Origin of the sequence: Arcobacter acticola (assembly GCF_013177675.1) — a bacterium.
GTDB classification, from domain to species: domain Bacteria; phylum Campylobacterota; class Campylobacteria; order Campylobacterales; family Arcobacteraceae; genus Aliarcobacter; species Aliarcobacter acticola.
Genome location: NZ_CP042652.1, coordinates 1,383,742 through 1,614,427 on the forward strand (window position 1 = coordinate 1,383,742; position 230,686 = coordinate 1,614,427).

Genomic DNA, 230,686 nt, shown 5'->3' on the forward strand with positions numbered 1-230,686 from the left:
ACAGATTTCAAGAAGACTTAAAAAAAGGGTATGAAAATTTAACTTTTTCTAATATTGGAAAAGGCTGGGATATTTTGATTGTTGGAGTATTGTTTAAATTTGTTTTTGCAGAATTAGTAAACAAATTTTGGCTTTCTACTATTGATGAAAATAGTGCTTTTTTTCTTGATATGATAAATAGTGCATACTCATATACTATTTATCTTTTCTTTGATTTCGCTGGTTATAGTGCTATGGCTGTTGGTTTGAGTATTATGATTGGAATAAATGTTCCTATGAATTTTAATCATCCTTATTTAGCCCCAAATCCACAAGATTTTTGGAGAAGATTTCATATTACTTTAGGTTCATGGTTAACAGATTATTTCTTTAAACCTCTATATAAATATTTACATAATTTTAATATTTTAAAAGGTAGAAGATTATTGATACAAAATCTTGCAATCATAGCTACTTTTTTACTTATGGGAATGTGGAATGGTTTTACTTGGTATTTTATATTTAGTGGTTTTTTATTTGGTATTTACTCAGCTATTCACAATATATATGTAGTTTATGTAAAAAAAGGTGGATATGATTATTTTACATTTTTCCCAGATATTATAGCTTTGAACTTAAAACGATTTTTGATGTTAAATGGTGCTGTTTTAGCACTTTATTTTTTTAGTGGGAGAGTTCCTGTATGAGATTTGATTTAGAGTTATTGGATTTTGTTGATTGTGACAAAGATTTAAATAAATTAGCTTTAAGTGCAAGTGATAGAGATTTAACTTGGGATGAATTTAAAAATGAAGTTGATGCTTTCAAAAGTGAGATTTTAAAATACAATTTACCAAAAGGTCATCCCGTTGTTATTTATGGGCACAAAGAAGCTAAGTTTTTAGTTAGTATTGTGGCTTGTATGAGTTTAGGTTTACCATATATCCCTGTTGATACAATCTATCCAAAAGAAAGACTTCAGAAGATTATAAATATTGTAAATTCAGCTTTATTAATTGATACAATTGATGATACTTTAGGTTTCAATAAAAAAAATATAAATACGACATATTATTTAGATGATCCAATAATATATATAATATTTACATCAGGAAGTACAGGTGAACCTAAAGGTGTTCAAATAACACAAAACTCAATTTTAGATTTTAATAAGTGGTTAGACACTGATTTTAAATTTTCAAATGATAGTGTATTTATGAATCAAGCACCTTTTAGTTTTGATTTATCTGTATATGAACTTATTGGATTTTTATCATTTGGAGGAACGATTGTTTTAAATAGTCGAGAATTATTAGAAAATCATATAGAATTTTTTGAACGACTTAAAAAATACAGTTGTAATACATGGGTTTCAACACCTTCATTTATAAGTAAGTATTTACTATCATCTGAATTTACAAGTAATGATATAAAAAGCTTACAAACTTTTCTTTTCTGTGGAGAAGTATTACCAGCAACAACTGCAAAAAGAATTTTAAATAGTTTTCCAAGCTCAAAAGTTCTAAATACATACGGTCCAACGGAAGCAACAGTAGCTATTACCTTAATAGATATTACACCTGCTGTTATTGAAAAATATTCAAAAAGCTTACCAGTTGGATATGTAAAAGAAAATACAGTAATAAACTTATTAGATAAAGATAGTGAAAATGTTGGAGAAATAGAAATCGTTGGAGACAATGTTTCAATAGGATATTTTAAAAATGAAGAGCTAAATGCTCAAAAATTCCAAGCTAAATATGAAAAAAAAAGTTTTAGAACTGGAGATTTTGGATATTTTGAAGATGATATGCTTTTCTTCGCAAATAGAAAAGATGAGTTAATAAAACTACATGGATTTAGAATAGAACTAGGTGAAATAGATAAAGAATTCACAAACAATAAAAATATTAATGAATCTATTACAATACCTTTAAAAAGAGGAACAGAAGTAGTAAAACTAATTACTTTTATTATCACAAATACGCATATAGATATAGAAGAATTAAAAAAAGAGATATCCCAAATACTTCCATATTATATGATTCCATCTGATATTATAGTTCTTGATAAATTTCCATATAATACAAATCATAAAATTGATAAAAATCAATTAATTGAAATTTATAGAGGCTTATAAGTAATATATTTTCTATGATAAAATTAAAACCATAAGTAAAATTGATTATAATAAAAAATCAGGTACTAATTTAGAAAATATAAATAATTAAGCTTTTTGTTCCTGAATTTTAAGGAAAATATATGAAAACAATAAAAGAAAACAATCAAACTATAGAAACGCTTGATGATCTATCAAAACTAGTAGATTATTCACTTGTAAATACACTTAACTGTGATCCACAATGTAAAGCTAATGGAATAGATCATTCCCCAAGACAAGTCTTTTCAGGCCATTATGTTTTGGTTAATCCAACACCAATTGAAGAACCCCAATATATAGCCCATAGTAAAACTTTTTTTAAAGAACTAGGTTTTGCAGATACTTTAGCACAATTGCCTGATTTTATTAGCATGTTTTCAGGTGATACTTCAAATGTTCCTGAATCTATGAAAAAAAAGACTTGGGCATGTGGCTATGCTCTTTCTATATATGGGACTGAGTATTATCAACAATGTCCTTTCCAAACTGGAAATGGATATGGAGACGGTCGAGCAATATCAGTGCTCGAAGCTCTTATAAATGGTAAACGTTGGGAGATGCAGCTAAAAGGTGGAGGTAGAACCCCATATTGTCGCGGAGCTGATGGTAGGGCAGTATTAAGATCAAGTATTCGTGAGTTTCTTGCTCAAGAGCATATGCATGCACTTAACATACCTACATCAAGATCTTTAAGCTTATATACTTCAAGAACAGAAAAAGTAAAAAGACCTTGGTATTCAGATGGCTCTTACTCAAAAGATCCAGATATGATGGTATCTGAAGCAGTTGCTATTTCTACACGTGTTGCACCATCGTTTCTTAGAGTTGGGCAAATTGAACTTTTTGCTCGTCGTGCTAGAAAAAAAGAACATCCAAAAGCAATGGAAGAACTTGAAAAAATTGTATTACACTTAATTGATCGTGAGTATAGTGACGTTATTGATAAAACTTTACCTATTGCAGAAAAAATAGTTTTACTAGCTACTGAGTTTTGTAATCGTCTTACATCTCTTGTTTCAAATTGGATTCGAGTTGGATATTGTCAAGGTAATTTCAATAGTGATAACTGTGCAGCAGGAGGGTTCACCCTTGATTATGGTCCATTTGGATTCTTAGATGTATTTGATCCATCTTATCAATCGTGGACAGGAGGAGGGCGTCACTTTTCATTTTTAAATCAGCCAGCAGCAGCTGAACGTAATTTTAATTCATTTTATACAGCATTACAAGTGTTATTAGCATCAGATGAGAGTTATTTATCTAAACTTGAAGAAATCAGAAATAGTTTTTCAAAAGTAATGCAAATCCAAATGGAAAAAATGTGGGCTTCTAAACTTGGGCTTAGTGTTTTTGATGCTCAATTATGGAATGAGCTTGAAGCTCTTATGATAGAAACTTCTGTTGATTATACAATCTTTTTTAGAGAGCTTTCAAATATACCTGAAAATATTGATGCCCTTAAAAAAAGTTTTTATAAAGACATAAATAGTGATGAGAACTTGGAAAAACATTGGGCACAATGGTTAAATAAATGGAAATCTCTTATAAATACAAGAAATCAATCATCTGAAAAACTTTCTCAACAAATGAAACTTGTAAACCCAAAATATACTTTAAGAGAGTGGTTTTTAGTACCTGCTTATCAGTTGGCAAAAAATGCAGATTATTCTTTAATTCATGAACTTCAAGAAATCATGACAAATCCATACTCTGAACAATCACAAGAAATAGAAGAAAAATATTATAGATTAAAACCATCTCAATTTTTTGCAGTTGGTGGCATATCACATGTTAGTTGTTCATCGTAATTTTGAAAATTAATTGATTAAAGATAAATTTATGATTTTTGTTAAGGTATTACATTAATAAGTGGTACCAGTGACCGGACTCGAACCGGTATGCCTTTCGGCAGTCGATTTTGAGTCGACCAAGTCTACCATTCCATCACACTGGCACTTTTAAGTTTGGAAGTATATATGAAACAATATTAGAGAATGATTAACCCAAATAAATCCATAGTACAATTTCTGCTCTTTACTTGTAAAAAAATATCAATTTTTTCAGAATAAAAATACTAAATTAGGCTATAAAATTATACTTCACATTTTTTGACTCCAATTTTAATGAGATATTGGTACTTTTTGCGAGATTTACAGTTTTTCAGGCGATAGTATCCTGTTGTTATTTTATTGAAAAATAGGATTTCTAAGTTTTTAGCTGTCATTGTAAGCTCTCTTCATAAGCTCTGTATCTGATGTTTTGTAACAATTCTTTAAACTGTTCATTAACTTTTAGAGTTATCTCTCTGGCATGTGAAACTACTTTACCTGCGATATTATAAAGCTTGTATCTGATTGTTTTTACTGTATGTTTTTGCATATTAGAGTCTAAAATCTGTTTGAATAGTAAAAACAGATTATATGCTAAAGTACCAATGGCAAAGTAAAAGGCATTTGCTTGTGTGTTGGATGTTGGAAGATAACTCATATTAAAGCCATTCTTTAACTCTTTAATCTTGTTCTCACTTGTTTCACCACGTTGACGATGAAGTTTAATAATCTCTTCAGAGCTTAAATCATTATCATTTGTAGCAATACAGTAATAAATCTCATCTTGATATTGCATCATCACTTCATCCGATATATACTCCTCCATTGTCGGAAGAATCGGTGTTATATCTTTTTTAATTACTATCATCCGAAAAGCATTATCTGTATCTTGCATTGTATGTGTAAACTCTGAAACTTTCTCTCTTTTGGAAAAAAATTGCCATGTATCATCTTTAATATCTTTGATTGAATCAAATACATTCTTGTTCTTTTTAGCTGTTACAGTAAAAAGAATATTTTCTTTATCGCAGTGGTTAAAAATAGCAGCTTGATACGAAGCACTATCAGCACGAAACCTATCAAACTTTACTCCGATTGGAAGTTGTCCTTGGCACTGCTTGATAAACTCTAAGTTTTTGCTTGCAGGTGCCTCATTACCCTCTTTGAAATCAACATCAATTACATATCCGCCATTAATATGTCCAACCATAGGCATATAACCAGGTGCATTTTTATAAGACCACTTTGCAGTATTTTTATGTGCTTCAATAAATGTAGCATCTATGTCTAAGATAAGCTCTTCACTTTTGATACTTTTTAGAAATCTTTTTAAGAACTGTTTGTTGATCTTTCTTATTCCATCTTCCCCGATAGTCTTATGCTTATGAAGATATTTTGTGAACGCTGATGCTGTTGGAATATTATCCATTTTTAGAAGTGTTGAGAGTGCTGTATCTAATCGTATCTCTTTAATATCATCAAGAACTCTACCCCCACTGTGAAGCATTAGAATCAATGGATAAATAAATTCAAACGGAGTATATCCGTTTGGATGTTTAGCTAAAGGAAGGTTTGTATTGCAAAGACTCTCAAGGTTTATACCTTTGAGATACTCCCCAAATATTGCTACACCTGTTCTAGGAGTTAATTTTTCGTTTGTGGATTGTAGTTTGAAATTTAAGATAGTCTGTGCCATAATCTAATCCTGAGTTAGAAAAAGTTACACCCAGTAGGTGAAAGTTTTAGGTGTAACTTTTTCGCTTTAAAGTACCTAATTATAGAGCAAGTCGGCTTGTTGTCTAATTTAGTATGGAATTATTAGGGATTAATAATAGTGTTTCTAAATTACTTTTCTAAGCTTTTTTAATCTAATTTATTTCGAGAATAAATTGTAAAAATATCTATAATAAATCAATCATAAAAAATAATGCAAAAAAAAAGGATAGAAACAAAAGATTCTATCCTTTTTTATAAAATATAATAACTTATATTTTAAGAAGTAAAACTATACTTATTTAGCTGCAACAGCTTCTTTAAGAGCTTTTCCAACTTTGAATTTTGCAACAGTTGTAGCTGGTACGTTAACAGTTTTGTCAGTACCTGGAACTTTTGCAGTTCTTGCTGCTCTATCAGCTGTAGTAAATGTACCAAAACCAATAAAGCTTACAGCTTCTTTTTTCACTAAAGTTTCTGTAATTGTATCTAATACTGCATCAACAGCACCTTTTGCGTCTTTTTTCGATAAACCAGCTTTAGCTGCAACTGCGTCAATAAATTCTGCTTTGTTCATGGATGAACTCCTTATTTAAAATTAAATTGAGAAAACTTTATAGTATTTAAGCTTTAGAATAGCTAAAACTAGGGGCTTTAATGGAAAATATGCAATAAAAATAATAAAAAAGGACTTTTTTTTAATTAAAAGAGCTTTTTATACTTAAAAGTCGGCATGAATTTTCTAAAATGGCTATTTTTTTTACTAGTTCATGAATGTCTCTATCATAGACATAAGTACCAATTCCTTTGATAATCATTATGTTGTTTTCTGATTCTTTTAAGTATTTTGTAATTTCAAGAGCATTTCTTTTATACCAAGTTGAAAAATCACCTGGATTATATATTGTAATTTCTCCAAAAGTTGTTTTTCCAAAGAAATCTTCCAAAACTATTTTATTATGATTTAAAGTATATGCTGTAGTGTAAATAGGCATTCCAAATGCAATATATTTTGCTTCATGAATATTTGCATAAATTGTTGCATGAATATCTGATTCCATACTTGCTATATTCCATCTATAATCTTGTTTATTGATATTTAAAGAACAAAAAGATTTTTCATCCATTCTATCAAATATTGCATCTCTTGTATTAATCATAAAGCTATGCTCATCTTGTTTTGTAGAAATTGCACCATGATAAATACCAAAGAAATTCTTACTAAACATTGTTAATGATAGGTCTGCTAATATTTTTACAGTATCTTGATCAAGCATTTTAAAAGCCTTAAATATATTTTTGGATATTATATACTAATTTAAATAAGGACCGTTTTAATGAATATTCCCCACATACCTGTTTTATATAAAGAGACACTAGAAGCCTTCATAAGTATAAATGATGGTTATATAATAGATTGTACCACAGGATTTGCAGGTCATAGTAGTGGATTGCTAAGTTCAAATGAAAATGTAAAACTAATTTGCAATGATCAAGACGATGAAGCTTTGGCTTTTTCTAAGAAAAGATTAGAAGATTTCTCTTCAAGAGTTATTTTTAATAAAGGTAATTTTGAACATGTTATTGATACTTTTAAAGATTATGAAATAAGAGGAGTATTAGCTGATATTGGAGTTTCATCTTTACAACTTGACAAACTTGAACGAGGTTTTGGTTTTGAAAGTGATACTTTGGATATGAGAATGAATCAAAATCAAGCTTTGGATGCTGCAACTGTTGTAAATACATACTCACAAGATGAGCTTGAAAGAGTTTTTAAAGAGTGTGGAGAAGTTAGAGAGTATAAAAAAGTTGCATCACTAATAGTAAATAATAGACCATTTACAAGTGCAAAAGAGATTTCAGAACTGCTTGCTAAAAAAATGTCAAAGGGTAAAATTCATCCAGCAACGCTTCCTTTTCAAGGAATTAGAATAGAAGTTAATGATGAACTAGGTGTTCTTGAAAGATTGTTTGATTCTTTAGAAAATGCTAAATTTAAAAACTGTATTGTTGCAATCATCTCTTTTCACTCTTTAGAAGATAGAATTGTGAAAAATTATTTTAAAAAATGGACCAAATCATGTATTTGTCCAAGTGGAATTTTTAGATGTGAATGTGGAAATAATCACGCTTTAGGAAAGATTATTACAAAAAAACCTATAATTCCAACAAACGAAGAAATTAAACAAAACCCAAGAAGTAGAAGTTCAAAATTAAGGATATTTAAATTTGATTAATTTAACTGCAAAAAACTCTCTTATAATAGTATTTGTATTATTATTTATTGCATTATTTTTATATTTTCCGAAAATATATTTGAGAAGTAATATTTATTATATTAGTAAAGATATAAATAAATTATATGCCCATTATATTTCTTTACAAGAAGAAAATACCTTCTTAGCACAACAGCTAGAAGATATGAAGTTCAAGAATCAAATTATAGATTCTTTATTGTTTAATCCTTTAGATTCTAAAAAATGATAAAAAGTTTAATAGAGTTTTCTTTACGAAAACCTCTTCTAAATCATTTCATACTTTTATTTGTATTTTTATTAGCTACTTTTTCTTATTTTAAAATACCAAAAGAAATTTTTCCACCATCTGCTATGGATGCTATTACCATAAGTGGATTTTACACAGGAGCTAGTTCTGAACTTCTTGACAAAATTGCTGTTAGTGAACTTGAAGATGAGCTATTAGGTCTTAGTAGTGCTGATACAATTTCTTCAACTATCAAAAATGGAAGTTTTTCCATAAAAATAGATTTAAAAGATGGTTATAAAGCAAAAGAAGAACTTGATGATGTGAAAGATATTGTTACAAAAATAAAAACAAATCTTCCCTCTGATATGGATGAACCAATTGTAAAAGCTGTAGAATTTTCTTTTCCTTTAATTACTGTTGCTGTTTATACTAAAAATAAAGATTCTAAAGAATATTTAATTGAAGTTGCAAAAGATGTAAAATCAAGGGTAATGCAACTTAAAGATTTATCACAAGTTACAGTTCTAGGTGAAAGTGATAAAGAGCTATTAATGACTCTTAATAATGAAAAAATAAATGCTTATGGCTTAGAAAAAACAGCTGTTATAAATGCTCTTTCATCTTTGAGTTCAATTTTTCCAATTGGAATGATAAAAGATGTATCAACTCATTATTATCTTTCTACTTTTAATGGTGAAAAAGATATTGAAAAACTAAAAAATACTTTAATAAAAATAAATGGAAAATCAATATATCTAAAAGATGTTGCTGATATAAAATTTACTTTAGGAGATATTGCAGATATCTCACATTTTAATGGAAACACAAATATTGCTGTTGGTATAAATAAAGGTACACAAGGTGATGCCATTGAGCTTGTAAAGCAAATAAAACAAATCACAAAAGAGTTTGAGAGTAAATATGAGAACTTAGAGTTTGATACTTATATTGATACTTCTATTTGGATTAAAAATAGGCTTAATACTGTTGTTTCAAATATTGTTTTTGGTTTAGTTTTACTTTTTATAGCTCTGTTTATTTTCATAAATTTAAGAATTGCTATTGTTATTGCAATTGGGATTCCTACTTCATTTATGATAGGTTTGATTAGTGCTGAGTATTTAGGATATAGTTTAAATATGCTCTCCCTTTTAGGAGCTTTAATTGCCTTGGGAATGCTTGTTGATGAAGCCATTGTTGTAGGTGAAAATATTTATAGACACATGGAAATGGGAAAAGATAAATTTACAGCAGCAAGGGATGGTGCACTTGAAATGTATCCCGCTGTATTAACAGCAACTGCTACAACAATCTTTGCTTTTTTACCAATACTTCTAATGACAGGAGAAGTAGGGAAGTTTATGCAAATACTTCCTATTATGATTAGTATTTTGCTTTTAAGCTCTCTTCTGGAAGCTTTTTTCTTTTTACCTTTACATGCAAAAGATATTTTAAAAGTAACTCCAAGTGAAAAAAAATCACATAAAATTTGGGAATTTAACTATAAACTTTATGGAAATATTTTAGGGTTTTTACTAAGGGGAAAATATATTGCTATTTTAGTGATGGTTTCACTTATTTTTGTAGGTTCTTATCTTATATTTAAAACTCAGAAATTTAGATTTATGCCTTCTTTTGATTCAACTCAAGTATATATCACAGGTTCAGTGGGAGTTGGTAAAAAAATTGAACAAACGGAAGAATTAGTATTTGAACTTGAAAAAAAGATGTTAAATTCACTTGATTTTAAAAATAGTATAAATTCTATTAGTTCAGTTATTGGAATGAAACTAGATGGTAAAAATATGCCCCATTATGAAGAATTTTATTTTCATGTTTTTGTAAATTTACATGAACGAGCGGCTGAAAATTTCTTTGAAAAATATATAAATCCATATTTATCTCCAAAATATGATGATTCAAATATGATAAGAGAAGTTAGTGCTCAAGATGTGGAAGAACAGTTAAAACAGATTTTAGCTTTAGATATAAAATCAAATAAATTTGATGAATTAAAAGTTTTTGTTCCACAAACAGGAATTGTAAAAAACGATGTTGAAATTGCGATTTCTGGTAAAAAAGAAAATACTGCAATTGCAGTTAAAAAATTAAAAGAAAGCTTAGCAAAAGTTGAAGGCGTTTCCAATATTGCAGATGATTTAATAGTTGGAAATTATGAATTGAAATTTAAAGTAAATTCTTATGGATATGATTTAGGAATCACAGAAGAAACTATTTTAAATCAATTAAGACCTTTTTATTTTAAAGGAACTTATTCGAAGATGTTTGATAATAAAGGAATTATTGATATAGTTTTTGAAAGTAAACATAAGGATATTTTAGAAAGTTTAAATACTTTTACTATAAACACTAATACAAATCAAAAAGTCTTACTAAAAGATGTAGTGGATTTTATAAGAGTTCCTTCTTATTCTCAAATTTTTAAAGAAAATAGTGAACAAATAATAAGCATAACAGCATCACTAAGTAAAATCACATCAACTGAACTCTTTGAAAAAATAGATAATGATATACAAGAGTTAAGACGTGATGTTAAGCTAGTTATAAAAGGTGAACAAGAGGAAAATGAGAAAGTACAAAGAGAAATGTCACAAGCTGCTTTAATAGCTATTATTTTAATTTTTATGGCCCTTATTTGGATGTTTGATTCTATTGTTAAACCATTAATTATATTAAGTACTATTCCTTTATCTATTTTGGGAGTTTTAATAGGGCATGTTGTTATGGATATAAATATTTCTATGCCAAGTTTAATTGGAATGGTTGGGCTTTCTGGAGTTATCGTAAATGATGGAATAATTATGATGGATTTTATTAAAAAAGCTAAAAGTTTAGGAGAGTTAGTTCACTATTCAAAAATGAGATTAAGACCTATTTTATTAACTTCAATTACTACGGTATTAGGTCTTGGAACACTAATATTCTTCTCTTCAGGACAGGCTTTGATTTTACAACCAATGGCTGTTTCTTTAGGTTTTGGTATTATTTGGGCTACAGTATTAAATCTTTATTATGTGCCAATGCTTTATAGAATAATTTATTTAAGAAAAAGTGTTGATTAGAAAGCGATTAAAAGTTTATTTATAAAGATAAAAAGCTTTAGAATTTTAAAATTCTAAAGCTTATAATATAACAATTCCTGTAACTCTACCTAAGATATTATTGTCTTCATCAAAATCTTTCATACCTTTCCCCGGCTCTAATGTTGTAACTGAAGCTTTTCCAATAATATGTCTATATTTGTTTCCCTCGCTATCTTTTAGTCTTACACTCCATACGTTATGAGCGACAAGTGGTTCGTCGTTTTTAGTGCCAATATAAAGCATTATATGACCTTTTAAATATACTAATGTAGAAAAAGGTACACCATTTTCTTTTATAAACTTTTTCTTTTCATCAATACTTAATTTTGATACATCAAGAAGTTTACCATTTGTAGTTTGTGCTTTTGAATTTCTATGTAAAAATTTTCCAAAAGGTGCAAAATAATCTTGTGTGAAACTTGAGCAATCTCTATTGTTTAATAATCCACCCCAACCATAAGCTTCATCTAAAAGTTGAGTCATGATTTTTATTCTATTTTCACTATTAAACGCTAAGGGCATAGCTTCTACTTCATCTTCTTGTAAATCTATATATGAAATTAAAGCATTTTGATTTCCATCATTTTTTGCTATAATAAATTTATTTCCATTTCTTGGAAATATTGTTGCAACTTTTACATATTCTCTAAAAATAGGGTCATAAATTGGAAATTTTTCTTTTATTGAAATATAATAGTTAGATGTTTTAAATTGACTTATAAAATCTTCACTAACAAATGCTAAATTCCCTATTTCAATCCAACCTCCAACTGTGCTTGATTCAATATATGCCCAAGCTCTATCTTTTGAAAGATGTGAAACCATAATAGGTGTATTTAATTTAATCAAAGAGTTTTGATTATAATCAAAAGGGAATCCCTCTCCTGGTTTTGTTGGGTCATAAAACATAACTGAATTTGTAGGTAGTACTCTAACATTTGTATTTTTAAGTGTAATCGCTTTTTTTACAAGTGTATTATATTCATCGAAATTTGAGTTATCAATTTGCTTATCAAACCACTCAGAAGTAGCTAATTTATGATTTTCTAAGTAAACTTTTCTATTTTTATAAGATTGACCCCACATGGCTTCTATTTTAGGATAAGAAACTTTTTTTGCATTCCAAGGAATAAAAAACTTTTCAAAGAAATCTTTTGAAGCTTCATTTTGGTTTATAAAATTATCATTTGCAGTTTGTGAAAGTTCCACAATATCACTTGCTTTTGGTTGTTCTATTCTTGTTGGTTCTTTTACAGAACAAGCAGTAAATAAAATAGTTGATAAACAAATAAGAGATAGTTGTTTAAATATTTTTTTCATTTTTCCCCTTTTATTAAATTAATAAATTTTTTGTGATTGTATCATCTTTTTATTTTGTCTAAAATTATTATATTCTTAATTTAGTAATTTATAGATATAGTAAATAAAAATTTAGGAAAAAACGTGTATAAACTTTCTATTAATAAAGAGTTGTTTTCTGATATTTTATTAAAAAAAATCAATATTTTAGAAAAAAAGAACAATAATTATTGGAAAAAAGAGTTACTAGAACCTACTATTATTGATGATAAATTAACTTATACTATAAAACAATTTGATAAATTACAAATAACAAATGGCTTGGGAAAAAATCAACCACAATTGATTATTGAATGTAAAAAAGTTGATTATGATATAGAAAATGGATGTTTTCAGTTTTATTTGGGAAAAATATTCGAGCAAAAAAATATAAATATTGTTGAAGATGAAAAAGATATTATAATAAAACAGTTATTAGAAGAACGAGAAAAGTTACTTGAAATGTTAAACCTAAAGAAATAGCTAGAGTATAAACTCTAACTATTTAAATTAAGAATTATCAGAAATTATTTTCCGATTTGATCAGCAATTGCTTGGATAGATGCATCATCTAAACCTTTAACTTGTCCAACCATTAAACCTTTCATAGCTCCACCATAAGTTCCATCTTGGTAACCTTTTAAAGAAGCAACGATTTCAGCCTTAGTCATATCTTTAATTATTTTTGATTTTCCTAATGCAACTTTTTCACCAGTAGCACCGTGACATGCAACACATTTAGCATAAGGGTTTGCAAAAGCAACACAAGCAGTTAATAAAGATGCAGCGATAATAATTTTTTTCATGATAGATCCTTTTTTTTATATTAAGATAATTGTATTAGATTTTTCTTTAAAAGTTATTGACTTTGGTCAATAAAATGAGGTGTTTTTTAGAAAATAACCAATGAGGTTATTTTCTATTTAGTTTTAAGTTCTTTTTTTAATTCTTCTTTATTGATTTTATTTTTATCAGAAGGAATTAATGGTAAAGATTTCTTATAAATAATTTTAGAAGGAAGCATATAAGAAGCTAAATGATTTTTTAACTCAAATAAAATTTCACTTGAATTTAATTCGCTATTTCCACTATAAACTAATACAATTTCTTCTTCAATTTCTTCATTTTCTATTGAAAAAACAGCACATTGGTCTATAGAAGGAAAAATATTATCTATTACTGATTCTATTTCATAAGGATTTACTCTAAATCCTCTGGTCTTAATCATATCATCTTGTCTTGATACAAAATAAAAATATCCTTCTTCATCTTTATAAACAAAGTCACCTGTTTTTACAACAATTTCATCTCTTAATTGACCTTCAAGATTAATTGCATTTTTTAATATATCAATTGATTTAAATCTTTGCTCTGTTTCTTTTGGTGCATTCCAGAAACCTTTATAGATATATCCACCTCTATGAATTAACTCTCCAACAACTCTTGGAGCACATTCTTTCCCGTTTTCATCAATTACATATAATTCAACATCAGGAATTGCTTTTCCAATAGAATTAGGTCTTATTTTTAATTGAGAAGGATCTAAATAGGTTGATCTAAATGCTTCTGTCAATCCATGCATAGAATAAAATTTCGCATTTGTAAAATGTTTTTCAAGATCTTTTATCATCTTAGCTGTAACATTTCCACCTGAAGAAGTAATAATTCTTACACCTTTTAATAACTCAGCACTTGGAAGTCTATGTTCATCTTCATCAAACATATCTGATATATTAATTGGCATTAATGGTAATACTGTAATCTTATCATTTATAATATGGTTGAAAAAATCACTTGGCAATACAAATCTATGTAAAGCTAATGTTGCTCTTTTATATAAAGAACAGAAAAGTTGATTTAAACCATAATCAAGATTAAATATTAAAAGTCCTGAAATAACATCATTTTGCTCTAAATGTAAATATTGAGATACAACACGAGCTGAATCAATTAGATTTCTATGAGAAATTACTATTCCATTTGGTTTTCCACTTAAACCAAAAGAGTAAGTAATAACAGCATTATTATGCCCACTCACATCACAAATATAAGGCTTATTATAATATTTGTAAATCTCTTCAAATGATGGTAAATCTTTATGACTTGTTTCATATGAAATTATATGACCTTCAAATTTAATCTCTTCAATAGATTCAAGTTTGATTTTATCAGTGATAATACATTTAATATCACAATCACCAATAATATATTCAACTTGTTCAGCTTTAAGTAGTTTTGTTAATGGAACTAATACATAATTTGTTGATAAAATCGCTAAAATTGCAATTACTTGGTCTATTCCTTTATTTGAATAAATACCAATTCTACTTCCTTTTGGTAAATCAAGCTCAGCTAAATAGTAAGCAATTTGATTTACTTTAGTAAAAAGTTCCCTATAAGTTAATTTTTCATTTCCAAAAACTAAAGCAATTTTATCTGGGTTTGATACATTTGCATCTTCTATTAATGTTCTAATACAGTTTATTGACATTTTTATCCCTTTTTATTGTTGTGTGATACCAAGTGTCCAAATATCATAATTTGAATCCATGATGATTGCAGGATGAATATCTGAAGTTAAAATCTTTTTATAGAAAAATGAAATAATATCTTCAGCCTCTTCAAAACTTAATACCTTTGTTATACCACCTGTTAATACAATTGATTTTAGTAGATTTAACTTTAATTTTATATATAAAGGATGAGCTTCACTAACTTTATATAAAACTAAGAAAATTGCTAATTGCATTAAAATTCTCAAACTTTTAGGTGAATCTTCATTAAAAATATTTTCTGTAACTTTTAGGTGAGCTAACAGTTCATAAACAAACTCATTATTTTTAGCAGCAAATATTAAAGACTCTTTTGATTTAAAGACTCCAAGTTTTTTAAATACTAATCTATCATACTCATTTTCAGTAACCATATTATCAAATGATAAATCTTTTGAGTAGTGAATATCAGTAGTAGCTCCTCCAATATCTATTAGAATAAATGGATTAACAGCTGCAAATTTACTATCTATAAAAGGTAGTGTTTTATTTACAATATATGGAGTTGAAAATATTTGATTTGAAGTTAAATCATATAGATGTTTGATATCTTCTTTTCCTTCAATATCAGCTTGATAAAGGTTTGTTAAATAGTTTTTTAAAGGCTCTTCAACAACATGTAGTTTATTATTAATAATATTTTCTACAATTACAAGATTTTTAATTTTTGATGTTAAATAATCTCTATCTTTAACAGTTCCTGCAAAAACTACATTCGAGTAGTTTAAATTTGCTAAATAGTTAAATAATTTTTCATCAAATACCTTATCAACGCTATTTATTCCACCCACAATTATAACAACATCAATTAAATCACTAGGAATTGAAGTTGTATCAATATCTTGATATAAAACAGTATTAATAATATTAATTCCTGAATTATAAGCAATATTTGTTGCAAATTTTAGTGAAAAAGAGTTTGTAACTCCAATAATTAGTGTTGTTAATCCACCATTTGCTGATGAACAAATAAATACTTCATCTTTTTTAAATTTAGAGATAGTATCAGAACATTTTGATAATAAATCATCATAAATATCTTTATTAAAATCTCTAAAATGTTGCTCAACTTGGTTATTTGCACAAACTTTAAAATATGTACTTCCAACGTCTATTAATAATTTATTTTGGCTCATTGCATAATTCCTATATCATGAATAATATCATTTACTATTGATGAAGCATCTTTATTTAAATCACATTGTGCTTTTTCATATTCAAAACATCTATCACTTATTGGAAGATTTCCTTTTTTGATGATTCTTATGTTTTTATTTTTATCTCTCACAGTCACAACTTCATTATGATTGATAATATGTGGAGAGTATGGAACATCTATGATTCCAGATTTTATAGAGTTAAATACTTTTCTCCATAATGTGTCTGCTTTATCATTAAATACAGCTTCCATAATAGCCATTACTTCTTGTGTTACAATCTCTTCTTCTTGTTCATCAGTAATTACAGGAATTCCTTGTAACATTCTTAGAGTATATTGAGTATTTGCAACTGTTTTTGCATTTGATTCTCGAGTTGGAATACCAAAGGCTTCATCTCTTGTTTTTGTAATGATTTTATCAGCTCGAACCATTGCAGCAATTACAGTTGAAGTATTGATTAATGACTCACTATAATCTTTATTTGATGGAAATGCTCCCATCCATTGGTGATAAACAAGATTTACCATAGCATCACCACATCCGATTTGTTCTGCATAGTGTTTTGCCATTTTTCTTAAAACATTAGCTGTTACTATATCTTGAATCATAGAACCAGTTTGAGAAAATGAAACAGAGAAAGATTTTACACCTTCTTCAAGAGATAAAAGCATTTCGCAAATTTGAATAACAATAGTAATACAAGGAGGCACTAAAGTAGCAGTTAGTGGTCCAAATGATTCTCTATTTATTGGTTCATTTAGTTTTGAATAGTTTGCACAAACTCTTTCTACATATTTCCAATACATAAATGCTTTATCAAGTGGAAAGTTTTTAGAGTAGGGTAAAAGGTAAGTAATTGGTCCACCTTCAATTTCAAAAATACCAGAAGCTAAAGCAGTTTCTATTAAAAGTCTAGCATCAGGAGTTCCATGTCGCAAGCTAATTGGTTTATCAAAGTGAGTCATCATTTTTCTAGATGTTCTATAACCATGATTTACAAGTGGATAACCATTTAGCATATCAACTTCATTTTCTTCTGAAAGTTTTAACATCTTAGCACTTGTTGCATAGTCATTTAATCTTGTATTTGAATCAATAGTACAAGGCAATACATCAACATTTGCTTCATTGAAAAACTCATACAATGAAAACATTTTTTTATAAGTAGGAAATCCACCACGTGGTTGAACTAACATTTTTTGTTTGTTCTTAAAGTGATGAGAAATAAATAGATTTTTAGAAGCGCCTTTTATAAACTCTTCAATTTCTGCAAAATCAAAATTATCTGCATACTTATTTTGAACGATTATATTTCGTTCTTCTTGAAGTAAACTCAATTTCTCTCCTTTAAATATTTTTCTAATTCATCTAATCCTGTATTTAAATCTGTTTGGTGAAATACTAAATCAAATCCATAGTTTTTGAATTTTGGTACAAGAACACTTGCATCTCCTTCTCCAACTGCTAAATTCCCACCAATCATAAATACAACATCTTTTAGGTTTTTGTATTTAGATTTTAAAATACCTAATTCTCTACACCAACCTTCAGCTTCACCATTTAGTGAAGAGATTAGTAATACATCAGCATTTGTTTCAATAACTGCATCTATAAACTCTTCAAGATATGTATTAACACCTAAATTAAATACTTCAAATCCTCTTGCTTGTAACGATATATCAATAAGTCTGTTTGCAACTACGTGAATATCATTACCAACTACGCCTGTAACTACTTTCATATTTTCTACCTAAATTTACTAGATTTTATTTGTTTTCATAAAGTTGGTGATTTTATCTAAAATAGGGTTATAAATTGTTTATAAGGTGTGGAAGTGGAGGGTTTTTTGATTTTATTATTAAATAAAGAGAGAAAGAGCCTCTTTATTTACTTGTTGCTACATCAAATTTACCAATTGCACAAGAAACGAAGCTTTTTGCTGTTGTTGCTGCTTTTTCAAATCCACTTAACTCATCAGTAGTTAATGGATAACCTAAAGATCTAAGTTTTACTTTTAAAGCATCAAGTTTTTCATCTTCAATATCGAGTGTAATTTTTCTAGGATGAACTTCTAAATCTACGCTTACTTCTCCAAACTCATCTTTTAGTGATTTTGTAAGGGTGCTGGCACATCCACCACATTTTACATTTAAAACTTCAAATGTTTGTTTCATATTTTACTCCTTATTTTCCTTTTTGTTTAAAACTTTAAAGGTAAAATTTTATATATTGAAAGTATAACTGTTTTGCTCTTAGTTTTAATTTTATATGGAAGAAGATTTGATATTTTGTGATTAACTAGATTGATATAAATAGAAAAAAAGAGAAGAAAAATCTTCTCTTTTTATTTCTTAGGATTAGAAATTATCCAATAATAGCGTTTAATGTAGCAGATGGTCTCATAGCAGCTGATGTTTTAGCATCATCTGGTAAGTAGTATCCACCCATATCAACACTGTTTCCGTGAACTGCAACTAATTCTGAAACGATTTTATCTTCATTTTCAGTCATTGCTTTTGCAATTGGTGCAAATTCTGCTGCAAGTTCAGCATCAGCAGTTTGTGCTGCTAATTCTTGTGCCCAGTACATAGCTAAGTAGAAATGAGAACCTCTATTATCAATTCCACCTAATTTTCTTGATGGTGATTTATCATTGATTAAGAATGTTCCAGTTGCTTTATCTAAAGTATCAGCTAAAACTTTTGCTTTTGGATTATTTTGAGTATTTGCTAAGTGATCAAAAGAAGCAGCTAATGCCATAAATTCACCTAATGAATCCCATCTTAAATAATCTTCTTCAGCAAATTGTTGAACGTGTTTAGGAGCAGATCCACCAGCACCTGTTTCAAATAATCCTCCACCTTGCATTAATGGAACGATTGATAACATTTTTGCAGATGTTCCAAGCTCTAAAATTGGGAATAAGTCAGTGTTATAATCTCTTAATACATTTCCAGTAACAGAAATAGTATCAAGACCAGCTCTCATTCTTTCTAAAGATTTTTTAGTTGCATCAACAGGAGTCATAATAGAAATATCTAATCCCGTTGTATCATGAGTTGGTAAATATTTTTCAACTTTTTTAATCATCTCAGCATCATGAGCTCTTGCAGGGTCTAACCAGAAAATTGCAGGAGTATTTGATAATCTTGATCTTGTAACTGCTAATTTAATCCAATCTTGAATTGGAGCATCTTTTGCTTGACACATTCTGAAAATATCTCCAGCTTCAACATCAAAACTAAATACAGTGTTTCCATCTTTATCAGTAACAACAATTTTTCCATCAGCTTTTGCTTGGAAAGTTTTGTCGTGTGAACCATATTCTTCAGCTTTTTGAGCCATTAAACCAACATTTGGAACTGTTCCAATTGTTTTTACATCTAATGTACCATTTTCTTTACAATCATCAATAACAGCTTTAAAAGATTGTGCATAACATCTATCAGGAATCATTGCTATTGTGTCTTCTTCTTTATCTTCAGCATTCCACATTTTCCCACCACCTTTAATCATAGCAGGCATAGAAGCATCAACGATAACATCTGATGGTACATGTAAATTTGTAATTCCTTTAGCAGAATTTACCATTGCAAGTCTTGGTTGTGTAGCATAAACTGCAGCAATATCAGCTTCAATTTCAGATTTTTTAGCTGCATCAACTTTGTCTAATTTAGAGTATAAGTCACCTAAACCATTATTAAAGTTAACACCTAATTCTTTGAATAAATCAGCATGTTTAGCAATTAAATCTTTAAAATATACTTCAACAGCAAATCCAAACATAATAGGATCAGATACTTTCATCATTGTAGCTTTTAAGTGTAATGATAATAATACATCTTCTTTTTTAGCTCTTTCAATAGCACTTGCATAGAATTCTTTTAAAGCTTTTGCACTCATAGTTGTTGCATCAATGATTTCACCAGGAATAACTTTTGTAGAAGCTTTTAATACAGTTTCAGTCCCTTTTGCATCAATAAAAGAGATTTTTAAATCATCTGCATCATCAAAAGTTTTTGATAATTCAGAACCATAAAAGTCACCTGAATTCATAAATGCAACGTCAGTTTTAGATTCAGCAGTCCATTTACCCATTCTATGAGGATTAGCTTTTGCGTAGTTTTTAACAGCACCTGGAGCTCTTCTATCTGAATTTCCTTCTCTTAATACAGGATTAACTGCAGATCCAGAGATTTTTGAATATCTAGCAGTGATTTCTTCGCTAGCATCATAATTTGGTACATCATAACCTTTTGCTTGTAATTCAGCGATTGCAGCTTTTAATTGAGGAACAGAAGCTGAAACATTTGGTAATTTGATAATATTAACTGTTGGATCTTGCGTTAATGCACCAAGTTCTGCTAAATCATCACCAATTTTTTGGTCTTCTTTTAAGTTTTCAGGGAAGTTTGCTAAAATTCTTCCAGCTAATGAAATATCTTTTGTAACCATTTCAATACCAGAGCTTTTTGTGAAAGCTTTAATAATTGGTAAAAAAGAGTATGTTGCTAAAGCAGGAGCTTCATCAACTTTTGTGTAAATGATTTTTGACATATTGTTTCCTAAATTTTGAATTTTAATGTTGAATGCATAATACCTACATTATCATTTTAGGAAATTGAAAGCGCTTATATTTAAGCTTGTGAGAAATTGATTGTTTCAATTTTTCACAATTAATTTATACTATTAAATAAATCTTTAATAGATGCTGGTTTTTGATACTCAACATCAGTTTTCATAATATCTTTAGCTTCTTTATCTATCTCAGTTTCATTTTCTTTTACTTTTGTATAATTTTTTTCTACACCCACATTTGCATTTATATTATTAACATGTGCCATATAGTTTTTTGAAAATTTATGTAATCCATTGTTATTATCTCTAACAAAGTATAAGTAGTCACTTTTCACAGGGAAAATTGCAGCCTTAATTGCATCAAGACTCACAGCACAAACAGGATCTTTTGGTAAGCCATTTACCTTATATGTGTTGTAAGAACTATTATCGTCTTTGATTCTTTGTGCAGTTACAACAGTGTTTGAATATTCACCATAGTTTAAAGTTCCATCCATTTGAAGTTTCATTCCACTTTTTAATCTATTATGAATAACACTTGAAACAATTGGCATTTCATTTATACTAGCTGCTTCTTTTTGTATCACTGAGGCTAAACTTAAATAATAATACCATTTTCTTTTATCATAAATACCAAATATTTTTTTTGAAAATTCTTCATATTTTTTATTTGTTTGAGAAAAAAGATAAAAGATCATATGATCTTCTTTCATGCCTATTGGTAAAGAATAAGTCTCTGCTAAAATATTTCCATCAGCCTTATAAGCGTACTGATTGTATAAGTCAGTTAGTTTTTCTTCTGAAAGATTAAATTCACTTGCAAGTCTTTTTAAGAAAACATAAGATGTTTCTCCTGGTATCAAAGTAATTGATTTTAAAGCTGCTTTTGAGTTAGTAAGCTTATAAATGAAATCCATTTTAGTAAGTCTATGTTCACTTATATCTATCCAACCACTTTGAATATATCCACTTGCTTTTATAATAATTGTATCAAGAGTATTCATCTCAAAGCCACTTTTATTTAAGTATGCTATAATACCAACCGTACTGCCTTTAGGAATAAATAAAACTTTAGTAGAAGTTATTGGCATCGTCACATAAAATAAAACAACAATTAAACTAACAAGGATAAAATCTATAATGTTGAAGATGATTAAACTTCTTTTTCTTTCTCTTTTCTTAATAATAATATTACTCTTTTCGTTTCTGTATTCCGGCATAAAAATAGACTCTTTCTCTTTTTCAAATATTTTAATTTCGCAATTCTATATTAAAATGGATAAAAAACTTATTTTAAACATTGAAAATATCGAATTAAAATCAAAAGAAACAAAAAGTACAAGCTCATTTGATGAGTTAAAAAGAGATTTAGAGTCTTTACCTATGATCTTGAAATTGTTCCAGAAAATCGATATTGAAAGATTAAAAGTAGGAGATAATGAATTTAAAATAATTTTAGATGAAGATACTTTATATTTAGATAATAAATTTGTAAATATTTCTTCAAAAATGGACATTTCTTCGAAACAAGTAAGCTTTGATTTGTACTCTTTATACTTAAAAGACGTAGAATTGCTATTTGATGGGAAAATAAAAGTTGATTATTTTAATGAAAAAATGAATTATTTTGGAAATTTTTATTATCAAGATATTCAAAGTAATATTAATGTTGAAATGACAAAAGAATTAGCTAAATTTTATTTAGCTAGTGAGTCTTTTAAAAGCTTGAAATTTTTAAAAAAATTTATAACTCTTCCCCCTGCTGCTGAAGAATGGATGTATGATAATGTTGAAGGAAATATTAAATTACAGAATTTTTATGGAGAGTTTGATTTAGAAAAAAATGAACTTGTATATGATTCTTTAAGAGGAAATGCCCAAATAGAAGCTGCAAAAATAAGATTTCATAAAGATGTTGATGTTATAAATACAAAAAATCTAGATATTACTTTTGAAAATGATAGCTTAGGATTTAAATTAATAGAACCAACATTTAAAGATAAAAGTTTAGATGGAAGTTTTGTTATGATTCATAATTTAACAAGTTCACAGTTAGGTGAAGTAGAAGTAAATATAAAAGCTAATACAAAACTTGATAAAGATATTTTAGGTATTTTAAAAGCTTATGATATCAATCTTCCATTAGTTCAAAATAGTGGAAATACTGATGCTTCTTTACAAATGATTTTTCCTTATGAAGAGGATAAACCTATGATAACAAAAGGTGTTTTCTTACTAACAGATGCAGATATTCTTATAAATAAATTTGCATTTTCTTCAAAAAGTGCAGAAGTTCTTTTAAATGATTCTATGATTGAAATAAAAAATGCAGACTTTAAATATAAAGATATGATTGACGCAATTGTAAATATTAATCTTGATACAAAAACTTTAAAATCTGAAGGTTTAGTTGATATTAAATCTTTTTTAATTGCAAAAGAAAATAAAGAAGAAATTGTAAATATCAAAAATAAAACATCAGCTATTTCAATGGATTTTAATAATGAAGTAAATATAGAATTAAAAGATTTAGAAACAAGTGTAAAAGTATCAGATTTGATATATGTTGATGTTAAAAACTTATCAAAAATTTATCCTTATTCTAAACTTTTAAAAGATATTTCAATTAAAGATGGAAATATCTCTTTAAGTGTAAAAGATGATAAAAATATTAATTTCATAGCAAATATAAAAGGTCTTGAATTTCCAATACAAAAAGATGATAAATTAATAGAAAGTCTTAATATAAAAGGTTCAATTGAAGATAAAAAGATTTTAATTTCATCAGAAGATGAAAAATTAAAAGTTGAAGTTAATGAGCAAGTTAATATTTATTTAAAAGATTTAGATGTTTTAATTGATACAAAAAAAGTAAATACTTCTTCAAAAACTAGTATGAATATCTTTTTAGATAACAGCAAACTAAAAATTGATGAGTCCGTTTATGAGCTAAAAAATGCAAAAGTAAATATTAAAAAAGATGAAATAGCTTTTAATGCCTATGTTGTAAATTTAGATATTCCATTAAAGAAAAATGATAAAAAAGTAGACGAATTATCACTTGAAGGTACTTATAGCAATAATTTAACTACCTTATATACAAAAAACAAAGATTTGATTATAGAATTAAACAAAGATTTTACTAAATTAAAAATTGATGGCTACGATGTATTATATTCAACTGGAAATAAGGAAGATGAAGATAAAGATAAAAAAGAAGATGATAGAAACATAGATATTCTAGGTAAAAATTCTAATATTTTTATAAATGAAAAATATAAATTTTTAGCAGATAATTATGAGATAAGTGTAAGGGCTGATAAAAGTAAATACATTCATTTACAATACAAAAAAATAGATATTACAATGAATCAATCAAAAGATGAAAAAATAGATATCTTTTCAAATGAAATTAATGATGAATTTGTAAATGCAATTTTTGATAAAAAAATATTTGAGGGTGGAAATATATTATTATTAGCAAATGGAGATATCAATAATTTAGAAGGGAAAATGATTATTAAAGATAGTAATATTGATGATTTAGCAATTTTAAATAATCTTTTAATTTTTATTCATACCTCTCCTGCACTTATAAATCCATTTCTTGCAATTCCTTCTGTTGTTGGAATGGCTACAAATTCAGGATTTAATCTTACTGCATACAAAATCATAAATGGTTCTATTGAGTTTAATTATAGTAAAGAAAAAGAGCTTTTAGATATCAAAAAACTAGTTACTGTTGGAAATGGAATTGATTTTGATGGAAAAGGAAAAGTGAATTTGAATGACATGACAATAACTTCAGATATTAAACTTATATTCTTAAAAGATTATTCAAAAATAGTAGGTGCTATTCCTGTTGTTAATTTTGTTTTATTAGGGGACAATAACAGAGTTGAAACTCAAGTAAATGTATTTGGAGATTTAGATAATCCAAAGATATCTACAAACTTAACAAAAGATGCATTTAGTGTACCTATGAATATAGTAAAAAGAATTCTAACATCACCATCAGCACTATTAGATTTTGTAACTGGAAAAGAGACTGAAGAAGAAAAAGAAGATAAAGAGAATATGATAAATAAGCCTTTAGAATAAAAGGCTTATTTGTTTTTTTAATTTAGTTTTTACTCATTTCTTAAAACGTCAATAACGTCAATATTTGTAGCTTTTGAAGCTGGATAATAAGATGAAACAAGTACTATAATAACAGCACCAATAATAATAGATACAAAGTCACTCATAGCTAAATCAAGTGGAAGTTTAGCGCTACCATAAACATCAGCAGGTAAAGTAACAATATCAAAGTTATCTAAAAGCCAATAACCTATAAAACCTAAAGCAATTCCAGTTAAAATTCCTGCAAAACCAATAATAGTTCCAACTCTTAAGAAAATAGTTTTAATCTCTTTTGCAGTTGCTCCCATTGATAAAAGTAGGGCAATTTCTTTTCTTCTACTCATAACTGTCATTAAAAGTGATGAAATAATATTTAAAGAAGCAACTAGAATAATTAACATTAAAACTATAAATAGAGCTGTTTTTTCCATTTTCATAGCTGCGAAGAAGTTTCCATTTTGTTGCCACCAACCTACGATTCCACTATTTGTACCTCTTAGAGATTTTTTTAGTTTTTCCATATCTGCAAATGCATCATCTGAATGAATATGAATACCATCATAATAACCAGGCTCTTTTTTTAGTAGTATTTGTAAAGCTTCTAAAGAAGTATACATATATGACTTATCATAGGCATTAAGACCTGAATTAAAAGAGTTTACATAAGTAAATCTTTTCATTTTAGGCATCATAGAAAAACCTGTTGGATTAAGCTCTGTAAAATATAAAGTTGCTTTTGATCCACCATTTAAAAGTAGCTTATCAGAGATTCCAGAACCTGTAATAATGTCATATTTATCCATTTGAAGATTCCCTAAAGCATCTTTATAAATAGGATTAATTAAAGCTTCTTTTTCAGGAACTACTCCAAAAATCATACCTCCACTCATTGCTTCACCACTTTGAATAATAGCTTGTGATGAGATAAAAGGAGAAAATTTTAAATTAGGATACTCTTTTTGTAGCTTATTTAATAATTCTTCATTTAAAGAATTATCCATTTTAGGATAAATTGTTAAAGGATAATTCATTGTGAAAAGTTTTCTTTCAAACTCTTTGGCTGTTCCATTCATAATAGCCATAGATAAGATTAAAACCATAACCCCAATAGAAACACCTACAAATGCCAAAATAGCACTTATAGATATAAAAGGATTTTTTTTGTCAAATCTTAAATATTTTTTTACAATAAAATTTACTAACTTCTTATTCAATTTAGTTTCCTGCTGCTAAACCAATTTTAGGACCACTTTTACCACAACAGTGTTTGTATTTTAAACCACTTCCGCATGGACAATCTTCATTTCTAGCAATTTTTCTATCACTATTTTTTACAGCTTCTTGCGCAACATTAGTTGTAATATGTTCTGTTGATTCTTCCATTTGCTCTTTCATTTTAGCAATTGCAGCTTGTTCTTTTTCTCTATCTTCATTTGATTGAAGTTGAATTGTAAATAAAATTTTAATAATTTCATGTTTAATATTTGAAATTAATTCAATAAACATATTATAAGACTCTTTTTTATACTCAACCAATGGATCTTTTTGGTTATAACCTCTAAGACCAATTCCAGCTTTTAGTGTATCCATAGAGTATAAATGCTCTCTCCATGCTTTATCTAAAATTTGTAAGTATAATATTCTTTCAATTTCACTTTTTTGCTCAGGTGCAGCCATTGACATTTTTGAGTTATAAACTTCTCTTATCATAGTTGCTAATTTCTCTTCTAAATCTTCAAATGAATCAGTTTTTAAATCTTCAAGAGTTACAATAAATCTTAATTCTTCTTCTAATTTTACTTTTACATAGTCTAAATCAAAATCTTCAGATGGCATACCTTTTATTATATGAGCATTTGATAATAAATTATTGATATATTCAAGTCTATTTTCTTCTAATTTTGAATCAATGTTATAGTCAGGTTTTAATAAATCATTTCTAAAGCTGTAGATTACTTTTCTTTGTTGATTTGCAACATCATCATATTCAAGTAAATGTTTTCTTGACTCAAAATGCATTGCTTCTACTTTTTTCTGAGCATTTTCAACAGCACGTGTAACCATTCTAGATTCGATATGTTCACCTTCTTCAATACCTAATCTTTCCATGATTCCTTTTATTTTATCACTTCCGAAAATTCTTAAAAGATTATCTTCAAGTGATAAGTAAAATTGAGACTCACCAACATCACCTTGACGACCAGCTCTTCCTCTTAACTGATTATCAATTCTTCTAGACTCATGTCTTTCTGTTCCTATAATTGCTAATCCACCAAGATCTAAAATCTCTTTTGTAAGTTTAATATCAACTCCACGTCCAGCCATGTTCGTAGCAATTGTAACGGCACCTTTTTGACCAGCATCAGCAATAATTTTTCCCTCTTTTTCATGTTGTTTTGCATTTAAAACTGTATGAGGAATTTTTTTACTTACTAAAATTGCGTGTAATTTTTCTGATTTTTCAATTGAAGCAGTTCCCACAAGAACTGGTTGACCTTTTTCGTGTAATTGTTTGATTTTATTACAAACAGCTTCAAATTTTTCTCTTTCACTTTTATAAATAAGGTCATTTTTGTCAATTCTTTTTATTTCTACATTTGTAGGAATAGAAACAACATCTAGTTTATAAATCTCTGCAAACTCAGTAGCTTCTGTTTGAGCAGTTCCTGTCATACCAGCTAGTTTGTTATACATTCTAAAGTAATTTTGGAAAGTAATATCAGCTAAAGTTTGAGATTCATCTTGAATAGAAACACCTTCTTTAGCTTCTAAAGCTTGGTGTAAACCTTCAGAGAATCTTCTTCCTTCACTTAATCTTCCAGTAAATTCATCTACAATAATTACAGTGTTATCTTTTACAACATAATCAACATCATTTTCAAAAATATAATTCGCTTTTAATGCTTGATCCAGTGAGTGTGAAAGCATTGCATTTTCTATTGAATATAAGTTATCAACTGCAAAAAGTTTCTCTGCATTTTCATGCCCTTGTTCTGTTAGCATAACTGATTTATTTTTTTCATCAACAATAAAATCGCCAGTAGTAGTAGGTTTTTCAGAAGAGTTTTTAGGCTCTATTAACTGTCCTTTTTCTAATTGTAGTGCAATTTGATTTGCTCTTAAATAATCAGAACTTTTATGATTTGTTGGACCTGAAATAATTAAAGGAGTTCTTGCTTCATCGATTAAAATTGAGTCAACTTCATCTACGATTACGAAATTATGTTCTCTTTGAACTTTTTCATTAATATCATAATTCATATTATCTCTTAGATAATCAAATCCAAACTCATTGTTTGTTCCATATGTAATATCACAAGCATAATGAGCTCTTCTTTCTTGATCATCTCTTATTCCACCAACAACAGCACCAACACTAAATCCTAAAAAGTTATATAAAGGAGTAAGCTCAGCTGCATCTCTACTTGCTAGATAGTCATTTACAGTTACAACATGTACACCTTTTCCTGCAAGTGCATTTAATGCAACAGCTAAAGATCCAACTAAAGTTTTACCTTCACCCGTTTTCATCTCAGCAATTCTTCCATCATGTAAAACCATTGCCCCAACTAACTGAACATCATAAGGTCTCATATTCAAAGCTCTTTTAGAAGCTTCCCTTGTAATTGCAAAAGATTCATTTAAAACATCATTCAATGATTTTTCTTCTTTTTGTACAAGCTCTTTTAGTTTATTAAATTCGCTTTGTAGCTCTTCGTCGCTTAAATTTTCATACTTACTTTCAAGAGCTGTTATCTCTTGCGCTCGTTTTCTATATTGTTTTACTTCCCTATCGTTTCTTGTACCAAAAATCTTTGAAAAAACATTTAACATAAAATTAGTTCCTTTTCGTTATAATCCCAATGATTATATAAAAAAAAAGGTTAAAATATGTTTTATAAATTAATAATCTCTTCTATGCTTCTTTTAAGTGTTTGTTTTGCATCTAATGATATAAAAAATTTAGATACTTTTAAAGCTAGTTTTACACAAAAAATAGTTTCAACTTCTGATAATATTATTGAATATAAAGGTGATGTATTTATTAAAAAAAGTGGTAAAATTTTATGGCAATACAAAACTCCTGTTGTAAAAAATGTTTATATTAATGATAGCTTTGCGGTTGTTGATGAACCTGAGTTAGAACAAGCAATTTTTACAGAACTTGATAGTGAAATAAATATTATTAAACTTTTAAATACTTCAAAAAAAATTGATGATAATACTTACAATACAAATATTGATGATGTTGATTATTTAATTAAAACGTCAAAATCAAATGATAAAATCGAGTTTATAAACTATAAAGATAAATTAGAAAATAAAGTTGAAATTAAATTTTCAAATGTAATTCAAAACGGTGAAATCTCAGATGATATTTTCAAATTCACTATTCCTGAACACTACGATATTATAAGAAAATAGATTTTAAGAATTAATGGCTATAATTCCATCTAGGTAAACCAGACAATAGCTTGAGTAAAATCAAGAGGAAAGTCCGGGCTGCTGTGAAGTATGGTTCCATTTAAATGATGGCTAGGGTAACCTAAGGGATAGTGCAACAGAGAATAGACAGCCGATTTATCGGTGATGGTGAAACGGTGGGGTAAGAGCCTACCAGACTTTTGAGTAATCTTAAGTGCTTTGTAAACCCAACCTGCAGCAAGAAGACTAGGTAATTACTTCACAACATATTGGTCTTCGCAAGACTACTAAAGTAATTTAGTAGCTAGATAAATTATTGTCTTAAAAACAGAACGCGGCTTATTGGGCTACCTATAAAAAAAGGAAGTATTTATACTTCCTTTTTTTTATTCTATATTGATAATTTTATTGACTAAAATCACTTATCTCTCTTATAAAATGTTCATGCTCCTACCTACCGTAAAGTTTTTTAGAATTTATCAAAAAAAATGTATATTAAATAACACATAAGGTATATAAAAATCTACAATATTTAACCCTGATTATGCAATAGAAAAAGTGCATAGTTGATTATTTTAACATTTGAATTATAATTTTATAGTCTTGTTTTTGTTAATTTTTATTTAAAATTATCAGGTATATTTGAACGGCATTTGAGATTGTTTTACATTTTCAAACAAACCATCCATCCAAGCTCTTCTTTTTTGTGGTAATGATATTTTTAGAGTCTTTTTATTGGAATGTTCTGTTATCCAAGATCCTAATGCGAAGCAATAGGAACGTAGAGTTGAAAGCATCATATTTGAATTAACAACTTGATGTTTAAATAGTGCCATAATATTGTATGCCATCATAATAAATCTAAAAGAAGCCTCTGTTGCATAAAAGTCTTTTAAACAGAAGTTATCTGCTCCGAAATCATACTTTAACTCTTTGATTCTATTTTCACAATCTGCTCTTGTATTATAAATATTATATATTTGATCTACTGGTAGCTCTATATTTGTTACAAAGGCACTATATCTATATATTGGTTCATCAAATAGAAGTTTACCTCCTGATTTTGGATATTGTGATGTAAGTTTACGAACTATTATATATCTTCTTTCAATTCCATTTTCTGGTTTGAATTTTAATGATGCTACTTCAAGTCCATTTGTAATTTTAATCCATTGGGTAATATTTCCAATTGTATACTTTATATTCTCATAGAATTTAACAGCAACAATATAATTTAAATTTCTATTTTCAAAGTATTCTAAAAATTTCTGAGAATAAAATCCACTATCTGCTCTTACTAGGCCTACTTTATGATCTTTTAAACAAATATCGAATGTTTCATCTAAAAAGTTTGAGTAGTTATTTAGGTCACTTGTATTGCCTGAACGCATCCATGCATTTGCAACCATTTTTGTTTGTGATATAAAAGCTATAAGTGGATGATGAGAGTTTCTACCCATCTTTTTAGGATTGTAACCTTTTTTTGCTCCCTCTTGCTCTCCATATCTTGTTATTACTGTACTATCTAAATCTATAGTTAATGCACCCACATTAATTTGATTAAAAAATTTTTGTTGTAACATTGGAAATACTTCATTATTTTTCCCCATATCAAATTTGTGAAAAAATCTACTATAAGTTGATTGACTAGGAAGCTTTTTTATATTAAATATATTTTGTAAGGTTGTATCATATCTAATCCAATCAGCATGAATATATCTACTCGCTCCTGTAAATATTGCTAACCAAAAACCTTGAATAATATCTATTGGATTATACCCAGCATTTGATCCAGGTTGTGGAAGATTTACTTCATATAAACTTTTAATTACATCAGTTTTATCTATAAAATCTTTAAGTAACTTCATACCACCAAATGGAGTTATTTTTTTATCTGAATACTCTATTTTTAGTTCACCCATTTGGTGTTCCTTTGAAATGTTTTATAAAGTTATATTCTATGGTACTTTTGGTTAGGTCTTTATTTTGCTATTGCATAATTCGGGTTTAAATTTCAATACTTCTAATACTTACAAATTTACCATTTCCACTCTCATTAAAATACCCTAAAGGATTACAAATACAATGAACATCATGTTCTATGTATTCTAGTTCTTCATGGGTATGTCCAAATATCCAATATTTCATATTTCCATTTTTTAAATACTTTTCACCTTCAAAGCAGAAAAATACATTTGTTGGATTATTTTGGTAATTTATATTTATATGTTCATTTTTAGCTGAGGGATTAATATGAGTAATCATTACATCACACTCTTTATAAATACCTTCAATTTTTGGTCTTTCAATTTCGTAAATATCATCAAAGTTATTAACACCATAAATAAACTCAGCATCATTCATAATATTTTTCCACATTACATTAGTTGATTTTCTAGTAAAGCTTTGTGATGGATATTGTCTTGCAAAATATCCATCATTATACCAACCATCACATCCGCCAAATTTAACACCATCTATTTCAACTATAAATCCATCTAAGCAATACATTCCAGATTCACTATTGATTAGTTCTCTCATATTATTAACCCTTTCAAAAGAGTCTTTAAATAAAGATTTATTCTCTTTACCTAAAAGATAATAATCATGGTTTCCTAAAACACAAATGATATTTTTATAGTATTGTTTTAAAATCTTTAATATTTTTATATTTTGAGTATTGTTATGACCAATGTCTCCTGCAATTACTAAAACATCACCACAGTTTTTAAAATCAATAATTTGACTATAAAATTTAATTACATCGTCGTTCTTATATTTTCCATAAAAGTAATTATCAAAGTGAACATCGCTTAATATATCTATTTTCATTTTTTTATTCCTTTTTTAATCTATAACTTTTGAATATTTATTTTATTTATTTTTTTAAATTTTCTGTATTTAAATTATGAATAAAGTTTATCTAGTAATACTTTATGGATATATTTCTCAATTTATAATCTATACCATTCGTAAGATTTTGGATTTTTTACTAAAGTATTTATGCCTTCATCATTTGATCTTTTATAAAACTGTGTAATTGATTGTATTTTTTTGTATAGATCATCAACTTTGTATGTGATATTATTTTCTAAATAGTTATTTATGAAGTCATTTTCACTAATATGATTATTTGATAACACAAAATAAATATCAAATAAATCTCTATATTTTTTTCTATTCCAAAAAGCCATAGTTTTCATATAAATTATAGTATCAAGTGCTGCAATCTTTAATTTTGAGTTTTTATAGTTGGTATATTTATCTTTTTCCCAAACTGAAATCTCAAACAGATTAAAAGGAGGTGTAAAAAACTCAACTTTTACTCCATCAAGCATAAACTGCATATAACTAATTTCTATATCTTCTCCATCATTAGTCACATAATCTTCCATTGTTACATCATGTTCTAATTTTTTGGCACCATAACTCTTCATAAAAGCTTCGATTTCTTCACAAGGTAATTCAAGTGATGCAAAATCTAAATCTTCTGATAATCTATGGTTTATAATATGACTTAATGCCGTTCCACCTACAAATCTAAAATCATATTTTAGAAAGAAATCATCATTCATTATTAATTCTAGAGTATTTTTTGTTTTTTTAAGCACTATTGTTTCCTTATAAGATATTTAACATGTTGATTAAAAGATTTTAATAGATTTATATCTTTTTGTTTAACTATATATGGTTTTATTCTTTCTATACCAAAATATTTAATAAGTAACATTAATCTTTTTTTATCCCAAGCAGAAAGAATAATATTTATAAAATTAGGAATTTCATATATATGACCATTTTCAACACTATAAAATAATTCTTCACCAAACAGTTCTTTATCTAAGATTATTTGTTTTTGTTCTATTTTAATTATGGGGTTTAAATATGAACTTTTAATTGTATTTTCATTGTTAGCATTTTTATTACTTGAACTTCTCTCTTTTTGCTCATTAAACTCAAATCCATCTAAAAACTCTAAAAACAGTTCTTCTTTTTTTAGTTTTATTAAAATTTGAATAAAATTTTCAAATGAAATTTTTCCTTTTTGCTCAAAGTTTTTATATGTGGCATATTTAATCTCAATAAAGTTTGAAAACTCTTCTTGTGTCAAATGTAGGGCAATACGCTCTGCACGTATCTTTTTACTTGCAAGCTTGGAAATTTTGAGTATACTATTTGAAATCATAAAGTAAAACCTTAAATATTTATTTTAATTGATGTTATTATAACAATTAAATACTAAATAATCTCTTGTATACTAATTAAATGATATTATTTAATCAATTACAATTATTTATTAAGTTTTATTATTCTTTGAAACTCTAAATAGTTATTGAATTATAGAAGAATTCTTTAAGTTATAAAGCTATTAAAACTTTTACTCTAAAGTTCTAATATCATAAGTTCGTTCTTTAGTTCATAAAAATAAATATTTTCTAAATCAAAATATTATATAGATACTATCTTATAGTGTTTGTAAAGAAATATTTTAGTTCATTTCTTAGTTCGTAAGATTGTTTATTTTAGAAAAATAAGCTATACTTTTATTAAATAAAAAAGGATTAGAAATGGACTTTACTCCAATTATCCCTACAGAGCTTTCATCTGGAAATATAATACAAGAACTTTTGGTTTTATCAGAAGAAGTTGTTGTAAAAAGTGCAATGCTTGAAGCAAATTACAATCCTATTGTAATAAGTGCCATTAGAGATATGTTAAGAAATGTTAATAGCTATTATTCTAATCAAATTGAAGCTGAAGGTACTCATCCTATTGATACTGAAAAAGCAATGAGAAAAGAGTATTCACTTGATGATAAAGAAAGAAAATTGCAAATGCTTTCAGTGGCTCATGTAAAAACACAAGAATCATTAGAAAAATCAATTACACAAGGAACTAATCCACTATCAAAAAATTTTATAAAAGATATTCATAAAATATTTTATTCTCAAGAATCAATGGATAATTTTTTAACTGTATCAAATGAAACAAGAACTGTAAATATGATTCCAGGTGAATTAAGAAATGATAATGTAAAAGTTGCAAATCATATTGCACCTTCATATGATGAAGTTGAACATTTGATGAATCAATTTGAATCACTATATAAACTATATCCATATATGACAATTAGTCAAAAACTTATTTATGTATTATCCTCACACCATAGACTTGTGTGGATACATCCTTTTTTAGATGGAAATGGTAGAGTTTCAAGACTTTTTCTAGATGCTTTTTTACATTCTATTGGAATTAGAGGTTATGGTTTGTGGAATATATCAAGGGGATTATCAAGAGATGTAAAAAATTATAAAGCTAATTTAAATTATGCAGATATGATAAGACAAGGAAACCAAGATGGAAGAGGGTACCTATCAAATAGAGGATTAGAACAATTTGTAAGATTTATGCTCAAAACTGCACTTGATCAAATAGAATATATGAGTACTTGCCTAAAACTTCATAGCTTATCTGAAAGAATAGAAAAATATTGCTACCGTGCAAATGCTTCTTTTTTAAGAATTAATCCTTTGCCTCAAGGAAGTGATAAACTATTTAAAGCTTTGCTTCTTAAAGGTGAAGTTCAAAGAGGTGAAGAAGTTCAAGAGATAATAGGTATGAAAAAAACATATAGCTCAAAACTTGTATCAGAATTACTTGATAGATATTATTTAGTATCAGATGGACCTAGAAAAGCATTAAGAATCAATTTTAATGCACATTTTGCATCACAACTGTTTCCTGAGTTGATGCCTCCTGAAAAGAGTTAGAATTTAATTAATAGGTTGAAAATTTTATTTTCTATTTGTATGTTATAGATTAGATAACTAAGATAACTGGATAAGTCCAGTTTTAGGGCTTTTAATAATACAAAATCTTAAATCATTACTTGGATAACTAGACTAAATATTTTATAATACCCTCATTTTTACCGTGTTAAAAACCGTGTTATATTTTTATTTTATATTCTTAAAGTACTATATTATAGGACTTTAAAATACTAGTATGCAAGGCTTATTGGTTTATCTACTAATAAAATTCTAAATTTTTAAAAAATCTCAATAACAAAAATCATCCACCCACTCAAAAATAGGATTACTTAAATCAATTGCATTTAGATTTGTTTCTTCATTTTTAAAATAAACCAAGGCTTTTACTATTTGTTTATTTTCAAGTTCTACTTTTATAAACTCTTTTAGATATAAATCAGGATAAGCTTCTAAATCATCTAATCTATTTAGTATTATTTTTGAATTTGTTTTAAAAACTTCTCCTTTTATTTGATGATTTTTTTCACTTTTTATTAAAAAAGGATATCCATTTCCAATACATGGATACATTTGATATTTCTCACATGTAATTGCTGATGATACAAATATTGCATCATCTAAAAAGTATGAGTTTGAAAATCCTCTTTTTAATGTTCCATAAGTAAAGATATATGTCTCTTTCATTTTAAACTCCTTCCATATTTTCTTGAGTAAATATTTTCATACTAGGAAACTCTAAAGCACATAGTCTTGGACTTGGTAATTTACTTTCATCTTTTTCATGATAACATCCCAAATCAATTGCAGCGCTATATTCATTTAGTACAGGTGTTGAAAAAATTGTATGCCCAAAAACATTGAATATCTCTTTATTATTTGAGTTTTTATATCTACTATAAAGTAAATGATTTTCAAACTCTTCAATATCATCTTTATCTTTACTATCTCTTTTATCCCATACTTTTCCAACAGCTGAGTGAGAAACAACCAAATATCTATTATCAGCTGTTTTATAGTCTTTATATTCAAGATATAAAGGAAGAGTTTTCATAAAATCATATTGTTTATAATACTCATCTTTACAAGTGTATGATTTTAAAGTTTGCTCACCTCCACAATTAAAAAGCCAATGTTTTGAATTTGATAAATCTTCATTCTCTTTTGAAGGAGCAAATTCTAGAAACATCTCTTCGTGATTACCTAATACGCAATCATAATTGTTATCCATAATGAATTTAACAACTTCACAAGAACTAGGTCCTCTATCAATTAAATCTCCCACAAAAACTATTTTAGAGTTCTCTTTATTTGGAAATTGATTTATTAAAGCTTTTAGACTTTTGAAGCAACCATGGACATCACTTATTATATATATTTGATTTTGCACTGTAAAACCTTTGTAAATTTTTTGATTGTTTTTATAATTTTAATTTACTTAATAAAACAGAAAAATAATAGCAAAAATTTTGTTGAAAATATAGAGTAGGACTTTCTATGAATTTAAGTCAATAAAATATCTCTTATTTAAAAGTATTTATTATACTTAAAGTCCCTTTTTATAGTATTTAAGACTAAAAAATTTTGTATTAATAAGATATTTATATCAATGAAAAAATCTCTTTAATTAGTTAAAAAGAACTTAAAATTTCAAACAAATTAATTTTGAGCTGCCCCTAATTTTATCAAAATAAGAGTCATTTATAAATCTAAACTTAAAATGAGATGATTAAATAACTTATTCACATCATTTATAATATGATTATAATAAACTATTGTTCAAAAATAAAAATTTATTTTAAACTAGGAAAAAATATGGCAAAAGTAATAATATTCAGCGGTGCAGGTATTAGTGCCGAATCAGGAATCTCAACTTTTAGAGATAGTGATGGTCTTTGGGAAAATCATAAAATAGAAGATGTTTGCATGAAAGGTTGTTTAGATACAAATAGAGATATGACTATTAAGTTTTATGACATGTTAAGAACTAAGCTAAAAGATAAAGAACCAAACCATGCTCATAAGATAGTAGCAAAATTAAAAAATAAATATCCAAATGAAATAGCTGTTGTTACTCAAAATGTTGATGATATGTTTGAAAAAGCTGGATGCAAAGATTTACTTCATGTTCATGGATTTCTAAAAGAATTAAGATGTGAAAATTGTAATCATGTTTTATATATCAATTATGAAGAACAATTTGCTAAATATGAAGATTGTCATAAGTGTAATAATAAATTAAGACCAAATATTGTTTTCTTTGGAGATGCTGCTCCTAAATATCAAGAATTTTATAAAGAGTTTGATGATTGTGAAATGTTTATAGTTATTGGAACAAGTGGAGCTGTTGTAAATACTGATATGTTTTTGAACCCTGATATAAAAATATCAATTTTAAATAATCTGGAGCCTAGTTTTTATATAAAGGAAGAAGTTTATACAAAAGCTATATTTAAACCAGCATCAAAAGCTATTGATGAAATAGCCTTTGATATTGAAGAGTTTTTAAAATAAAAGAATTAAATCATAGAGTTCATTTCATCTTCTGTTAAAACAGTAACTTTTAATTCTATGGCTTTATCATATTTGCTTCCAGCATCTTCACCATAGATTACATAATCTGTTTTTTTAGATACTGAAGAGCTGATTTTTGCTCCAAGAAGTTCTAGTTGTTTTTTGATATCTCCACGACTTACGCTCATTGTTCCTGTTAGAACTATGGTTTTACCTTTGAAGTTATTTTCTTCTACTTCTACTTTTACTTCAACTGTTGGAGCTATAATTGCAATTAATTTTTCAACTAATTCTTTATTTACTCTCATAAATTCGCAAAATGATTTTGCCATTTGCTCACCAATTCCATCAAGGGCTATTAGTGAATCATAACCTATATTTACAACATCAAGTCCAAATTCTAAGCAGATTTGTTTTGATGCAACTTCTCCTATGTGTTCTATTCCAAGTGCATTTATGATTCTATGTAAAGACGAGCCTTTTGTATTTTCAATTGCATTTATAAGATTATTTATTTTTTTTTCTTTAAAACCCTCTAGGTTTTCTAGGTCTTCATATTTTAAAGAATATAAATCTAAAATATCATAAATCTTTTTCTCAACTACTAGCGTTTCTACGATTTTATTTCCAAGACCATCTATATTCATACAGTTTTTACTTGCAAAATAAATAATAGAGTTTACTACTCTTGCTGGGCAATCTAGGTTTTGGCATTTTATCATTGTGCCTTCATCTAAAACTTCACTTTGGCATTCAGGACATGAAGTAGGTCGAGAAATAATTGTTTCATCTCCTTTCCTTCGTTCTGTAAATACCTTAGTGATTTTTGGAATAATATCTCCACTTTTTATAATAATAACTTCATCATTTAGTCTTAAATCTAATCTTTCAATTTCATCAAAGTTATGAAGTGTTGCTCGACTTACTGTACTTCCATCTATTAAAGTGGGCTCAACTAAAGCAACAGGAGTTAAAACTCCTGTTCTTCCTACTTGTATAATAATATCTTTTACAATAGTTGTTTTCTCAACTGCTGGGAATTTATAAGCACAAGACCATCTTGGAAATTTTACTGTATATCCTAACTCATCTTGTGTTTCAATGTCATTTACTTTTATAACCATTCCATCAAGCATCATTTCAATATCGTTTCTTGAAGCAATTATTTCATGGTAAAGTTTTTCGATTCCCGCAACATCTTTTGTAACTGTTATTAAAGGAGGTCGAGCGAATCCTAATGAATATATATAATTCATTTTCTCGCTCAGAGTTTTAAAATCAAGTGAATTTTGACCAATTCCCCAAATATTAAAAAATAGTTTTCGCTTAGCTGTAATACTTGGATCTAGTTGTCTTAAACTTCCTGCTGCTGCGTTTCTAGGGTTTGCGAAAAGTTGTTCGTTATTTGCTAATCTATCTTGATTTATTTTTTCAAAATCTTTTTTCTTAATAACAATTTCACCTCGAAGTTCAATTAAAGACTTCTCTTTTATTTGAAGTGGAATAGAGTGAATTGTTTTAACATTGTTTGTAACATCTTCACCAATACTTCCATCACCCCTTGTTATTGCTTGTTTTAATAAACCATTTTCATAAATAAGATTTAAAGAAGCTCCATCAAATTTTGGCTCACAGTAAAACTCTAAATCAGTATTTACTTTTTGTGCTCTTTTTATCCAGTCTTCTAATTCTTGCGTATTAAAAACATCTTCTTGAGACCACATTCTACTTAAGTGAGATGCTTTTTCAAAACCATCAAGTATAAATCCACCAACTCTTTTATTTGGCGAGTTTGGATGGGATAAAGTAGGGTTTTCTTGTTCAAAAGCGAGGCATTCTCTAGCAAGTAAATCATACTCTTCATCACTTGCAAGGGGATTGTCAAATACATAGTATTCTTGGGCCCAAGAGATTAGTTTTTCTATTTTTAAATCATATTCATTTTTAGTCATTATTTCTCATTATTCATTTTTTTCTTTTGAATTATACTTAATAGATTTAGTATAAAAGATAAATAAGTTATAATTCTAATTTAAATTTAAGACAAGAAGAGATTATATGAGTTATTTAGATATTTGTATTATGGGTTGGAATTTAAACGCTTTAATGTTTGTTATTAACTTTTTAATAGCAATAAGAGTTATTTCAACACAAGATAGAAGTAAGCTTCAAGAAGAAAGTTTAGTTTTAAAAGAGTTAAAAGATGAATTGGAAAAATACTATCCTAATAGAACACTAACAACAATGATTACATATGTAGTGCCATTTACAGCATTTTTTAGAATGAATTATAAACTAGTAGAAATGTATTTCTTTTTCCAAAAAAATACAGAAGCTAAGATGTTTGATTATATGGTATATAAATATACTTATGATATTCAAAAGGCTAAGAATAGCCAAGAATAAGACTATAAAAGAAAATTAAATTTTATGAAATGATATTTCTGAATTTGCACAGTTATTTTTACACTACCATATTTATCACACTTTTTATAATCAAATTGAAATAAACATCCAGCCAGTTTTATTTAATTTATTAAAGTTAAGTTCTTTATATATTTTTTCTAAATCTTTATTATCAGGTAAAAGAACTATATATTTTAAACCTATATTTTCTTGAATATTTTTTGCGATTGAAATAACTAATTCTATTAAATATTCTGATGTTTTTACATTGTCCAAATCTTCTAAAACTAAGCCTCTATATTTTTTACTTACAAATAAAAAATCAATTTGTAAAGCTGGAAAATCTTCTATTGAAGTTGAAGAGATAGAAATAAGACCTAAATTTTCATTATCTTTTTTTAATACATAAAGAACTGTTTTTGATTTTTTTACTCTTTTACAAATATCTTCGATAAAAAGTGTTTCTCTATGTTTTTGTTCAAATAAGTCTGAAAGTTCTAAAGATGCTATAATTTTTTTTGAAAGTTGATACTCAGTTGTGATACTATTGTATTTTTTAATTTCTATCAAGTTGATACTATACTATATTATACTTTCTAGAGGTTGCTTTTTTGATTAGTTTATCATTTATTGGAGTATTTACTAATTTATCTCTTTCAGTACTTGAAAGCTTTTTAGGCGGAACAATAGTAATAACTTTATCGTTTTTAATTGATAATGCCATTATAAACCTTTTCTTTTAAATTTTTAATATTATATCACAATGAGGGGTTTTTATCAATATATATTTTTTTTAATTCCTATAAGTAATAGATTACAAGTGTTTCTTTCTTTTCCATTTTTTTAAAGTTCTTTTTTCTATCATGGGACTTAGTGATTTTATAACTTTACCTTTATTAGTAATTCTAAATGACACTTGATACTTCTTAATATAGCCATTTAGGGACGAAATAGGGGACAATTAAGTTATGAATTAGTAGATTTTTTATATTAAAAAATATAAATTAGTTGATTTAATTACTTATTTTACTGTACGTTCTATGAATTAAGATTATATGGTTTACAAATATACTAGTGAAAAAAATAAGGTTAAAAATTAATAATTTCATATTCTTTTTTGTGAATATTCGATAGAGTGTACTATATAAAAACAATTAATGAAAGTCTAATAAAAAGGTCAATGATGGTAAAAAAATTAATATTAATAGGATTACTAAGTACATTAACTTATGCAGATACACCTGAAAATATAATTAGTGTCAGCGGAATTATAACAGATATTAGCCAAGGAAGTAAATATAAAACAATTCGTATTTTATTAGATGATGGTAGTCAAATTAGAGCTAAAGTTTATCGAACATCAAGACTAAATGAAAAAGAACGAGTACTTGGAAGTTGTAGTAACTATAAATATGGAGAATATCAAAGTTGTACATTATCAAAAATCATACATTGAATAATCAGCTTAAAGGTTTTTATAACACACCAGCTTTATTTGAAAATGATTATTATGGTTTCACTCAATTTGAACTAGAAGATATTGATGTTGAGAATTTTGATATAAGTAATATTCAAATACTACAACAACTTCCCCTAGGAAAGAGAGTAGAGTACTTTTTTGATGCTCTTATTACTTACTCTTTAAATTATGAAAGAGTTTTAAAAAATATACAAATTATTCATGATAAACACACTCTTGGTGAATTGGATTTTATTATTTATGATAAAAAAAGAGATAAATATATTCATATAGAAATGCAGTATAAGTTTTATCTTTATGATGAGAGTTTTGAAAATGAAATTGATAGATATATTGGTCCCAATAGAAATGATACTTTAGTTTTAAAACTGCAAAGACTAAAAGAGAAACAGTTTCCTTTACTTTTTAAAGAAGAAACAAAATCTTATATACCAAACATTGATTTAAATAACATAGAGCAAAAGATTCTTTTCAAATGCAATATTTTTCTTCCAAGACATCTAAAAAACAAAAAATTATCTCTTATAAACAATGATTGTGTTAGTGGTTATTATTTAAGTTTTAAAGAATTTATTGCTGATGATTCTTTTAAAAATATCACTTTGTTCGTTCCCCATAGATTTGATTGGTTAAGTGCTCCTTCTTCAAATGAAAACTGGAAAAGTTATAATGAAGTAAAAGATGATATTGAATACTTTATTAATCTAAAGGCTTCGCCTCTTATTTGGTCAAAATATACAAATAATGGTGAAATAGTTATTGAAAGATTTTTTGTTACTTTTTGGTAAAAGAGATTAATTTATCTCTTTTAAAATTTCTTTTATTACCACATATACATTTTCAACAGATTTTATAGAAACTTGCTCTTTTTTTGAGTGAGGAAAGTTAATTGTAGGGCCTATTGATGCTACTTTTATATGTGGATAAATATCTTTAAATATTGCACATTCAAGTCCTGCATGAATAGCTTCTAATGATGCACTTGGATTGATTTTTTTATAAACTTCTAGTACTTTTGATGTAAATTCATTTATATCTGGTTTCCATGCTGGATACTTTCCATTTGTGCTTACTGTGAAATTATGATTTTCTAATATTTCTATTGTTTCATCTTTTAGATTTTTCAAATCATCATTATCCATAGAACGAGCACTTAATTCTATTTTTACACTATCTAAGTCGGTTTTTATTATGGCAATATTAATTGAGCTTTGAACTACATTTAACTCACTATTCATATCTCTTACACCATTTTCAAAATCATAAATAAAATCAATAATATTATCATCAAAGATATTTAAATGCTCACTTTTAGCTTCAATCTTTTCAATAATCATATTTTCATGACTTGCTATTGGAGTTTTAGAACTTGCTATTATTGCTTTTACATTTACAGGAATTGAGTTTATTCTCTCTCCTCCATTTATGTCAAGAAGTTTACCTTCACACTCTTTTATTGTTTGAGCTATTAGTTTTATTCCATTTGGTATATTTTTATCTATATCAACACCACTGTGTCCACCTTGAAGTTTAGAGATTGAAATTTCATATAAATCAAGATTATCTGTATTTGGAATGATTTTTTTATTTGTATTAGATGCAAAAATATCAACACCACCTGCACAACCTATACAAATCTCACCTTCTTCTTCACTATCAAGATTTAGCATATAAGTAGCATTTAGTGGTAGATTAAGATTATTAGCTCCTATAAGTCCTATCTCTTCATCTGAAGTAAATAGAAACTCTCCATCGTAGTTCTCTTGCATTAAAGCAATCATATAAGAACAACCAATTCCATTGTCACTTCCAAGTGTAGAATCAGCAGCACTCAAAATATCACCATTTTCTACAATTTGTGGAACGCAATTATCTTTTAAACAAACTATGTCATAGTGGGATTGGAAAACTACTTTCGCTTTTGAATTCTCTTTTTTACATAAAATATTATTATGTTCATCACTTAGACATATATAATCAAACTGCTTTGATAGCTTTTTCATATGATTTATAAATGGCTCATGAGTTCCTGAACATCTAGGTATTGCTGTTATCTCTTTGAAAATATTTATTATATTATTTTGCATAAAAATCCTTAAAATTAATTATTATATGTTAAGTGGTAATTTTATCTTAAAATTTGCACCATCTTGACTATTTGTTACTGTTATTTCACCTTTGCAATGATCTTTAATAATAATTTTACTCATATAAAGGCCAATTCCAGTACCTTCTTTTGCTTTTTTTGTAGAGAAATATGGATCAAAGATTTTATATATAATATCAGCTGATATTCCTTTTGCATTATCTTCTATATCTATTATTACAAAATCATTTTCTTTATAGGTTTTGATTTCTATTTTTTTATTTATTATCTCATTTTCAACTAATGCATCTTCTGCATTTTTTAATAAAATTAAAATTACTTGTTGGATTTCTGTTGTATAAGTAGTTATATTTTCATTAAATTCATAATTTTTAATTAATTGTATTTCTTTTGAGTCAAAAGATGTTTTTATTATATTTATGGCTTTTTCAATAATATCTTCAAGTTTTGATTCTACTTTTTCTTTATCTGATTTAAAGAAATTTCTAAAATCATCAATTGTAAATGATAAATGTTGAGTATACTCTGTGATTAATTTTAGTTCTTCTTCTAAAATATCTTTTGATATTTCTTTATTTAATATATTCTTCAATAATAAATTATTAGTAGTAGCTGTAATTGCAGTTAATGGTTGTCTCCATTGATGTGCAATCATTGATATCATTTCTCCCATTTGAACAAATCTTGATTGTTGAATTAATTGAGCAGTTTTTTCTTCATTTATTTCAATTTCTTTTTTTATTCTTTCTTCTAAATTACAAGTTAATACTTCTAATTTTTTTTCCATTTCTTTTCTTTTATTTATATCTCTAATTACAGTATGAATTACAAGATTACTATTGATTTCTATTGAGGTTAAAACGACTTCTATCCATAGTTTCTTATGGTCTTTACTTGTATGCATCCACTCAAAACTACAAATTCCATTTTTTAATGCTTCATTTACTTTAATTATCGCTTTTAAGTTTGAACTTAGACCATCAGGCTGAAATCTTGGAGATATTTCGTAAAGATACTTATCAATCAATTCATCTTTTGAATAGTGTAGTATTTTTGTTGCAGCTTCATTACAATCGCTGATTTTCTTATTTTTTAATAATAATACACCATCTGCAGATTTATTATATAATTTTTCAAAAAGCTCTTTTTGTTTAGCAATTTGTCTATTCTTTTTCTCAATTTCATTATTTATAAGTCGTAAGGTTTTATTATGTTTTTTTAAAATAGATTGTCTGTAGGCAAGTATTAGAAGAATAATAAAAACTACCAATGATATTTTCCAAACTATAGAATAATCAAAGGGCATATTTATAGAAAAATTTGTCCACTTATTGAAAATTTCATTGTGTTCATTTTCACTTATTTGCTCAATTGCTCTATTGAAAATATTATAAAGAATGATATTGTCTTTAGAAATAGCAATTTGACTTGTTAATAAGATATCTGTATATCTTGAAATAAAAATATTATTAAAAGCAAATTTTGACATATAATAAGCAACTACAGGCAATGGTTCCATTGCATAATAAACTTTATTGCTATTAACAGCTTCAAAAGTTTCATAATCACTATTTGTTTCAATTATATTAATATTTGGATAATTGTTTTTTAAAGTATCTAGATTTTCAGAATTTGATTTTTTTGCCATAGTTTCATTTAAAACTTCATCTATATCTTGAACAACAGGTTTACCTTTTTGTGTAATAATTGCTAATTTATAACTAAGAAGTGGATTAGTGAAAACTATCTTTTCTGAATTTTTGTTTTCTGAAGTAGTAGGTAAAATATCACATATTTTTTCTTCTAGATATTTTTTTGCAGTTTGATAATCTTGAACTATAATATTTTCAAATTTAACATTGATTTTTTTCCCAAGCAAGTTTAATAAATCTATATTTATACCTTGGGTCTTTTTATTTTCATAAAATTCAATTGGTTTTAGATTTATGATATTACACATTTTTATTATATTATTATTGCTTAGATATTGTTTTTCCTCTTTTGATAGAAAACTTTTATTAGATACTAATTCATTATTTCCAAACCATTTTCTTTTTAAATCTAATAACTCTTTATCTGTGATTGAATCTTGAGCTTTATTTAAAATAGATTTTAAAATAGTTTTATCTTTTGAAACAGCAATACTTATGTAAGAAACCAATCTATCATCATTTACATAGTTTGTTGCAACAACTTCTGATATGTTTTTTGTTGAGATTATATAGTCTAATACATTTTTTTTATCAATAGTTGCATCTGCTTTTCCCAAAGATAATAATTTTAATGCTTCTACAGAATCATTTACAAGAATTTGTTTTATTTGTGGATAATATTTTTCAAGTAATTGTTGGGCAAAAAAACCTTTTGGCATAACGATAGTTTTGCCTTCTAACTTTTCCAAAGAATCAATATCTTCATTACCTTTTTTTACATATATGGCATTTGCAGCAATATGATAAACATTTGTAAACTCAAAAAATTCTTCTCTTTGTTTATTCTTGGAAATATTTATAATGGCATCAATTTTATTGGTTTTTAGCATTTCCATAAAATCATTCCAGCTAGGTCCTGAAATATATTGAACTTTTATTCCTAATTTACTTGCAATTAAATTCATATAATCAATTACAAATCCTTTTGGAGTATCATTTTCATTGAAATTATATGGAGGCCAATAAGCCTCATTGTGTAAACGCAAAGGTTGATTGTTTTGTAAAAAGAGTTCTTCTTCGTTTGTTAAATTTATATTATTGTTTTTTGCATTTAAAAATGATATAAGAAAAATAAAAATAAAAATAAATTTCATTAAATCTGTCTATATTTAAGTGAGTATCCATGAGAATAAATTGTTTCAAACAAATCACATTCAAGTTTTATTTTTAGTCTAGTGATTATATTTCTTATTCTTTTTGTATTTTCTTCATAATCTTCAAATAGATAATATTCTATTTCAGTATAACTTTTTATAATGCTATTTGATTTTATAAATAATTCGAATAGTTTAGTTTCATATTTTGATAATCTAATATGGCAACTATTTTTATATAATTGATTTGTTGTTTTATTCCAAAAGTAGTTAAATTCTAATTTAATTAAATTATCAAATATCTCTTCTAAATCATATTTTTCAATTATATATTCTAAAGTTTGGGATATTTGTTCAAGTGTATAGGGTTTTAAAATATAACCATCTATTCCTGCATTTATAGTTTTTAAAAAATAATCTTTATTATCATGGGCAGATAGAACTATAATAGAAACTTTTTTATTATATTCTCTTATAATCTCAATTAATGATACACCATCAACAAATGGCATTTCAATATCAGTAATAATTAAATTATAAAGATTCTCTGTATTAAAAAGATCTAAAGCTTCTTTTCCATTGGATGCTATATATATGTTATTGAAAAAAGATTCAAGCATTTTTATAGTTTGTTGTTGTACATAAATATTGTCTTCAACATACAAAACATTTAGATTTTTCGTATATTTTATAATATTTTCTAACTTGCCAGACGTCATAATATTCCTAAAACTGAGTTTTCATAAGGGATATGATAGTGATAAAAGATTTAAATATAATTTAAAGTAGAGATTAAATGGAGTAAAATAATGTTTTGAAGAACTAAATAATTAGTTCCTCAAAATTTTTATAAATTTTTATAAGTTTTTATAATGTTTCTTTTAGGTTTCTATTTCTATAAGCTAATAAAATTGTAACGAAAACAATAGTTACAGTATAGTATGCCCACATAGGAATTGGAACAGGGTCTCCTGTTGCATATGAATGCATTCCTGATAAATAGAAGTTTACTCCTAAGTAAGTCATTAAGATTGAAGCAAACCCTAATAATGCAGCACTTGCAAATACATATGGAGTATTAAGAGCTTTAACAAATCTTAGGTGTATAATAATTGCATAAACTACAATTGACACATAAGCCCATGTCTCTTTTGGATCCCATCCCCAGTATCTTCCCCACGACTCATTTGCCCAAACTCCACCAAGAAAGTTTCCAATAGTAATAGCAGTTAATCCTATAATTAATGCAATTTCAGTAATAGCAGTTACATGCTTAATAATTTCATCAACATGTGGTCTATCTTTTCTAAATATAAACATAACTAATGTTAAGAACCCTAATATAGCTCCAAGCCCAAAGAACCCATAAGATGCTGTTAAAATCGAAACGTGAATAGTTAGCCAGTATGATTTAAGAACAGGTACTAAGTTTGTAATTTGTGGATCAACATCTGTTAAGTGAGCTGTAAACATAAAAATACCAGCAATTATAACAGCAGCACTTAATGCAAGTAAAGATTTTCTAAAGAAAATTACCCCTGCAAATACAGCAGACCATGAAATATAAACTAATGTTTCATAAATATTTGACCAAGGTGCATGCCCTGATAAAACCCATCTATAACCCATACCAAATGTATGTAATGAGAATAGAGTTGCAAGAGCTATGAAAAATATAGTTGTGATTTTTTTAGCTTTGAAATCTGGTTTAAAGATTACTATAAATGCAACAATTAACATAATTAAACCAAGTAAAATATATGCAAGTGTTAATTTAAAGAAAATATCTAAATTATTGAAAAATATTTCACCTTCAATTTTTGAATCAGATAACATAACATCTGCTCCAACTTTTTTCTGATACATTGAAATCATAGAGATAAAATTATCTGCATCTTCCCATTTACTTTCTACAATAGAGTTTATTAATCCTCTTGTGATTGTTTCAATTGCAGTTTTATTTTGTCCTGTAAATTCTTGTATAGCATCAAGTGGATTGTACCATTTGCTATTATCTTCTTTAGTTGCTACTTGTGGATAAATATTAAATAATGATCCATTAAATACAGAATACATAATATTTAATCTTTCATCAATTTTAATAATATCTCTTTCGTAAGTACCTCTTTCTATTGGTTTAGTTTGTAAAGCTTTTTCAGCTTCATCAGCTAATAAATAATTACCATCTTTAAAAACTTCTGAAAAAGCTATATATTTTTCATTTACATCAACACCTAAAAACTTTTTTAATTTAGGAGTTTGGATTTTAATCATTTTAACATCTTTCCAAATATCAGGAGTAGATAACATTCCTAAAATTAATTGATCAGATGTCATTCCTAATAATGAAGCTTTACCACTTAATTTTTGAATAATTTCTCTATTTAAAGTAGAAAGTGGTTTCATTCTTCCACCATTACTTTGAACAACAAGTTTTCCAAAATTTTCAGAAGTTTTTAGAGATTCATCTTTTAGTTTATTTAAGTATTCAACGGGTGATTTTACAGTGTTATTAACATTTACATCTTCAGCTTTTAGTGAAGTTGATGCAAAAGCTAATGTTAAAGCAATAGCAATCGAAGCTATGTTTTTTTCTGCAACAAATTTAGTTAATTTTCTAAATCTAGATTTTTTATCAAAGAAATTCATAACAAGTCCTAGAGTTAATAAGAAATATCCTAAATAAGTAGGCCATTTTCCCGGGTCATTATTTACTGATAAAACAGTTCCTGTTTCATCAGGGAAATATGAACTTTGGAAAAATAAGAAATTTCCTTCGCTTAATGTTCTATTCATAAAAATTCTATAATCATAAGAATTACCATTTTCTTCAATAACTGTAACTTCTGATGCATATGAAGAAGGAGACATACTTCCTGGATATCTATCAAGTTGGAAATCATTTAACTTAATAGAGAAAGGTAATTCAACAATTTTTGAACCATAGCTGATTGTTACATCTATATTTCCAAATTTTAATTCTCTTGGAATTGGAGCTTGACCTCTCATCCCTGGTAGTCTTACTTCTTGTTTTTCACCATTTAGACTAACTACTACAGTTGTTAATCCCATTTTTCCACCATTTTGTTGCACATACACATAGTCTTTATAATCAAGTCCTAAAGATTTACCATCAAAATCTATTTTATGTGAAAAATTGTTTACTTGAGGATATAAAGATGTAAATTCTTTTTGATAATCTTGATAATAAACTTTGTCACCATCTTTGATTGTTACTTGTAAATATGGGTCTAAAGAAAGCATTTTATTTTCTGTTGTTCCTTCAGCAATTTGCATAATACCTTCGTATCCAACATATCTTGTAATTGCAGCACCAATTAAAATAACTACAAATGCTGAATGAAATATAAATTTAGGCTTACTTTTCCACATTTTAAATTTAATCATCATTCCAATTAAATTTACTATGGTTAAAGTAAGAATTGTTTCATACCAAATATTATTATAAACTAAAACTCTAGCTGATGATGTACCAAAATCATTTTCTATAAATGTGGCATATCCTGCTCCTATTGCTAATATAGCAAGTAAAATAATTGTTGTCTTAAAATTGAATAAGACATTCGTAATCTTCAAAAAATATCCTTTTATTTTTTTATTTTTCCTAATTATATTAATAAGAAGTTAATCTTACGTTAACAACGTATGAATTTTTCGTCATTATTGTTAATTTAAGATGATATTTTAACTTAAATATCTATAATTACACCATGAATTTAGAAACATTACAAAATAAAAAAAATGATTGTCGAACATGGAAAAATGTTGAGCCTTGGTATACTCAATTGAAAGAGGCTTGTAAAATTGAAAAAAGCAATTTAGATATTGATTATGGTGACTGGTTTAGTGTAGGGAAAAAAGAGGATTTAACACAAGAAGAATATGAGCTCATTATTCAAACTGCAAAAAAACTAATACCTTGGAGAAAAGGACCTTTTAAAGTATTTGACTTAGAAATAGATAGTGAATGGCAAAGTAATATTAAATATAATTTAATAAGACCATTTTTCAATTTAAAAGATAAAGTTGTAGCTGATATTGGATGTAATAATGGTTATTATATGTTTAGAATGCTTGAAGATAAACCAAAAAGATTAGTTGGTTTTGATCCATCACCTTTAACATTACATCAATTTGAGTTTATTAATCATTTTGTAAAATCAGATATTGTTTATGAAATGTTAGGTGTTGAGCACTTAGAGTATTATAATCATAAGTTTGATTTTATCTTTATGTTAGGTGTTTTATATCATAGACCAGATCCTGTTGGAACTTTGAAATCATTAGCTCGTGGATTAAATAGTAAGGGTGAAATTTTAATTGATACTTTTATGATAGATGGAGAAGAAGAGTTATGTTTAACTCCTAATAAAAGATATTCAAAAATCCCAAATATCTATTTTATACCAACAATTCCAGCTTTAAAGAATTGGCTTGAAAGAGCAGGGTTTGAAGATATTGAAGTTTTAGCAACTACAGTTACTACTTCAGAAGAACAAAGAAAAACACTATGGTCTTTTGATCAAAGTTTAGAAGACTTTTTAGCTCCTAATGATAAAACAAAAACAGTAGAAGGTTATCCAGCACCCAAAAGAGTTTATGTAAAAGCTAGAAAAATTTTATAAAAATTTAAATGAATACAATAGAATTAAAATAAATCTATTGTATCCTCATCACTTAAATCACTAAATTTAAAAAATTGACTTCGTCCTTTGTTTTTTGCTTCATAAAGCGCAATATCAGCATTTTTAATACAATCTGTAATTGTAGATTGAGAATTTAAATCATAAACTTCAAATCCTATACAAATAGTTTTTTTAAGTCTTTGCTTAGTTTTTTCATTTACTAAAATACTAATTTCTGCAAAATCTGAAATAATTTTTTTTGCAATTTGCTCTGCTTGCTGATCATTTACATTATTTAAAATAGAGACTAAAAATTCATCTCCATTTAATCTTCCAACCATATCAAACTCATTTATATTTGAGTGAATTATTTTGGCAAGTTCAATTAAAACTTTATCTGCAATATCATAATCAAACTCATCAATAACTGCTTTAAAATGGTCAATACCAACCATTAAAAAATAAATCTCATTTTGTTTATTATTTGAAAGTCTAAGATGAGTTGTAAGATTTTCTATTAAGTAGTTTCTATTGTAAACATTTGTTACAGAGTCTAAAGAAGAAGATTCTATATAGTTTTTCTTTAAAATACACGATTGAATTATTGGTGATATTTGTAAAAATGCAGCTTCAATTGTATTATATTTAGCTTCAATTATTTTAAAATGAACTTTTGAAGTAACACTAAAAGAAACTGTTGCATTTAAGCTTGTATGAGTATTGATTATAAAAAAGTGTGATAAATTATCATCTAAAAAGAACTCTTCACCTTTAACTAAAATTTCTTCTTTATAATTTTTATTTATATCAAATAAAGAAAAATTTAGATTATCAACTTTAAATTCTTTATTTAACCATTCATAAATATCTTCAGCAGCTTGTTTTATATTTGTGGCATACTGTAATTGTTCATGAAGATTAAAAATAGTAACTAAGGATTTAAAGTCATCTTCATTTGTTGCAGATGATTTTATAAGTTCTAAAATTTTGTTTTTCATATTTACATCCTAAAAGAAATCTATTTTGTTTGTATCATCTTCATTAAATAAATATACCTGACTTCTACCTCTATTTTTTGCTTCATATAATGCTATATCAGATTTTTTAATAATTTCTTCAATACTTGTTGCATTATCTGGATATATAGAAATCCCACTACATATAGTTTTCATTAAGGCCTGTTTAGTCTCGTTGTTTACTATAATTTTTTCTTTACTAAAATTGTCAATTAATTTTTCTGAAATTATTATAGCATTACTTTCATTAATGATATTCAATAAAATAACTAAAAACTCATCATTTGATATTTTGACCACAAGATCAGAATCTCTTATGGTTGCTTTTAATGTATTTGCAAGTGATTTTAAAACCTTATCACCAACTTCATAATCAAATTCATCAATAACTGCTTTAAATTGATCTATTCCTACTTTTACAAAAGCGATTTTCTTTTGTTCTCTATTTGAAATACTCAATAAATTGTGAGCATAATTATCCAAATAGCTTCTATTATAAGAACCTGTTAAATGATCAACTAAAGATGTTTCTTTTAATATTTTTTCCATATATTTATTAAATAATGACTGAGAAAAAATTTGTAGTGCCATGTTTATTGTTTTTAGATCATTTTTTATGATTTCAAAATTTTCTATTGTTTCTGATAAAAAGTTAAAAATAATATCAGTAAAAGTATTTTCTTTAAAAGACAAGGTATTTGTAAAATATTTAATATCTCCATTATTATGTGCAAAAATATTTTCAATTAAATCATTTTTTCTAATATCAATAGATAAAAAATTAACATGGTGATGTAATTTTAGATATTCATATATATTTAAACAACTTTTTTCTAAATCTGTTAATTTTAATTTTTCATTTTCGCTTATAATTTTCTCACAAGATAAATTCATTTACAAAACCTTTATTAAATATGTCTTTCCCATTGTTTTAGTGTTTGGATTTCACTTTTTAATGTAGTTTTATCCCCATGTCCTGGGTAAATATGAAAATCTTTTGTCCATTTTAATATTTTATTTATGCTTTGTTTCATTAATTTTGCATCTGAATTTGGAAAATCAAATCTTCCAATAGTTCCTTTAAAAATGAAGTCACCTGTAAAAAGATGTTCATTTATTTGAATTGCTGAACATCCAGGTGTATGACCCGGGAAATGATGGAATTTGATTTTTATTCCTTCAAGTTCAATTTCTTCATCAGGCTTTATTAAAAAATCTGCAGTTGATGGAGGCATTCCAAGTCCATAAGGATCTTTTTCTAACATGAAATTATCATCTTTTGGAGTGTATATTTTTATATTATATTTATCTTTTACTTCTTGATTTGACCATACATGATCAAAATGTCCATGAGTATTTAATATTGCAATTGGATTTGTTACTTTTGATGAAATCCATCTAAGAGCATTTACTCCTGGATCAATGATAATATCTTTATTATCAATTGTTACAATATAACAATTTGTTTGGTAGTCACCCATTGCTTGTACTTTTATATCCATTTTAAACCTTAATACGCTAAAATTAAATGATTATATCAAAAAAGAGGTTATTTATGGATTATTTTAAAACACTTGAAGAAATTTTATTAACAAGTGAACCAAAAGATAAAATTGAAAAATTTAGAAAGTTTTATAATAATTTTTTAAATAATAATTTTATATTTAATGATTCTTATGAACCTTATACTTTAGAAAAACCTTCATATTATTCATTTTTGGAAATTGTGAAACCAACAAATTTACCTCCTATAAAGAATTTTAAGTCAATAGAAGGTAAAAAATACTTAGTTCATACTATTTTACATATCGAGTATTCAGCTATTGATTTAGCTTTAGATGCAGCTGTAAGATATAAAAATATGCCTATTGGATTTTATAAAGATTGGTTAGAAGTTGCAGATGATGAAATAAGACATTTTTTAATGCTTGAAAAGTTGTTACATGAAGTTGGAGGAGTTTACGGTGATTTCCCTGTTCATAAAAATCTTTTTGAAGCAATGGAAGCAACACCTGAATTTTTAAGAAGAATGGCAGCAGTTCCAAGATATCTTGAAGCAAATGGTCTTGATCAAAATCCTAAAATTATGGAAAAATTAAATTCAAATAGAGATCCTTTTAATAATAAATTAATAGAGGTTTTAAAAATCATATTAGAAGAAGAAGTTGACCATGTAAAAAAAGGCGATACTTGGTTTAAATATGAATGCGATAGATTAAACTTAGAACCTGAATCTAATTATTTAAAAATTATTGAAGAAGTTTTTCCAGGATCAACCACTAGAAAAATGGATTTAAATTTTGCAGCTAGAAAAGAAGCTGGTTTTTCTTGTAATGAGTTAAAAAAATTATCTAAAAAAGAGGATTGCAACTAATGATTACTTCAAATGTAGATTCAATAATTTCATCTTTACAAAACAGTTCAAATGCCACTAAAACAGAAAATTCAATTGAGTCATTTATAAGTAATCTAACAACAAATAAACAAGGTGATAACACTTCTAAAACAGATGCTTTGACTTTTGATAATATAAAAGGCATTACTTTAGAAGAAATAGATACTTTGTTTAAAGATGAAGATAAAGCAATGGCAAAAAATCTTAGAATTGCAACTTTATTTTCAAATGATGATTATTTATCAAAGGCTTTATTTGATACGGTTTTAGGACAACCTTTTAATTTGGGATTTTCATATTTAAGTGATAGATATGAAGATAAAAATGTATTTTTAAACTCAAGTAGCAATGATTTTTCAGATTTATTTCATAGCTCTGTAGTATCAAGAAATACAGATACAAAATTAAATTCAACAGATGTAATTTCTCAAGATAGATTAGATGAAATATTAACTAAGGTAAATTCTTTTAATTTTCTTAGTGTTTTAACAAGTACTTCAAAAGACAAATACGATAAATACAAAGATGAAGATAATGAGTACTCCTTTTTATATAATGACTTTAGTCTTAAATATGAAGAGCTAAAATACAAATACGAAGAGCTTGACAATATAAATAAAAATATCATCAAGCAGTTTTAGTTAGAGAAAGTTTTAAAAGTTTATTTAGTTTTATTTAACTCTTTATAATAAGTACTATGTAGTATTTCTACTTCCTCTTCTTCTTTATATCCATTTATAATACTATGAATTGCACCTTTAATAGCAAACATAGACATATAAACATGAGTGAAAAATAAAGCTGTCATTGCCATACCAACAACATTGTGTACGATAATACATAATCTTAGCATTTCAATTTTTGTTAAACCAAACATTGTTAAAACTGCTATATTTAAGTCATTTACATAAATAGTAACGCCTGTATAAATCATTGCAACTCCACCTATTGTACATACCCAAAACCACATTTTTTGACCAGCATTAAATTTACCTGCAGGAATTGGTTTTTTCTCTTTTGATAAGTATCCACCTAGTATCATAAACCATTTGATATCATCTCCTGTAAAAAGCATATTTTTAAACCACATTATAAACATAGGAATAACACTTATTACAAATAAAATTGTAGTAACAGCATGAATATCTTTACAAGCTCTCACAAACTCTCCACCACCAAAAACAGATCCAAACATCATAATTAAACCTGTAGGAATTAATAGCATAAATGAAACAGCTGCAATACCATGAATGATTCTATTAAATAAAGTAAAAACATAATATTTTTTACCATCATGTTTGAACTTTTTTGGTCCAATTATTAAGTAATGTACTAAAAATACTAAAGGAACAATTACAATAATTCCTAAATATGCATTTTTAAAGATTTTTGTTTGAAGGGCTACAAAAACTTCATCTAAATAAACACTTCCTTCTTTTCCATAAGCTAACATGGTAGTAATTAAATCCTGATTAGCTTCACTAACAGTTGTATATCCAAACACTAAAGATGATATACTCAGTAAGATAATTAAATATTTCAACATTATTGACTCCTCTTTTTATCTTTTAAATCATAACATTCTAATAGGACTTAATTGGGACTTTTTTGCTAAATGGTAAAATTTATTTTACTAAAATGAAGATATTGGAATATTTTATTGAGAGTATAAAAAAAGAGAAAAATCTCTTTTTTTAGAATTTAGCGTTAGGAATAGGGTAGTTTTCTATTACAAAATCAATATCCTTATCCCCACGACCACTTAGGTTAACTAAGATTGTTTTATCTTTTGGAAGGGTTCTTGCTAATTTTATAGCAAAAGCAACTGCATGGGCTGATTCTAAAGCAGGAATTATACCTTCTAATTGTGATAGCTTATAAAAAGCATCAACAGCTTCATTATCATTACAAAGTCCAACTTTTGTTCTACCACTCTCTTTTAAAAATGCATGTTCAGGTCCAACGCTTGGATAATCAATTCCACTTCCAATTGAATGCACGGGTGCTGGTTCACCTTTATCATCTTTTAACATAATAGAATTAAAGCCATGCATAATTCCTTCTTCTCCATATGTTAAAGATGCAGAATGTTCACCAATTTTATCACCTTTCCCCATAGGTTCAACTCCATAAAGCTCAACTTGCTTATCATCAATAAAACCTGCAAATATTCCCATAGCGTTACTTCCACCTCCCACACATGCAGTTACTACATCAGGAAGCTTATTTTCATGTTCTAAAAACTGCTCCCTTGCTTCAAGTCCAATTATACTTTGAAAATCTCTTACCATCATAGGAAATGGATGAGGACCAACAACAGAACCAATACAATAAATAGAATTTTTAGTGTCAGCTAAATAAGCTTCAAAAGCTGAATCAACAGCTTCTTTTAGTGTTTTAAGACCATGAGTTGCAGGAACTACTTTTGCTCCTAGAATTTTCATTCTTACAACATTTGGATGCTCTTTTTTTATATCAACTTCACCCATGTGAATTTCACACTCTAATCCAAAGTAAGCAGCAGCAGTTGCAAGTGCAACTCCATGTTGTCCAGCTCCAGTTTCAGCTATAACTTTTTTCTTTCCTAGATATTTAGCAAGAATAACTTCAGCCATACAGTGATTTAATTTATGAGCGCCTGTATGATTTAAATCTTCTCTTTTTAGATAAATTTTTGCACCACCACAAAACTCTGTAAGATTCTTAGCATATGAAATAGGAGTAGGTCGTCCTTGATAATGTTTTCTAACATATTTTAACTCTTCAATAAATTTAGGAGAGTTTTTTAATTCAAGATAGGCTTTTGTAATATCAACAAAAGGTTTTTCTAAAATAGGAGGAATAAAAGAACCTCCAAATTTTCCAAAATATCCATTAATATCTGGATGAGATTCTAAATAAGAGTTTGTCATAAATTGCTTCCTTGTTTAAAATAATATATTGTAGTTCAAAATTATTAAGCATTATAATCAATAGATTTTTAATATGTTATGAAAGTGGAAAAGTTATTTTAACAAGTGCGCATTTATCAAAAGTTTTATCATTAAAAGTATGTTTTGTATTTGTGATTTTAATATCACCATTCATACTTGAAGTTATAATTTTGTGAGTCATATATAAACCAAGTCCTGTACCTTGGCTTTTATGTTTTGTGGTAAAGTAGGGTTCAAATATCTTATCTATGATTTCTTCTTTTACTCCACCTGCATTATCAATTATTTCAATAATAATTTCTTTATTAGTTTTATAAGATTTGATATGAATAAATCTATTCTCTTTGTTTGTCTCTACTAAGGCATCTTTTGCATTATTTAAGATATTAAGTAATGCTTGATTTAATTCATTCTCATAATTATTTATAAATAAATCTTTTTCTAAATCTAATATTACATTTATAGAATGATTTATAAATGAACTTTTTATAATAGTTAGTATTTTATTTATACTACTATTTACATCAAACTCTTTTTTATCTTTATCTTCTTTTAGATAATTTTGGAAATCATCAATAGTTTGAGAAAGAAACATTGTAGTATTTGTAATACTATTAAGTGTACTGTTAAATGTTTCATCATCAAGTTGATTAAACTCTTTTTGTATTTTCATTCCAGAGGCTGCAGTTGATATTAAACTTAAGGGTTGCCTCCATTGGTGAGCGATATTGCCTATCATTTCTCCAAGACTTGCCATTTTTGATTGTTGAATTAATAAATTTTCTTTATTCTTTATTTCACTCATATCTATTATAGATAAAATTATTGATAATTTATTTTCAAATATTACTTTTTTTGATTTTATAAGAATTGGAAATTTTACTTTAAAATCTTTCAATCCAATTATTTCATAGGTTTGAGAATCTTTGTTTTTGATTATATCCCTAATAGAGATAATATTATTTATATCGAATAAGTCATAAAAAGAGTTATTTAAAAGTTTCTTTTCATTTATATCAAATATTTTTAAAAACTCATTATTATGATAGATGATTTTATCATCACTTACTATTATGATTCCTTCAATGGTTAGATTTACTAGACTTCTAAATGTTTTAAGTGTATTTTCCAGCTCATCTTTGGTACTTTTTAATTTTCTTTGATAATTTAAAAGTTGTCTATTTTTATAAAGTATTATAAAAATAATCAAAATCAATGGCAAAAAATATTTCCATAATATAGAAAAATCAAAAGTTTGAGAATACTCAAGTTTAAGCCATTTATTATAGATTAGATTTTTATCATTTGGATCCATAGTTTCAAGAACTTTATTTATTATAGATTGTAAAACTTTGTAATCATCTCGTATCATTACTTGTAAATCAAGATCAATTCCAGTAGTTCCAGAAATCTTAATATTACTATATGCATATTTTTGAATATTGTATGTTAAAACAGGTAAGTTATCTACAAGTGCATAAATCTTGTTATTTGATAAAAGTGATAAACCTTCTTCTATATTATTCACAAAAACAAAATCTATATTAGGGAATGCTTTTTCTAATAGTTTATACGCAGTGTAATTTTTACCAACACCTACTTTTTTACCCACAAGATAAGAAGCATCAGGAATGTAATTTTTATCTTGAAGGGTCGCTATTCCAATCGGAGCTTTATAGTATGTATCTGAAAATATTGCATATTTTTCTCTGTCTTTTGTTTTTGATGTAGCTACAATAATATCACTTGTTTTATTTTCAATACTATTTAAGCCGTCAGCAAAGTTTTCTTTAACAATTATTTTTGTTTTTAAATCTGCTTTATCTACAATATATTTCCAAAAATCGTAACCTAGTCCATAACTTTTATCTTTTTCAGTAAAACTTATAGGAGACCAATTACTAGTAAAGGCTATATTTACAGTTTTATTATTTATGAAATCTTGTTCTTCTTTAGAAAAAACAACGCTTTTTTCAGAATTGAACCATTTTTTATCTAGTGTTTCAAGTTCTATTAGTGAAACCTTATTTATTGCTTTATTTAAAATCTCAGGAAGCACTTCTAAATCTTTACTAACACCCATATATAATTTAGTATCAAAATTTTTAATATTTACTTTAGTTAATATTTTTAATGAGTTAAAATATGATTTATTTATATAGTAATTTGCAATCAATGTATTTTGTATTGTTGCATCACTTGTATTCTTCTCAACACTTTCAAAAACTTCATCTAATGTTTCAAATTCAATAATATCTATTTTTGGATAGTTTTCTTTTAATCTTTTAGTTGAGTTCCAGTTTTTTACCATGGCAAGTTTTTTCCCTGCCAAATCATCAATATTTATTAAATCAAATTTACTTTTTTTTGTAATTATTGATAACTCTTGATTTATATATGATTGGGTGTAGTTAAATTTTTTTTCTCTTTCTTCATTAAATCCAATAGCAGGAAATATATCGATCTCATTATTAGAAAATTTTTCTAATAAGTTACTCCAATTATCACTAACAAATATTGGATCCATACCAGTTTTTGAAAGAATAAGTTTTACATAATCTACTACATAACCTTTAGCTGTTTCATTTTCAAAATAATCATAAGGAACCCAGCCTATTTCATTTGCAACAATTAATGTTTTGTGATTTTCTATAAACTCTTTTTCTTTTGGAGTAAATTCATTTACTGTTCTATAGCTATCAATCCATTTCGAAGATATTTCATTTTTTTCTAATTGATCAATGTTATCTAAAGCTTTGTCTACGATACTTTTTAAAATAGGATAATCATTTCTAAATGCCATATACAAATTGTTTTCTGTATTTACTACAAAAGTTGGTGATAGTGTACTTATGTTATTTTTTTTTGTTATATATTCAATTAAAGGAACATTAGAAATTAATCCTTCGGCTTTTCTAGTAATTACTAAATCAATAGCTTCTAAAGAGTTATTAACTATAATAATTTTAACTTTTGGATAGTTATTTTTTATAAAATCTTCGTATATATAACCTTTTTCTATAACAATGGATTTGTCATTTAAATCATTTAATGTTTTGTAAGTTTTATTTATACTGTAAAAATAATCTCTAATAGTTGTATAGCTATTTGATGTAAAAATTAGATTTTTTTCTCTATTGGGTGTTTTTGATAAAATAGGTAGTAAATCTATTTTTTTGTTAAATGCCATTTGTAATAAATCATTCCATTTATATCCATAAATATAATTGAATTTCAATCCAGTTTTTTTCTCAATGATTTCTAAATAATCTTTTGCTATTCCTTTATATTTACCATTTTCAACATAATCAAAAGGAGGCCAGTTTGTTTCTGCGCCTACATTTATAACAGGATTGTTTTTTATGAATTCTTTTTCTTCATTTGTTAGGTTTATTAAGATATTTGCAAAAAGTGTATTACATAATAATAAAAGTAATAAAAGATATTTATACACTTCAAAGCCTTTTTCACATATTTTTATTCTATAAGTCATTATAGTCTAAAAAAGATTATACTTTCTTAAGCTTATCTTAACAATTGATTATAAGAGTAGCTTTTAAGCCTTCAACTTTTAAATTTGAACTAACTTTATGTAGAGAAAGTTTTCCTTCAATAGTTTGTAAAATATGCCAAAATTTTTCATTAAAAGGAGTGTCTAACTCTTTGATTTTATGGTGTATTATACTTTGTGCAATTGTGTCTATACAATGTTCATAAAATATTTTATTTTTAGCACGTTGAATTAAATAATCTCTCATGATTTTTAAATTTGCTATATAAGTTTGTTTTTCTATTTCACTTAAATGGGTTTGATTATTTATATCTTCTTCTTTTTTATCTAGATGAATGATATAAGCACCTATTTCTTCATCCATTGTGTTTTCTAAGTTTGGATGAGATTTTAGAAGTATTTCTAAAATCTCATTAGAAGCTAATCTTTGTTGATTTACAGTATGAGAGTATTTTATATTGTGTACATAGTTATGATCTAAAGCAATTAAAATATCAATGGCAAAAGATAAATAAACATATTTATCTTCTTTCCCGTCCTTAAAAGATATACCATGCTCACTAATAACAGGTTTTAATCCCACATACTTTAATTCCATTTTAGTTCCTATTTTTTTGTATTATGAAAACCATTTTTTAACTTTGTCAAACATATTTTCAAAGTTCTTTTCATGTGGTTTACTCTCTATTCCAAAACTTTCTTGAAGTTTTTCTAATAATTGAGTTTGTTCGTCATTTAATGTTTTTGGATATTCTATCTTAATTTGTACAATTAAACTTCCTTTTCCATATCCTTGAACAGATTTAACACCTTCACCTTTAAAAGTAAATTGTTGTTTGTCTTTTGCTCCTTGTGGAATCACAAGTTCTAATTTACCTCTAAGTCCTGGAATTGTAATTTTTCCTCCAAGTGCAACTTGAGTGAAGAATATAGGAGCTTCATAATAGATATCATCATCATGTCTTACAAAGTGAGCATCTTCTTTTACTGATACTTGTAAATATAAATCACCACGACTTCCATCAGGTGCAATATTTCCTTTGTTTGAAACTCTAATCCTCATTCCATCATTAACACCTTCTGGAATATCAACTTTAAAGCTATCACTAACTTCATCATATCCAGTTCCCTTACATGTTTTACAAGAATCAGCAGCACTTTGACCAGATCCACCACACTTAGGACATGTTTGAGCAAAAGTCATAAATCCTTGTCTTGCATGAACTTGACCTTGTCCATTACAAGTTGTACAAGTAGCTAGTTTCCCATCCTTTGCACCTGTTCCCTTACAAGACTTACAAGCAGTTTTGTATTTGTATTTAATCTCTTTATTACATCCAAATACAGCTTCATTGAAAGCTAGTTTAACTTCAATAGTAACATCAAGGTTATAGTTATATGATTTTCTTTGTCTTCTTCCACGTGAACCACCACCAAAAGCACTTCCAAACATCTCTTCAAAAACAGAACCTAAGTCGTCAAATCCACCTGAAAATCCACCACCTCTTTGCCCATGTCCTTCAAGACCAGCTTTCCCATATCTATCATAAATAGATTTTTTTTCATCATCACTTAGTACTTGATAAGCTTCATTTATAGCTTTAAATCTTTCTTCAGCTTCTTTATCACCTGGGTTTTTATCAGGATGATACTTCATAGCCATTTGTCTATAAGCTTTTTTGATTGTACTTTTATCTGAACCTTTACTAACTTCTAGTAATTCATAATAATCTATCTCAGTCAATTTTATATCCCCTTAAAAAATAATTGAATTTATGTAAGACGCGATTTTATCTAAAAATTGATAAATCTTAGATATAATCCACGAATGAATAAAGGATTAGAAAAATTTTACGAACTTGTTGAAGCGTTTGAATCATTGCCTACTATTGGAAAAAAATCAGCTCTTAGACTTGCTTATCATATTGTTATGAACGATAACTATTGCGGAATCAAAATAGCTCATAGTATAGAGAATGCCTTAAAAAACATCACTAAATGCTCAAGATGTGGTTCTATGAGTGAACATGAGATTTGCGAATTTTGTTTGGATGAATCAAGGGATAATACAAAATTATGTATTGTTCAAAGTGCAAAAGATATTTTTGTTATTGAAGATTCAAAACAATTTGATGGAAAGTACTTTGTAATAGAAGAACTTGACCAAGATCTTATAGATTCTTTGCATAAATTTATAGATAATAATGAAGTTGAAAATATCTTATTTGCAATTACACCTTCAATTGCAAATGATGCATTTATTTTATATATTGAAGATAAATTAAAAGACTTTAATATTAAGTTTACAAAAATTGCCCAAGGTGTTCCAACAGGGGTGAGTTTGGAAAATGTAGATATCTTATCACTATCAAAAGCTATACAAAGTAAAGTTGAAATATAAATATAAGTAAGAAGATGGAAGAAAAAAGAATAGTTTGTCAAAAGTGTGTTTATTATTTTGTTACTTGGGAGAGGGGGAAACCTCATGGTTGTAAAGCTTATGGTTTTAAATCACAGTTGATTCCTTCAATTACTGTAAAAAGATCAAGTGGTGCTGATTGTCATTTTTTCACTTTAAAACATAATAAAGAGTAGGATATATGCAGCTAAAAGAATTTATTGAAATAATAGAAAAAAATAAAATAACTATTATTAGAACTTGGATTAATTCTTCAAAAATTAAAGAATTAATTGACAACTATTCAATAAATGAAGAATTATTTATCAAAAGATACTCTTTTGGCTTTTTAGAACACTACATTAAAACAATTAAAAATGATGAAAAAACTCAAAATAGCGCAGTTGTTATTGATTTTTTAAAATATTTAAAAAAACAAAACCTAGGCGTAAATGAGTTATTTGTCCTTTTTATAGCTTTTAAAGATGCTTTAGTTGATTTTGCTTTTAAAAACCAAAATCAATCTTTGGAGTTATTTCAAGAGATAAATTTTTATTTCCAAAAAGTTTTTTTAACAATTTTAGATATATATTCAAAATCAGTTGAACAAGTTGAAAATGCATTAACTAAGTCCATTGATATTGTTGATAGATATGTGATTATGTCAAGAACAAACCTTCAAGGCATAATTACAAGTGTATCAAGTGCTTTTTGTAAAATATCAGGATATGAAGCTTATGAATTAATAGGTAAATCCCATAATGTTATAAGACATCAAGATATGCCAAAAGAGTTATTTGAAGATTTATGGAAAACTATAAAATCAGGAAATATGTGGCAAGGTGAAATAAAAAATCTTAAAAAAGATGGGACTTTTTATTGGGTAAAAACCACTATTCATCCAAACTTTGATAATAATGGAGTTATTATTAGCTATGATGCTATACGAGAAGATATTTCATCACAAAAAGAGTTAATAAATCAACAAAATTTATTAATAGAACAATCAAAATCAGCAGCTTTAGGTGAAATGATTTCTATGATTGCTCATCAATGGAGACAGCCTTTACAAGCCGTATCTATATTAATTCAAAAGTTGCCTTTACTCAAAATGATAAAAGGTGAACTTTCAGATGATATGCTTGATGATGTTGTAAAACAAGTCTCTTTGCAGTTGGATTATATGTCAAAAACTATTGATGATTTTAGAGATTATTTCAAACCTAATAAGAAAAAAGAAGAAGTTTATATTGAAAATGTTATAAACAAATCATTGGATTTTTTATCATATTTATTCAAAATAAATTCAGTGCAAATAAATTATAAAAATGAATCCACTTCAGAAATACAAATTCATCTAAATGAAATGGTTCAAGTATTTATAAATTTAGCGAAAAATTCTTGTGATGCAATGATAGAAAAAAATATTGAAAATAGAGTTATAGATATTCATACTTATGAAAAAGAGGATTATTTGTATATAGAGTTTGAAGATAATGCAGGAGGAATAAAAGAAAATGTTCTTAGTAAGATTTTTGAAGCGTATTTCTCAACAAAAAGTAATAAAAATGGAACAGGATTAGGATTGTATATGTGTAAAGCGATTGTGGAACAACACAGTTTAGGAAAAATAAATGCATACAATACACCAAAAGGTGCTAAGTTTGTTGTTCAATTACCATTAAAATAGGAGTTTAAGTTGTTATATAAAGATTTTAAAGAGAGTATAAAGTCATTAGGCTTTTTAAGTATAGAAGATTTTATGCATTATGCAGGAGTTACATCTAATGATGTTTTAAATTGGGAAGAAAGAAATGAAGTTCCTTATATGGTTTCATTGATTTTACATCTTTTAAAAGGTGAAAAAGAGTCTTTGCCTATGAACTCGACTTTGGATAATGTGATTGAAGAGTGTTTACCTTTGGCTTCTCTTTTAGAAGAAGTTTCGTCATTTCCTCATAAATTAGAAGAGATGTTTTTATTACAAAAGAAATTAAATGACTCTACAAATGGAAAGAACTGGGAACTAGGTTTAAATAAATTTGGTAAAGAGATAAACTGGCTTAGATGTATACATATGGAAGTTGCAGAGTTAATAGAATCAACTCCATGGAAACACTGGAAAAATATAAATTCAGCTCCTGATATGAATAATATTCATGTGGAATTAGTAGATATTTGGCACTTCTTAATGTCTTATATTTTACAAGAAACAAATGTACCAAAAGCAGTATCTTTAGTAAATACACACTGTATTTATGAAATATTCCAAGAAGTAGATGTAAAACTTATGGTAAAAGAAGCTGAAAAATTATCATATATTTCACTTGCTATTGATACTGGAAATATGCCTTCATTTAGTGGAATCGAAAGATTTATCGACCAATTTTTTAGATGTTGTAAAATCTCTGGTTTATCTTTTATGTGGTTACAAAAATTATATATCGGTAAAAACTGTTTAAATCAATTTAGACAAGATAATGGTTATAAAGAAGGATCTTACATAAAAGTTTGGAATGGAAATGAAGACAATGTTATAATGGTTAGTTTATTAGAAAATATGGATGATGTAGGTTTTGATGATTTATATTCAAAATTAAAAGAAGAATATTCTAAATGTAAATAATAGGTTTTAAACCTATTATTTCTTAGTCAAAGATTTTATCTATAATCGTTTTTATACTCAACATAATGAGCAGCATGAGCAATTAGTTTATCTACTTCTTCTTGGCTTAACTCTTTTACTACTTTTGCAGGACTTCCCATAATTAAAGATCTTGGCGGAAATACTTTTCCTGATGTAACTAATGAGTTGGCTCCAACGATACTTCCTTCACCAATAACTGCATTATCTAAAATGGTAGCACTCATTCCTATTAGGCAATTATCTTCTATTTTACATCCATGAAGCATAACTTTATGACCTATTGTTACATTATCACCAATTATTGTTTGTGTGTTGTGGTCTGTATGAATCATTGATAAATCTTGTATATTTGAGTTTTTACCAATTATAACTTTATTTACATCGGCTCTTATAACGCATTGGAACCAAACCGATGAGTCTTCGCCTATTTGTATATTTCCAATTAAATCAGCACTTGGTGCAATCCAAGCACTTGTGTGAATATTCGGGTAAAACTCTTTAAATTTTAAAATCACAGCCTCTCTCCTTAGCTTTTTATTTATTATAGCAAAGGATTTTTTATTTTGGAATATATTCTAAAATTATAGGTTCTGAATAATTTGGTACATTATCATAGGTAAATATTGCATAATACTTATTTATATCTGTTGCACCAAAATCATCTAAAGTGTACTCATCAGCTCCTGCATAAAGTTTTTGTCCATCTTGAGCAGATAGGGGTTTTCTAAATGGATTTTTTATAACTTTCGCTCCTACAAAATCTGAATTTTTAGGATTTGTCCAAGAGATTTTTATTTTTCCATTTTCAAGAGATAATTTTGCATTTGTGACTTTTTCAACTGGAAATCTTCTTTTTGGAATATGTTCAAGGATAAGTTTTGGACATAAAGAGTTATTTGAAACTTCCCATGACACAGTTTTATTTTTTATTGCTTTTAATGCAGAGGTTGCTTTTAATACAAATGAAATATCAGATTTACTTTTTAGTTTTTCATTTAAAATTATTTTAGAAAAAGAATCAAACATAAAATATTGGGTTTGATTGTTTTTTAACTCTGTTGCACTAACATCATAACCAATATTTTGAATTATTTCTCTATTAGTAATATCTTCAAAATTCTTATTAATTTTTTCATCTACAAATTCTAAATGAAACCTAATATCATCTTTTATATAAATTTTTGTAGAGTTTAACTCAAAATAGGCTTTTGTAATCATCGTTTCATTGTAAGGAGGAAGACTAGATAGATTAAACTGAAAAGTTGAATATATTTTATTTCCATTTTCATCAAAGCCAGCTGTAATTACATCATTTAAAACTTCATTTTTACTTACTGTATTAATTGATTTTGCATAAAGTGTTGTTACTGTTGGTTCTATTGTATAGGTTAATTCTAATCTTGGTCGATAAGCTAATCCAAAACCAAATAAGCCATAACCAATATCCCATTGCATCATTTGTTTTGTTCTTCCAATTGTTAACTCTTTCGGACCTTCAACTCTTAAAACAATAGTATCATTTTTGATTGATTTCTTTAAATCTATACATTCCAAACCAGATAAACTCCATGCTCTCCAAATTCCTTGAGTTAATTGGTGAGATTCAGTAGGGTGTCCTACATATCTTATAATTTCCATACTATTTACATCATCAAAGTTTGTTATATCTCCCATTGTCTCTTGGTTCACAAGTCCTATATTCCATTCACCATATTTTTCAATAGTTGTTGAAACTCTGTTTATTGGATATAAATTAATTGAAGCTAATTTTATTAAAGCATTTGTTGGAAGTGATTTTACATTAATAGAAATAACCGCATATGAAATTCCTTTATTTTCATCAACTCCTACAAATAAAGAATTTACTCCAAAGTGACTAGGATTGTTATTTAGATTTTCAGCCACATATCCAGTTCCTTTTGCATTTGCATAGTATGTTCTGCTATATTCATCGTATTCTACTAAAGTACGGATTTTCATTTGTGGATAAAAGGGTGATTTTTGGTTTGTTTTTTTATTTACTGCTCTTATGTTATAGTAATAATATCTATTTGAGCTTAGATTAATATCATTAAATTCTAAACTATGAGTTTTTGAGATTAGATTTGAACTATTACAAAACTGCTTATCTTTTGTACTTCTGAAAATTTCAAAATATATATTTTCATTTACTTCATAATCCCATTTTAGATTTACGTGGCTTGAGCCGATTTCCGTTGCATTAAAAGAATTAACCCTTTTCATAATATTGTCTTTAGCGTAATTATCAACCTCTTTTAGAGCATAAATAAGTGCTGGAATATGTTCTCTTATATTCTCGTTCATATCTTCCATATAATCACTTATATTTCTAGTTCCAACTTCAACAACAGATGAGATAATTCCACTTGAGTAATAAAATTCTCTTCCACTTCCTGAAATTAGTTTAGCAGGTGGTTTCCCTTGATGTATTCCATACTCTCTACCTGATATTTTCCTAATTTCTTCTGCCATATTTGCACATAAGGTATTCATATCAGTTGTATCAATAGTGTCTTCATGTCTAAAATCATGAGCCGGAAAAAATACATTTCCTTGACTATGGTAATCTAAAGCTATTGTAATATTAGAATGACTTAAAATAAAATCCCTAAGAGCTTGGGTTTCAGGTTCGGAAAATGGTTCAGGTCCTCCATAAACATTTGAACTTGTGGCAGTTGATTTTACAAAACCTATGGGAAAATTTCTATTTAAATCAACTCCATAAGTTCCATCAGCATTTTGTCTTCTATTTTTTCTCCAAAAAGAAAAATGTTTTCTTGAGTATTCATAACCATCAGGATTAGCACAAGGAACCATATAAACTGTACTTTCATTTAAGTAAGTTTGTAAAGTAGGGTCTGTTTCAAGATTTTTTAATACATATGTTGCAAATTCAATAGCTAATTCATGTCCAATCCACTCTCTTGCATGAATAGTTCCTGTATAAAATAGTGCTGGTTTTGAATCGGCTGTTTTAATATCTTTTGAAATTGTAATTAAATTTATCTCTCTATTTTCCCAAGTATTACCAATTGATTCAATTTTGAAATAATTAGGATATTTAGCTTCCAATTCTTTGAAAATATTTGTTGATTCACTATATGACCTATATAATCTTTTCAAGAACTTATTCTCCTATTTTTAATCTAGATTTTAATTGAGCAAATTTATTTTTACCAATTCCATCAATATTTTTTAAATCCTCTATATTTTTAAAATAACCATTCTCTTCTCTATAATCAGAAATTGTTTTTGCTAATTTCTTACCAATTCCTTTTATTTTTCTCAAGTTTTCTTTATCAATTCTATTTATATCTACTCTCATATCATCAATATTTCTATCCCAAGATTTAAGCATTTGTTCATCTATAGCTTCTAGTTCTAATAAATCAGAACTATCAGTGATAATATTATCTTGTAGGTACTCTTGTATTTGTAAAGCTAAATCCTCTTCCATTCCATAAAGAGTCATTAAATCAGTTAATGTTGATGTGTTAAAATTTATCTTATTAATTTCAAAGATTTTTTCTTTTATTAGAGTTTTATTTGTCTCATCTTCAAAACATTCATCAATCTTTTGTGGAACATCAGATTCCTTTGATAAAAGTGCTAATTCCATTTCATATAAATCTTTTTTATCTTTAATAAAATATTCTCCATCATAACTAGCAGTATATTTACCAAACCCAATATGTCTTAAAGTTCTTAATAAATTTGAATCAATTTTTCCTAACTCTTCCCAAGAGAATAGGGGAATATGAGGTTTAGGAAATTTTCCATTTGAAAAATCCCACATTAAATATTGACAAATCCAATCTCTAATATATGGAAATGCTGCAAAGGCAGTTGCACACTCTAAAATATAAGCTTTTCCAGTTTTTGCACAAATTGCAATATCACAAGCCCAATATTCAGCTTTTGCAGCTTTTGAAGCTTTAACAGCAAGTTCAAGTGCATTCATAGGAACATTTTCATAAGACATTGAACCACCTTGTGAAGTGTTTGTAATCCATTGATTTTTACCTGAATATCTCCAAAAGGCACAAATTGGTTTATGACCAATAAGCATTACTCTAATATCTCCTGAGTCTTTTAAATCAATTGCGTTTTGAGTATAAATTGGATTATATTTTTTCTCATCAAGAAGTTTTTTTGCTTCTTTAAAATTATCAGCTTTATGTACAAAATACCCACCATAATTTGATGGTCCATAAGATCTTTTGATAATTTGAGGATAAGAAGCTTTTTCTTTTAAGTATTTATAACCTTTTTCTTTGTTATAAAAAATTTTTGTTTTAGGAATTGATAAATCATATTTTTTACAAAATAGGGTTACATTTTCCTTTGATTTATTTGAAAATTGTGTTTCAATAGATGGAACAAATCGAACATTTGGTAACTCTTTTGCAATTTCTACAAAAGTTTCATAGGCAGTTGCTGGGATATTTCCAATTAAAACTTCAATTTTCTTTCTTTTTACCTCTTCTACAAATCTTTTTTTATCATTTTTCCAATGATATGTAACAGATTCTATTTTATTAGGCCAGCCTTTGAAATTTGATTTATTGAAAAATTGTAATACATAATCTAAATATAAAAACCCTATCTTTGGTAACTTTTTCATTTACTTCCCCCTTCTTTTGTAGTTTTTCTATCTATTAAATCAACTATTAAATCAATTTTTTTATCGTTAAAATTTAATCCCATTTTTTCTTGTTCAGGTGTTGCAAAAGCTGGAATTCCATTTACTTCTAAAACTATATATTTCTCTTTCTTTCTATCAAAAATAATATCAACACCGGCAATATCTAATCCTAAAGTTTTAGTAGCTTTTATTGCTAAATCAACAATTTCATCATTTGCTTCTCTTAAAAATACACTTCCACCACTAGTAACATTTGTTTTCCAATGACCAGTTGCTGCTTTTCTTCCATAACAAGCAACAAATTGTCCATCTACAATATCTACTCTATAATCTGTATTATCATAATCAACATATTTTTCCACATAAAAATATTTAAGATTTATTTGACTTAAAAAAGGAATTAACATATTTAAAGCTTCAACACTGTCTATTTTTGTAACTCCCATTCCTCCCCAACCATCAGTTGGTTTGTAAACCATTTTCTCCCATTTTTTCATGATAGTATTTAATCTATGGGCATCATCACTATGACAAAGTTTATAATCAGCTGTTCTTATTCCATGTTTTCGTAAATAAAATGAGGTATGAAATTTGTCTTCACTTAACTCAAATGCTTCATAAGAGTTTATCATTGGAATTATTCTATTTAAGGCTTTGTATAAATAGACTTGATAAGGAGTTTGTTCTCCTGCATTATAAGAAAAAAATAGATCTAATTTATCAAGTTTTACTTTTTTGTCTTTCATCTCATAAATAATATGGCCATTTTTCGCAATAGCATTTTTTAAATTTACATTTGCAAGAACATCAATTTCTCTATCTTTTAACAATTTAATCATTTTCTTTTGGATTTGTTCTCCACCACTATTTTGATATAACCACATACCAATATTTCTTTTTGCCACTTTGTCCCCTTTTATAAATTTGTTTGAAAATGATTTAAGATTTTTGTCATTAGCTCTATTCTTGATTTAAAACTACTTTTTAAGGCTCTCTCTTTTACTGTATGATCTCCATCACCAAAAGGCCCAAAACCATCAAGTGTTATTACTCCACAACTAGCAATTATGTTTGCATCACTAACGCCACCTCTTTTTTCTGTTAAAATTTTTGTATTTGTAATATTTTCAAGTAAACTAATAAACTCTAATTGATTTTTATTTTCTTCCATTACATCTCTTTGAATACCACCACTTAAAGTTGATTTTGTACCATTTACGTAAGATTTATTTACAATTTGTTCTATAGAGTTTAAAACACGATTTTTTTCATTATTTGAGGTATATCTAAGCTCTAATAAAAGTTCACATTTTGGAGAGATAGTATTAGCACCAATTCCACCTGTTATTTTTCCAACATTTACAGTGGTTTGTAGTTCTAAATTTGTGAGTTTTACTAATTCTTGTAGTTTATAAGAAGCTTCTAAATTGGCATCAATACCTTTTGAGTAGTACTCCAATCCACTAAAAACAAATTTTTAATAATAATCCTAAAGTAGTATCTAAATCCCATCTGTTTTCTAATAACTGATTTTTGATAGATTTAACTTTATTTAGGTGTAGAATATTTATAACAAAGCTTCTTAATATTGTCATAGTCATTGGATTTATATTTGCAGTATGTAAATCTTCATAAAGTGATTTATCTTTATAAAAGTGCATTGTCTCCACTTTCCAATGATTGAGTTGAAGATTATGGAAAAATTCTGCACTATTTTTAAAGTTTGCAATTGCAAATGATGTTGTTACTATTTCTTTTATCTCACCTGTTTTTTTATTATTTGAGTATATTGTTTTATCAATTTTAATTATAGTTTTTATATGTGTCATTCCATTATGGTAAAAGCAACTATCATTTGTAAAAGTAGACACTTTTCTTTGAACAAGATATTTACTTTCTTGTTTTAACGAAGATATATAGATATCTGTAGGTATTTGTGTATCGGATATTTTAATAGCTTTTTGCAAAAGCTTTTTTTGATTTCCTTTTAATTTAGAATAATACTTATTATCATTTGTCTTTTCAATTTTATCAAGTGTTTTTTTTACTATTCATAGCATCAAAGGTATATATAAAGCTATCATCTAATTCATCAATAAGTTCTCTTAATGCGGGTACTTCATTTGATTTTTCTACAATTTTTTTATGAGCTAATATTATTCCACTATTTGCTAATACTGCATTTAGTACTTGTGTTGATTGTTTTGCATTTACACTACTACCATTCATAACTTTACCATCAACAGCTAATTGTGGTAAATTAGAAGTATCAACCAATTCATTTATCCATATTCTAAAAACTTTTTCTAACTCTAGATAATTAACTTCAGCTAAAATCTCTGCAATAGCACTTCTTCCTGGTGTTTTTATAAACTCTACACCTAAAAGTTTTTTAATTTTATCATCTTGAATATGCTTTGTAATCCATACCCATATCTCTTTATAATTAACTGCTCCCATTAATTGTGCAATAACTGACAAAAACAAAATATGTTCCAATTTATGAAGTTTACCTTGACCTTTTCTATGATCTGGTATCTCACCTAATAGTTGCAATAATCTATTTTTAGAAGCTATTTCCTTATAACCTTTTTTAGATCTTTTCTCTGCTAATTTCTCTCTAAATCTATTTGCCATAATATCTCTTTTTTATGCTTATTATAGCTGATTTTATCTATTTACTTAATTAAGAGTTTTTGGTGGATGAGGATATTTGAGTAGTGATTACCAGCATGGCTTGCTAATCCTTCAATTGATATATTAAAAGTTCCAACACCTTTTCTTTGTGTTACAACTTCATATTTTTCACCTGCTGCTTCAAAAACAAAACAATAATCATAGTTATTTGCAATTGATTTTGTGATTTCTTTTGAGTCATCACTTCCAGTTTCTTCATCTGATACAAGTAAAAAATCAATATTAAAGATTTCGCCATTTTGTTCAAAAATATTTCTAAGAGCTTGTAAAGCTACAATATTTCCACCTTTCATATCACAAGCACCAGGTCCATAAACCCAAGTCTCATCTTGGCTAAAGCCTTCAAAACTATTAGGTGGGAAAACAGTATCATTGTGGCCTAAAAATAGTATTTTTTTTCCAGTTTTTGTAGGTGTAGAAAAAAGTAGATGATTACCTATATTCTCTCTTTTGTATGTTAATAGAGAAAAACCTAATTCTCTCAACCAATTTGTCATTATAATACCCACTTCATCTACACCATTTTTATTTTTAGTATAAGAGTTGATATTTATGATTTTTTCTAAATCTTTTAAATAATCCATGAATAATCCAATTATAAAGTGAAGAATTCTAATTATTAAAGATTACAATTAAGAAACAATTACAATTAAGAAACAATTACAATTAAATTACAAGTTGAGAGAAAAAGAGTTTTTTTATTAAGTGAGTGAAAATTAAGGTGGAAATCCACCTTAATAAATTATTTTCTATTTGGGTTTTTACCAGCGATGATAAATCTTAAAGCATTTAATCTAATAAATCCTTCTGCATCTTTTTGATTATAAACTTCATCTTTTTCAAAAGTTGAATATGCATCATCATATAAAGAGTTAACTGATTCTCTTCCCACAACCATAACATTACCCTTGTAAAGTTTAACTCTTACATCACCCTCAACATTTTTTTGAGTTGCGTCAATAGCAGCTTGTAACATTTCTCTTTCAGGTGAGAACCAATAACCTTGGTAGATTAATTTAGCATATTTTGGCATTAACTCATCTTTTAAGTGTGCAGCTTCTCTATCTAAACAAATAGACTCAATTGCTCTATGAGCTTTTAACATAATAGTTCCACCTGGAGTTTCGTAACAACCTCTAGCTTTCATTCCAACATATCTATTTTCAACAATATCAACTCTTCCAATACCGTGTTTATTTCCATATTGATTTAATTTTTCAAGTAAAGTTGCAGGTGACATTTGCTCACCATTTAATGCAATTGGATCTCCATTTTTATATGTTAATGTTAAATACTCAGCTTCATCAGGTGCTAATTCAGGAGGTGTAGTCCATAACCACATTGATTCTTCAGGCTCATTAGATGGGTTTTCTAAATGTAAACCTTCATAAGAAATATGTAATAAATTTGCATCCATAGAATAAGGGCTAATTGCAGGATTACCATCTTTATCAAGGTGTTTTTGAGCAATTTCAATACCATGTTTTCTTGCATATTCAAGTAAACTTTCTCTTGAGTTTAATTCCCATTCTCTCCAAGGAGCGATAACTTTAATATCAGGTCTAAGTGCTAGTGCACCAATTTCAAATCTAACTTGGTCATTACCTTTTCCAGTTGCACCATGAGATACAGCATCTGCACCTGTTTCATTTGCAATATCAATAAGTTTTTTTGCAATTAAAGGACGTGCAATTGAAGTTCCTAATAAATATTCACCTTCATAAATAGCATTTGCTCTAAACATAGGGAAAACATAATCTTTTACAAACTCTTCTTTAATGTCTAAAATAAAAACATTTTCTGGTTTAATTCCACAAGCTATTGCTTTAACTCTAGCTGGTTCAACTTCTTCCCCTTGACCTAAATCAGCCGTAAAAGTAATAACTTCTGCTTTGTATTCATCTTGAAGCCATTTTAAAATAATAGAAGTATCTAAACCACCACTATAAGCTAAAACTACTTTTTTAACATCTTTTTTACTCATAAATATATCCTATGCTTACGTTATTTTTAAGGCATCATTTTATCAAAGTTTTGCTATAATTTTCTTTATGAGAATAGATAAATTTTTAAATGCCGTTAATATTACAAAACGAAGAGCAGTTGCAGAAGATATGCTAGAACACAAAGTTGTTTTTATAAATGACTTAGCTGTTAAAAAAGCAAAAGAGGTTAAAGTTGGAGATATTATAGAAATTAAATATCTTGAAAGAAGTGATAAGTTCAAGGTATTACAAATTCCAACAACAAAATCAACACCCAAATCAAAAATAGATGAATATGTACAAAGGATAGACTAAAATGTTCAACGCAGCAAAACTTAAATTTGATGATATTTTTGAAAATAGATTATCTGCTGAAGAAGTAAAAGAGTATTTGATTGAGTTATATGAAAGAGGTGAAACAGCAGCTGAAATAGCAGGTGCTGCTAGCGCTATGAGAGATCATATGATACCTTTACCTGTTCATTATGATTTAAAAGAAAAACTAATTGACAATTGTGGAACAGGAGGAGATAAATCAAACTCTTTTAATGTTTCAAGTACTGTTTCAATATTACTTGCTGCATGCGGTTCTTATGTTGCAAAACATGGAAATAGAAGTATTACTAGTAAAAGTGGAAGTGCTGATATGCTAGAAGCTATAGGAGTTAATTTAAACCTTAGTTTAGAAAATAGTGCAAAAATGCTAGAAGAAACTGGATTTACTTTTATGTTTGCACAAAATCATCATCCATGCATGAAACATATTATGCCTATTAGAAAATCAATACCACATAGAACAATATTTAATATTTTGGGACCTTTATCAAATCCAGCAACTGTATCAAAACAGTTAATAGGAGTATTTGATAAATCATATATAAATAAACTAGCATATGCTTTAGATATGTTAGATACAAAAAGATCTATGATTGTATCTTCAAATGATGGAATGGATGAAATCTCAATTTCAGATATAACATATGCAAGTAGTATATACAATGGTAAAATTGAAGACTTCGAAATAAATCCTGAAGATTATGGTATGCAATTAAGTGATAAAAGTGAAATTATAGGTGGTGATGCAAAGTTTAATGCAAAACTAACTAGTGATTTATTATCAAAAAAACTTATTGGTGCAAAATTAAACATAGTTTTATTAAATGCAGCTGCAGCTTTAATCGTAGATGAAAAAGCAAGAGATTTTAAAGATGGTATTGATATGGCAAAAGAAGCTATTATTAGTGGAGCTGCTAAAGATAAACTAGCTCAAATTATCAAAGTATCAAATCAGTTAAGTTAGGATTTTTTTTGCAGAAAACTTTTGAATTAGAACTAAATAAACTAGAAGAACTTACTACTTATTTAATAGAATTATTAAAAGATGATAACTATATAGTTATTTTACGAGGTGACTTAGCAAGCGGTAAAACTACCCTTGTTAAAAATTATCTAAAAGCTTTGAACTTAGATGATTTAGTTACTTCTCCTACTTTTTCCCTACAAGCTATTTATTCTGAAAATATTTTTCATTATGACGTTTATAATAAAACATTAAATGAATTTATTTCATTAGGAATGCTAGAAGAGTTTGAAAAAGATGGAACTCACTTTATAGAGTGGGGTGATGAAAAACTAGAAGAAATATTAAAAGATTATGGATATAACGTGATTTTAATAGAAATTGAAAAGAAAGATAATAAGAGGTTATATAAAATAAATGCATAAATTACATATAAAAGATATTACAAAAATAATCAAAAAAACTCAGATATTGCATGGTATTTCACTAGAAGTTAATTCAGGAGAAATTGTAGGATTATTAGGACCAAATGGTGCTGGAAAAACTACAACATTTTATACTGTTTGTGGCTTAGTAAAACCAACAGCTGGAAATGTTTATTTTGACGATAAAGATATAACTTCATTGCCATTACATAAAAGAGCATTAAAAGGAATAGGTTATTTACCTCAAGAATCTTCAATCTTCAAAGATTTATCAGTTGAAGATAATCTAATGCTTGCTGCTGAAATTGTTACAAAAGATAAAAATGAACAAATAAAACGTGTAGAAGAATTATTAGAAATTTTTAATATTGAGCCAATTAGACAAAGAAAAGGTGTTTCACTTTCAGGTGGAGAGAGAAGAAGAACGGAAATTGCAAGAGCACTTGTATCAAAACCAAAATTCTTACTTCTTGATGAACCTTTTGCAGGGGTTGATCCAATTGCTGTTAAAGATATTCAAGAGATTATTCATCAGTTAACAAAAATAGATATTGGTGTATTAATAACAGACCATAATGTAAGAGAAACACTAGAAATTTGTGATAGAGCCTATGTTATGAAAGCAGGAGCATTGTTAGCTAGTGGAACAAGCGATGAAATAAGAAATGATTCAAAGGTTAGAGAACACTATTTAGGTGAAAATTTCAACTTCTAAGTAATAGCTTATCTTGCTATTACTACGCTTTTGCCTCTATTTTTACTTTCAAATAACAATTTATTTACCCTTGACATAAAAGTTTTTTCGTCATCTTCTTCTTTTAATTCAGATACTCCAAAATTTGCACTTAGTTTTAATTGTTTTTCTGTAAATAAGTGCTCAAATACTGTGTTATTTATTTTATTAGCAACAATTTGTGCACCTTCTAGGTTTGTTTGAGGAAGTAGTATTAAAAACTCTTCTCCTCCCCATCTAGCTGATATATCTTGTTCTCTAATACAATTTGACATAATTTGTGAAATTTCTTTTAGTATGATATCTCCAATTGAAGATTTATTTATTTCAATTATCTCTCTAAATTCATATATGTCAAAAAGTATAATAGATAAATCATTTTTATATCTTTTAGATCTTTTTACTTCTTTTTCATAAAATTCATCAAATTTATTTTTATTAAACAGTCCTGTTATCTTGTCATGGCTTGATTGATATTCTAATAAATTTGCTTTTTCTTTTATACTTGTAATATCTGTTAATGAAAAAATATAATAGTGCTCTTTATTCTCATAATAATCTATATTTATAGTAAATAATCTCTCTTCATTTTTATGATTTTTGATTTTGACAATTCTATCAATTTCAGGTAATTCTTTAATATATTTTAGCCAACACTCTTGTTTTTCCATTTGATTTCTTGTAATAAAACCAAATTCTTCATGAAAAAGATCAAAGATATCTTTTTTAGCTTCTTTAAATTTTTCAAAACTTTCAATTCCAAAGAATTCTAGAAATTTCTTATTTATGTTTGTAATTTCTTCTTTATTAGTAACTATAACAATATTCTCTTGAGCATCTAAAATAGAATTTATCTTTTCTATTTCCATTTCTATTTTACTCTCAAGGGATAAGTTTAGGGTAACAAGCTCTTTTTTTAAGAAAATTGGCTCAATCGCTTTTGTTATACTTTCAATTAACTGGTATAAATCAATAGGTTTCATGGCATAAGTACTAACCCCTACATCAATAGCTTTTTTTAAAAAATCAGTATCATTATGAGCACTTGTTACAACTATAGGTATTTCTTTATTTAGTTCTCTTATTTTCTCACACATAGCAATACCATTCATTTTTGGCATATTAATATCTGTAACTATTAAATCTATGGTATTTATATTTTCTTTATACAAATCTAAGCCATCTTGGCCATTTTCTGCTGTGAAAACATTTTTTAGTAAAGATGATAGTAATTTTGATGTGAACTCTCTTACATCACTCTCATCTTCTACGTATAAAATTGATATGTTTTTTAAAATTTCTTTATTCATGATTCATCTTTTTTTGGAATTCGCTAACATTTGGTATAGCAATTGGCTCTGAGAAAAAATACCCTTGGGAGTAATCTGCACCTAAATCTCTAACAATATTAAATATTTGTTCATTTTCAACATACTCAGCAATAGTTTTTAAATTTAAATTTTTTGCAAATTCTATTATAGTTTTTGTTATTTTATATGATGTCTCATCTGTAGCAACGTTTTTGATTAAAGATGCATCTATTTTTAAATAATCAACATTCATTTTTAGTAAATGCTCAAAGTTTGAATAACCAGATCCAAAATCATCTATAGCGATTTTACATCCAAGAGCTTTTACTTCATCAATAAACTGCACTAAACATTGGTAATTTTTTATACTTTCATCTTCTAATATCTCAAAAACTACTCTATTTGAGATGTTATATTTTGAAATCATACTTCTTATAAAATCAAGAAAATCAGCACTTTCAATATCTTCATAGGAAATATTTACAGAAAATTCAAAAGGAAGATGTTCAAATCTTTTAAATGATTTTTCTAAAACTATTCTTGTTAATTTTTTATATTGGTTTGATTTTTTTGAAATATCTAAAAAAAAGTAAGGTGAAATAACTTTTCCATTTTCTTCAATTAGTCTTACTAAACACTCATATTTATCAACTTTTAGAGTTTTATTATTTACTAATGGCTGGAAATAAACTTCTATATTATCATGTATAAATGCAGATTTTAATTTTTTTGTCCAATGCATATTGTTTTCATATTCTTGGAATTTATCTAATTCATCAAAAAATACCAAGTAATCTTTATTTTCTTTTTTTGCGGTTTGCAAGGCAATATCTGCTGTGATTAATTTATTGTTTTTGTTTGAAAAAGAGATTCCTGCAGTCATTCTGATATCAATCTCATATTGTTCGAAAATAAAAACATTTTTATAAACAGAATCTAATATATTTTTCATCAATTCTATAAAAGTGGCTTTATCATCAAGGGTACTTATTACACAGTAATTATCAGATGGAAATTTAAAAAGTTTTAAATGGGAATATTTCTTTATTTTTTTATTTATTAATTGAGCAACATCGATTAAAATTGAATCACCAACATTATGACCAAAAAAATCATTTACTTCTTTAAATGAATTAATATTTAATAAACAAACAGCTTCTAGTATTAGTGTTTTATTTTGTAAATCTTCAATTAATTTTGTACGATTGGGAAATTTACTTAAATTATCAGTATACAAAAGTTGAAATAATTCATTTTTATGTTCTATTTCATGACTTATATCATTTAAAATAATTATATTTGTATTATTGTGAGTTAAAAATATTTTTTGTAGAGAAAAGAAACGTTTATTTTTTTCTTCATCTAAGATACAAACTTTTGTGTTAACAATCTTAGGATTTTTTAACCATTTTTTATTTAACTCAGTGAAACAATCTTCTTCTTTATGAAAAATATTTTTTATTTTCTTATATTTTGTATTTAATTCATCCAATGAAAAACAATTTGTAAGTTTAAAAAAATGTTCATTTGAAAAAATAATACTATGTCCATCTGTGGAAAAAATTGGGTAACTTATATTATCAATTATTGAGTTTGAAAATTCTTCTTCTTTTTTAATTAAAGGTTTTTTCTCAATTAGATTTATGTATTTACCTATTTTATTACTTAAGTCATCGAAGTTTAAGGGATTGTATATACTGTCAAAATTTCTAATTTTTGATATTTTTTTTAAATCAGATTCATGATTTATTAGAAAAACTATAAGTATATTATCGTGTAAGATCTTTTTTATTTTATCAAAGTGTTCAAAGAATTTGATATTAATAACTAAAAGATCTGTTAAATCAAAATCTTCATTTAAGTTATTAATATCTGAAAAAAGTGTAAATTTAATATTCTTTAATTTATTTAAAGAATATCTTTCTAACTCTTCAAATTGGATAATGTTGTCATCTATTATTGATATATCATAACGCATTATTTACCTTGATTCTTCTTTTTTTATAATAGTTTACATAAATTATCTTTAAAATGACTTTATTGTTTTTAAAGCAAAATAAATAGAAATTTTATAAATTATTTACTAAAAATTTTTATTGCATTATCTAAGTCTTGTTGTGTGTCTATTCCAAAAGATTTAGATTCAACTTTTACCATTGCTATCTTGAATCCATTATCTATAGCTCTTAATTGTTCAAGTTTTTCTATATTTTCTAATTTTGAAGATTTTAACTCACAAAAATTATTTAGTGATTTTTTTGTAAAACCATATATTCCTAGATGACCACTATAAGTTGCAGCTTCATAATGATCTCTATGATAAGGTACTTTTGCACGTGAAAAATAAATAGCATTTGAATCTTCATCTAAGATTACTTTTACATGATTTGGATCATCAGCTAGTTCTGAACTAATCTCTTTATAACAAGAGGTAATCATAATATCTTCGTTATTTTCTTTTATTTGTTTTACTCTATTTATAACTGCTTGAACTACTTCAACTTCAATAAATGGTTCATCACCTTGAACATTTACAATAATCTCATCATCACTTAAGTTTAAAATATTCACAGCTTCATTTATTCTATCTGTTCCACTTTGATGTTCTGAAGAAGTCATAACAGCATCAAAACCATGCTCTTTAGCTAAATCAATAACTTCTTGTGAATCAGTAGCAATTACTACTTTATCCAAGCTACTTACTTGTTTGGCAGTTCTTATTACCATTGGTAGTCCTAAAATATCAACCAAAATTTTATTTGCAAATCTACTTGAATTTAATCTAGCGGGTATAATTATCATCTATGTACCTTTTATTACTTTGTAATTCTAAAACCTTATTTTTAGTGACATTATTATAATATAAAATCTTTAAACAAGTAATGAAAGAGAAATTTTATGAAAAAAACAATTACAGTAATAGATACATTTGGATTTTTATTTAGAAGTTATTTTGCACTTCCACCCCTTAGATCAAAAGAAGGTTTTCCAACAGGTTTACTAACAGGATTTATAAATTTTATAGCAAATATTGGTAAAGATTTTCAAACAGATTATATAGTTTTTGCACTTGATGCAAAGGGAAATACTTTTAGAAATGAACTTTATGATAATTATAAAGCTCAAAGACCTGATGTTCCTGAGGATTTATTAAAACAACTTCCAATTGCTATTTCATGGATTGAACAAATGGGATTTAAAACAGCAATTAGAACTGGATTTGAAGCTGATGATATTGTTGCATCAATTGCACATGATGCAAAGCAAAAAGGTTTAGAAGTACGAATCGTATCTCACGATAAAGATTTATATCAATTAATTGAAGATGATACTATCTATTTATTTGACCCAACAAAAAGAGTAGTTATAAATGAAGCAAAATGTTTAGAAAAATATGGAGTTCATCCATCACAATTCACAGATTATCAATCACTTTTAGGTGATAGTGCTGATAATATTCCAGGAGTAAAAGGAATAGGAGCTAAAACAGCAGAAGCCCTAATTCAACAGTTTGGAACTCTAGAAAATATTTATGCAAACTTAGAGAATATTGAGAAAAAGAGATGGAAAACCTTGCTTGAAGAAAGTCGTGAAATGGCATTTCTTTCAAAACAACTTGTTACTTTATCAAGGGATTGCCATGTAATTGATGATTTAGATAATTTTATATTACCAGCTGAAAATCCTATTTTAAAAATTTCTGATATTTTAATTAAATATGATATGTCAAAAATACTTGATAGGGTGAATAAAAATGGAATGTCTTTTAAAACGCAAATTCCAAAAGAAGTGCAAAAACAAGAAAATATGGAATTTATTTTACTTGATAATGAAAATAGTTTATCTTTAGTAATAAACACAATTCCAAGAGATGCAATAGTTTCATTTGATACAGAAACAACTGATATTGATGTAAGAAATGCAAAAATAGTTGGATTTTCATTTGCTTATGAAGAAAATAAAGCCTACTATGTTCCAATAGCTCACTCTTATTTAGGTGTTGCTGCACAAATTTCAAATGAAGCTGCCCGTCAAGCTATTATTCAATTAAATAGACATAAATTAGTTCTTCAAAATTTTAAATATGATTATGAGATAATCAAAAACAATTTTGAAATAGAGTTAAAATTATATGCAGATACTATGATTTTGTCTTGGCTTTTAGATACAAATGAAAAAGTAGGGCTTGATTACCAAATAAACAAATATTTTAATCATAAAATGATAGCTTTTAAAGATGTAGTTAAAAAAGGTGAAGATTTTTCTAATGTAGATATTTTAAATGCTTGTGATTATGCTGCTGAAGATGCTTTGATGACTTTAAAGCTTTTTAATAAGCAACTAGAACTATTTAAAGAAAAAAATAGTGAAGAATTATTACAACTTGCTTTTGATTTAGAATTTGATTTTATTTATGTTTTAGCAGATATGGAAAACAATGGTATAAAAATAGATGTTAATTTATTAAAAGAGTTAAAAGAAACAAATTATAAATATATACAAGAGTTAACTACTAAAATTTATGAAACAAGTGGTGTTGAGTTTAATATAAACTCTCCAAAGCAATTAGGTGTAGTTTTATTTGAAACACTTGCCTTACCAACAGCTAAAAAAACAAAAACTGGATACAGTACAGATGAAGCTGTTTTAAATGGTTTATTTGATGCACATAGTGTTATACCTTTACTTTTAAATTATAGAGAGGCTTATAAGCTTCAATCAACTTATATCGAACCATTATTAGAACTTGGATTAAAAAATGAAGATAATAGAATTCATACATCATTTTTACATACAGGAACAGCAACTGGAAGATTAAGCTCAAAAAATCCTAATTTACAAAATATTCCTGTTAAATCAGAAGCAGGATCTCAAATACGATCAGCTTTTATTCCAAAAGATGGTTATACTTTAGTGGGAATCGATTACTCTCAAATAGAGCTTAGATTATTGGCACATTTTTCAAAAGATGAAGCTTTAGTTGATGCTTTTAATAATGACTTGGATATTCACTATCAAACAGCTGTGAAAATTTTTGGAGAAGATGAAGCAAAAGAAAAAAGATCTATTGCTAAATCTATAAATTTTGGACTTTTATATGGAATGGGAAGTAAAAAATTAGGAGATACTTTAGGTATTTCTTCAAAAGAAGCAAAAATATATATTGAATCATATTTTAAAGCTTTTAAAAGTGTAAAAGATTATCTAAAATCAATAGAAGAGTCTGCTCATGTAAATGGATACATAAAAACATTATTAAATAGAAAAAGATTGTTTAATTTTGAAAGTGCAAATGCTATGCTTAAAGCTGCATACTTACGAGAAGCTGTAAATACAATGTTTCAAGGAAGTGCTGCTGATTTAATCAAGCTATCAATGGTTAAAATTCATAAAAAATATAAAAATAATGATAATATGAGAATGCTTTTACAAATACATGATGAATTAATATTTGAAGTAAAAGAAGATATTGCTGATGAAATTATTATAGATTTAAAAGAAATAATGGAAAATATATATGAATTAAATGTACCATTAAAAGTCTCAATTGCTAAGGGAAAATCGTGGCAAAAGTTAAAATAATAGAAAATTATTAAAATATAATCAAAATTGTTAAAATAATTTTGACAAATAAAGAAATTTTTGTTATTATTATGACTTAAACCAATATATAAAGAGTACTATTATGTTAAAAACAGTAAGAAATATAAGAAAACTATACAATGCGAAGTTATTATTCGTTACGAATGATCAATCTATAATTGATACAATTCAAAATGAATTTGATGATTATTTTAAAGAACTAAAAGTTGCAGGAACTTTAGATGAAGCAATATCATTAGCATGTTCAAATAGTTATGATATGGCAATTATTGATGCTGATGTTAAAGAACTTTCTTTTTCAGAGTTATGTACAGAACTATCACAATTAGCTCCAACTTTACCAAAAATTGTTATCTCTGATTCAGATAATAATGAAAGTATAGTTACAGCTATTAATTCAGGTGCTTACACATTTTTATCAAAGCCATTAAGAGCAAAAGATGTAAAATTAGCTGTAATTATGTGTTTGAACCAAACAAAAAGAGGTGATAAAATAGAGTTCGAAAATGGAATCTATTTTGATGAATATAGAGATCAATTCTTTAAACCAGGTGGAGTTTTAATAGATTTTACTAGATTAGAGAAATCATTTTTAAAATTATTGATTGTAAAAAGAAATGAAATCACAGATTATGATACAATAAAAGAAGTAGTTTGGAAAGGTAAGGATATGTCAATTTATACTATGAGAAATATAGTAAATAAAATTAGACAAAAAACTTATTATGAAATTATTAAAAACCACTCTAATAAGGGCTATACAATAGACATTCTTAAAAATAATTAAGAGTTGGTATTTGCAAAATCTTAATAAAAAAGTTATAATATGGAAGAGCTCATCATTTCGAAAGAAGATCTAGTACAATTTTTTGAAACGCAAAAAATAGTTGATACTGGACGAAGTTGGTTAATGGAGGGTAAAGTTGTTGAAATAATAGCTTTGCACGACATTGAACCGAAATTCTTACAAGACGTTTCTAATGCTAAGTTCTACAAACTAATAATCAAAGGTAATAAATAATGTCCCATTGCCCGTTCTGCAAAAAAAAGATTGCTATGAGTAAGGCTTTTTGCTCAAGAAGCTGTAAAGAAAATTATTTTCAATTAATAGCTATACAAGTACCAAAACCTTTTTTAAAGAGAATTTTTGTATTTTGTACACCTGAGCAAAGAGACGTAGAAATAGAGAATTTTGCTAGTAGACATGGTTGGAGACTGGATTTATTAAAAAATAAGATTGCAGAGTTAGCTATAGATGCTGGTTATACTAAAGAAATGAAAGCAAATAGTTAAATTAAACTATTTGCTTTTTTCATTTTTAAATATATTACTACGCAAACCACTAAAACTGCAAATGATTGTAAAATTCCCATTGTAAGCCAATTACTATAAATAAATCCTAATTGAACATCTGGTTGTCTGAAAAATTCTGCAACAATTCTCATAAAAGAATAAAGTATTCCATACATTAATGCTAATTGTCCATCAAAAGTTTTTCTTTTTCTAATATAAAATAAAATTATAAATACAACTAATCCTTCTAGTATTGCTTCATAAATTTGTGATGGGTGTCTTAATGTTTTATCAACATATATTCCCCAAGGAACATCTGTAACACGTCCAACTAATTCTTGATTGAAGAAATTTCCAATTCTTCCAAATACGTAAGCTGCACTAATTCCTAAAACTGCAAGATCTGTTATAAACCAAAAAGATATTTTATTTTTTCTACAAAAGAAATATGAAGCGATAATAAATCCGATAAATGCTCCGTGGTAACTCATTCCAGAAATACCTGTATAAACACCATTTACATAAGGATTAAATATTTGCCAAGGATGAGTTAAATAATATGAAGTGTTTGAATCATAGAATAAAATATATCCAAGTCTTGCACCTAATATTACTCCAATTTCTGCCCACCAAACATATGAATCAAATAAATCATTCGAAATAGGTAATTTATCATGTTTAATAAACCATTTTGCTACAAAAATAGCACTTATTAATGCTAATGCATACATAATCCCATACCAATGAACTGCGATTGGCCCTAAATTAAAAGCTACGGGATTAAAATTTGAATATATATTTTGCCAAAATTCCATTATGCTTCTAACGCCTCAGCAATTAATTCAATTGGATTTTTAAATTGAACATCAACATCTGATAAATATAAAGAGTTTGTAATTTGCATTCTACATGCACTACACTCAGCACTTACTATTTGAGCTTTTGTATCTCTAATCATTGCTGCTTTTGGAGCTCCTGCTGCTTTTGCAAAATCATATTTTTCTGTTTGCATAGTAACACCACCAAAACCGCAACATCTATTTGAATCGCTCATCTCTGTTAAAACGTAATTTTGTTTTAGTAATTCTCTTGGCTCTTTCCATACACCCTGCATCTTTTTTGCATGACAAGGATCATGATAAGTTACTAGCTGATCGATTTTTTTACCAGAATTTGCAAGCATATTTTTTAACTCTGTATTGTTTTCTAACCATTTTGTTGCCATAAATATTTTAGCAGATAGTTTTTCAGCTTTTTTTTTCCAATCAGGTTGATTATGGAAATAGTGTGCCCAATCTTGATTTATCATGGCACTACATGTAGCTTCTGGAATAATAACAGCATCAACTTCATCAATCCAAGTTTCAAAATATTCAATATTTTTTTTAGCTAAAAAATCAACCGTATCAAAATCACCTGTGAAATATGCAGGTGCTCCACAACATAACTGTTTTTTAGGAATCATAATATCAAGTTCAAGTTTTTTTAGAATTTTTACAAGAGAATCACCTGTATTTGTATATGTATAGTTACTCATACAACCTATAAAAATAGCAACTTTATTCTTTTTATTCTCTTCTATCTTTTTATTTTTAGCTTTAATATTTGCTGGATATTTGTTTAAAAAACTTCTACTATCAGCGAAGGGTAAAGCTCTATCTTTCTTTACAATTGGTAAGCTAAATCTAGGAAGTCCTGATTGAGTTTTCTTATCAATTTTTAATGCACATGTTTGGAACATCCAACCCATTTTTGATAAAAAATCCATGGTTTTTCTATGTCTTAATAAAAAGAAGAATAGTTTTTTATACCAAGCAATTCCATATTTTTTAGCAATATCAGAACGTACTTGTTCAATAATCATATCTGTTGGTAAGTCATTTGGACAAACTTCAACACAGTTTGTACATAAAAAACATGATTCAAAGATATCTTTTGCAGTTTGGTCAAGCTCTAATTCATTTCTTTCATAGGCTCCTAACAAATCAATAAATCCTCTAGGACTTGTAGCTTCATCTTGATTTATATTAAATATTGTACAAACAGGTTTACATTTTCCACATTTCACACAGTCATCTGAAATAGCTGTGTAATTAAATTTATTCATTGACACTTTATCTAACCTTTTTAACTCAAAATTTTTAATATTTATAATAAAAATTTAATATACAAAAATAATGGTTAAAAGTTGTTAAATAGGTGATTTTAAAGAGTTAAGGCAACTGTGATTTTGCCTTAATTTTCTCTTCTAAATTGATACTTGTTCTATTTATTCCATAATCAATTAAATCTAAATATTTTATATCTAATGTTAAAGTTTTAGCATTTCTATATAATTTATTTGCCATTTCTAGTTGATTTGATGCTTCATATATTAAAGCTAAGTTATAGTTTATTTCAAAACTTTGTCCATTTAATTCTTTATCCAATAAATCTAGTTCAATTTTTGCTAAATCTAAATATTTATTTACAATTAAATCAACAGCTTTTTCAAATCTTGTTTCATGCTCTTTTGTATATAACTTATTATCATCATCTAATTCTTCAATAATATTTATATTGTAATAAACATAATGTGGTGAAATATCATCTACGATGTCTTGTGAAATTTTATCAGCAATTTGAGAATTCATTCTAAATATATTTGCAGTAGTTCTATAAAATGGGAATGGTGTATCAAAACACACATTTTCAAAACTTGATTTATCATACGTTTTAGAAAATAATACTTCATTTGTTATTGGTTTGATAATATTTATATTAGTAGTTACATTATATTCTCTATTTTCGCAAGGTATTTGTCTTATTACATATTCCATACAATGTCTTGATCTATTTCTTTCATCGTATCTATAGTATCTACATCTTGAATAATCAACCTCTGTCCTATAATATGTATCATATCTTATAGATGAGTTAAGAACATCCCCTGTTACAATAGCATCTGTACCAAAATCGGTATTTTGCAGTTTAAAAATTCTTTTACCATCAATTACTTTATTTTCAATTCTATCTTCTAAACTAATTGTTTGGTTTACATCATCACGATAAAATCTATCAACTCTTATGGTATAGATTTTTTCTTTTTCAATTTTTGAAGGGTGTAAAGATTTTATAGTAAGCCGTTTTGTACTACAAGCACTTATAAATACTGAGATTAAAGCTAAGATAAAAATATTTAATACAATTTTCATAAAAATCCTTTTTGAATAAGCCATATTATAACCTATTTGTATAAACAATGTGAAATAGTTTTTTAAAAATAAGAATAATTTAATAGTAAAATGAGATAATATTGTAGTTTAATAAATTTTATATATGAGGAAGTAATTAATGGGATTTTTTACAGCAGATTTATGTGATAACTTTAGTGACAAAACTGAGATTTTAGGACCAGATTTTAAATCTTTTGGTGGAAACAGAAAATTTAAAGGTGAAGTTATAACTGTAAAATTAGATAAAAACAATAAAGATTTAGCTGCATTCTTAAAAAACAATAATGGATTAGGAAAAGTTGTAATTGTTGATGTAAATATGGAATATTTTGCAGTTGTTGGTGATAATCTAATGAAGTTTGCAAATGATAATAAGTTTGAAGGAATTATTGTAAATGGATATGTAAGAGATACTGTTACAACTAAAGAGTTTGATATAGGTTTAGTTGCAAAAGGAACTTGTCCTAGAAAATATATACCTGTGCAAGATGGAAAAATAAATGTACCTTTAGTAATAGATGGAATCGAAATAAATAGTGGTGATTATGTTTATGTTGACCCTGATGGTATTGTTATTTGTAAAGAAAAGTTAGTATAAGAATGTACCTTTTTGGTTTTGGTTCTTTAATAAATTTAAAAAGTGCACAAAAATCCTTTACTAGAGTATTAAGTCAAAATGATTTAATACCCGTAGAAATAAAAGGTTATAAAAGAGTTTGGAATTCTATTGAAAATATAAAATTCAAAGATAATGATGAAGAAATAAATGGAATATTTTTAAATCTACAAAAAGATGAAAATGCTAGTGTAAATGGTGTTATTATAAAAATCACTAAAAGTGAATTTGAAATTTTAAAATTAAGAGAAAAAAACTACTCACAAATAAAAATAAAATCAACTGATATTTTAGATTATAAGCTAGATGAAGATCTTATCGCTTTTATGACTACAAATGGTGAAAAAATAGCGAAAAAAGAAGATGAAAATTGTTTTATTCCTTCATTATATATTGATATTTTAACAGATGCCTTTGTAAATTATAGTGAGGATTTTATAAGTAAGTATAAAAAATCTTTAGAAGACTTACCTTTTCCTAAAAAAGAAGGTCCTTATTCTTTTTCTGATCCTATTCAAAACAAAATAGCAAGGGAAGGTTTAAAAAAATAAATGAAACAAAATAATTGTTTTATATACACTTCACGACTATGTAATCATAAAAGAAAAACACTAGAAGACTCTTGTATTGTCAAAAAAAGTAATGATATTTTTATTACATATTGTCAAAATGATAGTTTAGATAAATTTGAAGCAGATATAAGTTCAATAGCTGGAAAGTCATCATTTTTTTATTTTCTAAGAAAAAGAATTTCAGCAACTTTAATATCACTTATATCTGTAATTGTAATACTTTTTGCCATAGGTTCTGTATCTATTTATGAAGACATCTTAAAGAAAATTGTCTTTGAAATGCCTTTTTCATGGGAAACAAAAGATTCTATTTCACTTTTTTTTGTTGGTATTTTCTTTTTAGGTTTACTAATGATGCCATCTTTACTTGATGGTGAAAGAAGTGAATTTAAAAACTTAATATCTTCATGGTTTAACAAAGATATAAGAAGATTAAAAAAATTAAAATTAGCATTTTCTAATTTTGATAAAAAAACAGTTATTCATCTTTATAATTTTGATTTAGAAGATTCAAATCATTGGATTTGGCGACTTTTAATTAGTTCTCTTTTAAATAGATTTAATACAGTAAATTTTTATGTAAGAAATGATAAATCTCAAAATATTTTAAAAAGATTAAAAGAGTTTGATTTATTAAATATTGAACTAATAAAACGAGAAAAATCTGCTAAAAAGTGTGATGTTGAAATTTTATTATCTTCAAAGGAACAAAAGTTATACTCTTTGATGCAACTTTGTTCGACTGTTATATTAAAACAAAGAGATAAAAAAAGTTTTATATCTTTGGAGCTTTTTGAGTATTGTGGTAAAAATTTTATTAAAGATGATATAGATAATAAAAATCAGCTTATTTTTGGCTTTCAAAATTTTATAAATAGAAGTTTTGAAGATTTTAGATTTCTTACACAAGAAAAAGCTTTACAAGTATATTTTACTTCTAATGTTACTTTTAAAGATTTAGAAGAGGAAGAAAAAAGATTAGCTTATTATTTAAGAAATCATATTGAAGAGTGTCTTTCTTATTTTGAAAATCCTATTTCTTTTTTGATTTTATATTATTATGTAAAAGAAATTGTTTTAGATAAAAAAAGAACTATAAAAATTTTAGAAAAATTTATAGAAAGTATCGAAAAAAAGCAACAATATGAATTGATTGATTTATATTGGTTTGATATATCTGGCTTAATGTTTGATTCAAAAGATTCAAATAATTTTGAAGATTCAACTAACTCATATTATCGGCAGTTATCAATAGATTCTTTAAATAAATTGATTGTTTTATTTAAAAGAAATGGTCATTTTGAACAAGCTTTATTAGTATCTAGTTATTTGTATGAAATAAATCCAGCTAAATATTCAGTTATTATATGTTCATTATATGAAAGAATGGGGAATTTTGATAAGGCATTAAACTCATTACCAAAAAATATGTCAAGTAATTTAAATATTAAACCAAATGATACAGAAGTTAAATTTTATCAAAGAAAAGCATGGATAATTGTTAGTCAAAGAAAAAAAGAATTGAAAGAAGAAGGATTAGAATCTTTAGAAAAATTAAAAAATATTATATTTTCTCATAATGAAGATAATGCTCCTTTATGGTTATGGCATTATTACAATATAAAAGCAAACTATGAAGAGTGGGAAGAAAATTATGATAAAGCAGTTAATCATTACAAAAAGTGTTTATCAATACCAACTTTAGGAGCTTTTGAATATGGCGCAAGTTTTGTAAACATGGCAATTGCTTATAGATTTATTTATTTAACACAAACTACACAAGAAATTGCTAAAATAAATGAAGCTATTAAGCTTGGGAAAATAGGACTTATGCTTAAACAATCTGTTGGTGATAGGGATGAAATGCCTATAGTTTTACACAATCAGGCTTTAAATATATTATGTAAAGTTTCAAACTCTTCAATAGATACTAGCTTATGTAATGAAGTATTAGACTTAACACAAGATGCATTAGAAATATTAGATAAAACAAAATCAGTAAAAAGATTAGGAATGATTTTAATTGAAAATCATATTGCGAAATCTTTATTAAAAATAGAAGATATAAATATCTTAAAAAGATTAGAAAAACAAATTAAAGTTTTAGATGAAAATGAGTTAAATCAGCTATTAAAGCTATACAAACAGTTTATAAAAGTGAATAAAATAGAAAAATTAGATTTTTTAGAAAATAAATTAGAGAATAATTAGAGGAATATATGAATTATAACAAACAAAGTGTAAATTTAATAACAGGTACAATTGAAGAAAAAAGAGAAGAAATTAAAAAACAGTTTTTACAAACTTATGAATTGGATGAAAAACTTTTTGGTTTATTAAAAGAGAAAGATTTCATTTACGAACAACCAAATACATTAAGACATCCATTAATTTTTTATTATGGACACACTGCAACTTTTTTTGTAAATAAACTAATACTAGCAAACATTTTAAAAGATAGGGTAAATGAGCAGTATGAATCAATTTTTGCAATTGGTGTTGATGAAATGTCATGGGATGATTTAAATCATAAGCACTATACTTGGCCTACATATAAACAAACAAAAGCTTATAGAGATGAAGTTAAGCAAATAGTTTTAGATTTAATTGATAACATAGAATTTACACTTCCTATAAATTGGGATTCTCCTATGTGGATTATTTTAATGGGAATTGAACATGAAAATATTCATATTGAAACTTCATCTGTATTATTACGAGAGCTTGATATTAAATTTTTAAAAGAAGATGAAATATTTACTTATGTAAATAAAGGCTCTGAAACATATCCAAAAAATGAATTAATAAATGTAAAAGGTTCTACTGTTCTTTTAGAAAAAGATAGATCAAATCCAATTTATTATGGTTGGGATAATGAATTTTCTTTTCATAAAGCAGAAATAAAAGATTTTCAGGCTTCTAAATATCTAGTATCAAATGGAGAGTTTTTAGAGTTTGTAAAAGAGGGTGGTTACAATAAACCTGAACTTTTTACTGAAGAAGGAAAAGAGTGGTTGGATTTTACTCAAGCTAAACATCCAACTTTTTGGATCAAAAAAGAGGGCAAATATTTTTTAAGAGAAATTAATAGAGAAGTTCCTCTTCCTTTAAACTATCCAGTTGATATAAATATCTATGAAGCAGAAGCATTTTGTCATTTTAAATCTCAAAAGTTAGGTTTTGAAGTTAGACTTCCAAGCGAAGATGAGTATTATGCTTTATATGAATTTACAAAAGCAGGCCAAAATGAAGCAAATATAGGACTAAAACAATTCAATCAATCTCCTGTTGATAAATATGTTTTCAAAACATCAAATGGTGATTTTTATGATGTTATTGGAAACGTATGGCAATGGAGTTTAACTCCAATTTATCCTTTTGATGATTTTATTACTCATCCTATTTATGATGATTTTACAACTCCTACTTTTGATGATAGACATGCACTTATGAAAGGTGGTTCTTTTATCTCCTTAGGAAATGAAACATTAAGAGAAGCTAGATATGCCTTTAGAAAACATTTCTTTCAACATGCAGGTTTTAGATATGTTAAATCTTCAAACTCTTTTAGAACAAAATTAAATGATAATGTTTATGAAACAGATGAAATAATTGCTCAATACTGTGAGTTCCATTATGGAAGTGAAAATTTTGGAATTAAAAACTTCTGTGTAAATTCTGTAGAGTTATTAAAACCATATATTAAAAATATCAAAACAGCTAAAGCTTTAGATTTAGGATGTTCTGTTGGACGTTCTACTTTTGAGTTAGCTAAAGAGTTTGATGAAGTTGTAGGAATTGATTTCTCAGCAAACTTCATAAATGTTGGAGTGAAACTAAAAACTTATGATAATTTAATCTATAAAGTAAAAAAAGAGGGTGAAATCTTTGAAGAAAAATCAGTTTCACTTGATAGTTTAGGCTTAGAAGATATCAAAAATAAAGTAACTTTTATGCAAGGTGATGCTTGTAACTTAAAAGATATTTATACAGGTTTTGATTTGATTTTTTGCTCAAACTTAATAGATAGATTATATTATCCTCAAAAATTCTTAGATGATATTCCAAGTAGAGTAAATGATAATGGTTTGCTGGTACTCTTAAGCCCTTATACGTGGCTTGAAGATTATACACCAAAAGAGAATTGGCTTGGAGGATATATGAAGGATAATAAAGAAGTATACACTTTAGACACCTTAAAAGAAAACTTGAGTGACTTTGAACTTTTAGAAACTATTGATGTTCCTTTTGTAATAAAAGAAACTTCAAGAAAATATCAACATACTATTTCTCAAATGAGTATTTGGAAGAAAAAAGCATAAGCTTTTTTCTTTTAATTAAGTGCATAACAAGGTCTATCTTTGTTATCACAAATCCAATTTATCCATAACTTTTCATCGCTGCCTTCATTTAAAGTTACAAAATTTCTAACTCTTAAATATTTTGCTGAACCAATTGGTGTTAGCATTGAAGTTTCTATTGTTTTATCTTCATTTAAATACTCATTATTATCATTTGTAACAGCAGTAATTCCCAACCATTCTATATAAGTTGGTGGAGTGTGAACTATTCCTGAAGAAACTACTTGATGTATTTTATTTTGATTTTTATGGTCATTTATGACTCCAAGTGAGCCTACGTGAACATCTCCTGATAGAATTACTGTTCTTGTATTTCTTTTTGATACTTTTCTTTTTTCAATATTCATAAACAATCGCATAATCAAACGCATTCTTTCCCCTTGGTGTTCTTTTGCTCTCCAATGATCTTTTAAATCATCTGTTAGTTCTTCTTGCCAAGAAGTAAAATCAACAAGATTTTCAGTAAGTGAAAAATCCCTATAAACTACAGGAACAGCTGAGAGTACAAGTAAATTATCATTTAAAATATTTTCATCTAAGTATGTGTTTAAATCTTTCCATTGATCATTTCCCATAACCTGATAAATACTTCTTTGAGTTCTATTATCAAGTCCTAATATATGATAGTTTCTAAACTTTAGTGCAAATGAAAAATGTGTTCTATCTTTAGTTAATAGTGTTTGATTTTTTAAACTTCTTATTTGAAATATTTCAAAATATTTTTTAGCAGTTTTAAAAATATTTTGATAAACATCACAATCTAAAAGTTCTTGTGGATATGAACCCCAACCATCGAAAATATCATGATCATCCCACATCATAACAGTGGGAATTGAAGCTAAGCAAAGAGACATTTGTTCATCACTCCATTTTTTTATATACAAACTTTCATAAAAAGTATCTAGATTTCTAATCATTGCTTTTGTAGCTTTTCTTTTTATTTTATCATTCATATTTAATCGCGACCACTCTTCAAGCTCTTTTACTTTAGACCAAAGTTCATCTGCATATACTTGATCTCCACCCATAATAAGTATAGAAAAAGGTTCATTTCCATGTTGTTCTATTAATTTATCCCATAATAAATAAGGCTCATCAGTTTTAGCTAATAAATCAGGACTAGAAAAACCATTACATGAAGCATATGCAAATTTGGGTTTTTCTGTTGAAGAGGGAACATAAAAGCTCCAAGAATCTCTATTAAAGGCATCAGTTGTATTTGAATTTGTATTGTTATTTAGAATATTATAAGTTATTGTTTTAGATTTTTTACTTTGTTTTATTTCAAATTCTGCTCTGTAGAAGTTTCCTGATTTAAGAATTCCTATTTTTTCTGCTTTTATTTCTTCCTTATCAATAAAAATAGAAAAATCTGAATCATTTTTACTTAGAAAACATATTACATATTTATTATCATCTTCTACTGATAATAAAGGACCTAATGCTAGTTTATCACTCATAATGGCTCCTTTTTGATTTTAAAATTATTCGGCTTTAGATTATAACATATAATCTTATTTCAGTATAATAACTATAATGATTACTTTTATAAATAAATATAGATTATTTTTACTATTATTTTTTATTTTTTTAATAAATATTTCAATAGAGCATAAAAAATATGAAGAACTTACATATGAAGAGATATTTGAAACAAAAGTAAGTGTTTTAAATATATATGATAAAAAAGATTATCAAGTATTAAAATTAAAAGCTGATAATTTTATTTTCTATACATCCCTTGATAAGGAAATAAAGCTAGATAAACTTGACATTTTAAATATTGCATTTATTAGTAAAAAAGTGACTTTTATTGACTATTTGAAGGGCTTTTATTCAAAAACAATTTATTTTGATAAGTTAGAAAGAAATAGAAATTTTAAAGATGAATTAATCTATAAAATAAATTTAAATCATCAAAATGAGATGATAAGTGAATTATTTCAAGCTTTATTTTTAGCAATTCCTATTTCATCAAATTTACGAGATATTTGTACAAACTATGGAATTAGTCATTTAATTGCATTATCTGGATTTCATATTGCAGTGATTTCTTTTGTGATTTATTGGCTTTTATATTTTCCATATAGCTTTTTTCACAAGAGATATTTCCCTTATAGAAATAGAAAATTCGATTTATTGGTTATTTGTATCCTTGTCTTATTTTCATATTTATTTTTTGTGGGAATTGTACCTTCTCTTTTGAGATCTCTTATTATGTTAGTTTTATCAGTGATATTACTTCGAAATAATATAGAAATATTTTCCTTTGGAACATTACTTTATACGGTTTTACTTATAATTACTTTTATTCCTAGCTTTATATTTTCTTTAGGATTTTGGTTTTCTGTTATTGCTGTGTTTTATATAATTTTGTATATGAAATATTTTTATAATATGAATAAATATCTTAGTTTTATTTTTTTCAATTTTTGGATGTTTTTAATTTTTAATCCTATTGTTCATTTTTACTTTCCTCAAACTTCATATGAACAGTTTTTATCTCCTATTATTACAGTATTTTTTACACTGTTTTATCCTTTTGAAATATTTGCACATATCTTTGATTTTGCTATTTATTTTGATGATTATTTGAAGATCTTTTTAGAGTATAAAATGAATGTTTTTGAAGTTTTTACGCCTTTTTATTTTTTTGTTATTTATCTAGTTTTTTCATTAGTTTCAACAATAAATAAAAAGGCATTTTTATTTTTAAATATTTTAATGGTTGTATTTAGTTTTTATCTCTATATATAATAGATTTACTTTTCTTTTTTTCTTAATTCTTCTAAAAGATCAATTTGGATTTCTTGGATTTGTGCTAATCTTTCCCATTGATGAGAGAGAAGACGATTCTTTTTCTAATCACTTTAGAATAGTAATACTTACAAAAATCTGTAAAATGTTGTATGAATTTTACTTTTTAGTAGATTAATGAATAATTAATCTACTAAAAGAGATAAATTTAAAGTCTAGATAGTAATTCAGATTTTTTTGTATTAAATTCATTGTCATTTAATACACCTGAAGTATGTAATTTAGCAAGTTGTTCTATAAGTTCAATAATATTTCTTGATGAATCATTTACTACAGAATTAGTATTATTTGTAGGATTCTGAGTATTTGTTTCTATAGAAGGCTGTATTATAGGTTCAATAACAGGCTCTATAAAGTTATTTTGAGTATTTTGTATTGGTTCTTGTGCAAAATTATTTACAGGAGTATTGTTTGAAATATTAGAATTATTAGCACCTGAAACAATTGGAAGAGTAGATACTAAAATAGTTCCATATTGACTAGAAAAAGTAAGTGAATCATTTCCCCCTTGTTGTTGAGAAATTCCAGATATATTATTATCTAAAGTATCATAAACAGTTACTTGTCCATTATAATCAACTGCTAATCTATTTGGAAAAATAGCATATCTTGTACTATTTTGTGCACCACTACTAAATGGATTTCCAAGTTCACCTGGCCACCATTGATTACTTTCTCTTGTACCTTTTGGTGCAAGTGGAAAGATAATTGTATTTGCTAATGCATTTGAAATATCATTACAAAGATTATCAACAGTGTTTTTTAACCCATAGTTAAACATGTCTCCAACCATAGTCATACCACCTCTCATCCATTGACCGCCACCGCCAAGTTCTGGACAATTAAATTGAGCCATTGATCCACCACCGTTGTTTACAGCTCCAATCATATATATGATTGCATCTTGGCTTAAATTATATTTATTTGAAAGGTTATTAACGATATTTTGACCTTCAGGTGTAAGTTTTTGCATTGTAGTTTCCTTTTTATGCTTTGGTTAGTTTATACAGTTTTCTAGAAGGTATAGTAGTTTTGATGGAAATTAGGATAATTTTATTTATTATCCTAAAACTTTATCAAGAGTATATCTTAAATCTTCATCAAGTTCCATATTTGTTCTCATCCAATTTAAATATCCAGCATCTTCTCGTGCAACTGCTTCAATATCTTTACCTTTATGTTTACCAAATTTGAAAGTTTTTATAAATACAGGTGTTTTTGTTAAATCAACTAATTTTTCAATCGGATTATAATCTGGATAGATTTCTCTACATTTTCCAACAAGTTTTGTTAAAAATAGTTTCATTACTAAAACATCACCAATAGCATCATGGGCTTTAATTGTTATATTATGTTTAGCAGCTTCTGTTTCTTCTACTTTATAAAGTTCAAGTGCATATCTTATATATTGAAGTCTATGATATGGAAGTTCAGGGAATAAATGTTTTGCACATCTTAAAGTATCAATTAATTGATATTGATTAATAAATCCTTCTTTTTTAATCATTCCCATGTCAAAAGAGATATTATGCGCTATTAAATAGTTTTCATTAGTGTTTAATTCTTCTAATCTTTTGTAGAAGTTTGTTTCAACAGCTTTTGGCTTACCTACTAATAAATCAGGAGTAATATTATGAACTTCCATTGCTTCAAGTTTAATTGCAACATCGCTTGAGCATAATTCATCAAAAGCTTCAACTTTTCCTGATTTGTCAACAATCATTGCTCCAAATTGGATAACTTTATCTTCTTCTTGGTTTCCTGTTGTTTCTGTATCAAATAGTACGTAATAAGCCATTTTATTTATTCCTTTTTATATAATTAACATACCATCACCATAAGAGTAAAATCTATAATTCTCATTTATGGCTTCATGGTAAATTTCAAGTGTTTTTTCTAATCCCACAAATGATGCAATAAGCATAATAAGTGTAGATTTTGGTAAGTGAAAATTTGTAAGTAAGTAATCAACTTTTATAGGCTGATTTGCTGGATTTAAAAATAAATCACACTCACCTTGGATTTTATTTGTTCTTTGATAATACTCAACAGTTCTTGTAACTGTGGTTCCAACTGCTAGAACTTTTTGTGCATTATCTAAAGCTTTTTTTGCATCAATTCCTATTTCAAAATACTCACTATGCATAGGATGATTTAAAATATCTTCTGCATCAACTGGTTTAAAAGTTCCCGCTCCAACATGTAAAGTTAGATAATTTACATCATATTTTGCATTTATTTTTTCTAGTAATTCAGGTGTAAAATGTAGTGATGCCGTTGGAGCTGCAACTGCTCCATAGTTTTTAGCAAATAATGTTTGATAATCTTGTTCATCTTTTTTTTCATCAGCTCTATTCATATAAGGAGGAAGAGGTAAATGACCAATTTTATTTAGAATTTCAACTAACTCTAAAAAGTCTAATTTTTTATCATTTTGGAAAAATTTAACAACACGACTTCCATCTTCATTTACTTCTAAAACTTCAGCATTTAGATTTTCATCAAAAAATAGTTTGGTTCCAACTCTTACTTTTCCACCTATCATTACTAAATATCTATCCATAAAAAGTGGCTTATTTAAAAGTAGTTCTATTTTTCCACCAGTTTCTTTTGTACCAAAAATTCTAGCTTTTATAACTTTTGTATCATTTAAAAAGATTGATAAATTTTCAGGTAAAACATCCATAAGATGTTTAAAAGTAGTGTGGGTGATTTTGTTTGTACTTCTATGGTAAACTAAAAGCCTAGCAGAATCTGCTGGGCTTACAGGGTGAGTTGCTATTAACTCTTTTGGTAAGTTATAATCATAACTTGAAGTCTTTAGTGGGTCTAACATAAAATTCTATTCTTCCTCATCTTCTTTTTTAGAAGCTGGATTAAATACTTTAGCAATATAAATAGAAACTCCATAAAGTAAAGTAAGAGGTGCGGCCATTAACAATTGACTTATAACATCAGGAGGTGTTAATAATGCTGAAACTACAAATATTAGAATAATTGCATATCTAAAAAAATCTTTTAGCATTCTATCATCAACTAAACCAATTTTAGCAAGGAAAAAAGTAATTACAGGTAACTCAAATGCAATACCAAAACCAATTAAAAGTTTTGTAAAAAATCCAACATATTTACCAATACTTGGAAGTACTGTAACAACCGTTGAACCAAAGTTAATTAAAAACTCAAATCCTACGGGAACAACTATATAGTATGCAAAAGCAGAACCTGATAAAAACATTAGAGTTGCAAAAAATACAAATGGAATTACAAGTTTTTTTTCATGATCATAAAGTCCAGGAGCCAAAAACAACCATAATTGCCAAAATATAACAGGAAGAGATACAATGAATCCTGCAAAAAAAGCTACTTTTAAAGCTGTAAAGAATGTTTCTTGAATTTCAACTGCAACCATTTGTGAGTTTTTAGGTAAAACTGCTTCAACAGGAACCATCATCCAATTTAATATTGGTTCGTAAAAGGAGAAACAAACAAAAAACATTGCAGCTACAGTTAAACATGAAATAACTAATCTTTTTCTAAGATCTGCAATATGGGGTTTTAAATCGTCAAACATTAAGCATTATCCTCTTTTTTTTCATCTAATTTAACTTTAAATTTATCTTCTTTTTTAAAAGAAACTTTTTCTTCTTTAGGTTTTTCTTCAATAGCTTCTATCTTTTTTTCTTCTTTTGTTGAAGAACTCTCTTTTAGATCATCTTTTAAAATATCATTTAATCCTAAGTCAATTTTAGAATCAACTGACAATGATGCTTTAGTATCTTCAATTTGTGATTTGAATTTACTTGCTTCTGCTTTCATTTCAGAGATGTTTAATTCACTATTCAAAGTTGATTTTGCATCATCAATTCCTGTTTTAAATTTCTTAATAAATTTTGCTATTTCAACCATAGCCGTGGGTAGCTTTTCAGGCCCCAATGCGATAATTGCAATAATTGCAATTAAAAAAATTTCCATAAAGCCCATTCCAAACATGTATAACTCCATTGTATAAATAAAGGTAAAAATTCTAGCTAATAAGAGTAAAAAGCCTACTTAAGCGTTTTAGACTATTTATAAATTTTTTCATTTATTTTGTAACATTATTCATTTATTTTAAAATATTAAAAATAATAAAACAATTGTTTTACCAAAAATTTGATAAAATTTAAAATAAGACAAAATTATGTTTAAGGGAAATTATGGAAATAATTGTTATATTAGTCGTTATTGCTATTTTATTTTTTATTGGAAGAAATTATAAAACTGAAGAATTTAAAAATATTAATTTAAAAAGAAAAGATAAATTCGAAGGTGATTTATTAAATCATGAAGCCGGTCTTTTAGTAGCCTTAATGGCAAAAGTTGCAAAAGCTGATGGAAAGGTTTGTGAACTTGAAGCTGAGCTTTTAAAACATACTTTTAATGATATTTCTAGTCATTTTGAAAATAGTGATGAAATTAGAGATAAACTAAAATCGCTATACGCAAAAGAGAAACAAAGTTTTGATAATATGATCAATATTTGTGAGAAATTATATGGTCTTACAAAAAATGATTACAATAAACGTGCTAAAATTATGGAATATTTACTAAATTTAGCATTTATTGATAAAGAATTTTCAGATACTGAAAAAATGATTACGGAAGATATCTCAAATGCATTAAAAATAAGAAAAGAAGATTTTGAAAGATTAATTGAAACTTTTAAAGCATTTTATACACAACAGGCAGCTTCAAAAGCTATTAGTTTAGAAAAAGCTTATGAAGTATTAGAATCAAATATAAATGATGATAATTCTACATTAAAGAAAAATTATAGAAATTTAGTGAAAAAACATCATCCAGATATTATTTCAGGGCAGGGCGCAGCTCAAAATATTATAGATGAAGCTACTAAAAAACTTCAAGAAATAAATGAAGCTTATGAAATAATCAAAAAAGATAGGGGAATATAAATTTGTTAGGATTTGAGAATTCTTATGAAGTATGTAATTGTAAAAAAGTTACAATAGAACAAATTAAAGATGTAATAAAAAATCAAAATGCATCAACTCTTAGAGAAATACAAGATCTAACCACTGCTGGAACTGAGTGTATGCATTGTGTTTTTCCTGAAGGTGATTTTGGAAAAATGAAAAAAAAGATATATTGTAAAGATATATTAAATGAATTAAAAATAGAGCTTGCAAATGGCTAGAAGTTTTCCACATTCTTTTGAAGTGTGCACTTGTAAGCATGTGACTTTGGGTGAAATACTATATGCAATCAAAGAGAAAAATGCTAAAACTCTTGAGGATTTGGGAGATTTAACAGATGCTGGAACTTGTTGTAAATCTTGTAAAAATCCACAAAGTGATGTTGGTGTTGAGAAAATGGAATTGTATTTAGAACAGATATTAGATAAATTTAATAAAGAATAAAAATGAAAAAACAAATTATAGAAAATATAAAAAAATTAATAAATATTAATCCAGAGGATTCAATAGAAATTAATCCAAACTACTTAGAATATTTTGATGAAGAAGAACTTTTAGATATACAAAAAAAACTTGAATTTAAAAAAGAGAATATTTCTAAACTAAGTGTTGATTATTTAGATGAAATTTATGAAAAAACAAAAAAAGATGAGATATAATTACTTAATAAAGGATTAAAAATGATAGACTGGAAAAATATTAAGTTAGATTTAATAAAGTTCTTAAAAGATGAAGTTGAAAAAACTGGATTAAAAAAAGTTACTATGGGACTTTCAGGTGGTTTGGATTCAGCAGTAGTTGCAATTTTATGTAAAGAAGCCTTTGGTGATAATTTAAATTGTGTTTTAATGCCATCGCAATTTTCATCACAAAGTTCGACTGATCATGCCATTGAAGTTTGTGAGAAATTTAATATCAAATATGAAATTATTTCAATAGAGCCAATGGTAAGTGGTTTTATAAAAAATATGGATGAAGATAGACTTAGAATTGGAAACTTTTCTGCTAGAATGAGAATGTCTGTATTATATGATGTATCTTCAAGGGAAAAATCAATAGTTGTAGGAACTTCAAATAAAAGTGAAATACTTTTAGGTTACGGAACAATTTTTGGGGATATTGCTTGTGCTATTAATCCAATAGGTCAAATATATAAAAGTGATGAATTTGAATTTGCAAGACTATTAGGTGTTCCTGAATCTATTTTAAATAAAGCTCCAAGTGCAGACTTATGGGAAGGTCAAAGTGATGAAGAAGAATTAGGTCATTCTTATAAAGAAATGGATGATTTATTAAAAGCAATGATTGATGAAAAAAAATCTAAAGAAGAGTTAATAAATTTAGGTTTTGAAGAAGAGTTTATCAATAAAATAGATTATAGAGTAAAATCAAATGCATTTAAGGGTAAATTACCTGTAATAGCAAATATTAGGTGGAATTAATGGCGAGTAAAAATATAGCAATATACAAAGCAAGTACTGATAATGAAGAATTAAATCAAATTAGATCTGTTTTAGAATCTAAAAATGATTTATCAAAAGTTTTAGAGTTTGAAGAAAGTATGAGAACTTTTATAGGTGCTAAATATGCAGTTGCAACTGCTACTTCAACTGCTGCAATACATTTAGCATTAAGTGCTATTAAACTTAAAAGAGGTGATAAGATTTTAATGTCTGTAAACTCTTTTGTTAATTTACCAGAAGTTGTAAGACACTTTGATGCTGAACCTATTTTTATTGATATCAATATGGAAGATATGAATATTGATATTAATAAATTTGAAGAAGCACTTGCAGCTAATGATTCAAAAAAATTAAGAGGTGCTATTATTACTTTTGTAGCAGGTCAAGCACCTGATTTAGATAGAATTTATGATATTGCAAAAAGATATGGAATTATTTTAATTGAAGATTGTAGATCTAGTTTAGGTGGAACTTATAAGGGTAAAAAAATAGGAAATCTAAGAGCTGATATGACTATTTTTTCAACAAATCCATCAAATTCTAAATATGCAATTTCAAGATCTGGAGTTATTGTTACAAATAATGAAGATATAGCAAACAGAGCAAAACTACTTAGAACTCATGCACTTACAACTACTTATGATAGTTATGGGAATTTAGATTATGTATATGATGTTGTAGATATTGGTCATAAATATGATTTATCTGAACTTGATGCTGCATATGCATTAGCTCAGTTAAATAAAACAGAAAAGTTTATTAAAAGAAGAAAAGAAATAGCTAAACTTTATGAAAAAAGATTAACTGGTGTTAAACATATTGGAATTCCTTCACATAATGATGAGCATATTTTTACACACTTTATAATAAAAGTTTCAAGAAATAGAGATGCCTTTGCAAGAGCTTTAAAAGAAAGGGGTGTTTCAACAGGACTTAACTATATTCCTTTACATCTTTTATCTTATTACAAAACAAAATATTCTATTAAAATAACAGCTTTTTCTAATGCTTTAAATAACTATCAACAAATACTTTCACTACCAATATATGCTAGTTTAAGTGATGAAGATGTTAATTATGTTTGTGACCAAGTAATTGATGTTGCATCTGAGTGGATATAAATTAACTTGAAACAAAAACTATACTTATGGATTGAAGATTATCTCTTCTTTCCAAATAGCTTACAAAAAATAATCTCTTTTTTACTTCTTCCTTTAACTTTTATTTATATGCTAATTATTTTAATTAAACGTGCAATGGCAAAAGAAATAGAGTTTGCTATTCCAATTATTTCAGTTGGAAATATAATTGTAGGTGGTAGTGGGAAAACTCCAGTTACTATAAAATTGGCTTCAAAATATGAAAATGCATGTGTAATTTTAAGAGGTTATGGACGAATTTCAAAGGGTTTATTTGTAGTTTCAAATAAAGGTAAAATTTTAGTAGATGTAAAAACAAGTGGTGATGAAGCTATGCTTTTAGCAAACTCTTTACCAAAAGCTACGATAATAGTAAGTGAAAATAGAATAAAAGCTATTTTAAAAGCAAAAGAGCTTGGATGTAAAATAGTTTTTTTAGATGATGGATTTTCAAAATATCAAATAGCAAAATTTAATATTTTACTAAGACCAAAAGATGAACCAACAAATGTCTTTTGTTTGCCAAGTGGTGGCTATAGAGAACCAAAAGGTTTTTATGCACAAGCTGATATTGAACTTCTTGAAGGAAGTGATTTTAAAAGAGTCATTAGTATTAAAAAAGATGGTATTCAAAGTGAGATTCCATCTCAAACAGTTTTAATAACAGCAATTTCAAAACCTAAAAGATTATTAGAGTATTTACCAAATAATATAGAATTGATTTCTTTTTCTGATCATTATGATTTTACACTAGAAGATATTTCTAAAATACAAGAAAAATATAAAGATTACTCTTTTTTAACCACAGGAAAAGATTTTGTAAAATTAGAAAAATTCAATTTAAAAAATCTTTATTTAATGGATTTAGATATAAAAATTGATGATGAAGTTGATTTTTCTTTGATGAATGAATATATAGAAAGTTTTAATAAAGGGGTTTAAAATGATGGGTGTATTAGTATCTTCATTTTTAATGATATTTATAGTTTTTACTTTTATTTTATATATTTATATTTTAATTGATATTTTAAAACATGAATTTACAGGTTACAATAAAATTATATGGATTCTTGTTTTGATTTTTTTTCCAATTTTAGGTGCAATTTTGTATTTAGTTTTTGGAAGGTCTCAAAGAATAAAGTAGCAAAAAAAGCTACTTTATATTTAGATTGTTTTAGAGAATCTTCTTTTATCTTCAGGAATTTTATTTAAATATGCATCAAATGGCATACAAATATTTCTAATAAGCATAGTTCCTGTTTGAGATACTTCAATTTTCTCATTGCTGATTGTTATTAACTCAGCTTCTTCAAACTCTTTTAAAGCCTCTAGTGCATCTGCAAAGTACTTTTTGAAGTTAATATCAAATTCTTTTTCAACTCTTATTATATTTAAAGAGAAGTTACTCATTAATTCCATAATTACAAATTGTCTTAATTGATCATCTAAAGATAATCTATAACCTTTAAATACAGGTAAATCACCATTATCAATAGCCTTTTCCCAAGGCTCTAAATCTTTGAAGTTTTGGGCATAATAATCAACACCATTTCCAATAGATGTAAGTCCGATTCCTATTAAATCAGCTCCACCTTTAGTTGTATAACCTTGAAAGTTTCTATGTAATTCACCTTTTTCAATGGCTTTAAATAGCTCATCTTCTGGTTTTGCAAAGTGATCCATTCCAACCATTTTATAACCGTTTGATGTAAAGAAATCAATTGTATCTTTTAGCATCTCTAGTTTTTCTTTTGGTTTAGGAAAAGTTGTTTCATCAAACTTTCTCATAGTTTTCATAAGCCAAGGAACATGAGCATAATTAAATACTGCAAATCTATCCGTATCTAAAGTTATCATTTTTTCTAAAGTTCTTTTGAAACTCTCTCTTGTTTGATGAGGAAGTCCATATATTAAATCTGTATTTACAGAATGAATTCCTGCTTCTCTTGCTATTTTAATCACATTTTGAGTTAATTCAAAAGGTTGAATTCTATGAATAGTTTTTTGTACAGTTTCATCTAAATCTTGAACACCAAAACTTAATCTATTGCAACCACCAGCTTTTAAAACATCCATATGCTCTTTTGTAAAATGTCTTGGGTCTACTTCACATGAAACTTCAGCATCACTAGCAAAATTTGGAAAAATATCTTTAATAGCAATAATTACTTCTTCTAATTGCTTAGGAGAGAAGAATGTTGGTGTTCCTCCTCCAAAATGCATTTGAGTTACAACTCTTTGTGTATTTAAATGATTTTTTAGAATATTTAACTCTTTTTTTAAATATTCTATATAAGTTACTTTTTTATCTTCTTTTGAAGTAAAGATTGTATTACATCCACAAAAATAACAAGCACTTCTACAAAAAGGCATATGTATATATAAAGACAAGGCTCTATCATCACTTTGATTTTTATAGTAATCTTTTAAGTCCTCTTGTGTAAACTCAACACTAAACTCAGGGGCTGTTGGATATGAAGTATATCTAGGCCCTGGTCTTGAATATTTCTCGAATTTTTTAAAATCTATCATTTATTTAATATCTCTTTTTCTATCTAACCAAACCATTACACCTTTTTGTGCATGTAGTCTATTTTCTGCTTCTTCAAAGATTAAACTTTGAGGGCCTTCCATAACTTCTTCACTTACTTCATAACCTCTATATGCAGGTAAACAGTGTAAGAAAATAGCTTTTTCTTGCGCAACTTTCATCATATTTGAATCAACGATATAACCTTCAAAATCTTTTAATCTTTTTTCCTTCTCAGCCTCTTGCCCCATTGATACCCAAGTATCAGTTGTAACAACAGTAGAACCTTTTACAGCAACTTTTGGATCATTAGTTATAGTGATTTTTGCACCACTTAATTTTGCCATTTCAAGAGCATTTGCTAAAATTGAAGCATCAACTTCATAACCTTTAGGTGTTGCAATTCTAAGTTCAAAACCAAGTTTTGCAGCCATATTAAGCCATGAATGAGCCATATTATTTCCATCACCAACATATGCAGCAACCAAATCTTTATCAAGACCTGCTTCTTGTATAGTCATATAATCAGCCATTAATTGAACGGGATGGAATTCATTTGTTAAACCATTTATTACAGGAACTTTTGAATATTTTGCGAACTCTTCAATTTTACTATGTTCAAAAGTTCTAATCATTACCATATCAACCATTCTTGAAATTACTCTTGAAGTATCGCTCATTGGCTCACCTCGTCCTAATTGAATATCATTTGATGATAGAAATAAACCTATACCACCTAACTGATAAATACCTGTTTCAAAAGATACTCTAGTTCTTGTTGAACTTTTTTCAAAAATCATTCCCAATGTTTGATTAGGCATATACTTTTTGAACTCTTTTGCTTTAGTCTCAGTTTTAATTTGTTTCGCAAGGTCTAGTATTTCTAAGATCTCATCTTTAGAATAGTCTGCTAATGTTAAGAAATGTCTCATCTTATTTCCTCTGTAAATTAATAAAAACAAACATTCTATTTAATTTAACTTTATAAATACTTAAAATAGATAGTTTTATTATATATATTTTACTCTTTTTTAATTAATTATGTTTTACAAATAGCTTGGAGAGCCCATTTTATGACACTTTTGTGACAAATTAACTCATTAGTTATTAAGAAATTCTCTTCTACAATTACAAAATCTTTAAAAAGGAAATATAAATGATTGATAATATATTAAAAAGAGATGGCTCAAAACAAAAATTTGAATCATTCAAAATAGAAGACGCAATAAAAAAAGCATTTAAAAGTGTAAACATTCAATATGATATTTCTATATTTTTTAATGTTTTGTTCGAAATAAAACAAAAAAGATTAGTTGCCGTTGAAGATATACAAGATATTATAGAAAAAGAGTTATTTAAAGCAAGATATTTTGATGTTATGAAATCATTTATTTTATATAGACATTTGCATAAAATACAAAGGGAACAAATATTACAAATTGCAAGTGATACCACATATATAAATTCAACTCAAACAATACAAGAGTATATAAATGGAAATGATTGGAGAATAAAAGCAAATTCAAATACAGGATATTCTCACGCTGGACTTATAAACAATAGTGCAGGAAAAGTAATAGCAAACTATTGGCTTGATAAGGTTTACTCAAAAGAAGAAGGGTATGCCCATAGAAATGCTGATTATCATATTCATGATTTAGATTGTTTAAGTGGATATTGTGCAGGTTGGAGTTTAAGAGTCTTATTAGATGAGGGATTTAATGGGGTAAGAGGTAGAGTTGAAAGCACTGCTCCTTCTCATTTTAGAGAAGCTTTAGGACAAATGGCAAATTTCTTAGGAATACTACAAAGTGAATGGGCAGGTGCTCAAGCTTTTAGTAGTTTTGATACTTATTTAGCTCCTTATGTTTTTAAAGATAATTTATCATATAGTGAAATAAAAAAAGCTGTAAGATCTTTTATATATAACCTTAATGTTCCAGCGCGTTGGGGACAAAGTCCATTTACAAATATAACTATAGATTGGACGGTTCCTTCTGATTTAAAAGATCAAATACCAACACGAAATCAAAAACATCTTCTAAAAGATTTTGTAAATGATGAATTATTGGAAAAAATCAAAGAAAAAGGTTATAAGTCATTTGAAGAGTTAACTTATAAAGATTTCCAAAAAGAGATGAATCAAATAAATAAGGCCTATTATGAAATAATGACTCAAGGGGATAAAACTGGGCAACCTTTTACTTTTCCAATTCCAACTGTTAATATCACTGAAGATTTTGATTGGTATGGAGAAAATACAGATGTATTATTTGAAAATACGGCAAAAATAGGAAGTTCATATTTTCAGAATTTTATAGGTAGTCAATATGTAAAAGATGAAAATGGAAATTTAGTTCCAAATGAGAAAGCCTATAAACCAGGTCATGTACGTTCTATGTGTTGTAGATTACAACTTGACTTAAGAGAACTTTTAAAACGTGGTGGCGGTCTTTTTGGTTCGGCTGAAATGACAGGAAGTATTGGGGTTGTTACAATTAACATGGCAAGACTTGGATATTTATATAAAAGTGATATAAATGGATTACTTTTACGACTTGAAGAGCTAATGGAGCTTGCAAAATCAACACTAGAAAAAAAGAGGGTATTTGTACAAGATATGTATGAAAGAGGCTTATACCCATATACAAAAAGGTATTTACCAAGTTTTAATAACCATTTTTCAACTATTGGTGTAAATGGAATGAATGAAATGATAAAAAACTACTTCGGAGAAAATATTGATATATCTACAACAGTTGGTAATAATTTTTGTATAGAAATATTAGATTTTATGAGAGATAAAATGATTAAATTTCAAGAAGAAACAGGAAATTTATATAACCTTGAAGCAACACCGGCTGAAGGAACTACTTATAGATTTGCAAAAGAAGATAAAAAAAGATATAAAGATATTATTCAAGCAGGTAAAAATAAAAATATCTATTATACAAATTCTTCACAACTTCCAGTTGATTATACTGATGACCCCTTTGAAGCCTTGTCTTTACAAGATGAACTTCAATGTAAATATACAGGAGGAACAGTTTTACACTTATACATGAATGAAAGAATATCTTCAATAGATGCTTGTAGAAAGTTTGTAAAAAATACAATTACAAATTTTAAATTACCCTATATTACAGTGACACCACTGTTTTCTGTTTGCGAAATTCATGGTTATTTACATGGTGAACATGAATATTGCCCAAAATGCGATGAAGAAATCTTAAAAAAGGAGTTAAAAAATGATGGAAAAACAAGAATTGCTTGAGAAAAATAGCGAGAAAAGAACAAAGTGTATGGTTTATACTAGGGTTATGGGTTACCATAGACCAGTGGAAAGTTTCAACATAGGAAAAAAAGGTGAGCACAATCAAAGAGTTAAATTTATTGAATCAAAAGATTGTCTATAACATTACAAAATTTACAACAACAGATTATGTAGGACATTTGTCTTGCATAATTTGGTTTGTTTCTTGTAACTTTAGATGTTTGTATTGCTATAATGATAATATAGTTTATACAAAAGAGGGAAATTATACTCAAAATAATATTCTTGATTTTTTAAAAACAAGAATTGGACTTCTTGATTCTGTAGTTTTATCAGGTGGAGAAGCAACCGTTCATAATGTTATACCAATTTGCAAAGAGATAAAAAAATTAGGCTTAAAAATAAAACTTGATACCAATGCTACAAATTTACCACAAATAAAAAAACTAATAGAATTAAATTTATTAGATTATATAGCCATTGATTTTAAAGCACCAAAGTATAAATTTAAAGAAATAGTAGGTGTTGATATGTATGATAATACTATTAAGACTATACAATATCTAATAAGTATAGATTTTACTTTCGAATTAAGAACTACAATAAATAAATCTTTGTTAGATGAAAATGATATAAATAGTATGATAGAAACTATTTCTAATTTAGGATATAAAAATATTTACTATTTACAAAACTTCTTAGAAACCTCATCAAATATTGGAAATATTTCTAAATCTTCTAATATAGATAAAAGTAAAATAAATACCCAAAATTTAACTATTCAATATAGAAATTAAATATCCTTGTGCAGATATATTTTCAACTATTGATTTTGATGTTTTAAGTCTAAGTCTTTTTATAAAAGTTCTTAATCTCTCATCATTAACTTCTTCATCCCAAAGTACTTCTTTAATATATTGATTACTTACTATGGTATTTTTATTTTTTATAAGTAAAAAAAGAAACTCTTTTTCTCTTTTTGTTAAAGTTATCAAAGAATTGTCTTTGTATAAAGACATAGTGTTATTATCAAAAATAAAATCCTCTTTTAGTAGAACTTGTTTTTGCTTGTGTAAGCTTGGAGCTATTTTATTTATATGCTCTATTACTTCTTCTGGATCAAAAGGTTTAATAAAATACTTACTAATTCCCACATCTATAGCTTTTAAAAGCTTTTCTTTATCAGAATGAGCACTTAGAATAATAATAGGAATAAAACTATCTAATTCTTTTATCTTAATAGTCATATCTAATCCATCACATAAAGGCATCATAATATCAGTTATTATGATATCAGGCTTAAAAGTTTTAAATTTTTTTAAACCTTCTATTCCATCTTTTGCAATTACTACAGAAAAGAAACAATCAGAAATGGCATCTTTTAAAAGTTGTGCAATTCTTTTTTCATCTTCTACAATTAGAATTTTTAGTGTTTTTAATAGTTCGTAGTTCATATTTGTTCCATATATATTATTTATAAAACTAGTTTTATAGTAAAAATAGAGCCATCTTTGGTATTTTTATGGCTAAGTTGTCCATCTAAACTTTTTTCTATAATCATTTTAGACATAAAAAGCCCAAGTCCTGTTCCTTGAGATTTATGTTTTGTTGTAAAGTAGGGCTCAAATATTTTATCTATATTTTCTTTAGTAATTCCCCCTGCATTATCACTTATTTCTAAGAGAGAGTATTTTTTATCTAAAATTTGCTTTTCTTTTAATGTAATCATTATAGTTCTATTTGTTATATCGTTTTGAATAAATGCATCTTTTGAGTTCTGAATTAGGTTTATGATTACTTGTGAAAGTTCATTTGATACACCTATAACTTTATAATTAATTGGAACATCAATTTGAATGTGAATATTTTCTAACTCTATTACCTTTCTTAGTACCATTAAAGCTTCATTTACAGCTTCTTTAATTTCAAAGCTTTTTTTCTCTTTTTGTGGATTAAAGAAATTTGAAAAATCTTCTATGGTTAAAGACATATTTGAAATAAGGCTTTTACTTTCTTTATATAATTCATCTACTTTTTTCTCATTGTTTTGTGTACAGGCTTTTTTCATATTAAAAAGTGTAAGATTAAGCTCTGTTAATGGCTGTCTCCATTGGTGAGCTATATTTGCTAACATTTGACCTAAACTTGCCATTCTTGATTGCCAAAAAAGAAGTTTTTGTTTCTCTTCATTTTTTTTAATCTCTTCTTGAACTCTTTGCTCTAGTGTTTTATTTAACTCTTTTAACTGTTTTGTTTGTTCTTTTACTTTTTGTTCTAAATTTAGATTTAACTGCTCAAGCTCTTTCTCTTTTAATTCAAGGCTTTTTTTGAGTTCAACTTCAGCAGTTACATCATATCTAATTGCAATAAATTCAATTATGTTTTGATTTTCATCTAGTATTGGAGTAATTGTAGTATTTAAATAAACTGTTGAACCATTTTTTGATAGATTTTTAACAGTTGCTTTAAAGGGTTTTTTTGAAAGTATTGTTTGCCATAGAGTTTCAAAATTTGAAGTAGCAACCTCTGGATGTCTTACGATATTATGGTTTTGACCTATCAGTTCATCATAAGAGTATCCAGAAATTTTGCAAAACTCATCATTTACAAAAGTTATAATTCCATTTATATCAGTTTTTGATACTATATTTGAATTTTCAATTGCTTCTTGATAAGTATTGCTCATTTTTAGTTTTGTTTTCTTAATAATTCACAAACTTCTTTTGCATGGTAAGAGATAATTATATTAGCTCCTGCTCTTTTAAAAGCAATCATAGTTTCCATCATAACTCTTTCATAATCAATTAATCCTGCAAGTCCAGCGTGTTTTAGCATTGCATACTCTCCACTTACATTGTAAACACATAAAGGAAGATTTGAAGCATTTCTAATGTCTCTAATTACATCTAAAAATGCAAGAGCAGGTTTAACCATAAGTATATCTGCCCCTTCTTTTTCATCTTCTAATGATTCTTCAATGGCTTCTAGTCTATTTGCAGGATTCATTTGATATGTTCTTCTATCTCCAAAAGATGGAGTAGATTCTGCAACATCTCTAAATGGTCCATAATATCCACTTGCAAATTTTGTAGAATATGCCATTATTGGTAGGTTTTTAAATCCATTTTCATCTAAAGCATTTCTAAGTGTTGATATAATTCCATCCATCATTCCAGAAGGTGCAATCATATCAGCTCCAGCACGAGCATGAACGATTGCTTGTTGAGCTGAAATTTCTAAAGTTTTATCATTATCAACTGTTTGAGTTTTAGGATCAAGTATTCCACAATGACCATGATCTGTATATTCACAAAAACATAAATCAGTTACAATAAACATTTGTGGGAATTTTTCTTTAATAGCTTTTATTGTTCTTGAAATAATACTCTCATTACATAAACATTCACTACCAACTGAATCTTTAACATCTGGAATGGCAAATAATATGATTGATTTTAAATTAATGCTTACAAGATATTCACACTCTTTTAATATTTCATCAATACTCATTTGATAAACACCTGGCATTGAAGAAACTTCAGTTTTTATACCACTTCCTTCTCTTACAAATAATGGATATATGAAATCATCAGCAGTAATTGTAGTTTCTTGAACTAAATTTCTTAAAGTTTCATTTATTCTTAGTCTTCTAAATCGTTTAAACATTCTATTTACCTCTTTTGGTTATAATCCTCTGATTTTAACAGTTTAAGGTTTAAATACAAATGAATATAATACAATCAAATATAGCTAATTTACCAACAAAATACGGAAAATTTAAAATAAAAGCTTACAAAGACGCAAATCAAGAGCATTTAGCAATTATGAGTGAGAATTTTGAAACTCTTGATGCACCTTATGTAAGAATACACTCAGAATGCCTAACAGGGGATACACTTGGAAGTTTAAAGTGTGATTGCCAAAATCAATTAGATTTATCACTAAAATTTATTGCTGAACATGGCGGTTTAGTAATTTACCATAGACAAGAAGGAAGAAACATAGGTTTACTTAACAAAGTTAATGCCTATGCACTTCAAGACCAAGGAAGAAATACTATTCAAGCAAATTTAGAATTAGGTTTTGGTGAAGATGATAGGGATTACAGTATAGTTGGATATATTTTTAATGACTTAGGTGTAAAAAAGTTAAAACTTATTACAAATAATCCTAAAAAAATACAATATGTTGAATCTTTAGGAGTTGAAATAGTTGAACGAATTCCTGCAATTACAAAATCAAATAAATATAATGAAGCTTATTTATTTACAAAAAAAGAACATATGGGACACATGCTTTAATGGCTTTAAAACAACTCTTAGAAGAACATAATCTTCAATTTGATGATAAGTTTTATGCAGATTGCAATGTCTTTATAAGACTGTTACAACAATGGGGGAAAGTTCACAATCTTAGTGGAAAACTTTCAAGAGAAGATATTGAAGAAAATATTTTAGATTCTATTTATCCTTTATCATTTATAGATAAATATGAAAGTTTTGCAGATATTGGAACAGGGGCAGGTTATCCAGGTCTTATTTTAGCAATTGCTCAAAGAGATGTAAAATCATATCTAATAGAGCCAAGAATTAAAAGAGTTTCTTTTTTAAATTTTGTGAAAGCTAGTTTAAAACTTGATAACTTAACGGTACTTTGTAATAGAGTAGAAGAGGTTAAAGATTTACAAGTTGATTTAATTACCTCAAGAGCTGTTACAAATACTTCTTTACTTTTAGATATAACTACAAATATAAAAAAAGATAATAGCTCATATTTATTTTATAAGGGTAGTATGTTGGATGAAGAGTTAGAAGTAGCAAAAGTTAATGATTATAAAATAGTAAATAGAAAAGATAGAAATTATCTTTATATAAAAGGGGAATAATGCTTTTAAAAATAATAGCTATATTTGTAGTTCTTTTTTTAGTTTATATTCTTTTTTTCAAAAAGAATAGAGAAAAAGATATTAAAAATAAGAAAAATGAAATTATAGAAGATGAAATGGTTGAATGTCCAACTTGTAAAATTTTCATATCTCAAAAAGAAGCAATTTTAAGCAATGGAAAGTTTTATTGTTCAAAAGATTGTTTGTTAAATAAGTAAGGAAGTATAATGATACTTATTGGAGATAAATTAGTACCTTTTCCAGAAATTTCATTTATTTCAAACATAGAGCAAATAAATAGTACAAAAGCTAATTCTATTGTACTATTTGTTTATGATGAAAAGTTATTAAAGTATGTGTGTGATAATGAATTACCATCAGCTGTGATTGTAAAATCAATAAAAGATGCAATATATTGTAACAATTTGAACGTTAAATATATAATCTCAGAAAAAACTCTAGCTAGTCAAATACAAAAAATAGCAGATAATTATATGTATGATTCTAAAAATCTTGCAATAATTGATTCAAATGATGAATTTGAAGAGATAGCGATAAATGAAATTGATGGTATTATTTACAGAAGTTTGATTCAATAAAATGATAAAAAAACTTTTTTTTCTTCTAATACTTAGCATATACTCATATGCGTGTAGTGGTGATTGTATGGCTTGCCATCCAATTTTAAAAGAATCAATAAAAGAAAAACATCACCAAATATTAACTTCATGTATTGCTTGTCATACTAAAACTCCTGCTGCTATGGCTGAATGTGGAGGGGATTGTTTTTCTTGCCATTCTCAAAATAAACTTATTGAATCAAATAGGATAGAGCATAAAAATTTAGCGTCTTGTAAAGAATGCCATATAAACAAAGAGGATTTATTTAAAAATCCTACTATGAATAGCGGTTCTACTTTATCAGATTTACTTAATAATAAGTGATTTTTAGTTAAACTATTGACCTCTTATTAGATACAAAACTTAGGATAAATGTGAAAGATATACTAGATACAATAATACTTATTATGTTTGTAATTATGGTTGCAATGTTCATTATTAACTTTAATAGACAACAAATAAAAAAACATACAGATAAATTTGATGGAAATGAAAAAAGAAATACTGAAAAGAAGGAAGAAACAATAAATGAATAAACCATTATTAATTGAAATTGGTGTTGAAGAATTACCAGCAATTCCATTTTTAAATGAATTGCCAAACATTGAAAAAAAATGGAGTGATATTTTAGAAAAAAATAGACTTTTATGTGATTTTGATTTCTTTTATACACCAAGAAGATTAGTATTATGGCATAGAGAGTTCCAAGTATCTCAAGAAGATTCTTTAATTGAACAATTCGGAGCTCCTGTTAAAATAGCTTATAGAGATGGAGAGCCTACAGGTGCTGCTTTAGGTTTTGCTAAAAAATGTGGAGTTGATATTTCAGAAATTGGGAAAATGGACCAAGGTAAAGGCGAAGTTTTATATTTTAAACAAGAAGTAAAAGGTAGTTTATCTTCTACTTTATTAAATAATATGGTAAATGAATTCATAGCTTCTTTAAACTTTGGAAAATCTATGAGATGGGCAAGTAGAACTGATAGTTTTATTAGACCAATTAGATCTTTATCTATTATTTTAGGGGAAGAAATAGTTGATGCTGAACTATTTGGAGTAAAATCATCTAACTTCTCATTTGCTCATAGAATGGTTTCTTATGAGCCATTTACTTACTCTTTTGCAGGGGATTACTTCTGTAAGCTTGATAAAAATGGTGTTATTTTATATCCAGATGAAAGAAGAGAAAAAATTCTTTCTCAAATGAAAGATATAGAACAAAGACACAATGTAAAAATTGATATTGATAAAGAATTACTAGAAGAGGTTGTTGCAATCACAGAATATCCAACAGCTTTAATTGGTCAATTTGATATTGAGTTTTTAGAATTACCAGAAGAGGTAATTGTAACATCTATGAAAGAACACCAAAGATATTTTGCTGTTTATAAAGATGGAAACTTAACAAATAATTTCATTGTTGTTTCAAATTCAAAAACAGAAGATTTTGGATACATAATTTCAGGAAATGAAAAAGTATTAAGACCAAGACTTGCTGATGCAATGTTTTTCTATAAAAATGATATTAAAAAAGGCTTATCAAATGAAGGTCTCAAAAAACTAGTATTTGTTGAAGGTCTTGGATCTATGTATGAAAAATGCGAAAGAGAAGCAAAAATTGCATCTTATTTAGCAGATATTTTTAAAGTTGAAGAAAAAGAGTTATTACAAAAATCTGTAATGCTTTCAAAAGCTGATTTAATGTCTGAAATGGTTTATGAGTTCACAGAACTTCAAGGACTAATGGGATATTACTATGCAAAAATAGCAAATGAAGATGAGTTAGTTTATACAGCACTTAAAGAGCAGTATTTACCAGATGGTGAAGACTCTGAGCTTCCATCAAATGTGTTCTCTTCAATTGTTGCATTATCTTATAAATTAGATAATTTAATGGGATTATTCAGTGTTGGCAAAATTCCAACAGGTTCTAAAGATCCATTTGGACTTAGAAGAGCAGCAGCTGGAATTGTAAAAATTGCAATGGAACATAAATTAGCAATTGATTTAGCAAAAATTATTGATGCATTAAGTGCAAACTATAAAAACTTGGATAAAAAAGCTTTAATTGAGTTTTTTAATGAAAGATTATTTAAAATATTTGAGGTAAATCCAACTGTAATAAAAGCTGTATTAGCAAGTGGTGAAACAGATGTTTATAAAGTTTCTCAAAAACTTTGTGCATTAAATCCAATAGTTCAAAGTGATAACTTTAAAGAGTATGTTGCAACATTCAAAAGAGTTGCAAATATTATAAAAGATATTGATACTTCAAAAGAGTTAGCTATTGATGATAAACTATTTGAAAATAAAGAAGAAACAGAACTATTTACAAAATACAATGAAGTATCTTCAAGAACATATGCAAGTTATGAAGAGGAATTAGAAGCTTTATTTTCTTTAAAAACTCAATTAGATAACTTCTTTGAAAATGTATTTGTAAATCATGAAAATGAAGCAATAAAAACAAATAGAAAAAATCTAATTGGACTTGTTTACCAAGGATTTAAAAACATAGCAGATATTAAAGAAATTACTATTTAATAGTTTTTTACTATAATTTACTTGTAAAGCTAAGATTCTTGGCTTTGCAAGTCTTCTTAAAAAATTTTACTTCTTATAAACTATTAATAAAATCTTTAAATATATTATTCTATTACTTCTAAATTATATAAAAAAAGCCATTTGATTGGTATAATACAAAAATTAATTAACAAAAGTGAGTTTTCAAATGAAATATAAAAATATACTAATAACAGGTGGAGCTGGATTTATAGGTTCTAATCTTAGTTTAAAGCTTATTGAAAAAGCTTATAATATTACTGTTTTAGATAACCTTTCTCCTCAAATACATTCTGAAAACTCACCACTTTATAACTCTATTAAAGATAAAGTGAGATTTATAAAAGGAACTGTTCTTTCTTATGATGATTGGAAAAATGCCTTAGAAAATATAGATGTTGTTGTTCATCTTGCTGCTGAAACTGGAACTGGGCAATCTATGTATGAAATAGAAAAATATACAGATGTTAATATCAAAGGTACTTCAATTTTCTTAGATATTTTAGCAAATGAAAAACATAGTGTTAAAAAAATGATAATTGCTTCATCAAGGGCAATATATGGTGAGGGAAAATATGAATGTTCATCTTGTGGAATTGTTTATCCAAATGAAAGAAAAGATGAAGATATGGCAAAAAGTGATTTTGCTGTAAAATGTCCAGATTGTGGAATAGATGTAAAACTTCTAGCTACAGATGAAAATAGTAAAATTCATCCAAGTTCAATTTATGGTATCACTAAACAAGTACAAGAACAAATGTTTATGGTTATGGGAAAAACATTAAATATTCCAGCGGTTGCATTTAGATACCAAAATGTTTATGGAGCAGGGCAGTCATTAAGTAATCCATATACAGGAATACTTTCTATTTTCTCAACTCGTATAAAAAATGGAAATGATATAAATATTTTTGAAGATGGAAAAGAGAGCCGTGATTTTGTTTATATTGATGATGTGGTAGATGCTACAATTTTAGGAATTGAAAAAGATGAAGCAAATTATGAAGTATTTAATGTAGGTCTAGGACTGGCTATTGATGTAAATACTGTAGCAAATACACTTGTAAAAGAGTATAAAAGTAATTCTAAAATCTTAATTTCTGGTAATTATAGATTAGGTGATATAAAAGACAATTATGCTGATTTAACAAAAATCCATTCAAAACTTGCCTTTACACCAAAAGTTAGCTTTGAAGAGGGAATTCAACGATTTACAAAATGGGTAAATGCTCAAGAAGTAGTTGTTGATATGTATGAAAAAAGTATTACGGAAATGAAAGAAAAAGGCTTATATAAATAATATAAAGCTTTTGCTAGAAGGTAATTAAAGTATCTAATTTAAGAACTTTAATTACTAAGAAATTCCAATCTTCTTAGATATTTGTACTTCACAGCATTTATGGTCACTTGTGATTTTTCCATGCTCTTTAACGTAAGATATTCCCCAGTTAAACATTTCTTTAAATACAGGTCTTAGTCTTTCTCCTGCTGGTGTTAATGAATAAACAACTTTTGGTGGAACAACTGCAAAAACTTCCCTATGTATAATGTTTTTTTGTTCTAATTCTTTTAATTTTACAGTTAATGTTTTTTGAGTTATCTCAGGAATTTCCTCATTTAAATCTTTAAATCTTTTCTCATTATCTAATAAGTGCCATATAATAGATAGTTTCCACTTATCATTAAAAATATCAACGGTAACTGCAACTGAACAATCATACTCTTTTTCATTTATTTTATACATTTTAATCCTTTATGAATAATTATATCATAAGATAACATAATATACTATTACTTACATAAAATACTGTAAGGTAATATTAAGTTCAATTAATGTAACATTCTATTACTAACAAAAATTACTGTAATGTAATTTTATGTACATAAATAAAATAATATACAATTAAATGGAGAATAATATGGAAAATAAATTTTTAGAAGCAATGAAATTCAGACATGCAACAAAAGAGTTTGATTCAACAAAAAAAATTAGTGATGAAGATTTTGATACTGTTTTAGAATATGGAATTTTAAGTCCTAGTTCATTTGGATTTGAACCTTGGAAATTTCTTGTTGTTCAAAATGAAAATTTAAGAACTAAACTAAAAGAGTTTTCTTGGGGAGCACAAGGAACACTTCCAACTGCTAGTCATTTTATGATTATATTAGCTAGAAAAGAGAAGGGTATGAAATATGATAGTACATATATAAAACATATGATGAATGATGTAAAACAATTTCCAGCTGATGTACAAGAAATATATTCTGGTTTTTATGAGAAGTTTCAAAAAGAAGATTTTAAAATTTTAGAAAATTCAAGAGCTATGTTTGATTGGTCTACTAAACAAACTTATATTGCATTGGCAAATATGATGACAGGTGCTGCATATATGGGAATAGACTCTTGTCCTATTGAAGGATTTGATGCAGATTTAACAGAAGCTTTTTTAAGAGATGAATTAGATATTGATACACAAGAATATGGTGCAGCTGTTATGGTTTGTTTTGGATACAGAAAAGATGCACCTAAACATGAAAAAGTTAGACAAGATATTAATACTGTTACATCTTGGTATAAGTAATCAAAAAATTTGTGAATCAAGTAAAAAGGAATTATATGCAAAAAACTATTTTAATAACTGGCTCAACAGATGGAATAGGTTTTGAAACAGCAAAAACTTTGCTGTCTTTAGGACATAATGTATTGATTCATGGAAGAAATAAAGAAAAACTAAAAAGAGTTGAAGATACTTTAAATGAGTTTTCAAAAAATATACCAGTTAAAACTTATTGTGCTGATTTATCAAATTTAGAAGAGGTAAAAACTTTAGCTGAAAATATAAGTAAAAATCATAAAAATATTGATGTAATTATTAATAATGCAGGTATTTATAAAACAACAAGTCCAATAACAAAAGATGGATTTGATATTAGATTTGTAGTAAATACAATAGCTCCATATTTCTTAACAAAATTATTACTACCCTTATTTAATAAAGACTCTAGAATAATTAATCTTTCTTCTGCTGCACAAGCAAAAGTTGATATTGATGCAATTAAGGGCAAAGTATTATTAAATCATGGGGAAGCTTATGCTCAAAGTAAACTAGCATTAACAATGTTTACTATTGTTCAAGCCCAAGAGCTAAAAAATAAAGTATCATCAATAATTTCAGTTAATCCAGCTTCATTATTAGCTACAAAAATGGTAAAAGAAGGCTATGGAATAATTGGAAATGATATAACAATAGGTTCAAATATTCTGCTTGCAATGTCCTTAGATAAGAAATTTGAAAATATCAAAGGTGAATACTACGATAATGATAACAATAAATTTGCATTACCACATCCTTTTGGCCAAAATATTGAAAATTGTAAAATAATCGTAGATACAATAGAAGAAATTCTATTAGCTAAATTTGAATAGTTGAGTATTAACTTTTTGATGCTAAAATAATATATTGATTTTAAGTTCAAGGAGTTTTTATGGGGTTTAAATTCGTATGAAAAAAGTATTAATATTAGTTAGTGTACTATTCTTAACGCTATTTTTTAGTGCTTGTGAAGAGAAACAAAATAAAATAAATAGGTATGTTCAAAACTGGACAGGGGTTAATGGTGTTTTAGAAATTTATGCAGGTGAAAAGCTTGTAAAACGGTTTATTTCAATTGATAAGCTTTCTACTGCAATTGCTACAGATGGAAAAGATGCTAGACCATATAGATATGGATACGGTTTTCTAGATGAAAACTTAAATTCAAAAAAGATTTAGATGAAAAGAAAGTATATTTTGAATTTTCTGATTATTCAACAAATTATATATTTTTTGAAAATCCAAATAATTAGTTTGAAAGATTAGGTTTTATTTTTCGGAAAGGTTATATTTCCGAAAAATAAAAGTAAAGCTAATGTTTCGCACGCATTAATTTATATTATAAAACTAAATTTATTTTTACATTGTGAAAAAAGATTGAATTTTAGTGGAGCTGGTGAAGGGAGTCGAACCCCCGACCTGCTGATTACAAATCAGCTGCTCTAGCCAACTGAGCTACACCAGCATAAAAGCGTTGATATTTGCTTTAAAATGGTGTCAAGAGAGGGACTCGAACCCTCGACCTCCGGCTTATGAGACCAGCGCTCTAACCAGCTGAGCTACCTTGACATAAGACAACATTTTAAAGCAAATATTTTTTGGTTGCGGAAACAGGATTTGAACCTGTGACCTTCGGGTTATGAGCCCGACGAGCTACCGTGCTGCTCTATTCCGCGATTTGATATCTGTGAATGATAATAAGGATTAGTTACTTCAAATGAAGGTTTAAAAACTATTATTTTTCACTTGGTGATATTCCAAGCTTTTAAGTGGTGGAATTATAGTTAAATAGGTGCCTATTGTCAAGGCTTTTTAGATTAAATTTTGGATTTTTTGATATAATAAATATATAATTAAAAACAATTACAAATAAAGAAGAAATATGAATGCAATACAAAGAGTACAAGAAGCAATAAAAGAGATTCAAAAAGGTAACATGGTAATTATGTTAGATGATGAAGATAGAGAAAATGAAGGTGATTTAGTTTATGCAGCACCTTTGAGTAGTGCTGAAAAAGTTAACTTTATGGCTACTCACGCAAAAGGTTTAATTTGTGTATCAGTTACAAAAGAAACTGCGAACAGATTACAACTAAATCCAATGGTTAGTTCTAATACTTCATCTTATGAAACTGCATTTACAGTTTCAGTTGATGCAGCAGATGCAAGTACGGGAATTAGTGCAAAAGAACGAGATGATACAATCAAAATATTAGCTAATCCAATTTCAAATGCAATAGAACTAGTTCGACCAGGACATATATTTCCATTAATTGCAAAAGATGGTGGAGTATTAGTAAGAACAGGACATACAGAAGGAAGTATTGATTTATGTAAATTAGCTGGCCTTAATGGAGAAGCTGTTATTTGTGAAATCATGAAAGAAGATGGAACAATGGCTAGACGTGATGATTTAGATATCTTTGCAGCTAAACATAATATGAAACAAGTATATATTTCTGATTTAGTTGAATATAGATTATCTCATGAAAAACTTGTAGAAGAGATTTCAAGTATAGATAAAAAATTCTTTTCATCAGATGTTAAACAAAAAGAGTTTAAAGATCATTTAGGGAATGTACATACTGCAATTGTATTTGGGAAAATAAAAGAAATTAGTGCTATTAAATTTCATACAATTACAGCTGATATAAATTTATTTTTAAATGATGAAAAATTACATTCAATGTTAAAAACAATAAATTTCCTACAAGCTAAAGGTGGAGTTTTAATATTTTTAAATGATGAAATGAGAAATAAAGAATCACAAAAAGATTATGGAATAGGGGCTCAAATTCTAAATTCTTTAAATATAAAACAAATTAAACTAATGACAAGTGGAGGAAAACATTCCTTTGTTGGATTACAAGGATTTGGTTTAGAAATAGTAGAAGAAATTCAAATAGAGTGTTAATTTAACACTCTATTTATAAATTAGTAAATTCCAGCAGCTGATTTTATTAATTCTAATGTTTTTTGAGGAATTATAAGATTAGCAGATAACTTATCTTCATTTTCTTTATAATATTTTGATTCTAAAATAGCATTGATTTTATCTTCAAATTTTTGAATTACAGTTTCTTGAGTGTCTTTATCTTCAATATCTAAAAATTGTCTAGGCTCTTGATTTACAATTCTTGCTAATCTATAATTATATAAATAAGCATTATCATCATCTTCATTAAAAGCTTTACAAATAGTTTTATAAACATCATTTAGTTCTGATTCATATTTCTTATATATAATACCAGCACTATCATTTAGAGATTTCGTGAAATTGTCATAATTAACAAATAAATCTTTTAATACATCGTTATCAACAGAATCTTCGTTGATATTATATTTTTTTGACAACACATGATTACAACAGTAATAAACAACTTCCTCTTGATTCTTTTTAATTTCTTCTAAAAAAACCGATAACTTCATCTTTTTCTCCTAATTTTATATTAAAAAAAGGAGTGAAAAAATCCACTCCTTCAACAATAAACTTTTTATAGGAGAATTATATCTTATAAAACTGGTCCTGCAGCTGTGAAATCATATTCACTTTCTAAAGTTAAGTATTTTTTAAAGTTAGAAATATACATAGTTGCTAATTTTTTAATAGTTTCATCATAAGACTCTTTATTTTCCCATGTATTTCTTGGATTTAATACTTCTGTATCAACACCATTTAATGTTTTTGGAATAGTTAAATTAAATATAGGTAAAGTTTCAAATTCTGAATTATTAATAGAACCATCTAAAATTCCATTAATACAAGCTCTTGTATTTTTAATACTCATTCTTTTTCCAACACCGTACGGACCACCTGTCCAACCTGTGTTTACTAGGTAAACATTAACATTATGTTTATCAATTTTTCTACCTAATAATTCAGCATAAACTGTAGGGTTTAAAGGTAAAAATGCTTCTCCAAAACACGAAGAGAAAGTAGCGATTGGCTCATTAATACCTCTCTCAGTTCCAGCAACTTTTGCCGTATAACCACTTAAAAAGTAATACATAGCTTGTTGTTTATCAAGTTTTGATACAGGAGGTAATACACCAAATGCATCAGCACATAAGAATATGATATTAGTTGGGTGTCCACCTTTCATATCAGGAGTATGATTCTCAATATGATTTAAAGGGTATGAAACTCTTGTATTTTCAGTTTTTGATCTATCAGTATAATCAACCAGTCCATTTTCATCAGCAACTACATTTTCTAATATAGCGCCTTTTTTAATAGCTCCAAAAATTTCAGGCTCAGAACTTTCATCTAAATTAATTACCTTAGCATAACAACCACCTTCGAAGTTAAATACTCCATTGTCATCCCAACCATGCTCATCATCACCAATTAAAGCTCTTTTTGGATCTGTTGAAAGTGTAGTTTTTCCTGTTCCTGAAAGTCCAAAAAATAAAGCTGTATCACCATTCTCACCAATATTCGCAGAACAATGCATAGGTAACTTACCTTCTAATGGAAGCCAGTAATTCATCATTGAGAAAACACCTTTTTTCATTTCACCTGCATACCAAGTTCCACCAATAATTGCTATATTTTCTTCAACATTAAATATTACATAAACTTCTGAGTGTAAACCATGACTTGCATATGCCATATCAACAGTTTTACAAGAGTTATAAATCGTAAAATCTGGTTTAAAATTATCTAATTCTTCTTGTGTTTCAGGCATTATAAACATATTTTGAATAAAATGCGCTTGCCAAGCAACTTCAGTTATAAACCTTACAGATTTTCTAGAATCTAAAGAAGCTCCACAATAAACATCAGTTACATATATATCTTTATTACTTAATTGCTTTTTAGAAGTCTTTAATAAATCTTCATAAACTTCTTTTGAAACTTTATGATTAATATCTCCCCAAGCAATATACTTATTAGATGGGTCTTGATTTACAAAAAATTTATCTTTAGGACTTCTTCCTGTAAAAATACCTGTATCTATCATTAATGCACCAGTTGAAGATATTTTTGCACCTTCATTTGCAACAGCATCTTGCATTAATGAATCAACATCTCCATTTCTCTTAATAATTCCAACGTTTTCTAAACCTAATGAGTCTTTAATTTCAGACATAATTTAACTTTCCTACCTGTTAATTTTTTATTTAAATATCGATAAAAGTACACCAGCAGCGACTGCTGAACCAATAACCCCAGCAACATTAGGACCCATCGCATGCATTAATAAAATGTTCGATTTGTCATAAAGTTGACCTTCTTTACTTACTACCCTTGCTGCCATTGGTACAGCTGATACTCCTGCTGCTCCAATCAAAGGATTTATCTGATTATCTTTTGAGCTAACTAAATTCATTAACTTAGCCATTATAACACCCATAGCAGTACCTGCTGAGAACGCTAAAAGACCTATGATCATAATTCCCATTGTCTCTGCTACTAAGAATTGCTCTGATGCTAGTTTTGAACCAACACCTAATCCTAAGAAAATAGTTACAACATTGATTAATGCATTTTGCATTGTATCAGAAAGTCTATCAACAACTCCTGATTCTTTTGCAAAATTTCCAAAGCATAGTGCTCCAATTAATGGTGCTGCATCTGGAAGTATTAAAATAGTTAAAGTTAATACTACCAATGGGAATACAATTTTCTCTAATTTTGATACCTTTCTTGAAGCTGGCATCTTAATTTTTCTTTCATTCATTGTAGTTAATGCTCTCATAATTGGCGGTTGTATAATTGGTACTAATGCCATATATGAGTATGCAGCAACTGCAATTGCTCCTAGTAATTCAGGTGCTAATCTAGAAGCTATAAAAATAGATGTTGGTCCATCAGCTCCTCCAATAATAGAAATAGCAGCAGCTTGTTCTAGTGTAAAATCAATCCCTGGGAAATATTGTGAAAGTACAACAGCTCCCACTAATGATCCAAAGATACCAAATTGAGCAGCACCACCCAATAATGCAGTTTTTGGATTAGCTAATAGTGGACCAAAGTCTGTCATAGCTCCTACACCCATAAAGATTAATAATGGAAAGAATTGATTTGTAATACCCATATCATAAATAATTCCTAACATTCCACCTGGTCCTGCCATATTAGCAATTGGTATATTTGCTAATAAACCACCAAACCCAATTGGAATTAATAATAATGGTTCAAATCCTTTTTTAATTGCTAAATAAAACAATAAAAAACAGATTATTATCATAATAATTCTTCCTGCACCTTGAGCAAAGAAAGACATTTCATGACCATGAGAATCTAATACACCAGCTTGGGGTTGAAGCAATGCTTTTATTCCCGTTGTAGCATAAAATGATTCTACTAATTCACCCATTGTTTTTGAATGGTATGCTGGTTTTTCTGTAGTATTTTCTACAACATCTACACTTTGTGAAGCAAAGATATTTGTTGTAAACAAACTAAAGATAAGAAGAAAAGAAATTAATATACTTTTTTTCATATATTTTTTCAAACATTAACCAATAATGGCTAATGTTTGTCCCTCTTCAACAGATTGTGTATTATTTACTAATATTTTAGTAATCTTTCCAGCAACAGGAGCATTAATATCTATTTCCATTTTCATAGCTTCAAGAATCATAATTTGTTGATCAGCTTCAACCATATCACCTTCTTTTACTAAGATCTTCCAAACAGCACCATTAACAGCAGCTGGAACTTCAGTTCCATTTCCATTTGAAGATACAGATGCAGTACTTGCAGCAACTGGTGCAGCTGCCATTGGAGCTGATGTTGTATTAGAAACAGGAGTTACTTGAATATTTGCATCATTACCCTCAGCTATTGTTACATTAAATTTTTGACCATCAACTATTACTGTATAGTTTCCACTTGCATTTGCCATATCTTTTTCTCCTAATTTACAATCTTTATCATTATCACAAACATTATCATTTTTTCTAACATTTAAAGGTGATTCACCTTTTAAGAATGCAATTCCTTTTTCATCACAAGCAGCAGCAATAAAGATATTCTCTTCACTAGCTTCTATACCTTCCATTTCTAATCTTTGTTTCCAAACAGAGATTTTTTTCTTTTCATCTCTATCAGCGATATCTAAAGGATTTTCACTAGTTGGATCTAGTTTTAATTTTTCTGCTGCAAGAGCAATAATTTCAGGATCAGCAGGAACTGGAGTTTTACCAAAGTAACCTAATACCATTTTTCCATAACCAGGAGCAATTTGTTTCCAAGGACCAAACATTACATTAGCGTATGCTTGTTGCCAATAAAATTGAGAAACTGGAGTTACAGATGTACCATATCCACCACGCTCAACTACTTCTCTCATTGCTTTAATTACTTCAGGGAATTTATCTAGTGTTCCATTATCTCTCATCATTTGAGTATTAGCAGTTAATGCTCCACCTGGCATTGGAGAGAAAGGAATTAAAGGAGATACTTGAGTAGCTTCTGGTGGAATAAAGTAATCTTTTAAACAGTGTTTTAATGTTTCTTGGTATTTTAGAACTTTTTCAATTTCTAAACCACCTAAATCATAATTCTTACCTTTAACTGCGTGTAACATAGTTAGGATATCAGGTTGAGAAGTTCCACCACTAACTGGAGAGGCAGCTAAATCAATACCATCAGCACCAGCATCAAGTGCAGCTAAATAACAAGCAACTGAAACACCTGCTGTTTCATGGGTATGAAGTCTAATATGAGTATCATATCCAACTAGATTTCTAGCCATTTGTATTGTTTCATAGATTTTTTGAGGAGAACTTGTTCCTGAAGCATCTTTAAAGCAGATTGAATCAAATGGTAAACCACTATCAAGAATTTGTCTTAGAGTTTTTTCATAGAAAGGTACATCATGAGCACCAAAGCAACCTGGAGGCAAGTCCATTAAAGTAACTACTACTTCATGGTTTAGACCATATTTTTTAATACATTCTGCACTATATTCAAGATTTTGAACATCATTTAAAGCATCAAAGTTACGAATTGTTGTTGTTCCATGTTTTGCAAACATTTTTGCATGTAAGTCGATTAGTTCTCTTGAACCCGTATCTAGCATTACAGTGTTAATACCACGAGCCAAAGTTTGTAAGTTTGCATCAGGGCCTACTATTTCCCTAAATTTATCCATCATTTCAAATGCGTTCTCTTGCAGATAGAAGAACAACGATTGGAACCTAGCTCCTCCACCAAACTCAAAGTGAGTTATTCCGGCTTCTTTTGCAGCTTCTACAGCTGGAAAGAAATCATTCATTAAAACTCTTCCTCCAAAGACAGATTGGAATCCATCTCTAAAAGTAGTGTCCATGATATCTATATATTTTTTAGACATATAATTTAACCCTTTAGATTTTTATGATGTTGTACAGCTGCTATTACTGCTGCTATTTTTGCGTTATCTGTTTGTTTATTTGTACTTTTTGGTGTTACATTTGATACTTTATTTTCTGCTGGAAAATATTTTGTCAAAATTGCACCTTGTGCTTTTAGTACAAATATCATTATTGTTAGGAATGCAAATACTACACCCATACCTAAGAACATGAACTTTACTGATTCTGCGATTAAGTTTATTTCCATATTATTCTCCAAATGATTACAAAATGTAATTATCATTGTAATAATATATAAAATTTGCTTTATTAACATTTATATTTCTAGCTGATTTAATTAAATTTATAAATTTTTTTGTTTTTTTTTCTTTATAGAATTTTATCGCCAAATTCATAAATAAAACTGTCTATTTTTCTTAAAATATTCATAACATTATTCTTGCTTTTAATGATTTTCTTTGCCAAAACATATCCTTTTTCTAAATATATTTCAAATTCTATAATATTAATGAATAATACTTGAAAAATATTTCATTTTGTAATATAATTATAAATATAGACAAAAGAAGGAGATTTTATGTTGATAGTAGATGAAATTATTGAAAAATTAAAAGACATATTAAGTGCCGATGGGAAAAATGGAAAAGTATTTGATAAAGATGTTGCTACTTCACTTGAATTAAGTCAAGCAAATTTTGCAACAATGAAAAATAGAGGAAAAATTCCATTTTCAAATATATTGAATTTTTGTGCTAAAAAAAAGATATCTATAAATTGGCTTTTATATGATCAAAATCCTGGTTCATTAGTTGATTCAACGGATAAATATTGGATTAAATATTATCCTTCAGTTGCCGTTAGTGCAGGGGGAGGTGCATATGAAGCTGAGGAAAACTATGAATCTTTGGCATTGCCTGAATATTTTATAAGTATGTTAGGTGGAAAAGAAAATTTAAAAAATATCGATGCTATAAATGTAGTAGGGGATTCAATGGAACCTACACTTAATAGTGATAACATTATATTTGTTGATAAAACAAAAAAAGATGCCCTAAGAGATGGAATATATGCTTTTACTACAACTCATGGTTTATTTGTAAAAAGAATACAAAGAAGGGTTGATGGAAAGCTTGATATCATTTCTGATAATAAAGATTATCCATCTCAAATTTTAAATAAAAATGATTTAGAGATATTAGGAAAAGTAATTAGTTCTTTTGGAATGGTTTATTAATTTTATTTATATTGTTTAGAAAAGAGTTGCTATATTTTCTGATTTGATTAAATATTCATAAACTTCTTTGTAATTAAAACCTAGTATATAGATTCCATTAAATTTAGATTTTCTTAATATGGGTTTTAATTGCTCAATATCATTCATAACTATTTGTTCATCTTTATCAAGGTAATCAATATATGAAGATGTAATAAAAATAGTTTTTGCATATTTATACTGTTTTTTCATATATGCAATTTCATCTTTATACAAATCTTTATTATTTTGACAAATAATAAATTTATCACTTTTCCCAAATTCTACTAAAGTTAAATTTCTATCTAGAAATAAAGGTTTAAAATTATAGAACAATTTTAATTTAGATAAATCTAAATTTTGTTGAAGAAAATTAAATACTTTTAGAAAATCTTCAATATATAAGCTTGAAATTTTTAATCTTGAGAAATATATATTTTCATAGGAAAAAGAAGTTTCAAACAAAGAGTGTTCAATTAAATTATCAATAGTGTTTAATTTTACAATATCATTAAAATCTATATTTTTAGGATAAATACTATCTAGGTTATTTTTATCGTAAGATATTAAAATGTCATTATCTTCAATTTCGTCAATATATTTAAATATATTTTCTAATTTATTAGGAATTAGTTTAATATTTTTAGTGAAGTTTGTTGAATAAATCTTTAGTAAATCAAAGATAGTTTTATTACAATAAAAAGCTTCGATATCTCTTATTGCCAATTTAAATCTAATTAGTTTAATTATACTTAAATCAATATTCTTTACTTTTATCCATGCAATTTCATTATCTATTATTGGTACATTTGTATCAATAATTATTGCAAAAGCTCCATTTTTGATGGCTAATTCGATTTCATTTGTATTTTTAGCAATAAATAAATCGCCTTCTTTTACTTTATGGGAATTTGTTTTTATTGAATAAATAAAAGAGATTGATGGAGAGTTTAATAAACTTCCATCAACAATATCTAAAATAGATGAGATTTGCACTAGCTTATTTTTGTTCCAGCTTTTTTACTAGCTTGTGGTCTGATTAATGATAAACCATTTTCATCCCTTGCAGCCATTAACATTCCTTCACTTAACATTCCCATTAATTTTGCAGGTTTTAAGTTGGCTACAACACATGCTTGTGTTCCTACTAGTTCTTCAGCTGAATAATACTCTTTGATTCCAGCTAAAATTTGTCTATTTCTTCCTTCTCCTAAATCAACTTGAAGTCTTAAAAGTTTTGCCGATTTTGGAACTTCAACTGCTTCAACAATTGTTCCAATTTTTAGAGTCGTTTGGAAAAATTGATCAATTGTAATTAAGTTATCATCTTCAACTGTTTGTGTTTTATCTTCTTTTTTTGATTCACATTCTGTTTTTGTGATATCAGAAGAAGCAGGTTGTTCTAATAAAACCTCTTCAATTCTTGGGAAAAGTTGATCTACTTTTGTAATTACTGTGTCTTCTAATAAATTTTTGTTTTTTATCAAAGAGTTATAAGTAACTGTATCTATTTTCATTCCTAAAGAAGTTGCTATTTTTCCTATTTTATCTGGCATAACAGAATCTAAAAGAAGGGCAACCTTAGCCATAATATTTGTAATTAATGCAACTAATGCCATAGCTTCATCTGTTTTGCCATCTTTCATTAAATTCCATGGCTCATAATCATTAATTGCTTTATTTGCTATTGTTAATACTTTCCAAATATCTTCTAAATATTTGTTAATTTGCATATTAAAAATATAAGCTTCTACATTTTCTAAAACTGCATTAACTTCTTCTAATTCTTTTGCATGGAATTTTTCCACATCTTTTGAACTTACTTTATAATCAAAATATTTTCCACTCATTCCTGAAATTCTATTTAATAAATTTCCTAAGTCATTTCCTAAATCAGAATTAATTCTATCAATTAAAGCTTTTTGTGAAAAATCTCCATCTTGACCAAAAGGAACTTCTCTTAGCATGAAGTATCTAAATGCGTCTAATCCATATGCATCTGCAACAACTTTTGGATCTACAACATTTCCTTTTGATTTAGACATTTTCTCACCATCTCTTGTCCACCAACCATGAGCAGCAATATGAGTTGGTAATGGTAATTCTAAAGACATTAAAAATGCTGGCCAATAAATAGCATGGAATCTTAAAATATCTTTTCCTACTAAATGAACATTTGCTGGCCAAAATTTCATGTTAGCATCATCTGTTCCGTATCCAAGTGCAGTAATATAGTTCATTAAAGCATCTAACCAAACATACATAACGTGTCTTGGTTCATTCATTGATTCTGGTAGTTTAACACCCCAATCAAAAGAAGTTCTTGAAATTGATAAATCTCTCAATCCACCTTTTACAAAGTTTACTATTTCATTTTTCTTTGATCTTGGTAAAATACAGTCTTCATTTTCTTCATACCATTTAATTAATTTATCTTCATATTTTGATAATTTAAAGAAATAACTCTCTTCTTTTACAATAGAAGTAGGTCTTCCACAATCAGGACAAAATTGTTCATCAACTAATTGCTTTTCAGTAAAGAATGTCTCACATGATACACAATAATAACCTTCGTATTCACCTTTGTAAATATCACCTTTATTATACATAGTCTCAAATGCTTTTTGAACACCAAGTTTATGTTCAACATCAGTAGTTCTTATAAATTTATCATAAGTGATATCAAAATCATCCCATAGTTTTCTAAATTTACCAGATATTTCATCTGCATATTCTTTAGGAGTCTTTCCTCTTAATTCAGCACTTTGAGCAATTTTTTGTCCATGTTCATCTGTACCTGTTAAAAGAAATGTATTTAATCCCGTTAATCTTGAGTATCTAGCTAGCATGTCAGCTATAATTGTAGTATATGCATGACCGATGTGAGCTACATCATTTACATAATAAATTGGTGTTGTTATATAAACATTTTTACAAGATTCTTCCATTGTTTACCTTCTTTTCTTTTTTATAATTATATTAAAATTCAAATCCACCGCCAGCACCTTTATTCATAGATTCATAAACGGCAATGACATATTTCTTTCTTAATTCACATTCAAAAAACTCACCACAATCAGAACAAGATTTAAAACTTTTTTCTTCTTGGCAAGTTTTTAATTCAGACAACATTTTATCTAGTTTAATATCCCATTCATCAATAACTATATTATGATTATCCATGAGCTTTATAAACTTCTAATACTCTTTTTATTTCTTCATTTGAACCAAAAAAACATGGTGATGTATCATGAATATGAGTAGTTTCTACTTCTAAAAGTCTTTTATGTCCATCAATAGCACCACCACCAGCTTTTTCATAAGCTAATGCAAAAGGGAAAACTTCAAATAATTGTCTTAATTTCCCTTTTGGTTTATCAGTTGTTCCTGGATATGAAAATAATCCACCACCTTTTAATAATATTTGATGTAAATCAGGAACCATACCACCACTATATCTTAGTCTATATCCATCATTGAAAATATCATCAACCATTTGTTTATGGTGAGGAGCCCAAGCACTTTGAGTAGAACCAGGTGCTTTTAAATTACCTTTTTGTTTTAAAACAATATTTTGAATAAATTCAAATTTACCATGTTTTAATCTATACATTTTAACATCATCAATTGCTACTACCATTTCAACTCTTGGTCCAAAAACAACATAAACAGATGCTACAATATTTTTAGCATTAAACTCATTTTTATAAATTCCATAAATAGAACCAACAGATAAGTTAACATCAACTAAAGAAGAACCATCTAATGGATCGTATGCAATTAAGTACTCACCATTTTCATTTAAATTAATAATATCTTCTTGTTCTTCTGAAACAATAGCTTTTACAGTTGGTAATTGCTTAAATATTCGTTCAATAATTATATCACTTGCAATATCAAGTTTTAATTGAGTATCACCCGTAGAATTTTCTTGATCACTTTTACCTGTATCACCTGTTTCAATTAATTCTTTTATTTCAATACTAGCTTCTTCGATTGCTTTAATTATTTCTTGCATGTTATACTCTCTTTGCATTTTTATCTATCCAGTTTATTAATTCCTCTGGATTATTTAAGTCTAATATTACTATATTTTCTGGTATTTCATTTTTATCAATAGTTTCATCACATGCTATTGCATCAGTCATACTAAAATAGCTTTCATCTAGTCTATCTCTAAAAATTGAAATTCTTGGCAATTCTAAAGTTTTTAAGCCCTCAACTAACAAATAATCGAAGTCTTGAAATAAATCAATCATATCATCTATTGTTGATGTACTTTTTTTAAATAAAGTTGTTTTATTAGGACTTACCACTGCAACATCAGCACCTGTTTGAGAAAATTTGAAGGAGTCTTTTCCTTCTCTATCAAAAACAGCTTTATCCTTTGGATCATGCTTAACAATACAAACTTTAAAACCATTATCTTGTAGTATACTAGCTACTTTTACAATAGCTGTTGTTTTACCACTATTTGAAGGACCTGAAAAGGCTACTATTAATCTTTTTTTATTCATAAGTTGGATTTTATCCAAATGATTGTTAAAATTAATTTACATTAGAGATTTATTTTTTTATCAGCATAGAAAGTTACTTTAACAGAATAAAAAAATTTAATTAAGAAATAAAATAAAATAATATATGAAGTGATTATTAATTATTTTAGCAAGTCTCCTAAATTAACCTTAAAGCATAGTTAATGTAAAATGCCAACTAATCAAAACTTGGAGAACCAATGCATAAATTTCTACCTCTAATATTAATTTCAATTTTATTTACTTCTTGTACTTCAAAAAATAGTGCTTTTAAATATTTTGAAAAAAAAGATGATATTGAAACAAAAAGTATTCAATTTACTAAAAAAGCTGACATATTAAAAGCTGATGAAGTGGAAACTATTATGTGGGCTACATATTTAAATAAAATTGATAAAAATATTTATAACTTTAAAAAAGAGGTATTTTTAGTTTCTTTATATTTTGCAAATGTTGAATCTCAAAGTATTAAAACAAATGGCTATAAACTTCTATTAAATGGTAAAGAAGCTAGTTTACTTGAAAAGGTAGAAAAAGATAATGAAAATTTTAAAAGTTTAATGAATAAAAATAGTTGGGCGAATTATTATTTAGTTAAATTTGATACACAAAATGATAGTTCTAATTTAAGTTTAGAACTATCAAGTGAAGATTCTAGTAAGAAGGCGACACTAAACTTTGAAAGATAGTTGATAAAGAAATTGGATTTTCTTTATTTAAATAGTTATTATAAATATAATAGTTTGCTAAAACTTTTTTACCATATTCTCTAGTTTCTGCGTAAGAAATCAATTCCATACTTAAAAAAGGTTCATATTTATTTTTTTCTTTAAATAAACCTTTTTTTAGTTGAGTTCTTGTATATCCCGCACCACCATTATATGCATAGGCAATAAAAAGAGGATTATTATCAAACTGACTCATTAGTGAATCTAAATGAAAACTTCCATATCTTATATTAGTTTGGGGAACAAATTGTTCATAGATATTGTAATCTTCTTTAAGTCTTTTTGCAATATCCAAAGATAAAAATGGCATTATTTGCATCACACCTTGTGCTGAAGAAAAAGATATTGATGAAGGAATGAATAAACTCTCTTGTCTTGCAATTGAATAAAGTAACACTTGTTTATAAATATCATAATCTTTTACTATATCTCTAAATGGAGTAATAAAGTATTGAACTTGATATTTGTTATATCTTTGTAAAACAAAAGCATAGTGAGCTAAAGTTGTTTCATCTGTAAAAAGATTATAATATTTTGATAATTTAGCATCATCAAGATTTTTCTTTGTATCTTCAACAACATCCATCCATTTAAAAGCATCATAAATATCATATGATGTTTTTTCATTTTTTAAGTCGATGTTATAAACGATATTATCAATTTTCACATCTAATAACTCTTTTGCATATAAAGTATAAATACTAGTATCCCAACTTTTTGATAACTCTACTAAAAAAGAGTTGTTTTGAGTAACTAAATACATCCAAAACAAAGTTTTATCTTTATCTACTTTTAAATATGATCTATTATAAGCATTGTAAAAAAAGTTATATGCACTACTTATATCATTGTTATTTACAGCATTTATTCCTAATGAAAACAATAAATGAGGAGCCAAGGTTTTATCATCTTTTAAAGAGATTAGTGATTTCTGTAAATTCTTTAACTTATCATCATGAACAACATATCTTAGAAATCTTTCAAAATCTTTCTCTTTTGAAATTTTATTTATAAATTCAGGATTCATAATCTTATTTAAAGTACTAACTCTATAATCACTTCCTGTGTCAAAGAAAATCCTAGAAAATCTGTTTGTATCTGAATTTATTAATGCATTAAATGGATCATCAGAAGCAATTACTTCTAAATCATTTTTTAAAGTAGGGTAGGGATCAAGTTTACTAATGAAAAACTTTAAATCTTTTTTTGAAATTTTTGTTGCTTCACTTAAAGATAAGCCAAGAGCTATACATTTTGAATCTTCTTGTTTTAATTGCTCTATTGAGGCTCTATAACATTTTAAGTCAAGGGGCGCAGTTGTTTGAAATTTTTTATTAAAAAGTTTTTTTAAAGTTGCATTTCTTCCATTACCCATTTCATAAGCAGTTTTAGCATTTTCAAAAGAGATGTCTTCTTGTTCTAAATATTGAATAATAAAAAAATCTTTTGCTGATGATTGTGGTTTTTTTTCTAACCAATCAAGAGTAACTTTAAAATCTTTTTGTAAAAAATCTGTAGTGGCTGAAACATTGCCACTAGCAGATAAATTAAATAAAACAGTACTAACTAAACTAAGTATTATTTTTTTCATAATTCTCTTAAAAAGCTAGATTTTTCAAGAAAGTTTCTAAAAAGATTAAAGCAAAAATTAAAATAATTGGAGCTAAATCCATTCCACCAAAAACTGTAGGAATATATTTTCTAATTAGTGCATAAGCAGGCTCTGTTAGCCTATAAAGCATTTGAACTATTGGATTATAAGGATCAGGTTTAACCCAAGTTAAAATCGCTGAAATAATAATAACCCATTTATATAAAAATATAACACTTAAAACAACTGTAAATATAGAACTTAATAAGGCATCTATCATCTTACTATTTCTCCTAAATAATTTTTAATTAATGGATAAATATCTGAAATATTTGGTCCATCATATGTACCTGTTAAAACATATCTTAAAGGCTTAGATAAATCTTTGTTTTTTAAATTTGTTTCTTGCTCAACATATTTTTCTAGTTTTTCAAAATCTTCAAAGAAGGGTGCTTTTTGTAAACAGTTTTTTATATTATGAAACTCTTTTTCAAAATCTTTACTAGATATTTTTTCTGCAAAAATTGCAGTAATATTTTCTTTTAACTCTTTTATTGTACTAAATTCATTTAAATATAATTTAGCAAGTTTCCCAATATCATTATCAGCAAATCCAAGTATTTTTGATAGTCTCATATCATCAATTGTTTCAAGATGTTTTTTATTAATAAATTTTAATTTATCAATATCAAATTTACTAGCTTTCTTTGATATGTTTTCTATTTTAAACCATGAAATAGCTTCTTCTAGAGAAAATATTTCTTTTGGTGTTTCGTTTCCTAAAAGAACTAAATAATTTGCAATAGCACTTGGTAAAAAACCTTCGTCAATTAGCCATTTTACTGAATTTAGATTTGTTTGTTCATTTATAATACTTGGTAAATGTACATATTTTATCTCTTTTGTATAAGATAAAGAATTTCTAACATGTATTTGTTTTGCAGTATTTGAAATATGTTTTTCATCCCTAATTACCATAGAAATATCCATAATCATATCATCAATTGCACATGCATAATTATAAGTTGGTTTTTTCCCTTGATTTAAAATAACAAATGAATCTACTTCTAAAGGAGTATAATCAAAATTGCCTCTTAATAAATCAGTAAATTTAATATTTGATTCTGGTTTTTTAATTCTAACAGTAAAAGGTGCATTTGTATTTAAAACTGTTTCATCTGATAAAGTTTCACAAAAACCATCATATGCAAAAGGTTTTCCTTCTGCTTGTGCTTCTTCTTTTAATTCTTCTAATTTATTATCAGAACAAAAACAAGCAAATGCTTTTTTTTGACTCATTAGTTGAAGTGCAATCTTTTGATGATATTTTAATGAATCACTTTGATGTGCAATATATTTATACTCTATTGAAAAAAGATTTAAGATTTCTATAATCTCTTTATCTTTACCTTCAATGATTTTTTCTGCATCAATATCTTCTATTCTAATAACTAAATCTTCATTTAATTGTTTTGATACAATATAATTAAAAATAGCAACCCTTAGGTTACCAATATTCATATCTTCTATTGGACTTGGGGCAAATCTTAACAAATTATTTCCTTACTATTGAGAATGTTAAATTGTTAATTTCATTATGAGATTTTATATAAGAATTTAAATCTTCTAATTTTAAATTTTGAATTTTTTCTAACTCTTTTTTAGAATAATCTTGTTCTAAACCTCTATAATACAAAGTGAACGCACTATTTAATCTTTGACTTAATGTTTCACTTCTTAAAGGTTCACTTCCTGTTAAAAAGTTTTTAGCAGCAGTTAATTCTTCTTGTGTAACACCATCTTTTACAAATTGAGCTACTAATTGTTTTACTAAATCTTTAGCTTCATTAGCACTTTCATTTTTTGTTTGTAAATAACCATTAAAATAAGTATGAGATTTATTTATAGAAATAGAACCATAAGCACTATATGCTAATCCTCTTTTTACTCTTATTTCTTCCATAAGTCTTGAACCAAAACCTGAACCACCTAAAATAAATGATGCAACTTTTGCTTTGTAATTTTCTTCATCTTTTGAATCAGCATTAAATGAGCTTCCAAAATAGATATATGCTTGTTCTGTATCTTTTATTAAAGTTTTTTCATCATTCTTTGATATAAAATTTATTTTTTGAAATTCATTTTTTTGACCAACTTTTAAAGTTTCTAAAAATGGTTTAATGAATTTTTCAAACTCTTCTTCTTCAAAATCTCCACCTGCAACAATAATTAAGTTACTTAATGAAATTGTATTAGTAATAAAATTTTCAATATCTTTTAACTGAATCTTTGAAGTAGTTTCAATAGTTCCAGAAGATGGATTTTCAAGTGCAGTTCCTGCAAAAAGAACAGATTTTAATTGATTTTGTGCAACATAATCAAAATCATTCTCTTTTCTTTTTAAAGAACCATTTTGAATAGTTTTTAACTTATCTAAGGTATCTTGTGAAAAATTTGGAGATTTTAAAAGATCTGTTAAAAGGCTAAGACCTTTGTTTGATTGCTCTTTTAAATTTGATAATTCAATAACAAAAGTTTCAAATCCATTTGAAGTTGTTAAAGAAATAGCATTTTCTTCTAATTCTTGAGCAAATGCAGTAGCTCCAAGTTCTTTTGTTCCTTCATTTAAAAGTTTTGAAGATAGACTTACTAAGCCACTTTTGTCTTTATCTTGAATATATCCAGAGTTTTGAAAAACCAATTGTAAATTTAAAATTGGTAAACTTTTCTGTTCTTCAAAAATTATTGGTACTTGAATACCTTTTACATCAATATGCTTTATAGTAGCACCCATTAAACTCCCTTGTAATATTGCTAATATGATTAAAAAATTATTTTTTATTTTAAACAAAATTAGAACCTTTCTAGTATCTCATAAGCTGTATTTCTTTTTGCAGGATTTTCACCTATATCTTTAATAAGTCTTATCATCTCTTCTTTATTCATTCTATTTTCAGCACCTGCTGCTTTTACAACATTTTCTTCCATCATTGTACTTCCAAGATCATTTGCTCCAAATTTTAAAGCTAATTGACCAATATAAGAACCTTGTGTTACCCATGAACTTTGCATATTTGCAAAATTATCCAAATAAAGTCTAGAAACTGCTAATAATCTTAAATATCTATTTGATGATTGAGGTTGAATATCTGGTATTTCTGCTTTTAATTGAGTATTTGATCCTTGAAAAGACCACATAATAAAGGCTCTAAATCCACCTGTTTTATCTTGCAGTTTTCTTAAAAGCTCCCAATGTTCGATTATCTCTTCATCTGTTTCAACAGTCCCAAACATCATAGTAGCTGTTGTTTTCATACCAATTGAGTGAGCTAATTCATGAACTTCAATCCATTCTAAGCTATCCATTTTATTAGGAGCAATAATATCTCTTACTCTATCACTTAAAATTTCAGCTCCAGCTCCTGGAATTGAGCTTAAACCTTTATCTTGTAATCTTTTTAGAACTTCAATAATTTCAATTTTAGAAACTTTTGCGATATATTTAATCTCAATTGCAGAAAAACCATGAATTGTGATTTGAGGATATTTTTCATGAATATGAGAAACTAATTCTTCATAATAATCAATTTTTAGTTTTGGATGAACTCCACCTTGAAAAAGTATTTGAGTTCCACCAATTTCCAATAATTCATCAATTTTCTGATCAATTTCATCAAATTTTAAAACATAAGAATCTTCGTCTCGACCATGTCTATAAAATGCGCAAAACTTACAATCAACCCAACAAACATTTGTATAGTTGATATTTCTATCAACTATAAAAGATGTTATTTTATCAGGATGTAATTCAGCTTTTTTTTCACTTGCCATTTTCCCAAGATCCAATAAAGATGCATTCTTTATTAAATGTAATGCATCTTCATTTGTTAATCTTTTTTTTAAATCTACGTCAATTTTTTTAGTCATATTTTTATACCATTAAAAACTTGAACCCAAAGAGAATTCAAATGATGATGTATCATCACCAGCTTCAGCATCAAGAGCATGAGCGAATATCAATTGTAATGGTCCCATAGGAGAAATCCACTCTAGAAGTGCTCCTGTACCTGATCTTTTTATTTCAGAGAATGAATCTTCACCAATCATACCATAGTCATAAAATAATCCCCATCTCATTTTTGCACTTGGAATTAAAGGGAAACTCATCTCAACAGAATTTGCCCACATTTGTTTATAAGGATTTATTTTATATCCATCTGTACTTGTTGGGAATGCGTAAGAACTATATCCTCTTAAACTTTTTGCACCACCTAGGTATAAAGAGTCTCCTTGATTAATTTGACCATTATCAACTAAAATTTTCATTTGAGTTTTTAGTCTTAAAATCCAGTCTAATTCTGTTAAATCTTCTAATGAATAGAAATATTTTGCATAAGAACTTGATTTATAATATTTAGAATCTCCACCAACTCCTGCATACTCAAGTGATGTTCCAGCTTTTACACCTTCTCTTGGATTATAAAAATCATCTGTATTATCGAAGTTTAAATAAGGTGTGATAGAACTTGAAACATATTCTGTATTTTCATATAATTTATGTGTTTCTTTAAAGGTGTCATCTTGCGCATCATATGTTGTTTTGAAATCATCATCATAATCATAGTCTTCACTAACAAAATCTAATTTATATTTAGCACCAGCATATAAATCTCTAACTAATTGTCTTCCTAAAGAAACAGAGAAACCTTTTGTAGAAATAGTTGAATCATAATAATCTCTATCAATATCAACATCACTATTATGGATTTCAACTTCACCATTATAGTTACTATCATTAATAGCTGGATTTTTTAAACTTAGTGTAAAATCACTTGAATTAGCTGAAATATCAGCACTTATTCCTAAAGATAAACCAGAACCAAAGATATTTTTATCTGAAACTGATCCACTAACCATTACTTTATCGTATGAACCGTATCCTCCACCAAGCATAATTGAACCTGTTGCTGCTTCTGTTACTCTTACAACGATATCCATTTTATCATCAGCAATTCTTTTTTCTTCAATAACTACATTTTCAAAATAACTTGATCTTTTTAATTTTTTAGTTGAATCTCTAAAATCAGTTAGATTATATAAATCTCCTGGAGCTAAATAAACATCTCTTCTAACTACTCTATCAAGTGTTCTTGCATTTCCAGCTATTTTTACATCATTTATATAAACTTTTTTACCTGGAATTACATTGAAAATTACATCAACTTTTGAATTAGCTTCATCTTTTTTTAGATCAAATCTAACATCTGCAAAAGCATAACCTTTATCAGCAACTTGTGTTTTAATATAATCTTGGTCAGCTCTTAATTTTTTAATATTAAAACTATTACCAACAATTAATTCTAATTCAGGATAAATAGTTGCAAGATCAACAATAGATGAATCTAAATATATTTTAATATCATTAGTTGTATATCTATTTCCTTCTGTGATAAAGAAATCTAAATTAGCTTGATTAGATGCAAAATCAATATCTAAAAATGGTTCTTTAACTTGAGCATCCAAATAACCTTTTTCAAAATATAAATCATTAATTCTTCTTGCATCGTATTTTAACTGATCAATTTTAACTTCACCATCATTTTGACCAAACCACCAAGAAGCAAATTCAATCTCTTTATTAGCTGTAACAAGATCAAAATCATCTTGTTCTAAATTATCAGAACCATGATAATTTGCTTTTTTTATAATGATTTCATCACCTTTATTTACATTAAATGTAAGTTTTAAAGATTGTTCATTTATTTTTTCAATTTCTGTTTCAACAACTGAATTTATAAAACCTTCACTTTCTAACATTGAAAGAAGTTTATCTTTTGCTTCTTTAACTTTCTTTTCTGTATACATTGAACCTTTTTTCAGTTTTAGTACAGTTTTAAGATTATCAATGTCTTCACTTCTTGTTTTATAACCTTTTATTTCAACACTTGCGATTGAAGGTTTTTCTGTAAATATTAATTTTAAATTTCCACGTTCGTTTATTACTTGGATATCATCAAAATAACCATATTGATAAAGCTTTATTAGAGCTTCATTTAACTTATTCTCATCAAGCTCATCACCAACTTGCATATTTAATGTTTCATTCAAAATTTGTGGTGAGATTTTATTCACATCTTTATATTCTATAGATTTTATTGCATCTGCGCTTAGTGCTGTTGCACAAGCCAAAGAAAATAGTACTACTTTATTTTTCACAACTATCCTTAATTTCATTATAGGTGCAATAATATAGCTAAATATTCTTTATATAAATATTAAGATATAATCTCATATATTAATTTATTAGAAGGTTGTATTTTGAATATAGGTATTATTGGTTTAGGACTAATGGGAGGTTCTTTAGCAAAGGCTGTAAAAAGATATGGTATTGCAAAAAAAGTTTATGGTTTTACAAATAGTGAAAAAAATAAAAAAGATATTTTAGAGTTGAATTTAGTTGATGAATTAGTTGATTTAGAAACATTAAAAAAAGTTTCAGATGTTATTATTCTAGCAATTCCAGTTGATGCAATAATCTCTATGTTTCCAAACTTTTTGGATATAGATGAAAATACAACTATTATTGATATGGGCTCAACAAAAGAGTACATAGTTAAAAATATACCAGAAAAAATAAGAAAAAACTTTATAGCAGCTCATCCAATGACAGGAACAGAGAAATCAGGTCCAAAAGCTGCTATTGATGATTTGTATGAAGGTAAAACTGTTGTTTTATGTGATTTAGAAGACAATACAGAAGTACATATTAATAGAGCTTATGAAATATTTCAAGCAATTGGAATGAGAATAGTTGTTATGAATAGTTCTAGACATGATATTCATGCGTGTTATATGTCTCATTTACCACATCTTATCTCTTTTTCTTTAGCAAATACGGTAATGGGCCATGAAGATCCAAAATCTATTATTGCTCTTGCTGCTGGTGGATTTAAAGATATGAGTAGAATTGCAAAATCAAGTCCGATAATGTGGAGTGATATTTTCAAACAAAATAAAAAGAATCTTCTTGATTCAATGGATTTATTTGAAAAACATTTAAAAGATGCTAGAAAATTAATAGAAGATGAAAATTATGATGAACTTCAAAATTGGATGAAAAAAGCAAATACTTTGCATGAGATACTATAAATTTAGTATCTCATGTATTTTACTTTTTAGTTTATATTATTAATAGCTTCAAAAACTTTTATTGCTTGAAAGTGCTCTTTTACGTCATGACATCGAATAATAGAAGCACCATTTCTAATAGATTCTAAATGAATAGCTATTGTTCCAGGTAGTCTATCTTCCACAACGGAAGGTACTATCATGTTAATCATAGATTTTCTACTAGCTCCAATTAAAAGTTCGTATCCAAAAAGAGAGAAATAGTTTAGTTTTTTAATTAGAGTTAAGTTATGTTCTAAGTTTTTGCCAAATCCAATTCCCACATCTAAAACAATATCATGTATTCCAAAACTTTTTGCTTTTTCAATTTGTTTAGAAAAGTAGTCATTAATTTCAAATATAACATTTGTATAAGAAGGATTATTTTGCATGTTTTTAGGATTGTTTTGCATATGCATAATTACAACTTTTGCATCATAAGAAGCTGCGATTTTACAAACTTCGTCATTTTGTAAACCTGTAATATCATTTACAATTTTAAAACCCTTGTTTAAAACATAATCTAAAACTTTTGGAGTATAAGAATCTATTGAGAAATCAACTTTTTCATAATATTTATTTTGATAGATAGTATCTACAATATCTTTTATTCGAGACAATTCTATATTTTCATCAACAGCAATACTTCCAGGTTTACTTGAAACGGCGCCAATATCTATTATATTAGCACCATCTTCAATCATTTTTTCTATTAAAAAAGAGGCTTGCGAATTATCAAATCTACTATTTTTGAAAAAAGAATCTTCATTTGCATTTAAAACACCCATTATTTTTGTTTTACAATTTTGCATATAAAACCTTTTTAGTGTTTGTTTTTTTGGTTAGCAAGAAATAAAAGCAGGGTTGTTAACACATTTATAGGTCTAGAGTTTAACTCTAATAATTTTATAGATTTTGAAAAGAAATCTAGTTCTTTATGTGATAACTTTATTTTTTGATTATTTACTTTTAATAAAATTGATTCAACAATATCTTTTGCTTCATTTTTAGAAATCTTTTGATTTTCTTTTAAAAAATTATAAATATCTTTTAAATCTAATTTATTTATATTTAATAATGACTCATTTTTTAAAAGAGATTTTTTAAGATACTTATATGGTAATCTTGAATAAATCGTAGGTAACATGGATGTTTTAGAGTTTGTAATTATAATAAATACTACATTTCTAGGAGGTTCTTCTAAAACTTTTAATAAAGAGTTTTGAGCTTCTTTTCTAAAAGTAGCACCACATAAAAATATATATTTTATATCATTTGAAGCTATATATGCCTCTTTTATTGCAAGATTTGCTTGTGTAATTTGAAATTCATCTTTTTCTTCATTTTTTATAATTCTTGTTGAGTGCAAAGGATATTTTGGAATTAATTCACTAAGTGTTAATTCAACATCATTTACTATTAAAATACAAGAATGATCAATAAAATTCAACAAATTAATTTTCCACATTTATTTCAGCAAATAAAGACGCACTTACTGATTTATTATATAATCTAAACATTTGTAAAAGTTTCATATCTAGGGCCTCATCATTCGATTTTAAATTAAAAGCATCTTGTTTTTCTTCATCAAATAACCATAAAAAAGAGTGTTTTAAAACTTTTGGAATAATGGCTCGTACATCTTGACTTCTTCCTATGTACCAAAAACAATATCCATTTGGAAATGAAATACTTAACATATCTTTTATATATGCTATATCTTCATCAGATTTTACTGTATCCATATATCTATAAAAAGATTTAAAATCATAAAATGGTAAAAATGGTCTATTTAATTTTGTTGAATTGATATTTCCTAAAATATACTCTAAAAACCATTCTCTTTCTTTATCTGTAACAACTATTATAGAGAAACCTCTTTCTAGTAGATTATAGATATTTTTAGAAACTAATGGAGTCCATTCATATTTTTTTTCCTCCAACCAAGGAGAGATAAGTCTATCTTCCCTGATTGTATCAACTGTCCAATTTAAAAATTCTTGCACTATTATTTATCCAAATCGTAAGCGTCGTGTAAAGCTCGAACTGCTAATTCTGCGTATTTTAAATCAACAATCATAGAAATTTTAATTTCACTTGTTGAAATAATTCTGATATTAATATTTTCATTTGCCATTGCAGTAAATGCTTTTGAAGCAACACCTGTGTGAGATTTCATACCAACACCTACAATTGATACTTTACAAATTGCTTCATTGTAATCAATATTTTCAGTATCTTTTTTAAATTTCTCCATAACGTTTTTACAAATTAATAAATCAGTTGTAGGAATAGTAAAATCTAAATCAGTTTTACCATCAACACCAACTGTTTGAACTATCATATCAACATTTATGTTTTCATCTGCAAGTGAAGTAAAAATAGCTGCTGCAATTCCTGGTTTATCAGTAACTCCATACATACCAACTCTTACTTGATTTTTATCTAAAGCGATTCCACTTACAACTGGTTTTTCCATAATATTTTCTTCCTTTGTTATTAATGTACCTTCAACTTCTGGCGTAAAGCTGCTTCTTGATACTAAATTTACATTTAATTTTTTTGCCATTTCAACTGATCTATTTTGTAATACTTTTGCACCCAATGATGCTAATTCTAACATTTCATCATAAGATATTTTTTCTAGTTTTTTTGCTTTTGGTTCAATTCTAGGGTCGGTTGTATAAATACCATCAACATCAGTATATATTTCACAAACATCAGCTTCAATAGCTCCTGCAATTGCTACAGCTGTTAAATCACTCCCACCACGACCAAGAGTTGAAACTCTTAGTGTATCTTGAACAACACCTTGAAAACCAGCAACAATTATAATGTTACCGTCGTTAATTGCTTTTTTCATTTCTGTTGTATCAATTGATTCAATTCTAGCTTTTGTATGTGCACTATCAGTGGTAATTCCTGCTTGTCTACCACTCATAGACATAGCTTTTAAACCCATTTCATTTAATGCAATTGATAAAAGCGCAGAAGTTACTCTCTCCCCTGAGCTTAATAACATATCAATTTCATCTAACTTTGGAGTTTTTGAATAATACTCAGCATATTCAATCAACTTATTAGTTTCACCACTCATCGCAGAAACAACAGCAATTACATCATGACCTTCGTCTTTAATTTTTTTAATGATATTTGCAACATTTTGAATTCTATCAAGTGTACCAACACTTGTTCCACCAAACTTAAGTACTTTTAACATCTAATTTTTTATCCTTTTTAAATATAACCTTCAGTTTTAAAATATTGTAAAACTTGTTTGTAAACAGTTCTTTTGAAGAAAGTTATATAATCATAAATATTTTTAGTAGGCACAAACTTATATTCGCTAAATTCAGGAAGCTCTGTGTTTATATTCACTCTAGCGCCTTTTTTCAATTTTACTAAATAGTATTTTTGTCTTTGACCATCGTAAGGATACATCCTTTTTGCAATGGCAGGAGGAAATTCATATGAAACCCATCTTGGGTATTCAGCAATAATTTCTATTTCCTTTGTACCGATTTCTTCTTCTAGTTCTCTAAAAAGTGCTTCCTTCGCAGTTTCACCCTCGTCAATTCCACCTTGTGGAAATTGCCAAGCATTTTCTACATCAGTTCTTGATGCAATAAATATTTCACATGTATGAGGATATTTTGCTGATAATACAATTGCTGCTACATTAGGTCTAAATTTTTTCGTCTCGTTATTAATTGTTATTTTAGTTTTATCAGTCATAAATATATTTTCCCTTATAATTAGCCAGATATTTTACAAAAACTAGGATTAAAAATTGCTTTTATATATACATATTCCCTTTTGTGACAGTAAATGTTTTTACTGCGCATTTAATTCATATACAGATAGATTTCACTTAAAACATGAATATATGAATGCATTAAAAATACAACTAAGAAATGACATAGAAAATTATATTATTAAAGATAATAAAAAGATTGAAACTGTTTTTATAGGTGGGGGAACTCCTTCAACTATTAAGGCTTTTGAATATGAAGAAATTTTTGAAATAATAAAACCGCATTTAGAAAAAGATGCAGAAATAACAACCGAAGCAAATCCTAATTCAGCCTCATATGAATGGCTTGAAAGTATGAATAAATTAGGAGTTAATCGTGTTAGTTTTGGTGTGCAAAGTTTTGATACAGCAAAGCTTAAATTCCTAGGTCGAGCGCATAGTAGTAATAGTGCTATTACTGCTATACAAAATGCTAATGAAATAGGATTTAAAGGGATTAATTGCGATATTATATATGGAGTACAAAATGATACTTTAGAGAGTATGAAAAAAGATTTTGACATGGCTTTTTCTCTTCCTATTACTCATCTTAGTGCTTACTCTTTAACTATAGAAGAAGGTACAAAATTCTTTGATAGATCTAGCGTGAAAATTGATGATGAAGAGTTATCATATGAAATATTTGACTATATAAATAACAAAGGTTTTCATCAATATGAGATTTCAAATTTTGCAAAAAACAAAGTTTCTGAGTCAAAACATAACTATGGATATTGGCAACATAAAGAGTATTTAGGAGTAGGCGCAGGTGCTGTTGGATATGTTAAAAATCAAAGATATTACCCATCTAAAGGTATTGAAGAATATATAAAAAATCCTTTAATAAATGAGAGAGAAGATATAAGTTTAGATGATATTAAAACAGAAAAAATACTACTTGGTTTTAGGTCTTTAAATGGTGTAGAAAAATCACTTTTTGATGAAAAAGAGATGAAAAAAGTAGATGATTTAATAGAAGGTGATAAACTTTACATGGAAAATGAAAGAATTTTCAATAAAAATTTTCTATTATCAGATGAAATTGCATTATATATTTTAGATTAATCATCTTAATAAACTTTATAATATAATCAACACTTTTAAAAGGTAAATAAAATAATGACTATAAAAGACACTATAAGAAAATATACAAATGAACTAAAACAAGTAACTCATATTCCAGCAAAAGAGGTTGAAATATTGATGTTACACCTTTTAGGAAAAAATACAATATGGCTTCATTTAAACTATAACGAAGAGTTTACAAAAGAAAAAGAGCTAGAAGTATTAGTTAAAAAAAGAGCTACAAATTATCCAATAGAATACATTATAAATAAGGCTTCATTTTATGGAGAGATGTTTATAGTAAAACCAGGGGTTTTAATACCAAGACCAGAAACTGAAATATTAGTAGAAAATGCCCTTGAAATTCTAAAAGATAAAAAAGAAACTATAAAAATGTTAGAAATAGGGACAGGAAGTGGAATAATATCTGTAATGCTTGCAATGTTAATTGAAAATATAAAAATCATTGCAGTAGATATTAATGAAAAAGCAATAGAACTAGCAAAAGAAAATGCCATAAAACATGGTGTTGAAAATAAAATAGAGTTTAGATTAAGTAATTTATATGAAAATGTAAATGAAGATGATATTTTTATGACTATCTCAAATCCTCCATATATTGCAAATGATTATAAACTTCCAACAAATGTAAAATACGAACCCTCAAATGCTTTATTTGGTGGAAATATTGGAGATGAGTTATTAAAAGATATTATAAAAGATACAAATAGTAAAAAAATCCCTTATTTACTTTGTGAAATGGGTTATGATCAAAAAGCACCTTTAGAAAACTATTTTAAAGAATTTAATATTGACACATATAATTTTTACAAAGATTATGAAAAATTTGATAGGGGCTTTACTCTAAAGTTTAAAGTTTAAAAAATAAAGAAATTAAAAAAAGGAATAAAAATGTTTAAAGAATTTAATTTAGAAAATTTAGAAAATTCAAAGGAATTAGTTGAAAATTTATTAAATGAAAATAGAGAAGAAATTAATGAATTATTAAAAATAGAAAATAAAACTTATAAAAATTTTGTTTTACCATTTCAAGAAATAGGGGAGAAAACTAGTGAATTTTTAACTCCAATCTTCCATATTGACTCTGTAAAGAATTCAGAAATAACAACAAAAGTATATGAAGAGTGTATGCCCGTTGTATCAAAATACGATACAGATATTTCTCAAAATGAGAATATTTATCTAGCTTTAAAAGATATACAGTCTAAAGAAAAAAGTAGTTTAACTGATATACAAAATAAAGTATTAGAAAATGAAATAAGAGACTTTAAATTATCAGGTTGCCACCTAGATAATAACAAAAAGAAAAGATTAGAAGAGATAAGTTTAAGACTTAGTGAACTATCTCATAAGTTTTCTCTAAATCTTTTAAATGCAACAAATGAATTTGAAATGATAATTGATAACTTTGAAGATGTAAAAGAAATTCCTGCTTCTGATTTAGAATTAGCAAAATTTGAAGAAGATGGAATTACTAAATATAAATTTACACTTCAAGCGCCCTCTTATTCTGCATATATAACGTATGGAACTTCAAGAGAAAAAAGAGAAGAGCTTTATAAGGGATATTGCACAAGAGCTCCTCAAAATGGAAAAATAATAGAAGAGCTTTTAGCTTTAAAAAATGAAAAATCTAAAATCTTAGGTTTTAATTCTTATGCACAATATTCACTTGCTACAAAAATGGCTTCTAAAGAAGAAGATGTTATTACATTTTTAGAAGAACTAGGTGAAAAAGCAAAAGTTAGAGCAAAAGAAGAATTAAATGAAATAAAAGAATTAGCTATAAAAGATGGAATAATTGATTTTAGATCAAGTGATATGTCTTATTATTCTGAAAAATTAAAAAAAGCTCAATATGATTTAGATGAAGAGTATTATAGACCTTATTTTGAACAAGAATCAGTTCTTAATGGATTCTTTGATTTCTTGCATCAAATGTTTAATATTAAATTTACAAAAGTAGATGTTCCTTCTTGGGATGAAAAAGTTAGAGTTTATGATTTAAGTGAAAATGATAAAACAATGGCTAGAATTTATATTGATTTAGAGGCTAGAAAAGATAAACGTGGTGGTGCTTGGATGAATAACTGGCATTCTCACTATAAAACTTCTGATGGAGAAATAAAACTTCCAACAGCATATATAGTAGGAAATTTTCCTCAATCTACAAAAGATACTGCTTCATTATTAAGACATTCTGATGTTGTTACACTATTTCATGAAATGGGACATGCATTACATCATTTATTAAGTAAGGTAGAAGAACCATTTGTAAGTGGAATTTCTGGAGTTGCTTGGGATACAGTTGAGTTTCCATCACAATTTTTAGAATACTTCTCTTATGATAAAGATGTTTTAAAATTATTTGCAAAACATTATAAAACAAAAGAAGTTCTAGATGATGTTGCAATAGAAAAAATTATAAAAGCAAAAAATTTCCAATCTTCATTATTTACAGTTAGACAAGTAGAATTTGCATTGTTTGATTTTAAGCTATATCAAAAGTTATACAAAACAGAAGATGAAGTACAAAATTTACTTGATGGAATTAGAGAAGAGTTCTCAGCTATGATTCCACCTTCATATAATAAGTTTCAAAATGGATTCTCTCATATCTTCTCAGGTGGATATGCAGCTGGATATTACTCGTATAAATGGGCTGAAGTACTAAGTGCAGATGCTTTTTATATGTTTATTGATTCAGGAAATATCTTCAATAAAGAACTAGGAATAAAATATAGAGATACTATTTTAAGCCAAGGTGGTTCATATGATATGGACAAATTATTTTTCGATTTTGCACAAAGAGAGCCAAGTGTTGATTCTTTATTAAAAATTGATGGAATTATTAGCTAAATTTTGCAATAATACGATAATAATAACAATACCAACAAGGATTTGATAATCATGACAAATGCAGAAACAATTACGAAATTAAATAACGCTTTAAGTACTTTAATTAAGGCATACGAAGAGCTTCAAGAAGATAATAGTAATTTAAAACTTAGAATTAATGAGTTAGAAGATGAAGTATTAGAACTAGAAGGTGCTAAAGAAGATTTAGAGAAAAATGTTGATGAATTTAAAAATCATACGCAAGAAGATAGATCAAACATTAGTACTATGTTAGGTAAAATTGAAAGTATATTAAATAGAAAAGCTTCAGATAATAGTAATTCTTCAAGTAATTCTACTCCAACAGCTTCTGAAAAAGAAAAGAATGAAGATAAGAAAGATGACGTGCTAGTTTTAGAAAGTACTCCTTTAAATAATTCAAGTTCTTCAACACCTGTTGCTCCTCAAAATGTTTTGAAAAAAGAAGAGGAAGATGTAAGTAGTAGTAATAAGATTGATTTAAATAGAATGGCATCATTGTTAAATGGATTTAATCACTAAAAAGCTAAGTAAAAAATGATTACTTTAGTAAATAAAGATTCCTTGTATAATATATTTGGAGTTCAAGATTTTGATTTGTTAGAAGGGGCTATAGATAATATGGCACCTTCCCTTGTAGAATACTATTTATCGAGCTTTTGTGATAGTTCTGATGAAATGTATTTTAACAAAAGAGATGTGGAAGAATCAATTTCAATAGGGGATTATAACTTATACATTGACTATAGTAAAAATATCTATTTAGAAGTACTTCTAATGAATGATGATAGTACTCAAACTCTTTGGTAGGTATAATTTATAGAGATTAAATATTAGATAATATTAAATTTTCTATACCTTTACACTCACCAATATGTGGTAATAATATAAATTCTATTTCAGGATATCTTTTTTTAAATTTTTTTATTTCTGCTGGAATATCTTCTTTTACATGTTTTCCTGCTGCTAGAAAATATGGAAATACTTTTATAACCTTACATCCATGTGTAATAGCTTTATTTATAGAAACAAAAATTGATGGTTCTGCTAGTTCTAAAAATGCATAAAAAACATCTAATTGTTCATCTTTTAAATTTTCTTTTATTTTGTCAACAATTCTTTTAATTTCATTATTAGAACTTTCTACTTTACTTCCATGAGCCACAACAATTAAAGCTTCCATTTTTCTTCCTTTTTATTTCTTATTTTAGTAGTTTAATTATAATTTAGTATTCGATAAATGTCAACTCATCAAATCAATTGTTGCTTTTAATCTTTCCTTGTCAAAGTGTGTATAAATTCTTGAAGTATTAATATCAGCATGACCTAAAGCTTCTTGAACTAATATCAAATCATGATGTTTTTGGTAAAGTAGGGTTGCAAAACTATGTCTTAACATATGAGCACCATTTTTTTCTTTCCTTATTCCTGCACTTATTAGTATATTTTCAACAATTCTACTAACATATGCCTGTGTTAATCTATTTCCTGATTTGTTACAAACTAATAAATCACTGTTACAAACTCTAATATTAAGCCAATTTTTTAATTCATCTTCTATTATTGAAGATTTAATCATTACAATTCTTGGTTTATTTCCTTTTCCTTTTATTTGTAAAACATAGACATTATCTTCTTTAAACATGTCTTTTAGTTTTAAATTAAGAATTTCACTAACCCTAATACCTGTATAAATAATGATTTTTAAAATAAGCCTATTTCGATAAGCTATATTTTCAGTAAACTCAAAATCATCAATCTCACTTAAAAATCTATCTATTTCACTTTTATTCATGTAAGAGGGTAGTTTAGTACCACTTTTTCCGCTTAATCCACCCCAGTTTTTTAACTCTATTTTATATAAATATGAACTACCATCTTCATTTTGGTTTTGTTTATCTATATATGAGAACAAAGCAAGTAGGGCAATTCTATGATTTTTTTTTGAAGCATCTGATAATGAACTAGTTTCTGATGCTAAAAAATCACTTAGTAATTCTTCATCAATTTCTTTCATTGAAGCAAGTCCTAGATTAGCTATGAAATTGTATAGCTTTAAAAGAGGGTTAAAATATGTATTTATTCCACTTAAACCTATATTTCTAGCATCTTTTACAATAATAGACAATTCATCTATACTTTTTGTACCTTTTACTAATGATTGAATAATAAAAGCTAAACGTTCTTTGTCAGTTACTTGTCTATTTGATAAGGTTGTTAATTTGTACCTTATAAATCTTTCAATCCAAAATAAAAGAGTTCTATCAAAACTATTTGTAAAATCTAAGTCATATCTCATGCATGTATCCATTTGTTAAGTATTGTTGTATAAAGTGTTATTATAAGTGATTCTATCATAAGTATATTTAATTAGTATTGAAAACTATAATTTTCAAACTAATTTATATAAAAGAGAAAGTACTACTATTTTCTTTTTCCTTTTGCAAAATCTATAATATAATCAGCTATTTGATCTAAATGAATTATATCTTTCACTGCACCTGCTTGAATAGCTTTCATAGGCATTCCAAAAACAACACAACTTTCTTCATTTTGAGCAATTGTATATGCACCATTGTCAAAAAGTTCTTTCATAGCAATTGTTCCATCATCTCCCATACCTGTCATCATAATTGCCATTGCTGCAGAACCAATGTTATTATTAACAGATCTAAATAAAACATCAACACTTGGTTTATGCTGACTTACTTTTTTTGTATCTAAAAGTTTTGTTCTATATTCATTTCCGATTTTTTCAATAGTAAGATGCATATTCCCAGGGGCTAGATATCCATGCCCTCTTTCCAAAATCATTCCATCTGTTGCTTCACAAACAGTAACTTGTGAATAATCATTTAATCTATGAGCAAAAGAGTTTGAAAATCCATAAGGAATATGTTGTGTTATTAAAATAGGAGGTAAATCAGATGGTAATTTTTTAAAAACCCTAAGTAAAGATTCAACTCCACCTGTTGATGAACCAATTGCAATAAGTTTCATTCCGGGTAATTTTGAAGGGTTTGAAGGTATTACTTCATCGGGATGAATTTTATATTCAATATTTAAAGTATTTGTAGGAACTTTTTTAGTTCCTTTTGGTTTTTTTAAAGTATATCTTTTTAATAAGAATGTTAAGTTTAATAGTGTATCTTTAACTCTATCTTGAAAAGACTGCATAGATTCACCATTAGATGGTTTTGGGATAAATCCTACAGCACCATCATCAAAAATATCATTACCTCTAACACTTTCTCCTGAAATAATAACTGCAGGCATAGGGTGAAGTCTCATTAAGTTTCTTAAAAAAACAACTCCATCCATTTTTGGCATATTTATATCAATAGTAACTAAATCTGGTTCATATTCTTTAATTTTTTCTCTAGCATCAAAAGCATCTGTAGCAACACAAACAACTTCAAACTCATCAATAGAATTAATCATATCTTTAATAATTCTTCTCATAGAAGCTGAATCATCAATAACTAAGACTGTATACATCACTATTTACCAACTTCTTTTTTAATTTTATTAGAAAAGTTCTATTTCCATTTGAGGTTCTGCTTCTTTTTTATCAAAACCAAATAATTCAACTCCTCCAACATATTCTTTAAGAACAGGTGCTTTTGTAATCTCTTGTTGTAATGATTTTTCCTCTGAGTAAATTTTACTATCAGTTTCTGATTTTTGAGTAACTTTTATAAAAGTATCAAAATCATTTGCTAAAAGAATAAGACGACCATGCTCTCCACGTGTGTGTTCACTTAGAAGTTTAAATCCTTCTGATTTACAAAAATCCTTTGCAAATTCAACATTTCTAAATCCAATAGATTGAGAAGATAAATTTATTTGCATAATATCAGCACCACCTGATATTTTAGCAACCATATTAGTTTTTTTACAACCTAATTTATACATTTCATTTAACATAGCTTCAACAGAATAAAGACCATATTTCATATCATCATTTGTATTATTTGTCTTTGGTAATAAAAAGTGATTCATACCTTTTATTTTGGCTACTTTATCATAGAACATAATAGCAACACAAGAACCTAATAAGGTTTTAAATGCAATTTCTTCTATATCATTTCCAACTGCAAATTCTCCACCAATTATTGTGTGAGTTGAATAACCTTTTGTTTTTTGAGTAAATCTAATAGCTGAGGCTTTTTCGATACTTCCATCTTTATGACCAATAATAATCATATGATATCCTTTTCTTTAACAAAGATATTTTGCCCTACTCTTTTTACATAGTGAACTAAATCTTGAGGATTTTCAGAATGTCCTAAGTATAAAGTACCACCAATCTTTAAGTGTTTAAATAGTTTTTTTAGAATTTTATTCTGATCTTCTGATGAAAAATATATCAAAACATTTCTACAAAAAATAACATCAAATTGATGAGAGGAAAAAGGATATGTATTATCATTTAAATTCATAACTTGAAAAGTAATCATTCTTTTTAGTTCATCATTTACTTTAATTAAAACTTCTTCCCCCGCAAGATTTTTTTGAACTCTTCTTTTGAAATATTTTTGAGGTTTTATCCATGATGGAAATTCCTTTGATGATTTTGAATATCTATAAATTCCATTTGCAGCATATTCAAGTACGCTTGTATCAATATCAGTAGCAATAATTGAAGCTAATATATTTTTATTCAATTGATCTTTTGCTTCAAAAACACTCATTGCCATAGAGTAAGGCTCTTCTCCCGTTGATGATGCAGAACAATACATCTGTATTTTATTTCCATTATTTGCAAACATAGGAAGAACTCTATCTTTTAAATCTAAAAAATGAAAATCTTCCCTAAAAAAATGGGTTTTATTAGTAGTAAAAGAGTTTATAAACTCTGTTAAATGATTACCTTGTTCAATAGATTTTAATAAATCAACAACATCACCATTATAATTACAATTTCTTTTTAATTTATCAATTCTATTTGAAATCATAATATCTTTATTATCAGCTAGAGTAATGCCAGTTAAAGAATAAAGAAGTTTTTTTACTTTTTCATGAATTTCTTGTGTCGAATTACTCATTTAAATTATGAAGCCCTTTTTACAGAATTCATATCTTTTTCAACTTTTATTTGAGCGTTAATGATACCAATAACATCCAAAATTAATCCGATACTTCCATCTCCTCTTACTGTTGCTGCACCAATACCTTGTACACTTCTAAAGTTTTTATCTAAAGGTTTTACGACAACTTGATGTTGATTTAAAAACTCATCAATTGATAATGCAACTTTTGTATTTCCAGATTTTACAACTATTAACATTCCTTCTTCAAGTTTATTAAAACTTCTTTCTAAACCAAATAATTGATGTAATTTAACAACAGGAATAAACTCTTCTCTTAACATTAATAAATCTTGAGTCCCATCTCCAATCTTTTTAATCATTTCTGAAGTTGGTTGTAAAGATTCAACAATTGAACTTAATGGTAGAATATATTTTTGACTTCCTACTTTTATATCTAATCCATCTAATATTGCAAGAGTTAATGGTAACATTATTGTAATAGTTGTACCTTTTCCTATATGAGTATCTAGTTTAATAGCACCACCAAGTTTATGAATATTAGTTTTTACAACATCCATTCCAACACCACGTCCTGAAATATCTGTAATTTCATCCGCTGTTGAAACACCTGCTCCAAAAATTAGCATTGCTTTTTCATTTTCACTCATTGTGCTATATTGATTTTCATCAATTTGACCTTGTTCCAATGCTTTTAATGCAACTTTATCAGAGTTAATACCTTTTCCATCATCTTGGATTGTAATTATCATTTGACCATTTGCTTGTTCAGCTGAAATACTAATCGAACCAATATCGGGTTTTCCAGTTAATTCACGTTCACTTGGTGTTTCAATTCCATGATCTAATGAATTTCTAATAATATGCATTAAAGGATCTGTTAGACCTTCAATCATTGCTTTATCAATTTCAACATTATCTCCATAATGTTTAAATTCAACTTTTTTACCAAGTTTTTTAGAAATATCCCTAACAACTTTTGGAAATTTTGAATAAATTGAATCCATAGGAACCATTCTAATACTCATAATAGAATCTTGCATATCTCTAATATGTCGTTCTAGTAATTCAAGTCTTTCTAGTACTGAGTTTCTTGTTTTCGATTCTTCAATTGTAGAAGAAAATTGAGTTAACATAGCATTTGTAATAACTAAATCACCAACATTATTCATCAATAAATCAATTTTATCTAGATTTACTCTAATACTATTATTATTGTTTGAAACTGGCTTTTTAGAAGCAGATTGTTCATCATTTTCATCATTTGATACAACTCTTTGTTTTCTTACAGCTATATTTTGCACAGGAGCAGGAGTTTCTAAAGTAGGAGTTTTTTCCTCTATATCATTAATTATCATTTGTGAATTAGGTGTGATTTCTGGTACATCATCAAAAAATCCAAAATGTTCTTGATCTTCATTAGTTAATTTAAAATCACTATCTAAAGCATTTCTTGATATTTCTTCCAAATCTTCATCATAAAAACCATAATTTCTTTGATCTTCATCTAAATCATCATCTGCAAAAATACCATAAGCTTTTACTTTATTATCTCTTTGTTCATTTAATTCATCATCAAAAAAACCAAAGTTGTCACTATCTAATGATGTAGAATTTTCTTCTTTTTTTACTTCAATAACTTTTTTTACTTCTTCTTTCTTAACAACAGGTTCTTGTTCTTTTTTTGCAACATTACCACTTGAGTAAGCTCTAAGTTCTTGTAATAAATCAGTAGTCATGCTAGTAAATGTTTCTCTAGTTAATGTCTCTGAAACTTCAAGATCTAAAATTTCTTTCATTACATCTAGACCATCAATTAACGTTTCAGCCATCTCAGGAATAAACTCAATTTTGTGATTTCTTAATTTATCCATTAAGTTTTCAACATCATGAGTAAATTCAGCGAATAATGCTAATTCAACAGATGCTCCGCTACCTTTTAAAGTATGAACATCTCTAAAAAGTTGTCCCATTTCTTCATCTGTTAAAGAACCATTATTTTCAGCTTCCAAAAGTACATTATCTGCTGATTCGAATAATTCTGCGGCTTCTTCAAGAAACATTTCTCTATATTTTGATATATCAAACGACATAAGAGCTCCTTTATTTATCTACTTAAAACTATATTTACTGCTTTTAAAAGTTGATCCGGTACAAATGGTTTTACAATCCATCCTGTTGCACCTGCGGCTTTACCTTTAGCTTTCATTTCATCGCTTCTTTCAGTTGTAAGTACTAAAATCGGTTTTTTTGAATACAGTGGCACCTTTCTTAATTCACTAATAAGTGTTAGTCCATCCATATTTGGCATATTTACATCTGTGATAATTAAATCAAAATTAGCAGCTTTAGCTTTTGCTAAACCATCAACACCATCAACAGCTTCCGTTACATCTGTGTAACCACCTTCATTTAATGCGTAGTTAAGCATATCTCTTAGCATTGTAGAATCATCTACGATTAAAAGCTTAGCCATATTAAAACCCCTTAAGTTTTTAAAAATTTATTTATATTATACTAACGTAAGAAATATTAATTTAGGGTTAGAATAAAGATTATTTTTTGTGTTTTGATAATTAAATTAGAGGAATATTGATAAAATGGTGCTTTAAAAAGTTATTTGAAGTATTTTAAGAGTTTAAACAAGAGTAAGGATTAAAAAATCCTTAATTCTTAATTTATTATTTAATTCATTGATAATTCAATTCTATCTTTTTTAACTTTTAAAACTTTTACTTCAATTTCTTGTCCAACAGATAAAACATCTGATACATTAGTAACTCTTTCTTTCGAAATTTTTGAAATATGTAAAAGACCTTCTCCACCTTTTGCAAGAAGAATAAATGCACCAAAATCTACAACTCTTTCAACTTTTCCAAGAACAACTTCATCAGTAGCATATAGTTTTTCAAAATCAATATTTTTTGGACTATCTTTTCTAGCAGGCGCATTATTTGAAATAGTTTTAATATGCTCACAAGCATCTAAAACATTTTGTTTACTTCCACCGCTTACTTTTACCATTCCATTATCTCTATCTAAATCAATCGATACTGTGAATTTCTCAATAATTTCTTTAATAGTTGCCCCTGCTTTTCCAATAATAACCATTATTTTACTAGGATCAATTGCAAATTGTTCAACTAATGGTAGTGCACCACTTGGAATTATGTCAAGAGCTGCTTCTTCCATTAATACTAAAATATGATCTCTTCCTTCTTTAGCTTGCAATAAAGCCTCTTTTAAAACTGATAATTCAATACCACCAAGTTTTATATCCATTTGTAAAGCTGTAATTCCTTTTGAAGTTCCTGCAACTTTAAAGTCCATATCTCCATCATGATCTTCTAATCCCATGATATCTGTAAGAACAGAATAACTATCACCTTCTACAACCATACCCATAGCAACTCCAGCAACTAATCCAGAAATAGGAACTCCTGCTGCTTTTAAAGCTAATGAACCACCACAAACAGTTGCCATTGAAGAAGAACCATTTGATTCAAGAATTTCAGAAACTAATCTTACTGTTTCATTGTAATCATCATCAATTGTAGATTCAAGTGCTTTTTTACCTAAATTTCCATGTCCTAGTTCACGTCTTCCTACTCCAAACATAGGTTTAGCTTCACCAACTGAGAAACCTGGAAAGTTATAATGAACCATAAATCTATCTACTGAAGTTGATTTTTCAGTTAATATTTCATACATTTGTCCATCTTTTGCACCTGCAACTGTTGCTATTACTAAAGCTTGTGTCTCACCTCTTGTGAATAAACAAGAAGAGTGAGCTGATGGTAAAATATTAGTTTCAATTGAAATTGGTCTTACATCTTTAAGCCCTCTTCCATCTGCTCTTACTTTATCTGTAACTATCATATGTCTAACTATTTCTCTTTTTACAATTGAAACTGCTTCATAAATAGTTGAATAATCTAATTCATTTGTAGTGCAATATTCATTTTTAGAGATCACTTTAGCAACATCTTTTAATTGAGTTGCTCTTTCACTTTTTGCCAGTTTTTTAATAGCTTCTCTAATTTCAGTAGAGAAATTATCTCTTACATAATTAATTACAGATTCTTCTATTGTAAATTGAACTAATTCAACTTCAACTTGTTCTTTACAAACTGCTTCAAAACCTTTCTCATATGTTAAGTTAGCTTCATTAAGTGCATTTTGAGCAAATCCAATTGCTTCAACTAACATATCTTCATCCATTTCATTTGCATTATGAATTTTTGTGAAAGCTTCAATATCAACTTCAATTAATTCAGCAGAAGAAATAGTTTTCATTTCAATCATTAATAATTCATCTTTAGATCCAGCAACATATAAATCTAAAACAGAGTTTTCAATTTGTTCAGAAGTTGGATTAATTACATATTCATTTTCAATTTTTGCAACTCTTACACCACAAACAGATTTTCTAATTGGTAAGTTTGAAGTATATAATGCAGCATTTGCAGCATTTAATGCTAAAGTTTGTAAATCTACATTTTTATCAGCACTTAATACCATAACAGTAATTGTTGTAGGATAAACATAACCTTTAGGGAATAATGGTCTTAAACTTCTATCAATAACCCTTGAAGTTAAAGTTTCAAAATCACTTGGTTTTCCTTCTCTTTTAATAAAACCACCTGGTAATTTTGCTGCTGCATATGTTTTTTCAATATATTGAACAGTTAATGGAGTAAAGTCTTCACTTACTGGATTGTCAAATTCACTAACAACGCTTGCTAATACAACTGCATTTCCTAATTTTGCTAAAACTGATCCATTAGCTTGTTTAGCTACTTTATCAAACTCAAAAATCTCTCTTTTTCCACTTAATTCAAATTCACAAACTGTTGACATTATTTTTTATCCTTTATTTATTTTCTCTATATCTTCGAAGCTAACATCATCTAAACTATCATAATAAAAATTAATTGAGACAAAATGATCTAATTTTTTTACAAAATATAAATCGTCTGCAATTGATTCTATTGTGGGAATACTAGCTGTTGGTAAAATTGGAGTTGCTACTGAAATAGATTTTGCTTTTAAATTGATAGCTGTTTTTATACATGCCATCATTGTTAATCCTGTATTAATACCTTCATCAACTATTAATACATTTTTATTTTCTAATTTCTCAATTTTTTCACCATGTCTAAATCTACTTACTCTTTGAGTAATAGACTCTTCATAAACTTGTTTAGATCTTGCATATACATAATCTAAACTTATATCAAAAGCCTTAACTAACTCTTCATGTATTAAAACTTCCTCATGTTCTGTTACTACGGCAATTTCACAAAATTCATTATTTGGTGCAAATATTTTTTCCGAAAACATAATATCATATTTACCATTTAAAGCGTTAGCAATTATTTTAGCTATTTCAAAACCACCATAAGAACTAGAAATTACAGTCCAATCTTCTAATTTCATACTATCTATTGGTAAAATATCTAGTAATCTATAAGCAGCTACTTCTCTATTCTTAAAATATATTTTATCTGAATTCATCAATTATTATCTTCTATTTCATATTTTTGATTAATTCCACCTATTGGTTTTAATGTTAAAGTTACATAAAATACCTGTTGATCAACCCCATCTGAATCAGAAGATGATGCAACAATCTCATTTTGGAATTTAAGATTTAGATTCCAACAACTATCATCTATTCCTAGAGAAACACCTTGTTTACTTCTTTTATTTTCAAGTAAATTATAATTTTCATAATAAGAAACTTTATAATCTTTTGATAATTTATATGATGTACTAATTCTATATGATTCTAAATCTTCTCTATCATTGCTTGTATTGTCAGTTTCTTTTGATTGGTAATAACCTAAAGTTAATGATGCGTCTTGATATGTAAATGTACTACTAACTGAGTTTTCAACAAACTTTTCATCTTGAACATTATATACAGTTTTACCAGAAACACTACCATAATCATGATTCACTTTTACATAGTTCTCTAAATCTTGCAGTTTTGGATTATCTAGGTCATCATATAAAATAGATTGAGAAACTTTGTGATTTACTAGTTGCTTTAAACTATTTTTTCCATAAATTGATTGATTTACTGATAATTCAATATTTTTTTCTTCATCAACTATATCAAAAGCTTCTAACTCTGTCTCTTTATCAGAACCATCTTCTGTTGTTATTTGATATAAATCACCATCTTCTTTTAGATTCGTAGGAATTGAATATTTAGCATTTAAATTAACTGTATGTAAATATTTATCATATGGTTTAATTAAATCACTACCTACTGAAATAGAAGCTCTATTTTGAATCAAATCACCATCTTCATAATTATCACTTCCAAAATTATCATAATCATATTTCATTAAAACTATTTCATTTTCTAAATTAAGGTACATAAAATCATCTAGAAAATATTTACTATAACTAATAGGAGCGCTTATTTTATAAACATTTGCAGTTATACCTTCATCTCTAGTGTAGTTACTAGCTTTTGTATCTAATGAATAAACTAAGTTATCGATAAATGATTCTTTATTATAAGAGTGAAACTGTACTTGCGGTAATTCTTGAAGAGTTCCTGCATTACTATCAGCAGAAGTATCTATATAGTATCTTCCATATACCCCTGTATAATAATCATTTGTATTGTAAAAATAATTGATTTTTGACTCAACTTCTGAATCTGTTGAAGTAGTTGTATCATCATTTTCTAAGGTTATATACTCAACATCATTTAAGTAATTAATAGATGTATATAAACCATCTTGAGCTTTACTGCTTTTAGCAAAAATATTTCTTTTTTGGTAATCTAAATCAAAACCATAGTGTAAATCACTATCTAAACTATTATCTATTACATAATCATCTTGCTCTTTAAATATCCCTGTTTTCATCTGTAAAATAGAATCTTGTGAGTCAGCATATCTATAATATAAATATGAACCGTATCCCCTAGTAGTTCTAATTTGAGGTACTAATTCAAAATCATAGTTTAGAGCAGGAGCATAAAATATAGGTTGAGAGTAGTATAAACCTTCTCCACTTGAAAAACCTAATGTTGGTATTAATAAACCTGTTCTTCTAGTTTTATCAGCTGAAAAACCTAGGTAGGGACTATATAAAATAGGTACATTTTTTATATATAATCTTGGATTATATGTATTGATCCATTTATCTTCTGTATTATAATCAGCACTAGAAGCTCTAATACTCCATATAGGATCTAAACAATCACAAGATGAAAGAATAGTACTATCTAGTTCTACTATTTCAGTTTCTTTTGTAGAAGCATTTGAATTGATCCAAATTTTATCTTTTGATTCATACAAAAACATTGGGTTTTGAGTAAAAGCATCTTTTTTTAAGTCAACAAAAGCATATTCACTTTGAGTTTGAATATTATTTTCTTTTATAATTAAAACATTATTAAATAACTCAAAAGTTTCATTGTCTTTATTATATATTATTTTGTCAGCACTTAAATAATAAGTTGGAGAAAAAACAACAACATCTCCTGTAGCAACAACAATATTATCTTTTGTATCTATATTTTTTGAGATTAACTGAAATTTCTCATTTTTTATTTCTTCTGCACAAAGTAATGAAGATGTTATTATCAATGAAGCTATAATTTTTTTATACATTAACTACCAACGTTTTTCCTGTTATATCATGAAATGTTCTTCTACCTTCATTAAAAAAACCAATTAAAAAACCTACATAAAAAAACATCTCAGAGAATATTCTTCCAACTGATCTTAAAAATGATGAAAAAAATGAAACTTTTCCCCATGAATCAACATCTATAACTCTTATTTTTGCAACAATTTTACCTACTGTTGCACCAAAATACCAAATAAAGAAAGTATGATATGCAACTTTTAGTGCTATTAATGGCATAACTAAATCAGTTTTCATTAAAAACATCATTGCCTCCATATCATCACTATGTGAGATTATACTATTCCAAAATATTACCATAATAATTACAGTAATTAATAAATCATCAATAACATAAGCAAATGCTCTTGATTTCATTGATGCTAATTGTAGATTATTATTACTATTTTCTTGCATTAATATTTACTTTAAAGCTTGATATGCAATATCAGATCTACATTTTTTCCCAGCAAAATGAACCTGCCCACATAAAGCATAAGCTCTATCTCTTGCTTCTTTTATACTTTTTCCAAATCCTACACAAACAAGTACTCTTCCACCTGTTGCCATTAACTTATCATCAATTTTTTCAACACCAGCATATGAAATATGAGAATTATTTAATAAATCTTCATCAACAATATCATCAACTATAATTTCAGCAGGTGTACTAGAACCATATGGATAATTACCACTTGCCATTACAACACCAACACTAAATTCATTTTTGATTTTAATATCTAATTTATCAAGTTGTTTTGTAGCACCTTTATAAAAAAGTTCAGAAACAGTAGTTTCTAATAAAGGCATTAAAATTTCACACTCTGGATCACCAAATCTTACATTATATTCTAAGATAATTGGTTCACCTTTAACAACCATAACTCCAATAAAAAGAACACCTTCAAAAGGAGCACCTTCTTGTTTCATACCAGCTAGTGTTGGAATAATTACTCTTTCTTCAATTTTTTTATAAATGTCATCATTTACTAAAGGAGTTGGAGCATATGCACCCATACCACCTGTATTTGGTCCAGTATCACCATCCCCTATTCTTTTATGATCTTGAGCAGCTGGTAAAACTTTATAGTTTTCACCATCACAAATAGCAAAAACTGATAATTCATAACCATCTAAATACTCTTCAACAACAATAGAAGTTCCAGCATCACCAAAAGAAGTACCTGATAACATATCAGATGCTGCTTCTTTAGCTTCTTGTTTTGATTGAGCGATAATTACACCCTTACCACCACATAAACCATCTGCTTTTACAACAATTGGTAAATTCATAGTATCTATAAAATCATGTGCTTCTTTTTCATTTGAAGTCTCAATAAACGCTGCTGTTGGTATGTTATATTTTTTTAATATATTTTTCATATAAACTTTTGAACCTTCTAGTTGAGCTGCAGCAGCACTTGGTCCAAAAATAGTTAAACCATTTTCTTTAAATATATCAACAACACCATCTACTAATGGAGCTTCAGGCCCAACAATAGTCAAATCAATAGAATTATCTTTTGCCCAAAGAGCTAATTGTTTATAATCTTTTATATTTATATTTGTTCCCAATTTATCAGTAGCACCATTTCCTGGCATAAAAAATAAATTATGAGCATTTTCTTTAAATATTGCTAATCCAATAGAGTACTCTCTACCACCATTACCAAGTATCAATATATTCACGATAATTCCTTAAATAATAATTTTAGTACCCAAGTAGCCGCTAACCATTTAAATGGCCCTAAAAGCCAATAAGCGCACATAAGAGATATATTTTAGGAGCTTAAACGTAATGAAAAGCTGCACACCGTATATCTACAATCACGTACAATACAAAATTATCGGACCCACAACAATGGAAATCCCGAACTACTTAGATAATCTCATTTTATCCAAAGATGGTTAAAATTGAGTTTAAATTAAAAATTGCTTTGCTAGTTTTATACACTCATCAATTGATGTTTCAGAACTAATAGTATAATCAACATTTTTTGGTAGATAAAGAGCTGTAGTTTTTCCAATAACTATGGCCTTATATGAATCATTCCAAGAATATTGTTGGAAGAAACACTCTACACTTGAAGGTGATGTAAAAATAAAAACAGAATTGTTTTCTAAAGCAACATTTGACTTTTTACAAGAAGTTTTATATACAACTAATTCATCCAATAAAACATCATTATTTTTTAGTATATCAACTAAATTTGAAACAGTTTTTAATGCTTTTATATAAAGAACTTTTTTGTTTTTTAATAGCGCTATTAATTCTTGAGCGAAATCATTTCCATGGGATGTAATGCCAGTAAAAGCAATTTTTCCACCTAACTTTTCAATAACTTGAGCAGTTTTAGGAGCAATGGCGAAGGAAGGTATTTTTTTCCAATCTTTATTAAAAGATTCTAAAGAATAAACTGCATTTTTTGATGTGAAAATTAGAGCATCATATTTTAATAAATCTATTTTTGATTCTATATATTCTATTTTGAAAACTTCTAAATTTTCAACTTCAGTATAAATTTGATTACTTAAAAGATATATTTTAGCCATTGTTTTTTAACTCATATTTTTGTGTATAATTTATTGCATCATCTAAACTAGAATATATTTTTATTTTTTTGAATACATTATTTGAATCTACTGAGAGTATTTTTCTTTTATGTCTATATCTTAAAACCAAAATGATTTCAAAATCTTTATTTCTAAATTTCTCAATAATCTCTTCAAGGGTAAAAATAGCAGAAATATCAAAAAAAGAAACATTTTTACAATCTATTATTATTTTTTTACTACCTTTTAGTTTTTCTAACTTATCTTCTAAAAAAGATGCTGTTCCAAAAAATAAAGATCCATTTACTTTTATTATTTGAATATCAGTATTTTCAATATCAATATCAAATGAAACTTTTGAACGAGCTATTTTTATTCGAGTATTTCGCGATACTTGATAAACAGCCATTATTGAAGAAATAGTAATTCCAACACCAACAGCCATTATTAAATCTACAAAAATAGTTAATAAAAATACTGTAATCATAATAAGTAAGTTTTGTCTTGATATTTTATTTAGTATTTTTAAAAATTTATAATCTAAGATATCAAATCCTACTTTTATCAAAATTCCTGCTAACACAGAAAGGGGAATCTTAGATGCAAGCGGAGCTAAAAACAAAACTATTAATAATAAAGTAATTGAATGAACAATTCCAGATATTCTAGTTGTTGCACCACTATTTATATTTATAACTGTTCTCATAGTTGCACCCGCTCCTGGAATTGCACCAAAGAAAGAACATACCATATTTCCAATTCCCTGCCCTATTAACTCTTTTTTAGGATCGTGTTTTGTTTTTGTTTTAGAATCAGCAACTATTGAAGTTAAAAGTGAATCAATTGAACCTAAAAGTGATAAAGTAATAGCTAAGGTTAAAATAGTACTTAATTTTAATATATCAAATGAAAGAGGTAATACAAATTCAGGTAAACCCATAGGTATTTCACCAATTGTTTTTACATTAAAACCCATTAATATAGAAAAATATGTAACAAAAACTAAAGCAATCAATGCAGATGGAACAATTTTTGAAATTTTACTTGGAGTTAAAAACATAATAGAAAGAGTAATAGAAGCTATTATTACCGCTTCATAATTTACTTTTTGCAAAGTTTCCAATAAGTGAGTTAAGGTGTAAATAATAGAAGAAAATCCATCAACACCTAAAAAAGGATTTATTTGTAAAATAATGATAATAACACCAATTCCACACATAAAACCTGAAATTACGGGATAAGGAATATATTTTATCCACTTTCCAATACCTACAATTCCAAAAGAAATTTGCATAATTCCTGCAAGAAAAACAACTGTCATAACGGCTGGGAAATCATTTGGGAAAGTAGCAATTGTAGCAGCAACTACAACTGTCATAGGTCCAGTTGGACCTGAAATTTGAGTGGGAGTTCCTCCAAAGGCAGCTGCAAAAAAACCTAAGATTATTGCACCATATAAACCAGCAATTGCACCAGCTCCACTTGCAACTCCAAAAGCTAAAGCTAAAGGAAGAGCAACAACTGCAGCTGTAACACCAGCAAAAATATCATTTTTTACTCTGTTCAAAGGAAACTCCTAGAAGTTAGATATTAATTTTCTCTTTCTAAATATTCTTCATCACCCATTTTATCATGTTTTCCACGAGCTATTACGTGAATTGGAGTACCTTCAAAGTTAAAGTTATCTCTTAAGTAATTAATTAAATATCTCTTATACGAGAAGTGTAAAAGATTTGGTTTATTCATTACTAATGCAATTCTTGGAGGTCTTGTACTAAATTGTGTTGTATAATAAATTCTTAAATATGCTCCATTTGGGCTTGGTAATGAATGTCTCATTACAGCTTCTTCAATAACTCTATGAAGTTGTGAAGTTGGAATTCTTTGAGTATAATTATTATGAATTTCAATGATTTTTTCTTTTAATCTTTCAATACTTCTTCCTGTTTTTGCAGATACTGCAATAATAGGTGCATAAGATAAAAATCTAAATCTTCTTCTAATCTCTTCTTGCATTTTCTCAAATGTTTCTTTATTTTCGTCCCATTTATTTAGAACAATAATAGTACCTAATCCATATTCATCAACTAAACCTGCAATTTTTTCATCTAAATCAGCAAGTGGTTCAGAAGCATCTAAAATAACAAGAGCCATATTAGCTTTTTCTAACATCTCTTTTGTTCTCATTAAAGCATATTTTTCAATACCTTCTATACTTCCTCTTCTTCTTAGTCCCGCTGTATCAACAAATGTAATTTCTTTATCTTTGTATTCAAAAGACTCATCAACTGGATCAATAGTAGTTCCAGCAATTGGTGAAACTACAGATCTTTCTTCTCCTAAAATTGCATTTAGCATAGAAGATTTTCCTACATTTACTTTTCCAATAATAGCAACTTTTATTTTATTGTCATCAACTTTCTCATCTTCAACAACTTCATCTGAATCAAATTTTCCATTATCTTCATTTGAATAGTCTTCTTCATCATCATAATTAGGATCTTCCATTCTAGCTTTTTTTAAAGCTTCTGCTTCTTCATTTGCTACTGTTTCAAGATTAACTGGAAGATGATTATAAATCCAATCGAATAGATTTTTAGTTCCTCTATTATGAGAAACTGAAATTCCAAAAAGATTTTCGTCCCCTATTCCAAATTCAAAGAATTCCCAAAGTCTTTCTAATTCTTTATCATTGTCAATTTTATTTACAATTAGGGCAAGTTCTTTACCTAATCTTTGAAGCTCATAAAATAATTCTTTATCCTTATCATCAGGTATATTCTTACCATCAACCATAAAAAGTATTATATCAGCCTCTTTTGCTGTCTCAATAGCTTTTCTTTTTACATTTGAAAATATAGCATCATTTGTTTCATCAATACCACCTGTATCTAGCATTAATGCTTTTCTATCTAATATTTCAATTTCATGTTTTCTAATATCTCTAGTTGTACCTGCTAAATCAGAAACAATAGCAATTCTTTTATTTGCAATTCGATTGAATAATGAAGACTTCCCTACATTTGGTTGACCAATTAGTGCAATTTTTTTTAATGTTTTATCCATAAATTTTTTTAATCCTATTTTTTATCATAAACTAAAAAAGGTATTAGCCAAAAATGCTAATACCTTTTTCATAACAAAAGCTTCTATTAATATAGTCCAAATTTACCTTGAACTGAACTTTTGTAAAGAACTCTCATATTATCATCTTTATCAATAAATACTTTAAATTGTGCATCAGATGCTTTTAAATCTTCTAATGCTTCTTCAATATCTACTGGTTTATAAGATGTTAATCTTACAGGAGCAATTTCCTCTTCAAATTTTTCTAATTCTAATGCAATACCATCTTGAATTTCATTTGCAACAACTTCAGTTAATTTTGTAGCTTTATGAGCTGCAATTTTATCATGATGTCTTCTTAGAACTTTAGATACTCTATCAACAGCTATATCAATAGCTGAGTATAAATCTTTATCTTTTTGTTTAACTACAACAGTATCTAAATGTGCAATGTTTAAAGTGAATTCAAACGAGAAAGCTTTTTTACCATGTTTCTCTTCTTGAGAAATAATTGAATTTACAGAAATAATATCTAAATTAAATTTTTTAAATACTTCAATTGAGCTATTAATATATTCTTTAATAGCATCTGTTAAATCTATGTGTCTTCCTACAATACTTGTATTCATAACATACTCCTTAATTATATTTTATATATTTTAACATAAATAATATTAAATAGTAGCAAGTCTATAAAATATAACCCTTGTATAAACTTGCATATATTTATAAAATAAATAATTTAGCTTAAGAATCGCTCGTACTAGTATCAATTAGAAGCTTTAAAGATGCAAAAGCATTTTCCATTTGTGTGATTAAAACAGTATATGCAGCAAATTGAGTAGCCATAGCTGTATATTTTTCATCTAATTTTTCAGATGCAGTATCATAATCATCACTTAATGTATCAATATAAGTATTTAATCTATCTTCATATGTTGTCAAAAGTCCAGTTGATGAGTCCAATGAATCCAAATAAGTTTTTAATCTAGTTCCTAAACCTTCTTTTTCAGCATACCCAACAAACAATTCTCTTAAATCATCATAATTATCAGTAACAGCTGTTGTTAATGTTGTAGTATTAACATTCATATAACCATCACTATCAAAAGAAATTCCATATTTAAACATACTTTCTTCATTATTTAATCCATATGAATCAAATAATATTTCTTTAATTCCTGACATCATACTTTTTAATGTACTTGAATCAGAGATAGTTGCAGCAGTATCTTCATCACCTAAAGTATAAGAATCAATCAAGTCAACTAAGTCATTATATTTTGTTGCAATATCTGAAATTCTTGTAACAATTGTACTAGTATCTCTTTCCATATTAATTGATGAATCACCTGTTGAAACAGCTTGTATTATTAAACCATTTTCCATTGTAAGTTTATTTGAAGATACATCATAATCAACACCATCAATTTTTGCTTTCATATTCTGTGCTTTTAAAACATGGTTATTATCTTCATCTTCAAAACCTAATTTTGTAGTACCACTTTGTGAAATAGTTACCGCATTTGCAGTTCCACTTTCTGTGCCTTTAACTATCATTCGATAACTTGTATCATTTATTTTTTCTAAATTTACATCCAGTTTAGAGTAATAACTCATTTCTTCAACTAAATCTTCATAAGATTTACCCGTAGTATCAAAATCATAAGCAGTACCTCCAACTGTAATAGAAAGAGTTCCTCCATTAGTAATCGTTGAAGTTATATCAGAAATGGTATTTGATTGATAAACATCTTTTTGAGCTAATTGACTAACGTTTACACTTATTGTTCCTGGATTTAACTTAGATGTATCAGCTGCATCAAAACTTACTGAGCTTCCTGATGTAGTAGCTGTTATTTCATCAAAAATATTTGTGCCACTGGTATATAAATCAAAATCATCAACTAAATCTAATAATTCAGAAACCATAGTCTGGATTTCTGCTAATGCATCCAATTCAGCTTGTGTATCCTCTTTATCAGTTGTTATAGGATCAAGTACACTTGTACTTTCTGCTGTCTTTAATTTTGTAATTAATTCTGAACTTAAATCGACACTTCCCGAACTTCCTAGTCCTAATATTCCATCTGCCATTTTTTATCCTTTACATATTCAATAAGGTTTGCAACATTTCATCAACTGTTGAAATAACTTTTGCATTTGCTTCATATGCTGCTTGATACTGAAGAAGATTTATCATTTCCGTATCGGGGTCAACTTTCGTAAGGTTATTGTATGTTGTTTCTAATGCATTTACAACTGCATCTTGAGACTCTAATTTAAATCCATTATCTTCTACATTTGAAGATATGGTTACTAGTAAACTTTGATAGAATTTTACAAATGAAGTTTCTGAATCTCCTATTGTAACATCATCATTCCATTGTATTTGTGCTAAATTTTCTAAGTCATCATTAGTTAAAGAATTTACATTATCTGATATAAAACTTAATGAATCAACACTTGAACCGTAAAATAAAGGTGTTGCACTATTAGAATTAACTGTATCTACAAATGCTTGAGCAAAATCATCTAAACTATTTTTGTATTCATAGATATTTGAAGTTGAAGATGTAAGTTCTTCTGTTAAAGCTTTTAATGATCCACCACTTAGTGCTAATTCATTATTATATACAGCAAGAGAAACATTATTTTCAGCTTCTATTGAATCATCATTTTTTGATATTTCATTTTCATTTAAAGAGATTGAAATATTAAATTTACCTTCTTCACCTTCAATATTAGATGTGATAATTAAATTATTACTTGTATCTAAAGAAGCTGTGAAGTTAGTAAATTCTGAACTAGCATTTATCTTATCCATAATTTGTTTTTTTGCTGTTTCACCTGTATCAGTAGAACTATCTATTGTTAATTCTACAGAAGTATTATTTAATACTATTGAAATTTTATCTCCACTACTAAAATTAGTGGCATCAAAAGCACTTGAATTATAAATATCTTTTTGTGCAATATTTTCTTCTTTTACACTTATCTCATGAAGATTTGTGTTATTAAAAATCACATTAACACCTGATACTTTTAAATTATAAGTGCTACTTGTTCTATTTATTTCAATATCAACATAATTTGATAGTTTCTTTTCAAGGGCATCTCTTTTATCTAATAAATCAATCGATTCTGTATTGCTTTGTAAAATTTGTTCGTTAAGAGAAACTATTTGTTCTAAAATATTATTTACAGTTTTTACATCATCTTCTAACTGAGCTCTTGTACTTGTTATTGTTTCATTTAAATCTTCATTTAAAGATTTTATTCCATCAACTACAAATTCTGATTGAGAAGAAAAATCATTTTTATAAATTAAATTTGTAGGATCACCTCTTAAAGTTTCTACAGAATCAAAATAATTGCTTAAAGTTGAAGAAAAGCCTGTATTTTCAGTTTCACTAAACATCATCTCAACATTACTTAAAATTGAATCTTCTGATTCATAATATGAAGATAAACTATCTTGTGAAACTAATTTACTCAACTTTCGCACATAGATTCCAGTAAATAAATGAACCAGAGTTGAATAATAAAGCCCATAAATAGGCACTTTTTAGTATAATTTCATAACGACAATCAACTATACAAAGGTGTTTTTATGGGACTTGACAATTATATTCAAACTGCTATGAGAAGCATATTAAAAAACCCAATTCTTGAAGTATTATCAGAAATAAAAATTACAAAAATACTTAAACAAAGTAACTTTGTAAAAAGAGAAGTTGGTTATCCTCCTTTTCAAATTATCTTACATTTTGTTTATATGCTAATTATGAATAAAAGACAATCAGCTTTTATAAAAAACAGTGAGAATGCATTTGGTAAAGACGCCTATTACAGATTCATTAAAGAGAGTCGTTATAACTGGCGAAAGTTTTTGATACTAAGTGCTGCTGCACTTTTGCAAAGAATAAAACTATTACATAAAAATGGTGAACACCGCTTGCTTATTATTGACGATACAGTAGAACCCAAAAGAGGGAAATTCATTGAAGGAAGTTGTAAATATGTTTGGAGTAATAAAGAGCATAAAAGTATCAATGCATTAAACATTGTATCTTTAAATTATGCAGACTCACACTCAACTTTTCAAGTTGATTTTTCTATAAAGATGAATGATAGTAAAAGAAAAGAGATATCAGAATTTACAAGTAAACTCCATCATAGAAGTAATTCATATCAAAGAAAAAGTGAGATAATAAAAAGTAAAAACACACTTGCTATAGAGATGCTTGAAAGAGCCTTGAATAACGGAGTTGAAGCAGATTATCTATTGGTTGACAGTTGGTACGCTAAACCAAACTTTATAGAAAAAGCTAATGAGCTCGGTATGCCTGTAATTTCAAGACTTCCAAATAATAAACTCATTTGGAACTTTAAAGGCAAACATAAAACAATGAATGCAATCTATGAGAGTTTAAAAAACTCTCGTCATAAAAGCGGCGGACAGCATGGCAAAATATCTTACAAATACTTTGATGCAATTATAGAGCATGCAGTTTTAGGTAAGATTAAACTCGTATTTTTGCACACAGGCAAAGACTTGTTAGTTTTTATCTCAACTGATATAACTATCGCAGGTAAAGAGATAATAGCTACTTACAAAAAGAGATGGAATATTGAACAAGGTTATAAAGATTTACGAAACCTTTTTGGTTTAGGAAAAGAAGAGAATCGAATCTATGAAGCACTTATTGCGAAAATAACTCTTTCAATGTTTACCTACAATATTGTAAGCTATATCAATCGCATAAAGCATGAGCCACAAACACTAGGAGAACTTTTTAGAGATTTAGAGTGTGAACTTGAAACACTGGCAATTTCAATGCAACTGTTTATTCAAATATTGACAAAAATTAGTGAAATTCAAAATGTTGTCAAGGATAATAAAGATTTACTCAACATTATCGCTGTGTTAAGTGCTTACACTAAAAAAGAACTTGGTTTTATGTGCGAAAGTTGAGTAATTTATCATATAAATATACGCTTGTACTTCTAGTAACAGAATCAAAAGAAACTCCATTTCCAATATCATCTTCTAAAGTAGTAAGTTCTGATGTATTGATAGTTCTTTTTATATAACCTTCTGTATTTTCATTAGCAATATTATTTGATGTAACGTCAACTGAATACTTTGCAGCATCTAGTCCACTTCTTCCGATATATAAAGAGTTAATCATAAAATCCTCCTATAAATATTCTTTTCATTTCAAAACCTAATTATTTTAAATAATCAACAAGAGATAAGCTATTTATCTTACTTATTGTTGAATACAAAGCTGTATAAGTGTTTTGTAATGACTGTGATTCAATTGCAAGGGCTGTTAAATCAGCACCTGCATAAGTTTCATAAAGAATATTAAAATTTGTTAATTTTGCTTCAGTTATCTGCTCATAATTATCAATATAAGAAGTTCTTGTTCCTAATATTGCATGATTTAAATTTACATTGTCATAAGCTGAATTAATTTTTTCCAAAGAATTAGACAAAACTTGATTTGCTGCATCTTCTGTAATTGCATTTCCACTTGAATCTTGCTGTCTTAGTGCATTTATTATTTCATCCAAAGTATCAAATATTGAAGTTTTTGATTCTAGAGCAACACTTACTAAACTTGCAGTATAAGTTCCATCACCATTAACTGTAAAAAAAGAAGATGCTACATTAGAGTTATTTACATTATCACCATTTAAAAATAAACCATAATCACCGGTACCTGTAGTATCTACTAATTGATACTCATTTCCATCATTATCTAATATCATTTCATCTGCACTAAAAGTCAAATCTGAATTTTCTTGTGCAGTTTGATTTGTAGTATATAAAAGTTCAATACCATTCACCCCTTGCGTAGCATAAGTTTTATCTTCTACGTTTAGAGTTTTGTTATCATTTGAACCTGTATATGTAACTTTTCCACTAGCATCTTTTTCAAAAGATGCTGAATCTGTATTTTTACCTGAAAAGACATACTGCTCATTTACACTACTATTAGATAAATTAAATATAGTATCTTTAATAGATTCAATATTCGTTGCGATTATTTCTTTTGTATCACTATTATTAGTTCCATTTAAAGCTTCCATTACTAAACTTTGTGCAGAATTAAGAGCAGTTTTCATATTTGATACGGCTGTGTCACTTGTAGTATTATATGAATTAGATAGTTGAATCTTGTCTAAAATACTAGTATATGTTTTTACATTATTCTTCACTGATAATATTTCATTATATTGTTTAGCATTATCACTTCCGTATTGTAGTGCTTCACCACTACTTAAACCATAAGTATTTTTTTCATTTCTTTTATTTAACATATCTAGGTTAAACATAATATTATTTATAGAACTAACCATAATAAACTCCTAATTATTGTTTTAGGTTGATTAACGTTTGCAAAATACTATCAGCTGTAGTAATAGATTTCGCATTTGCTTCAAATGCTCTTTGAAATACCATTAAATTAACTAAACTTTCACTTAAATCAGCTGTACTAAGCTCTAATGTTTCACCTTCAATAAAAACACCGTTGTCATTAGCTACAGAATAAACTGGATCTCCACTTTCTGTTGTTTTTGCATACAGATTATCTCCAATAAGTAATTAATCAAAATTAATGTCTTGTTTTATAAGCTAGTTTTAGCTATAATACTATATGAGATATATAAGTAATTTAAATAATAAAACAGTAAAAGAATTAGAAAAAATAGTAAAAAATGGTAGTTCATTGCAATTAAGACAAAGAGCTAAATCTATACTTTTAAGTAATGAAGGTATAACAGTAAAAGAGATATGCAAAATATTCAATAAGTCAACAAGAACAGTTTATAGATGGTTTGATAGATTCAAAGAAGAACAAATAGAAAATTTATCTGATGAAATTGGTCGTGGTAGAAAACCAGCACTAAATGAAAATGATATTGATAAAGTAAAAAAACTTATTGAAACAAATAGTATCAAAGAGACTTGTATAGCTCTTAATAAAGAGTCAAAAAGAGTTAAAAAAGTATCACCTCAAATCTTAAAAAGATATTTAAAAAAATATACAATATAGTTTTAAAAGAGCTAGAAACACTATATTTAAAGAGAAGAAGTGGATGAATTATTCTTCCAAAAAAGCTCAAATACTTAATGTTTTAAGCTGGTCTGCTAAAGATTGGATTGATACATATTATTTTGATGAGAGTGGTTTTTCACTTGATTCAAATATCCCTTATTATTGGTCACCAATAGGTAAGCCAGTAGAAATTCCATCAAATAGATTTGCAAAAAGAATAAATGTTTTAGGGTTTTTAAATACAAAGAATAATCATCTCTTTTCGAAAACTACAATAACAAAAGTAGATACACAAGTTGTTATAGATTTCTTTAATGATTTTGTAAATCAGATTACAAAAACTACTGTTGTCATACTTGATAATGCATCTATTCACACAAGTAAGCTTTTTAAAGCAGAGATAGAAAAGTGGGAGAAGCTTGGACTACAATTATTATTTTTACCACCATATTCACCTGAACTAAATAAAATAGAAATATTGTGGAAACATATGAAATATCACTATCATAAACTAGAAGCTTATTTATCATTTGATAATTTACATAAACATGTTAAAAATTTATTAGCTGGCTTTGGAACTAATTATGACATTAATTTTAAGTAGGTACTTAGCATCTAGTCCAATGTTATTGTTAAATTGTGCAATAGCAACCTGACCAATTACATAATCCATACCATCTTGCTTCATAGTAATAAGTCCTGTATCATCAACAGAAAACTCTCCAAAAGAAGAATCTGTTAATCCTAAAGAATCCATTTTTAATTGTAAAGATGAAAGAGTTGCGTTACTTTGTTTAACAGTAGAAACAATTTCCATAAACTCAGCACCAGCTCCAGTATTTCCACTTACATCTATATTTCTATCTTTTGTATATTCAGTTGCAGCAGGAAGTGTAGAAGCATCAGTAAATTTTAAAATTCCTGTAAATTCTTCTCCAGCAGTTTTTGATTTAATTACTAAATTTCCGTTAATATTTTGAGCTTCAACTAAAAGATTTAAATCACCATTAAGATTGATTTGAGCAATTAGACTATCCATTAATTCAATTTCAGTATCACCGGCAGCTGCAGTTACAGAAGCCACATTACCATTAATAGAAAAAGAAATAATATCGCCTGTGCCAATAGGTGTTACAGCTCCAGTATCATCACTGAAAATATCATCTGGCATGTAAGCATCTAATTGATTACCGGCAACTGCATCTCTTAATGCTTCCATCGCACTTGTAACAGCTGATTCCCCTGTTCCTACAACATTTTCACTCACCGTTGTTTTCGTTCCATCTTGCTCTGTTGATCCATTCACTTCACTTAAATCTCCAATAGTAAATGCTTTACCAGGTATTATTGAATCAATTTTTATTTTACCATCTAATACATCAGCATAGTCAGTACTTGCAGTGTAAGTATCTACTCCTGCTAAAGTTGTAGTTTTAACTGTATAAGCATTTAATCCTGTAATATTTGATATTTTATCTGCTAAAGCTTGGTAAGTTGCAATTCTACTTACTAATATGTTATATTCTTCAGTTGAAGTTCCTCCAATACCATCTAGATCAGTGGTAACTCCCGAAGCATCTAGTGCCGCTTTTTGTTCAGTACTTGCAGAAGAGTCTACATAATTTTGAGTAATTTTATTTCCATTTATATAAACATATATTTGATTTCCTTCTGAACTAAGTTGTGTCGTAGTCGATACGGGAAGTAAATCTATCATAGTACTTTGTGCAATTGAAGGAGTAGATAATGCTTCAGGATCTAAGGCATAATCTGATAAAGCACTAGAATAATTTGTAATCAAAGATTCAATATCAGAAATTTTTGTAGCTTGACTTTTTACTCCTGAACCTGATAATTCAGATGCATCACCTACTGCTGTAGCGCTGTAGTCAGTAGTTTTTGCTGCATAAGTTTCTACTCTATCAGAAAATTGTACTATTTGATTTCCAGCTATTTCTGTGAAAACATCTGTAAATGAAGTAAGATTATTATTAGTTGAAGTTACATCTGTTTCTGGATCTATTGCACTTAATGCCCAACCTTGAACTTCGTTTCCATTGGAATCTTGTAAAGTTCCATTTTCACCCATTCTAAAATTTCCAGCTCTTGTATAATAATTCTCAGAAGTTCCTGTAGAACTTTTATTTGAGACAACAAAAAAACCATCTCCATTAAGTGCCATATCATAAGAGGAACCAGTAATATTTAAACTTCCTTGTGTAAACTGTTTTTCTGCAGTTGTAACTTTTGAACCTTTTCCAATGCTATCTTGATACATTAAATCTGCAAAAGAAACTCTTGAAGATTTATACCCAACAGTATTTACATTGGCAATATTATTTGATTCGTTATCTAAGGCTGTTTGCTGAGATGATAACCCAGCAATTCCTGTCCATAATGTACTAATCATTTTAAATCCTTTATGATTAAATAGTAGTTCTCACTATTTTAATCATAAGATTTAAAAGTAAATAGATGGTAAGAATTAAGTAAACAGTACTAATTGTTCATAAACAATTAGTAACTATTAGTAGATTTTTGTAATATCAGTGTAAGAAATAGTTTTTGCTTCACTACCATAAGCAGTAGCTGTATCTTCTGTATAATTCAATGTTGAATTACTTTGAGATAAGGTTGAAGAACCACCACTAACTGAAACAACCATTTGGTATTTACCACTAGTATTTTGAGCCATTGAAGCTGTAATTCCAGAAGCATTATTAATTTCAGTTGCTAATTCTTCATAAGTTTTATCATAAGTAGAGAAAGTATAGCTTGCATCATCACTATTTGTTAAAGTTATAGTACCATTTTCATTTGTTGAATTTACAACATCAGAAGTACTGTCTACTCCATCAAAATAATAAACATCATAATAGTTTTCTAACTCATAAGCTGTTAAAGCTATCGATCCATCATTCATTGCAACTGATGAAACTTTATATTGCTTTGCATTACCATCATCATCTAAATCACCATTTTCAACAATATTACCAATAATATTAGCTGAACTTGCTAGTGCTGATTGTTCAAATGTAGCTTGTAAAGATTCCATTGCTGCTACAGTTGCTGTATTAGCATCAAGTGTAGATAATTGTAATTGAGTACTAAGCATTGAAGCTGAATCAACTGTATTCGTTGGATCTTGAAGTTTGATTTCAGTAAGCATTAATGTAATAAAATCAGAACTTTCTAATGCATCATTACTAACAGCTGTTGTATAACTATTTCCATATGCATCAGTTGATGAACTTGTTGTTACAGAACTTGTTGTTGCCATAATATACTCCTATATTATAATTTATATTAAATTCTAACTTTTAGAAGTAAATATAGGGTATAAAAAAGTAAATAAAAAGTAAATATTAAACTACAATAATAATATATTACTGATTAACTAATTTATATCCTACTCCTCTAATTGATATTATATATTTAGGTTTTTTAGAATTTTCTTCAATTTTTGATCTAACTCGTCCAATTAGAACATCAATACTTTTGTAAGAGCTTTCATATTTAATTGAATCAACATTAGAAAGTAATTCTTGTCTTGATATTACAAAACCACTTTTTTGAATCATATATTGTAAAATAAAATACTCTGCATTAGTTAATTCAACTAAATCATTATTTTTATAGATTTCCATTTTTGATTCATCATATCTAAAAATTTGTTTTTTATTTAGAGTATCATTTTTATCAGGTATTTGGTGATCACATCTTTTTAGAATTGCTTTTATTCTTAAGATTAATTCTTGTAAATCATATGGTTTTGCCATAAAATCATCTGCACCATAAGAAAAACAAGCTATTTTATCGCCTAAAAATGCTCTTTGTGTTGAGATGATAATTGGAGTTTCGTAGCGTAATCTAATTAATCTACAAACTTCTATTCCATCTATATTTGGTAGAGTTAAATCAAGTATTATTAGGAGCCACTTGCAAATTCAATCCCCACCAAGTAGCTAATTTTTCATTGTAGCTATTTTTTACTTTAAAAAAAATCATTCTCATTTTGCTTTCGCGTTGTTTTGCTCTAATTAACTCAATTTTCTTAAAAAATCATATTTTCACTCCGTACTTTATGGTTTTGTTTTAAAAATCTACTCATTTTTTGGTATTTTTACAAATCTCAAGTTACAAGTTTCAAACTTTGATGGATACAAATAGATAAAATCCCAAATGCTAAAACTGAAGCTACTTTTGTAGCTCCTTGATAATAGATTGTATTGCATCCAAAGTCTTCTTTGAGATATTTATTGACTCTCTCAACCATACTTCTTTGGTTATAGTGATGGATATCTGAAGATTGTGGAAGATTGAAATATTCAAACTTCTTTTTCTCATCTTCTGCGAGTTGTATTTTGTCCCTTAACACTTGTGAATTTTTAGGGTTTATGTCTATAATTGGACGGTGTCCATGTTTTTGTGAAAACTCTCTAATAATATCAGCATCATATCCAGCATCTTGTAAATCATAAAGGTAGCTTACTCTTCTTGAAGTCTCTTGAATGAGAGGAAGAGCTACAGAACTATCGTGAACATTAGCACCTGAGTAAAATGCTGCTATTGGAATATCACCATCCACCGCACTGATGTGGAGTTTGCCGCCTATCCATATTTCACGGTTGCCTTTGGAGTTTTGCTTCACACCTACACCGCATTTAATCGAGACAAGCGACAACATCTCCTCTACTGTTTGCATATCTTTTTGTTGATTTAGTATTGTCGGCTTAATTGGTTCTCTTGTTTCACCTTTTTTTGGTCTGCCTCGTTTTAACTTTGATTTTTCTTCTTCTTTTTCAGCCTTAAGAGGTTTTTCTCTTAGTGGTATCTTAGTAGCATCGCTGGCATTATAAAGAAATACAGTATCGGACAAATACTCTTTGACAAACTGCTCATGAGTCTTCTGGGCAATTCGCAGTTCGCTCAAGCTTTTAAAAACTCTACTAAATTTTGATTCACTTGGAATATCACTCTTGTATCTCCACCCACATAATACTCTGAGGGTTCTATCGTTTTTGAGCCTATCGATCAAATCTCTTGTTGTTTGAATATTGTAAACACTTTTAGCTATGAAGGCTCGTGCAATCTCTTCCCTATCCTTTGGAGTATTTGTGATAGATACTACTGTTACATTTTTCTCAATTTGAGCAAAGTCTAATATCTTGATAAGCTTTTGCTCTTTGTGAGATAATTCCTCTAATCTAAGCTCCTCTTTTAAAATTGGAAATAAAGAGGATTCAAGGTTCAAAATTCGCAACAACATTTTTGATAATCCAGAGGAAGCATTTTTAAAAGAAAATTTTGGTAAAATACTCATATAAAGCCTATTTGATTGATGTTTTGTATTGTTTTTGTGGTAAAAAATTATAACATTTACATGATTTCAAAAGGCTTTTTAAAATTTAAATTAGCTTAAATTATTGGTTGTTTGTGGGAATCTGCAAGTGGCTCTTAGATTAAATTTTTTAAGGGCCAGAGCTGAGATTCCAAGCTCTGGTGTTTCGTAATTAGTAACTTCGATATTATATTGTTTTAAATATTTAATTAAAGTATTAGCAAATTCAAGATCATCTTCTATCATCAAAATATTTATCAAACATTACCCTTTGTTTATATTTAAAAGTATATTATATCAATATAAAACAAAAAGTAACAATATTAAACTAATATTTCTCTATTTCCTTTAGCATTAACTTCTGATAAAATACCTGATTGCTCAAGTTGCTCTACTATTGTTGCAGCTCTGTTATAACCAATTCTAAGTCTTCTTTGAATATAAGAGATTGATGTTTTTTTCTCTGTTAAAACTATTTCTTTAGCATCTTCATATAATTCATCAAACTCTGTAAGGTCTGTTGTATTAGAAGAGCTTAATGCACTTTGTGTATTTCTATCTTTAATAAAATTCATATCATACTCAACAACTCTTTGATCTTTTAAGAAATCTACAACTTTTTCAATTTCAGTTTCAGTTGACCAAGGAGCATGTATTCGTACAAGTCCTGACATTCCAGGAGGTGTAAATAACATATCCCCTTTTCCAAGTAATGACTCAGCTCCCATAGAATCTAGAATAATCTTAGAATCTATTTTTTGCCCTACTTTATAAGATAATCTACTTGGTAAATTTGCTTTAATAAGACCTGTAACAACATCAACAGATGGTCTTTGTGTTGCTACTATTAAGTGAATTCCACTAGCTCTTGCCATTTGTGCGAGACGTGCTATTGAATACTCAACATCTTTTCCACTTGTCATCATTAAATCTGCTAACTCATCAATAACAACAACAATATAAGGCATTGTTTCATAACCTTCTACTTTTGCTTTATCATTATAGTTTTCGATATTTTTAGTTTTTGTTTTTGACATTAAAGTATAACGTCTTTCCATTTCACTAACCATATTTGCTAATGCATTTATTGCATCCCCTGCTTTTGTAATAACAGGAGTTAAAAGATGAGGAATATCGTTATACATTGAAAATTCAAGCATTTTTGGATCAATCATCACAAGCTTTAAGTTATCTGGGGAATTTTTATAAAGCAATGACAAGATCATTGAGTTAATTCCAACAGATTTTCCAGATCCTGTAGTTCCAGCTATTAGTAAGTGAGGAAGCTTTTTAAGATCTGTAATAAACGGTTTTCCAACAATATCTTTTCCTAAAATCATAGTAAGAGGAGATTTTGAATTTTGAAAAATCTCACTATCTAATAATTCTTTTAAATATATTGTTTGTGTATCTTCATTTGGAACTTCAATACCAACAACATCTTTTCCTGGAATTGGAGCTTGAATCCTAATAGTTTGAGCCTTAAGCGCCATTGCTAAATCATCTTGAAGACCTAAAATCTTTGAAACTTTTACATTTGGAGCTGGTTTAAACTCAAATGTAGTAACAACAGGACCTGTATAAGTTCGTACGACATCACCATCAATTTTAAACATAGCTAATTTATCAAGTAAATCACTTATTTTTTGATCAATAAATGCTTCTGATACTTTTGATTTATTATCTTTTGGAGAACTTTGAAAAAATGAACTTGGTGGTAATTCAAAATTCTTTGGTTTTTCTGTTTTACCTAATTCAATTTGATCTAGAAGTTTTTTATTTTCTTCTAACTCTTCAACAATTATTCCATGAGACTCTACAACCTCAATCTTTTTAGCGAAATCATCTTCTTCAAATAATGATGTTTCATAAAGTTTATTATCTTTAATCTCTTCTATTTCTTCGTAAAGTTCTGGTTCTATAACTTTTGAAGATTTTGGAACAGTTTTAATTTCAGGGATACTTTTACTTAAATTTCTATCTATGTTATTTAAAACAGCTTGTGTATTTTCTTCAACTCTTTTTTCTCTTCGTTTATTCTCTATTTTTTTAATATCTAGAGTATTTCTTAGTTTTATTTTATTTTTAAGCTTAGCTAAATCACTAAATTCTAAATCAGAATTTTCAAATAAAACTAATGCACATATAATAAATCCTACAAGAACAAAGAAATAAAGCCCTGCTCTTCCAATAATTGGAGATAAAGAATCAACTAATATATTACCAATTTCTCCTCTATAATAAGGATTTTCAACAAGCAGTGCTTGAAAAATTAAACAAACAAATAATAGTAAAAAAACTACTAGGAAATTTAATATTAAATCTCTTTCTTTGATATTCTTTTTGAAATTAAGTATATATAATGGATAAATAAAAAGTAATAAATATATATATGATAAATATCCAAAATATTTTTGTGAAAAACCAGAAAAAGTTGATCCCACATCTCCCACAACGTCTTTTCCACTTTCAAAAGTAGAAAATTGGAAGTAAATAATAATAAATAAAATAATTAATGATATGATTCTCTTTGCGATTTTAAAACCTTTTTATTTTAATAAGTTTGCGATTTTTCCCTGTAATCTAAGCCATTGTCTATGCTCAATTAAAGGAAATCCAGCCCATGATTTTTTAGGCTCATTTATACTTTTTGTAACTCCACCACGTGCGGCTATTGTTGAAAATGCTGCAATTTCTAAGTGACCAGCTGTTGCACTTTGTCCACCCATCACTACATAAGCATTTAAAATACTAGATCCAGAAATTCCTACTTGTGCTACTAAAATTGAACCTCTTCCTATTTTACAGTTATGTCCAACATGTACAAGATTATCTATTCTTACACCATCTTCAATGATTGTTGATTTAAATACAGCTCTATCAATAGTAGAATTTGCACCAATTTCCACATCATTTCCAATAGTAACATTTCCATTTTGATAAATTTTTATATATTTACCATCTTTTGTATTTGCAAATCCAAAACCATCACTTCCAATTACAGTTCCTGCATGAATAATACAATCACTTCCAATGGTGCAATCTCTATAAACCGTAACATTAGGATAAATAATAGTGTTGTTTCCTATTTTTACATTATCACCAATAAAAGCTCCTGCCATAATAGTACAATCACTTCCAATAATAGAGTCTTTACCAATATAAACATTTGGCATAACCTTTGTTCCACCACCAATTAATGGTTTTTCACCATCCATTTCAATAACATTTGGTGTAAAAAGTTTAGAAATTTTTGCCAACATTAAATATGGTTCTTCACAAATTAAAGCTATTGTGCCAAGAGGAACTTCACTTGCATTTTCAGCTGTAACTAAAACCGCTGCTGCTTTTGTATTTTTTAAATCTGATAAATATTTTTTATTTTCTAAAAAAGTAAGTTCATTTTCATTTGAATCTGTAAGAGTGTTTAACCCGATTATATCTTTTTTTTCTTGGCAATCAATACCAATAAAATCTGCAATCTCTTGAATAGTCATTTTTTATCCTTTAATTAGGATAAGATAAGAGTTTTTACCCTTATCTTTCCATTGCTACAATACCACTTCTTACTACTTCAAGTGGATTGAATTTTTGCATAACTTTTATAAAGTTCATGATTCTAGCACTAGAATCTGTAGCTGAAACTATAATAGCTTCGTCAGTAACATTTTGAATACTCCCATGGTAAGCACGAGCAATTACATCAATATCTGATAAATTATTATCAATTGAAAATTTCATTAAAACAGTATCTTTTTCTACAACATTTCTATGTTCGTTTACTTTTAATACAGGAATTAATTTATTTAATTGTTTAACAATTTGATCAATAACTCTTTTATCACCTGTTGTTACAATTGTCATTCTTGAGTATTGACTTTCAGCTATTGGAGCAACTGTTAATGAATCAATATTGTAACCTCGAGCTGAAAATAATCCAACAATTCTTGATAATACGTTATGTTCATTTAGAACAATCACAGAAATAACCTGTCTAGTTGTTTCTGTGTCGTAATAGTGATTAAAATTATTCATTATTTTCCTCCTTCAATTAAAGTCATTTCATTTAATGCATGACCATTTGGAACCATTGGTAATACCTCTTCATTTCTTGCAACTACAACTTCTATCATTGCAGGTTTTCTTTGTTCAACTGCATCTTTTAAAGCTGCATCAAACTCTTCTTTTGTTGTAACTCTATAACCAAGTCCTCCAAAAGCTTCAACAAGCATTTTAAAGTTTGGTTGAGCTGATAAATCAGTTTCTGATAATCTATTTCCGTAAAACATTGTTTGCCATTGTCTTACCATTCCTAAATAGTTGTTATTTAAAATAATATTTATAACTGGCAATTCATACTCTACACAAGTCATTAACTCTTGAATATTCATTAAAATTGATCCATCACCTGTGAAGTTAATAGAAACTTTATCCGTTCCTTTTAAAGCACGTGCAACACCCATTGCAGCTGGTAATCCAAACCCCATAGTTCCTAAACCACCTGAAGTAATCCATTGTCTTGGATATGAAAATGGATAAAATTGTGCAGTCCACATTTGATGTTGTCCAACATCTGTAGAAATAATTGCTTTTGCACCTAATAGTTTTCCAACTCTTTGTATTGGCCATTGAGGTTTAATAACTTCATTTGAATCAATATATCTTAAAGGCTCTTTTTCTCTGTAATCTCTTAATAATTCAACCCAATTTGTATAATCATTAAACTCTATTTCACTATTATCAATAGCTTCAATCATAGCTTTAACAGTAATTTTTAAATCTCCAACAATAGGATAATCAGGAACTACAAGTTTTGCAATAGATGTTGGGTCAATATCAACATGAATAACTTTTGCTTTTGAAGCAAATTCATCAAGTCTTCCCGTTACCCTATCATCAAATCTAGCACCTAAAGAGATTAATAAATCTGTTTCATGGGCAGCCATATTAGCAGCAAATTCTCCATGCATACCTAACATTCCAAAGAATAATGGATTTTCATCACCCATTACTCCCCTTGCCATCAAAGTCTCAACAGCTGGAATATTTAACTTTTTAGCTAATTCTCTAATTTCAAATGAACAGTTTGATAAAACTGATCCACCACCAACATATAATAATGGTTTTTTAGCATTTGAAATTGCTTCCATTGCTTTTTTTAATTGTCTTTTATTATAATTAATTGTTGGTTTGTATGTTGGCATGTTAACTTCACTAGGATAAATAAAATCACCTATTTCTGCTGTAATATCTTTTGGGATATCAACATGCACAGGTCCTGGTCTTCCAGTACTTGCTATATGAAACGCTTCTTTAATAATTCTTGGTAAATCTTCAATTCTATTAACTAAATAATTATGTTTTGTACAAGGTCTTGAAATTCCAACAGCATCAATTTCTTGAAATCCATCTGAACCAATAATTGTAGTTGGAACTTGTCCTGAAATTACAACTAAAGGAATAGAATCCATGTATGCATCTGCAAGTCCTGTTACAGCATTTGTAAATCCAGGTCCTGAAGTTACTATTGATACTCCAACTCTTCCAGTTGCTCTTGCATACCCTTCAGCTGCAATTATAGAAGCTTGTTCATGTCTATTTAGGATGTGTTCAAAATGATTTTGTTTATATATTTCATCGTAGACGTTCATAATAGCGCCTCCAGGGTATCCAAATACTACTTCAACCCCTTCTTGATGTAATGATTCTACAACCATTTTTGCGCCAGTCATCTTCATAATAATTCTCCGTTGTTCTAAAAATAAGTAGATATTTTACTCAAAGATTAATTAAATTACGGTTTGATAAAAGAATTAATTTGAAAAATTATTTATAAGTATTAATAAAATGCCTATTGAAAGTATTTTTCTTTTTTTATTTTAAGACAAAATTTATAGACTTATTTACTATTTAGTATTATTTATATATAATTAGGCATCTAAAAAAAGGAGTTTTTTATGGATATAAATAGTATAAATAATAATATCTCTACCCTTAACAATTCTTCTTTACAACTTGAAAAATCTACTTCTTCATCAAAAGTTGCAAGTAATAGCAAAGATGCTTTAAATCTAACAATTAACGAGTATAATAAAAAAAGAGATGAATTATCTTTAAGTGTACAATCTTTAAATGATGGTATTGGGATTACAAATGTAGCTCAAAATGCAATAGCAAAACAACAAAATAACTTAACAAACATTCAAAGTAAACTTGAAACAATAGATACTTATGAAAATAAAAATGATGTAAAGCAAAGTATAAATGATGAGTTAAGATCTTTTAATCAAACGGCTTATGAGACTAAATATAAGAAAGAGTCTTTATTATCAATTGATTATTATGATGAGAAAAGTACTATTGATGTAAATACAAAAACATCAAATTTTTCAATAGAAAAACCTAATACTCCTGTTATTGCAAATGAAATCTTTGAAACTATAAATAATAGTGATTTAAATAATGAAGATGCGTTAAATCAAGCAGTAACAAAAGTTGCGATTTCAGTTAATCAATTGCAAACTACTTATGATAGTTTTACAGATTTAGGAAATAAATTAGAAACAAATGCACAAGAAACTATACAAGAGCAAATTGATTTGTTTAATGGAAATAAAATAAGTAAAAACAAAGATTTCCAAAAAGATTCTGCTGATTTTTCTAAAAGCAATATAACATCAAATATGGGCTATTTAGCAGCTTCTCAAGCTAATATAGTTCAAGAACAAAGTGTAAGATTACTTTCTTAATTCTTACACTTATTTAAACAATAATTTATAGCTACACCTTCTCTTAAACCATCATCTAAAACAATTGATTCTTTTTTATTTAAAACCTCAAATATTGCTTTATAAATAAAAATTCCAACTTCTATAAATTCTACTCTTCCTCGTCCAACTAGTTTTGCTATTTCTTCTTTTGATGAGTTTTTAAAAATATTTAAACTATATTCTAAATCTTCTAAATTTACTATTGAACCATTTACAATATTTCTATCATATGAGAAAAAATCTTGCCCTAGTTTAATAGCTGCAATTGTAGTTGGAGTTCCAGCGGTTGCAACAAAACTATAGTCATTTAAATCTATTTTTAAAGAAGAAAGAAACTCTTGAATTTGTTTTTTTCTAGAATCTAAGTCATTGTGTAAATCATGATATTTTAGATATTTTTGAGTCATTGTAACTATTCCAAAATCAAAACTATGAGCTTCATAACTATTATTCGTATTTACAATAATTTCAGTTGAGCCACCACCAATATCCAGTAAAATAAATTTTTTAGAATCTATTTTTTCTCTTTTTAAAGCATATTGAACAGCTAATAAAGTAAGTCTTGCTTCTTCAAATCCATCAATTATTTCAAATTCAATATTTGTTTTGTCTTTAAAGTATTTCAATACTTCTTTATTATTTGAAGCCTTTCTCATAGCAGCTGTTGTAACACAAACAGCTTTTGAAGGATCATAATTAATTACTTCAACAGAATGTAAAATGGCTCTTACAACTCTTTCTTGAGCTTCTTTTGAGATGAGTCCTGTATCAACAAGACCATCTGCCATTCCTACAACTTCATTATATTCTGAAATAATTTGATGATTTTTACAATCATATTTTAAAACACGAAAAGAGTTAGAACCTAAATCTACACTTACTATTTCTTGATTCATTTAACTTCTTATAAATGAGGTATTTTAATTTTAGAGTTTAATAAATAAGCAATTAAAATCATTAATAATAATACAAAAGTTTCAGTAATAAAACCTGTTAAAAAAATCAAATAAACAAGCCATAATAAAATAGCTCCTAAAGGTGTAGGAACACCTGTAAAATATTTTTCAACTTTCCCTTCATCTGCATTAATATTAAACTGAATTAATCTTCTAAGTCCTGAAATAATATAATAAACAAATGCAAAAATAATTAAAGGCATACTTAAAAACACTTCTTTTGTATCAATTACAGCAAAGAAAATAAACATAGTAGGAACAATAACAAAAGATAAAAAATCTGCAAATGAATCTAATTGAATACCAAATTGTGTAGATAAATTATATTTTCTAGCAATCTTACCATCAACAATATCAAAACCTCCAGCAAGCCATGCAAAAAGTGCGGCTGCAAAAAACTCATGATGAGTTAAAAAATATATTGCAAAAACTCCCGATGCTATATTAAAAAAAGTAACTATATTAGCTAAATTAAAATGACTGTTTTTATTAAATAAAAAACTCAGTAGTGACATTCTTATCCTTTATATATATGATATTGATTTCTTCCATTTTCTTTTGATCTATATAAACATTCATCTGCTTGTTTATACATTTTATTTGCAGAAACATACGTATTTGGTTTATAAATTATTGCTCCCATAGAAATAGAAAGAATATCTAATATTTTACTATTTTTATGCTCAATTTGTAATTCTAAAATTTTTCTGTTCATATCTTTTAAGCAGTTTTCTAAAATATGGCTATCAATATCAAATAAAATTATACCAAATTCTTCTCCACCTAACCTAAAAGTAAATTCATATTTTTTATCAAAATAATCTTTTAAAGTATTTGCAACTTGTTTTAAAGCAACATCACCCATATCATGACCATAAGTATCATTATATTGTTTGAAATAATCAATATCAACCATAATAAAAGCACATTCCCAATGATTTGCATTTGCAATAAAAGGCATATTATCGAAAATAGTATCAAAGTATTTTCTATTATATAATTTTGTCATAGAATCAGTTATTGAGTCAATTTTATATCTTTTATTTAATACAGTTAATTGCTTATCTTTTCTTATAACTTGAATTACAATATAAAAAACAATAAATGTAGATATTATAATAATAAAAATAACACTATAAAATAGATAATTTTTCATTTTATCATAGTCCTCTACAAAACTTTTTCTTTGTTTAAAGGCAAGTTGAGTTTCATACTTAATTAAAAAGTTAATTCTTGTTAAAACATTTTGAAAAAGGTGAAGTTTATTTTCTTTGAATGAATTTAATATTTCATTATTTATTGTATCAACAACAATTCTTTCATCATTGCTTTTGTAAGTATTGTTATAATATGACCATTCTTGAAGAATAATTTCTTGTTCATTCTTAAAATCACAAATATATTTTACTTTTCTACATGAAACAATATCTTTATAATTGTCAGCAATTATTTGAAGTTTTACAATAGGAATTAAGTTAGCAAAATAAATATTATCAATTTGTTTTTTTAACATATCTATTTGGTTATTAAATAGAAAAGAAGATAGTATTAATGTTGATAGAACTGTACAAACAAGTAATAAGAGTTTTACAGTTGTTGATTTTAATAACTTATATATCATGGAATGGATAATACTCTAAAATTATTTAACTAATGATAAAATAAGATAATAATTTAGTTGTGTGTTCCCTAAATTCTTTTATTTACTTTTACTGGCTTTTTAGTTAGAATTTTAATATAAAACACAAGGAGCAATTCATGACAATAGATAATAATCTAAATTCAATGGTTTCTTCAGAGTTGAAACTAAATGAAATGGCTACAAATATTGCTCAAGTAGCAAATACAATAGGTGATCCAGAACTTCAAGAAGTAAGTGCTGACTTAATAGATTCAATAGTAGGGCAAATACCTGAAATTATAGCATATAGTGCAAATGCGAATAGTATAAAAACTCAAAATGCTGTATCTGATATATTATTAAATATTAAGGCATAAAAATATGGAAAAAATAAATATAGTTTGTCCTCATTGTTTTAAAATAAATGCTATTCCTAAAAAAGATAGTTATGCAAAAGCAAATTGTGGTTCTTGTAAAAATTCATTACTTGATACTAATCCTGTTGAATTAGATGAATCAAATTTTGATCACGTAATAGTAAATTCTGATATTCCAGTTATTGTTGATTTTTGGGCACCTTGGTGTGGGCCTTGTAAAATGATGGCTCCAATTTTTAATGATGTTGCAAAGAAATATCCATTGAAAGCTTTATTTGTAAAAGTAAATACAGAAGCATTACCTAATATGGGTGCTAGGTTTGGTATTAGATCTATTCCTACACTTGTAGTTTATAAAAATGGTGTAGAAAAGCAAAGAGTTTCTGGAGCCTTAGATCCTTTAAGATTATCGAATCTTGTAAATGAAAGTTTATAAAAGCTTTATTTATTAGCTTTTATAAACCCTTTTAAATCTTTTAATTGAGTTTCATTAAAAACTTCTATTCCCTTCTCTTTTAAAAGTCTTGCTGTTAAACCTTGACCTTCGATTAGATTACTTGTAAAAGTTCCATCATAAATATTTATATTTCCACAAGATGGAGAGTTTGCTTTTAATAGTGCAACTTTTATGTTTTCTTCAAGACAAACATCTAAAGCTTTTTTTGCTCCTAATAAAAAGTTTATTGTAACATCTTTCCCTTCTTCATTTTGTACTATAAAAGGTTTGTCATTTTTTACTATTTCAGCAGGTATCCTAGGAACTCCTAAACCACCTGCTACTTCTGGACAAAAAGAGTAAATTTCATTATCACAAAGAATATCCATAAATAATTCTTTTAATGAAAATGAAATATTAGGATTAAAAGCTACTGATGAGTTATTCCCATCATATCTTACATCTTCACCCAGTAAACAAGATGATATTAATATTTTCATACGATGTTATCTTCTTCAATGCTTTCTATGATTTCTTCATTTTCTTTATAAAAAAATGTTGATAGTTGGATATTTGAGAAGGCAGCTTTCATAGATACAAATATTTTTGGATTTTCTTCTTCTAATTTAGCTAATAAGTCTTTTGTACTGGCTCTTGCATGTGGCATTTTTACATCAAATCTTAAACCAGGACAAGCTTCATCACCAATAACATTAATCTCATTTGAATCTGCGAATGCTCTTAATTGTCTTTCTCTACAAAAAATTAAAGGACGAATTACTTCTAAACCATTTTCTGCTGTATATTTAGGAGGCATAGTTCTCATAGTACCATTATAAAAGAAATTCATAAAAAATGATTCCATAGCATCATCTAAGTGATGTCCAAGTGCAATTTTATTATATCCTTGTTCTTGTGCTGCTGTGTATATATATCCTCTTCTCATTCTTGAAAAAAATGAACAAAAAGATGAATTTTTTCTGATTTTTTCTCCAGCTAATTCAAAAATTTGTGTATCAATAATTTCATGTTCAATTCCATGCTCAGCACAGTGATTGCTTAAAAATTGTACTTGCTCACCCATTCCATAAGTTACTGTTACTGCTTTAAAATCAAAATTAAATGGGGCTACTTTTTTTATTCTATTTAGGGCATGTATTAAGGTAAGAGAATCTTTTCCACCTGAAAAACCTACTAATACTCTATCGCCCTCTTTTATTAATCCATATTCTGCATTAGTTTTACCAACTATTGTAGATATTTTTTTACTTAATTCAATCAATATATTATTCCTATAAATTTTTAAATGGATTATATCAAAAAAGTTCTCAAAACCTTTTTTAATGGATTCATTTTATATTGATACTAAAGTGATAAGAGTCTATTTTCATATTTTCATTGAGATAAAATTTGTGAGCTTCTTCCCTTTGTATAGAAGAATCTAAATGAATAGAACTACATTCTTGTTGTTTTGCATAAATTTTAATAAAATCCAATAAAGCTTTAGCAGCATCTGTTGATTTTACACTTTTATTAGTTACAAAATCATCAATATGTAAATACTTTCCCCATGCTAATTTTTGTGAGATTATAAAGCCTGTTACACAAATAACTTCTTTATTTTCAATTACATAGATTAATTTATAACCATTTTTTATTTGTTCAGAAATTGTATTAATAAAATCTTTTTCAGATAAACTTTTATTAGCTTGGTGCATAAGTTCATAACAATATTTTATTTCTTCTTCTGTTGCAATTTTAATTTCCAAAAGAACCCTTTTATGCAAATATATCTTATCATATCAAAGCATTTCTGATATTATATATAAATAAAGCCATAATTTAGAAAAATAATGAAATTTTTACTTAATTTTTATGTAATATCTATATAATATCCTTCTAATTTCATAAATAATAAAATAAAGATCAAATAATGACAAAAGAAGAAGAAAAAGAGTTTAAACAAAAAATTGTTGAAACTATCATGCCAATAGCAAAAAATATGACAGAAAACCAAATTAGAACTATTATTCAAAATGTTGAAAAAACTAATGAAGATTTGCCAGCAGGTTTTGCAGTAATGCTTTTTGAACAAATTTTTATTAATAAAAATAATAGTTTAAATAAAACTTTGAGTAAAAAATAGGCATTAAATATGAGAAATTTTATAAGTTATGAAAAATCAATAGAAATATTAAATAATATTTCTATAAATAAACAAAGTACTGAAAAACTATTTATAACAAATACAATAGGTAGAGTTATAGCAAAAGATATAATTGCAGATCATAATAGTCCTGAATTCCCAACTTCTGCTATGGATGGTTATGCAATAAGATATGAGGATTTAAATAGTAATTTAATAGAAATCATTGATAAAAATCCAGCAGGTTCTATTGTAGAAAAAGAAGTTTCAAATGGTGTTTGTATAAAAACATTTACAGGATCATTGATGCCAAAAGGCAGTGATACTTTAATTCCTATTGAAAATGTTGAAGTTTTAGATAATAAAATCAAAATAATAAATAAAGTACCATTTGGATTTGCTGTTAGGGAAATAGGTGAAAACTATAAAAAAGATGAAATTCTAATTAAAAAAGGAACAATAGTAGGTTTTGCAGAAATTGGGGTTCTTGCTTCTTTAAATATTTCACAAATAGAAGTTATTGTAAATCCAACCGTTGCAATTGCAAGTACTGGTACTGAAGTTTTAGATTTAGGTGAAGTTCAAACAAATGCATCACAAATAAGAAGTTCAAATCATTTAACATTAGAAGTGTTATGTAAAAGTAATGGTGCAAATACTTTACAAATGGGTATTGTAAAAGATGATATTGATTCAATTACAAATCTTTTAGAAATGGCTTTGCAAAAAGCTGATATCGTGGTAACAACAGGTGGTGTTTCAGTTGGAGATTATGATTTTGTACAAGATGTAATAAAAGATAAATTAAAAGCTGAAGTTTTATTTCATGGGGTTACTGTAAAACCAGGTATGCATATCCTAGCAGCTCTAAAAGATGGAAAAATCATTATAGCACTTCCAGGATTTGCGTATTCATCAACTGTTTGCGCAATACTTTATGTACTTCCTTTAATATATAAATTTAGAAAAGCTAATGAAAGCTTACCAATAGTAAAAGCTAGAATAAATCAAAATTTTCCACGAAAAATGTCTAAAACAATATTTACAGCTTGTAATGTTGAGTATATAAATGGAGAATATACAATAAACTTTGATGGGAAAAGACAAGGAACAAGCGCAATATTGACAAATATGCTTGAAAGTCCTGCTTTACTTATCCAAAAAAATGATAGTGATGATATAAAATCAGGAGATTTAGTAGATATTTTACTTTTAAATAATCTTAAATAAATGAATAAAAATCTATTTTATTTTCTTTTGGTTTTAGCCATGATATTTTGGGGAGTATCATGGGTGAATGTAAAGATTTTAAGCTCTTACATAAATGAATATGAATTGATTTTTTTAAGAATGGGAATATCTTTTATTTCCATGATTCCAATATTATACTTTTTTAAACTCTCTTTTAAAATAGATTTCAAAGCCTTATTTCTTATTCTTTTAGCTTCTGTTGTTTTAGTTGTATACTCAATATCATTCTTTTTAGGAGTAGAGCATGGAATGGCAGGATTTGGAGGAGCATTAGTAACTACTTTAATACCAATTAATACTTTTATAATCTTAGCAATAATTAATAGAAAAACTATTAGTTTAAAACACTCATTTGCTTTGATTCTTGGAGGATTTGGAGTATTAACTATATTAAATGTTTGGAATTTTGATTTAAATGAGATATTTTCAAAAGATAATATATATTTTCTAATAGCCTCTATTCTTTGGCCAATACTAACAATCATAAGCTCAAAAGCTGTAAAAACAAATCCCTTAGTTTTTACTTTTTATGTATATGTGATTTCAACATTTATTATTTATCAATTTTTTATAGATAATTCTCTTTTTAATAGGACTTATAGTTTCGATTTTATTTTTTGGTTAAATATATTTGTTATTAGTATTTTAAGTACCACATTTGCAACATCTGTATATTTTGTTGGGATTGCAAAACTGGGAACAAATGAAGTAAGTAGTTTTATATTTTTAGTTCCTTCATCAGCTTTAATCTTAAGTGCAATTTTTTTAGATGAAGAAATAACATATAACACTATTTTAGGAACTATTTGTACGATTACAGCTATTTATATTTTAAATAATCTAAATATTCTAAGAATTTTAGAAGTTCTGAAAATAAAAAAATAGATATAAAATCTACTCTTTTATTACAGCTTTATTTCTGCCTAATTCTTTTGCTTCGTATAAAGCATTATCAGCTAATTTAAAAAATTTTGTCTCACTAAAAGCTGAATTTGATTTTATAATCTTTGCACCAATTGAAATACTTACAAAATCATTTATACTACTTGATCTATGCTCTATTTTTAAATCACTAACTGACTTAAGTAATCTATTACATAATCTTACTAACCCAATATATTGAATATCTGAAGTTATTATTGCAAACTCTTCTCCACCTAATCTAAAGATATAATCACTTGCTCTTTTTAAAGTATCTTTTAAAGCAAGCGAAATATTTTTTAAAACTTCATCTCCCTTATCATGACCATAGGTATCATTATACTGTTTAAAAAAATCAATATCTAAAATCATTAAAACAAAGTTTTTATTATCTCTTTTTGCTCTTTTTAATTCTAACTCAAAGATAGCATTAAAGTGCCTTCTATTATATAAACTTGTTAAAAAATCTGTAATTGATATTTGAGCTATTTTCTTTTTATCAGTAATATCATTATAAAGGGAAGTAAAACCTACAATATTTTTATTTTCATCAAAATTTGGAGTAATAGTATTTTCTACCCAAATTTCACTACCATCTTTTTTTATATTAAGATGTTCACCTTTCCAAATATAACCTTTTAAAATTGTACTCCACAATTCTTTGAAAAAATCATCTTTAATACTTGGATGCCTGAAGATATTGTGTTTTTTACCTATTAATTCATTTTTTGAAAAATTAGTTAATTTACAAAAAGCATCACTTACATCAATTATGTTCCCTTCTTTATTTGTAATACTTAATAAAACATTATTATTTATAATACTTAGATATTGTTCTAAATCATTTTTATTTTTTATAGACTCTGTTATATCATTTAAATATCCGTAATAATGACTGACTTTTCCATTTTTATCATATATTATTTTTAAAATGTGATTAATCCAAACTATTTTATTATCTCTTAAAATTCTATAAGGTTTATAAGTATATTTATCCTTAATTATTTTAGAAATTTGTCTTACTTCTAGTCTGTATTGATGTAAATCTTCTGGAAAAATAAAATCTTCATGTTTTACTTTTTTTGATAAAAAATCTTCTGCACTATAACCATATAAATTTTTTACATTTGAAGTAACATATTCTAGTTCCCAATGGCCATCAATTTTTCTTAATATAAAAAAAACTGTTGGACTTTCATTTAAATAATGTAATACTTTGTCTCCCATATTAGATCAATTAAAAGTATTACAAGATTCTAAAGTTCCACCTTCAAAACCCTTTTTAAACCATGCCATTCTTTGAGATGAACTTCCATGGGTAAAAGAATCAGGCACAACATACCCTTGTGCTTTTTTTTGTAAGGTATCATCTCCAATTGCACTTGCAGCATTTAAAGCTTCTTGTATATCACCCTTTTCTATTGAATTAAAATCTTTTTTACTATAATATGCCCAAAGCCCTGCATAACAATCAGCTTGTAATTCAACTTTTACTTGTAATGCATTTTCTTTTGCATCTGATAAACCTTGTTTTGCATTTTGTACTTTTGTTATAGTTCCTGTAATATTTTGTACATGATGTCCTATTTCATGTGCTATTACATAAGCCTGTGCAAAGTCTCCTGGAGCATCATGTCTTTTTGCTAACTCATCAAAAAAGGATAAATCTAAATATACCTTTTGATCAGCAGGACAATAAAAGGGACCTGTTTGAGAAGAAGCAAAACCACATCCACTTTTTACAGAGTTTCTAAATAATACCAACTTTGGTTCAACATAATTTGCATTATATTTTTTAAAAACATCTGTCCAGATATCTTCTGTTTGAGCTAAAACTGCACTTACAAATTGTGCACTTTTATCATCTTTTTGTGTATTTATTACTTGTGAACTTGAAGTGTTATTTTGAGTTGTTGTGCCCATATCTAAAAGAGCCAAAGGATTAAATCCCATAAAATAGGCGATAACACCAACAACTAAAATAATTCTTCCTATTTTTGTACCAATTAACATCTTTATAACTGGTAATAACATCATCATTGAATTATTTTGTTTAGAGCCAAAGTTTGAAGGAGATTCATCTCTTCTATCTTCTACATTTGAGCTTCTTCTGTTATCTTCCCACTTCATATATTTTACACCTTAAATTTTAATTTATTTCCATCTATTTTATTTTCTTTTTTTTCTTCACAACAAGATGAATTTGAGCCACAACAAGAATCAATACTTGTACTCTTTTTTACTAATAAAGGTTTCATTAAATAATAAGCAATTAAAAAAAGCATAACAAAACTTGCTATTTGAGAAACCAAACTAGATTCTTCATTATGTAAATCAAATTGTAAAATATTTACATCGCTAAAGAAGAAATCAAAACCAAATCCAAAAATAAAAGATAAAACACCAATAGTACTTAAATAAATAATCAATGAAGTCTTACCCAATGTTTTATATACAACACTCATAGTAATAGCACTTGTTGCAGGACCAGCTGTTAAAAATATAAATGCAGCACCTGCACTCATACCTTCCATCATTAAAGCAGCAGCAATTGGCAACGAAGCTGTTGCACATACATATAATGGCATAGAAAAAAGCATAATTACAATATATGTTAATATTTGATTTTCAAAAAGTAATGAAGTATATTCTTTGGGAGCAAAAGTAGTAAATATAGCTCCAAAAAGTAAACCTATAAATAAAGGTTTAACCATATCAACAAAAAGTGTAACATAAGCATATGAAAAAGCACTCTTAAAAGAGAATTTCTTTTTTTCTATTTTTGTTTCAGTACTACTGCAAGAACTAGTGCAGCCACATGAAGAAACTACTTCATCTTCTTTTTTTAATGAAGATTCATCTTTATCAACAAAATTTTGAATTAAGCCTACGATTATTGCAATCATTATAGATGAAATAACTCTAAAAATTGTAAATAATAATCCAAAAAATGAAAAAGTAGCTAGTATAGAATCAACTCCTGTAATAGGACTAGAAATCAAAAAACTTTGAACAGCACCTTTACTTGCACCCTCTTTTCTAAGACCTTGTGCAAGGGGAATAACAGAACATGAACAAACAGGAAGGGGAATACCAAATATTGTAGCTTTTAAGACAGAAGAAACAGAACCTTTTCCCAAATGCTTAACTACAAAATCATCTGGTATAAGTTGTTTTAATATACCGGCTATTAACAATCCAATTAAAATATAAATAGACATTGCATCTAATAAAACTAAAAAGTTATTTGCTAGGGAAATAGCCATTTCCATATATTTTATTCCTCTTCTTGAGTTGCTAGTTTAGACGAGATTTGTTTTTTTGGCTTTACACCTAATTCAATAAACTCTTCAGCTCTTTTTATTAAATTTGCATTACCTAATGATAATTTATTCATAGCACTATCGTAAGATTTTTGAGTTCTATTAATATTAACTCCGATATCTTCAATATCTGATACAAAAGCTGCAAATTTATCATATAAATCAGCTGCTTTTTTAGATATTAGTTGAGCATTTTCATTTTGGTGTTCATTTCTCCAAATATTCTCTATAGTTCTTAATGTAACATATAAAGTAGATGGAGAAACTAACATAATATTATGTTCAAACGCCATTTTGAATAATGAATCATCAGTAGAAGTTGCAAGTATAAAGGCACCTTCTACAGGTATAAACATAAGCACGAAATCTAAAGTTCTAACTCCTTCAATTTCTTCATATCTTTTTGAACTTAATGCTTTTATATGAGCAGTAATTGATTTAACTAACTCTTTAGATGCTGTTTCTTTATGGGCTTCGTTTTCTGTTTTACAATAAGCAATATATGAGTTTAATGATACTTTTGAATCAATAACAATATCTTTTTTTGAAGGTAAATGAACAATAACATCAGGTCTTAATCTCTTTCCTTCTGTATCACTAAATGATCCTTGAATCGTATATTCTTTTCCTTCTCTTAAACCCGTTTGATCAAGAATAGATGATAGAATCATTTCTCCCCAATCACCTTGAGTTTTATTTTGACCTTTTAATGCTTTTGTTAAATTAACTGCATCTGTTGCTATTTGATTATTTAAGTCTTTTAGATTTTTAATTTCTGTTAATAAAGAAGATCTTTGTTTTGTCTCTTCATTGTAAATCTCATTTACTCTTTTTCCAAATGAATCAAGTTGATCTTTAAATGACGTTAAAACTTGACCTAAATTGATATTAGATTTTTTTTGATTTTCATCAAAAAGTTTGTTTGCAAGATTTTCAAACTCTATTTTCATTTGTTTTTTTGAATCTTCTAAAAGAGTAATTTTTTCATTAAAGTTCTCTTCTTTGATTTCAAATTCTCTTAACAGTTGTTTCTCTTTATTGTCTGATAGTTTTGTTAAACTAGATAACTTTAGTTCATAAGTTTCTATAGTATTACGATTCATTTCAGAAGAGTGTTTTTCTACAACTTTTAACTTATCTTCGAAGTTTTCTTTTATTAATACTTTTTCTTCTTCTAATTTTCTATTTTCAGTATTTAAACTATTAATTTGACCTTCGTAAGAACTATGATTTAACTCAATTCTTTCATTTAAAGCTTTTAATTTTAACAAAGCTTCATCTTGAAGAGCTTTTAGCTGATTTTCATACTTTTGTCTAGAAAACTGTAAAATAATCAATAACCCTGATAATATGGCAATAGTTGCTACTATAAGGGTTAAATAATTAACTTCAATAATCCCGTTACCTAACATAATCAAATTCCTTATTATTAAATTTATTTAAATCCAAATTGTTCACATCATAACCTAACTCTTTAAATCTTTCCACTAAAGGTGGGTGAGAATAATAAAAGAAAATATACAAAGGATGAGATAATGGAAATGATTTATTTTCATTTGCAAGTTTTAATAAAGCACTAACTAAATCTTCTTTTGTAGCTAGATTTGAACCAAATTCATCTGCTGCATATTCATTATGTCTTGAAATTAAAGAAATTAAAGGCATTAAGAAAAATGATAATATTGGAGAAAAAATTAAAAATACAGCAATAATAGCATAGGGCTCGCTATGTAATTTTAAGCCTAAAAATAGTTCCTCAGGTAAATTTCCAAAAATAGCAAAAAACACAAACATAACAACGCCCATAATTCCAATATTTTTTATAATATCTCCATTTTTAAAGTGTCCTAATTCGTGACCTAAAACAGCTAATAGTTCATTATGAGTTAATTTTTCAACTAAGGTATCAAATAATACCACTCTTTTAGTAGCACCCAATCCACCAAAATATGCATTTAATCTATTATCTCTTTTACTAGCATCAACTGAAAATACACCTGAACTTTTGAATCCAACTTCATCTAAAAGATTTTCGATTTTTTTTTCTAGTTCTTCATCTTTTAATTTCTCAAATTTATCAAACATTTTATCTCTAATTACAGGATAAAGCATGTTTATTAAAATAATGATAGAGAAAATAAAAGCAAATCCCCAAATCCACCACATAGCAAAACTATTTATAATAAAACTGATTCCAGCAATAACTAAAGAACCAAAAATTAGAAACAATAAAGCAGTTTTAATAGTATCTTTTATAAATAAAGAAGGAGTCATATTTGAAAAACCATATTTTTTATTTAATTTAAAAGTTGAATATAATTCAAAAGGAAGTCCTAAAACCCAATTTATAATAATAAAACTATTTACAAAAACAACAGCTTTTAATAACATAGAATCAATTTGAATAATCGAATCTAAAAAAGACAGACCAAAACCAATCCATAAAATAAATAAAATAAAATCATAAAATGATGAAACTATGGCCATTTTCTCTTTTTCAATAGAGTAATTTGCAGCTTCTTCATATTTTCTTGAATCTAAAATAATTGGTTTTAATTTTTTTGCATCTTTTACATAACCAATTTGCATAAAAGATGTATAAGTATTAAATGCAAAATATAAACAATATGCAATAACAAAAATTTCTAACATTAAATATCCCTCGTATAATTTTTTAATAATCTAATAATGCATAATAGCTTATTTTTACTTGATTTTTTGTAAATATTTATGCTTTTATAATAACTATTATCAATTAATAGAAAAACAACTTATTTAGCTTAATTAAAATTAATAAAAAAGTTGTCAATATCGGCTATTATTTCTTTGTTATTAGACATTAGCAAAGATTCATAGTTTTCTTCAAATGATTCTTTTGTCCAATTTAGACTTCCTATTAGAGCAATTTTATTATCAAAAATAGCAATTTTGGTATGTAGCTTTTTCTTAGAAATAATTATTTCTATATCATTCTTTTTAAGATATTTATAAATTTCATCATCTTCTTCTACTTTTTTCTCATCTAATATTACTTGTATTTTTACACCTTTTTTAGAGGCTTCTACTAACTCTTTTGCAAATTTCTTATAAGAAAAGTTATACATAGAGATTTTTATTGTATCTTTTGAATTAGCAATTAACTCTACAATCTTATCTTTTGCTTCATCTGCTTGTTTTGGGAAAAAATACACATGATTTTGATTTAAGTTAACTTCATTTGCAAATAAAGTAGAAGTAAAAAAGACAATAAAGAAGAAAACTTTAAATTTTGATTTAAACATAAAAACTCCTAATTAAATATTTCAAATAATTCTTTTGGAATTTTTGAAGGTTTATAGTTTTTCAAAAAAGCTAATTTGAAAGTTCCTTGAAACAGTAATTCATCATTTCGATAAACATCCTGTTCCATTACAATAGAAGCTGCTTTTTTCTCAATAAGTTTTGTTTTCACTTCAAGTAAATCCCCAAATACAGCAGATTTTAAGTACTCAGCTTGCACACTTTTAACCACAAAAAATTCATCACCATTATGAGGAGATAAACCTTTTTGAAAAAAAATTTCTGAACGCGCACGTTCGCAAAATTTTAAATAATTAGCGTAATATACAACATTACCGCAATCTGTATCTTCGTAATAGACTCTTATTTGCACCTTTTAAACCCCTTATTTTTACTTCTTACTTGCTTTCTGAGTTTTTGCTTCAGCTACTCTTTTTAAATAAATAACTCCAAGAGCAGGCAGTGTTAATTCAAGTGAATACTCTTTATTATGCATTTGCTCTTTTTTTGCAGTTAATTTACCATAATTTCCATCATTTGAACCTGCATAATAAGATGATTGCGAATTAAATATTTCTTCATATTCACCATCATATGGTACACCTAGTTTATACTGACTTCTTTGTGCATCTGAAAAATTACATAATACATAAATATTATCTTCTTCATTATCTGATTTACGAATATAGCTTATGCAGTTGTGTTGATAATCACCATTGTCTATCCATTCAAAACCGATTTGTTTTTCATCATATTGATGTAAAGCTTTTTGGTTTTTATAAATAAGATTTAGATCTGAAAGCATTTTTTGAAGTTTTGAATGATAAGGATTTTCAAGCATATGCCAATCTAAACTTCCTTGATAATGCCACTCCGAATACTGAGCCATTTCTCCACCCATAAAAAGAAGTTTTTTCCCAGGATGTGACAGCATATATGCATACATAACTCTAAGGTTTGCAAATTTATGTGCTTCATCTCCTGGCATTTTATTTATTAGTGAACCTTTCATATGAACTACTTCATCATGACTAAGTGGAAGCATAAAATGCTCATCAAAGGCATACCATAAACTAAAAGTAAGTTGTGAATGATGATGTTGTCTATAAATTGGATCATAACTCATATATTTTAAAGTATCATGCATCCAACCCATATTCCATTTAAATCCAAAACCTAATCCACCATCTGAAGTTCGTCCTGTTACCATAGGCCATGCTGTTGACTCTTCTGCAATCATCATGATGTCAGGAAATTCTTTATAAACACTTTCATTAAGTTTTTGTAAAAAAGCAACCGCTTCAAGGTTTTTATTTCCACCATCTTTATTTGGTATCCAGTCACCCTCTTCTCTTGCATAATCAAGATGAAGCATTGAAGCTACTGCATCTACTCTTATTCCATCCACATGGTATTTATCTAACCAAAACATAGCAGAACTAATTAAAAAAGATTTAACTTCATTTCTTCCATAATTAAAAATTATGCTTCCCCATTCAGGATGAAAACCTTGTCTTGGATCATCATGTTCATATAGTGCTGTTCCATCAAAGTTAATAAGTCCATGCATATCAACTGCAAAATGAGAAGGAACCCAATCCATAATAACACCAATATCATTTTTATGAAGTTCTTCTATTAAGTACATTAAATCTTCAGGTTCTCCAAAACGAGAAGTTGCAGAAAAGTAACCCACAACTTGATATCCCCAAGAACCAAAATATGGATACTCACTAAGTGGCATAAACTCAACATGTGTATAATTCATCTCTTTTAAATATGGAACTAATTCAAGAGCTAATTCTTTATATGTTAAATAACGATTATCTTCAAGTGGATTTCGTCTCCATGAACCTACATGCATTTCATAAACACTTATTGGTGAATCACAAGCATTATTTTTATAACGTTTTTCCATCCATTTTTTATCATTCCATTTATAATTATCTAACTCATAAATACGAGAGGCTGATTTTGGAGCAACCTCACTGTAAAAAGCAAAAGGATCACTTTTTTCATGAACTATATTATGAAATAAAGAAACGATATGATATTTGTATGTAAGACCGATTGCTATATCTTCAATAAAACCTTCCCAAATTCCAGAGTCATCACTTCTTAGTTGTAAAGGGTGAGCATCGATTTTATAGTCATTAAAATCTCCACGAACACAAACAGATTTTGCATTAGGAGCCCAAACTGCAAAATGAACACCTTTTTTTCCTTTATGTGTCATAGGGTGTGCACCAAATTTCTCATACATTTTTGTGTAAGAGCCTTGTTTAAAAAGATAAATATCCATTTGGCTTAAAGTTGATAAATTATAGTACATTTTGTGTTGCATATTTGATCCTAGTTATGGTGGCTATTTAGCCGACCATTTATTATATGATGATAAATCTCTTCATAACCTTGAGCTGCCTTACTCCACTCATATCGCTTACTCATAGCATTTGATCTCAATGCTTGCATACCTTCTTTATCATTATAATAAACATCAACTGCCCATTGAACAGTATTAAGTAAAGCAATTGGACTTGCATCATAAAATTTAAATCCAGTACCACTTTTATGATAAGCATCGTAGTTTTCTATTGTATCATCAAGTCCACCTGTTGCTCTTACTATTGGAATAGTTCCATATCTTAAACTATATATTTGATTTAATCCACATGGCTCAAAAAGGGAAGGCATTAAAAACATATCACTTGCTGCTTCAATTTTATGGGCAATTGTATTATCATATCCAATATAACTTGCAAATTTTAGAGGATATTGTTCAGCTTTTTCTTTAAAAAACCTCTCTGCCCATTTTTCTCCTGTTCCCAAAAGTACTATTTGAATATCCATTTCAAGGATTCTCTCAAAACAACTTGAGATTAGGCCTATTCCTTTTTGTTCAGCTAAACGACCAACAAACCCAATCATAGGAACTTCTGAACGTTGTGGTAAATTAAACTCTTTTTGAAGTTCGGCTTTACATTTTTCTTTACCTTCTAAATTATCAATATCAAATGTAAAAGGTATTAATTTATCAATAGAAGGACTCCATTCATCGTAATCAACACCATTTAAAACACCAAAAAGTTTATATTCATAATCATTTATAAGGCTTTGTAAACCAAAACCAAACTCAGAAGTTCGTATTTCTTGTGCATATTTTTTACTAACAGCATTTATTGCATCTGCATGAACGATTCCACCTTTTAAAAAGTTTACACCATCATACTCTTCTAATTCTTTTACTGTAAAATGTTCCCAACCAACACCTAAAACATCCATTGCACCTTTATAAAACTTACCTTGATGCTCTAGGTTATGAATACTTAGAAGTGAGCCTGTATTTTTAAAAATAGGATCAAAAGCATATGTAGTGTTAAGTAATAAAGAAATAGGTGCTGTATGCCAATCATTTGCATGAATTACGTCAGGTCTAAAATCAAGTTTTTTAGCCAATTGCATTACTGCTTTTGAAAAAAAGATATAACGATTGTCATTGTCACTAAATCCATCTGAGTCTTCACCATATAAACCTTTTCTTCCAAAAAATTCATCATACTCTATAAAATAAATAGGTACATCACTTTGTGGTAATTTACCCTCATAAACAGCGGCCCACATTTCACCCATACTTCCCATATGAACACTTAAAGCTCCCTCAAGAAGTTTAAGATTATATTTCTCTTTATCAACAACATAATAACGTGGCATTACAACTCTTATATCATGACCTAAATCTTTTAAAGCCTTAGGAAGAGCTCCTGAAACATCGGCTAATCCACCACTTTTTGCAAAAGGTACTACTTCTGATGCTGCTAATAAAATATTTAATTTTTTCATTTTCTCTCTTTTATAATTGCTTATATAATTTTACATACTGTTCTGCACTATTTTTCCATGAAAAATCACAAAGCATATTATGTTTTACTATTTTGTTATAATCTTTTTTTGTAGAATAAAGTTTTATAGCTTCATCAAAACTATTAATCAAACTATCACTTGATGGTTTTTCAAATAAAATACCATAGCCTTTAGAAGATTTGTTATCAAATAATTTATAGTCATGAACTGTATCTTTAAGTCCACCTACTTTATGAACAATTGGAATTGAGCCATAACTCATAGCTATCATTTGATTTAAACCACATGGTTCAAACAGTGAAGGCATCAAAAGAAAATCAGCTGCTGCATACATTTGGTGAGATAAAACTTCATTGTATTTAAATTCAAAGTGAATATTATCGTATTCATTTACAATTTTCATGATTTTTTCTTGGTATATTTCTTCACCATCTCCCAAAATTGCGATATTGCAATCACTAGAAGCAATTTGTTCAAGGGAATTTATAAGTAAATCAACCCCTTTTTGTTGGGTAAAACGACCGATAAATATAAAAAGAGGTTTAGTGATTCCTTTTAAACTTTTTTCTTTTAGGTAGCTTTTTTTATTTAGTTTTTTTTCTGTTAGATTTGCAAAGGGATATTCTAAAAGTTTATCATGGGAAGGTGTAAAATGTTCATTATCAATTCCATTAATAATACCTGTTAATTTATTTTTATGATATCTTAAAAAACCATCTAAACCACAACCAAAAGAAGCAGTTAAAATTTCATCTGCATAACTTTGACTTACTGTTGTAATTGCATCACTATAAGCAATTGCAGCTTTCATAAAATTAACTTTATTATAAAACTCCAAGACATCTGTTGTGAAATATTTTGAATCTATTCCTATCTCTTTTAATACTTCGTAGGCAAATAAACCTTGATATGCAAGATTATTAATAGTAAAAAGAGTTTTTGCTTTAATTAAACTCTCTTCTTGAAGTAAAAGTGGAACTAATGCTGTTTGCCAATCATTTAAATGCACTATATCATATGTATTATCTCTTAATATTTCAACAATGACACGGCAAAAAATAGCGAATCGAAGGGCATTATCAGCATATCCTTCTGTTGGAATACCATATAAAAATTCCCTATCACAAAGTAAGCTAGAGTAGATAAAAATATACTCAACTCCCCCGTAGTTGCATCCAAATAATTCTGCTGTATATTCAATATTATTCATTGAAATAGAAAAACTTTTTTTCAAAGATTTTATTGAGTATTTTTTCCTATTTATACAAGAATATAAAGGCATAACAACTTTAATATTATAAGTATCTCTTAAAGCTCTTGGTAGCGAATGGGCAACATCAGCTAATCCACCTGTTTTCGCAAAAGGATAAACTTCGCTGGCACAAAATAGTAATGATTCTTTACTCATATAAACTCTCCCTTAATAATTTTGCAGCTAATTCAGGAGAAACAGGATTAATCAAAATATCTGTTTCTTGTTCAAAACCACCATATTTATAAATACGAGGAATAATTTGTATATAAAACCTATTTGCTTCATACATAGAGTTCAATAACTCCTCACTAAAAGTATTTTCATGTAAAGGTGGAGTTGATAAAATAAGATTAAAATTCAAATACTTTAGTTGCTTTTTTAGCTTCTTTAAAACCAAAAGAAGTAAAGAAGATAACTCTTTTAAGGAATTATTACTCAAAGTATCAATCTCTCCTAAAGCTTTTGTTGAACTAATCATAACTTCAAAAGGATGAGAACTAGCATATGGACAAAAAGCTGTAAACTCGCCATTTGAAGCTATAATTCTACTTTCATCGGCTTTTATTTCTTCTTCAATTAAAAGTTGAATAAGTGAATTTTGATTATGTTTATAATGCTCATATAATCGTTCATATTCTTCTTTCTTAGATTTTGCAACAATAGGAAGTCCTATTATTTGAGTATGTGAATGTGGTTGAGTAGCACCTGCTTCAACACCCTCATTTTTGAACAAAGAAAGTGAAGCAATTCTTTTATCTTTTTTTAAATCCTTTACTCGTAAACCAAGTGTTATAAACCAATCTATTATATTTTCTTCACTCCATTGTGTCATTGAAGTATAATGCTTTGCTGTATCTATTATAATTTCATGGGCACCAAATCCATCCCAATGTTCAAACATTCCATAATGATGTTGATAAGGAGCTTCTATTTGTACAGCTTTAAATAGATTTGGTACAACACGTGTTTTCCATCCTATTTCATTTGCAAAACTATCACTTGAACGCAAAGCAAAGATTTCATTTGGAGTAAATCTTTCATTTCCTTCACAAAATGGACAAACTCTTCGTTCTGTTCTACGTTCTATCTCATGAATATCACAAGATGTACGGTGTAATCGCTCAGGTGCAATAATAACATATGAATCTTTTAAACGGTTATAACGTATCTCAGACATCAAAAACCTCCAAAAAACCCACTAAGTTTAATGAATTTTCAAATAAAGTTTTCATGGCAAAACTTACACCTTGTGTACTTAAATCAAAACCATGTTCACTTTGAGAAAGTGTTTTTAATTGGAAATAATAAATATCACAAGGAACTTGAATTTGAATGATAATTTTTTGATTAAGTAGTAAATCTTCAATCTCTAAAATTTGAGTATTTTGTAAAACACCCTCTTGCCCTAAAACAACACCATTTATAAGAACTTTTTCATAATCTGCAAAGTGAAAATTATGTTCCATTATGTATTCAAATTTTTCTTTTGCTTCTGTTTTTAAATCAATAGCAAATTCAAAACCATTTTCATTTAAAATATAGGTTTTAGCTAATGTAGTATTTTTCTTAGTGTCTAAGTAAATTCCTCCATCTCTTACAAAAACAATACTCTCTTTTGTTTTTTCCACTTCAAAAGCTTGATTAGCAAAATCGCCAAACTCTTTAAAGTTTGCATATTTAAAGTTATCTAAATTAAAATTAGCATCGGTAATATGATCTACAAAAGAATTTTTTAAATGCCAATCATAAACAATTGAATTACGTAATTCATCAGAAATTTCTACTGCTGCATGATGAATTGTATCTATACCATCTTTTGTCTCTTTATGGCTTTCTTCTACTTTTGGATTAAGTAAATGTTCATGATAAGCTTCTTTACGTCTCATAAGTGTATTTTGCCAGTTGAATTCATGTTTTCTTGAATCAAACTCTACTAATTGTCCACCATTTCCTGAATCAAATCTAAAGATAAAATTTTGCGTAACTGCTTTTACTTTTTCATAACCATCAAGTTCATTCATATCACTTTGTAAAACTGTTTTTTTACCATAACGAATATTTTCAGCTTGAATAATATAAGTATAAACGTTATCACGAAGATTTGGAAGATATAATCCTCCAAAAACTCCATGCCATAAAGAATCATTAGCTTGTGATTTATGTAATGCTAATTCAAATTTTTTCTTATTTACTTCATTTTTTGCTTTAGAAAGCTCAAGTGTTCGTTTATGAATACGATTACTCTCTTCATATTTAACTAAAAAGTTTTTCCAAATTCCACCTTTTAAAAATTTAACACCCTCTTTTTCATAACGCTCTTCGCCCATCTCTTTTTTTAATAATTCAAGTTTAAGTGCATCATGTGCTCTTAAACTCCATTCACCCATTTCATAATAAGAAGCATTAGGCAAATAAGCAATACCTCTTGGTTTTTCATTTTCAAAGTAAGTATCGAAATGCATAGTTTCAATTGTTTCATCAGCAATTACAGCTTGTACAAAAGATTCTAACCATTTTTTTTCATAAACCCATTCGTAAGTTCCTGGCCACATTCCAAATTTTTCTGCATCATCAAAAATAATAGCTGCTGAGTTTTTTTCTCTTCTAAAAGATTTAATTGCATCTATTGCACTTGAAACATTTAAAAATGGTATTGCGTATCGAAGTTTTTTACTAATAGGGAAAAGCCCCATTTCTTTTCCACCCTCTTCACTCATAAAATAACCATCTAAGATCTCTTCATCAAAACCTGCACATTGAAAATGATAATCATCCATTACTGTGTATTTAATACCTGATTTATTTAAATCAGGGATTAAAGCTGATTCCCAAACTCTCTCTGTTAACCATAGACCTTTTGGTATTTGCTTGAAATCCTTTTTTATTGAGTTACTTAGCATATCTATTTGGGCTACTCTATCCTCTGAAGGGATCACAGATAATATTGGTTCATAGTATCCAGCACTAAAAAACTCTATACTTCCTTTGTCTGCTAGATATTTTATATTTTTATAAACTTTTGGATGTTTACTTTTTATCTCTTCCATAAGCCATCCACTACAGTGTACAGCGAATTTAAACTGTGGATATTTGCTCATAACTTCAAAAAATGGTCCATAACAAACCTCTACACCATGTTTGATTACCCAATCAAAATTATCGATTGGCTGATGCATATGAATTCCAAAAAGTAGTTTAGTAGTATTTTTCATTTCTTTTTCCATTTCTTTTTTTACACAAACCAATTAGCTGTGTATTTTTCATCTAAATTAATGGCAAGTGCACCATAGCCAGGCATTGTTTGTATAATTTCTTTTCCTTGAAGAATTTCAAAACGTAGATGAATCTGTTTACAATCTACGCAATTCATTTTAGAAAGTTCTAATTCTATACGTTCATCAATTGCAAACTTGACACCATTTTCATTGTATTCATCATTCATTGAAAAAGATATTGTTTTTTGCATCTGTTCTATATAAATTTCAAGTACAAGATTTGATGTTTTAAGTAAATTTATCTCTCCTTCAAAAGCTAGATATATCTTATTTTCATCTTGACCATAATATATTTTTTCAATTGGACCACGAACTCTATCCATGGTTGAATAAAGTTTACTTTCATCTATACTTCCAGCTCCCATCCATTCAAAAAAAGAGCTAACTTTACCATCAATATCTGGAGTGATAGAGCATTGAGGCATAATTAAAAAAGAAGCCCCGCTTTTATGGGAAATAATAGGTACAAATAAATCAGCTGGTGGATGAGCATTTAGAAGTTTGTAAATAAGTATTAGATGTTCTCTAAATAATGTATCAAATTCCAATCCAAATTCTGTTATATGATCATCTCCATACCACCAAAACCAGTCACTACATTGGGCCACTAAAAAGTGTGATTCAATCTGTTTTTTAATATCTTCAGATATATTTTCTTTATGATGTTCATAATCCCGTTTTGTTTGATATATAAGTTCCCACGCACGATTTTTTTCACTATTCCCAGACCATGTATCAAAATTTCCATGAATCCAACTTCCAGGAGCTAGTTTTTCAAGAGTTCCCCTATTTTCTATCTTACTTGCTTCGTCCATAGTAACTGTTTTGCACCAAGTTGTTGATTCAAAACGACTATAAAGAGCATTAAAAAAATCATAGGCATTATTATGAAAAAACTCCCATGCATTTTCTCCATCTAAAATAACAAAAAGAGTTGAATCTTCATTTTTAGAAATAGGTTCAATTACTTCCATAAAATGATCACTTGCTTCTTTTCCTGATTTAAATCTATAATTAAATCCTATTAAATCACTTAGTGCATGGTCTCTAAATCCAATACTTACACCATTAAAATCATAGGGCTTATAAAGATTTTCTCGGGTATTATCTTCTAAAGAACGAAATAAAATAGCCTCATCAGTTGCAATCCAAGATATACCTCTTTGCTTATAAATTAAAATACTCTCCTCATCAACAGCACCTTCAGCAGGCCAAAATCCACTTGGTTTAGAACCAAAAGTATCTTCAAAAAGTTTTATTGATTTTTCAACTTGCTCTATTGCATCATCCCTTAATGAAATATGATTTTCCACGATGCTAGTGTGCTCATTTGCATATTTTGCATTTTCCATATTTAAAAGCAATGGTAAGATAGGATGATTATAAGGTGTAGTTGAAAGGGAAATGCTTCCTTCTTTTTGTAACTTTGCGTAAAAAGGTAAAATTGTTTTTATAAACTCTGTTAATGTATCTAGTAAATCAATTTTATCTTTTTGTGTATAGTTCTTCTCTTTTTTAAAAAGTTTCTTTATAAAACTGTTTTCAAGTCTGAGGTAATTTCCACACCAAGAAAGTATAAAAAGAACTTCAAAATCAATTAATTCATCTTCACTAAGAGACTCTTTATCATAAAGAATTCTAAAATGCCCTATTGGTTTAACCATAGTTTCGTATTGTGTTGATTTACATGTTTTTATTAGCCAAACTCTTTGTTTCTCTTCTAACTCTTTAGGCTCTTTGGCCCAAAGAGATAAAAAGTAATCATTTTTCAAAGGATCACTGTATAAGTTTAATTGCTCTATAAGTGGTGCTGTTATATTAAAACTTGCCTTGACACCTTTATAAAGACTTAAAAGCCAAGGCATTTCATAATAGTCTTTAATACCATGAAGAAAAACCCATGGCATACTCATTACTCCATCCATCCCTCTATAATCTGGCTGATGCATATGCCAGAAAAAACATAGATTAAGAGAATCTTGTGACATTATAGTTTAGACCACTCTGAGATTTTTTCACTATAATCAGCTAGTATTTTTTCACCTTTTTCAGTACTTTCAGCTTGAATATAAATATTCAAATGGTCATTATATTGATCTGGAATCATTAATATCCAATCATTTGTATCAAGCCAAATTTTTACTCCATCAAGAGTTGAAGACTCTTTACCATGGGCATCTTCAAGGAACATTCGCATCATTTTTCCTTTAAGTGCTTGTGGGCATTTTATCTCTGAAGATTGATAATAAAACTTAGGCATTGAAGCTATAACTTTTGATAATGTTACATCTAAAGAAATCATCATTTCTAAGATTTTTAATGTTGCATACATTGAATCACGGTGAGTTGAAAACTCTATAAAAGTAAAATTACCTTCTCCTGTAGCTATAAGATCATATTGTTTTAACTGCTTGCTTGTAAAGTTTGCATATTGTCCACGTGAAATATTTAAAGAATCAAAATAAACTATATCAGCAGCCCAAGTTGGAAGGAAAACATTTTTCTTAATACCTTCTTTTTTTGCTTGCATATTTAAAAGTGTTAATACAGCATACAATGAGCCTTGTTTACCAAGAGGTATTCCATCATCACAAACTATGTCTAAACGTTGTCCATAAGGATAAATCATAAATCCAGCATTAAGTTTAAGTGCTTTAATAACAGCACCCATATCTTCTGTTGAACGTTTTATAAGTTTATTAATATTTTCTAAACTAGATTCATCAGCATAGGCATTAAACATTATATTATCTACACCCATTTCATTTAAAACTTCAGGGAATAATTCAGTTGCCATTCCATGCATCATATCAACTGCAATTCTGCAACCAACACATTTAAACTGATGTGAATTAAGTAAATTTTTTACAGCATCTTTATACATCTGATACTCTTTAACCTGATCAGACTCATAGATTTTTCCGATTTTTGAATAATCTACTCTACGAAATGCATCTTTGAAAAAGGCTTTTTCAATTTTTTTAGAGATATCATTATTTATTCTAAGCGCTTCATGGTTATAAAATGTAAGAACAGTACTAGAGGCATCTTCTAGTTTTTGGCAGAAATATACACCTGCTGTGTAATTATCATGAATAAATAAACTATGTCGTAAGACAGCCGTTGGTAAATCTTTATAATCTATTACATTAACACCAGCTGATAAAAGACCTCCTAAAAATGCACGTTTAAGCATACGAGAGTTTTTATGATAATCCCTTGAAACAAGTACAGTTGAACCAACAGGAAGTTGAGCACCAAAAGCTTCTGCAAGTTTAGTTACCATTTCACAAGAAAGTTCTACATTTGAATGCCCTACTACCATTCCATTTTCAAAAATAGAATTTTTATATTTACTTCCTAGAATTAAACTATTACTTACAATTGAAGCATCTTCAATTATTTTATCTGCCCAAATTGTTACATCTTTTTCAACAGTAACAAGTTGTCCAATTTCACAACCTTCTGCTAAAATAAGACCAGCTTTTACTGTAACATTTTTCCCAATTAAATTGTTGTTACAAATTACACAAGCATCTAACATAGCATTTTTGCCAACTTCAACATCATTCCAAATAACAGTATTTCTGATTTTTGAATTAAGCCCAATACTAACATTGTCTCCTAAAACAACATTACTAAGCTTCACACCCTTACTTAATTTTACATTTTTACCTAAAACTACGGTTCCAATTATTTCTATACTTTTGTCAAATTCATATGGAACTTCACTGTATAAAACACCATCAGGGAAAACTACTTTTTTACCAGGAATTTTAATATTTACTTTTCCTGTTAATATATCTTCATATACATCACGATAACTTTCAGGATTTCCTACATCTCTCCAATAACCTTCTGCATTTCCAGCTATTAGTTCAACGCCTTCTTTCATTAGTCTTGGAAAAAGATCTTTACCAAAATCATAGTTTTCATTTTTTGGAATATATTTCAAAATTTCTGGTTCAATTATATAAATACCTGTATTAATAGTATCACTAAAAACTTCTCCCCAACTTGGCTTTTCTAAAAACTTCTCAATTCTTCCTTCAGCGTTTGCAATAACAACTCCAAATTCTAAAGGATTTTCTACAGATGTAAGAGTGATACTTAACTTTGCATTCTTTTCTTTATGATAATCAAAAATCTTTTGAAAATCAAAATCAGTAACTAAATCTCCACTAATAATAATGAAGTTTTCATCACCAATTAAATCCTCTGCTAATTTTACAGCTCCTGCTGTGCCAAAATCTTCATCTGGAACCACATATGTAATTTTAATACCAAAATCACTTCCATCACCAAAATAATCTTTTATAATTTGAGGCTTGAAATAAAGTAACACAATAAACTCTTTGATACCTAAATCTCTAAGAGTCATCATTGTATGTTCCATCATGGGTTTATTTATAATTGGTAACATTGGTTTTGGACGAGAATTTGTTAGTGGTTGAATTCTTGTTCCAAAGCCACCTGCCATTACAACTGCTTTCATCTGTGCTCCTGTTTGGGAATATAATTCTTTGTAAGATATTCTATCTTAATTTAAATGTAAAAAAAGATATTATTTGTGATAAATTTTATACAACTGTTTTAAAATTATATTTTCTTTATAAGATATAATTAAATTTTACTAATAATAGGATTCTTTATGAAACTTCACAACTACGAATTTGATTTAAAATATAAAAAAAGTGTAGCTTATTTTTCGATGGAATTTGCTATTCATCAAGCTTTAAAAATATATTCAGGTGGATTGGGATTTTTAGCTGGTTCGCATATGAGAAGTGCATACGATTTAAAACAAAATATAGTAGGTATTGGTATTTTATGGAGTTATGGATATTATGATCAAGCTCGTAATGAAGAAGGCTACTTAAAAGCTGATTTTATAAGAAAGTACTACTCTTATTTAAAAGATTTAGGAATTTTAGCTAGAGTAACAATATGTGGAAAAGAAGTTTTTGTTAAAGCTTATTATTTAGCACCTAATATATTTAATAGTGCTCCACTTATTTTACTTTCTACTGATATAGAAGAAAATGACTATCTATCAAGAACTATCACTCAGAAACTTTATGATGCAAATGAAGAGACTCGTATATCTCAAGAGATTATATTAGGTATTGGTGGTGTAAAAGTTTTAGATGCTCTAAATCAAAAAATAGAAATTTATCATATGAATGAAGGACATGCTCTTCCTTTAGTATATGAGCTTTACAATAAATATGAATCTTTGGAAAAAGTAAAAGAAAAAGTAATATTTACAACTCACACACCTGAAGATGCAGGTAATGAAGAACATGATATTTCTCTATTACATAAATTTGGTTTTTTTAGTGCCCTTTCATTAGATAAAGTAAGAGAGATAACACTAGTTAAAGAAGAGAAGTTTAACCTTACTATTGGAGCACTAAGAGCTAGCAAAAGAACAAATGCAGTTTCTAAATTACATGGTCTTGTAACAAACAAGATGTGGGATAGTTGCAAAAGTGCCTCAGAAATAACATCTATTACAAATGCACAAAATAAAAACTTCTGGATGGATAAACAAATTTTAAAAGCTTTCCAAAAAAACAAAACAAAAGATCTTATTGAACGTAAAAAAGTTCTAAAACAAAAACTTTTTAAAATAGTTGCAGACCAAACAGGAAAATTGTTTGATGAAAATATTCTTACTTTAGTTTGGGCTAGAAGGTTTGCTGATTATAAACGACCTGACTTAATAAAAAAAGATTATGAACGTTTTAAAAGAATAATTGAAAATGAAACAAAACCAGTTCAAATAATCTGGGCAGGGAAACCTTATCCTTTTGATATAAAAGCAATGAATATATTTAATGATTTGATTAGCACAAGTCATTCTATAAAAAATGTAGCCGTTTTAATTGGCTATGAACTTAATCTTTCAAGAGCACTAAAATGTGGTGCTGATATTTGGATTAATACACCTAGAATATCAAGGGAAGCTAGTGGTACAAGTGGTATGACAGCTGCTATGAATGCTGCGATTCATTTTTCAACAGATGATGGTTGGCATCCTGAGTTTGCAAAAGATGGAATAAATGCATTTACTATTCCACCAATAAATCACGATGTACCTATACAAGAGCAAGATGAACTAGACAATAAAAATATGATGGATATTTTGGAAAATATAATAGTTCCTACATATTATGATAATCCAAAAAAATGGCTAGAAATTATGAAAAATTCAATTAATGATATTCTTCCAACATTTGATTCAGATCGAATGGCAGATGAGTATTATAAAAAGATGTATCTATTTGGAAACAATCTGCAAAAGGATATAACAGATGAATAATGAAAATATAAATATTTTACTTGATAAAAACTTTAATTCAATTAATAAGATAATACTATCTAGACAAGATGTAATTACAGGATTGCTTCCTGCAAGTACCGCAATAAATGCCCATGGAGATTATACAGATGCTTGGGTAAGAGATAATGTATACAGTATACTTAGTGTTTGGGGACTTTCTTTAGCATATAAAAAACATGCCCCTGAACATTATCGAGCACATATTTTAAAACAAAGTGTTGTTAAGTTAATGCGTGGTCTTTTAATAGCAATGATGAGACAATCTAATAAAGTAGAAGCTTATAAACAAAGTCATAATCCCCTTGATGCATTACATGCAAAATATGCTACAGATACAGGACTTGCAGTTGTAGGAGATGATGAATGGGGACATTTACAACTAGATGCAACTTCACTTTTTGTTCTTATGATTGCACAAATGACAGCTTCTGGACTTTCATTGATTTATACTATGGATGAGGTAGATTTTGTACAAAATCTTGTGCATTACATAAGTAGAACTTACTCAACTCCTGATTATGGAATTTGGGAAAGAGGAAATAAAATCAACCATGGTACAGCTGAGATAAACTGCAGTTCTGTTGGTATGGCAAAAGCAGCTTTAGAAGCTATGAGTGGATTTAATCTTTTTGCTAATAGTAAGTCACAAGAAGGTGTTATACATATTGTTGCAAATGATATTGCACGTTCACGTTCAACTCTTAAAAGTCTTTTACCTAGAGAATCTGATTCTAAAGAAACAGATGCTGCACTATTAAGTATTATTGGCTATCCAGCTTATGCTATTGAAGATGAAAATCTAGTACAAAAAACCAGAGATAAAATTATAAATAAATTAGCAGGAGAATATGGTTGTAAAAGATTTTTACTTGATGGTCATCAAAGTAGTATTGAAGATTCTTCTCGTTTACATTATGAGCCTTCTGAACTTTATGAATTTGCAGATATAGAATCAGAATGGCCTTTATTTTTTACATATCTTTTATTAGATGCTTTAATGCGTGAAGATGAAAAAGCTATAAATATGTGGAAAAAGAAACTAGAACCTCTTTTTGTTGAGGAAGATGGTGAAAAACTTCTTCCTGAATTGTATATTGTTCCTTTTGAAAATATCGAAGCAGAAAAAGCAAATCCTAAATCACAAAAAAGAGTAGCAAATGAAAATCTACCTTTAGTTTGGGCACAAAGTTTATATATGCTAAGTGAAATGATTCTAGAAGGTATCTTAGAAATCAATGATATTGATCCACTTTCAAGAAGAAAAGTCATTGGTAAAAAAGTTACTTCAACACCTCTTGTTTGTATAATCTGTGAAAATGATGGTGTAAAAGAGCATTTGAGAGGGTTTAACATAGAATCACAAACTCTTCATGAAGTAGAACCAATAAGCTGTATGCATGCATCTGAACTTTCAAAAATATACTCAGTACTTGGGAAAAATGAAAAACTAGGACTTACAGGAAGAGATTTATTAACAGCTAGAACTGTAAGTACCTCACGTTTACATATTTTAAATGGGGAAACAACACTTTTTTTCCCATATTATTTTGATCCAAAAGCTTTTTACTTTGGTTTTGATAATAATCTACTTGTGGAACACTATATTTCTTCTTTACGATTTGCAGCTTCATCATGGACTCAAAGTAAAAGACCAGTAATTGCCTTTTTAGTAAGAGAAGATATGCTAAGAGATCACTCAAAAGATGTAATTATAAAATTGCTTTTAGACTTACAATCAAACTCTTGTGAGACAGTAAAAATAGAAAATGTAAAAGCTGAAGCATTAATTGAACTTGCAGGAAGCGAGAAAATTGATTCTATTAAAACAATACAACTAGAAGCCCTATCTATTCAAGGTGTAGGTAAAAATAAAGAAGAGTATGAACTAGCTGCAATGCAACATGATTGGACTCAAGTAAGAAGTATCGCTCAAAAAAATGAGATTTATGATATACGAGTGGAAGATGCATTAATAGACATACTTATTGCTCAAAAACGTTTAGCTGTTGGACGAGCTTATAGTGTTGATGCAATAATAGATAAACCCCAAAAAGCATCTGAAATCATACAAACTATTTCAAAATACTGTGGAGAAAACAACGCAGAAAAAGTTCTAACACAAGAAATCATTTTACATATAGGTCATCTTATTAAAATAGAGCCTGAACTTTTTACAAATATGCTAACCCTTCGAACTTGGGATTGTATACAGCTTTTAGTAGGACATATAAGTAAAGAAAAATCTCTATCTTTAGGTGATGCTTATGAAGAACTACTAAGATATGCACCTTATGGTATTTATGATACTTTACGTTTTATATTTAAATCATATTCTCAAGAAGTTAAACAGTTAAAAGAGTTGGAAAATTTCTGTGTTTTAGGAGCTAAAAATTTAGATATTTCTATACCTAAAAAAAGTGAACACAATGAAATTAGTGAAATTACAGATTGGGCGGTATGGAGAGAAAAAGTAGCAAGAATTGGAACTTTAAGAGAAAGTTTCTATGAAGATGTTTGGAATATTTTAAAACAATGTAATGGCTTAGTAATTGGAGACAAATATAGCACTCAAAGTAGAATTGGTTCAGAACTAACCCTTGAGTCAACAATAGGAGAGCGAAGTTTTGAGTTAAAAATTGATTCACTTCTACAAAGTATTGCAATACCTGTTTACAAAAAACTAAACATAGAATTAATAGAGACTTTAGTAGAACTATTTCTTGCAAATCCAAAACTATATATTCAAAATGATCTTATATTAGATGTTCTAATAGGTCATGCAGTAAGAATTGCTTGGATGAAGAAAAATAGTGAAAAAAATTATGATGAATATAAAGGCGAGGCATGGAGTTCTTTTTATAAACTCTCTGTAGATGAAGTTCAAGAAAATTTTATTGAAGCATTTAGCTTCTTAATGAAAGAAGAGGATTTAAAATGATATTAGCAGGTGATATAGGTGGAACAAAAACAAATTTAGCTCTTTATACTTATAAAGATGGGGCTTTAGAAATACAAGTACAACATCAGTTTGTATCACAAAAATATCAAAATTTTTCTGATGTGATAGAAGAGTTTATTTCATCTTATAAAATTGAAAATATAGAAGCTGTTTGTTTAGGAATCGCAGGTCCCATTATAAATGGTGTTTGTAAAACTACAAATCTTCCTTGGACTATAGACTCAAAAGAACTTCAAATAGTATGCAATACTTCAAAAGTAAAATTATTAAATGACCTAGAAGCCACAGCTTATGGAATGCTTTATCTAAATGAAGATGAATTTGTAGATGTAAATCCAAATGGGAAAAAAGTAGATGCAAATCGTGCAGTAATCGCTGCTGGAACTGGTCTTGGAGAAGCGATATTATTTTATAATGGTGAAAACTATTATCCAATAGGTTCAGAAGGTGGGCATTGTGATTTTGCAGCACAGAATTCTTTACAAGATGAACTTTTAGTTTGGATGAGAAAACGTCATCCTGAGCATGTTAGTGTAGAACGACTTGTATCAGGAATTGGTATTTATACGATCTATGAGTTTTTAAAAGAGAAGAATTTTGCAAAAGAATCAAAAATAATGCTTGAATTAAATGAATCAGATGATAAAAATGCCATGGTTACAAAATGTGCTTTAGAAGGTGATACTTTATGTACTAAAGCTATAAAAATATTTGTAGAGATATATGGAGCAGAAGCTGGAAATCTTGCATTAAAATCTTTATCATTGGGTGGAGTTTATATAGGTGGGGGAATTGCTCCTAAAATTTTACCTTTTTTATTAGATGGCAATTTTTTAAATGCATTTGCTGCAAAAGGACGTTTTCAAGAAACACTTATAAATATGCAAATTAAAATATCATTAAATCAAAATACTGCACTTTTAGGATCTGCACACTTTGCAGTTGACAAAGTTAGATAATAAATTATAGTTCAAGAAGAATAACAACTTAATATAAGTGCCCTCTTCTTGAAATTTTAAACTAATAAGAAATCAGATAAATTTTAACAAAAAAGTATTATAAAACGACATATAATCAATAGACAAGTAATTTAATTTTAGATAAGATGATTTATGAAAAAATTTATTATAATACTGTTTTTAATAACACTACAATTTGCAAATGCAAAAGATGATACGATTCTGTTTTTAGGAGACTCACTAACTGAAGGTCTAGGAGTTACTAAAGATGAGGCTTTCCCAAAACTAGTTAAGATCTTAATTCAAAAAGAACTTAAAAAAGATATTTCTATTATAAATGCAGGAGTAAGTGGTTCAACAACCAGTGATGGTCTTGATAGACTTAAATGGTATTTGAAAAAGAAACCATCTATTGTTTTTTTAGCACTTGGTACTAATGATGGACTAAGAGGGTTAGATCTAAAACAAAGTCAAAAAAATCTTGAAGAAATCATAAAATATGCCCAAGAATCAGGTGCAAAAGTTTTACTTGCAGGTATGTTAATACCACCTAATTATGGCCCTGAATACTCTGAAAATTTTAGAAAAATGTATGAAGAGATAAAAGATAAATACAAGCTAAAAAGTATGCCTTTTTTATTGGATCAAGTTGCAGGAAATAAAAACTTAAATCAAAGTGATGGGATACATCCAAATGAACAAGGGCATAAGACTATCGCTAAAAATGTTTTTGAATTTATAAAGGAAGATCTGTAATGTTAAAATTAGAATCACTTAAAAAATCTTATGAGCAAGGTTCACAAAAAGTTGATATATTTGAAAATTTAAATTTTCATGTTGAAGTTGGACAAAGAGTTGCTATCATGGGAAAATCAGGAAGTGGTAAATCTACGCTTCTTTCACTAATTTCAGGAATAATAAAACCAGATAGTGGAGATATTATCTTAAACTCTACTTCTTATAAAAATTTAAAAGAGAGTGAATTAAATGATTTTAGAGCTACAAATATAGGTTTTGTTTTTCAAAATTTTCATTTAGTTTCTTATTTAAATGCCTTAGAAAATGTAATGCTTCCTGCAAAAGTTTGTGGTATTTCAAATCCGAAAGAAAAAGCAATAGAACTTCTAAAAAGTGTTGGTCTTTCTCACAGACTTGACCATTTACCATCACAATTAAGTGGTGGAGAAAAACAACGTGTTGCAATTGCTAGGGCTTTAATACATAATCCTAAAATAATCTTAGCAGATGAACCAAGTGGAAACTTAGATGAAGAAACAGGAATTGCTGTTATGGATAAGCTTTTTGAGCTTATTGAACAAAATAATACTACTTTAATTTTAGTAACTCACTCAAAAGATGTTGCAAATCGTTGTGAAAAAACCTATGAATTAATACATGGAAACTTAGCTTTATGTTAGTATTTGAATTAGTTTTTAAAGCCCTTTCTCGATCAAAATCTTTTTCTTTGATATTCATATTAAACTTTACACTTGCCATTGCAGCTCTTTCTTATTTACAATTTTTTAAAAGCAGTATTGATACTTCTTTAGAAACAAAAGCAAAAAGTTTGTTAGGAGCTGATTTAGTTATATCTTCTAGATTTCCAATTAGTTCTGAACAAATAGAAGAGCTTAAAAACAAACTTCCTTCAATTAAAAGCTTTAATCAAGGTATCTCAACTGTTTCTATGATAGCTTCAGATAAAAGAGCTAGATTGATGGAGCTTGTAAAAGTAGATATTGGTTTTCCGTATTATGGTGGATTAGTTTTTTCTGATAAATCTACTTATCCACAAGGTATAGAAATACCAAAGGCAAACGAAATTTGGGTTTATCAAGAAGTTTTAGATTTACTTGATTTAAAACTTGGTGAGCAAGTAAAAATTGGTAAAGAAAATTTTATTATCAAAAAAGTTATAGAATCAGATTCATTAAAAGCTGTAAGTTTTAGTGGATTTATGCCAAAAATATATATTAGTCAAGAAGGATTAGAAAAAACAGAGCTTTTACAGTTTGGCTCAACGGCAAGATATAAATTAAACTATCTTTTTGAAGAGAATTTTTCCAATGACAAATTAGAAGAGATTGAAAATAATTTGGAAAAAGATATTGATCAGAATCTAAGGGCACTATCTCCAAATGATGGTAAAGATAGATTATTAAGTGTTCTAAATTTTATTACAAACTTCTTGTCTTTAGTTTCACTTGTTTCATTCTTTTTAGGACTTGTTGGGCTTATTTATTTATATTCAGGATTTTTGAGAAAACATCAAAATGATATAACAATTTTAAGTGATATAGGGCTAAGTAAAAGAAAGTTAACTCTTGTATATCTTTTACATTTATTTGTATTAATCATAATTTCAAGTGTAATAGTTTTTTCTCTAATATCAATTTCAGCTCAATTTTTAGGTCCAATCATACAAAAACTTGTTGATTTTGAATTTGATTTTTCACTTGATTATTATTTCTTTTTAAAATCTTCATTAATACTTTTATTACTAAGTTTAAGTATTGGTCTACCTTTGATTTTACCAATGTTACAAAGACAAAGAAGTAGTTTTTTCAAAATAATACTGAGTTTTGTACCATTTTTAGCACTTTTATTACTATTATCAAACTTTGTTACACCTTCTAAAAATATAGGATTTTACTTTGCTATTGCAGTATTAGGCTTAATCATTTTATTTTTTACAATTGGATCTTTTTTATTAAAGAAATTTGATTTTTCAGGGCATTTAGAGAACTTATCTTTATCTTTGGCTATAAAGAATATCACTAGACAAAATAGAACTTCCCTTACTTTATTTACAGCAATTCTTTTATGTACAACATTTTTTAGTCTTATTCCTCAAGTTGGTTCTTCTTTATCAAGTGCTTTAACATCAAGCGTAGAAGAAAGACCTCGTTTTTTTGTTATTGATGCAAAAGAAGAACAGCTAAAAGATCTTGAAGAACAAGTTAATAAAGAAGGTGCAAAATTAGAAAATATTTCACCAATGATTAGAGGACAAGTTATTAAAATCAATGATATTGATTTTACAAAACACTCTGTACTAAATGGTGATGAAAAACTAAAAAATGATAAAAATGAACTAAAAAATAGTACTGTTAATTTATCATATAGAAGTAAACTAAAGCAAAGTGAAGAGATTATTGAAGGTGTTGAGTTTTCTGGTGTATATGACTCAAAAGACTTCTCAAAGCCAATAGAACTTAGTGTTGAAAAAAACTATGCAAGTAGAAGAGGTATTAAACTAGGTGACCACATTGTGTTTGATGTTTTAGGCTTAGAAATAGAAACAAAAGTTGTAAATATCAGAACTGTAAAATGGACAGAATTTGTACCAAACTTCTTTTTTATCTTACAAGAAGGTGCAATTAATGATGCTCCTAAAACTATATTAGCAACAATTTCATCAGGCGATTATGATGCCCAACAAATGCTTATAAAATTATCAGATTTATTCCCTTCATTAACTGTTATTGATGTAAAAAATTTATTTGAAACCTTTGCTGATCTTGTAAAAAATGTTACTAAAATAACTGATAATATGAGTATTTATTCTATTATTATTGGACTTCTTATGAGTTTTATTATTATTCAGTATCAAATGAATTTACAAAAAAACAATATTTTAAGACTAAAAATGATTGGAGTAAAAAACAAAACCATAAAAAACTCTTTTTTAATAGAATTTGGTTTAATTTCTTTTAGTGCTAGTAGCTTAGGAATTGTTTTTGGAAGTATTGCTTCTTATTATATAAGCGCCCTACTTTTTGAATCATATTGGGATTTTAGACCTGATATTCTAATAATATATTTTTTATTTATACCTATTTTAACAATCTTGATTGTAAGCTTTTTTACATCAAAAATGATTCATCAAAAAGAGAATATTCTTTTTGGTGAATAGTTTTAAAAGAGTGTAGATTTCTAAATTTATGCTCTTTGAAGAACTGGCCAAGTTCCAAAAGCTTGTTTTTCAAGTTGCATATTACCATTTTCATCTTTATATATATTTATCCATGCTTGCCAGTTCTTTTCATCTATATCAGGATAATCTAATCTATAATGACTACATCTACTCTCTTTTCTCATAAGTGAAGCTTCTAGTTTCATTTGAGCGCTTATAATCATATTCTTTGTTTCATGGGCAAGTCTTAATTCATGCATATCAGAAGCTATTAGTAAAGGCATATTTTGATCTCTTAATTCTTCAATATAAGCTAAAGCACCTTTTAATAAGCTCTCTTTTTTGATATATAAAACAAAATTAGGAATCATAATTCCTTGAAGTGTTTGTGTCACCCAAGCTGGAGAAAAACCTGCTTCTCTTTTAAGAGGTGCTAGTATTTCTGCTTTTATTGCTTCTACTTTTTGTGTTGAAATATCTTTAAGTTCAATCTCTTTTGAATAATTTGCAGCAGCTTCACCTGCAATTGCTCCTTGAACAGCAGAACCTGCAAGTGAAGAACCTATTTGTGTATAAATTCCACCTGACATATAAGAACCAAGGGCATCGCCTGCTGCGTATAATCCTTTTATTGTAGATTCACATTTATCATTTATTGGAACTAATCCTTCTGATTTATGAATAGCTAATCCAGCACTTGAACCACCAACCGCTGCACCTTGTGGCATTCCAGGACCTGAACCTTCTTTTTCATCTCTTGGAGGTCTTCCTCTTTCTTTATCATTTTCTCTTCTTTGAGGTGGACCACTTCTTTTAAATTCTTCTGGTGTATATGGTCCACCCATAGCTACATTTGAGCTTTTATCACTTGGAGGTCCCATTTGAACAGGTCCTCCTTTTACATATGCTATATAGTTTAAATCTACACCTAAATCATGGTGAATATCTACACTTGTAGTTTCAGGTTTTTTTTCAAACATTCCATGCCAGTTATCAAAACTTGCAGTTGCATTTTTTTCACTTCCTGGATGTCCATCATTCCACTCTTTTCCTGTAACTTTAGCTCCAATTTCATAGGCCATTATAGTTCCATCATGGGTTAAATCTGCTATAGGAAAACCATTTGGTTTAAATCCACCTGCTCCTGTACATAACACAACTGTTTTTGCTTTGAAAATAATTACTTTTTCTTCATCTACACTAAAACCAGCAGCTCCTATTATATGGCCATTTTCTTCAATCAAGTTTGTAATCATAACACGTTCTATTAAAGGAATATTACGCTCATTCATAGGTTTTGAAAAAGATACATTGTATAAGGGTGAATCAAAAAAGCCCCATTGTCTTAACTCTTTAACTCTTGCATAAGAATTTTCTACTAATTGTCTAGTAAAAATAGGATTATTTGTTCCTAGTGCTGACCTTGATACTTTTTCTATAAATTCATCTTTAGACAATTTTTCTTCAGATTCATCATAAGAAAATATACCTTTTGCAAAAGGTGTTTGACCAGAACTACCAAGTCTTCCTTTTGAAACCATCATTACTTTAGCACCTGCATCATGGGCTTTTACACTTGCAAATAATCCAGCCATTCCTGAACCTATAACTAATACATCTGTTTGATATTCTTTATTTAAAATATCTTGAATAGCAATTGTTGGTTCATTTTTAGCATAACCTTTTGAAAAGCCTAATCCTGCTAATGACATCATTGCAATTGCACTTGAAGATAATCCTAAAAACTTTCTTCTGCTAATTTTTTCATCATTTAATTCATTCATAAAACTTTTTCCTTTTTATAATTTTTAGAAAAATATAATTTTCCTAATTGATAAACAGATATACAAACTAATAAAAATATAAAAAGAATCATAATTTCGTTCATATGCCGTCCTAAATCAATAACATGCCAAAGTGCTGTACTTATAAAAACTACAGATAACACAATATGCAACAATCGCCATTTACTATAAGTCATATTTAACTTATCTTTATAAAATGATGTTAGAAGTAAAGCTATCATTACACACCATGCAATTAAACCAAAGATTATTCCTAAGCTTTTAAAATCTGTAATCATAAGCCAAAAAGCGTAAATTGGATCAACACCTGCTTAAAAAAATCTTGGAAGCACAATCAAAAAAGGATGAATAAAAAATATAGCAATAACTAAATATCCAATAATTTTATGAAGTTTTATGATTTTAACCATCTTATAGATTTTTATAAATACTTTATTTGATCTATTTAAATAAAACTGCCCAAGAAGGAAAAAAAATCCTACAATCACAAGTACAGAAGTTGATTCTTTCAAAAGTGTTCTTGGTGGAAGTGTTTGTAAAGATAGAATAAACAAAGGAATGATTACAAAAATAAATAAAGATATTAATATGTATTTTAATTTAATATTATTTTCCATAATCATCCCCACGATACAACAACAGGTATAGATTTATAAGGTGTTATTGTAATAGCATCAACAGGACAATACATTCTGCATAAATGACAGATTTGACAGTCTTCTACGTATTTTATAAATGCTTTTTTAGTTTTAGAATCTAATCTAATTACATCAGTTGGGCAAGCTTTTATACACTCTTCACAACCAATGCAACCATTTATTTGTTCAATTGCCATAACTAACTTCTATTTTCTCTCAGGAGCGTTTTTATCAGGTCCACCTTCTGGCATACAAGCAATATATTTTTCATCTGGAGTATGCATACATTTTCCACTTAATGATCCTCTTGGAGTTTCCATTGTACAAATAGATTCTACATCTTGTCCAACACAAACTTCTATTGCTTCTTTTGGTGGTTCTCTTTTTTCTGATGCCGCATAAATTACTGTACTTAGTGAAGCAAGTAGTAAAGTTAAAGTAAAAGTTTTTTTCATAATTAATCCTAATATTATTTTATATATTAGAATTATAAAAAGCAAGGTTTAATATGTTTTAAATAAAAAGTAAATGAAAGTAAATAGTTAAAAGAAGGTGATAGAACTTATAAATTTATTTTAAAGATATTTGCATTTTCTAGATGTTCATACTTTAATTGCATATTATGAATGTTTAAAATTTCAGATACAATATAAAGACCAAGCCCCATTCCATGGTTTTTATTACTTGTATCATTATGGTATGGTTTAAAATACTCTTCTAATGGTTTTTGAAGTTTATCGCCATTTGAGATTATTAGTATTTCATTATCTTTTTGTATTATTTTTACTTTTTTGTCACTTGAA

The 230,686-nt window shown here is 27.4% G+C and carries 217 protein-coding genes, 4 tRNA genes and 1 other RNA gene (2 of these 222 running past the window's edge); 79 read left to right on the forward strand and 143 right to left on the reverse strand.

Going from position 1 to position 230,686, the window contains the following annotated elements; genetic code table 11:
- From AACT_RS07110 to AACT_RS07120, 3 genes are all read left to right on the forward strand, one after another.
- Positions 1-686 carry the 3' portion of an MBOAT family O-acyltransferase gene (locus tag AACT_RS07110; RefSeq protein ID WP_172126141.1) on the forward strand. It extends 451 nt beyond the left edge of the window, so the window shows 686 of its 1,137 coding nt (coding positions 452-1,137); its start codon lies beyond the left edge, outside the window; it ends in the stop codon at positions 684-686.
- Positions 683-2,119 (forward strand): AMP-binding protein, encoded by a 1,437-nt coding sequence (locus AACT_RS07115; protein WP_172126142.1) that lies wholly within the window; start codon positions 683-685, stop codon positions 2,117-2,119. Before AACT_RS07110 ends, AACT_RS07115 begins: the two co-directional genes overlap by 4 nt.
- A 122-nt stretch (positions 2,120-2,241) precedes the next feature.
- A complete protein-coding gene (locus AACT_RS07120) occupies positions 2,242-3,948 on the forward strand; it encodes a protein adenylyltransferase SelO (RefSeq protein WP_172126143.1) in 1,707 nt (568 codons plus the stop codon).
- Positions 3,949-4,010: 62 nt separating this feature from the next.
- Here AACT_RS07120 and AACT_RS07125 read toward each other — a convergent pair.
- From AACT_RS07125 to AACT_RS07140, 4 genes are all read right to left on the reverse strand, one after another.
- A tRNA-Leu gene (locus tag AACT_RS07125) sits at positions 4,011-4,094 on the reverse strand.
- Between the two features lie 266 nt (positions 4,095-4,360).
- Positions 4,361-5,665 (reverse strand): IS1380 family transposase, encoded by a 1,305-nt coding sequence (locus tag AACT_RS07130; RefSeq protein WP_172125880.1) that lies wholly within the window; start codon positions 5,663-5,665, stop codon positions 4,361-4,363.
- Between the two features lie 315 nt (positions 5,666-5,980).
- Positions 5,981-6,259 (reverse strand): HU family DNA-binding protein, encoded by a 279-nt coding sequence (locus tag AACT_RS07135; RefSeq protein WP_172126144.1) that lies wholly within the window; start codon positions 6,257-6,259, stop codon positions 5,981-5,983.
- 121 nt (positions 6,260-6,380) lie between these two features.
- Complete coding sequence (locus AACT_RS07140) at positions 6,381-6,959, reverse strand: class II aldolase and adducin N-terminal domain-containing protein (protein WP_172126145.1); 579 nt, start codon at positions 6,957-6,959, stop codon at positions 6,381-6,383.
- Positions 6,960-7,019: 60 nt separating this feature from the next.
- Here AACT_RS07140 and rsmH point away from each other — a divergent pair, with 60 nt between their 5' ends.
- Together rsmH and AACT_RS07150 are read left to right on the forward strand one after the other, a co-directional pair.
- Entirely contained in the window at positions 7,020-7,922 is a 903-nt protein-coding gene (gene rsmH, locus AACT_RS07145; protein WP_172126146.1) for a 16S rRNA (cytosine(1402)-N(4))-methyltransferase RsmH, read from the forward strand.
- A 243-nt stretch (positions 7,923-8,165) separates the two neighbouring features.
- On the forward strand, positions 8,166-11,255 hold the full coding sequence (locus tag AACT_RS07150) for an efflux RND transporter permease subunit (RefSeq protein ID WP_172126147.1): 3,090 nt from the start codon (positions 8,166-8,168) through the stop codon (positions 11,253-11,255).
- Between the two features lie 60 nt (positions 11,256-11,315).
- Here AACT_RS07150 and AACT_RS07155 read toward each other — a convergent pair whose 3' ends face one another.
- On the reverse strand, positions 11,316-12,596 hold the full coding sequence (locus tag AACT_RS07155; RefSeq protein ID WP_172126148.1) for a C40 family peptidase: 1,281 nt from the start codon (positions 12,594-12,596) through the stop codon (positions 11,316-11,318).
- 123 nt (positions 12,597-12,719) lie between these two features.
- On the opposite strand from AACT_RS07155, the gene AACT_RS07160 reads away from it, so the two are divergent.
- Complete coding sequence (locus tag AACT_RS07160; protein WP_172126149.1) at positions 12,720-13,097, forward strand: hypothetical protein; 378 nt, start codon at positions 12,720-12,722, stop codon at positions 13,095-13,097.
- A 44-nt stretch (positions 13,098-13,141) separates the two neighbouring features.
- On the opposite strand, the gene AACT_RS07165 is transcribed toward AACT_RS07160, so the two are convergent.
- The 8 genes from AACT_RS07165 to mltG all read right to left on the reverse strand — a co-directional run bounded on the left by AACT_RS07165 (position 13,142) and on the right by mltG (position 22,124).
- Positions 13,142-13,420 (reverse strand): c-type cytochrome, encoded by a 279-nt coding sequence (locus tag AACT_RS07165; RefSeq protein ID WP_172126150.1) that lies wholly within the window; start codon positions 13,418-13,420, stop codon positions 13,142-13,144.
- Positions 13,421-13,533: 113 nt separating this feature from the next.
- On the reverse strand, positions 13,534-15,105 hold the full coding sequence (locus tag AACT_RS07170) for an AMP-binding protein (RefSeq protein ID WP_172126151.1): 1,572 nt from the start codon (positions 15,103-15,105) through the stop codon (positions 13,534-13,536).
- 12 nt (positions 15,106-15,117) lie between these two features.
- Entirely contained in the window at positions 15,118-16,302 is a 1,185-nt protein-coding gene (locus tag AACT_RS07175) for a glutamate mutase L (RefSeq protein ID WP_172126152.1), read from the reverse strand.
- A complete protein-coding gene (locus AACT_RS07180; protein WP_172126153.1) occupies positions 16,299-17,663 on the reverse strand; it encodes a methylaspartate mutase in 1,365 nt (454 codons plus the stop codon). The genes AACT_RS07175 and AACT_RS07180 overlap by 4 nt, the downstream gene beginning before the upstream one ends.
- Positions 17,660-18,067 carry a methylaspartate mutase subunit S gene (glmS, locus tag AACT_RS07185; RefSeq protein ID WP_172126154.1) on the reverse strand — a complete coding sequence of 136 codons (408 nt, stop codon included), beginning with the start codon at positions 18,065-18,067 and terminating at the stop codon, positions 17,660-17,662. Before glmS ends, AACT_RS07180 begins: the two co-directional genes overlap by 4 nt.
- 142 nt (positions 18,068-18,209) lie before the next feature.
- Positions 18,210-18,500, reverse strand: coding sequence for a heavy-metal-associated domain-containing protein (locus AACT_RS07190; RefSeq protein ID WP_172126155.1), 291 nt, complete (start codon positions 18,498-18,500; stop codon positions 18,210-18,212).
- Positions 18,501-18,690: 190 nt separating this feature from the next.
- Entirely contained in the window at positions 18,691-20,883 is a 2,193-nt protein-coding gene (locus AACT_RS07195; protein WP_172126156.1) for an NADP-dependent isocitrate dehydrogenase, read from the reverse strand.
- A gap of 119 nt (positions 20,884-21,002) precedes the next feature.
- Positions 21,003-22,124 (reverse strand): endolytic transglycosylase MltG, encoded by a 1,122-nt coding sequence (gene mltG, locus AACT_RS07200; protein WP_172126157.1) that lies wholly within the window; start codon positions 22,122-22,124, stop codon positions 21,003-21,005.
- A 55-nt stretch (positions 22,125-22,179) separates the two neighbouring features.
- On the opposite strand from mltG, the gene AACT_RS07205 reads away from it, so the two are divergent.
- A complete protein-coding gene (locus AACT_RS07205; protein WP_172126158.1) occupies positions 22,180-25,005 on the forward strand; it encodes a YhdP family protein in 2,826 nt (941 codons plus the stop codon).
- Positions 25,006-25,034: 29 nt separating this feature from the next.
- On the opposite strand, the gene AACT_RS07210 is transcribed toward AACT_RS07205, so the two are convergent.
- Together AACT_RS07210 and secA are read right to left on the reverse strand one after the other, a co-directional pair.
- Entirely contained in the window at positions 25,035-26,240 is a 1,206-nt protein-coding gene (locus tag AACT_RS07210; RefSeq protein ID WP_172126159.1) for an ABC transporter permease, read from the reverse strand.
- Between the two features lies 1 nt (position 26,241).
- Positions 26,242-28,860 carry a preprotein translocase subunit SecA gene (secA, locus tag AACT_RS07215; protein WP_172126160.1) on the reverse strand — a complete coding sequence of 873 codons (2,619 nt, stop codon included), beginning with the start codon at positions 28,858-28,860 and terminating at the stop codon, positions 26,242-26,244.
- A gap of 57 nt (positions 28,861-28,917) precedes the next feature.
- Here secA and lolA point away from each other — a divergent pair, with 57 nt between their 5' ends.
- Positions 28,918-29,451, forward strand: a complete 534-nt coding sequence (gene lolA, locus AACT_RS07220) for a LolA-like outer membrane lipoprotein chaperone (protein WP_172126161.1) — start codon at positions 28,918-28,920, stop codon at positions 29,449-29,451.
- 30 nt (positions 29,452-29,481) lie between these two features.
- An RNA gene (gene rnpB, locus AACT_RS07225) (RNase P RNA component class A) lies at positions 29,482-29,809 on the forward strand.
- Between the two features lie 274 nt (positions 29,810-30,083).
- On the opposite strand, the gene AACT_RS07230 is transcribed toward rnpB, so the two are convergent.
- From AACT_RS07230 to AACT_RS07245, 4 genes are all read right to left on the reverse strand, one after another.
- On the reverse strand, positions 30,084-31,373 hold the full coding sequence (locus AACT_RS07230) for an IS1380 family transposase (RefSeq protein ID WP_172125636.1): 1,290 nt from the start codon (positions 31,371-31,373) through the stop codon (positions 30,084-30,086).
- Between the two features lie 85 nt (positions 31,374-31,458).
- Positions 31,459-32,283, reverse strand: a complete 825-nt coding sequence (locus AACT_RS07235) for a metallophosphoesterase family protein (RefSeq protein WP_172126162.1) — start codon at positions 32,281-32,283, stop codon at positions 31,459-31,461.
- Positions 32,284-32,405: 122 nt separating this feature from the next.
- Positions 32,406-33,062: a nucleotidyl transferase AbiEii/AbiGii toxin family protein gene (locus tag AACT_RS07240; RefSeq protein ID WP_172126163.1), complete on the reverse strand. Its 657-nt coding sequence runs from the start codon at positions 33,060-33,062 to the stop codon at positions 32,406-32,408.
- Positions 33,062-33,637: a helix-turn-helix domain-containing protein gene (locus AACT_RS07245; RefSeq protein ID WP_172126164.1), complete on the reverse strand. Its 576-nt coding sequence runs from the start codon at positions 33,635-33,637 to the stop codon at positions 33,062-33,064. The genes AACT_RS07240 and AACT_RS07245 overlap by 1 nt, the downstream gene beginning before the upstream one ends.
- Before the next feature lie 382 nt (positions 33,638-34,019).
- Here AACT_RS07245 and AACT_RS07250 point away from each other — a divergent pair, with 382 nt between their 5' ends.
- Positions 34,020-35,222 carry a Fic family protein gene (locus AACT_RS07250; protein WP_172126165.1) on the forward strand — a complete coding sequence of 401 codons (1,203 nt, stop codon included), beginning with the start codon at positions 34,020-34,022 and terminating at the stop codon, positions 35,220-35,222.
- Between the two features lie 288 nt (positions 35,223-35,510).
- Here the strand turns inward: AACT_RS07250 and AACT_RS07255 are convergent, their stop codons facing one another.
- Both AACT_RS07255 and AACT_RS07260 read right to left on the reverse strand, forming a co-directional pair.
- The gene (locus tag AACT_RS07255; RefSeq protein ID WP_172126166.1) at positions 35,511-35,906 is read right to left on the reverse strand and encodes a gamma-glutamylcyclotransferase family protein; all 396 of its coding nucleotides are present in this window, start codon (positions 35,904-35,906) and stop codon (positions 35,511-35,513) included.
- A gap of 1 nt (position 35,907) precedes the next feature.
- Positions 35,908-36,609, reverse strand: coding sequence for a metallophosphoesterase (locus AACT_RS07260; RefSeq protein WP_172126167.1), 702 nt, complete (start codon positions 36,607-36,609; stop codon positions 35,908-35,910).
- Positions 36,610-37,034: 425 nt separating this feature from the next.
- On the opposite strand from AACT_RS07260, the gene AACT_RS07265 reads away from it, so the two are divergent.
- Positions 37,035-37,733: an SIR2 family NAD-dependent protein deacylase gene (locus AACT_RS07265; protein WP_172126168.1), complete on the forward strand. Its 699-nt coding sequence runs from the start codon at positions 37,035-37,037 to the stop codon at positions 37,731-37,733.
- A gap of 5 nt (positions 37,734-37,738) precedes the next feature.
- On the opposite strand, the gene ligA is transcribed toward AACT_RS07265, so the two are convergent.
- Positions 37,739-39,685, reverse strand: coding sequence for an NAD-dependent DNA ligase LigA (gene ligA / locus AACT_RS07270; protein ID WP_172126169.1), 1,947 nt, complete (start codon positions 39,683-39,685; stop codon positions 37,739-37,741).
- A gap of 106 nt (positions 39,686-39,791) precedes the next feature.
- Here ligA and AACT_RS07275 point away from each other — a divergent pair, with 106 nt between their 5' ends.
- Positions 39,792-40,139: a hypothetical protein gene (locus AACT_RS07275; protein ID WP_172126170.1), complete on the forward strand. Its 348-nt coding sequence runs from the start codon at positions 39,792-39,794 to the stop codon at positions 40,137-40,139.
- Between the two features lie 90 nt (positions 40,140-40,229).
- Here the strand turns inward: AACT_RS07275 and AACT_RS07280 are convergent, their stop codons facing one another.
- Positions 40,230-40,709, reverse strand: coding sequence for a hypothetical protein (locus AACT_RS07280; protein ID WP_172126171.1), 480 nt, complete (start codon positions 40,707-40,709; stop codon positions 40,230-40,232).
- Between the two features lie 7 nt (positions 40,710-40,716).
- Positions 40,717-40,863 carry a hypothetical protein gene (locus tag AACT_RS07285; RefSeq protein WP_172126172.1) on the reverse strand — a complete coding sequence of 49 codons (147 nt, stop codon included), beginning with the start codon at positions 40,861-40,863 and terminating at the stop codon, positions 40,717-40,719.
- Positions 40,864-41,322: 459 nt separating this feature from the next.
- On the opposite strand from AACT_RS07285, the gene AACT_RS07290 reads away from it, so the two are divergent.
- Together AACT_RS07290 and AACT_RS07295 are read left to right on the forward strand one after the other, a co-directional pair.
- Positions 41,323-41,595 (forward strand): hypothetical protein, encoded by a 273-nt coding sequence (locus tag AACT_RS07290; RefSeq protein ID WP_172126173.1) that lies wholly within the window; start codon positions 41,323-41,325, stop codon positions 41,593-41,595.
- On the forward strand, positions 41,568-42,407 hold the full coding sequence (locus AACT_RS07295) for a DUF1853 family protein (protein WP_172126174.1): 840 nt from the start codon (positions 41,568-41,570) through the stop codon (positions 42,405-42,407). The genes AACT_RS07290 and AACT_RS07295 overlap by 28 nt, the downstream gene beginning before the upstream one ends.
- 6 nt (positions 42,408-42,413) lie before the next feature.
- Here the strand turns inward: AACT_RS07295 and AACT_RS07300 are convergent, their stop codons facing one another.
- The 4 genes from AACT_RS07300 to ccsA form a co-directional block, all read right to left on the reverse strand.
- On the reverse strand, positions 42,414-43,706 hold the full coding sequence (locus tag AACT_RS07300) for a zinc-binding metallopeptidase family protein (protein WP_172126175.1): 1,293 nt from the start codon (positions 43,704-43,706) through the stop codon (positions 42,414-42,416).
- Positions 43,707-43,727: 21 nt separating this feature from the next.
- Positions 43,728-46,532 carry a transporter substrate-binding domain-containing protein gene (locus AACT_RS07305; protein WP_172126176.1) on the reverse strand — a complete coding sequence of 935 codons (2,805 nt, stop codon included), beginning with the start codon at positions 46,530-46,532 and terminating at the stop codon, positions 43,728-43,730.
- The gene (locus AACT_RS07310) at positions 46,532-47,251 is read right to left on the reverse strand and encodes a response regulator transcription factor (protein ID WP_172126177.1); all 720 of its coding nucleotides are present in this window, start codon (positions 47,249-47,251) and stop codon (positions 46,532-46,534) included. Before AACT_RS07310 ends, AACT_RS07305 begins: the two co-directional genes overlap by 1 nt.
- A 148-nt stretch (positions 47,252-47,399) precedes the next feature.
- Positions 47,400-50,129, reverse strand: a complete 2,730-nt coding sequence (gene ccsA, locus AACT_RS07315) for a cytochrome c biogenesis protein CcsA (RefSeq protein WP_172126178.1) — start codon at positions 50,127-50,129, stop codon at positions 47,400-47,402.
- A 134-nt stretch (positions 50,130-50,263) separates the two neighbouring features.
- Here ccsA and cmoB point away from each other — a divergent pair, with 134 nt between their 5' ends.
- On the forward strand, positions 50,264-51,178 hold the full coding sequence (gene cmoB / locus AACT_RS07320) for a tRNA 5-methoxyuridine(34)/uridine 5-oxyacetic acid(34) synthase CmoB (protein WP_172126179.1): 915 nt from the start codon (positions 50,264-50,266) through the stop codon (positions 51,176-51,178).
- A 23-nt stretch (positions 51,179-51,201) separates the two neighbouring features.
- On the opposite strand, the gene AACT_RS07325 is transcribed toward cmoB, so the two are convergent.
- From AACT_RS07325 to AACT_RS07335, 3 genes are read right to left on the reverse strand one after another with little or no spacing between them, the layout of a single operon-like run.
- The gene (locus tag AACT_RS07325; protein WP_172126180.1) at positions 51,202-52,176 is read right to left on the reverse strand and encodes a GGDEF domain-containing protein; all 975 of its coding nucleotides are present in this window, start codon (positions 52,174-52,176) and stop codon (positions 51,202-51,204) included.
- 9 nt (positions 52,177-52,185) lie between these two features.
- Entirely contained in the window at positions 52,186-53,088 is a 903-nt protein-coding gene (locus AACT_RS07330) for a GGDEF domain-containing protein (RefSeq protein WP_172126181.1), read from the reverse strand.
- Between the two features lie 14 nt (positions 53,089-53,102).
- Positions 53,103-53,696, reverse strand: a complete 594-nt coding sequence (locus tag AACT_RS07335) for an MBL fold metallo-hydrolase (protein ID WP_172126182.1) — start codon at positions 53,694-53,696, stop codon at positions 53,103-53,105.
- Positions 53,697-53,749: 53 nt separating this feature from the next.
- Here AACT_RS07335 and AACT_RS07340 point away from each other — a divergent pair, with 53 nt between their 5' ends.
- The gene (locus tag AACT_RS07340; RefSeq protein WP_172126183.1) at positions 53,750-54,568 is read left to right on the forward strand and encodes a ferritin-like domain-containing protein; all 819 of its coding nucleotides are present in this window, start codon (positions 53,750-53,752) and stop codon (positions 54,566-54,568) included.
- Complete coding sequence (locus AACT_RS07345) at positions 54,568-55,230, forward strand: hypothetical protein (protein WP_172126184.1); 663 nt, start codon at positions 54,568-54,570, stop codon at positions 55,228-55,230. Before AACT_RS07340 ends, AACT_RS07345 begins: the two co-directional genes overlap by 1 nt.
- A 20-nt stretch (positions 55,231-55,250) precedes the next feature.
- On the opposite strand, the gene AACT_RS07350 is transcribed toward AACT_RS07345, so the two are convergent.
- The 5 genes from AACT_RS07350 to dnaJ all read right to left on the reverse strand — a co-directional run bounded on the left by AACT_RS07350 (position 55,251) and on the right by dnaJ (position 62,777).
- The gene (locus AACT_RS07350; protein ID WP_172126185.1) at positions 55,251-56,135 is read right to left on the reverse strand and encodes a formate dehydrogenase subunit gamma; all 885 of its coding nucleotides are present in this window, start codon (positions 56,133-56,135) and stop codon (positions 55,251-55,253) included.
- Positions 56,136-56,283: 148 nt separating this feature from the next.
- On the reverse strand, positions 56,284-57,501 hold the full coding sequence (trpB, locus tag AACT_RS07355; RefSeq protein WP_172126186.1) for a tryptophan synthase subunit beta: 1,218 nt from the start codon (positions 57,499-57,501) through the stop codon (positions 56,284-56,286).
- A gap of 76 nt (positions 57,502-57,577) precedes the next feature.
- Positions 57,578-61,015 (reverse strand): transporter substrate-binding domain-containing protein, encoded by a 3,438-nt coding sequence (locus AACT_RS07360; RefSeq protein ID WP_172126187.1) that lies wholly within the window; start codon positions 61,013-61,015, stop codon positions 57,578-57,580.
- A 37-nt stretch (positions 61,016-61,052) separates the two neighbouring features.
- Positions 61,053-61,631: a hypothetical protein gene (locus tag AACT_RS07365; RefSeq protein ID WP_172126188.1), complete on the reverse strand. Its 579-nt coding sequence runs from the start codon at positions 61,629-61,631 to the stop codon at positions 61,053-61,055.
- Positions 61,632-61,652: 21 nt separating this feature from the next.
- On the reverse strand, positions 61,653-62,777 hold the full coding sequence (dnaJ, locus tag AACT_RS07370) for a molecular chaperone DnaJ (protein WP_172126189.1): 1,125 nt from the start codon (positions 62,775-62,777) through the stop codon (positions 61,653-61,655).
- Between the two features lie 84 nt (positions 62,778-62,861).
- Here dnaJ and recR point away from each other — a divergent pair, with 84 nt between their 5' ends.
- The 4 genes from recR to AACT_RS07390 are packed head-to-tail and all read left to right on the forward strand — an operon-like array spanning position 62,862 to position 66,057.
- On the forward strand, positions 62,862-63,434 hold the full coding sequence (recR, locus tag AACT_RS07375; RefSeq protein WP_172126190.1) for a recombination mediator RecR: 573 nt from the start codon (positions 62,862-62,864) through the stop codon (positions 63,432-63,434).
- A gap of 14 nt (positions 63,435-63,448) precedes the next feature.
- The gene (locus tag AACT_RS07380) at positions 63,449-63,628 is read left to right on the forward strand and encodes a uracil-DNA glycosylase (protein ID WP_172126191.1); all 180 of its coding nucleotides are present in this window, start codon (positions 63,449-63,451) and stop codon (positions 63,626-63,628) included.
- A 5-nt stretch (positions 63,629-63,633) separates the two neighbouring features.
- Entirely contained in the window at positions 63,634-65,121 is a 1,488-nt protein-coding gene (locus AACT_RS07385) for a PAS domain-containing sensor histidine kinase (RefSeq protein WP_172126192.1), read from the forward strand.
- A gap of 9 nt (positions 65,122-65,130) precedes the next feature.
- Positions 65,131-66,057, forward strand: coding sequence for a dUTP diphosphatase (locus AACT_RS07390; RefSeq protein ID WP_172126193.1), 927 nt, complete (start codon positions 65,131-65,133; stop codon positions 66,055-66,057).
- Between the two features lie 35 nt (positions 66,058-66,092).
- Here the strand turns inward: AACT_RS07390 and AACT_RS07395 are convergent, their stop codons facing one another.
- From AACT_RS07395 to AACT_RS07435, 9 genes are all read right to left on the reverse strand, one after another.
- On the reverse strand, positions 66,093-66,593 hold the full coding sequence (locus AACT_RS07395) for a gamma carbonic anhydrase family protein (RefSeq protein ID WP_172126194.1): 501 nt from the start codon (positions 66,591-66,593) through the stop codon (positions 66,093-66,095).
- 43 nt (positions 66,594-66,636) lie between these two features.
- Positions 66,637-69,222: a M14 family zinc carboxypeptidase gene (locus tag AACT_RS07400; protein WP_172126195.1), complete on the reverse strand. Its 2,586-nt coding sequence runs from the start codon at positions 69,220-69,222 to the stop codon at positions 66,637-66,639.
- 4 nt (positions 69,223-69,226) lie between these two features.
- The gene (locus AACT_RS07405) at positions 69,227-70,723 is read right to left on the reverse strand and encodes a helix-hairpin-helix domain-containing protein (protein WP_172126196.1); all 1,497 of its coding nucleotides are present in this window, start codon (positions 70,721-70,723) and stop codon (positions 69,227-69,229) included.
- A complete protein-coding gene (locus tag AACT_RS07410) occupies positions 70,720-71,649 on the reverse strand; it encodes an ATP-grasp domain-containing protein (RefSeq protein WP_172126197.1) in 930 nt (309 codons plus the stop codon). The genes AACT_RS07405 and AACT_RS07410 overlap by 4 nt, the downstream gene beginning before the upstream one ends.
- An 11-nt stretch (positions 71,650-71,660) precedes the next feature.
- Complete coding sequence (locus AACT_RS07415; RefSeq protein ID WP_228720552.1) at positions 71,661-72,203, reverse strand: peptidase dimerization domain-containing protein; 543 nt, start codon at positions 72,201-72,203, stop codon at positions 71,661-71,663.
- A 4-nt stretch (positions 72,204-72,207) separates the two neighbouring features.
- Positions 72,208-72,711 (reverse strand): hypothetical protein, encoded by a 504-nt coding sequence (locus AACT_RS07420; RefSeq protein ID WP_172124437.1) that lies wholly within the window; start codon positions 72,709-72,711, stop codon positions 72,208-72,210.
- Between the two features lie 64 nt (positions 72,712-72,775).
- Positions 72,776-73,381 (reverse strand): ISAs1 family transposase, encoded by a 606-nt coding sequence (locus tag AACT_RS07425; RefSeq protein WP_172124435.1) that lies wholly within the window; start codon positions 73,379-73,381, stop codon positions 72,776-72,778.
- Positions 73,382-73,422: 41 nt separating this feature from the next.
- Positions 73,423-74,025: a M20/M25/M40 family metallo-hydrolase gene (locus AACT_RS07430; RefSeq protein WP_228720553.1), complete on the reverse strand. Its 603-nt coding sequence runs from the start codon at positions 74,023-74,025 to the stop codon at positions 73,423-73,425.
- Positions 74,026-74,183: 158 nt separating this feature from the next.
- Positions 74,184-75,425, reverse strand: a complete 1,242-nt coding sequence (locus tag AACT_RS07435) for an argininosuccinate synthase (RefSeq protein WP_172126198.1) — start codon at positions 75,423-75,425, stop codon at positions 74,184-74,186.
- 67 nt (positions 75,426-75,492) lie between these two features.
- Here AACT_RS07435 and AACT_RS07440 point away from each other — a divergent pair, with 67 nt between their 5' ends.
- Genes AACT_RS07440 through lptB form a run of 4 tightly spaced genes read left to right on the forward strand, consistent with a single transcriptional unit; the run spans position 75,493 to position 77,866 of the window.
- Positions 75,493-75,741 (forward strand): S4 domain-containing protein, encoded by a 249-nt coding sequence (locus AACT_RS07440; protein ID WP_172126199.1) that lies wholly within the window; start codon positions 75,493-75,495, stop codon positions 75,739-75,741.
- Between the two features lies 1 nt (position 75,742).
- Entirely contained in the window at positions 75,743-76,726 is a 984-nt protein-coding gene (gene trpD, locus AACT_RS07445) for an anthranilate phosphoribosyltransferase (protein ID WP_172126200.1), read from the forward strand.
- Between the two features lie 8 nt (positions 76,727-76,734).
- On the forward strand, positions 76,735-77,151 hold the full coding sequence (tsaE, locus tag AACT_RS07450; RefSeq protein ID WP_172126201.1) for a tRNA (adenosine(37)-N6)-threonylcarbamoyltransferase complex ATPase subunit type 1 TsaE: 417 nt from the start codon (positions 76,735-76,737) through the stop codon (positions 77,149-77,151).
- A complete protein-coding gene (gene lptB, locus AACT_RS07455) occupies positions 77,144-77,866 on the forward strand; it encodes an LPS export ABC transporter ATP-binding protein (protein WP_172126202.1) in 723 nt (240 codons plus the stop codon). The genes tsaE and lptB overlap by 8 nt, the downstream gene beginning before the upstream one ends.
- Before the next feature lie 8 nt (positions 77,867-77,874).
- Here lptB and AACT_RS07460 read toward each other — a convergent pair whose 3' ends face one another.
- The 3 genes from AACT_RS07460 to kdsB all read right to left on the reverse strand — a co-directional run bounded on the left by AACT_RS07460 (position 77,875) and on the right by kdsB (position 81,996).
- Positions 77,875-79,194: a GGDEF domain-containing response regulator gene (locus AACT_RS07460; RefSeq protein WP_172126203.1), complete on the reverse strand. Its 1,320-nt coding sequence runs from the start codon at positions 79,192-79,194 to the stop codon at positions 77,875-77,877.
- Positions 79,187-81,172, reverse strand: a complete 1,986-nt coding sequence (locus tag AACT_RS07465) for an EAL domain-containing protein (RefSeq protein ID WP_172126204.1) — start codon at positions 81,170-81,172, stop codon at positions 79,187-79,189. The genes AACT_RS07460 and AACT_RS07465 overlap by 8 nt, the downstream gene beginning before the upstream one ends.
- 98 nt (positions 81,173-81,270) lie before the next feature.
- Positions 81,271-81,996: a 3-deoxy-manno-octulosonate cytidylyltransferase gene (gene kdsB / locus AACT_RS07470; protein WP_172126205.1), complete on the reverse strand. Its 726-nt coding sequence runs from the start codon at positions 81,994-81,996 to the stop codon at positions 81,271-81,273.
- A gap of 96 nt (positions 81,997-82,092) precedes the next feature.
- Between kdsB and polA the strand changes: the two genes are divergently transcribed.
- The 3 genes from polA to AACT_RS07485 all read left to right on the forward strand — a co-directional run bounded on the left by polA (position 82,093) and on the right by AACT_RS07485 (position 86,091).
- On the forward strand, positions 82,093-84,777 hold the full coding sequence (polA, locus tag AACT_RS07475) for a DNA polymerase I (protein ID WP_172126206.1): 2,685 nt from the start codon (positions 82,093-82,095) through the stop codon (positions 84,775-84,777).
- 103 nt (positions 84,778-84,880) lie between these two features.
- Positions 84,881-85,585, forward strand: a complete 705-nt coding sequence (locus AACT_RS07480) for a response regulator transcription factor (protein WP_172126207.1) — start codon at positions 84,881-84,883, stop codon at positions 85,583-85,585.
- 269 nt (positions 85,586-85,854) lie between these two features.
- Positions 85,855-86,091, forward strand: a complete 237-nt coding sequence (locus AACT_RS07485; protein WP_237682650.1) for a hypothetical protein — start codon at positions 85,855-85,857, stop codon at positions 86,089-86,091.
- On the opposite strand, the gene lgt is transcribed toward AACT_RS07485, so the two are convergent.
- The 3 genes from lgt to AACT_RS07500 form a co-directional block, all read right to left on the reverse strand.
- On the reverse strand, positions 86,088-86,906 hold the full coding sequence (gene lgt / locus AACT_RS07490; protein ID WP_172126209.1) for a prolipoprotein diacylglyceryl transferase: 819 nt from the start codon (positions 86,904-86,906) through the stop codon (positions 86,088-86,090). The genes AACT_RS07485 and lgt overlap by 4 nt on opposite strands.
- A complete protein-coding gene (locus AACT_RS07495; RefSeq protein ID WP_430385343.1) occupies positions 86,906-88,198 on the reverse strand; it encodes a (Fe-S)-binding protein in 1,293 nt (430 codons plus the stop codon). Before AACT_RS07495 ends, lgt begins: the two co-directional genes overlap by 1 nt.
- 106 nt (positions 88,199-88,304) lie before the next feature.
- Entirely contained in the window at positions 88,305-89,285 is a 981-nt protein-coding gene (locus tag AACT_RS07500; RefSeq protein ID WP_172126211.1) for a hypothetical protein, read from the reverse strand.
- A 139-nt stretch (positions 89,286-89,424) separates the two neighbouring features.
- Here AACT_RS07500 and rraA point away from each other — a divergent pair, with 139 nt between their 5' ends.
- From rraA to ovoA, 4 genes are read left to right on the forward strand one after another with little or no spacing between them, the layout of a single operon-like run.
- The gene (gene rraA / locus AACT_RS07505) at positions 89,425-89,904 is read left to right on the forward strand and encodes a ribonuclease E activity regulator RraA (RefSeq protein ID WP_172126212.1); all 480 of its coding nucleotides are present in this window, start codon (positions 89,425-89,427) and stop codon (positions 89,902-89,904) included.
- A gap of 2 nt (positions 89,905-89,906) precedes the next feature.
- Positions 89,907-90,473 carry a gamma-glutamylcyclotransferase gene (locus AACT_RS07510; protein ID WP_172126213.1) on the forward strand — a complete coding sequence of 189 codons (567 nt, stop codon included), beginning with the start codon at positions 89,907-89,909 and terminating at the stop codon, positions 90,471-90,473.
- Complete coding sequence (locus AACT_RS07515; protein WP_172126214.1) at positions 90,474-92,705, forward strand: tetratricopeptide repeat protein; 2,232 nt, start codon at positions 90,474-90,476, stop codon at positions 92,703-92,705.
- 8 nt (positions 92,706-92,713) lie between these two features.
- Positions 92,714-94,816, forward strand: a complete 2,103-nt coding sequence (gene ovoA / locus AACT_RS07520; RefSeq protein ID WP_172126215.1) for a 5-histidylcysteine sulfoxide synthase — start codon at positions 92,714-92,716, stop codon at positions 94,814-94,816.
- Between the two features lie 11 nt (positions 94,817-94,827).
- Here ovoA and AACT_RS07525 read toward each other — a convergent pair whose 3' ends face one another.
- Entirely contained in the window at positions 94,828-96,315 is a 1,488-nt protein-coding gene (locus AACT_RS07525; RefSeq protein ID WP_172126216.1) for an alkaline phosphatase D family protein, read from the reverse strand.
- Between the two features lie 76 nt (positions 96,316-96,391).
- On the opposite strand from AACT_RS07525, the gene AACT_RS07530 reads away from it, so the two are divergent.
- A complete protein-coding gene (locus AACT_RS07530) occupies positions 96,392-97,612 on the forward strand; it encodes a ComEC/Rec2 family competence protein (RefSeq protein ID WP_172126217.1) in 1,221 nt (406 codons plus the stop codon).
- Between the two features lie 208 nt (positions 97,613-97,820).
- Here the strand turns inward: AACT_RS07530 and AACT_RS07535 are convergent, their stop codons facing one another.
- From AACT_RS07535 to tatB, 5 genes are all read right to left on the reverse strand, one after another.
- Positions 97,821-98,645 carry an SHOCT domain-containing protein gene (locus tag AACT_RS07535; protein ID WP_172126218.1) on the reverse strand — a complete coding sequence of 275 codons (825 nt, stop codon included), beginning with the start codon at positions 98,643-98,645 and terminating at the stop codon, positions 97,821-97,823.
- 87 nt (positions 98,646-98,732) lie between these two features.
- Positions 98,733-99,470, reverse strand: a complete 738-nt coding sequence (locus AACT_RS07540) for a 3'-5' exonuclease (RefSeq protein ID WP_172126219.1) — start codon at positions 99,468-99,470, stop codon at positions 98,733-98,735.
- Between the two features lie 15 nt (positions 99,471-99,485).
- The gene (queA, locus tag AACT_RS07545) at positions 99,486-100,508 is read right to left on the reverse strand and encodes a tRNA preQ1(34) S-adenosylmethionine ribosyltransferase-isomerase QueA (RefSeq protein ID WP_172126220.1); all 1,023 of its coding nucleotides are present in this window, start codon (positions 100,506-100,508) and stop codon (positions 99,486-99,488) included.
- Positions 100,509-100,514: 6 nt separating this feature from the next.
- Positions 100,515-101,246 (reverse strand): twin-arginine translocase subunit TatC, encoded by a 732-nt coding sequence (gene tatC, locus AACT_RS07550; protein WP_172126221.1) that lies wholly within the window; start codon positions 101,244-101,246, stop codon positions 100,515-100,517.
- The gene (tatB, locus tag AACT_RS07555) at positions 101,246-101,677 is read right to left on the reverse strand and encodes a Sec-independent protein translocase protein TatB (RefSeq protein WP_346726255.1); all 432 of its coding nucleotides are present in this window, start codon (positions 101,675-101,677) and stop codon (positions 101,246-101,248) included. Before tatB ends, tatC begins: the two co-directional genes overlap by 1 nt.
- A gap of 194 nt (positions 101,678-101,871) precedes the next feature.
- Between tatB and AACT_RS07560 the strand changes: the two genes are divergently transcribed.
- Genes AACT_RS07560 through AACT_RS07595 form a run of 8 tightly spaced genes read left to right on the forward strand, consistent with a single transcriptional unit; the run spans position 101,872 to position 106,394 of the window.
- The gene (locus AACT_RS07560; protein ID WP_172126223.1) at positions 101,872-102,627 is read left to right on the forward strand and encodes a TerB family tellurite resistance protein; all 756 of its coding nucleotides are present in this window, start codon (positions 101,872-101,874) and stop codon (positions 102,625-102,627) included.
- A 2-nt stretch (positions 102,628-102,629) separates the two neighbouring features.
- Positions 102,630-102,869: a (2Fe-2S)-binding protein gene (locus AACT_RS07565; protein WP_172126224.1), complete on the forward strand. Its 240-nt coding sequence runs from the start codon at positions 102,630-102,632 to the stop codon at positions 102,867-102,869.
- Positions 102,862-103,092 (forward strand): (2Fe-2S)-binding protein, encoded by a 231-nt coding sequence (locus AACT_RS07570; RefSeq protein WP_172126225.1) that lies wholly within the window; start codon positions 102,862-102,864, stop codon positions 103,090-103,092. The genes AACT_RS07565 and AACT_RS07570 overlap by 8 nt, the downstream gene beginning before the upstream one ends.
- Before the next feature lie 2 nt (positions 103,093-103,094).
- On the forward strand, positions 103,095-103,307 hold the full coding sequence (locus AACT_RS07575; protein WP_172126226.1) for a hypothetical protein: 213 nt from the start codon (positions 103,095-103,097) through the stop codon (positions 103,305-103,307).
- Between the two features lie 21 nt (positions 103,308-103,328).
- Positions 103,329-104,090, forward strand: a complete 762-nt coding sequence (locus tag AACT_RS07580; RefSeq protein ID WP_172126227.1) for an NAD+ synthase — start codon at positions 103,329-103,331, stop codon at positions 104,088-104,090.
- Entirely contained in the window at positions 104,090-105,232 is a 1,143-nt protein-coding gene (locus AACT_RS07585) for a DegT/DnrJ/EryC1/StrS family aminotransferase (protein ID WP_172126228.1), read from the forward strand. The genes AACT_RS07580 and AACT_RS07585 overlap by 1 nt, the downstream gene beginning before the upstream one ends.
- A 6-nt stretch (positions 105,233-105,238) precedes the next feature.
- The gene (locus AACT_RS07590; protein ID WP_172126229.1) at positions 105,239-106,192 is read left to right on the forward strand and encodes a tetraacyldisaccharide 4'-kinase; all 954 of its coding nucleotides are present in this window, start codon (positions 105,239-105,241) and stop codon (positions 106,190-106,192) included.
- A gap of 1 nt (position 106,193) precedes the next feature.
- Positions 106,194-106,394, forward strand: coding sequence for a PLDc N-terminal domain-containing protein (locus tag AACT_RS07595; RefSeq protein ID WP_172126230.1), 201 nt, complete (start codon positions 106,194-106,196; stop codon positions 106,392-106,394).
- A gap of 20 nt (positions 106,395-106,414) precedes the next feature.
- Here AACT_RS07595 and hemN read toward each other — a convergent pair whose 3' ends face one another.
- Both hemN and argF read right to left on the reverse strand, forming a co-directional pair.
- On the reverse strand, positions 106,415-107,782 hold the full coding sequence (gene hemN / locus AACT_RS07600) for an oxygen-independent coproporphyrinogen III oxidase (protein ID WP_172126231.1): 1,368 nt from the start codon (positions 107,780-107,782) through the stop codon (positions 106,415-106,417).
- Entirely contained in the window at positions 107,783-108,712 is a 930-nt protein-coding gene (gene argF, locus AACT_RS07605) for an ornithine carbamoyltransferase (protein ID WP_172126232.1), read from the reverse strand. It abuts the gene before it with no gap.
- A 224-nt stretch (positions 108,713-108,936) separates the two neighbouring features.
- Here argF and AACT_RS07610 point away from each other — a divergent pair, with 224 nt between their 5' ends.
- The 3 genes from AACT_RS07610 to AACT_RS07620 are packed head-to-tail and all read left to right on the forward strand — an operon-like array spanning position 108,937 to position 111,851.
- Positions 108,937-111,054 carry a ribonucleoside triphosphate reductase gene (locus AACT_RS07610; protein WP_172126233.1) on the forward strand — a complete coding sequence of 706 codons (2,118 nt, stop codon included), beginning with the start codon at positions 108,937-108,939 and terminating at the stop codon, positions 111,052-111,054.
- Positions 111,032-111,196, forward strand: coding sequence for an anaerobic ribonucleoside-triphosphate reductase (gene nrdD, locus AACT_RS15625; RefSeq protein WP_172128589.1), 165 nt, complete (start codon positions 111,032-111,034; stop codon positions 111,194-111,196). Before AACT_RS07610 ends, nrdD begins: the two co-directional genes overlap by 23 nt.
- Positions 111,174-111,851: an anaerobic ribonucleoside-triphosphate reductase activating protein gene (locus tag AACT_RS07620; RefSeq protein ID WP_172128587.1), complete on the forward strand. Its 678-nt coding sequence runs from the start codon at positions 111,174-111,176 to the stop codon at positions 111,849-111,851. The genes nrdD and AACT_RS07620 overlap by 23 nt, the downstream gene beginning before the upstream one ends.
- Here AACT_RS07620 and AACT_RS07625 read toward each other — a convergent pair.
- The 3 genes from AACT_RS07625 to hemB are packed head-to-tail and all read right to left on the reverse strand — an operon-like array spanning position 111,828 to position 114,720.
- On the reverse strand, positions 111,828-112,508 hold the full coding sequence (locus AACT_RS07625) for a response regulator transcription factor (RefSeq protein ID WP_172126234.1): 681 nt from the start codon (positions 112,506-112,508) through the stop codon (positions 111,828-111,830). The two genes, AACT_RS07620 and AACT_RS07625, sit on opposite strands and share 24 nt — an antisense overlap.
- Before the next feature lie 20 nt (positions 112,509-112,528).
- Entirely contained in the window at positions 112,529-113,740 is a 1,212-nt protein-coding gene (locus AACT_RS07630; RefSeq protein ID WP_172126235.1) for a PAS domain-containing sensor histidine kinase, read from the reverse strand.
- Between the two features lie 2 nt (positions 113,741-113,742).
- A complete protein-coding gene (hemB, locus tag AACT_RS07635; protein ID WP_172126236.1) occupies positions 113,743-114,720 on the reverse strand; it encodes a porphobilinogen synthase in 978 nt (325 codons plus the stop codon).
- Between the two features lie 59 nt (positions 114,721-114,779).
- Between hemB and ribA the strand changes: the two genes are divergently transcribed.
- The 8 genes from ribA to AACT_RS07675 all read left to right on the forward strand — a co-directional run bounded on the left by ribA (position 114,780) and on the right by AACT_RS07675 (position 120,422).
- Positions 114,780-115,355: a GTP cyclohydrolase II gene (gene ribA, locus AACT_RS07640; RefSeq protein WP_172126237.1), complete on the forward strand. Its 576-nt coding sequence runs from the start codon at positions 114,780-114,782 to the stop codon at positions 115,353-115,355.
- Complete coding sequence (rsmG, locus tag AACT_RS07645; RefSeq protein WP_172126238.1) at positions 115,355-115,939, forward strand: 16S rRNA (guanine(527)-N(7))-methyltransferase RsmG; 585 nt, start codon at positions 115,355-115,357, stop codon at positions 115,937-115,939. The genes ribA and rsmG overlap by 1 nt, the downstream gene beginning before the upstream one ends.
- Complete coding sequence (locus tag AACT_RS07650; RefSeq protein WP_172126239.1) at positions 115,939-116,157, forward strand: PP0621 family protein; 219 nt, start codon at positions 115,939-115,941, stop codon at positions 116,155-116,157. Before rsmG ends, AACT_RS07650 begins: the two co-directional genes overlap by 1 nt.
- Positions 116,158-116,166: 9 nt before the next feature.
- The gene (locus tag AACT_RS07655; protein ID WP_172126240.1) at positions 116,167-116,538 is read left to right on the forward strand and encodes a hypothetical protein; all 372 of its coding nucleotides are present in this window, start codon (positions 116,167-116,169) and stop codon (positions 116,536-116,538) included.
- A gap of 1 nt (position 116,539) precedes the next feature.
- Positions 116,540-116,884 (forward strand): hypothetical protein, encoded by a 345-nt coding sequence (locus tag AACT_RS07660; protein ID WP_172126241.1) that lies wholly within the window; start codon positions 116,540-116,542, stop codon positions 116,882-116,884.
- 50 nt (positions 116,885-116,934) lie between these two features.
- Positions 116,935-117,096: a hypothetical protein gene (locus tag AACT_RS07665; protein WP_172126242.1), complete on the forward strand. Its 162-nt coding sequence runs from the start codon at positions 116,935-116,937 to the stop codon at positions 117,094-117,096.
- Complete coding sequence (gene glyS / locus AACT_RS07670) at positions 117,089-119,104, forward strand: glycine--tRNA ligase subunit beta (RefSeq protein WP_172126243.1); 2,016 nt, start codon at positions 117,089-117,091, stop codon at positions 119,102-119,104. The genes AACT_RS07665 and glyS overlap by 8 nt, the downstream gene beginning before the upstream one ends.
- Before the next feature lie 187 nt (positions 119,105-119,291).
- Positions 119,292-120,422 (forward strand): NAD-dependent epimerase/dehydratase family protein, encoded by a 1,131-nt coding sequence (locus AACT_RS07675; protein WP_172126244.1) that lies wholly within the window; start codon positions 119,292-119,294, stop codon positions 120,420-120,422.
- 54 nt (positions 120,423-120,476) lie between these two features.
- Here AACT_RS07675 and AACT_RS07680 read toward each other — a convergent pair whose 3' ends face one another.
- The gene (locus AACT_RS07680) at positions 120,477-120,866 is read right to left on the reverse strand and encodes a winged helix-turn-helix transcriptional regulator (RefSeq protein WP_172126245.1); all 390 of its coding nucleotides are present in this window, start codon (positions 120,864-120,866) and stop codon (positions 120,477-120,479) included.
- A 175-nt stretch (positions 120,867-121,041) separates the two neighbouring features.
- On the opposite strand from AACT_RS07680, the gene AACT_RS07685 reads away from it, so the two are divergent.
- From AACT_RS07685 to AACT_RS07695, 3 genes are all read left to right on the forward strand, one after another.
- Positions 121,042-121,704: an NAD(P)H-dependent oxidoreductase gene (locus AACT_RS07685; protein WP_216658233.1), complete on the forward strand. Its 663-nt coding sequence runs from the start codon at positions 121,042-121,044 to the stop codon at positions 121,702-121,704.
- Between the two features lie 35 nt (positions 121,705-121,739).
- Positions 121,740-122,549 (forward strand): SDR family NAD(P)-dependent oxidoreductase, encoded by an 810-nt coding sequence (locus AACT_RS07690; RefSeq protein WP_172126247.1) that lies wholly within the window; start codon positions 121,740-121,742, stop codon positions 122,547-122,549.
- 76 nt (positions 122,550-122,625) lie between these two features.
- The gene (locus AACT_RS07695; RefSeq protein ID WP_228720554.1) at positions 122,626-122,895 is read left to right on the forward strand and encodes a hypothetical protein; all 270 of its coding nucleotides are present in this window, start codon (positions 122,626-122,628) and stop codon (positions 122,893-122,895) included.
- 209 nt (positions 122,896-123,104) lie between these two features.
- Here the strand turns inward: AACT_RS07695 and AACT_RS07700 are convergent.
- The 3 genes from AACT_RS07700 to AACT_RS07710 form a co-directional block, all read right to left on the reverse strand.
- Positions 123,105-123,181: transfer RNA gene (locus AACT_RS07700), tRNA-Thr, on the reverse strand.
- A 27-nt stretch (positions 123,182-123,208) separates the two neighbouring features.
- Positions 123,209-123,285 (reverse strand) — tRNA-Met (locus AACT_RS07705).
- 30 nt (positions 123,286-123,315) lie between these two features.
- Positions 123,316-123,392 (reverse strand) — tRNA-Met (locus tag AACT_RS07710).
- A 206-nt stretch (positions 123,393-123,598) separates the two neighbouring features.
- On the opposite strand from AACT_RS07710, the gene AACT_RS07715 reads away from it, so the two are divergent.
- Positions 123,599-124,630, forward strand: coding sequence for a bifunctional 3,4-dihydroxy-2-butanone 4-phosphate synthase/GTP cyclohydrolase II (locus AACT_RS07715; RefSeq protein ID WP_172126248.1), 1,032 nt, complete (start codon positions 123,599-123,601; stop codon positions 124,628-124,630).
- Between the two features lie 20 nt (positions 124,631-124,650).
- Here the strand turns inward: AACT_RS07715 and AACT_RS07720 are convergent, their stop codons facing one another.
- The 5 genes from AACT_RS07720 to AACT_RS07740 form a co-directional block, all read right to left on the reverse strand.
- The gene (locus tag AACT_RS07720; protein ID WP_172126249.1) at positions 124,651-125,145 is read right to left on the reverse strand and encodes a hypothetical protein; all 495 of its coding nucleotides are present in this window, start codon (positions 125,143-125,145) and stop codon (positions 124,651-124,653) included.
- An 83-nt stretch (positions 125,146-125,228) separates the two neighbouring features.
- Positions 125,229-126,809: a phosphoenolpyruvate carboxykinase (ATP) gene (gene pckA / locus AACT_RS07725; protein WP_172126250.1), complete on the reverse strand. Its 1,581-nt coding sequence runs from the start codon at positions 126,807-126,809 to the stop codon at positions 125,229-125,231.
- Positions 126,810-126,836: 27 nt separating this feature from the next.
- Positions 126,837-128,165 carry a sodium ion-translocating decarboxylase subunit beta gene (locus AACT_RS07730; RefSeq protein WP_216658184.1) on the reverse strand — a complete coding sequence of 443 codons (1,329 nt, stop codon included), beginning with the start codon at positions 128,163-128,165 and terminating at the stop codon, positions 126,837-126,839.
- Between the two features lie 15 nt (positions 128,166-128,180).
- A complete protein-coding gene (locus AACT_RS07735) occupies positions 128,181-130,022 on the reverse strand; it encodes a biotin attachment protein (protein ID WP_172126251.1) in 1,842 nt (613 codons plus the stop codon).
- A gap of 5 nt (positions 130,023-130,027) precedes the next feature.
- The gene (locus AACT_RS07740; RefSeq protein WP_172126252.1) at positions 130,028-130,270 is read right to left on the reverse strand and encodes an OadG family protein; all 243 of its coding nucleotides are present in this window, start codon (positions 130,268-130,270) and stop codon (positions 130,028-130,030) included.
- A 330-nt stretch (positions 130,271-130,600) separates the two neighbouring features.
- Here AACT_RS07740 and AACT_RS07745 point away from each other — a divergent pair, with 330 nt between their 5' ends.
- On the forward strand, positions 130,601-131,257 hold the full coding sequence (locus tag AACT_RS07745; protein ID WP_172126253.1) for a S24 family peptidase: 657 nt from the start codon (positions 130,601-130,603) through the stop codon (positions 131,255-131,257).
- A gap of 15 nt (positions 131,258-131,272) precedes the next feature.
- Here the strand turns inward: AACT_RS07745 and AACT_RS07750 are convergent, their stop codons facing one another.
- Genes AACT_RS07750 through mobB form a run of 5 tightly spaced genes read right to left on the reverse strand, consistent with a single transcriptional unit; the run spans position 131,273 to position 135,792 of the window.
- Positions 131,273-132,271 (reverse strand): peptidoglycan synthetase, encoded by a 999-nt coding sequence (locus AACT_RS07750; RefSeq protein ID WP_172126254.1) that lies wholly within the window; start codon positions 132,269-132,271, stop codon positions 131,273-131,275.
- Complete coding sequence (metG, locus tag AACT_RS07755; RefSeq protein WP_172126255.1) at positions 132,271-134,223, reverse strand: methionine--tRNA ligase; 1,953 nt, start codon at positions 134,221-134,223, stop codon at positions 132,271-132,273. Before metG ends, AACT_RS07750 begins: the two co-directional genes overlap by 1 nt.
- 31 nt (positions 134,224-134,254) lie before the next feature.
- Complete coding sequence (locus AACT_RS07760; RefSeq protein ID WP_172123752.1) at positions 134,255-134,458, reverse strand: hypothetical protein; 204 nt, start codon at positions 134,456-134,458, stop codon at positions 134,255-134,257.
- Entirely contained in the window at positions 134,451-135,293 is an 843-nt protein-coding gene (locus AACT_RS07765) for a class 1 fructose-bisphosphatase (RefSeq protein WP_172126256.1), read from the reverse strand. The genes AACT_RS07760 and AACT_RS07765 overlap by 8 nt, the downstream gene beginning before the upstream one ends.
- A gap of 1 nt (position 135,294) precedes the next feature.
- Positions 135,295-135,792 carry a molybdopterin-guanine dinucleotide biosynthesis protein B gene (mobB, locus tag AACT_RS07770; RefSeq protein WP_172126257.1) on the reverse strand — a complete coding sequence of 166 codons (498 nt, stop codon included), beginning with the start codon at positions 135,790-135,792 and terminating at the stop codon, positions 135,295-135,297.
- Positions 135,793-136,010: 218 nt separating this feature from the next.
- On the opposite strand from mobB, the gene AACT_RS07775 reads away from it, so the two are divergent.
- Complete coding sequence (locus AACT_RS07775; RefSeq protein WP_172126258.1) at positions 136,011-136,499, forward strand: hypothetical protein; 489 nt, start codon at positions 136,011-136,013, stop codon at positions 136,497-136,499.
- Here the strand turns inward: AACT_RS07775 and AACT_RS07780 are convergent.
- The 6 genes from AACT_RS07780 to bamA are packed head-to-tail and all read right to left on the reverse strand — an operon-like array spanning position 136,465 to position 144,345.
- Entirely contained in the window at positions 136,465-138,129 is a 1,665-nt protein-coding gene (locus AACT_RS07780) for a lytic transglycosylase domain-containing protein (RefSeq protein WP_172126259.1), read from the reverse strand. The genes AACT_RS07775 and AACT_RS07780 overlap by 35 nt on opposite strands.
- 7 nt (positions 138,130-138,136) lie before the next feature.
- Entirely contained in the window at positions 138,137-138,409 is a 273-nt protein-coding gene (locus AACT_RS07785; RefSeq protein WP_172126260.1) for a YggT family protein, read from the reverse strand.
- Complete coding sequence (gene gltX, locus AACT_RS07790; protein WP_172126261.1) at positions 138,406-139,683, reverse strand: glutamate--tRNA ligase; 1,278 nt, start codon at positions 139,681-139,683, stop codon at positions 138,406-138,408. Before gltX ends, AACT_RS07785 begins: the two co-directional genes overlap by 4 nt.
- A gap of 1 nt (position 139,684) precedes the next feature.
- Entirely contained in the window at positions 139,685-140,923 is a 1,239-nt protein-coding gene (locus tag AACT_RS07795) for a M16 family metallopeptidase (protein WP_172128591.1), read from the reverse strand.
- 59 nt (positions 140,924-140,982) lie between these two features.
- The gene (locus tag AACT_RS07800; protein ID WP_172126262.1) at positions 140,983-142,056 is read right to left on the reverse strand and encodes a dehypoxanthine futalosine cyclase; all 1,074 of its coding nucleotides are present in this window, start codon (positions 142,054-142,056) and stop codon (positions 140,983-140,985) included.
- Positions 142,057-142,068: 12 nt separating this feature from the next.
- Positions 142,069-144,345: an outer membrane protein assembly factor BamA gene (bamA, locus tag AACT_RS07805; protein ID WP_228720456.1), complete on the reverse strand. Its 2,277-nt coding sequence runs from the start codon at positions 144,343-144,345 to the stop codon at positions 142,069-142,071.
- A gap of 102 nt (positions 144,346-144,447) precedes the next feature.
- Here bamA and AACT_RS07810 point away from each other — a divergent pair, with 102 nt between their 5' ends.
- A complete protein-coding gene (locus AACT_RS07810; protein WP_172126264.1) occupies positions 144,448-145,278 on the forward strand; it encodes a prephenate dehydrogenase in 831 nt (276 codons plus the stop codon).
- A gap of 26 nt (positions 145,279-145,304) precedes the next feature.
- On the opposite strand, the gene folP is transcribed toward AACT_RS07810, so the two are convergent.
- From folP to AACT_RS07835, 5 genes are read right to left on the reverse strand one after another with little or no spacing between them, the layout of a single operon-like run.
- Entirely contained in the window at positions 145,305-146,108 is an 804-nt protein-coding gene (gene folP / locus AACT_RS07815) for a dihydropteroate synthase (RefSeq protein WP_172126265.1), read from the reverse strand.
- Between the two features lie 11 nt (positions 146,109-146,119).
- On the reverse strand, positions 146,120-146,746 hold the full coding sequence (locus AACT_RS07820; protein ID WP_228720457.1) for a DNA polymerase III subunit delta': 627 nt from the start codon (positions 146,744-146,746) through the stop codon (positions 146,120-146,122).
- A 4-nt stretch (positions 146,747-146,750) separates the two neighbouring features.
- A complete protein-coding gene (locus tag AACT_RS07825; RefSeq protein WP_172126266.1) occupies positions 146,751-147,302 on the reverse strand; it encodes a HobA family DNA replication regulator in 552 nt (183 codons plus the stop codon).
- 2 nt (positions 147,303-147,304) lie between these two features.
- Positions 147,305-148,516, reverse strand: coding sequence for an aspartate kinase (locus AACT_RS07830; protein ID WP_172126267.1), 1,212 nt, complete (start codon positions 148,514-148,516; stop codon positions 147,305-147,307).
- A 17-nt stretch (positions 148,517-148,533) separates the two neighbouring features.
- Positions 148,534-149,031 (reverse strand): RNA pyrophosphohydrolase, encoded by a 498-nt coding sequence (locus AACT_RS07835; protein WP_172126268.1) that lies wholly within the window; start codon positions 149,029-149,031, stop codon positions 148,534-148,536.
- Between the two features lie 55 nt (positions 149,032-149,086).
- On the opposite strand from AACT_RS07835, the gene hemW reads away from it, so the two are divergent.
- From hemW to AACT_RS07860, 5 genes are read left to right on the forward strand one after another with little or no spacing between them, the layout of a single operon-like run.
- A complete protein-coding gene (gene hemW, locus AACT_RS07840; RefSeq protein WP_172126269.1) occupies positions 149,087-150,154 on the forward strand; it encodes a radical SAM family heme chaperone HemW in 1,068 nt (355 codons plus the stop codon).
- A gap of 54 nt (positions 150,155-150,208) precedes the next feature.
- Positions 150,209-151,036, forward strand: coding sequence for a peptide chain release factor N(5)-glutamine methyltransferase (gene prmC / locus AACT_RS07845; protein WP_172126270.1), 828 nt, complete (start codon positions 150,209-150,211; stop codon positions 151,034-151,036).
- 30 nt (positions 151,037-151,066) lie between these two features.
- Positions 151,067-153,034: a M3 family metallopeptidase gene (locus tag AACT_RS07850; protein WP_172126271.1), complete on the forward strand. Its 1,968-nt coding sequence runs from the start codon at positions 151,067-151,069 to the stop codon at positions 153,032-153,034.
- Between the two features lie 51 nt (positions 153,035-153,085).
- On the forward strand, positions 153,086-153,574 hold the full coding sequence (locus AACT_RS07855) for a hypothetical protein (protein WP_172126272.1): 489 nt from the start codon (positions 153,086-153,088) through the stop codon (positions 153,572-153,574).
- Positions 153,575-153,589: 15 nt separating this feature from the next.
- Positions 153,590-153,862, forward strand: coding sequence for a hypothetical protein (locus AACT_RS07860; RefSeq protein WP_172126273.1), 273 nt, complete (start codon positions 153,590-153,592; stop codon positions 153,860-153,862).
- A 16-nt stretch (positions 153,863-153,878) separates the two neighbouring features.
- On the opposite strand, the gene AACT_RS07865 is transcribed toward AACT_RS07860, so the two are convergent.
- The 18 genes from AACT_RS07865 to AACT_RS07950 form a co-directional block, all read right to left on the reverse strand.
- Positions 153,879-154,235 carry a sirohydrochlorin chelatase gene (locus AACT_RS07865; RefSeq protein WP_172126274.1) on the reverse strand — a complete coding sequence of 119 codons (357 nt, stop codon included), beginning with the start codon at positions 154,233-154,235 and terminating at the stop codon, positions 153,879-153,881.
- A gap of 60 nt (positions 154,236-154,295) precedes the next feature.
- On the reverse strand, positions 154,296-155,351 hold the full coding sequence (locus tag AACT_RS07870; RefSeq protein WP_172126275.1) for a tyrosine-type recombinase/integrase: 1,056 nt from the start codon (positions 155,349-155,351) through the stop codon (positions 154,296-154,298).
- A gap of 125 nt (positions 155,352-155,476) precedes the next feature.
- Complete coding sequence (locus tag AACT_RS07875; RefSeq protein ID WP_172126276.1) at positions 155,477-156,550, reverse strand: protein-glutamate methylesterase/protein-glutamine glutaminase; 1,074 nt, start codon at positions 156,548-156,550, stop codon at positions 155,477-155,479.
- A 30-nt stretch (positions 156,551-156,580) separates the two neighbouring features.
- On the reverse strand, positions 156,581-157,258 hold the full coding sequence (locus AACT_RS07880; protein WP_172126277.1) for a chemotaxis protein CheD: 678 nt from the start codon (positions 157,256-157,258) through the stop codon (positions 156,581-156,583).
- Positions 157,255-158,100, reverse strand: a complete 846-nt coding sequence (locus AACT_RS07885) for a CheR family methyltransferase (RefSeq protein ID WP_172126278.1) — start codon at positions 158,098-158,100, stop codon at positions 157,255-157,257. Before AACT_RS07885 ends, AACT_RS07880 begins: the two co-directional genes overlap by 4 nt.
- A gap of 5 nt (positions 158,101-158,105) precedes the next feature.
- Positions 158,106-160,196 (reverse strand): chemotaxis protein CheA, encoded by a 2,091-nt coding sequence (locus AACT_RS07890; protein WP_172126279.1) that lies wholly within the window; start codon positions 160,194-160,196, stop codon positions 158,106-158,108.
- Between the two features lie 14 nt (positions 160,197-160,210).
- Positions 160,211-160,579 carry a response regulator gene (locus tag AACT_RS07895; protein ID WP_172126280.1) on the reverse strand — a complete coding sequence of 123 codons (369 nt, stop codon included), beginning with the start codon at positions 160,577-160,579 and terminating at the stop codon, positions 160,211-160,213.
- 209 nt (positions 160,580-160,788) lie between these two features.
- Positions 160,789-162,963 (reverse strand): polyribonucleotide nucleotidyltransferase, encoded by a 2,175-nt coding sequence (locus AACT_RS07900; protein WP_172126281.1) that lies wholly within the window; start codon positions 162,961-162,963, stop codon positions 160,789-160,791.
- 6 nt (positions 162,964-162,969) lie between these two features.
- Positions 162,970-163,620 (reverse strand): phosphoribosyltransferase, encoded by a 651-nt coding sequence (locus tag AACT_RS07905; protein ID WP_172126282.1) that lies wholly within the window; start codon positions 163,618-163,620, stop codon positions 162,970-162,972.
- Positions 163,620-165,740, reverse strand: coding sequence for an LPS-assembly protein LptD (locus AACT_RS07910; RefSeq protein ID WP_172126283.1), 2,121 nt, complete (start codon positions 165,738-165,740; stop codon positions 163,620-163,622). Before AACT_RS07910 ends, AACT_RS07905 begins: the two co-directional genes overlap by 1 nt.
- Entirely contained in the window at positions 165,733-166,173 is a 441-nt protein-coding gene (locus tag AACT_RS07915; RefSeq protein WP_172126284.1) for an RDD family protein, read from the reverse strand. Before AACT_RS07915 ends, AACT_RS07910 begins: the two co-directional genes overlap by 8 nt.
- 6 nt (positions 166,174-166,179) lie before the next feature.
- A complete protein-coding gene (gene purD, locus AACT_RS07920) occupies positions 166,180-167,445 on the reverse strand; it encodes a phosphoribosylamine--glycine ligase (RefSeq protein WP_172126285.1) in 1,266 nt (421 codons plus the stop codon).
- Between the two features lie 231 nt (positions 167,446-167,676).
- Complete coding sequence (locus tag AACT_RS07925; RefSeq protein ID WP_172126286.1) at positions 167,677-168,309, reverse strand: uroporphyrinogen-III synthase; 633 nt, start codon at positions 168,307-168,309, stop codon at positions 167,677-167,679.
- Positions 168,302-169,876, reverse strand: coding sequence for a SulP family inorganic anion transporter (locus AACT_RS07930; protein WP_172126287.1), 1,575 nt, complete (start codon positions 169,874-169,876; stop codon positions 168,302-168,304). The genes AACT_RS07925 and AACT_RS07930 overlap by 8 nt, the downstream gene beginning before the upstream one ends.
- Positions 169,877-169,899: 23 nt before the next feature.
- Complete coding sequence (gene der, locus AACT_RS07935; RefSeq protein WP_172126288.1) at positions 169,900-171,375, reverse strand: ribosome biogenesis GTPase Der; 1,476 nt, start codon at positions 171,373-171,375, stop codon at positions 169,900-169,902.
- 86 nt (positions 171,376-171,461) lie between these two features.
- Positions 171,462-172,004 carry a ribosome hibernation-promoting factor, HPF/YfiA family gene (gene hpf / locus AACT_RS07940; RefSeq protein ID WP_172126289.1) on the reverse strand — a complete coding sequence of 181 codons (543 nt, stop codon included), beginning with the start codon at positions 172,002-172,004 and terminating at the stop codon, positions 171,462-171,464.
- A 118-nt stretch (positions 172,005-172,122) separates the two neighbouring features.
- Positions 172,123-173,472, reverse strand: coding sequence for a flagellar filament capping protein FliD (gene fliD / locus AACT_RS07945; protein ID WP_172126290.1), 1,350 nt, complete (start codon positions 173,470-173,472; stop codon positions 172,123-172,125).
- Positions 173,473-173,482: 10 nt separating this feature from the next.
- Positions 173,483-174,874 (reverse strand): FlgK family flagellar hook-associated protein, encoded by a 1,392-nt coding sequence (locus AACT_RS07950; RefSeq protein ID WP_172126291.1) that lies wholly within the window; start codon positions 174,872-174,874, stop codon positions 173,483-173,485.
- A 114-nt stretch (positions 174,875-174,988) separates the two neighbouring features.
- Here AACT_RS07950 and AACT_RS07955 point away from each other — a divergent pair, with 114 nt between their 5' ends.
- On the forward strand, positions 174,989-176,353 hold the full coding sequence (locus AACT_RS07955; protein WP_172126292.1) for an IS4 family transposase: 1,365 nt from the start codon (positions 174,989-174,991) through the stop codon (positions 176,351-176,353).
- Here the strand turns inward: AACT_RS07955 and AACT_RS07960 are convergent.
- The 3 genes from AACT_RS07960 to AACT_RS07970 are packed head-to-tail and all read right to left on the reverse strand — an operon-like array spanning position 176,337 to position 177,988.
- Positions 176,337-176,570, reverse strand: a complete 234-nt coding sequence (locus AACT_RS07960) for a flagellar basal body protein (protein WP_172126293.1) — start codon at positions 176,568-176,570, stop codon at positions 176,337-176,339. The two genes, AACT_RS07955 and AACT_RS07960, sit on opposite strands and share 17 nt — an antisense overlap.
- 40 nt (positions 176,571-176,610) lie before the next feature.
- On the reverse strand, positions 176,611-177,747 hold the full coding sequence (gene flgL / locus AACT_RS07965; protein WP_172126294.1) for a flagellar hook-associated protein FlgL: 1,137 nt from the start codon (positions 177,745-177,747) through the stop codon (positions 176,611-176,613).
- Positions 177,748-177,760: 13 nt separating this feature from the next.
- Positions 177,761-177,988, reverse strand: coding sequence for a flagellar basal body rod C-terminal domain-containing protein (locus AACT_RS07970; RefSeq protein WP_172128595.1), 228 nt, complete (start codon positions 177,986-177,988; stop codon positions 177,761-177,763).
- 58 nt (positions 177,989-178,046) lie between these two features.
- Here AACT_RS07970 and AACT_RS07975 point away from each other — a divergent pair, with 58 nt between their 5' ends.
- Together AACT_RS07975 and AACT_RS07980 are read left to right on the forward strand one after the other, a co-directional pair.
- Entirely contained in the window at positions 178,047-178,445 is a 399-nt protein-coding gene (locus AACT_RS07975) for a helix-turn-helix domain-containing protein (protein ID WP_172126026.1), read from the forward strand.
- Positions 178,446-178,488: 43 nt separating this feature from the next.
- Positions 178,489-179,052, forward strand: a complete 564-nt coding sequence (locus AACT_RS07980) for an IS630 family transposase (RefSeq protein WP_172124293.1) — start codon at positions 178,489-178,491, stop codon at positions 179,050-179,052.
- Here the strand turns inward: AACT_RS07980 and AACT_RS07985 are convergent.
- From AACT_RS07985 to AACT_RS08025, 9 genes are all read right to left on the reverse strand, one after another.
- On the reverse strand, positions 179,011-180,858 hold the full coding sequence (locus tag AACT_RS07985; RefSeq protein WP_172126295.1) for a flagellar hook-basal body complex protein: 1,848 nt from the start codon (positions 180,856-180,858) through the stop codon (positions 179,011-179,013). The genes AACT_RS07980 and AACT_RS07985 overlap by 42 nt on opposite strands.
- Positions 180,859-180,975: 117 nt before the next feature.
- A complete protein-coding gene (locus AACT_RS07990; RefSeq protein WP_172126296.1) occupies positions 180,976-181,728 on the reverse strand; it encodes a flagellar hook capping FlgD N-terminal domain-containing protein in 753 nt (250 codons plus the stop codon).
- Positions 181,729-181,834: 106 nt separating this feature from the next.
- Positions 181,835-182,395 (reverse strand): winged helix-turn-helix domain-containing protein, encoded by a 561-nt coding sequence (locus AACT_RS07995; protein WP_172128597.1) that lies wholly within the window; start codon positions 182,393-182,395, stop codon positions 181,835-181,837.
- Positions 182,396-182,580: 185 nt separating this feature from the next.
- Positions 182,581-183,771 carry a transposase gene (locus tag AACT_RS08000; protein WP_172126297.1) on the reverse strand — a complete coding sequence of 397 codons (1,191 nt, stop codon included), beginning with the start codon at positions 183,769-183,771 and terminating at the stop codon, positions 182,581-182,583.
- A 90-nt stretch (positions 183,772-183,861) separates the two neighbouring features.
- On the reverse strand, positions 183,862-184,050 hold the full coding sequence (locus AACT_RS08005) for a response regulator transcription factor (protein ID WP_430385335.1): 189 nt from the start codon (positions 184,048-184,050) through the stop codon (positions 183,862-183,864).
- 62 nt (positions 184,051-184,112) lie between these two features.
- Positions 184,113-186,233 (reverse strand): DNA translocase FtsK, encoded by a 2,121-nt coding sequence (locus tag AACT_RS08010; RefSeq protein ID WP_237682663.1) that lies wholly within the window; start codon positions 186,231-186,233, stop codon positions 184,113-184,115.
- Between the two features lie 105 nt (positions 186,234-186,338).
- Positions 186,339-187,286, reverse strand: coding sequence for a UDP-3-O-(3-hydroxymyristoyl)glucosamine N-acyltransferase (gene lpxD, locus AACT_RS08015; RefSeq protein ID WP_172126298.1), 948 nt, complete (start codon positions 187,284-187,286; stop codon positions 186,339-186,341).
- 40 nt (positions 187,287-187,326) lie between these two features.
- Positions 187,327-187,824, reverse strand: a complete 498-nt coding sequence (gene ilvN / locus AACT_RS08020) for an acetolactate synthase small subunit (RefSeq protein ID WP_172126299.1) — start codon at positions 187,822-187,824, stop codon at positions 187,327-187,329.
- Complete coding sequence (locus AACT_RS08025; protein WP_172126300.1) at positions 187,824-189,527, reverse strand: acetolactate synthase large subunit; 1,704 nt, start codon at positions 189,525-189,527, stop codon at positions 187,824-187,826. The genes ilvN and AACT_RS08025 overlap by 1 nt, the downstream gene beginning before the upstream one ends.
- 219 nt (positions 189,528-189,746) lie before the next feature.
- Between AACT_RS08025 and AACT_RS08030 the strand changes: the two genes are divergently transcribed.
- Positions 189,747-190,538: a hypothetical protein gene (locus AACT_RS08030; RefSeq protein ID WP_172126301.1), complete on the forward strand. Its 792-nt coding sequence runs from the start codon at positions 189,747-189,749 to the stop codon at positions 190,536-190,538.
- On the opposite strand, the gene AACT_RS08035 is transcribed toward AACT_RS08030, so the two are convergent.
- Genes AACT_RS08035 through AACT_RS08045 form a run of 3 tightly spaced genes read right to left on the reverse strand, consistent with a single transcriptional unit; the run spans position 190,535 to position 193,136 of the window.
- Complete coding sequence (locus tag AACT_RS08035) at positions 190,535-191,455, reverse strand: Ppx/GppA phosphatase family protein (protein ID WP_172126302.1); 921 nt, start codon at positions 191,453-191,455, stop codon at positions 190,535-190,537. The genes AACT_RS08030 and AACT_RS08035 overlap by 4 nt on opposite strands.
- A gap of 8 nt (positions 191,456-191,463) precedes the next feature.
- Positions 191,464-192,021, reverse strand: coding sequence for a CDP-alcohol phosphatidyltransferase family protein (locus tag AACT_RS08040; RefSeq protein ID WP_172128601.1), 558 nt, complete (start codon positions 192,019-192,021; stop codon positions 191,464-191,466).
- An 11-nt stretch (positions 192,022-192,032) separates the two neighbouring features.
- Positions 192,033-193,136: a GGDEF domain-containing protein gene (locus AACT_RS08045; RefSeq protein WP_172126303.1), complete on the reverse strand. Its 1,104-nt coding sequence runs from the start codon at positions 193,134-193,136 to the stop codon at positions 192,033-192,035.
- Between the two features lie 137 nt (positions 193,137-193,273).
- On the opposite strand from AACT_RS08045, the gene AACT_RS08050 reads away from it, so the two are divergent.
- On the forward strand, positions 193,274-193,513 hold the full coding sequence (locus AACT_RS08050) for a hypothetical protein (protein WP_172126304.1): 240 nt from the start codon (positions 193,274-193,276) through the stop codon (positions 193,511-193,513).
- Positions 193,514-193,517: 4 nt separating this feature from the next.
- The gene (trxC, locus tag AACT_RS08055; RefSeq protein WP_172126305.1) at positions 193,518-193,949 is read left to right on the forward strand and encodes a thioredoxin TrxC; all 432 of its coding nucleotides are present in this window, start codon (positions 193,518-193,520) and stop codon (positions 193,947-193,949) included.
- 5 nt (positions 193,950-193,954) lie between these two features.
- On the opposite strand, the gene AACT_RS08060 is transcribed toward trxC, so the two are convergent.
- The 3 genes from AACT_RS08060 to AACT_RS08070 form a co-directional block, all read right to left on the reverse strand.
- Complete coding sequence (locus AACT_RS08060) at positions 193,955-194,449, reverse strand: 2-thiouracil desulfurase family protein (protein ID WP_172126306.1); 495 nt, start codon at positions 194,447-194,449, stop codon at positions 193,955-193,957.
- Positions 194,446-195,231: a PP-loop family protein gene (locus AACT_RS08065; RefSeq protein WP_172126307.1), complete on the reverse strand. Its 786-nt coding sequence runs from the start codon at positions 195,229-195,231 to the stop codon at positions 194,446-194,448. Before AACT_RS08065 ends, AACT_RS08060 begins: the two co-directional genes overlap by 4 nt.
- Before the next feature lie 67 nt (positions 195,232-195,298).
- Positions 195,299-195,718 carry a GNAT family N-acetyltransferase gene (locus AACT_RS08070; RefSeq protein ID WP_172126308.1) on the reverse strand — a complete coding sequence of 140 codons (420 nt, stop codon included), beginning with the start codon at positions 195,716-195,718 and terminating at the stop codon, positions 195,299-195,301.
- Positions 195,719-195,882: 164 nt separating this feature from the next.
- On the opposite strand from AACT_RS08070, the gene AACT_RS08075 reads away from it, so the two are divergent.
- Genes AACT_RS08075 through AACT_RS08085 form a run of 3 tightly spaced genes read left to right on the forward strand, consistent with a single transcriptional unit; the run spans position 195,883 to position 198,231 of the window.
- On the forward strand, positions 195,883-196,095 hold the full coding sequence (locus tag AACT_RS08075; protein WP_172126309.1) for a hypothetical protein: 213 nt from the start codon (positions 195,883-195,885) through the stop codon (positions 196,093-196,095).
- A gap of 9 nt (positions 196,096-196,104) precedes the next feature.
- A complete protein-coding gene (locus AACT_RS08080) occupies positions 196,105-197,325 on the forward strand; it encodes a molybdopterin molybdotransferase MoeA (protein ID WP_172126310.1) in 1,221 nt (406 codons plus the stop codon).
- Positions 197,326-198,231 carry a DMT family transporter gene (locus AACT_RS08085; protein ID WP_172126311.1) on the forward strand — a complete coding sequence of 302 codons (906 nt, stop codon included), beginning with the start codon at positions 197,326-197,328 and terminating at the stop codon, positions 198,229-198,231.
- A gap of 9 nt (positions 198,232-198,240) precedes the next feature.
- Here the strand turns inward: AACT_RS08085 and AACT_RS08090 are convergent, their stop codons facing one another.
- The 14 genes from AACT_RS08090 to AACT_RS08155 all read right to left on the reverse strand — a co-directional run bounded on the left by AACT_RS08090 (position 198,241) and on the right by AACT_RS08155 (position 217,755).
- Positions 198,241-199,494 carry a sensor domain-containing diguanylate cyclase gene (locus AACT_RS08090; protein WP_172126312.1) on the reverse strand — a complete coding sequence of 418 codons (1,254 nt, stop codon included), beginning with the start codon at positions 199,492-199,494 and terminating at the stop codon, positions 198,241-198,243.
- 6 nt (positions 199,495-199,500) lie between these two features.
- On the reverse strand, positions 199,501-200,397 hold the full coding sequence (gene ypfJ, locus AACT_RS08095; protein ID WP_172126313.1) for a KPN_02809 family neutral zinc metallopeptidase: 897 nt from the start codon (positions 200,395-200,397) through the stop codon (positions 199,501-199,503).
- A gap of 5 nt (positions 200,398-200,402) precedes the next feature.
- Positions 200,403-201,539: an SO_0444 family Cu/Zn efflux transporter gene (locus tag AACT_RS08100; RefSeq protein WP_172126314.1), complete on the reverse strand. Its 1,137-nt coding sequence runs from the start codon at positions 201,537-201,539 to the stop codon at positions 200,403-200,405.
- A 5-nt stretch (positions 201,540-201,544) separates the two neighbouring features.
- Positions 201,545-203,002 (reverse strand): DNA recombination protein RmuC, encoded by a 1,458-nt coding sequence (rmuC, locus tag AACT_RS08105; protein ID WP_228720461.1) that lies wholly within the window; start codon positions 203,000-203,002, stop codon positions 201,545-201,547.
- Positions 202,992-204,242 (reverse strand): M48 family metallopeptidase, encoded by a 1,251-nt coding sequence (locus tag AACT_RS08110; RefSeq protein WP_172126315.1) that lies wholly within the window; start codon positions 204,240-204,242, stop codon positions 202,992-202,994. Before AACT_RS08110 ends, rmuC begins: the two co-directional genes overlap by 11 nt.
- A gap of 128 nt (positions 204,243-204,370) precedes the next feature.
- Positions 204,371-204,871 carry a phospholipase D-like domain-containing protein gene (locus AACT_RS08115; protein WP_172126316.1) on the reverse strand — a complete coding sequence of 167 codons (501 nt, stop codon included), beginning with the start codon at positions 204,869-204,871 and terminating at the stop codon, positions 204,371-204,373.
- An 8-nt stretch (positions 204,872-204,879) separates the two neighbouring features.
- Complete coding sequence (locus AACT_RS08120; RefSeq protein ID WP_172126317.1) at positions 204,880-205,242, reverse strand: YbgC/FadM family acyl-CoA thioesterase; 363 nt, start codon at positions 205,240-205,242, stop codon at positions 204,880-204,882.
- 18 nt (positions 205,243-205,260) lie between these two features.
- Positions 205,261-207,213: a 1,4-alpha-glucan branching protein GlgB gene (glgB, locus tag AACT_RS08125; RefSeq protein WP_172126318.1), complete on the reverse strand. Its 1,953-nt coding sequence runs from the start codon at positions 207,211-207,213 to the stop codon at positions 205,261-205,263.
- An 8-nt stretch (positions 207,214-207,221) separates the two neighbouring features.
- The gene (locus tag AACT_RS08130; protein WP_172126319.1) at positions 207,222-208,709 is read right to left on the reverse strand and encodes a glycogen synthase; all 1,488 of its coding nucleotides are present in this window, start codon (positions 208,707-208,709) and stop codon (positions 207,222-207,224) included.
- Positions 208,710-208,719: 10 nt separating this feature from the next.
- Positions 208,720-210,138, reverse strand: coding sequence for a glycogen synthase (locus AACT_RS08135; RefSeq protein ID WP_172126320.1), 1,419 nt, complete (start codon positions 210,136-210,138; stop codon positions 208,720-208,722).
- On the reverse strand, positions 210,131-211,162 hold the full coding sequence (locus AACT_RS08140; protein ID WP_172126321.1) for a galactose-1-phosphate uridylyltransferase: 1,032 nt from the start codon (positions 211,160-211,162) through the stop codon (positions 210,131-210,133). Before AACT_RS08140 ends, AACT_RS08135 begins: the two co-directional genes overlap by 8 nt.
- Positions 211,155-213,197: an alpha-amylase/4-alpha-glucanotransferase domain-containing protein gene (locus AACT_RS08145; protein WP_172126322.1), complete on the reverse strand. Its 2,043-nt coding sequence runs from the start codon at positions 213,195-213,197 to the stop codon at positions 211,155-211,157. The genes AACT_RS08140 and AACT_RS08145 overlap by 8 nt, the downstream gene beginning before the upstream one ends.
- 20 nt (positions 213,198-213,217) lie before the next feature.
- Entirely contained in the window at positions 213,218-215,248 is a 2,031-nt protein-coding gene (locus AACT_RS08150; RefSeq protein WP_172126323.1) for a glycoside hydrolase family 57 protein, read from the reverse strand.
- The gene (locus AACT_RS08155; protein WP_172126324.1) at positions 215,248-217,755 is read right to left on the reverse strand and encodes a sugar phosphate nucleotidyltransferase; all 2,508 of its coding nucleotides are present in this window, start codon (positions 217,753-217,755) and stop codon (positions 215,248-215,250) included. Before AACT_RS08155 ends, AACT_RS08150 begins: the two co-directional genes overlap by 1 nt.
- Before the next feature lie 156 nt (positions 217,756-217,911).
- On the opposite strand from AACT_RS08155, the gene glgP reads away from it, so the two are divergent.
- The 6 genes from glgP to AACT_RS08185 all read left to right on the forward strand — a co-directional run bounded on the left by glgP (position 217,912) and on the right by AACT_RS08185 (position 227,440).
- A complete protein-coding gene (gene glgP / locus AACT_RS08160) occupies positions 217,912-219,585 on the forward strand; it encodes an alpha-glucan family phosphorylase (RefSeq protein WP_172126325.1) in 1,674 nt (557 codons plus the stop codon).
- Positions 219,578-222,544 (forward strand): phosphorylase b kinase regulatory subunit alpha/beta, encoded by a 2,967-nt coding sequence (locus AACT_RS08165; RefSeq protein WP_172126326.1) that lies wholly within the window; start codon positions 219,578-219,580, stop codon positions 222,542-222,544. The genes glgP and AACT_RS08165 overlap by 8 nt, the downstream gene beginning before the upstream one ends.
- Complete coding sequence (glk, locus tag AACT_RS08170) at positions 222,541-223,524, forward strand: glucokinase (protein WP_172126327.1); 984 nt, start codon at positions 222,541-222,543, stop codon at positions 223,522-223,524. Before AACT_RS08165 ends, glk begins: the two co-directional genes overlap by 4 nt.
- A 153-nt stretch (positions 223,525-223,677) precedes the next feature.
- The gene (locus AACT_RS08175; RefSeq protein ID WP_172126328.1) at positions 223,678-224,280 is read left to right on the forward strand and encodes an arylesterase; all 603 of its coding nucleotides are present in this window, start codon (positions 223,678-223,680) and stop codon (positions 224,278-224,280) included.
- Positions 224,280-224,942, forward strand: coding sequence for an ABC transporter ATP-binding protein (locus tag AACT_RS08180; RefSeq protein WP_172126329.1), 663 nt, complete (start codon positions 224,280-224,282; stop codon positions 224,940-224,942). Before AACT_RS08175 ends, AACT_RS08180 begins: the two co-directional genes overlap by 1 nt.
- Positions 224,936-227,440: an ABC transporter permease gene (locus AACT_RS08185; RefSeq protein WP_172126330.1), complete on the forward strand. Its 2,505-nt coding sequence runs from the start codon at positions 224,936-224,938 to the stop codon at positions 227,438-227,440. The genes AACT_RS08180 and AACT_RS08185 overlap by 7 nt, the downstream gene beginning before the upstream one ends.
- Positions 227,441-227,466: 26 nt before the next feature.
- Here AACT_RS08185 and AACT_RS08190 read toward each other — a convergent pair whose 3' ends face one another.
- The 6 genes from AACT_RS08190 to AACT_RS08215 all read right to left on the reverse strand — a co-directional run.
- Positions 227,467-229,224: an FAD-dependent oxidoreductase gene (locus tag AACT_RS08190; RefSeq protein ID WP_172126331.1), complete on the reverse strand. Its 1,758-nt coding sequence runs from the start codon at positions 229,222-229,224 to the stop codon at positions 227,467-227,469.
- Positions 229,221-229,523: a ferric reductase-like transmembrane domain-containing protein gene (locus tag AACT_RS08195; RefSeq protein WP_172126332.1), complete on the reverse strand. Its 303-nt coding sequence runs from the start codon at positions 229,521-229,523 to the stop codon at positions 229,221-229,223. The genes AACT_RS08190 and AACT_RS08195 overlap by 4 nt, the downstream gene beginning before the upstream one ends.
- 33 nt (positions 229,524-229,556) lie before the next feature.
- The gene (locus tag AACT_RS08200) at positions 229,557-229,862 is read right to left on the reverse strand and encodes a hypothetical protein (RefSeq protein WP_172126333.1); all 306 of its coding nucleotides are present in this window, start codon (positions 229,860-229,862) and stop codon (positions 229,557-229,559) included.
- Positions 229,863-229,864: 2 nt separating this feature from the next.
- Entirely contained in the window at positions 229,865-230,080 is a 216-nt protein-coding gene (locus tag AACT_RS08205; RefSeq protein ID WP_172126334.1) for a 4Fe-4S dicluster domain-containing protein, read from the reverse strand.
- Between the two features lie 9 nt (positions 230,081-230,089).
- Complete coding sequence (locus tag AACT_RS08210) at positions 230,090-230,338, reverse strand: hypothetical protein (RefSeq protein ID WP_172126335.1); 249 nt, start codon at positions 230,336-230,338, stop codon at positions 230,090-230,092.
- Positions 230,339-230,445: 107 nt separating this feature from the next.
- Positions 230,446-230,686, reverse strand: the 3' portion of a protein-coding gene (locus tag AACT_RS08215) for an ArsS family sensor histidine kinase (RefSeq protein ID WP_216658185.1). The gene runs 953 nt beyond the window's last position; 241 of the gene's 1,194 nt are visible here — the last part of the coding sequence; its start codon lies off the right edge, out of view — the gene reads right to left on this strand; the stop codon is at positions 230,446-230,448.

Excerpts from the sequence above, each read along its gene's own strand:
- AACT_RS07485 (WP_237682650.1), top strand. The coding sequence starts at position 85,855 with ATGAGTAAGGCTTTTTGCTCAAGAAGCTGTAAAGAAAATTATTTTCAA.
- trpB (WP_172126186.1), bottom strand. The coding sequence starts at position 57,501 with ATGACAAACTCTTATTTAGAATCTCATCCAGATATTAATGGATATTTT.
- AACT_RS07775 (WP_172126258.1), top strand. The coding sequence starts at position 136,011 with ATGCATAAATTTCTACCTCTAATATTAATTTCAATTTTATTTACTTCT.
- AACT_RS07830 (WP_172126267.1), bottom strand. The coding sequence starts at position 148,516 with ATGTTAAAAGTACTTAAGTTTGGTGGAACAAGTGTTGGTACACTTGAT.
- glmS (WP_172126154.1), bottom strand. The coding sequence starts at position 18,067 with ATGAAAGTAGTTACAGGCGTAGTTGGTAATGATATTCACGTAGTTGCA.
- AACT_RS07580 (WP_172126227.1), top strand. The coding sequence starts at position 103,329 with ATGATAGACTGGAAAAATATTAAGTTAGATTTAATAAAGTTCTTAAAA.
- AACT_RS07380 (WP_172126191.1), top strand. The coding sequence starts at position 63,449 with ATGGAAGAAAAAAGAATAGTTTGTCAAAAGTGTGTTTATTATTTTGTT.
- AACT_RS07540 (WP_172126219.1), bottom strand. The coding sequence starts at position 99,470 with ATGGCTTATTACGTACTATTTGATACAGAAACAACAGGAAACCAAGAA.
- AACT_RS08140 (WP_172126321.1), bottom strand. The coding sequence starts at position 211,162 with ATGTCTGAGATACGTTATAACCGTTTAAAAGATTCATATGTTATTATT.
- lolA (WP_172126161.1), top strand. The coding sequence starts at position 28,918 with ATGTTTTATAAATTAATAATCTCTTCTATGCTTCTTTTAAGTGTTTGT.
- AACT_RS07285 (WP_172126172.1), bottom strand. The coding sequence starts at position 40,863 with ATGGCATTATCAATTAAAAACGATAAAGTTATTACTATTGTTCCGCCT.
- cmoB (WP_172126179.1), top strand. The coding sequence starts at position 50,264 with ATGAATTTAGAAACATTACAAAATAAAAAAAATGATTGTCGAACATGG.
- AACT_RS07835 (WP_172126268.1), bottom strand. The coding sequence starts at position 149,031 with ATGACTGATAAAACTAAAATAACAATTAATAACGAGACGAAAAAATTT.
- AACT_RS07535 (WP_172126218.1), bottom strand. The coding sequence starts at position 98,645 with ATGCAAAAACTTACACCTGAAGGTCAAAATATCGTTAATAACCTTTCA.
- AACT_RS07880 (WP_172126277.1), bottom strand. The coding sequence starts at position 157,258 with ATGATTATTATTGGTCATAAAGATGGAAGTATCGAAAAAGCCTCAGCT.
- AACT_RS08115 (WP_172126316.1), bottom strand. The coding sequence starts at position 204,871 with ATGTTTAAATCAAAATTTAAAGTTTTCTTCTTTATTGTCTTTTTTACT.
- glyS (WP_172126243.1), top strand. The coding sequence starts at position 117,089 with ATGAATAAACCATTATTAATTGAAATTGGTGTTGAAGAATTACCAGCA.
- AACT_RS08090 (WP_172126312.1), bottom strand. The coding sequence starts at position 199,494 with ATGGGAGACAAAGTATTACATTATTTAAATGAAAGTCCAACAGTTTTT.
- AACT_RS07800 (WP_172126262.1), bottom strand. The coding sequence starts at position 142,056 with ATGACTAAAAAAATTGACGTAGATTTAAAAAAAAGATTAACAAATGAA.
- AACT_RS07290 (WP_172126173.1), top strand. The coding sequence starts at position 41,323 with ATGGTAAAAAAATTAATATTAATAGGATTACTAAGTACATTAACTTAT.
- AACT_RS07955 (WP_172126292.1), top strand. The coding sequence starts at position 174,989 with ATGGGACTTGACAATTATATTCAAACTGCTATGAGAAGCATATTAAAA.
- glk (WP_172126327.1), top strand. The coding sequence starts at position 222,541 with ATGATATTAGCAGGTGATATAGGTGGAACAAAAACAAATTTAGCTCTT.
- AACT_RS07140 (WP_172126145.1), bottom strand. The coding sequence starts at position 6,959 with ATGCTTGATCAAGATACTGTAAAAATATTAGCAGACCTATCATTAACA.
- AACT_RS08060 (WP_172126306.1), bottom strand. The coding sequence starts at position 194,449 with ATGAAAATATTAATATCATCTTGTTTACTGGGTGAAGATGTAAGATAT.
- AACT_RS07715 (WP_172126248.1), top strand. The coding sequence starts at position 123,599 with ATGAATGCAATACAAAGAGTACAAGAAGCAATAAAAGAGATTCAAAAA.
- AACT_RS07335 (WP_172126182.1), bottom strand. The coding sequence starts at position 53,696 with ATGGATATAAAAGTACAAGCAATGGGTGACTACCAAACAAATTGTTAT.
- AACT_RS07975 (WP_172126026.1), top strand. The coding sequence starts at position 178,047 with ATGAGATATATAAGTAATTTAAATAATAAAACAGTAAAAGAATTAGAA.
- AACT_RS07695 (WP_228720554.1), top strand. The coding sequence starts at position 122,626 with ATGAAAAAAGTATTAATATTAGTTAGTGTACTATTCTTAACGCTATTT.
- lgt (WP_172126209.1), bottom strand. The coding sequence starts at position 86,906 with ATGGAATTTTGGCAAAATATATATTCAAATTTTAATCCCGTAGCTTTT.
- AACT_RS07300 (WP_172126175.1), bottom strand. The coding sequence starts at position 43,706 with ATGCAAAATAATATAATAAATATTTTCAAAGAGATAACAGCAATACCT.
- AACT_RS07115 (WP_172126142.1), top strand. The coding sequence starts at position 683 with ATGAGATTTGATTTAGAGTTATTGGATTTTGTTGATTGTGACAAAGAT.
- AACT_RS07595 (WP_172126230.1), top strand. The coding sequence starts at position 106,194 with ATGATGGGTGTATTAGTATCTTCATTTTTAATGATATTTATAGTTTTT.
- nrdD (WP_172128589.1), top strand. The coding sequence starts at position 111,032 with ATGGAAAAACAAGAATTGCTTGAGAAAAATAGCGAGAAAAGAACAAAG.
- AACT_RS07740 (WP_172126252.1), bottom strand. The coding sequence starts at position 130,270 with ATGGAAATAAACTTAATCGCAGAATCAGTAAAGTTCATGTTCTTAGGT.
- AACT_RS08100 (WP_172126314.1), bottom strand. The coding sequence starts at position 201,539 with ATGGAAATGGCTATTTCCCTAGCAAATAACTTTTTAGTTTTATTAGAT.
- fliD (WP_172126290.1), bottom strand. The coding sequence starts at position 173,472 with ATGGCAGATGGAATATTAGGACTAGGAAGTTCGGGAAGTGTCGATTTA.
- AACT_RS07165 (WP_172126150.1), bottom strand. The coding sequence starts at position 13,420 with ATGAAAAAAATTATTATCGCTGCATCTTTATTAACTGCTTGTGTTGCT.
- AACT_RS07515 (WP_172126214.1), top strand. The coding sequence starts at position 90,474 with ATGAAACAAAATAATTGTTTTATATACACTTCACGACTATGTAATCAT.
- AACT_RS07780 (WP_172126259.1), bottom strand. The coding sequence starts at position 138,129 with ATGAAAAAAATAATACTTAGTTTAGTTAGTACTGTTTTATTTAATTTA.
- AACT_RS07275 (WP_172126170.1), top strand. The coding sequence starts at position 39,792 with ATGAGTTATTTAGATATTTGTATTATGGGTTGGAATTTAAACGCTTTA.
- AACT_RS07915 (WP_172126284.1), bottom strand. The coding sequence starts at position 166,173 with ATGCAAGAAAATAGTAATAATAATCTACAATTAGCATCAATGAAATCA.
- AACT_RS07660 (WP_172126241.1), top strand. The coding sequence starts at position 116,540 with ATGATAAAAAAACTTTTTTTTCTTCTAATACTTAGCATATACTCATAT.
- AACT_RS07650 (WP_172126239.1), top strand. The coding sequence starts at position 115,939 with ATGCTTTTAAAAATAATAGCTATATTTGTAGTTCTTTTTTTAGTTTAT.
- AACT_RS07425 (WP_172124435.1), bottom strand. The coding sequence starts at position 73,381 with ATGGCAAATAGATTTAGAGAGAAATTAGCAGAGAAAAGATCTAAAAAA.
- AACT_RS07855 (WP_172126272.1), top strand. The coding sequence starts at position 153,086 with ATGACAAATGCAGAAACAATTACGAAATTAAATAACGCTTTAAGTACT.
- AACT_RS08200 (WP_172126333.1), bottom strand. The coding sequence starts at position 229,862 with ATGGAAAATAATATTAAATTAAAATACATATTAATATCTTTATTTATT.
- AACT_RS08045 (WP_172126303.1), bottom strand. The coding sequence starts at position 193,136 with ATGATATATAAGTTATTAAAATCAACAACTGTAAAACTCTTATTACTT.
- AACT_RS08185 (WP_172126330.1), top strand. The coding sequence starts at position 224,936 with ATGTTAGTATTTGAATTAGTTTTTAAAGCCCTTTCTCGATCAAAATCT.
- ilvN (WP_172126299.1), bottom strand. The coding sequence starts at position 187,824 with ATGAATAATTTTAATCACTATTACGACACAGAAACAACTAGACAGGTT.
- AACT_RS07890 (WP_172126279.1), bottom strand. The coding sequence starts at position 160,196 with ATGTCGTTTGATATATCAAAATATAGAGAAATGTTTCTTGAAGAAGCC.
- rmuC (WP_228720461.1), bottom strand. The coding sequence starts at position 203,002 with ATGTTAGGTAACGGGATTATTGAAGTTAATTATTTAACCCTTATAGTA.
- AACT_RS07675 (WP_172126244.1), top strand. The coding sequence starts at position 119,292 with ATGAAATATAAAAATATACTAATAACAGGTGGAGCTGGATTTATAGGT.
- AACT_RS08190 (WP_172126331.1), bottom strand. The coding sequence starts at position 229,224 with ATGAATGAATTAAATGATGAAAAAATTAGCAGAAGAAAGTTTTTAGGA.
- AACT_RS07980 (WP_172124293.1), top strand. The coding sequence starts at position 178,489 with ATGAATTATTCTTCCAAAAAAGCTCAAATACTTAATGTTTTAAGCTGG.
- queA (WP_172126220.1), bottom strand. The coding sequence starts at position 100,508 with ATGTTAGACCCACTAAAGACTTCAAGTTATGATTATAACTTACCAAAA.
- AACT_RS07440 (WP_172126199.1), top strand. The coding sequence starts at position 75,493 with ATGAGAATAGATAAATTTTTAAATGCCGTTAATATTACAAAACGAAGA.
- kdsB (WP_172126205.1), bottom strand. The coding sequence starts at position 81,996 with ATGATAATTATACCCGCTAGATTAAATTCAAGTAGATTTGCAAATAAA.
- rsmH (WP_172126146.1), top strand. The coding sequence starts at position 7,020 with ATGAATATTCCCCACATACCTGTTTTATATAAAGAGACACTAGAAGCC.
- AACT_RS07255 (WP_172126166.1), bottom strand. The coding sequence starts at position 35,906 with ATGAAAGAGACATATATCTTTACTTATGGAACATTAAAAAGAGGATTT.
- AACT_RS07585 (WP_172126228.1), top strand. The coding sequence starts at position 104,090 with ATGGCGAGTAAAAATATAGCAATATACAAAGCAAGTACTGATAATGAA.
- ypfJ (WP_172126313.1), bottom strand. The coding sequence starts at position 200,397 with ATGAAGTGGGAAGATAACAGAAGAAGCTCAAATGTAGAAGATAGAAGA.
- AACT_RS07730 (WP_216658184.1), bottom strand. The coding sequence starts at position 128,165 with ATGAAAAAAAGTATATTAATTTCTTTTCTTCTTATCTTTAGTTTGTTT.
- AACT_RS07430 (WP_228720553.1), bottom strand. The coding sequence starts at position 74,025 with ATGGATTATTTAAAAGATTTAGAAAAAATCATAAATATCAACTCTTAT.
- AACT_RS08025 (WP_172126300.1), bottom strand. The coding sequence starts at position 189,527 with ATGAAGATGACTGGCGCAAAAATGGTTGTAGAATCATTACATCAAGAA.
- AACT_RS07865 (WP_172126274.1), bottom strand. The coding sequence starts at position 154,235 with ATGGAAGCTTTAATTGTTGTGGCTCATGGAAGTAAAGTAGAAAGTTCT.
- AACT_RS07990 (WP_172126296.1), bottom strand. The coding sequence starts at position 181,728 with ATGGCAACAACAAGTTCTGTAACAACAAGTTCATCAACTGATGCATAT.
- AACT_RS08195 (WP_172126332.1), bottom strand. The coding sequence starts at position 229,523 with ATGATTACAGATTTTAAAAGCTTAGGAATAATCTTTGGTTTAATTGCA.
- AACT_RS07265 (WP_172126168.1), top strand. The coding sequence starts at position 37,035 with ATGGCAAAAGTAATAATATTCAGCGGTGCAGGTATTAGTGCCGAATCA.
- AACT_RS07860 (WP_172126273.1), top strand. The coding sequence starts at position 153,590 with ATGATTACTTTAGTAAATAAAGATTCCTTGTATAATATATTTGGAGTT.
- hemN (WP_172126231.1), bottom strand. The coding sequence starts at position 107,782 with ATGATAGATTTTAAAAAATTCGAGAAATATTCAAGACCAGGGCCTAGA.
- AACT_RS07530 (WP_172126217.1), top strand. The coding sequence starts at position 96,392 with ATGATTACTTTTATAAATAAATATAGATTATTTTTACTATTATTTTTT.
- metG (WP_172126255.1), bottom strand. The coding sequence starts at position 134,223 with ATGGAAGAATCTTGTAAAAATGTTTATATAACAACACCAATTTATTAT.
- AACT_RS07150 (WP_172126147.1), top strand. The coding sequence starts at position 8,166 with ATGATAAAAAGTTTAATAGAGTTTTCTTTACGAAAACCTCTTCTAAAT.
- AACT_RS07155 (WP_172126148.1), bottom strand. The coding sequence starts at position 12,596 with ATGAAAAAAATATTTAAACAACTATCTCTTATTTGTTTATCAACTATT.
- AACT_RS07345 (WP_172126184.1), top strand. The coding sequence starts at position 54,568 with ATGATTACTTCAAATGTAGATTCAATAATTTCATCTTTACAAAACAGT.
- AACT_RS08130 (WP_172126319.1), bottom strand. The coding sequence starts at position 208,709 with ATGAAAAAATTAAATATTTTATTAGCAGCATCAGAAGTAGTACCTTTT.
- AACT_RS07985 (WP_172126295.1), bottom strand. The coding sequence starts at position 180,858 with ATGATTAGTACATTATGGACAGGAATTGCTGGGTTATCATCTCAGCAA.
- AACT_RS07435 (WP_172126198.1), bottom strand. The coding sequence starts at position 75,425 with ATGAGTAAAAAAGATGTTAAAAAAGTAGTTTTAGCTTATAGTGGTGGT.
- AACT_RS08155 (WP_172126324.1), bottom strand. The coding sequence starts at position 217,755 with ATGAAAGCAGTTGTAATGGCAGGTGGCTTTGGAACAAGAATTCAACCA.
- AACT_RS07735 (WP_172126251.1), bottom strand. The coding sequence starts at position 130,022 with ATGTCTAAAAAATATATAGATATCATGGACACTACTTTTAGAGATGGA.
- AACT_RS07350 (WP_172126185.1), bottom strand. The coding sequence starts at position 56,135 with ATGTTGAAATATTTAATTATCTTACTGAGTATATCATCTTTAGTGTTT.
- AACT_RS08080 (WP_172126310.1), top strand. The coding sequence starts at position 196,105 with ATGAGAAATTTTATAAGTTATGAAAAATCAATAGAAATATTAAATAAT.
- AACT_RS07460 (WP_172126203.1), bottom strand. The coding sequence starts at position 79,194 with ATGAATAAAGAAATTTTAAAAAACATATCAATTTTATACGTAGAAGAT.
- AACT_RS07575 (WP_172126226.1), top strand. The coding sequence starts at position 103,095 with ATGAAAAAACAAATTATAGAAAATATAAAAAAATTAATAAATATTAAT.
- AACT_RS08085 (WP_172126311.1), top strand. The coding sequence starts at position 197,326 with ATGAATAAAAATCTATTTTATTTTCTTTTGGTTTTAGCCATGATATTT.
- rraA (WP_172126212.1), top strand. The coding sequence starts at position 89,425 with ATGGGATTTTTTACAGCAGATTTATGTGATAACTTTAGTGACAAAACT.
- AACT_RS07305 (WP_172126176.1), bottom strand. The coding sequence starts at position 46,532 with ATGAAATTTATTTTTATTTTTATTTTTCTTATATCATTTTTAAATGCA.
- folP (WP_172126265.1), bottom strand. The coding sequence starts at position 146,108 with ATGCAAAATTGTAAAACAAAAATAATGGGTGTTTTAAATGCAAATGAA.
- hpf (WP_172126289.1), bottom strand. The coding sequence starts at position 172,004 with ATGAATACAAGTATTGTAGGAAGACACATAGATTTAACAGATGCTATT.
- AACT_RS07120 (WP_172126143.1), top strand. The coding sequence starts at position 2,242 with ATGAAAACAATAAAAGAAAACAATCAAACTATAGAAACGCTTGATGAT.
- ligA (WP_172126169.1), bottom strand. The coding sequence starts at position 39,685 with ATGACTAAAAATGAATATGATTTAAAAATAGAAAAACTAATCTCTTGG.
- argF (WP_172126232.1), bottom strand. The coding sequence starts at position 108,712 with ATGAGACATTTCTTAACATTAGCAGACTATTCTAAAGATGAGATCTTA.
- AACT_RS07465 (WP_172126204.1), bottom strand. The coding sequence starts at position 81,172 with ATGCGTTATGATATATCAATAATAGATGACAACATTATCCAATTTGAA.
- lpxD (WP_172126298.1), bottom strand. The coding sequence starts at position 187,286 with ATGACTATTCAAGAGATTGCAGATTTTATTGGTATTGATTGCCAAGAA.
- AACT_RS07745 (WP_172126253.1), top strand. The coding sequence starts at position 130,601 with ATGTTGATAGTAGATGAAATTATTGAAAAATTAAAAGACATATTAAGT.
- AACT_RS07245 (WP_172126164.1), bottom strand. The coding sequence starts at position 33,637 with ATGATTTCAAATAGTATACTCAAAATTTCCAAGCTTGCAAGTAAAAAG.
- AACT_RS07925 (WP_172126286.1), bottom strand. The coding sequence starts at position 168,309 with ATGGCTAAAATATATCTTTTAAGTAATCAAATTTATACTGAAGTTGAA.
- glgB (WP_172126318.1), bottom strand. The coding sequence starts at position 207,213 with ATGCAACACAAAATGTACTATAATTTATCAACTTTAAGCCAAATGGAT.
- AACT_RS07610 (WP_172126233.1), top strand. The coding sequence starts at position 108,937 with ATGATTGATAATATATTAAAAAGAGATGGCTCAAAACAAAAATTTGAA.
- polA (WP_172126206.1), top strand. The coding sequence starts at position 82,093 with ATGAAAAAAACAATTACAGTAATAGATACATTTGGATTTTTATTTAGA.
- AACT_RS07170 (WP_172126151.1), bottom strand. The coding sequence starts at position 15,105 with ATGTCAATAAACTGTATTAGAACATTAATAGAAGATGCAAATGTATCA.
- AACT_RS07720 (WP_172126249.1), bottom strand. The coding sequence starts at position 125,145 with ATGAAGTTATCGGTTTTTTTAGAAGAAATTAAAAAGAATCAAGAGGAA.
- rsmG (WP_172126238.1), top strand. The coding sequence starts at position 115,355 with ATGGCTTTAAAACAACTCTTAGAAGAACATAATCTTCAATTTGATGAT.
- lptB (WP_172126202.1), top strand. The coding sequence starts at position 77,144 with ATGCATAAATTACATATAAAAGATATTACAAAAATAATCAAAAAAACT.
- AACT_RS07960 (WP_172126293.1), bottom strand. The coding sequence starts at position 176,570 with ATGATTAACTCTTTATATATCGGAAGAAGTGGACTAGATGCTGCAAAG.
- AACT_RS07690 (WP_172126247.1), top strand. The coding sequence starts at position 121,740 with ATGCAAAAAACTATTTTAATAACTGGCTCAACAGATGGAATAGGTTTT.
- AACT_RS07135 (WP_172126144.1), bottom strand. The coding sequence starts at position 6,259 with ATGAACAAAGCAGAATTTATTGACGCAGTTGCAGCTAAAGCTGGTTTA.
- recR (WP_172126190.1), top strand. The coding sequence starts at position 62,862 with ATGAATAAAGGATTAGAAAAATTTTACGAACTTGTTGAAGCGTTTGAA.
- AACT_RS07385 (WP_172126192.1), top strand. The coding sequence starts at position 63,634 with ATGCAGCTAAAAGAATTTATTGAAATAATAGAAAAAAATAAAATAACT.
- AACT_RS07870 (WP_172126275.1), bottom strand. The coding sequence starts at position 155,351 with ATGAGATATGACTTAGATTTTACAAATAGTTTTGATAGAACTCTTTTA.
- hemB (WP_172126236.1), bottom strand. The coding sequence starts at position 114,720 with ATGTTTAAACGATTTAGAAGACTAAGAATAAATGAAACTTTAAGAAAT.
- AACT_RS07875 (WP_172126276.1), bottom strand. The coding sequence starts at position 156,550 with ATGTATACAGTCTTAGTTATTGATGATTCAGCTTCTATGAGAAGAATT.
- AACT_RS07510 (WP_172126213.1), top strand. The coding sequence starts at position 89,907 with ATGTACCTTTTTGGTTTTGGTTCTTTAATAAATTTAAAAAGTGCACAA.
- AACT_RS07795 (WP_172128591.1), bottom strand. The coding sequence starts at position 140,923 with ATGGGTGCTACTATAAAGCATATTGATGTAAAAGGTATTCAAGTACCA.
- AACT_RS07480 (WP_172126207.1), top strand. The coding sequence starts at position 84,881 with ATGTTAAAAACAGTAAGAAATATAAGAAAACTATACAATGCGAAGTTA.
- AACT_RS07130 (WP_172125880.1), bottom strand. The coding sequence starts at position 5,665 with ATGGCACAGACTATCTTAAATTTCAAACTACAATCCACAAACGAAAAA.
- AACT_RS07765 (WP_172126256.1), bottom strand. The coding sequence starts at position 135,293 with ATGCAAGAAATAATTAAAGCAATCGAAGAAGCTAGTATTGAAATAAAA.
- AACT_RS07175 (WP_172126152.1), bottom strand. The coding sequence starts at position 16,302 with ATGAGCCAAAATAAATTATTAATAGACGTTGGAAGTACATATTTTAAA.
- AACT_RS07630 (WP_172126235.1), bottom strand. The coding sequence starts at position 113,740 with ATGAGCAATACTTATCAAGAAGCAATTGAAAATTCAAATATAGTATCA.
- AACT_RS07570 (WP_172126225.1), top strand. The coding sequence starts at position 102,862 with ATGGCTAGAAGTTTTCCACATTCTTTTGAAGTGTGCACTTGTAAGCAT.
- AACT_RS07190 (WP_172126155.1), bottom strand. The coding sequence starts at position 18,500 with ATGAAACAAACATTTGAAGTTTTAAATGTAAAATGTGGTGGATGTGCC.
- AACT_RS07885 (WP_172126278.1), bottom strand. The coding sequence starts at position 158,100 with ATGAGTAATTCGACACAAGAAATTCATGAAAAAGTAAAAAAACTTCTT.
- AACT_RS07235 (WP_172126162.1), bottom strand. The coding sequence starts at position 32,283 with ATGAAAATAGATATATTAAGCGATGTTCACTTTGATAATTACTTTTAT.
- AACT_RS07625 (WP_172126234.1), bottom strand. The coding sequence starts at position 112,508 with ATGAACTACGAACTATTAAAAACACTAAAAATTCTAATTGTAGAAGAT.
- AACT_RS08110 (WP_172126315.1), bottom strand. The coding sequence starts at position 204,242 with ATGTTAGAAATTTTTGTTATTGCATATTGTTTATATTTTGCATTTAAT.
- der (WP_172126288.1), bottom strand. The coding sequence starts at position 171,375 with ATGGATAAAACATTAAAAAAAATTGCACTAATTGGTCAACCAAATGTA.
- secA (WP_172126160.1), bottom strand. The coding sequence starts at position 28,860 with ATGTTAAATGTTTTTTCAAAGATTTTTGGTACAAGAAACGATAGGGAA.
- AACT_RS08050 (WP_172126304.1), top strand. The coding sequence starts at position 193,274 with ATGACAATAGATAATAATCTAAATTCAATGGTTTCTTCAGAGTTGAAA.
- pckA (WP_172126250.1), bottom strand. The coding sequence starts at position 126,809 with ATGTCTGAAATTAAAGACTCATTAGGTTTAGAAAACGTTGGAATTATT.
- AACT_RS07205 (WP_172126158.1), top strand. The coding sequence starts at position 22,180 with ATGGATAAAAAACTTATTTTAAACATTGAAAATATCGAATTAAAATCA.
- AACT_RS08205 (WP_172126334.1), bottom strand. The coding sequence starts at position 230,080 with ATGGCAATTGAACAAATAAATGGTTGCATTGGTTGTGAAGAGTGTATA.
- AACT_RS07680 (WP_172126245.1), bottom strand. The coding sequence starts at position 120,866 with ATGTATAAAATAAATGAAAAAGAGTATGATTGTTCAGTTGCAGTTACC.
- AACT_RS08165 (WP_172126326.1), top strand. The coding sequence starts at position 219,578 with ATGAATAATGAAAATATAAATATTTTACTTGATAAAAACTTTAATTCA.
- AACT_RS07685 (WP_216658233.1), top strand. The coding sequence starts at position 121,042 with ATGGAAAATAAATTTTTAGAAGCAATGAAATTCAGACATGCAACAAAA.
- AACT_RS07560 (WP_172126223.1), top strand. The coding sequence starts at position 101,872 with ATGGAAATAATTGTTATATTAGTCGTTATTGCTATTTTATTTTTTATT.
- mltG (WP_172126157.1), bottom strand. The coding sequence starts at position 22,124 with ATGCCGGAATACAGAAACGAAAAGAGTAATATTATTATTAAGAAAAGA.
- AACT_RS08210 (WP_172126335.1), bottom strand. The coding sequence starts at position 230,338 with ATGAAAAAAACTTTTACTTTAACTTTACTACTTGCTTCACTAAGTACA.
- prmC (WP_172126270.1), top strand. The coding sequence starts at position 150,209 with ATGACTATAAAAGACACTATAAGAAAATATACAAATGAACTAAAACAA.
- ribA (WP_172126237.1), top strand. The coding sequence starts at position 114,780 with ATGAATATAATACAATCAAATATAGCTAATTTACCAACAAAATACGGA.
- AACT_RS07330 (WP_172126181.1), bottom strand. The coding sequence starts at position 53,088 with ATGAATTTATCTTGTGAGAAAATTATAAGCGAAAATGAAAAATTAAAA.
- AACT_RS07895 (WP_172126280.1), bottom strand. The coding sequence starts at position 160,579 with ATGGCTAAGCTTTTAATCGTAGATGATTCTACAATGCTAAGAGATATG.
- AACT_RS07325 (WP_172126180.1), bottom strand. The coding sequence starts at position 52,176 with ATGAAAAACAAAATTTTAGAACTTATAAAATCATCTGCAACAAATGAA.
- AACT_RS07905 (WP_172126282.1), bottom strand. The coding sequence starts at position 163,620 with ATGAATTCAGATAAAATATATTTTAAGAATAGAGAAGTAGCTGCTTAT.
- glgP (WP_172126325.1), top strand. The coding sequence starts at position 217,912 with ATGAAACTTCACAACTACGAATTTGATTTAAAATATAAAAAAAGTGTA.
- tatB (WP_346726255.1), bottom strand. The coding sequence starts at position 101,677 with ATGGAGTTATACATGTTTGGAATGGGCTTTATGGAAATTTTTTTAATT.
- AACT_RS08180 (WP_172126329.1), top strand. The coding sequence starts at position 224,280 with ATGTTAAAATTAGAATCACTTAAAAAATCTTATGAGCAAGGTTCACAA.
- AACT_RS08030 (WP_172126301.1), top strand. The coding sequence starts at position 189,747 with ATGGATATAAATAGTATAAATAATAATATCTCTACCCTTAACAATTCT.
- mobB (WP_172126257.1), bottom strand. The coding sequence starts at position 135,792 with ATGAATAAAAAAAGATTAATAGTAGCCTTTTCAGGTCCTTCAAATAGT.
- AACT_RS07500 (WP_172126211.1), bottom strand. The coding sequence starts at position 89,285 with ATGAAAATTGTATTAAATATTTTTATCTTAGCTTTAATCTCAGTATTT.
- AACT_RS08000 (WP_172126297.1), bottom strand. The coding sequence starts at position 183,771 with ATGAGTATTTTACCAAAATTTTCTTTTAAAAATGCTTCCTCTGGATTA.
- AACT_RS08135 (WP_172126320.1), bottom strand. The coding sequence starts at position 210,138 with ATGAGTAAAGAATCATTACTATTTTGTGCCAGCGAAGTTTATCCTTTT.
- AACT_RS07655 (WP_172126240.1), top strand. The coding sequence starts at position 116,167 with ATGATACTTATTGGAGATAAATTAGTACCTTTTCCAGAAATTTCATTT.
- AACT_RS07525 (WP_172126216.1), bottom strand. The coding sequence starts at position 96,315 with ATGAGTGATAAACTAGCATTAGGTCCTTTATTATCAGTAGAAGATGAT.
- AACT_RS07900 (WP_172126281.1), bottom strand. The coding sequence starts at position 162,963 with ATGTCAACAGTTTGTGAATTTGAATTAAGTGGAAAAAGAGAGATTTTT.
- AACT_RS07360 (WP_172126187.1), bottom strand. The coding sequence starts at position 61,015 with ATGACTTATAGAATAAAAATATGTGAAAAAGGCTTTGAAGTGTATAAA.
- AACT_RS07340 (WP_172126183.1), top strand. The coding sequence starts at position 53,750 with ATGGATTATTTTAAAACACTTGAAGAAATTTTATTAACAAGTGAACCA.
- trpD (WP_172126200.1), top strand. The coding sequence starts at position 75,743 with ATGTTCAACGCAGCAAAACTTAAATTTGATGATATTTTTGAAAATAGA.
- tatC (WP_172126221.1), bottom strand. The coding sequence starts at position 101,246 with ATGTTTGACGATTTAAAACCCCATATTGCAGATCTTAGAAAAAGATTA.
- AACT_RS07760 (WP_172123752.1), bottom strand. The coding sequence starts at position 134,458 with ATGGATAATCATAATATAGTTATTGATGAATGGGATATTAAACTAGAT.
- AACT_RS07785 (WP_172126260.1), bottom strand. The coding sequence starts at position 138,409 with ATGATAGATGCCTTATTAAGTTCTATATTTACAGTTGTTTTAAGTGTT.
- AACT_RS07310 (WP_172126177.1), bottom strand. The coding sequence starts at position 47,251 with ATGACGTCTGGCAAGTTAGAAAATATTATAAAATATACGAAAAATCTA.
- AACT_RS07365 (WP_172126188.1), bottom strand. The coding sequence starts at position 61,631 with ATGGAATTAAAGTATGTGGGATTAAAACCTGTTATTAGTGAGCATGGT.
- AACT_RS08150 (WP_172126323.1), bottom strand. The coding sequence starts at position 215,248 with ATGTCACAAGATTCTCTTAATCTATGTTTTTTCTGGCATATGCATCAG.
- AACT_RS08035 (WP_172126302.1), bottom strand. The coding sequence starts at position 191,455 with ATGAATCAAGAAATAGTAAGTGTAGATTTAGGTTCTAACTCTTTTCGT.
- AACT_RS07910 (WP_172126283.1), bottom strand. The coding sequence starts at position 165,740 with ATGTATAAAAAAATTATAGCTTCATTGATAATAACATCTTCATTACTT.
- AACT_RS08075 (WP_172126309.1), top strand. The coding sequence starts at position 195,883 with ATGACAAAAGAAGAAGAAAAAGAGTTTAAACAAAAAATTGTTGAAACT.
- AACT_RS07195 (WP_172126156.1), bottom strand. The coding sequence starts at position 20,883 with ATGTCAAAAATCATTTACACAAAAGTTGATGAAGCTCCTGCTTTAGCA.
- flgL (WP_172126294.1), bottom strand. The coding sequence starts at position 177,747 with ATGGTTAGTTCTATAAATAATATTATGTTTAACCTAGATATGTTAAAT.
- AACT_RS08175 (WP_172126328.1), top strand. The coding sequence starts at position 223,678 with ATGAAAAAATTTATTATAATACTGTTTTTAATAACACTACAATTTGCA.
- ovoA (WP_172126215.1), top strand. The coding sequence starts at position 92,714 with ATGAATTATAACAAACAAAGTGTAAATTTAATAACAGGTACAATTGAA.
- AACT_RS07250 (WP_172126165.1), top strand. The coding sequence starts at position 34,020 with ATGGACTTTACTCCAATTATCCCTACAGAGCTTTCATCTGGAAATATA.
- AACT_RS07850 (WP_172126271.1), top strand. The coding sequence starts at position 151,067 with ATGTTTAAAGAATTTAATTTAGAAAATTTAGAAAATTCAAAGGAATTA.
- AACT_RS07495 (WP_430385343.1), bottom strand. The coding sequence starts at position 88,198 with ATGAATAAATTTAATTACACAGCTATTTCAGATGACTGTGTGAAATGT.
- AACT_RS07230 (WP_172125636.1), bottom strand. The coding sequence starts at position 31,373 with ATGGGTGAACTAAAAATAGAGTATTCAGATAAAAAAATAACTCCATTT.
- trxC (WP_172126305.1), top strand. The coding sequence starts at position 193,518 with ATGGAAAAAATAAATATAGTTTGTCCTCATTGTTTTAAAATAAATGCT.
- AACT_RS07405 (WP_172126196.1), bottom strand. The coding sequence starts at position 70,723 with ATGAAAAAGTTACCAAAGATAGGGTTTTTATATTTAGATTATGTATTA.
- AACT_RS08145 (WP_172126322.1), bottom strand. The coding sequence starts at position 213,197 with ATGAAAAATACTACTAAACTACTTTTTGGAATTCATATGCATCAGCCA.